Source organism: Halomonas qaidamensis, assembly GCF_025917315.1.
Classification (GTDB): Bacteria; Pseudomonadota; Gammaproteobacteria; order Pseudomonadales; family Halomonadaceae; genus Vreelandella; species Vreelandella qaidamensis.
In genome coordinates this window covers 3226695-3456724 of the sequence record NZ_CP080627.1, presented here as the reverse complement: position 1 = coordinate 3456724, position 230030 = coordinate 3226695, and the positions used below count along the sequence as shown (strand labels likewise).

Sequence of the window (230030 nt, the reverse complement as noted above, 5' to 3'; positions counted from 1 at the left end):
CAGGGCGGCTGTGCGGTGGTGCCTATTACGTATAAATTTTCTAACGTGAGCAAAAGAAAATCGTAATTTTATAAACGTGTTCGGTGGCGCATGCTGAGGCCATGTCTCATAGCGATGGAGCTGAACAACATGTTTGGCCTAAAAAACACCACCACTCCCCAAGCGTTTATTGATGAGGAGCGCGCTTCCCCTAGCGCGCTTAATCAACACTTTTGGATGCCGTTTAGCGCAAACCGGGATTTTCACGCCAATCCACGGGTTATCGCTGGCGCAGAAGGGCGCTACTACATTGACGACCAGGGCCGTAAGCTATTCGATTCACTCTCTGGCTTATGGACCTGCGGCGCGGGCCATAACCGTGAAGAGATTCAACAGGCCGTGTCGGCTCAGCTGGGCACGCTCGATTTTGCGCCAAGCTTCCAAATTGGCCATCCGCTGGGGTTTAAGTTAGCGGAAAAAATCGCCAGCCTTACTCCTGCAGGCTTGGATCATGTGTTCTTCACTAACTCTGGCTCAGAAGCTGCCGATACCTCGGTCAAAATGGCCAAGGCCTACTGGCGGTTAAAAGGTAAGCCTGAGAAAACCCGTATGATTGGCCGAGCCAAGGGCTATCACGGGGTGAATATTGGTGGTACCAGCCTGGGCGGTATTGGTGGCAACCGCAAGCATTACGGCCAATTGATGGACGTCACGCATCTTCCGCACACCCTGCAAGCGGGCCATGCGTTTACCCGGGGCCAAGCAGAAACCGGTGCCGAACTTGCCGATGCGCTGCTTGATCAAATTGCCCTGCACGATGCCTCGACTATTGCGGCGGTGATTGTTGAGCCGATGTCTGGTTCTGCAGGGGTAATTGTGCCGCCCAAAGGCTATCTGGATCGGCTGCGCGAGATCTGTACCGCCCACGATATTCTGCTGATATTTGATGAAGTTATTACCGCCTTTGGCCGTAGCGGTGCGACCACTGGTGCCGAAGCGTTTGGCGTTACGCCGGATATTATGAACGTTGCCAAGCAAATCACTAACGGTGCGGTTCCTATGGGGGCAGTGATTGCCTCCAGCGACATTTTCGACACTTTCATGCACGCGGGGGGTGCCCCACACGCCATTGAGTTTCCCCACGGCTACACCTACAGCGCCCACCCCGTCGCTTGCGCGGCTGGCTTAGCTGCGCTTGAAATAATGGAGCGCGAAAACTTCCCGGCCCAGGTCAGCGCGATAGCGCCTGCGTTTGAACAAAAGCTTCATGCTCTAAAAGGCCGTAACCATATTGTTGATATTCGCAACTATGGCTTAGCGGGGGCAATTCAATTGGAGCCCCGTCATAGCGACCCAACCATTCGCCCCCGAGATGCCCATTTAGCCTTGTGGGAAGCTGGGTTTTACGTGCGCTATGGCGGCGACACGCTGCAGTTCGGCCCTCCGTTTGGCACCACGGAAGCTGAGCTAGAGCGGCTGTTTGATGCAGTGGCCACCGCTCTAGATTCGCTGGCATAGCCCCGTTAGCGCGATATAAAAAGATCATGCTCAGCGATGTTCATACAGCCCCCTGTTAATTGGCGAGTGCCGCCAAAACGGTTTATGCCCCTCTTTGCACGCTTGGGCACGAGTGATTCCAATATCTTCCAGCAGTCGGTCATCGAGGGTTAGTAACTGGCGGCGGCTGCGACGGTGCTGATGATAGTGGCGTAACTGACAGCGAATCTGGGTGAGGCTGAAGCGTGACATAGCGGTTCTCCTGGATGGCAATGTGCTCCACCAGATTACGCAGCCGCGTTAGAGCAATACAGATATAGACTTTTCTATTTTTAAGATACAGATGACCTGTGCTATACCTCTGTATGCTTGCTAATGCAGGAATCTGTATTGCTTAGAAGCTTATATTTAACGCTGTATTGGAGGCTGTTTTTAAAAAACAGAAGGTAAGAGTATGACTCGCTACGAGGAGGTTGCTGGCATTTTGCGGGAGCGAATTGAGCACGGTATTTACCGCGTGGGTGATCGCTTGCCTTCTATTCGAGTGGTATGTCAGGAGTTTAATGTCAGTATCTCGACCGCTCAGGAAGCTTATCGGCAACTGTTGGATGTGTCGCTGATCGAATCACGGCCGAAATCGGGCTACTTTGTTCTTCCAAGCAGAGTGCCTGCGGTGCTGCCATCTGTCTCTCGTCCTGCGCAGTGCCCACTGGATGTCTCCCAATGGGATCAAGTACTAGAGCTGGTCGCTACACAGCGTGACGATAGTCGGCTGTTGCTTGGGCGCGGTGTGCCGAATCTGGCTTACGAAACGCTTAAGCCGTTGTCGAAAATACTGTCGGGGCTGCATCGTAAGCACGATCTGAATGGCTTTAACTACGACAAACTAAGTGGTAGCCCCGAGCTGCGTCAGCAGGTAGCGCGCTTGGCCATTGCGTCCGGTTGTTTGCTGCATCCAGATGACATTATGATCACCACCGGCTGTCAGGAGGCATTGTCGATAGCACTGCGCACCCTCACTCAGCCTGGCGATGTGGTGGCTGTGGACTCGCCCAGCTTTTACGGCACCATGCAGATCCTAAAAGCCAATGGCCTAAAAGCGTTAGAGATTCCTACTGATCCGCAAACCGGTATCAGTTTGGAAGCATTGGAAATGGCGCTGGAACAGTGGCCGATCCGTGCCATACAGGTCACTCCGACGTATAACAATCCGCTGGGCTACACCATGAGCGAGGCGCGCAAAAAGGCGCTGTTTCAACTTGCCCAACGCTTCGACGTGGCCATTATTGAAGACGATATCTACGGTGATCTCGCCTATACCCACCCAAGGCCGTTGACAGTGAAGTCTTTCGACGATGATGGGCGGGTGTTGTTATGCAGCGGTTTTTCCAAAACGGTGGGGCCTGGGCTGCGGGTGGGCTGGCTGGCGCCGGGGTGTTATCGGGACAAGGCATTGCATATGAAGTATGTCTCTACCGGTGCCTCCGCCACATTACCGCAGCTGGCGGTAGCCGAGTTTGTTGCCAAAGGCCACTACGAGCGTCACCTTCGCTATGCCATTCGCCAATATCAGCGCCAACGGGACATCATGATCAACTGGGTGCAGCGCTATTTCCCAAAAGGTGCGGGCATTAGCTATCCGCAAGGCAGTTTTTTGCTATGGGTGGAGTTACCCGCCTTGGTGGATTGTGTGCGCCTTAATGAGCGCTTGGCTCAGCGCGCTATCCATGTGGCACCTGGCTCGCTATTTTCAGCCTCTGGCAAGTTTCGCCAGTGTTTACGTCTTAACTATGCATTTACGTTAACACCGGCCATTGAAGATGCCGTGCGCACCGTGGGGGAGCTTGCCACCGAGATGGTGGATGAGGCACTGCAGCATGAGGTGGCGCTGAAGTAAGCATTGTTTGCTATCGCTAAGTTAAAACGCCTCTTGAGCGGTACGCCAGACGCACATACCGATGAAGTAAACGGATGCAATGCCCCATCCCCATAGTGCCCAAGCGGCATGGTCGGGGCTGGAGAGCACCAGTGACGTTGTACATGCGCACCATAACAGCGTGATGGCGATATTGAGCGGCATGAACTGACGAACACGAAACGGATGAAGAAACTTCATCTTAGTCACGGTAAGAATGGCTAGAAAAACGATAGACGCAAAGGTGATGAAGGGCGGTAAATCGAGAATATAAAAATAGGCCGCGGCGATGTTCCAGGCGGCAGGAAAGCCAACAAAATAATTATCTTGGCTTTTCATATCGACATTGCAGAAACAGAACATCGATGACAACAGAATGATGAACACTGACAGCAATTCGAAATTGGGCGGCAACTCAATAAAGAAATAAATAAACAGAGCGGGAATAAACGCCCAGGTTAGATAATCGATGACCATATCAAGCGTCGAACCATCGAAGTGGGGCAGAACGGTTTTTACTTCATACTTACGCGCCAGGGTGCCATCGAAACCATCGACCATCATTGCTGCACCTAGCCAGAGTAAGCAGGCGACTGGGTTATTGTCGATTAGTGAAAGTAGCGCCATTGTGCCGAGCAGTACGCCGCTGGCGGTTAAGATGTGCACGCTCCAAGCCTTCCATCTTGAAGCGCGGGATTCTGTGTGCGAAGAGAGCGATTGAACCACGTTGACCCCATTGGGAACGTGTTGTCCCCTTGCTGTTTGATGGATAGATAGATGAGTGTGTAAAAAACATACCCTACTACAAGAAAGCACTGCGCGAATACGCAGACCGCTCATCTAGATATAGCGCATTTGTTGAGAAGGGTGCGCTAATTCAAGCTTAACTGATAACTTTCTACTCAGTGCTTTTCAAATAGCCGTTGGTTGTCAGCCGATGGAAGCCGGATTCGTTGTACTGATTAGCTGTCTTTTTAAGACAGGTATGCTGCGGCACCGACTGTCTTTCATTGCCGATACGTTGTTTACTGGAGGTCAGTTTGACTTGATCAAGAGCAACTGCGTTGGGATGAAGGTAGCTTACGACTAAGATGCTAAGGAATACTTCTAGGAGGCGGCAGCATGATTACAATTCGCGCAGCGACTATTAACGACCTTGATACCTTAACCGAGTTACTGGAGGGCTATCGGCAGTTCTATCAGCAGCCGAGCGATAGCGGTGCGGCACGTGACTTTTTGCAGCAGCGTTTTCGGCAGGCGGACTCACGTATCTTGGTGAGCGAAACGAGTGACGGTGCCCTTACCGGCTTCGTGCAGCTTTATCCTGGGGTTTCTACAGTAGGCTTAAACGCCCGTTGGACGCTAAACGATCTTTTTGTAGTGCCGGAGAGTCGCGAGAAAGGCACGGGCAGAGCATTAATGGAAGCGGCCACCCAGCTGGCGCGTGAGCATGGCGTCGCGCGTTTGATTCTTATGACTCAGGTGGAAAACGAGCGTGCCCAGCAGCTTTATGAGTCGTTAGGGTGGCAGCGGAACACAGCATTTTATGGCTACTTATTAGATATCAGCTAACCAAGACCATGCCCGCTGCTCTATGCCCGCTGCTATGCGAGATAATGTGCTGAACCGGTACAAGAAGCGGGCTTAGACGTGATGTTTTGCATGGTCCACCATCATCCCTCGCATTAAGGTGTCGACCATGCTCTCGTATTCGTCTGCCAATTCAAACTGTTGTGGGTCTTGCAGCCAGTCAAAGCAAACGCCGATTAAAAAGCTGTGAAACTGAAGGCGGGCACTTGAAGGGCTAAGGCCCTGGCGTAATTGGCCGCTCAGCTTAGCCTGTTCGAAGAGCTGTTCTACCTGCGCTTTTGAATGCTCTGATAGTTGGGTAATCATACTGATACGCGGATGGTCATCTTCTAACTTTTCGCAGCGGTGCAGCACAATGGTCGCGGCGCGCTGCAGCGGAAGGTTATAGCAAATAGCGCGGAGTGCACTGTGGGCAATTCCCTGTAAACACTGAGTCGGAGCATTGCCTAAACGAAGCACTGTTTCATCGACGATCTCATCAAGCGGCACGCGAACACGCTCAAGCAGGGCATTAAATACGGCCGCTTTATCCTCAAAATGCCAATAAATCGCACCGCGGGTAACCCCTGCTGCCGCCGCAATATGGGCCAAGGTAGTGCGCGACACGCCTTGGGCGAGAAACTGAGTTTCTGCGGCATCAAGTATGGCCTCGCGGGTGCGTTCAGCCTCAGCTTTGCGGCGTGACATAGCAGCTCCTAACAAAAAAGTGCTCATATATTGGCATTACTGAATGGCAAAGTCGCCAGTAGGCTATTAGTATACACGTTAACTGACATTCATGAATGTCAGTGAAATTCCCCCTGACTGCGTATTAATAACACCGCCGAGGAGTCCGCTGTGCGTAACACTGTGATTCGATTACTTCCAGCGTTGCTGGTTCTGCTGCTGGTGGCGGGTGCCGCTGATGCCGAGGATCAGAATGAACATCCTCCCCGGCCGGTGAAATTGATCACACTGGAAGCGTCTGGCGCAGCGCTGCAGCGCCAGTTTCCTGCGCGGGTTGAAGCCACTACACGCAGCAATCTGTCGTTTCGCATGGCGGGCGAGCTCTTAGAGGTTAACGTGAGCCCAGGCCAGCAGGTAACGGAAGGCACTCTCATCGCCCGTATTGATGATCGTAACGTGCGCAGCGAGTTGGACAGCGCCCGTTCGCGGTTAGAGTTGGCGCAAGCAACCCGCGAGCGTATGCGTTACACCTTAGAGCGCGGTGCGATCAGCCAGGCTCGGTTTGATGAGTCAGAGGCGGAATGGCGTGCTGCTCGGGCGACTTTTGAGCAAGCTGAAGAACAGCTAGAAAACACCCAGCTACGCGCTCCTTATGATGGCGTGATTGCTCAGGTGCCCGTAGATAACCGGCAGATCGTTCAAGTGCAAGAAACGGTGGCGGTGATTCAGCAGCCAGGGCAGCTTGATGTGGTCTTTCATTTACCACAGCAAATTGTTCAGCAAATACCACGCAGTGACAGTGTTTCACCCTTTGAAACGGCGATGGCCTTTGAAGTGCGGTTTGGCAACAGCGAAAAACCTTATCTTGCGCAACTAGCGTCGTACACCACTCAAGCCAGTGCCCAAAGCCTTGCGTATGAGGTAACACTCCGGCTGCCGCAGCCAGACGATATCACGCTGCTCGATGGTATGAGCGCCACCGTACGGCTTGATTTAGGCCAGCTTTTACCAGCGTCCGACAGTGCCGTGTGGCATTTGCCGCCTGAGGCCATTAGCTATCTCGCTGATAGTCCAGAGCAGGCGGTGGTGTGGCGTTTTCAATCACCTGACCGTTTAGAGGCAGTGCCAGTTGAGGTGGGGCGTTTGACATCTAAGGGACTAGAGGTGAGTGGTGAGCTGGACGCGAATGATCGTGTGGTGGCGGCGGGAGCCCATCGCGTTAGTACGGAAATGCGGGTAACGCCATGGGTCAAGGAACAGGGGCTATAAGATGGTTGATTACTTCTTACGCCACCGGGCCGCTAGTTATTTAATGACCGTGGTGCTACTCGTAGGTGGGTCGCTGGCTTTCACGGGTATGGGGCAGCTTGAGTTTCCTGAATTTACCATTCGCAATGCGCTGGTCACTACCCAGTACCCTGGCGCTACACCAGAAGAAGTAGAGCAGGAAGTTACTTCAACGCTGGAAGAAGCCATTCAAGAAATGCCCTCGATCAAACGCATCAGTTCGGTGAGTTCTGATGGGTTTTCGCAGATCACCGTTGAACTGCAAAGCACGGTTCAAAACGATGAGCTGCAACAGCTTTGGGATTCCCTACGCCGCAAAGTGGGCGATGCTCAAGCTGCCTTGCCGCCAGGCGCGAGTCAGTCTCGTGTTAATGACGATTTTGGCGATGTTTTCGGTCTGATGATTAACCTGACCGGGGATGGCTACGCCATGCCTGACTTAAAAGGTCATGCCGAGTTTCTTAAGCGTGAACTCGCCTTGGTGGAGGGGGTTGAAAAGGTGTCGCTGGCGGGGGTCAGGGAAGAGCGCATTTTCATAGAAGTTGACCGAGAGCGGCTACGTGCGCTGAACATCCCTCTAAGTTCACTCCAACAACTGCTTGATACGCAAAATGCGGTAGTCGATTCGGGACACTTAAAGCAGGGAGGCCAGCGTTTCCGGGTAACGCCGTCGGGTAGTTCTGCCAATATTGATGATTTACGTGCGCTCATCGTCAGTGAAGGCAACGGTGAGTTAGTGAGGTTGAGCGATATCGCGGAGGTTTCCCGTGGCTTAGCCGAGCAACCACAACTGCTCTATCGCGATATGGGGCGGCCGGCCATTTCCCTAGGCATCTCGTTTGAAAGTGGCGTCAACGTGGTCGAAGTAGGTGCCCGCTTAGATCAACGGCTAGAGGAACTGGAGGCACGTTCGCCGTTGGGTATGGAGCTTAATGTGGTCTATGACCAGCCGAGCGTGGTAGATGACGCGGTATCCGGTTTTCTAATCAGCCTGCTTCAGGCGGTGTCCATCGTTATTGTAGTGCTAATGCTGTTTATGGGCTGGCGCAGCGGTCTACTGATGGGCTTTATTCTGCTGATCACCATTATTGGCACTTTTATGTTGATGCGTATCCACGGCTTGCAACTGGAGAAAATCTCCCTGGGTGCGCTGATTATCGCCTTGGGTATGCTGGTCGATAATGCCATTGTGGTTACCGAAGGCATGCTAGTAGGCCTTAAGCGCGGCCAAAGTATTCGTGAGTCGGCACATCAGGTGATTAAGCAAAACGCTTGGCCGCTGCTGGCAGCCACGCTGATTGCAGTGGCGGCGTTTGCACCAATTGGGTTGTCGCCGGATACCACCGGTGAATTTATCGGCTCGCTGTTCTATGTGTTGCTGTATTCATTGCTGTTAAGTTGGCTAACAGCGCTGACGCTCACGCCTTTCTATTTCAAGCTGCTGTTTCGCAATGTCGCCCCTAGCAGCACAGACGAAGACCCCTATACAGGCGTGGTGTACCGCGTATTTAGCCGTGTGATTGTGGCGGGTATCCGGCTGCGTTGGCTGACGATTGGGCTGGTATTGGTAATACTGGCAGGCGCGGTTGTCGGTTTTGGTTCCGTCAAGAATGCCTTCTTCCCTGCCTCGAATACGCCTCTCTTCTTTGTCGATTACCGCACACCAGAAGGCACCGATATTCTGGAAACTGAACGGCGGGTCGCTGAACTTGAAGACGTGGTCATGGACATGGACGGTGTACGCCACCTTACCACCGTTATTGGCGGCGGTGCCCAGCGCTTTACCCTAACCTATGCGCCGGAAGACCGTTATGCCAGCTATTCGCAGCTAATAATTGAAACTGATGACAAGGTCACGCAGCAAGCGCGCATGGCGGATGTTGAAGCGGTGCTTGAACGTGATCACAGTGATATCGACTATAAAATTGCCCCGTTGGAAGTTGGCCCTGCTCCGAAAGCGAAAATTGAAGCAAGGCTATACGGCAGCGATCCTGCTGTCTTACGCCAGCTCGGTGAACAAGTTGCAGCCCTGTTTAGTGATACGTCCAATATGGTCAGCGTACGCACTAGCTGGCGTAACCGTGTTCAGGCCGTGGTGCCAATTTTTGCCGAAGACACAGCGCGACGGCTGGGCGTTACCCGTGAGAATCTGGCGGCCACACTGGCGCTAAGTACCAGTGGTAGTCAGGTGGGCATTTATCGTGACGGCAGTGACCTTATCCCGATTGTTGCCAGGGCCATACCCGAGCAGCGCAATGATATCGATAACGTCGGATCACTTAACGTATGGAGCGCTGAACAGGGGCGCTACATCACTGCAGACCAAGTGATGCGCGATGTGACGACCCAGGTGGCTGACCCATTGATGATGCGCCGTGACCGCGAACGCATGCTAGCAGTATATGGTGAACCCGACCCGCTCAGTGGCGTGACAGCGGCTAGTGTATTGGCTCAAGTTCGACCGCAAGTAGAGGCGCTTGACCTGCCACCCGGTTACCGACTTGAGTGGGGCGGTGAATTTGAGACTGCTGGTGAAGCACAGAGCGGTCTGTTTTCCTCACTGCCACTTGGCTTGGTAATGATGTTTATCATCACGGTGGTGTTGTTTAACAACTTCCGTCAGCCGCTGGCGATCTGGTTTTTGGTACCGCTGACCATTGTCGGGGTAGTCGCTGCACTTCTGATAACTGGGATGCCTTTCTCGTTTATGGCGTTGCTGGGCACACTGAGTTTGATTGGGATGGTGATCAAGAATGCCATTGTGCTGGTAGAAGAGATCAATGTGCAGCTACCACTGCACAAAGATCGCTATCACGCTGTAGTACGCGCTGCCATTAGTCGTGTCCGGCCCGTTTCCATGGCTGCGCTGACTACCATGCTGGGGCTGATCCCGCTGATTAGTGATGCATTCTTCGCCAGCATGGCGGTCGCGCTGATTGGTGGTCTCGGTGTCGCCACGCTACTCACCCTTATTGTACTACCGGTGATCTACTGCGTGCTTTACCAGATCAAGATTCACTGAGCGCCCTTATCAATCGCTGGCGCCAAACGGTGAGGGCAGCGTGGTGCAGTTGCTTCACGATTGGATGCAACAATGTGCGGCTGCTTCGTTTGGCTGCCCTTTATTGGTGCTCAACATTGGCGTATAGACGCACCATCACCATCATTTCGACTGTGAGTGATGGTGATGGTGGCTAAATAGATAAAGAAGCCAGCAGCTGGTATCTCTCACCGCTGGCAAACGGATGTTGCTTACTTTGTAGTATCCGTTTTAGGCGGCTCGGTACTGTTAGCACTAGTACCTTGTGGTTGAACGGGTGCTGGTGGTGCTTCTGCTTCAACAGGGGTGTTGCTTGTAGACGTAGAGGCTTCCACCGCTGCCTCAAGGCTGGCTACCTGCCGCTCCAGCGCTTCAACGCGTGAGCGCGTGCGCTGTAGTACATCCATCAAAATATCAAAGTCTTCCCGTGACACCAGTTCCAGCCGGTCAAAGGCACCGCGTACCACCTGCTGTACGCCCTTTTGAATGTCTTCTGGGGCTTGGGATGCGTTTTGCAGACGATCCCCGATTTGCTGGGCTAAACGGCTAATGCGATCTTGAGGCGCCATCGCTCTCTCCTTAAATGTCCACGCATAAATGTGCACTGCTTATTAATAAGGATACGCAACCCGTCGCCAATACGCATGCGTCGTTTGCAATTTAGACTCAGTCCTTTCGCAATTGGTCTGCTGCATCGAAATGAAGCGTCTCGCTTTTGTTAATGTTCTTTTATGGTGCAAGCAGCTAATGGCAAATGCTGCTATGCCTGACCCCCCGTTAGATAATTTTAAATTATGTGAAACAACCTGCTGACTTTTAAGCAAAAAAAATTGAGTGGCACGGTATGCGCATTGACGAGGTAAGTACTTAACTCGGGCGGCGCTGCCGCTACCTAATCCAGCAGGGGAGATCCGGGATGAAACTCATCACCGCTATCATCAAGCCATTCAAGCTTGACGACGTTCGTGAAGCGCTCGCCGATAACGGCGTTCAGGGCATTACGGTTACTGAAGTCAAAGGCTTTGGCCGTCAAAAAGGGCATACCGAGCTGTACCGTGGCGCGGAGTATGTGGTCGATTTCCTACCTAAAGTAAAAGTAGAGGTTGCTGTCGATGATGCGCGCTTGGAGAGCGTTCTCGACGCCATTTGCAGCGCAGCTAACAGTGGCAAAATTGGCGACGGCAAGGTGTTTGTAACGCCATTAGAAGATGTGATCCGTATTCGTACCGGTGAGCGCGGCGCAGACGCTGTGTGATCAACACTTTCCGGACTGTTTTTACGTATAACTTCTCTTAGTACAACGGGGAACACCTCATGAATGAGTTAGCTGATTTGAGCTATGCGCTCGATACGTTTTACTTCTTAATTTGCGGCGTGCTCGTAATGTGGATGGCCGCTGGCTTCTCGATGCTTGAAGCGGGTTTGGTGCGTTCAAAAAATACCGCCGAGATTTTGACCAAAAATATCGCGCTGTTTGCGATTGCCTGCACCATGTACTTACTGGTGGGTTACTACATCATGTATTCCAGCAGCGCGGGTGGCTTCTTACCTAACCTTGGCTTTCTGATTGGCACTGAAAATAGCGTTGATGCGGTGACGGCTGGTGGTGACGATGCACCTTATTACTCCATGCGCTCTGACTTTTTCTTCCAGGTAGTGTTTGTCGCAACCGCCATGTCGATTGTGTCGGGTGCGGTTGCCGAGCGTATGAAACTGTGGGCATTCTTGGCCTTCGCCGTGGTGATGACAGCCTTTATCTACCCAGTATCTGGTTACTGGACATGGGGCGGCGGCTGGTTGTCTGAAGTGGGTTACTCTGACTATGCAGGTTCCGGCATTGTTCACTTAGCTGGTGCAGCCGCTGCCTTAGCTGGTGTCTTAGTGCTTGGCCCACGTAAAGGTAAGTACGGTAAAGATGGCTCGATCCATGCGATTCCAGGCGCAAATATGCCGCTGGCGACCCTGGGTACCTTCATTCTGTGGATGGGCTGGTTCGGTTTCAACGGTGGCTCTGAGCTGAAAATGTCTGATATCAGCTCTGCTAACAACGTTGCTCAAGTATTTGTGAACACCAACGCAGCCGCTGCGGGTGGCGTTCTAGCGGCACTGATTCTTGCCAAGCTGTGGTTCCGTAAAGCTGACCTTACTATGGCACTGAACGGCGCGTTAGCAGGTCTAGTGGCGATTACCGCTGATCCGCTGTCTCCTTCTGCACTGGGCGCTGCTGTGATTGGTGCTGTGGGTGGTGTGATCGTCGTCGCCTCTATTGTCACGTTGGACAAGCTGAAACTTGATGATCCAGTGGGTGCAATCTCGGTACACGGTGTTGTGGGTATCTGGGGTGTACTAGCAGTGCCGCTGACCAATGGTGATGCTTCTTTCGGTGCACAGCTGATTGGTATCGTCGGTATCTTTGGCTGGGTATTCGTGGCAAGTCTTGTGGTCTGGCTGGTACTGAAAGCCATCATGGGAATTCGCGTTAGCGAAGAAGAAGAGTATGAAGGTGTCGATATCGCCGAGTGTGGTCTTGAAGCCTACCCTGAGTTTAGCGTTAAGAAATAAGCCTGCGCTAATGAAGTGAGCTGGCGTGTTCTTTCGGCCTCCCTATCGGGAGGCCTTTTTGTTTTAGTGTATTCTTACAATCCATGGCGTTGATTTTTTATTCTCTGCCGGTAGCGGTGTATGCTTAACGCTAACGGGCTTGGCTAACAGCAGTGTCCCGCCACCCTTTGATAAAAGGCCACCAAGCTAGAGGATGTCGCAATGAAATTGATCTCAGCCATTATCAAGCCGTTTAAGCTTGATGACGTACGCGAATCGCTCTCTGATATCGGCGTGCAGGGCATTACGGTAACGGAAGTGAAGGGCTTTGGCCGTCAGAAAGGCCATACTGAGCTATACCGTGGTGCAGAGTACGTGGTGGATTTTCTGCCCAAGGTGAAATTAGAAGTAGCCGTTGATGACGATATGGCCGAGCAGGTGATTGATGCCATCACTCAAGTGGCAAACACCGGTAAGATCGGTGACGGTAAAATCTTTGTAATGCCACTGGAGCAGGTAATCCGTATTCGTACTGGTGAAACCGGTAAAGACGCGGTTTAACCGCGACAGGCCTAGCTGCCTAACGTTACCAAAACGCCCCGCTAAATGGTGTTGTTTAGCGGGGCGTTGTTATTAGTTGGCGGTCGCTTACCTAGCCGCCAATTTCTTGCTTGTTACTGCTTACTTTTCAACAAAGGCGCGCTCAATCACGTAGTCGCCCGGCTCGCCCATGCGCGGGGAAATATTCAAGCCCAGCTCGTCTAGCAGTGCGCTAGTGTCGTCGAGCATGGCGGGGCTACCGCAAATCATCGCGCGGTCTTGGCGTGGGTCAATCGGCGGAAGACCGGTATCTTCAAACAGCTTGCCGCTGCGAATGTGGTCGGTCAGGCGCCCCATGGTGTGAAACTCTTCACGGGTAACCGTGGGGTAGTACACCAGTTTCTCGGCAATGTCATCGCCCAGATATTCGTGCGCAGGTAACTCTTTGGTAATGAAGTGGGCGTAAGCCAGCTCAGACACTTCGCGCACGCCATGTATCAGCACCACTTTTTCAAAGCGCTCGTACACTTCAGGGTCTTGGATGAGACTCATAAATGGTGCGAGGCCTGTGCCGGTGGAAAGCATATAAAGGTTACGGCCCGGTAGCAGGTCATCGCATACCAGCGTGCCGGTAGGCTTACGGCTGACCATAATTTGGTCGCCAACTTTTAGATGCTGCAAGCGCGAGGTAAGCGGGCCATCGGGTACTTTGATGCTGAAAAATTCTAGATGGTCTTCGTAATTGGGGCTGGCAATGGAGTAAGCACGCATCAACGGTTTACCGTTGACTTCCAAGCCGATCATAACAAACTGGCCGTTTTTGAAGCGCAGACTGCGTTCACGGGTAGTGCGAAAGCTGAACAGAGTGTCGTTCCAGTGGTGAACGCTGAGAACTTCTTCCAAGGCAAACTTGCTCATGCTGACTCCTCCAATGGGCAGAGTGGCGTAAGCCTCGTCTGCCATATTCTAAAAAAGTATAAAAAATGGCTAAATATGTTGTCTATGATTATAAATAAAGAGAGGGTTATCTGTTAAGCAAATTATACTGATAACCCTTATCTAAAAAATAGATATAAATGCCGAATCAAGATAGGTCGCTGCTATGCATTACACCTTGCGCCAGTTAGAAGTCTTTGTAGCCGTCGCCCAACACGAAAGTGTTTCTCAGGCGGCGCGTGCCCTTGCTATGTCTCAATCTGCCACCAGCACAGCGCTGGCGGAGCTTGAGCGTCAATTTGACTGCCAACTGCTTGACCGCATTGGCAAGCGTCTAAAACTCAATGCGTTGGGCTTTCAGCTGTTGCCTAAAGCGGTTGCCTTGCTGGATAGGGCGGAAGAAGTGGAAGAGTTGTTGCGAGGCCAGCAAGGGGTGGGCGCGTTGGAGGTGGGGGCAACGCTGACTATAGGTAATTATTTAGCGACTTTATTGATTAGTGATTTTATGCAGCGCTATCCCGGTAGTCGGGTGCGCTTAGCGGTGCGTAATACGCGCCACATTATTGAGAGTGTGCGCCAGCACTCGCTTGATTTAGGGTTGATTGAAGGCCAGTGCGACGACGATATGATTATCAGCCAGCCCTGGGTAGAGGATGAGCTGTGTGTGTTTTGCTCACCGCGCCATCCGTTGGCAGGGCGTGAACACTTGGAGTTGGAACAACTGCTGCGAGAAGATTGGATAATGCGCGAGGAGGGGTCTGGCACTCGCATGACCCTTGAGCATGCCGCGCGGCATCGGCGTAGCCGGTTTAATACCCTGCTGGAGCTTGAACATACCGAGGGCATTAAGCGGGCGGTAGAGTCGGGCCTGGGCATTGGCTGCGTTTCCAGGCTCGCGCTGCGTGATGCTTTCCGGCGTGGCAGCTTAGTGCCGCTGCCAACACCGGAGTTAGACTTAAAACGTCAGTTCACCTTTATTTGGCACCGTCACAAGTATCTCACCACCGGCGTGCGCGAGTTCTTGCGGCTTTGCCGTGAGATGACGGCGGGTGCCAAGCGCAGTGATGACATCCCTTTACCGCCGATCCCCTAGGCCAGGTGTTATACCGCTTAATATCAACGTGGCCTAATGGATCTGTTTTACTATCCCTCGTTGGGGTTGATTAGTACTGTCGAGCAGGCGTTGGCGCAGGCAGGGTGGGTTGATCCTGGCGACTACTATTCGTTTCGAGTATGAAGCCGCCTACCAGTGCATCGAGCCGCTCAGCCTGATCTTTTAGCTGTTCGGCAGCAGTGGTGGACTCTTCCACCAGGGCCGCATTTTGCTGAGTCATCTGATCAAGGTCGGTGACGGCAATGCTTACCTGGCTGATGCCATCATTTTGTTCCCTCGCTGCCGTGCTGATATCGCCAAGCATTTGGGTCACTCGCGTTACGCTTTGGGCTAACTCATGCATCGCTGCTTCTGCATCGCGCACCATTTGAGTGCCGCTTTCTACCTTACCTGCCGAGGCATTGATGCGTTGACGGATGTCTTTGGCGGCATCGCTGCTGCGAGAGGCCAGTTGCCTGACTTCATCCGCCACGACGGCAAACCCACGGCCATGCTCCCCAGCACGAGCTGCTTCTACAGAGGCGTTTAGCGCTAGCAGATTGGTTTGGAAAGCGATGCCATCAATAACGCTGACAATACTCTGAATTTCATCAGAATTAGTGCGAATATCGGTCATCGTAGCGACCACCTGCTCAAATGCACTATCTGTTCGGGCTGCTAATTCAGAGGCGGTTTGTGAGAGCCCGCTGGCCTCCTGAGAAGCGTGGGTGGTGTGACCAACGGTACTGCTGATCTCTTCCATGGCAGAAGATGTCTGTTGCAGGCTGGCGGCGGCCTGTTCGGTACGCCGTGAAAGGTCGTGCCCCCCTTGGGTAATCTCATTGGCCGCGTGGTTGACTGCTTCGCTGCTGCGTCGGACATCCAGCAAAATGGCTTGGATTTTCTCTGCGAAGGCATTGAACTGTGTTGCTACAGCTGCACTTTCATCGCGGCCATGAACCGGCAAACGTTGGGTCAGGTCGCCATGTCCCGTAGCGATCTCTTCCATACGATTAGCCAAGCGCTTAAGGGGACGTGCGATGCGTCCACCAATCCACCACAGTGCGGCAACACCAATGGCTGCCAACAGCAGCCCCACCAGTGTCATGCCCAGGGTGTTTTGTTGACGCTGTTCACTGAGCACATCTTGCAAGGCGTTTAGCTCGGCCAATACCACTGATTCAGGCAGCTGTAGTACCAGCACCCAGGGCTGATCAGTGTCGCCAAGGGTAATTGGCTGATAGCGCTGAAGCATACCGTCCGCCATGCTGCTGTGGAGACTCCCCTGAGTAGCGGCTTGTTCAATACCTGCCAACAGAGTGGCATTTAGGGAGTCGCTAGCGTGTGCCCCCAGGGAGTCCTGGTTAGCGGTATCGGCAACTAAACCGCCACGCCCTGCCACTAGTGTCATCCGTCCTGCGCCATTGTAAAGCGCTTGATTAGCATCGCTTAACAGGGTTTGAATAAAGTTAAGCGCTAAATCAACCCCTGCGATTCCGCGAAATTCGCCATCCACCAAGATCGGTGCGTTGAACGAGGTGACTAGCTGGGTCTCGCCGCCAAAGTCGTACGCTGCCGGGTCAATAATACAGGCGGTCAAGGTTTCACGCGGACACAGGTAGTACTCTCCTTCACGCACGCCGCTGGCCAGACGCGTCTCGCTTTCCATGTCGTCACCTAACGGGAGTATGGCTAACTCACCCTCTTCCGTGCGGTACCACCAGGGCATAAAGCGGCCGCTGCCGTCATGACCGTAGCGCTCGTCACCCGCGTAGCGTGCGTCGTCTCCAAAGGCATTGGGTTCCCAGCCAATATAGGCATCCAAAAGTTCAGGGTTATCAGCAACTGTTTGCCGTACTAAGTTGGAGAGCTGTCGGCGGCTTAAGTACAGCGCACGCTGGCCTTCTGCGTCTTCTACGCCCATTAACGCGTTGGTCGTGGCGAGCTGCTTGGCTAGCGTCATCGCTTTATCCAGCTCGCGTTGAATGCGTCGTCCCTCGGCATCGGCAATCGCATTTAAGCGGGCATCCAGCGCGCTGTTCATGAGTTCACTGGTATGCTCATCCACGGTTTGCTGGGTATGAGTGGCGGCGATCAGGTTATACACCACCAGTGCAGCCACAATGGCTAGCAGGCAGGGGCCTGCCAGTGCCACGACAAAAGAGCGTAACGAGCGAAAATGCATAGCATATTCCTTAGGCAATATGGCGATGTTGGCTGGCAGACGCTTGATAGGGCACCTGGAGAGCCGGTGTAGTGGCATGCGACAGCTTAAAGCTGCTGATCGTCCCCGAGAGATGCTCAGCTTGCTCTTTTAGCTGTTCGGCAGCGGTCGTGGACTCTTCCACCATTGCAGCGTTTTCTTGGGTCATACGGTCAAGCTCAGCAACCGCAATGTTGACTTGGTTAATGCCATCGCTCTGCTCGCTGGTGGCCGCGTTAATTTCGGCAAGTACCTCCGTCACGCGGGTAATATGGGCCACGATATCCTGCATCGTTGCACCTGCGTTGCGCACCAGCGAGGTGCCTTTATTGACTTTGGTTTGCGAATCCTCAATCAGTTTTTGGATATCATTGGCTGCTTCGCTACTGCGCCCTGCTAGCTTACGTACTTCATCAGCAACGACTGCAAAACCTCGGCCATGTTCACCTGCTCGGGCAGCTTCTACCGAAGCGTTAAGTGCCAGCAGGTTGGTTTGAAACGAAATGCTGTTCATTAATGTGACGATGTCGCCAATTTTATCGGAAGCATGGGTAATGTCTTCCATCGTGGTAACGACATTTGCCACCACTTGACCACCTTCTTTCGCGACGTTTGACGCCTCATTGGAAAGTTGGTTGGCTTCCTGCGCAGAGGCAGCGGTGTGCTGAACCGTGCTGGTGATTTGCTCAACCGATGCAGACGTTTGCTGCAGGCTAGACGCAGCGTTATCGGTGCGGCGCGATAAATCCTGACCGCCCATGGCAATTTCATTAGCCGCATGGTGAACAGCTTCACTGCTTGTGCGTACATCAATCAATACGGCTTCCATTTTGCCAACAAAGCTGTTGAAAGCGCTGGCAATTTGGGTCACTTCATCGTTGCCTTCTTCCGGCAGGCGCTGGGTTAAATCACCTTCTCCGGAAGCAATGTTATCCATTGCATTACGCACGCCTAGCAAGCGGCGAAGCAGTAGGGAAAGTAGTAGGCTAAATACCACTGCGGTAATGGCGGCGACGACGAGCAGGGTAATGATCGAGGTTGTCGCGATGGCACGCAGACCAGCGGTCGCTTCGTATTCATCAAGCGCTACCACCAGCTGCCAGCCACTGCTGCCGCCAACGGTACTTCCCATTAGCAGCTTGGCACTGTCTTGTAGTTCAAGCGCTTGGGGCTCTTCGGCTTGGATAATCTGAGCCAGACTGTCGTTGGTAAGATCGCTGCTCAATACTGAAGAGGGCTCAAGCGTTAGTTGAGCGTCAGGATGCGCTACAAGCGTGCCATCCTCCGTCGTCAAAAAGCCAAAGCTTGAAGGTGTCGGGGCAATGCTGGCGACAATTTCAATAACGTCTTCTATTGTAATATCAGCACCAATGACAGCAGCGAGCTGACCATTACGATAAAAAGGGCGAGCAAAGGTAACGACTAATCCACCGGTTTGAGCGTCCACATAAGGGGCTGTGATAATGGTGTCTTGTGCTTTTGCAGCAGCCTCGTACCACGGCCGTTGGCGTGGGTCGTAATCACTAGGTGGTTGCCAGCCGTCAGAGAAAACCGCGTCAGATGTGGAAGGATAGGCCAGATAAGAGGTTAAAAAGTTGCCAGAGCTAGCCAGCTGGCGCAGAGCGACAAGAGGGTCGCTACTGCTTGCCGCATCTTCCATGCTAGCCAGCATTGTATAACGGGCGTTAAACCACTCATTAATTGCTTGGGTGTTACCATCGACAACAGCATTGAGGTTTCTGCTTACTTGCTGAGTGTTATGGAATTTTATAGTGGTGTAGCTAGCGATGCCGTTAATAATCAGAGCTAGCACAATAGCGGTCAGGGCGGCTAATAAAATGCGGGCGCGTAGGGAGGAAAACATGGTCGCTCTCAAAATCGATATAGGAATAAGCATATATCGGCAAGAGCGACCACTTCTTTAGCTGAAATTTAGTTGAAAAGCATCCTATTCAGAAAAAGAACGAGTGACGGTGAAAACGTTAGCGTAAGTCGCTTACGGCATGTTGAATATCGGCAAGAGAGGCTTTGCTCAAATCCTTTGAAAGCGTATGAATGACCAGCTTTTGGGTGGTGTTATCGAGTTTTTCACGCAGCAAACCAAGAAATTTAGGCGGCGCAACCATGATGAGTTTTTCCATGCTGTTGTCGACCCGTGCCCCATATAAGCGCTTGGCAACTTCCTTGGCAAACAGCTCATTTTCATGGTGTGAGGCAGTGCCTTCCTCTCCTGATGAGCGCGACGACGTTGACGTGGATTCATGGACATCGGCACCGCGGCGGTCAGTAATTAAGTCGCCTTCATGCAGCCTGCCTGCTGCGTGTACAAGGCTTTCATGTTCAGCAAGTTGTAATGCATCACGAGTAAAAATGCGTGCACGAGCGGCGTCAGCTACCACAATATAGGTGGTCATCGTCGTACGTCCTCCTTGTCGTTAGTTACTCTCTAACCATGGCAAGCGTTTGGCATTTGGTCAAACATCCATGATTCAGGGAAAAAATTAATAAGGGAAAAAATGTCGGCAGAATCTTCTAAGCCACTTTGCTTTTGGCGAAACCGTTATCTTTTGATGCGTCATGGTCACAGCCAAGCGAATGAACGGGGGCTCATTATTAGTTCACCTGAGCGTGGTCTATACGATTTTGGCTTGTCACCTTTGGGGGAAAAGCAACTATTGGCTGTTGCTCAGCAGTGGCGGTGGCCGACGCCTACCAAGGTGTTGCACTCGGACTTTCTGCGAACCACACAAACTGCTGAAAGAGTCGCCAGTGTGTTTGATTTAACGCTGGAAAAAGAGGAGCGTCTGCGTGAACGCTACTTCGGTGAGTTCGATGGCCAAGCGGATCGCTATTATCCTGATGTATGGGCGCTAGACGCCCAGGATGCTGAGCATCAACAGCACCAGGTGGAGCCAGTTAGCAAGGTGGCTGCAAGGATGTGCGTAGTGATTAATGAGCTAGAACGCCGTTGTGAAGGCGAAACAGTGCTAGTGGTTAGTCATGGCGACCCGTTACAAATACTACTCACGGCGCTCGCCGATAGGCCGCTGGCGCAACACCGTGAACAGTTAGCCCTGCAGCCTGCCAGTATTACCCTGCTGGGTGATTAGTCGGCTTTTGGCGCGGGAGGGATCCAAGCAATCATATCTACTTCGACATCGGCACCACCGGCAAGGCCTGTTACCCCAATACAGGTGCGGGTTGGCAGAGGTTGCTTGAAGTAGCTGGCGTACACGCGATTAACCTCGTCAAAATGGCCCATGTTGGTAATAAAGACCCGTGACTGCACGACATATTCAAAGTCGCTGCCCACTTCTTCTAACACGATCGCTAGGTTTTGCATCACGCGGTGGGTTTGTTCGGTAAATGTCCCCAGCAGCATTTCGTTGGTTTCAGGTACGGTGGGCATTTGGCCGGTAATAAATACTAAATCGCCCACTCGGCAAGCGTGCGAAAAGGGGGCAATCGGCTGTGGCGCACGATCAATAAATAGCTTTTCCATTTTGAACGGTCTCTCTTGTGCCGGTGAGTCGGCGTCGCTAGCGATAAACTAAAGATAAAAATGGGCCTACGCTGAGGCCCATCGTCTTATCAGTCGCTTTACTTAGTGCCCTAGAATCTGGCTTAAGAAGAGCTGGGTACGTTCTGACTGCGGGTTATTGAAGAACGGCTCGGGGGCGTTTTCTTCGATGATTTGCCCCTGATCCATAAAAATCACCCGGTCGGCAACGGTTTTGGCAAAGCCCATTTCATGGGTCACACACAGCATGGTCATGCCTTCATTGGCCAGTTCAACCATAACGTCGAGTACTTCCTTGATCATTTCTGGGTCAAGGGCCGAGGTGGGTTCATCGAACAGCATGACATCAGGGTGCATGCACAGCGAACGGGCTATGGCTACCCGCTGCTGCTGGCCGCCGGAAAGCTGACCTGGGTACTTAAGTGCCTGCTCGGCAATACGTACCCGCTCTAAGTACTGCATGGCCATTTCTTCTGCCTCGCGGCGCGGCTTTTTTTGCACCCACATGGGTGCGATACAGCAGTTTTCCAGCACCGTTAAGTGGGGGAACAGATTAAAGTGCTGGAATACCATGCCCACGCTACGGCGGATTTGCTCAATACGCTTAACGTCTTGGGTAAGCGGTACACCGCCTACCACGATATCGCCTTGCTGATGCTCTTCTAGGTGGTTGATACAGCGAATCAACGTAGATTTGCCCGAGCCTGAGGGCCCGCAAATAACAATACGCTCACCGCGCTTTACTTCCAGATCGATATCGCGCAGCACGTGAAAATCGCCGTACCATTTGTTAACGCCGCGCATTTCAACCATCAGGTCAGAAGTACGAGTATCAGAGATGTTGGTGGCTGCTTGAGTCATGTCTTTATCCTGCTAAAAATCGTTAATAAAAGCGGCGTTAGCGCTTATGGCCGGTGTGCAGCTTGCGTTCTAAATACTGGCTATAGCGCGACATGCTGAAACAGAAGATCCAGAACATGAAGGCGGCAAACACATAGCCTTCCAGCGAGAAGCCAAGCCAGCGTGAGTCGGCCAGCGCCGCTTGCACGATCCCCAATAGGTCAAATAGCCCGATGATCATGACCAGGGTGGTGTCTTTAAACAGCGAAATGAAGGTGTTCACGATGCCGGGAATCATCATTTTCAGCGCCTGAGGAAGCACAATCAGTCCCATCCGCTTCCAGTAGGTCATGCCTAGCGCAGCCGCCGCTTCTTCCTGGCCTTTTGGGATGGCCTGCAACCCCCCACGAATAACCTCGGCCATGTAAGCGCTTTGGAACAGTGTTAAGCCAATCAGCGCCCGTACCAGTCGGTCGACGCTCATATCAGAGGGTAGGAAAAGCGGCAACATTACCGAGGCCATGAACAGTACGGTAATCAGTGGCACACCGCGCCAGAACTCGATAAATACGACGCAGAAGCTTTTGACAATGGGCATGTTAGAGCGTCGTCCCAGCGCCAGTACAATACCGATTGGCAGCGCGCCCACCATGCCGACCGTCGCTAGCAGCAGGGTCAGCATTAAGCCGCCCCAGCGATGCGTAGGCACGCGCGGCATGTCAAAGTAGCCGCCGTGTAGCAGCACATAAGCAACAATGGGGAAACCGACAAGAGCGAATACCGCCACCCAGCGCTTGAAAGGCAGGCGAGGTATTGCAAGCCATGCTATTAGCGTAAAGAAACCCGCAAAGACAATGTTGGCGCGCCAAATTTCCTCACGGGGATACAAACCATAAATGAACTGGGTAAAGCGGGCGTTAATGAAGACCCAGCACGCTCCTTCTCTAGAGCAGTCATCCCGGGTAGTGCCTATCCAGTCAGCATTGATAAACGCCCATTGAACGGTGGGAACTACCAGCAAATACAGTATGTAAAGCCCGATTAGGGTAAAGATGGTATTGATCGGGCCATTGAACAGATTGGCACGTAGCCAGGCAACCGCCCCTACAGAGCTACTGGGGGCTGGCCGCTCTTTAATGATTGTTTGATTATGGATCATGTAAACATCCTCACCGTCGGCCTAGCGTTCAACCAGTGCCACTCGGGCGTTGAACCAGTTCATAAACATGGACACCAGCAGGCTGATGGTTAGGTAGACCGCCATGGTCATTGCAATGACTTCAATAGCTTGGCCGGTCTGGTTCAGCGTGGTGCCTGCAAACACCGAGACAAGGTCTGGATAACCGATGGCGGTGGCCAGCGACGAGTTCTTGATCAAGTTCAGGTACTGGCTGGTCAACGGCGGAATAATGACGCGCAGCGCCTGCGGGATCACCACCAAACGGAGTACTAGGTTACGTGGCAGGCTGAGCGCCTGGGCAGCTTCCGTTTGCCCGTGCGAGATTGCCTGAATACCTGAGCGAACAATTTCAGCAATAAATGAGGCGGTATAAATCGACAGTGCCAGCCAAAGCGCGAGGAACTCAGGAATAACGGTAATACCGCCCCGGAAATTAAAGCCGCGTAGTTCCGGCATTTCCCAGGTCACCGGCACACCGGTAGCGACGAGTACTAACAGCGGTAAACCAAAAATAAGTACAAACGAGATCCAGTAAGCCGGCAGACGTTTACCTGTGGCTTCATGGCGGCGTTTATTCCATACCACCAGCGCAATACTGGCAATGATGGCGACGAGGAAGGTCAGAGGAATTAAGCCAAAGCCAGATTCAAACAAGGGTTGGGGTAAATACAGCCCGCGCACGTTAAGAAAAATTGCTTCGCCGAATGCCATGCTATCTCTGGCGCTCGGCAACGTGCGTAGCACGGCAAAGTACCAGAAGAAGATTTGCAGTAGCAGCGGAATATTACGGAAGGTTTCGATATAGGCGGTGGCTAAACGCGCCAGCAGCCAGTTAGGTGACAGGCGAGCAATACCCACAATAAAGCCGATGATCGTAGCGGCTAGTACCCCTAGTCCACCGACTAACAGTGTATTCAGCAAGCCAACTAGGAAAGTGCGGCCATAAGTGCTCTGAGAGGAGTAGTCGATCAGACTCTGTACAATCCCAAAGCCTGCGGTGTTGCCTAAGAAACCAAACCCGGTGGTGATGCCACGTGCGGATAAGTTGTCTTGGACATTACCGACAATGTAAAGCAAAAAGGCTGCTACAGCAGCGACAAGAAGTAGCTGGAAGATAAGCGCACGTTTGGCACGGTCTCGCCAGAACGGCGGCTTGTGGCCAGCGGGGCGAGTGTTAGGACTTACGGACATGGAAGGCGTCTCCGCGATACGGACGGTCAATCAAATGGCCCGCCTAGCCCCTGGGGATAGGTACCTGAGAAATGCAGTAACTATCTGAAAAGGGCGGCGGGCCGGGGTCAAGCGAGACGCTTAGCGAATCGGCGGTGCGTACTGGAAGCCACCTTGGTTCCACAGTGCGTTAACACCACGTTCAATCTCAAGCGGAGAGCCCATACCTACATTGCGCTCAAAGCTTTCACCATAGTTACCGACTTGGCTCAGAATGTTGTAAGCCCAGTCAGCTTCTAAGCCCATACCTTCACCGTAGTTACCATCTTGTCCAAGCAAGCGAGCAACATCAGGATTTTCAGAGCTGAGCATTTCTTCAGCATTTTCGCTGGTGACGCCATACTCTTCGCCGTTAATCATGGCGAATAGCGACCACTTCACAATGTTGAACCATACATCGTCACCTTGGCGTACCACTGGGCCTAGCGGCTCTTTGGAGATGACGTCTGGCAGAATCACTGCGCCAGCCGGGTCGTCTAGCTGGATACGCAGGGCAGCCAGCTGGGAAGTGTCGGAGGTCAGAACGTCACAGCGGCCAGCCTGGAAGCCGCCAACGGTTTGTTCAGAGGTATCGAAGACGATAGGGTCAAACTCCATGCCGTTAGCACGGAAGTAGTCAGCTAGGTTCAGCTCAGTCGTGGTGCCGGACTGGATACAAATAGCGGCGCCGTCTAGTTCAGATGCGCTGGAAATACCCAAGTCGCTAGAGACCATAAAGCCTTGGCCATCATAGAAGTTAACGCCAGTGAAATTGAGGCCTAGCGTGGTGTCACGGGTGGTGGTCCAGGTGGTGTTGCGTGACAGTACATCGACTTCGCCAGACTGCAGAGCCGTAAAGCGCTCTACGGCGTTTAGGGAAATATAGTTAACTGCATCTGCGTCGCCAAGAACGGCTGCTGCAACGGCACGGCATACGTCAACGTCAAGCCCTTGCCAATTACCTTCATCGTCTGGGGCGGAGAAACCTGGCAGGCCGTCGCTGACGCCACACTGTACAGCGCCGCGCTCAAGTGTATCTTCCAGTGTATCAGCGTGGGCGGTTGCAACACCGGCTAACGTAATTGCGCCAGCGGAAGCCAGCAGTACCAAGTGCTTCTTATTCATCATGGTCGTTTCCCTTACTCGTTTTAATGTCGTTATGCATGCAGATGCATGACACTAAAAGCTAGCAAGGAAGGTGCCAGAAAGGATATGTCGTCAAATTCAGCGCTTTTCAACGCAAAATACGCGCTGTATACGAAAGTATTGGTGCAAAAAGAGACCCTAGCGACTAGCGATTGCTTCATTTTGGTGCGTAGTCGCTAAGGCTGCAGTTAACTTGAATTCGTGTGGCTTACTGTTAAGAACTCAATGCTAAGAATACAGTGCGGCAGATTCATAGGCTTGAAGGACACGCAGGCTTAACGAATCGGCGGTGCGTACTGAATCCCACCCTCTTTCCACAAAGCATTTAAGCCTCTGGCAATCTTGAAGTCTGAGTTGGCACCGACATTGCGGTCATAGATATCAGCGTAGTTACCCACCTGCTTGATGATTTGGTAGGCCCAATCGGTGTTGACGCCCATTGATTCACCAAAGTCACCATCTTGACCAAGCAGGCGCATGACATCAGGATTTTCCGAGGTGAGCTGCTCATCCACATTAGCTTGCGTGACGCCAAGCTCTTCCGCGTTTAGCATGGCAAACAGTGACCACTTCACAAGATTGAACCACTGGTCGTCATTTTGACGGACGGCTGGGCCGAGTGGTTCTTTCGAGATGATTTCAGGGAGTACTACCGCCATGTCGGGGTCAGCAAGCTGCATCCGCTGAGCATAAAGCTGGGAGGCATCAGAGCTTAAAACATCGCAACGGCCTGCTTCAAAGCCTGCAATCGACTGCTCTGGTGCATCAAATACGACGGTATCATAGGTCATGTCGTTGACGCGGAAGTAGTCAGAGAGATTGAGTTCGCTAGTGGTGCCGGACTGGGTGCAAACTGCCGCGCCATCGAGTTCTTTAGCGCTTTGCACGCCAAGATCGCTGGCGACCATAAAGGCCTGGCCGTCGTAGTAACTCACGCCGGTAAAGTTCATACCCATCGTCGTGTCACGGCTTGATGTCCAGGTAGTGGTGCGTGATAGGACATCGACTTCGCCAGACTGCAGTGCGGTGAAACGCTCTACTGAGTCGAGTGGCACGAAATCTACTTTTGACGCGTCGCCAAGCGCAGCAGCAGCAATGGCACGGCACACATCGGTATCCAGGCCTCGGTACTGGTCATTGTCATCTAATGACGAAAAGCCTGGCTGGGCAGCGTTAACGCCACAGCGCACGCTATCGCGCTCTTGGACAGTTTCCAGCGTGCTGGCCATAGCCAGCGCAGGTACTAAAGCACCAATTCCTACTCCCAACCAACGAACGGTTTTCATTTGTTATTCCTTAACGTGAAAGGGCAAGTAAACGTAAGCTCAAAAACGTAAGCCCATAAAAAAAGGCCGAGCAATGCTCGGCCTTTTGGCTATTCGCAGACGCAGCGTTATGCGAAGGCTTTACGCATAAAAGGCGGTAGCGATAGTGCACCACGGTGAGCATCACCTGTGTAGTACTGTAGCGGCATTTCGTGTTCAGCGGCAGCCTGTTCGCGGAAGCTTTCAACGCTGGTAGCTTTACCGGCCAGCGTGACGCTCCACCAGCCAGACGGATACACTGGCTGTGGGAAGGGCAGCGTTGCCACGCTATCAAAGCCCGCTTCACGCATATCGTTACGCAGTTCACGGATGATAGAGCCGCTATGGTAAAGCGGCGATTCGCTCTGCTGCACCATGACACCGCCATTTTTTAAAATACGGTGGCAGCGCTTTAGAAAGTCGGTTTTAAACAGCCCTTCGGCGGGGCCGACGGGGTCGGTAGAGTCGATAATCAGCACGTCGATGCTCTCATCGGCAGCGTCGTCTACCCACTTCACCCCATCAGCAAACAGCAGCTCGGCACGCGGGTCACCGTTAGCTTCTACCAGCGCTGGGAAAAAGCGCTCGGCAGCTTTAGTGACTTCTTCATCGATATCGATTTGGGTCACTTTTTCAACGCCAGGGTGACGTAACACTTCTTTTAACGTGCCGCAGTCGCCGCCGCCAATAATCACCACGCGCTTGGGGTCTTGATGGGTGAACAGTGCCGGGTGGGCGATCATCTCGTGATAGAGGAAGTTATCGCGATCGGTCAGCATCACGCAGCCATCAAGTACCATCAGGTTGCCGTAGGTCTCTGTGGTATACACTTCCAGATGCTGATAAGGGCTTTGAACATCTAACAACTTCTCAGTGACTTTCAGCGAGAAAGCGCTGCCGTGGCTATCAAAGACTTCGGTAAACCACTGATCGTCGCGTAAATCGCTCATTACTTTGCTCCTGGGCGCGTGTTATCTGTCTGGGTCGGAATGCTTTGATGATACTGCGGGCTTAAATCATGCAGCGCCTCCATAAAGGCGGTGACGTGATCAGGGTTAGTAAACTGGCTGATACCATGGCCTAGGTTAAACACGTGGCCGGGGCCGTGGCCGTAGCTTTCCAGCACGCGGGCGACTTCTGCGCGAATAGCAGAAGGCCGGGCGAACAGCACATTCGGATCAAGGTTGCCTTGTAATGCCACTTTATGACCCACCCGCGCACGAGCGTCGGAAAGCTCTGTAGACCAATCAATACCCAGCGCATCGGCACCGGCGCAGGCAATATGCTCCAGCCACTGGCCGCCGTTTTTGGTGAACAGAATGACCGGCACGCGGCGTCCCTCATGTTCACGGATCAGGCCAGAGACAATTTGCTCCATGTAGCGCAGCGAAAATTCTAGGTAGGCGGGAGTTGAGAGCGCGCCACCCCAGGTATCAAAAATCTGTACCGCTTGAGCGCCAGCGCGAATTTGCGCATTAAGGTAGTCAGTGACCGACTGAGCCAGAGTGTCCAACAGTTGATGCATGGTGTCTGGCGTGTCGTAAAGCATGGTTTTTAGATGGCGGAAATCTTTGCTGGAACCGCCTTCTACCATATAAGTGGCAAGCGTCCAGGGACTGCCCGAAAAACCAATCAGTGGCATGCGGCCGTTCAGCTCGCGGCGGATAGTTGATACTGCGCGCATCACGTAATCCAAGTCGCGCTCGGCGTTGGGAACGGTTAACGCCGCTACCTCTTCTGGGGTGCGTACGGTTTTTCTGAATTTAGGGCCTTCACCGGTTTCGAAATAGAGACCCAAGCCCATAGCGTCAGGGATCGTTAGAATATCCGAAAAGAGAATTGCGGCGTCGAGCGGGTAGCGCTCCAGCGGCTGCAGGGTAACTTCACAAGCCAGGTCATGATTACGGCATAGATCCATGAAACTGCCAGCATCGGCACGGCTAGCGCGATACTCTGGCAGGTAACGACCCGCTTGGCGCATCATCCATACCGGTGTGCGGTCAACGGGCTGACGGGCTAATGCGCGAAGAAAACGATCATTTTGCAATGGTGTGGTGGTCATAAATACTTGCTCTTGAGAAATTTGCCCGCATTGTAAGGGAGTCATTGTACTTGAAGATAGGACTAGTACTTAAAGACTAGTACTTAAAGAGAGGGCGCATAGCGGCTCTCCCGCTAAGAAAAATCGACGCACCCTGTTGATACCGTGAGGCCGTCGCTGCTTCCTGGTAAACTGTTTTCTTATTTTGCCAACACCGGTGTGGTTAGCTGGTTTGGTTAATCAACGAGGTAACCTGTGACCATTCGCTTCATTGCCGCTTCCCGGCTGCCCACGCCTTGGGCCACATTCACCATGCATGGTTTCGAAGACGAAGCCACGGGTAAAGACCATATCGCCTTAACACTAGGCGATGTGAGCGGCGGCGAGCCAGTGTTGGGGCGCGTACATTCCGAGTGCTTAACGGGCGATGCGCTGTTCTCGATGCGCTGCGACTGTGGTTATCAGTTGCAAGAAGCACTTAAGCGTATTGCCGAAGAGGGGCGTGGCGTGCTGTTTTACCTGCGTCAGGAAGGGCGAGGTATCGGGCTGCTAAATAAAATTCGCGCTTATCACCTGCAAGACCAAGGTGCCGATACGGTCGAGGCCAACGAGCAACTTGGTTTCGGGGCTGACATGCGACGCTATGACCTGTGTGTGCCGATGCTCAACCACTTGGGTATCACGGCATTAAAGCTAATGACCAATAACCCGCGTAAGGTAGATGCCTTAACCCGCGACGGCGTGAATGTGGTTGAGCGCCTGCCGATCACCACTGGCCTAAACCCTCATAATGAACATTACCTTTCGACAAAAGCTGGCAAGCTTGGCCATATGATGGCGTTGGACGATTTTACCCAGGCCAGCGATGTCGATATTGAACGTAAAGGGTGATAGTGAGGGGAAGAGGTTTTTAGGGGTTCCCCAAAATGAAAGCTGTCGATCAACAACAACCTGATGCACTGCCCGGCAAGCAGGGCGAATTCAGCAGTATCGAAGAGTGGTGGCACAGTGTTACCCATGGCGTGGGTGCTGTGCTCAGCCTAGTGGGCATGGTGGTGTTGCTGGTGGTGGCGAGTTTAGCGGCCCATGTCGACCCATGGAAAATTGCCAGTCTGAGCCTCTATGGCACCACGCTAGTGCTGCTTTATACCGCGTCGACCTTCTATCACGGTATTTCCCATCGGCGCTGGAAGCGACGCTTTCAGTTGCTTGACCACTGTGCGATTTATTTACTTATCGCGGGCACTTATACGCCTTTTCTGCTCGTTAATATACGCGGCACCACGGGCTGGGTCTTATTTATCGCCGTGTGGTCGCTAGCGCTAGTAGGGATTGGCTTCCTATTGCTATGGCCACAGCGTTTTTCGGTGCTACGCGTGGCGATCTATCTCCTCATGGGCTGGATGATTGTGTTGGCCTCAAGAGAGATGGCGGCCAGCTTATCGGTGACCGGCATCGCTCTACTTGCTACAGGGGGGATCATCTACACGCTGGGGGTTATCTTCTACGCTGTGCGTGCCATTCCCTACAACCACGCTATTTGGCATCTATTTGTAATGGCTGGAAGTGTCTGCCACTACATCGCCGTTTATAGCGCTGTGCTGCCCCACCAGGCGGTTACTTAACGCTCTTCAGCGGCTGCTTGCTCTTTAGCCATGGCACGGGCTAGCGCAGGACGGTCAGCGTGGCGTGCGCGGTAGGCAGCCAGAGGTTCAGGCAGGCGGTGTTTCATGCTGGCTGCCCACGTTAACGTATGGGTAAGGAAGATGTCTGCCAAGGTGAACGTCTCGCCGACTAACGTTTCCTGGCCCTGATAACGGCGCTCCAGCGCTAGCAGTGCCCGCTGAAATTCCCAAGCGGCGGTAGGCAATACTGAAGGTACGCGCTTATCTTGGGGTAAAGCGAATTTATGCTTGGCCTGTAGCCATAGCGGCTGCTCGACTTCAGTGACGATAAAGCTTAGCCACTGATCGACCTGCGCTCGCTCAGCGGCGCTTTCTGGCAGAAGGCTGCCATCACCGTATTGCTCGGCAAGATAACGACAGATAGGCACCGACTCAAACAGCGTTAGCGCGCCATCTTCCATCACTGGCACCTTGCCATCTGGATGGCGAGCTAGGTGCTCAGCGGTTTGCCCCTCGCCTTTATCTAGTGCTACGTGCTGGCAGTGGTAGTCCAGGCCAAGCTCTTCAAGTGTCCAGGCAACCCGCACCGAGCGGGAATTTGGAAAACTGTAGTGGATTATCATACGGCGGCTCCTAAGCAGCGCGGTGGGGTTTTACTGTAGCGAGTGCTTAGAAACCTGTCTATTGGCCACGGGCGCTACGGATACGTTCGTAAGCGTTGCCAATTTCGCTGGTGCGCGCCTGTGCCACTTCACGCATGCTTTCAGGCAGCCCTTTGCCAGCCAATTTGTCGGGGTGATTTTGGCTCATCAGACGACGGTACGCTTTTTTGATTTCTGCGTCGCTGGCGTCTTCATTCACCCCAAGTACACGGTAGGCGTCTTTCAATGCCTCTTCACTGGAACCTTGCGAATTCGCGGCGGCACCGTGAAGCATGGCTTCGATTTGCTGTACTTCAGCGTCGCTACAACCAACCCCGCGGGCTACACGTAGAATCATCTCGTGCTCTGCAGGGTGAAGCACGCCGTCAGCCGCGATGGCGGTTAACTGAACCTGCAAAAACACCTGCCGTAAAATCGGCTGGCGCTGGGTTAGGCGATTGACGCTGGCCAATTCTGCTTCAAGATTGAAATCATCGGCCCGCCCGCGCTCAAAGGCTGCCCGTGCCCTGGCACGCTGTTCGCCTTGAAGGTGCATTTGGTCGAATAGCTTTTCAGCCACGCCCAGCTCGCCATCAGTGACTTTGCCATCGGCTTGGCATAAGCAACCCATTACCGAGAAGATCGATTCTAAAAAACCCTCTTGAATCTGCATGCGCGCCGCATTCAGTCGGCGGCTAATCCGCCGTGCTAACCACCAGCCCAATCCACCGCCAATCAGCAGGCCAATGGGACCTCCGACAGCAAGGCCAATCAGGCCAAACACGATAATCAGAAATAGCATAGTGTTCTCAACTGTTAAAAAGTTAAAAGTACTGTCAAAGCGTTAAACGTTACGGAAGACGGGCACGAATGGCACGCTCGATACCGTCGGCATCTAGGCCGCAGTCGCGTAGCAACTCTGTGGGGGTGCCGTGTTCAACAAAGGTGTCAGGCAGGCCTAAATTTAGCACTTCGATTTGTACGCCTTCTGCGTGCAGCAGCTCGTTTACGGCGCTACCTGCCCCCCCGGCGATCACATTCTCTTCTAGAGTGACCAGCAGCTCATGTTCATCGGCGGCATGGAGCACGGTGTCTCGATCCAGTGGCTTGATAGAGCGCATATTGATATGTGTGGCGTCGAGCTTTTCAGCGACTTCTGCAGCAGCGCTGTTGACGCTACCAAATGCCAGCAAGGCAATGCGTACACCGTCATTGCCCGCATCGCGGCGCACCTGTGCTTGGCCAATGGGCAGCGACTCTAAGTGGTCAGGAATGGCTACGCCGGGGCCTGTGCCGCGTGGGTAGCGAACTGCCGCGGGACCAGGATGATGGTAGGCAGCGCTCAGCATGGCACGGCATTCTGCTTCATCCGCAGGGGCTAAAATCACCATGCCGGGGATGCAGCGTAAAAACGATAAATCCATACTGCCGTGGTGGGTTGGCCCGTCTTCACCCACAAGGCCAGCGCGGTCAATCGCAAATGTTACGTCAAGGTTCTGGACGGCTACATCGTGAATAAGTTGGTCGTAGCCGCGCTGTAAAAACGTTGAGTAAATCGCCACGACAGGCTTCATATTTTCACAAGCCATACCTGCAGCAAGCGTTACGGCATGTTGCTCAGCAATGGCGACATCAAAATAGCGCTCAGGATACTGCTGGGAGAAGCGAATTAAATCCGAGCCTTCTCCCATGGCGGGGGTAATTCCCATCAGCCGTGAATCGGTGGCTGCCATATCGCACAGCCAGTCGCCGAACACGTTGCAGTACTTTTTCTTAGCCGCCGCTTTCGGCGCAGCCGCTGGCTTCATCAGTGGCGCATTGGCTGTGGCGCTGGGCTTTTCCAGTTTGGTAATAGCGTGATAGCCAATCTGGTCGGCCTCGGCGGGCAGAAAGCCTTTGCCTTTGACCGTTTTGATATGCAGAAACTGTGGGCCATCTTGGTCGCGCAGATTGCACAGCGTTTCAGTCAACGCTTCTAGGTCGTGGCCATCAATGGGGCCGATATAGTTGAAGCCCATCTCTTCAAACAGCGTGGCAGGGCTCACCATACCCTTCATGTGCTCTTCGGTGCGCTTGGCAAGTTCGAGTGCGCCAGGCAGATGAGAAAGCACTTTTTTGCCTTCTTCGCGCATTTTAAGGAAAGGCTTGCTAGACAGCACACGGGCTAGATAGGTGGCGATGCCGCCAACGTTTTCCGAAATCGACATCTCGTTGTCGTTCAGCACCACTAGCATATTGGCGTTAACGTGGCCTGCGTGGGCCAGCGCTTCAAAGGCCATTCCCGCGGTGAGTGCACCGTCTCCGATAATCGCACACACGCGACGCGGGTCGTTTTGTGCCTGGGCGGCGAGCGCCATCCCCAGAGCCGCTGAAATCGACGTGCTAGAGTGGCCGACACCAAAGGTGTCGTACTCGGATTCTGCGCGGCGTGGAAAGGCTGCTAAACCACTATGTTGGCGAATGCTAAGCATTGCGTCACGCCGTCCGGTCAAAATCTTATGTGGGTAAGCCTGGTGGCCCACATCCCATACCAAGCGGTCTTTGGGCGTATGAAAGGCGTGATGAAGCGCTACGGTGAGCTCCACAACGCCCAGGCCTGCACCGAAATGACCGCCAGTCACTCCCACGCTATAGAGCAAATAGGCGCGTAGTTCATCAGCCAACTGGGCAAGCTGCTTAGCATTCATGGCCCGCAGCGCAGCAGGGTGATCAAAAGAGTCGAGCAGCGGTGTCGCGGGGCGCTCGTGGGGAATCTCGTCGAACAGCTTCATAGGCATGTTTTCATGGACGTTGCTTGTTTCATGGACATTGTTCAGTGGTCGCGCTCGATCATATAGTGGGCAAGGTCGGCCAGCGGTGCGGCTTGCTCGCCAAGCGGGGCGAGGGCGGCAATGGCCTCTTCAATCAGCGTAGTTGCTTTGTGCTGTGCGCCGGCAAGTCCCAGTAAGCTGGGGTAAGTCGGCTTGGCACGTGCAGCATCAGCACCAGAGATTTTGCCCAGCGTGACGGTATCTCCCGTCACGTCCAGGACATCATCATGAATCTGGAAGGCTAGACCAATGGCGCGGCCGTAGCGAATTAGCGCAGCAAGCCGCGGGTCATTTTCATCCACCGCCACCAACCCGCCTAAACGCACTGCGGCCACAATCAGCGCACCGGTCTTATGGGCATGCATATGGGCCAGTGCGTCCACATCCGGGTGGCCGCCTACGGCGGCTAAGTCTAGCGCTTGGCCTGCGACCATCCCTGCCCGGCCTGAGGCCACGGCCAGCGTGGTTACCATGCTGCCAAGCCGTGGATAGGGTTGGCTGGCGAGTACTTCAAAGGCCAGTGCCTGTAGCGCGTCTCCCGCTAAAATCGCGGTGGCCTCATCAAAGGCTTTATGCACCGTAGGCTGGCCGCGCCGCAGGTCATCATCGTCCATGGCGGGTAGGTCATCATGAATCAATGAGTACGCATGGATCAGCTCAATTGCAGCGGCGGGGGCGTCCAAGGCATCTTCACGCGCCCCTAGTGCGTTACCAGCTAGGTAAACCAGCAGTGGCCGCAAACGTTTGCCACCTACCAGTAGGCCGTGACGCATTGCGGCTTCAAGGCGCGGCGCAACGGCTGGGTGGGTGTCAAACAATGCTGAGAGTGTGGCGTCAACCCGTGCGTTACTCGCGTGGCGCAGCGCCGCCAGTTGAGAAGCATTAGCAGTCGTTACCATGGCGGCGTTTCCTCGCTGTCGTTGCCAAGATCAGTGGCGTCGTCCGTCTCTGGTCCTGCCGCAAAAGCGGTAACGTCAAGCTTACCCTCGCGGTCTTCACTTAATGCGCGTACTTTTAGTTCGGCGTTATCGAGACGCTGTTGAGCGTCACGAGTGAGACGCACGCCCCGTTCAAAGGCGGTCAGTGCGTCCTCCAATGAGAGTTCGCCGGACTCAAGGCGTTCCACAATGGTTTCAAGTTGTGAAACCGTTGCAGCGAAATCTTGCGCAGGTAGAGTGTTATCGCTCATTGGGTAAGGCCTACTATTTTGCTGGTGCCCTGATACTGATTAAGGGCGGCGAACGTGGCTATAGCCGGGTTATCAAAAAATAAACACCCAGTATACACCGAGCTAAGGGGGTGGCGTCTGCCCTCAACCTTGGTCAATTCTTCTACTTGCGGCTAGTTCATCTTGTAAACGCACACTTTTCATCATCTCAAGACGCCGAGAGCGGTCGTGGCTGTGCTACTATATGGGCCTTCCGTGAACCGATACACGGCGCATGCCGCCGACCATAGAGGTTGATTCAGCCATGGCCAAAACGTCCCTGGACAAGAGCAAGATCAAGATCCTGCTGCTCGAGGGCGTCCACCAAAGCGCGGTGGACAATTTTCACAACGCAGGTTACGAAAACATCGAGCACCTGCCGACCTCGCTAGATGAGGCGTCGCTGATCGAAAAGATTCGCGATGTTCACTTTATCGGCATTCGCTCACGTACGCAGCTCAATGAGCGCGTATTTGAAGCGGCAGAAAAGCTGGTGGGCGTTGGCTGTTTCTGTATCGGAACAAACCAGGTTGATTTGACGGCAGCCCTTAAGCGTGGCATCGCGGTATTTAACGCGCCGTACTCGAATACTCGTTCGGTTGCAGAGCTGGTGCTGGCAGAAGCCATTATGTTGCTGCGGGGTATTCCCGAAAAGAACGCTCGCGCCCATCAAGGCGGCTGGCTGAAATCGGCGAAAAACTCTCACGAGGCGCGGGGCAAAACCCTGGGGATCGTAGGCTACGGTAGCATTGGCGCGCAGCTCTCAGTATTGGCTGAATCGCTTGGCTTTAATGTCATTTTCTATGATGTGATCACTAAGCTTGGCATGGGTAATGCCAGTCAGGTAGCGAGTCTTGAACAGCTGCTACAGCGCTCAGACGTGGTCAGCTTGCATGTGCCTGACTTGCAGTCCACCCGCTGGATGATTGGCGAGAAAGAGATTGCGGCGATGAAGCAGGGCGCGATCTTGATTAATGCCGCCCGTGGTAGCGTTGTTGAGATTGAGCCACTGGCAGACGCGATTAAAGCAGGCAAGCTGAATGGCGCTGCGATTGATGTTTTCCCAGTAGAGCCGAAAGGCAATGATGAAGAGTTCCAGAGCCCGCTGCGCGGCCTGGAAAATGTGATTCTGACACCGCATATCGGTGGTTCTACCCTGGAAGCTCAGGAGAACATCGGTATTGAAGTGGCTGAAAAGCTCATCACCTATTCAGACAACGGCACCACGGTTACTTCTGTTAACTTCCCAGAAGTTGCGCTGCCTGCTCACCCGGATAAGCATCGCTTGCTGCATATTCATGACAACGTGCCCGGCGTGCTATCGCAGATTAACCGCGTATTGTCTGAAAATGGCATCAATATTTCAGGCCAGTACCTGCAAACCAACGATAAAGTGGGCTACGTGGTCATTGATGTTGATAAGGCCTATGGCCCTCAAGCCCTAGAAGCGTTGAAACAAGTAGATCACACGCTAAAAATTCGCGTGCTGTACTCGGCGCATAACAGCTAGATGCTGCTGTCAGCGTAACCGTCTAAAGCGGCCCCTTCTTGGGGCCGTTTTACTTAGGGCGTTTTGCGCTTCAGTGGCTGGCTTAAGCTAAGTCAAACAGCAGCACTTCGGCGGGCTGCTTGCCGGTCACGCTGAACGTTTCACCCGGTTGAAACGCAGCAGCGTCACCAGTGCTTAGCGTTTCACCGTTAATATCTACCGTGCCTTTCACCACATGCAACCACGCATAGCGCGTAGCGGGGGCATCCACTTGTTCGCCCGCGTCGAACAACCCCGCGTAAAGGTTAACGTCCTGGTTAACGCTTACCGACCCTTCGCGACCCTGTTGAGAAACCACTAGGCGCCACTGTCCTTGGCGTTCAGTGGCTGGAAAGGCTTTCTGCTCATAACTAGGGGCAATGCCGCGCTTGGCAGGCTCAATCCAGATTTGCAGGAAGTGCAGGCCGTTCTCTTTTGAGTGGTTAAACTCGCTATGCAGCACGCCAGTACCTGCGGACATGCGCTGTACATCGCCTGGCCGCATGACTTCGCCGTTACCCATATTGTCGCGATGCTCCATTTCCCCTTCCAGCACATAGGAGATAATTTCCATATCCCGGTGAGGATGGGCGCCAAAACCGTTACCCGGCGTTACCCGGTCTTCGTTGATCACCCGCAGCGCTCGGAACCCCATATAGTTAGGGTCCCTATAATTGGCGAACGAGAAAGTATGGTATGAACGCAGCCAGCCGTGGTCGGCATAACCGCGCTCGTTAGAACGGCGGATGTGCATGATGTACTCCGAAAATATTATAAAGGAATGGTCTCAATATACGCCCGCTTGCTTAGCGCGTGGGGTGAAGCTTTTTAGACGGTCAGATCGAATAAATCGATGAATGACCATCAAGCCCCTAGCTATCAGTAAGCAGAGCAGCACGTTGCCTAAATTGTTTGCTAAACTATGCGCGTTTATTTACCCGGTCCGCCCTTTGCGAGGGCGACTACCAGGAGTATTCCATGACGGAAACCACCCAAATGCCGCCCATTGTGGTCGCGGCGCTGTATAAATTTGTTACGCTGAACGACTTCGAAGCGCTGCGTGAGCCGCTGCGTCAAGTGATGGTCGATAACGATGTTAAGGGCACACTGCTGCTGGCTAAAGAAGGCATAAACGGTACCGTAGCCGGCACCCGCGATGGCATTGACGCCCTGCTGGCCTGGCTGACCGCCGATCCTCGCTTAAGCGATATCGACCACAAAGAGTCCTACTGCGACGAAACGCCGTTCTACCGCACGAAGGTGAAGTTGAAGAAAGAGATCGTCACCCTGGGCGTGCCAGATATTGACCCCAACGATACCGTGGGTACCTACGTTGAACCAGAAGATTGGAACGCCGTGATCTCTGACCCGGAGGTGCTGGTCATTGACACTCGTAACGATTACGAGGTGGCGATTGGTAGCTTTGAGCGGGCAATTGACCCGAAAACGACTACCTTCCGTGAGTTTCCTGAATACGTGCGCGAGCACTACAACCCGGAACAGCACAAGAAAGTCGCCATGTTCTGCACCGGCGGTATCCGCTGTGAAAAGGCTTCCAGCTTTATGCTGAAAGAGGGCTTTGAAGAGGTCTATCACCTAAAAGGTGGCGTGCTGAACTACCTCGAAAAAGTGCCGGAAGAGCAGTCGCTATGGCGCGGTGAATGTTTCGTGTTTGATAACCGGGTCACCGTGCGCCACGACCTCAGCGAAGGTGAGCATGAGCAGTGTCACGCTTGCCGTATGCCCATCTCGCTTGATGATATGCAGTCGTCGGCCTACGAGCCGGGCATCAGCTGCCCTCACTGCATCGACACCCTCCCCGAGAAAACCCGTGCTGCCGCCCGCGAGCGTCAACGCCAAATCGAACTGGCTAAGGCCCGTGGCGAACCTCATCCTCTAGGCTATAACCATCGCAAAGGCAGCCGCGCAAACACGTAACTCACGAGGTCTCCTGCTTTTCAGGAGGCCTCTTTGGTCGTATCTCGCCAACATTAGCTTTTGTACGCGCTAGACTGAGCAACACTCGACTGTCTAGGAGCTTTCTATGTCTGCCTCTTCAGATACGCCACTGGCGTCTTCAGATCTGCTGCAACGCACTGACTATCAAGGGGTAACGACCCTTACGTTAAACCAGCCTGAACGCTTTAATGCACTTTCTGAGGAGATGTTGGCGGCGCTGCAAGGTGCGTTAGATGACATTGCCCAGGATGATAAGGTGCGCTGCGTGGTGTTGGCCGCGAACGGCAAGGCATTTTGCGCAGGGCATGATTTAAAGCAGATGCGTGCGAACCCTGAAAAAGCTTACTACCAGGCGCTGTTTGCTCGCTGCGGCGCGGTGATGCAGGCCATTGTTAACTTGCCTGTTCCTGTGATTGCTAAAGTTCAGGGCATTGCGACAGCCGCTGGCTGCCAGCTCGTCGCTAGCTGCGATTTGGCTGTAGCGGCTAGCAGTGCTCGATTTGCCGTGTCAGGGATTAATGTGGGGCTTTTCTGTTCGACACCTGCAGTAGCGCTGTCGCGCAATGTATCGCGAAAGCGAGCTATGGAAATGCTCCTGACTGGGGAGTTTATCAGTGCCTCCCAGGCCGCGGACTGGGGACTTATAAATCGCGTTGCCGAAGAGGGCGAGCTTGATCGTACCGTGGAAGCGCTTACTGCGAGTATTTGTGCCAAAAGCGCAGTGGCGGTACGCACTGGGAAGGCGATGTTCGCCCGTCAGCTAGCCATGCCGTTAGAGGAAGCCTACGCTTTTGCTGGCGAAACCATGGCGTGCAATATGCTGGCAGACGATGTGGCCGAAGGAATCGATGCCTTTATCGAAAAGCGCCCACCCCAGTGGCGTCATCGCTAATAAGCTCTGCGCTATCATTGGTGGAATTTGTTTCCGTAAACGCGACAGCGGCCCCGCTGGCGCGTTATCCTCACTCACTTTATGCCTTCAGGAGAGGCGCCTTCAGGAGAAAGTAAGGTGAGTGATGTTAAGCGCAGGTCAGTCGGACGTCCGGCAGGGGCCACCAAGGCGAATGGTGGGCACAGCCAATCATTAGTACGAGGCCTCACGCTGTTAGAGTATTTGTCGGCCAGCCCATTAGGGTTAGCCCTGTCAGAGTTAGCGGAAATGGCTGATTTGGCACCCTCCACCACTCACCGCTTGTTGCAGGCGCTACAGAGCCAGGGGTTTGTAACTCAAGAGAGTGAGCAGGGGCTTTGGCGTATTGATGTTAAAACCTTCCGTATTGGTAACAGCTTTTTAGAAGCACGCGATGTCGTCACCCAAAGCAGGCCTTTTTTGCGCCGTTTAACCGCAGAAACGGGCGAAACGGCAAACTTGGGCATTCGGGATGGTGCGACGGCGGTATTTCTTGCCCAGCATGAGTCGCCGCAGATGATGCGTATGATTACTCGTTTAGGCTCTCGGGCGCCGCTGCATGCCTCCGGGGTGGGTAAGGCCTTACTGGCCTGGATGAGCGAAGACGAGCGTGCCCGTCTGCTTAAAGGTTATGACCTTGCCCGGGTGACTGAAAATACCCTGCATCAATCCGATGAACTATTGGCCGAAATGGCGGCTATTCGCACTCAGGGGTTTGCCTGTGACCGTGAGGAGCATGCGGTGGGCTTACACTGCGTTGCTGCCTGTATTCACGATGAACATGGTACGCCGCTAGCGGCCATTTCCGTGTCTGGCCCCATGGCACGCATTCCTGAAGAGCGCTTGCTAGCGCTGGGTGCATTAGTGCGCACAATCGCTAACGAAATCACCTTACAACTAGGTGGCCAACTGCCCCAATAAGCAGTGCTTTGCTCATCAGTGATGACTGATAAAGGCGGCTCTTATTATGTTTAGCCTGTTCTGGGTGGCGCTGGCTAGCGCCACCCTGCTACCGGGTGGCTCAGAAGTGTGGCTGGCTCGGTTGTGGTGCTTAGGTGAGCCAGCGCTCGGACTTTGGCTTGTCGCCACCGCTGGTAACACACTAGGCAGTATGATCAATGTGGCGCTGGGGCGTTATGCTCGCCAGTTTCAACATCGCCGCTGGTTCCCAGCGTCGCCGGCTGGCTTAGCGCGGGCAGAGCATTGGTACAAACGTTTCGGCGAAGTCAGCTTACTGCTTTCCTGGGCACCCGTTCTTGGTGACCCCCTCACTGTGCTCGCAGGCGTTTTTAGATTGCCCTGGTGGCGTGCGTTACTTTGGATTGTGGTCGCCAAGGGGGCACGCTATGGGCTGCTGTTGGCGTTAGCCCACCAATGGCTGGCGCCGCTTTGTGGTTAGGTCTAAATGAAAAGGCAAGCTTAAGTAACATTAATGTTACTGGTATTGACAAAGCGAGTGGCGAGCCACGCTCTTTTTCTCATGTTACCCTGTTTATCTTTATACAACTCTTGCACCCACGTGGAGTGCAATGTGAATAGGGTGCACTATGATGTGCATAAACGAATGATGTGCATAAAACGATGATGTGCATAAGACGAGTTAGTAATGATATTGAGTAAAAGACTCACCCAAAGGGAGGTTTAGGTGTGACGCCATTACGTTTATTCCCCTGGCTAGGCGTCTGGTTAGTGATGCTATTTGCCTTTCTGACAACGCCTGCGTTGGCTCAAACTACGCTAAGTGCAGGAAGCGAAGACACCGCTAACGCAGAAGAACAGCCCTCTTATTCGGCACTGGCCGATCTGCTAGAGGATGATCAGGCGCGCCAAGAGCTGATTGAGCTGTTGCGAAATCAAGCATCCGGGTTACCCAATGAGTTGACCAGCGAGCTGTCACCTCAAGCTGCTGCACAGGGGAGCGATATTGCCCCTGAAGATGTATCGCTGCCTCGCCAGCTTGCTGAGCTGACCAGCCGCGTGGTCGGTGATGTTGGCGGGCAGATAGAGCAGGCAGTGGCCGTTATCGGTGGCCTGTTTACTGGTCAAGGTACTAGCACGTTCGACATGGCCGCGTTCGTTAGTGCTGCGATTAACTTAGGTATTGTGATCGTTGCGACCTTCGCAATATTTATACTTTTCCGTCGTTTGGCGAAATCATTATTTACTAAGATAAGTGGTTGGTCTCAGCAAGGCAGTGGCTTAACACCTGTGCTGCGGTTAGTGCTGTGTGTTGCCATTGCCGCGGTAGTCGACGTTTTACTAGTAGCTTTTGCCTACGTTGGCGGTAACTTAGTAGCAGCGTTTGCGGTGGGTGAAACCGGTGAGCTTTCCACCCGCGCTTCGTTATTCCTCAATGCCTTCTTGTTTATTGAGCTGCTGAAGGCCGGTGTGCGTATGCTGTTCTCTTCACGCTATGAAGGGCTGCGGCTGCTACCAATTTCAGCGCAAGAAGCCTCCTACTGGAACCGCTGGCTGGCGCGCTTAATTGGCATGGTTGGTTATGGTTTAATGGTGGTTGTACCGCTAGTTAATTTCTATATCGCAGCCACCCTCGGCCAAGCAGTTGGCACCTTTATCATGCTGTTGGCGTTCATTTATGCCGTGGTGGTCGTGCTTAAAAATCGGTTGCGCCTGCGTGACAACCTGAACCTAATGGCTGGGCGCTCCACATTAACTGCTAGCCGGGTCTCACTACAGTTATTTGCTCGCACTTGGCATTTGTTTGCGCTGTTCTACTTCTTGATGGTGTTCGTACTGACACTGATACGCCCTGGCGATGCACTGCCGTTTGTCCTGTTTGCCACCTTGAAAACACTTGCTGCCGTGGTTATCGGTCTTTTAGTCTCGGCGTTTCTTACGCAAACGATTGGCCGTCGTATTCAGCTATCCGATGACCTGCGCCGCAAGTTGCCCCTGTTAGAAGTGCGCTTAAATAGTTATGTACCGAATGCGCTGCGTGTGCTGCGTACGGTCATTGTGGTGGCCGTTATTATGGTGGTGCTAGATGCCTGGGGAGCGTTCGACCTAGCCTCTTGGTACGCCTCAGAACGTGGCGCTAACCTCGTTGGTAAATTGATCAGCGTGGCGGTTATCTTAATTGTTTCGCTAGGTATCTGGTTAGGCTTGGCAAGTTTGATTGAGCACAAACTCAACCCCGAAACCGGCCACGGCGAACCCTCAGCGCGTGCTAAAACACTGCTAAGTTTGTTCCGTAATGCCTTGGCTATTGCCATGGTGACGATTACCGGCATGATCGTGCTATCGGAAATCGGTATTAATATCGGGCCATTGATTGCCGGTGCAGGTGTGCTAGGCCTTGCCATTGGTTTTGGTGCCCAAAAACTAGTGCAGGACGTTATTACCGGTGTTTTCATTCAGGTAGAAAACGCCATGAATACTGGCGATGTAGTGACCGTTGGCGGTGTCACAGGTACCGCTGAGCGACTCAGTATTCGCTCAGTGGGTATTCGCGATCTGTCGGGCACTTACCATATCGTGCCGTTCTCCAGTGTTGATACTGTGTCTAACTATATGCGTGAGTACGGTAATCACGTTGGTGAATACGGTATTGGCTATAACGAAAGCATTGACGAAGCAATTGAGCAGCTGCAGCTGGCGTTTGAAGATCTGCAAGCCAGCGAAGAGCATGGCCATAAGCTGTTGGCCGATCTGACCGTTGCAGGCGTTACCGCACTGGCTGATAGTTCTGTCAATATTCGTGTGGTGATCAAAACCACGCCGGGCGATCAGTGGGGAGTAGGCCGTGCCTACAATCGTTTAGTGAAACTGCGTTTTGATGCGGCCGGTATCGAGATACCGTTCCCGCATACCACGCTCTACTTTGGTGAAACCAAAGGGGGGAAAACACCACCCGCTAATGTGCGCGTGTTGGATTCCACCGCTGAACGGAAAAAGGTAGAAACATCGCCAATCCGTGAGGGAAGCGAACCGTCAACAGGTCAGTCAGGTCAGTCAGGTCAGTCAGGTCAGTCAGGTCAGTCAACTCAGGCTACCAGTGAGCCTGACCATCTGAAGCCTGATCATGATGACGTTGACGATGTTTAAGTCGTAACGGCGTGTCATCACTGAAGACGCGATGAGAGCGTTGATACTAGGGCTGCCTGCGGGCAGCCCTAATTTTTTGGGCGTGTGGCTATCAACCTGGATAATTTTCGGAATGACGCCCTTCAAGGTTGATTGATTCGCCGCCGTCAACAAACAGAATTTGTCCAGCAACAAAATCATTGTCTAATAAATAGTGCAAGGCTTGTACAAGGTGGGCTGGGTTGCCCTGGTGCTTAACCGGAATACCTTCAATACGCCATTGAATATAGTCGCTGGTGCGTTGAGAGGCGGGCAGCACCACGCCGGGGGCAATACCGTTAATACGCAGACGAGGTGCAAATTCTAATGCCGCCATGCGTGTCATCTCGGCAAGACTCTTTTTGGACAGTAAATACGCCGCATAGGGGTATTGGTGATAAGCCACTTTATTATCAATAATGTTGATGACTTGCCCCTTTTCTACGGCTTCTGAAAAGTACCGCGTCAGTAACAAAGGCGTAAACATGTTGACCCTAAATTGGGTTTCCAGCATGGCTATATCGGTCTCTGCTATGGGCGAAGGTTCATAGGCAGAGGCGCTATTAAGCAGCACACTAAGGTTCGGGAAGTGCTGTTTGGCAGTGGTAATAAGGGCTTCAGGCGAATCGCTCAAGAAATTGCATGGGACTATTTCACAGCGCTGACCCTTGGCGCGAATCGTCTTGGCAACGACTTCGGCTTCATCACGTGAGCTATTCACGTGTAAGGCAATGTCATAGCCTTTATCTGCAAGGGCTTCAGCGAAATAGCGGCCTAGGCGCGTTGCGCCGCCAGTAACGAGTGCTGCAGGTGTGCTCATTCAAAGTTCCCCAAGGTAGAGTCATGGTTCATCGTATCGCGCGTTAAGTAGAACTTTCTGCGTGAGCGTAGCGTTTGTCAATAACTTGTACAGGGCTTGAACAAATTAGCAGGCCAGCTAATCTTATCAGTCACCTTAAATGATTCAGAGTCAGTTATTGCCTTATGCGCTTTGCGCTATGCCCCCTAGATTAGGATGCAGCTATGCCACGAATGCCGTTACACACGCCCACCAATACGGCCCACCATGAATGCTTAATCTCTCTGGGCACTAACATTGAACCAGAGCGCCACTTTAATGAAGCGTTGTCCATCTTGAGCAGTGAATGCGAGCTTATCGCACGTTCAGAGGCGATCCGCACGGCGCCAGTGGGTTACCAGCATCAGCCGGACTTCCTGAACTCGGCGCTACTTGTGCGTACTTCTCTGGACCACGATGCCTTTCGCGCTTACTTAAAAGAGGTAGAAAACCGACTGGGACGGGTGCGTGGCCCCATCAAATCAGGGCCGAGAACGATGGATTTAGATATCGTGGCATGGGATGGGGAGGTCATCGATGACGGTTACTATCAACACAGCTATGTGCGTCGTCCGGTAGATGACGTTCTTGCTGCTAGTGGTCGCAGCCTAAAGCAACGAGCACATTCATGATTTTCGTCTAGCTGCCGATAATAGGTCTATAGCCGCCACTGTTGACATGGCGAGGCTAGCCTTCTTCGGAGACGCGTGTTGCTCAGCCTAAATACGAATTTGATGTCTCTTGCCGTGCAGAACAATCTGCGTGGCAGCCAGCAGGCCATGCTCACTGCCATGGAGCGTCTCTCTTCTGGGCTGCGTATCAATAGTGCCAAAGATGACCCTGCTGGCCTGGCGATTGCCAACCGCATGGGGGCGCAAATTCGTGGTATGAACCAAGCCATTCGCAATACCAATGATGGTATTTCCATGGTGCAAACAGCGGAAGGCTCGCTCAACCAAATCAACGATAATTTACAGCGTATCCGTGAACTGAGTGTACAAGCAGCTAATGGTACTAACGCTTCCGAGGATCTTGTTTCCATTCAAGACGAGATTGATCAGCGTTTAGAAGAGATTGATCGTATTGCCGAGCAGAGCAACTTCAACGGCATTGGTTTTTTTGATAGTACCAAGGCGGTCAATATTCAGGTGGGTGCTAACGATGGCGATAGCATTGCGGTGCGCTTTGCAGCCATGAATAGACAGGCACTGGGGCTGGAAGGGTTTAGCGTGTTAGACGGTGGCAGCGCAACCGACGGCCCGCTAAAGGCAATGGATGACGCGATCAAACAGGTGGATCGCCAGCGGAGTTATTTAGGCGCGGTGCAAAATCGCTTCGAGAGTGTGATTGATGGACTCAATACCAACATTATTAATACGTCTGCCGCTCAGTCACGCATTCAAGATGCTGACTATGCCAAAGAAGTCTCTAACCTAATTCGCGCGCAAATTCTGCAACAGGCCGGTATCGCTATTTTGGCACAGGCTAACCAGCAGCCGCAGATGCTTCTACGACTGCTGGAAGGGTTATGATAAAAGAGCTATCGACGGTTATTCGATAATGCCTTGTTCACGCGCCATGGCGTAGGCCGCTTGTGGGCCATTCCACAGTGATGGTAGCAAGATGAGTGAAACAGGAATCGCCGTAATTACAATAAACTGCTGCAACGCGCCAATTTGACCGGCCCCCATATACAGCAGCACCGCCGCCATTAGCGCCATGGCAATCCCCCAAAAGGCACGCACGTAAGGGTTAGGATCATCATGGCCGGCACCCACAACGGCAATGGCGTAGCTCATAGAATCGCCGGTAGTGGCGACAAAAATGGTGGTTAGTAATAGAATCGCCAGCGCCATCCATGTGCCGCCGGGCAGGGCTTGGGCCACGGTGAGCGTCGCTACATCAAACTGGAAGTTATTCAGCGCCTCGGTCAGATCAATTACGCCCGTGAGCTGATAATAAATGCCCGATCCGCCCAGCAGGGTAAACCATATGGTAGTCGCAATAGGGGCGAGTATCGCCACGGCAAGAATCATTTCGCGAATACTACGCCCGCGTGAAATACGCGCCACGAAAATCGCCATCAGCGGTGCATAGCCAATAAACCAAGCAAAGAAAAACACTGTCCACCACTGCATCCACCAATCGGGTGCGGTATCCGCAGTCATGGTGGCCATGGTGAAGAACTCGCTCACGTAAGCGCCCATGCTAGACACATAGGTGTTAACCAAAAACAGCGTAGGGCCAAATACAATAATCACCGCGCCGATAGCGAGGGCCAGTAGCACATTAAAACGGCTGAGCAACTGGATGCCTTTATGTACACCACTCATGGAGGAGAGCACGTAAATACAACCCAATACCGCAAGAATAATTAGCTGTCCTGGATAGCCTTCGGGTAAGCCGAACAGTTCGTGTAAGCCAAAGCTGACCTGGGTGGCCAGAAACCCGATGGGGCCGACCGTACCGGCTACCAACGCAATCACGCAGCAGGCATCTACCACGCCACCAAGCGGGCCGCGCATGAGGCGCTCGCCAAATACGGGGTAGAGCAGCGTGCGCGGCTGCAGAGGCTGGCCTTTTACATAGTGGGCATGAGCAAGCACCACCGCCGTTAGCGAGCCAAGTACAGCCCAGGCTAAAAAGCCCCAGTGCATGAACGATTGGGCAAGGGCGCTTGAAACAGCATCAGCAGTGCCCGCTTCAGTATCAAAGGCGGGAGGCGTTACCACAAAATGATAGACCGGCTCTCCGGCGGCAAAAAATACGCCACCACCTGCTAATAATGTACAAAGAATGATCGAAAGCCACTTAAATGTGCTCATTTCTGGTGCGTCGAGATTGCCGATTTTAGCCTTTGACGCGGGCGAAATGGCTACTCCAATAGCAATGAAAAAAGTTAATAAAAGTAGTAGTTGAAAGTAGCTGCCAAGGACTAGGGCCGTCCAGGCAAAGCCCGTACTAATTGAGTCTGCGACTAGGTCGACGTCGTATAAGGAGAGCGCGAGAAACGCAACGATGAAGCCGATGCTGAGCACCAGCACGATGGGGTCGCCAAGGGAAAACCGCGAAGGACCCTCGCTATTGTGGGCAGGTTGGTTCATTAAGAACACCTATTTTGATGGGTAGTAAGGAGGCGGAGCAAAGAGCTTAACAAAACCGTGCGTGAGCAGGCTAAACGCCTCACCACGCGCATTTTTGAAACAAAAAAAAGCGCCATTCAATGAATGGCGCGAGGACAGGAAACTGACCATAGTATAGCGTCAATTTAGACCAAGGTCTAATGATAAAAAGAAAAATGCATGGAAATGGTGCGAAAAGCGTTAGTGATGCACCATTGTGAACAGGTGAGTAATTGCCTTAATTAGTTAAAAAAATATGCTAACTATTTGATTTTTATTGATAATAAATTAGAGTTTTGCTGGGGAAGTAATGGCGTGTCACCAGTGGTAGAGCAATGAGGCGCTGGTGGTGTTGTCGGTGCGTTCGCTGGCATCTTCAGGCGGCTGCGAGTTATGTTTGATTTCATGGGAAAGGCGCAACGAAAGCCGTGAGTTAAGCCTAGCCGTTAGTGATGTCAATGAACGTGCAGTGGTATTCTTGCGGGTATATTCCAGCGACATTTCCTGAGCAATATCAGCATAATCTGAAAACCCAAATCGATAGTCAAAAGCCGTATATGCAACGGCCAGTCGTTCATTATCGGCATCGCGTAGCCGATCATTTCGGTACCCAGGCCCCGCTTCCAACGACAGCGAATGCCGTTCACCGGTTAGCAACTGGCGGCCATAACCACCAATGGCGGAAAGCTGCTGATCGTAGCCAGCAAAACGGTCTTTTTCCCAGCGGGCAAAGCCAAACAAGTAGTGAGGCCCACTAAAGTCAAAACGCTCTCGGCCTGCCACCAAATATTGTTCTGCACTGGTTTCTCCATTTTTGCTTACATTGCGAACTTCACCGCGCAACGAATGGGTGAAATCTCCCGTTAGCCACGTCAGCCGCGTTTTGCCAATTAGCGTTTGGCTATTGGTATTGCCTGAAAGATGGGTAAAGCCAAGCTCGGCATCACCACTGAATACAGGCGTATCATCTTGTGGCGGTGGCGGAGCGTAAAATGGATAAGCGGTGGCGGACGTTGCCCACAGCGACAAGCTAGCCAAGACAAGCCGTAGTAAACTCAACACGTAACTCCTCCGTGAGTATTGGTCATTGTGAGAGGCAGGATGTTGCAGGATGATAGTTCGTCATGCACGCTTTAAACGTTGAGAGTATATCGATAAAAATAAATTCAGTGACTGCTAAATAAGTAAGCAGGCGAAAAAGTACAGCGGCTAACGCCACTTGGCGCTGCATGCCATAATGACGCTGTCGCGCCTAGTGAGTTCCTTTATGACCGCCCCACGCCCCCGTACGTTGGCTGAATTACAGCGCTGGCGCCGTACTCGCGCTAAACGCCGCTGGTATAAGCGCAGTTTTCGCTTGCAAGTTATGCTGCTGGTCGGCCTGCTGTTGGCTGGCATGCTGCTTGCTCAGGGTACCTACCTGAATCACCGTAAAGCAGAGATTATTACCCAGCAAATGGGTGAACGGGCATTGGCAGTGGCCAAGACCGTTGCGGGGATGCCGCACATTATTAATGCTTTCTCGACACCCAACCCCTCGCTGATTATTCAGCCGCTTGCTGAGCGAGTTCGCCAGGAAACCGGTGCCCGCTATGTGGTGGTCGGTAATGCCCAATCGATTCGCTACTCGCACCCAGTGCCTGAGCGTATTGGTCAGCCCATGGTGGGAGGGGATAACGATCAGGCGCTAATTTACGGTCAGTCATACGTATCGGAAGCTACTGGAACGCTAGGGACTGCCATGCGTGGTAAAACCCCTATCTGGGATGAAGAAGGTAATATCATTGGGGTGGTTTCAGTGGGCTTCATGCTAGAGCGGGTTGATATGGATGTGGCCCGCTATACCAGCTTAGGGTGGGCGCTGGTGGCGCTGATGATTTTGCTTGGTTTTGCAGGGGCGTATTGGCTATCGCAGCATCTTAAAAAGGTCATACTTGGTTTAGAGCCCTACGAAATAGCGCGCTTAGCCATGGAAAAAGAGGCGATTTTACAATCCATCCATGAAGGTATTCTAGCCGTTAACCGCGATGGCCAGATCACTTTAGTCAATCAGCAGGCGCGACGATTTCTAGGGCTACCCGATGAACAGGTCTTACTGGGTCAGCCAATTCGAGAGGTAGTGCCCAACTCGCGCTTGATTGAGGTGCTAAAGCACGGCGAGCAGGAATTTGACCAAGAAATGTGGCTGGGTGACCATCCTGTGGTGGCTAACCGTGTGCCTATTTTGCACGAAGGCGAAATTGAAGGTGCCGTTGCTACGTTTCGCAGTCGCCGTGAAATTATTGATCTTTCCCATGCACTTACCCAGGCAAGCCGTGATGTCGATATCCTGCGTGCTCAGGCCCACGAGTTTTCCAACAAACTTTACACCATTTCTGGCCTGTTGCAGCTTAACCGCGTTGACGAGGCGCTAGCGCTGATTCATCACGAAACCGAACGTGCCCAAGCGCAAATGAGCTTTTTAATGCGCCACGTGGCTGACGCGGTATTAAGCGGTACGCTGCTGGGTAAATTGACGCGAGCCAGAGAGCTAGGGGTAGCGCTGGAAATTGATGAACAGAGCTCGCTCTCCTGCCCGCTGACGGTCACTGGGCAAGAGGTCATGATGAGCGTTGTGGGCAATTTACTGGATAATGCCTGCCATGCTGCACTTAATGGCCCAAACAGTGATACCCCTAAAGTCCGGCTGTTCTTCACGGATTTGGGTGAGCAGTTGTTGATTGAGGTAGAAGATAACGGCCCAGGCGTCCCGGGTGAGCATGCACAATCAATTTTTCAAGAAGGATTTTCGACCAAAACCGGCAAGCATCGTGGTATTGGTTTAGCCTTGGTCGCGCGGTTGTGCCGTCAATATGGTGGTGAGGTGACTCTGGAAGAGAGCGAATTAGGCGGTGCGTGTTTTATTGCCGTGTTGGATCGCTCGCTTTGTGACCAAGTCACCGCGATGTCCTAATCATAATAACGATGCCAGTAAGAGGAATAACTATGTCTACGGCGCAATACGGTATTTTGGTCGTCGAAGACGATTTTCGCATTGCCGATATTCATAAGGTTTTTATTGAGCAGAGCGACGGTTTTTATGTGGTGGGGATGGCACGCAACGGCAGCGAAGCAAAAGCGCTGATGGCCGAGCATGCCGATGCTATCCAACTGATTTTATTGGATGCGTATTTGCCTGATGTGGAAGGTTTGGAACTGTTATGGGCGATTCGCCGCGACTATGTGCATGTGGATATCGTCATGGTAACCGCTGCCCGCGAGGTGGAAACTATCAGCGAAGCGTTGCGTGGTGGTGTATTTGATTATTTGATTAAACCGATTGAAGCGACGCGTATGACGCAAATGCTGACGCGTTTTCGTCGCGAGCGAGAGGCATTGGCGAATAGGGCTGAAATGAGTCAAGACGAGCTGGACCAGGTGCTCGCACGCCTGCAGCCAGGCGAGCCTCAGCGGCTAGCAGCGCAGACGTTGCCTAAGGGCATAGATCGCTTAACGCTGCGTCGTGTGGTGGACTCTCTGGCAGCCGAACAGGATTCCCAAACGGCGATGCAGGTAGCGCAGGCAATGGGTGCAAGTCGCTCAACAGCGCGGCGTTACTTGGAGTTCTTAGTGGCTGAGCAGGCGGTTAACGCCGAAATTGGTTATGGGGATGTTGGCCGTCCCGAACGGCGTTATCGGCTGCTGGAGTCTTCCTCAACCTGGCTGGAATCACTGTAAACGTGCCGTGATAAGCAGGCGGTGAACAAAATGAACAAAACGCACAAAAAGCACATTTTGTTATTAATCATCATAAGCTTGTTGTAGTAGAGGACAGTCTTTTAACGTTCATTGCGTAACCACACAAATATACGTTCGTAACAAAACAAACACCTGTGGAGAACGCCCATGAACACGCTTCCTCTTAAGCGCTTTGCCGTGCTTGCTTTACCCATGGCTGTCCTCGCCATGACGACGTCTGCCAATGCCCAAGAGTGGACTCCTAGCCGTTCGATCGAATTTGTTGCCCCTGCCAACCCCGGTGGCGGTTGGGATACGCTTGTGCGCACCATGTCCCGCGTTATTCAACAAGAAGCGTTGGCCGACGAAAGCTTTGCAGCCATTAACGTGCCTGGCGGCGGCGGTGCAGTAGCTTGGGCTCAAGTAGCTCGTGACAGCGGCAATCCGCATAAACTTTTTGCTACCAGTCCGCCGATGATTTTAGTACCCCTGGCAGGCGCCTCGCGTTACGACCACACCGATTTCACCCCGATAGCGCGTATTAATACCGACTATTCAATCATTTTGGTGGCGGCAGATTCTGAGTACCAAACTCTGGATGACCTTTTCACGGCGCTGAAAGAGAACCCTAGTCTTAGCGTGGGGGGTGGTAGCGCACCGGGTTCCATGGACCACATTTCGGTGGCTGGCCTTGCTTCTGCAGCGGGTATGGAAGCCTCCGCGGTCAATTACATCCCCTTCTCGGGTGGTGGTGATGCTATGACCAACCTAATGGGCGGCCATATTGAGGCGGTGATTGGCGGTGCTGGTGAAGCAGTAGGTCAGCTAGGCGAAGGTAGCCAGCTGCGCGCCTTGGGCGTTTCTTCTGAAGAACGTTTGGGTGGCGGTCTAGCCGAAGTTCCTACCTACCAAGAACAGGGTTTTGACTACACCTTCGACATTTGGCGTGGCGTAATGGGTGCGCCGGAAATGCCTGACGAAGCGGTTGAATATTACGAGACGCTCTTCGCCGAGATGCTCGAAACTGAGGCATGGCGCGAAGCAAGCGACCAGCTTGGCTGGATTGATGCCTACCAGGATAGTGACGCCTTCGCTACTTTCCTGGATGAGCAACAAGAGCAGTTCAGCAGTGTGTTGACCGACCTGGGGCTAATGCGCCAGTAAGCGCTCGTCCCAAAGGCTCCCCCGGTGGCAGCGTGCCACCGGGATCATCCGTCTGAAACCGCAAGGGTCTTGCTATTTAGCAATGACATCTTCGGAGAGCTTTCCCATGACTCGATTCAATACCAACCAATGGCTAGCGCTTGTGTTGGCGTTAGTGGCGGCTGCCTATCTGGCAATGGCCTGGCAAATTCCAAACTTTCCGCTGCCCCGCCCAGTGGATTCTGATCTGTTTCCAAAAGTGTTAGGTGTTTCCCTGCTATTGCTGTCGGCGTGCTTATTTTTTGAGCGTCCTGGTCCTATTGCGGGTGTCGATCAGATTGATCAAACCGAAACCCAGGGGCCGTTGTTGCTTACGCCTTGGGCGCGGGTGATTGTCACCGCCATCGCTATCGCAGCGTATGCGTTATTACTCGTGCCGCTGGGCTTTGTGCTGGCTTCGACGCTGCTGTGCGTTGGCCTAACCGCTTACTACGGCTACCGCCGCCATGGGGTCAATCTGGCAACATCGCTTGGGGTGGTGCTGGCGCTGTATCTGACCATGACGCGGGTAATGGATGTTTACCTACCCACTGGCGTGCTGCCGTTTTAACCAAGCCGCGCTTGCCCACTGTTAGCGGGTTTAAAAGAGAGACACTCCCATGGATGCCTTTAACAATCTAATGTATGGCTTTGGCATCGCGCTTGAGCCTATCAATATCGCTTACGTCTTTGCCGGCGTTTTTGCTGGCACTATTATCGGCATGTTGCCCGGCCTTGGGCCGATTAGCGCGCTGGCGCTGATGATTCCAATTACCTTCGCTATGGAGCCTTCTTCAGGACTGATTTTGATGGCCGGGGTGTATTACGGTGCTATTTTTGGCGGCTCCACCTCGTCTATTTTGCTTAATGCCCCTGGTGTAGCAGGAACGGTAGCCACCTCGTTTGACGGCTATCCGATGGCCAAGCAAGGGTTGGCAGGTAAGGCGCTGGCGATTGCCGCTTACTCCTCCTTCGTTGGCGGCACCATCTCGGTTGTTTTCTTGATGTTGATTGCGCCACTGCTCTCCAAAGTGGCGGTGAGCTTTGGCCCTGCTGAATACTTCGCACTGATGGTACTGGGGCTAACGGCGGTTGTGTCGTTATCCGATAAGTCGCTGGTCAAAGGGTTAATTGCGGCTGTGATTGGGGTAATGATCTCGATCATCGGGATTGATATGCAAACCGGCACCGAGCGCTTTACCTTTGGCTCTATTCACCTGCTCGACGGAGTCGACTTTCTGGTCGTCGCGCTGGGTATCTTCGCGTTAGCCGAAGTGTTTTACATGCTACTGCGCGGTGGCGGTGGTAAAGAAGCGCCTCGTAATGCCATTGGTTCGTTGAAGTTGACCCGCAGTGAAGTGAAGCAGATTGCTGGTCCGGTTAGCCGCAGTTCAGTACTGGGCTTCTTTACTGGCGTACTGCCGGGTGCCGGGGCGACCATTGGCTCGTTTCTGGGTTACAGCATGGAAAAACGCATTGCCAAAGACGGGGATACGTTTGGTAAAGGCAACATCAAAGGCGTTGCTGCCCCGGAAGCGGCGAATAATGCGGCGTGTACCGGTTCGTTTGTACCGCTGTTAACCTTGGGTGTGCCGGGTTCAGGCACCACCGCTGTACTGCTTGGCGCACTGCTGGTGATGGGGGTTAATCCTGGTCCGATGATGCTCGAACAGCGCCCGGATGTGTTCTGGGGCGTGGTCGCCAGTATGTACATTGGCAATATCTTCTTGCTGGTGCTTAACCTACCGTTGATTCCGTTGATCGCCAAAATTCTCGATCTGCCCAAGCCGTTGCTGCTGTCACTGATTTTGATCTTCTGCATGATCGGTGTTTACGGCATGAGCTTCAGCGTATTCGACTTATTGCTGCTGCTTGGTTTTGGCTTGGTTGGCCTAGGGATGCGCTTGTTCGGTTTCCCCGCCGCGCCGCTGATTCTGGCATTAATTTTAGGCAACATCATGGAAGAGTCCATGCGTCGCGCGTTACAGATCTCCGGTGGTGATTGGATGACCTTTATCGACAAGCCGATTTCCCTATCGTTGCTGGTTATCGCTGTGCTGTCGCTTGGTTTGCCACTGCTGAAAAAGCGCCGCACTAAGCGTTTGAATACCGCTGAATAGAACACCGACATGCGTGTAAAGCGCCCTAGGGTTTCCTAGGGCGCTTTTTTTATGAAAAAAAATGGGTGAAATAAATAGGCGCGTGAGATGGAAGGCGCTCTATTGGTGCGAGGTGCCGTTGTGGTGCATAAACAGCGTGCATTTTTTGAATACTGGCGCGCCACGATAGTGCGATGCCTGTAGATTGGGCTGCTTTTTTTAAAGCTAACCGTTTGATTTTATTTTTTTTAATGTTTCTTTTTGTAGTGTGGCGCAAACCTTGCAAAAGCTAGGAGCTAGTGGATGCACCAAGCCCCGTAATGGCCGTACCCACGTTACATAACGGGAGTCCTTGGCCGCGAAGCTCAAATAACGAGCCCCGCCATAGGGGCGCAAGGAGGTTCAAGTGACCACATTGCAGCGCAAGACACACCCTCGTATCGTTGGCCGTTTCGCCACTGCCTTAATTGCCGCCGCTGTTATGGGTGCCAGTGCCCAGGCTATCGCTCAAGATGACGATCCGATCAAGGTCGGTATTCTCCACTCGCTTTCAGGCACCATGGCGATTAGTGAGTCAGCTCTGAAAGATACCGTTGAAATGCTCATTGAGCAGCAGAATGAAGCGGGTGGCCTCCTTGGACGCCAGCTTGAAGCGGTTGTTGTTGATCCAGCCTCTAACTGGCCGCTATTTGCTGAACGCGCTAGAGAGCTTCTAGCGCAAGAAGAGGTCGACGTCATCTTTGGTAACTGGACCTCCGTTTCCCGTAAGGCGGTACTGCCGGTAGTGGAAGAACTTAACGGCCTGCTGTTCTACCCGGTGCAGTATGAAGGTGAAGAGTCCTCTGAAAACGTCTTCTATACCGGTGCTGCGCCAAACCAACAGGCTATTCCTGCGGTGGAATACCTGATCAATCAAGTGGGCATTGAACGTTTTGCGCTGATAGGTACCGACTACGTTTATCCACGTACCACCAACCGTATTTTAGAAGCGTTCTTGAAAGATGAGCATGGTGTGTCTGAAGAAGACATCATGGTCAACTACACGCCGTTTGGCCACTCCGATTGGCAGAACATCGTGGCGGAACTGCGCCGCTTCGGTGAAGAGGGCAAACCAACAGCGGTGATCTCAACCATTAACGGTGATGCCAACGTTCCGTTCTATCGCGAACTTGCCAACCAAGGCATTGATGCCGCTGATATTCCGGTCATTGCCTTCTCGGTGGGTGAGCAGGAGCTTTCCGGTATCGATACGGCCCCGCTGGTCGGCCACTTAGCGGCGTGGAACTACTTTATGAGTGTGGATACCGACGCTAACTATGACTTTATCGACGCATGGATTGAATACACCGGCGACGAAGAAGCGGTCACCAATGACCCCATGGAAGCGCACTACATTGGTTTCAACATGTGGGCCGAAGCGGTGCGTAAAGCAGGAACTACCGACGTGGATGCGGTGAAAGATGCGATTATCGGCGTCACCGTACCTAACCTGTCCGGCGGCTATGCGGCGATGATGCCCAACCATCACATCACCAAGCCAGTACTGATTGGTGAAGTTCAAGACAACGGCCAGTTCGATATCGTCTGGCAAACGCCTTCTACGGTGGCGGGCGATGCGTGGTCTGACTACTTACCTGGCTCTCGTGATTTGATTGCCGATTGGCGCAAGCCCATGGAGTGCGGCAACTTCAACGTGGTGAACGGCTCGTGTGGTGGTAGCACCGCAGCAGAAGAAGCCGAAGCGGCCCTCGCTGAGTAAAAGAAGATCCCTTGCTGCTTGGCTAAACGTTGAGTGGCGGGGGAGCACGCTACCTCCCTTTTTTAGATCACTGTTTCTAATATAACCAAAGGAAGAACCCCATGAGGCGTTTCCTTTCCTTCAGGTTGCTGTGCCTGCTGTTGTTAAGCATCACAGTCACCGCCCAGGCACAAACAAGCGCTGCTGTTGATGCTGACGATGCCGCTGCGCTTGAGTTACTTGAAGCGCTGGATGTACGTTCCTTTCCTGCAAAGGGTGAGGCGATTACCGCAATTGTACAAAGCGACGACGAACGCGCTCGTGACTGGCTGCAGGCGTTGCTAGATGGCCGCTTACAGCGCACTGACGACGGTCGTTTTGTTGTGGTGCTCGATAACCGTGGCCGCGACTGGCCGGTGGCCGATGCGTTGACTAACGAGCCGCTTGGCGAGATGTCTCGTCGCGATCTGGATCGTATCGGAATTAATAACAATTTGCGCAACCAGCTACGCAGCGCTATTGCCGTTGTTGATCTGTATTCACCCGATGTAGAGCGCCGCCGCACTTCCGCTGACCGCTTACTTGGTGAAGTAGACGGCGAACTGGCCGAAGCGCTAGCGCCATTGATTGCTGAAGCCGATGATGAGTACGTGCGTACTCGCTTAACTCAAGCAGTGGCAATTTATCGTACCGAACAGGGAGAGATGGCCGGTATAGACGCGCTTACGGGTAGCCTTCACCCACGCGCCCGCGTGGCGCTAAGTCGCGCAGCGAATAGTGACGATCCGGTGATAGCCAACGCCGCCGCTGGGGCGTTGGCAGGTATCGAACAGCAGCTGAAAATTAATCGTGGTCTGGAAACGCTCTATTTCGGTCTTTCGCTTGGCTCGGTACTGGTGTTAGCAGCGATTGGCCTGGCCATTACCTTTGGTGTGATGGGGGTCATTAATATGGCCCACGGCGAGCTGATCATGCTGGGCGCTTATACCACTTGGATGATGCAGCAACTGTTGCCCGGCCAGCCTGGATTGGCGCTAATTCTATCGATTCCTGCAGGCTTTTTAGTGGCCGCGCTTGTGGGCATTGCCATTGAGCGGGGTGTCATTCAATTCCTGAAGGGGCGCCCGTTGGAAACGTTGCTGGCGACGTTCGGTATTAGCCTGATTTTACAGCAGCTGGTGCGAACGGTGATTTCACCGCTAAACCGTACGGTCATAACGCCAGAGTGGATGAGCGGCTCCTTAGTGATTAACGATGCACTGTCGCTGACCCTTAACCGTATGTTTGTACTCGGGTTTGCACTGGTGGTGTTTGCCGCGCTGATGTTGATTATGCGCCGCACGCGCCTAGGGCTTGAAGTGCGCGCGGTGACCCAAAATCGTGCCATGGCACGCTCTATGGGTATCCGTGCCACCCGGGTCGATATTATGACCTTCGCGTTAGGGTCTGGCGTCGCAGGCTTGGCTGGCGTTGCGTTATCACAGCTGACCAATGTTGGCCCCAACCTGGGCCAGAACTACATTATTGATTCCTTCATGGTCGTCGTTTTCGGTGGCGTGGGTAATCTTTGGGGCACCTTGGTGGCTGGGCTTTCCCTGGGCATTATTAACCAAGTGCTGGAGCCCTGGGCAGGTGCGGTGCTGGCCAAGATTATTGTCCTGGTGTTCATCATTCTGTTTATTCAAAAACGCCCGCGTGGACTCTTCCCGCAGAAGGGCCGGGCTGCGGAGGGCTAACCTATGATGACGCAATCATCTTCAAGCCAGTTTTGGCTAACTCGCCCGTTTAGTGAGCGAGCCACGCAGATCTTTCTTGGCGTGCTGTTTGCCGCCCTGTTGATCGTGACAGTACTGCATCTCGCAGTACCTCAAGGTCACTCGCTACATGTCAATGCTTACACCGTGAACCTGTTCGGCAAGTACTTAAGCTATGCGCTACTGGCAGTGGCGGTGGATTTGGTATGGGGCTATTTAGGCATTCTGAGCCTGGGTCACGGGGCGTTTTTTGCCATTGGCGGTTATGCCATGGGCATGTACCTGATGCGCCAGATCGGTGACCGCGGTACATATGGCGACCCGGTACTACCGGATTTTATGGTGTTTCTCAGCTGGGAAAGCCTGCCCTGGTACTGGCTCGGCTTTGATATGGCCTGGTTTGCGTTTGCTATGGTGCTGTTAGCCCCTGGGTTATTGGCCTTGGTATTCGGCTTTTTGGCCTTTCGATCGCGGGTCACTGGGGTGTATCTATCGATTATTACCCAGGCGCTGACCTTTGCCCTGATGCTGGCGTTCTTCCGCAATGAGATGGGCTTTGGTGGCAACAACGGTTTAACCGATTTTCGCGAGCTGCTGGGCTTCAACCTCCGCAGCAACGACACTCGCTTAGGTCTATTTATTGCCACCGGCGTTGCATTGGCACTGGGTTATATCCTGTGCCGAGCGATTGTTACCAGTAAATTAGGCCGGGTGTGTGTGGCAACCCGTGACGCCGAAGCCCGCACGCGGTTTATTGGCTATCGGGTCGAACGCTTCCAGCTATTTGTATTCGTAGTTTCCGCCATGCTGGCAGGCTTGGCTGGCGCGCTTTATGTTCCTCAGGTAGGGATTATCAACCCCAGTGAGTTCTCGCCGATTTTCTCGATTGAAATTGTGCTGTGGGTGGCACTGGGTGGCCGTGCCACGCTTTATGGGGCGGTTATCGGTGCGATCTTAGTCAACTATGCCAAAACGATTTTTACGGGTGTAATGCCTGATGCGTGGCTGTTTGCCCTAGGCGCGCTGTTTGTCTTGGTCACCGTGTTTCTACCTAAAGGCGTGGCGGGGTTGTTGCTGCACCTAAAACGCCGCAAAAAATCCGAGACCTTGCCGAAGGAGGCTACCGCATGAGCTTGCTGCAATCGCTAACCACGCGGGATCGGGTGTTTGATTTTATGGCCCCTCAGGCCTCACCGGTAGATGTGCGTCATGGCCCGATTCTGTATATGGAAGATGTCTCGGTGAGCTTCGATGGCTTCAAGGCAATCAACAACTTAAACCTGACCATTGATGATGGTGAACTGCGTTGCATTATCGGCCCTAACGGGGCCGGTAAAACGACCATGATGGATATCATTACTGGTAAAACACGCCCCAACGAAGGCAGCGTGTGGTTTGGTAGCCGTCATAATCTACTGCAAATGAGTGAACCGGATATCGCCAGCTTGGGGATTGGTCGTAAGTTCCAAAAGCCCACGGTATTTGAAGCGCTGAGCGTGTTTGAAAACCTGGAGTTGGCGATGGCCGCTGACAAGCGTATTTTCCCCACGCTAACTGCTCGCATGACTGGTGAAATTAAAGACCGTATCAATGAGGTACTTGAAACGATTGGCCTGACCGAGCTGCGCTACCAGCCAGCAGGGATTCTTTCCCACGGCCAAAAGCAGTGGCTGGAAATTGGCATGCTGTTAATGCAGCGCCCGCGTCTGCTGCTGGTAGATGAACCCGTAGCCGGGATGACGGAACAGGAGATGGAGCGTACCGCAGAGCTGTTGACGGGCCTTGCGGGTAAGCAGTCGGTGGTCGTGGTAGAGCATGATATGGGCTTTGTACGTTCTATTGCCCGTAAAGTGACCGTGTTGCACCAAGGCAGCGTACTGGCAGAGGGCAGTATGGATCAGGTTTCAAGCGACCCCAACGTGGTTGAGGTGTATTTGGGTGCGGACGACGAGGAGGTTGCCTGATGCTGGCAATTGAAAAGCTCAACCAGTTTTACGGGGAAAGCCACACCTTGTGGGATTTAGACCTCGATGTGCCTGCCGGCCAGTGTACCTGTGTGATGGGCCGCAACGGGGTGGGTAAGACCACCTTGATGAAAGCTATTATGGGTGAAGTAGCCGTAAAAAGCGGTCAACTACGCTATCAGGGAGAGGGCAGCGACATTGAGCTGACCAAAAAAGCCATTGAAGCTCGCTCCCGCCTGGGAATTGGTTTTGTGCCTCAGGGGCGGCAGATTTTTCCGCTGCTCACGGTGGAAGAGAATTTACGCACCGGCCTTGCAGCGCGCAGTGATGGGCTAAAAAAAATCCCTGAGCGTATCTATGAACTGTTTCCTGTTCTAAAAGAGATGAAGCATCGCCGTGGTGGTGACTTATCAGGCGGGCAACAGCAGCAGCTAGCCATTGGTCGTGCGCTGGTCATCGAGCCCAAGCTGCTGATTTTAGATGAGCCAGGGGAAGGTATTCAGCCTAATATTGTGGCGCAAATCGGTCAGGTCATTCGCCAACTGATCAAGGAAGATGGTTTAACGGTACTTTTGGTGGAGCAGAAGCTGCCTTTTGCCCGCAAATATGCCGACCGCTTTGTGATTATGGATCGCGGCCGACCAGTTGCTAAAGGCGATATCTCAGAGCTTTCCAACGAACTGATAAAGCAGCATTTGACCGTTTAAGTTATCCACAGCCTGTTGCTCGCCCTTTAATTAACTTAAAGTGGCGAGTTTATTATTAAAAACTCTGAGCTGTGTGCGTATTGGCTCTATTATTTTGCGTGTAATATGGCTTGTTTTCGTAATAATAATTGGGTGCGCAATGCGCTATAAAGATAAACATCAGCTCGCTGCCGAATGGCAAGTGCTTTTAGAGCGCACGCCACTAGTGTTGCGCCAAGCAGTGGAAACCTTGGTAGAGTACCACTGCGACCGCTTTGCGGACCATTTCTATGGGGTAATGTTAGAAGACCCTCACGCGTCGCTTTTTCTCTCCAATGACCAAGTAAGGGAGCGTTTAAATCCCTCCATGCGGCGTTGGCTGAAGGCCATGTTTGCCGTTGAGCATGTCGACTTTAATGCCTTGGTAGAACAACAGGAGAAAGTGGGGCAAGTGCATGCCCGCGTTGATATTCCCGTTAACCTAGTGCTGAACGGAGCAAGGCAGCTAAAGCAGGCGTTTTACCAACATATTAATGCCACGGTTACCGCGCCACTGTCGCCAGGGGTAGCCTGTGTCTACGTCTCGGATCATATCGATATGGCCATGGAAATCATGAGCCACGCCTACTCCGTCGCCAATGATCGCAATGCGCGCACCGAAGAAGCGTACAAGCTGTTTTCCCTTACCCAGAATATTGGAGACGAACGCGAGCGTCAGCGCTCGGCGTTATTAAACTGGGAAAATGCGCTGATGTTTGCTGTTGCCGCGCAACAGGAAACCGCAATGCTACCCAAGCTTTCCAAGTCAGAGTTTGGTCTGTGGTATTTTCACAAAGCCTGCCATGCCTTTGAAGGCTCGCCAGAAATCGCCACGATTTCGCGCCATATTCGCCAAGTAGATCATGAGTGGCTGGCTGCACTTGATCAGAATGACATGGGCCAACGGCTCACAGCCCTAAGTGATATTCGCGATGCAACACGCACTATTCTTATGCTGCTAGACGACGTGCTAGAGCGCGCTTCAGGGCTAGAAGCAGGACGCGACAGCCTGACGCGACTGTTGAATCGTAAGTTTCTTTCAGTGGTGCTGGGACGGGAAATTGAAATTGCCCGCCATTCGGAAAAACGCTTTGCCCTGCTGATGGTAGATATTGACCACTTTAAGTCGATTAACGATACCCATGGCCATGACGCCGGCGACAATGTATTGCAGCAGGTAGCGAGTATTCTCGATCGTTCTACTCGTGGCGGTGATTATGTTTTTCGTATGGGCGGCGAAGAGTTTTTGATTGTATTGGTGGATACCGACCAGGATGGCAGCCGACTATTTGCCGAGCGTCTACGACGGGCAGTCGCTAAAGAACCTATGCTAGCCACCGCCGATACGCTGCTTAATGTGACCGTCAGCGTTGGCGTAACACTCCACGATGGCCACCCTGATTATCAGCGAGCTATTCAGCGCGCTGACCAAGCGCTTTACCAAGCAAAGCGCGGTGGACGTGATCGGGTAGTGGTTAAAAACGCGTAGATGATCCATTTCGGTGCGACTGGCCTTTTTTTGATACTTTTTGGTGCGCAATAGGCATCGTTAGATTGCCTATTTTCACCTTATACGGGCGCTTTAGCAGCGTATTCACATTTTTCACCATTTTGGCGCATTCCTTGCATTTGAAAATGAAATGCTTATTAACAGGAAGTAAATGCGCCCATGATGCTGTGTGAACTCGCGACACCTGCTGCTGGCTCAGGTCACCGCTTTGACGAAGAGCGCCTCTGGGCGGCATCGCTGGCGCTGCGTTTTGCTAACCGCAATGGCATCACTCGGTTGGTGCAGGCGCGCCACCAAGGGCCACTGAGAGTGCAACGCCCGTTTTACCCCGAAGGCAGCACAGAGGCCTGCCATGTCTATGTGCTGCACCCGCCTGGTGGCTTGGTCAGTGGTGACGCACTGACGATCCGTGCCCATATCGAGCGTGACGCACATGCGCTGCTCACCACGCCTGCAGCCAACAAACTATATAAAGCTGATAGCCAAGGCGTCGCCTGGAACCAAGATACCGAACTGAACGTGGAAGATGGCGGCATCCTTGAGTGGCTTCCTCAAGAAACGATCGCCTTTGATGGCTCCAAAGGTACTCAGCGAACGCACATTGCGTTGCATGGCAGCGCCCGCTGCCTGGGCTGGGAGATCATGGCGTTGGGCCGCCCCGCCAGTGAACTTCCCTATGTAACCGGCCGTATTGAACAGCACTTTCGTTTAACCCTGGACGGCAAACCGCTGTGGCTTGAACGCCAGCCCTTAGACCCTGCTCATCCGCGTTTTAACGGGCGCTGGGGGCAGGGGGGCGCCACGGTGCAAGCCACGCTGTGGGCAGTTGGCTTAGAAGATGCCGGTGCCGCAATTGACGAACTACGCGACGCGCTGCCGGACAACCCGCGTTGGGCGGTCACCGTTCGCCAGGGCGTACTGTTATTACGTTACCTAGGAAACTCCCGGAATGAAGCTTGGGCGCTGTGTGAACAGGCTTGGCACTTATTACGCCCGCGCTGGATCTCACGTGCCGCCCACACGCCGCGCATTTGGTTAACCTAAACGTTGTGCAGCAGGTGCTAAATAAGTTATCTCCACTAATGCAAATGAAAACCTTTTGCATTAAAGTGGTGGTTTGTGACCTGCACCGAGATGCACCATGTTGCTCAACGTTTTACCCTCCTCGTATTGGCTGCTTATCTTACGCATCCTGGCCGCGACGCTTGGCGGCTATATAGTCGCTGCACTGTTCTCGGTGGCAGCGCTTGGCTTACCGCTAGATATCATGATGTCTCTGCGTATCGGCATGATGGGGAGCTTCATTATTTGGGCGGGCGTGGCGACCTGGTCATTCATCGCGCCGAGTTTGATTCGCCTTTGGGGGGCTATCGGTCTAGCCGCTTGCGGCCTTCTATTGGTGGCTAACTATGGCATCCACTAAGCGCAGCGTGAGGCGTAATATGGCTCAGCTGCACACATGGTGCGGCTTGTTAGCTGCTTGGCTGCTGTTTGCCGTTTTTCTGACGGGAACACTGAGTTACTTCAAAGAGAGTATCTCGTTATGGATGCAGCCCGAGCTACCGAGTGTCGCCGCGAACGCTGAGTGGGATAACCGACGTCTGGCTGATTACTGGCAGCACTATCTTGCTGAACACGCTTCAACAGCGAGAAGCTGGCAGATTACCTTTCCTAATGAGCGCATGTCGGTCTCGACAGCCGTTTGGTTTGGGGAGGATGGGAGAGAGCAGTTGGTGCTTGACCCAACCACTTTGTCGTTGGTAACCCCGCGTGAAACGCGTGGGGGTGATTTTTTCTACCGATTCCATTTTCAATTGCATCACCTCCCCGCCGTTTATGGCCGCTGGATCATTGGTATCGCCACCATGATGATGTTCGTGGCAATCATTAGCGGCGTGATAACCCATAAAAAAATTCTGCGGGATTTTTTTACTTTCCGACCCCAGAAGGGCGCCCGTAGCTGGCTAGATGCTCACAATGCATTTTCTGTGTTAACGCTGCCTTTTCAGCTAATGATTACCTATACCGGCTTGATAACGCTCATGTCGCTCTATATGCCTTGGGGAGTAGAACACGCGTTTCCCGATGCTGACGCGCGTCGCCAAGCGACCAGTGAACTGCATGCCTTTCCCCTCTCTGACTCAGCCACGGGGCAGCCTGCAGCGTTACATGCTCTAAGTGAACTGGTCGGTGATGCTGAATCGCATTGGCACAAGCCGGTGCAGTCCCTGAGGGTCAGCCACCCTGGCGATGCGGGCGCACGTGTCGTAGTTTGGCAGAGTGCTTACGAGGCGTTATCCGCACACCGCCCACAACGTATCTATGAAGCAAGTTCGGGCGCGTTGTTAGCAGCAACGCAGTCGCAACGTGTTGATGAACAAGCACACGGCGTCATGGTGGGGTTACATGCAGGACGTTTTGCCGACTGGGGTATGCGCTGGATCTATTTTGCGTTGGGCGCTGCTGGGTGTGGCATGGTGGCAACCGGGCTATTGCTATGGACGTCAAAGCGTAAGCACAAGAAGGGCAGTGTGGTGGGGATCTGGTGTGTCGAGCGGCTTAATATAGCCACGCTGGCCGGCATGCCGATTGCCGTGTTGGTCTTTTTAGCCAGCAACCGACTTTTACCGGTGGCGCTTAGTGGGCGTGCCCAATGGGAAATCCATTTTTTCTTTGCCGCCTGGCTGCTCGCGTTGCTACACGCTGTCTTCAGGCGCTCGGCCTCGCAGGCATGGTGGGAGCAGTTAACACTGACCGTTATCATGTTGCTTTGCTTGCCAATACTGAATCTCTTGGTTCCTTCCTATAGTGTTCTAGGTGATCTTGCCGAAGGTGATTGGCAGCGTGTTAGCGTTGACCTGATGTGTTTGGTCAGCGCGCTGATCATAGTATGGCAAATGAGACGAGCCGCTAAAAAAGCGAGCACCCGTGTACAGACTATTCAGGTGGCGTCATGATGCTCCTCACGATTCTGACACTCAGCGCACTTGGCTTTGTGTTGATTGCGCTATCGGATAGCCGCCATCGACGCCGTTGTGGCCTTAAGCCTGCTCAACAAAAACCTTGGTTCTGGGCGGGCAGCGCGATACTTGGTTGGCCGCTTTGGTTGGCAATGGAAACCTGGAGCACAGGGCTGGCAATAACGCTATGGCTTGGTTGCCTAAGCATCTCGGCGGGAATGGTGTTTCTTGGTCTGGCGATGTTTGAGCGTTTCCGCCAGCAGCCGTAATTACCCCCGCCGCTGGCGATTTAATAAATAAACCAAATAGACACCGCCCAGCCCGGCCGTTAAAACACCGACGGGTAACGCCCCAGAAGGCAATGAGTACTGAGCCGCTAAGTCTGCCGCTAATAGCAGTAGGGCGCCGACCACACCTGCCGCTAAGGGGAGAGGCCCGGGTTTTCGCCAAAGGCGTAACGCCAACTGGGGCGCGGCAAGGGACACAAACGCAATCGGCCCTACCGTCGCAACCGCTCCACCCGCCAGAAAAGCCCCCATTACGGCACTTAATAAGCGTGATGCTGCCAAGTTAACGCCGAGGTTTTTGGCGACTGGATCGCCAAGTGCCATAAGGCGCAGCCGGGGCGCTATCAGCACAATACCGGGTAGCAAGAGCAAGCACAGGCTAAGCATTGGCCAAAGATCGTGCCACTGGCGGCCTGCTAAGCTACCGCTAAGCCAAATCATCGCATCTCGCGCTTGCTCTTGTCCCAGCCACGTCAAATTTAGCTGCACGCCTGCTAGGGCTAAGGCATTGATAGCGATGCCAGCAATAATCATTGAAGAGGGGTGGCGAAAGCCGTGCCCAGAGCCGCTATAGACCGCTAGCGTGCCGATGATCGCACCCAGTGCGGCCCCCATCGTGGTAGAGACAATGCCCGTCAGCCAACTGCTTGCCAGCAGTGCTCCGAGGCTAGCGCTGGCGGTAAGGCCGATAATGTCGGGACTGCCTAATGGGTTCCGGGTGATGCCTTGAAACAGGGCACCCGATACGCCTAGCGCAAACCCAGCACACAGCGCGACGAATGCCCGGGGTAAGCGCAGCGTAAACGCCTGCCACTGTTCAAACGGTGTCGCATTACCTTGGATAAGGTGCCCAAGCGCTTCTTTACTAAGTCCTTGGCTTCCCAGCATCAGAGAACCAAGTAATAGCCCTAAAGCGATGATGCTGGCCAACATGTAGGGGGCTAAAGCTAGGGATGGCAAAAGACAGGATGGCAAACGACGGGGAAGCAAAAGACGGGAGGCTGGCAGTAACGTATTAAAGCGTTTCATCATGGCTCACACAGCGCGCTGGTTAATGCGCAAAGCGACTAATAGAAATGGCGCGCCTAGCAGCGCCGTCAGGATCCCAGTCATGATTTCAGAAGGGCTTAGCAAAAGGCGTGCGAGCAGGTCTGCGAGTATCATCATTAGGGGGCCCATCACCAGCGCGATGGCAAGTTGCCAATAAATGTAATGACCGGCAATTTTTTTGGCCAATAACGGTACGGCTAAGCCCACGAAGGCGATAGGGCCTACTGTGGCGGTTGAAATTGCCGCTAGCAACGCGCTACCGCTAAGCACCGCCAGCCTCAAACAACCCGCATTCAGTCCCAGCGCTTTCGTCACGCCGTCACCCATTTGTAGGACGTGCAAAAAGCGCGGGAGGATAAACGACAGGCCTAGCCCGACCGCTATCCAGCCAAATAGCCGCTGGGCCTCATCTAGCGAATGCCCATTGATGGACCCAACGATCCAGAAGCGATAGTTGGCAAATAAGGCAGGGTGGGTAAGGGTAATGGCTTGTACGTAGGCAAATAGAACGGCGTTAAGCGCCGCCCCTAACAGCAGCAGGTGTGATGGGTCATGCTGGCGATAAGCGCTCTGAACGCCTACCAAAACAGCCACTATAAGCGCACCAGGTAGCGCTAACCAAAAAGCGCCTGCAGGCAACGAGCCAAGCACCAAGCCAGCGGTGACCAGAGACGCGGCTGCGCCTGCATTGATGCCCAGAAGCCCCGGCTCGGCAAGTGGGTTGCGGGTCAAATTTTGTAGCAGCGTACCGGCGACGGCAAGCGCAGCGCCGGTAGCGATGGCGAGCAGTGTGCGTGAGAGACGAGCTTCCACTAAGTCGTTGGCGTAGCTGGGGCCTGCTGTTTGAAGCGCCCGCCATACTTGATAAGGGGTAAGGTGTTCTGCTCCCACCGAGAGGTTGGCCCAGCCAAACAGAAGTACCGCCCCTATTAGCCCTGCCAGCCAGCGTGTTCGCTGCCGTAAAGAAGGAGATAGAGAAGGAGATAGGCCGTTCACCATGCCAGCTTCAGCATTCATCGCCGTTCAGCTGCCTCGGCAAGGCGTGGCAATAGCCGCTCGATCATCCATTGAGTCGCTAGTGGCGAGCCGGCAGAACTAGCAACGATTAATGGTTGATCGGTCAGCGCCAGATAGCGGCCATGTGAAATGGCTGGCAAAGACGCAAAAAGCGGTAGCTCAGCCACTCTATCGCGCTGCTCTTCGCTGTGATACCAAGAGACCACTAAATCGACATCTTCCAGCATGGGAAGATGCTCAAACCCTAGATAGTGCGCAAAGTGATTGCCGCTTGGTGATAGGCCTTCAACCGTTGGTGACAACTGAAGCCCAAGGCCTGTCAGCGTGCCAACGCGAGGGTCATCTGCTAAATACACGGAGACATTTCCAGAGGCTGGGTCGGGTCGTACATAAGCAAAAGTGGTCTCCGCAAGGCCTGGGTAAGCCTCGCCTGCAGTCCTCAGCGATGTGTCGAGATGACGCATTAAGGCAGCACCTTCCGCCGGCACGCCAAGCGCTTCTGCAATACGTTCAATCTGCTCATCGACAGAGGTGAGATAAGGGCGCTCCGGGTAAGCGACAATGGGCACCAGTGGCGACAACAGATCATAAATGGTGTCTGGAACACCACTGGAAGGCGCCAAAATGACATCCGGCTCCAGCGCGAGCAGTGCTTCAACATCCAGCTCTGGGTATTGCGTAATCGTCGAGGGGAGCGGCGTTGCCTGTGCTTCCAGAGCGTCTCGTACCCATGGCCAATAGCCGTCCTCATCGCCTCCCCACTCCGCACGGCTGACGCCTACCGGCACAATACCAAGTGAAAGAGCAATATCGTCAGCACCAACGCCAAGGGTAACGACGCGCTGAGGTGGCTCGTCAATAGTGGCTGTTCCCAGTGGGCTTTGGATGACAACGGGAAAGAGAGAGGCATCAGCCACTGCCCCCGTCATGGGGGCAGCCGCAATGAGCAGCGTGATGAATGAGCGCAGCATCATTAGCTTCTCACCAATCCCAGTTGATTGACATGATGGCACTACGCGGTTCGCCAAGCCAATACTGGCTGTAGAAACCAATTTGCTCGTAGTAGTCCTTGTCAAACACGTTATTGATGTTCAACTGCGCGCTTAATTGATCGTTGAAGCGATAGCGTGCCATCAGATCAGCAACGGCGTAAGCGTCTTGCCCAACCTTAACCTGGCCATTGGGGCTAGATGTGTTCCGCCAAATATCGCTTTGCCAACGTGCCCCGCCGCCCAATGTTAAGCCACTCCATGCGCCCGGCAGTTGGTAGGTGGTAAACAGTTTCACCTGTTGGCGCGGATGGGTCGTGTTGGTACGCTCGCCGTCGGAATTTTCTGCATTGGCTAGCGTATAGCTGGCGCTCACATTCCAGCCAGAGGCCACTTCGCCAATCAATTCGACCTCTACGCCATTGACCTGGTTACCATCAACACTGCGGTGGGCGGACGTTCCAGGCTGGCCGATCACATCAACGCCAGGAATAGCTTCGGCCACACCATTTTGCTCTGTTCTAAACAGTGCAATGCTGCTATCCAATTGGCCATTCAGAAGGGTTGCCTTAGCGCCTAGCTCGTAGCTGCTACCCTGAATAGGGTCAAGCAGAGAGCCATCCTCATACCGAGCATTTTGAGACTGGAAAATCTCGGTATAACTCGCATAAACAGAGGCGTAGTCATTAATATCGTAAATAATGCCCGCATAAGGCGTTATTTCGTTGCTGTATCGGTATTTCCGCTCAGACCCATAGTAGGTTTGATCCAATTCCCAATCGCTCAGGCGTGCGCCAAGAATGAGATTAAGCGGATCACTCAACGAAAAGCGCGACACCATATAGCCACCGCTTTGCGTTACCTGCATATTATCTGAACTGCTGAATTCCCCCCACTGAGGCTTGGCCACCACACTGTCTCGCCAATTAAAGTAACTGCCCGCGGAAGGCGGTGTGCCAACTGGCGTGGCCAGTTTTATCTCAAAGTCATCTTCGTTATGCATCCAGCCAAAGCCCAGCTCATGTTGGCGGCCAAATAAGCTGAAATCACCTTCGGCTGTAACGTTCACGGTTTGTTGAGTGCGGTTGCCGCGGTAATTCAAGAAGGAGCTGGACATTCCAAGGCCTGTCTCCCTGTCTGGGAAACCTCCGCGATAAAGGTACTCTAGGCCATAGTTACCATCGTTATGGCTAACGGCGGCGCGTAACGTCCAGCCGTTATCCAATTGGTGACTAAGGTCAGCGAACACGCGCGTGGTCTCGTTGTAAAACGTTGACCAGTCGGTGTTGTTAGATGCGCTGCGGTCAAAGTCCGTTCGGCTGCCGTCAGCATAAAAAGCCGGGACACTGGCCCCTGCGCCAACCGTCTCGTTGTGCTGATATTCAACCCCTACGGTTAATTGAGTAGCGGGGGTAAGCTCGCTACTGATAACACCGTAAAGTGTCTCATGGTCATCTTCGAGATGAGAGATAAAGCTATCGTTCTGACCTTTAGCCACGACAAAGCGGGCCCCTGTTGTGCCGTCGCTGCTTAACGGTACAGACACATCCGCAGTGGCGCGGCGACGATCCCAACAGCCGATGCCTGCGGAAACAGACGCAGCGGCTTCGGATAACGGACGTTTGCGAATAAAGTTAACGCTTGCCGAAGGTTCACCAGCGCCGGTCAATAAACCGGTTGCCCCGCGCACCACTTCAACACGGTCATAAATCGCAGCATCCCAGTCGGTATCGCCAAAATTCCAAAAACCACTGAGCGGAATGCTGAGTCCGTCAAACTGAACGCTACGTATCGAGAAGCCACGCGCGGCATAGCTAATTCGGTTACTGTCAGCTCGGCTTGGCGAAACACCGGGTACTTGGGCTAAAACATCACCGCCTGTCTGTACCGCACGGTCGTCGATCTGCTGGCGAGTAATAACACTTGTCGATTGGGGGGTCTCGCGTGGCGTTAATGACAGCCCAACCGCACTGCGACTAGCGGGAACTGTATAGCGTTGAGTGCCCTCACTGCTGGTGCTGAGGCGCTCACCGGTGACGAGCAAATTGTCCAATGTTTCGTCAGGAGCTTCAGCGAAAGCAAACAACGGGTAGGAAAGAATAAGCGCAGTGCATGTTGATCGATATGAAAATGGCATGGAGCGGTTTTCCAAAGTGGATGTTGCCAATAGTTAGTATTTCATAATGAGAATTATTCCACTTATGGTGGGCGGGTGGTTATGCCCGCCGCGCAATTGATTATGCGCAAACGTCAGCCGTCTCGTTTTAGGGGCGTTTAAGGGAACTTTCTGTCAAAGCACCCGGCGAGATACCGTAGTTTTTCTTGAATGCAGTAATAAAGTTGCTGGCATGACGGTAGCCGCTTAAATGTGCCGCTTGTTGAACGCTGTGGCCGCTCAGCAGCAGCTCGCGGGCTAGCGAAAGCCGACGCTTCCGCAAATAGTCGATGGGCGCTAGGCCATAAGCCATCTTGAAATGCCGCATTAGCGTACTTGGGCTCATGGCCGCGCGATCCGCTAAGCGTTGCAGCGTGTGGTCAAACGACGGCTCTTCATCCAGCCAGCGGCGTATTAGCGCCAAGCGCTGTCGATACAGTGCGCCATTGTTAGCTGTGTATGGCGAACGGCAGTCCAGCCCCTGGGCGATGATTTGCAGTGCTAATCCCTGAAAGCGCATGCGCTGTGACTCAGCGCTACTGGAAGCACGGCACGCTTCATCGATGGTTAGCTGTAACCCAGGACTGAGTTGCCAGACATGGGGGGATGCCGATGAGATGTGAGCACCATACCAAGCGTGCATCGCTGATGCGTCGAGCGACAGGCATAGCGTGCGAAGCCGTTGATTAGCAGGATGAAAAGCGCTTAGCGTTAAACCTGTATCCAGCCTTAGCCAGCAAGCTTCCCCTGCTGTTATCCAACGCTTTTTGCCATCAATATCGAAATGTGCGCAGCCTTCTAACATCACCACAATCAGCAGGTCGGTATTGCCCTTAGAGAACGATTGATAAGGTCGCAGCACCTCCAAATCAGAAATAAAAAGTTCCACACCCGCCGCTAAGCTAACGTCTTCTACACGTCCTTGAGCGATCGATGTTTTCGGCGTACAGGCAGCGTTGGAGGTGATGGGAAAGCAGTAATCGATACTGTATCGGCGTCCGTAGCCCAAAAAATGATCAACGGTATAGCGGGTGCTGATGGTCACGTGGTGTGTCTCAACCTGATGTAGAAATAGAGGCTCAACAAAAGCCTTATTTAAAAGACGCGTTCAAATAGTAATGTGTTTTATTTCTATTTGATAGTAAGTGCTAAACGGGGAGTTTTGTTGCACTTTTTTGGTGCGATTAAAGGGTTGGTTAATTAACGTGGTGCACTTTTGGTGCGAATAAGAGAAAGTCGATATTTTTCAAACTATTGAATAATAATAACTATTTTTTTTATTCACCATTTTGGTACGGCGGTTGCGCTGTATTGCTTCAAATAGGCGTGCTCGGTTTCGATAGTCTGGGAGCGTTGTTCCGAATCCTGCACCGTCGTTTCTGTTGAGCGCTCCCACTGATCAAGCCAATGGAGCCCCCATGGAACTGACCCCACGAGACAAAGACAAGCTGCTGCTGTTTTCTGCTGCCCAGCTTGCCGAACGCCGCAAAGCGCGCGGCCTAAAGCTTAACTACCCCGAAGCCGTCGCGCTGATCAGCTTTGAAATCATTGAAGGTGCCCGTGACGGCAGAAGTGTCGCCGATTTAATGAGCTACGGCCGTGAAATCCTTAGCCGTGACGACGTGATGGATGGCGTGGCGGAAATGGTGGATGAGGTGCAGGTAGAAGCCACCTTTCCGGATGGCACCAAGCTTGTGACCGTTCACACGCCAATCAACTAGTCGTCAGCAACCAGGAGGCTGCCATGATTTCCGGCCCAATGATTCCAGGACAGTACCAGTTAAAAGACGGTGATATTGAGCTATGCGTGGGTCGCGAGCGGATTAGCGTCGAAGTGGCCAATACCGGTGACCGCCCCATTCAGATCGGCTCTCACTACCACTTCGCTGAAGCCAACCCCGCACTGGTGTTTGATCGTAGCAAAGCCCGTGGCTTTCGCTTAGACGTGGCAGCGGGCACCGCGATTCGCTTTGAGCCTGGCCAGACCCGCGAGGTCACGCTAATTCCCTTCGTCGGTAAGCGCGAAATTTACGGCTTCCGTGGCGATGTGATGGGTGCGCTCGATGGAGGTAAGCAATGAAACCGGTTAACAAAATCAGTCGGCAAGCTTACGCCGATATGTACGGCCCCACGGTGGGCGACCGAGTGCGCCTGGGCGATACCGAGCTGTGGATCGAGGTAGAGAAAGACGCTACCCACTACGGCGACGAGGTGAAGTTCGGCGGCGGTAAGGTTATCCGCGATGGCATGGGGCAAAGCCAGCGTGTTGATCACACGGTGATGGATACGGTGATTACCAATGCGCTGATTTTAGACTGGTGGGGCATTGTGAAAGCCGATGTTGGCCTGCAAAGCGGACGCATCGCGGCGATTGGCAAGGCAGGTAATCCCGACACTCAGCCGGATGTGGATATAGTGATTGGCCCCGGCACTGAAATTATCTCAGGCGAAGGCAAGATTCTCACCGCTGGCGGTATTGACGCGCATATTCACTTTATTTGCCCCCAACAGGTAGAAGAAGCGCTGATGAGCGGCGTAACCACTATGTTGGGCGGCGGCACTGGCCCCGCAACGGGCTCTAATGCGACAACCTGCACGCCTGGCGCGTGGCATATTGGCAAAATGCTGCAAGCGGTGGACGACCTGCCGATGAATATTGGTCTGTTAGGCAAAGGCAATGCCAGCCTGCCAGAGGCATTAGAAGCGCAGCTGGAAGCGGGTGCCATGGGGCTAAAGCTCCACGAAGACTGGGGCACCACGCCTGCTTCCATTGATAACTGCCTCAGCGTGGCAGAAAAGTACGATGTGCAGATCGCGATCCACACCGACACGCTCAATGAATCCGGCTTTGTGGAAGACACCCTGGCGGCGTTTAAAGAGCGCGGTATTCACACCTACCACACGGAAGGGGCAGGCGGCGGTCACGCGCCGGATATCCTGACCGCCTGCTCAAAAGAGTACGTGCTGCCGTCTTCCACTAATCCGACGCGGCCTTATACGGTTAACACCATCGACGAACACCTGGATATGTTGATGGTCTGCCACCACTTAGACCCCAACATTCCTGAAGATGTGGCCTTTGCCGACTCACGTATTCGCCGTGAAACGATCGCCGCCGAAGATATTCTTCACGACTTGGGCGTGATCTCGATGATTGCCTCGGACTCCCAAGCCATGGGGCGAGTGGGCGAAGTGGTCTGCCGTACCTGGCAAACAGCCCATAAAATGAAGGTGCAGCGCGGTTTATTGCCCGAAGATGAAGCGTTGGGCGCGGATAACCTGCGCGCCAAGCGTTATATCGCCAAATACACCATTAATCCTGCCATTACCCACGGCATTGCCCATGAGGTAGGTTCTATCGAAGTTGGCAAGCTGGCGGATTTAGTGCTCTGGAAGCCTGCATTCTTCGGTGTAAAGCCCTCGCTGATCATTAAAGGCGGCATGATTGCGGCAGCGCCCATGGGCGACCCCAATGCGTCTATTCCCACGCCCCAGCCAGTGCATTATCGCTTTATGTTTGGGGCGTTTGGAAAGGCCGCTAGCCAAACCCGGCTACATTTTGTTAGCCAAGCTGCCATTGATGCGGGGGTTAAAGAGCGCCTGGGCCTGCATAGCACGTTGGCGGCATGCAAGAACGTGCGCGGCGTGCGTAAAAAAGATATGAAACTCAACGACGCCTGTCCAGAGCTCACCGTTGACCCACAAACCTATGAAGTGCGCTGCGATGGCGAGTTACTCACCTGCGAGCCCGCCACCGAACTGCCGCTAGCCCAGCGTTATCATTTGTTTTAATTGGGGCTATTTCATTTAGGTAGAGGTGACGGGGGAGGTCGAAGAGAGGGTCTTTTGCCATGGCCGGAAAATGTTCCCTACATTTCCGGCATTTCCTCCATCCATGGAGGTCAGATGGCAAAAGTAGCGTACAGGGATGTATTCACAGCGCCCTCTCGTAGGCCTACCCCCGGCACAGCCTCATAGATAGCGAAAGGACGGTAGAGATGCTGAAACTGATAGAACGTTTAGGGCCGGTGGAAGAGCGCGCCGCCAGCGACACGCTGACGCTGCCCTTTGAGCTGCGCATTCGCGGGCGCTTAAAAGCGGTCAGCGACAGCGGCCAAGTGTTGGGCCTGTTTCTAGACCGTGGCCCGGTGCTGCGCGATGGCGAAGGCTTAAAAGCTGAAAGTGGCGAGGTGGTGCGCATACGCGCTGCCATCGAGCCGGTGGTGACCGCGCGAGTTAGCACCGGCTTACCCCTTGCACGGCTGGCATATCATCTTGGCAATCGCCATGTACAGTTAGCGCTGGGCGAAGACGAGAAGGGCGGCTGGGTGCGTTTCCCCCCCGACCATGTGCTAGAAGAGCTGGCGGAATTACTGGGGGCTGAGCTTGAGCATCACAACGCCACCTTCGACCCAGAACCTGGCGCCTATAACCAAGTAGGTGGCGGCGGGCATTCTCACGGGCATTCTCATGGTCATGGGCACTCCCACGACCATGAGCATCCGCATGATCATTCACACACGCATGGGCATCATCATGCCCACTGAACGTGCCTTACCAGAAAACCATGACTTAGCCCTGCTAGGGCTAATGCAACTGGTCAGCCCCGCGCTGCCCATCGGTGCCTTTGCGTTTTCCCAAGGGTTAGAAAGTGCCTTTGAGCTAGGCTGGGTAAGTGATGAAAAAAGCCTTTCTGAGTGGCTTTCTGGCGTATTGGAAGATGGCCTAACCCGCTGTGAACTGCCGCTGATCGCGCGCTTGTACACCGCCTTTGAGCAGCAGGACAGCGATGCAATAGCCCAGTGGGACGAGTGGTTGGCAGCCACCCGCGAAACCGCTGAACTAGCGGCTGAGGATAGCCGCCTGGGTGCTTCACTTAAGCGCCTGTTAGGCAGCCTGGACTTACTGCCCCGCCAGGATGAGCAAAGTGAAGACTTTCTGCCGCCTTTATTACCTACCCAGGCAGGCTACGTGACGCTATTTAGCTATGCTGCCCATATGCGTGGCGTGCCCCCGCGTCAGGCGCTGTTAGGGTTTGGCTGGGCGTGGCTGGAAAACCAACTGGCAGTAGCCTGCAAAGCACTGCCCCTAGGCCATACCGCCGCTCAGCGCGTTATTGAACAGCTGCGCGGTGAACTGGTGGCCGCTGTCGACCAAGCACTATTGCTCGACGATGACGATCTTGGCCCGATACTGCCCGGCGTGGCGCTGGCAAGCGCTCTGCACGAAACGCAATATTCACGCTTGTTTAGAAGTTAAACGTTTATCTATTAGGAGAAAATAATGACGCACTGTTTACGTGTAGGCGTGGGTGGGCCAGTGGGGTCCGGTAAAACCGCACTGCTCAAGCAGCTCTGTTCGGCACTCCGCGATTATTACGATATCGCCGTCGTGACCAACGACATCTACACTCGTGAAGACGCTGACTTTCTGCTCAAACACAACGCACTGGCCGCTGACCGCATCCTGGGTGTGGAAACCGGCGGCTGCCCGCATACCGCCATCCGCGAAGACGCTTCGATGAACTTGGCGGCCATCGATGAGCTACACGCCCGCCACCCAAAACTAGAACTGGTGCTGGTAGAGTCTGGTGGCGATAACCTATCGGCCACCTTCAGTCCTGAGCTTTCCGATCTCACGCTGTACGTGATTGACGTTTCCGCAGGCGATAAAATTCCCCGTAAAGGCGGGCCAGGCATTACCAAGTCAGATCTGTTGATTATCAACAAAATCGATATTGCCGAGCAGGTGCATGCTTCGTTGGAGGTAATGGAGCGGGATTCGAAGAAAATGCGCGGCGAACGCCCCTTTGTGTTTACCAATCTCTACGATGGTGTTGGGCTTGAGGAGATCATCCGTTTTATTCTTGATAAAGGCATGTTGGATGAACGTCGGCCCCAGGTGGCGACGGCATAAGCATTGAAAAGGTGGTTACTGCACTGCCCCACTAGTTAATAGGGGCAGTGCAGGCAAAACTGAGGTGGCTAGCTGCTTGCTAAAAACGGGCCGTCCCTGGCCACCACCCACCTACAGTGAACGGATAGCCGAAAGATAACCTTAACGTAGGTTATGAAATAACGAGTTTGAGCGTTTCTTAACTGTTAAGAAACAAAAAGTGGGTGTATCCGATGTAGCCGGGACACATTCAACTCCGCTTCTCGATGTGTTGTTGGGGTAGGTACTGCTATGCGGCACTTGCATGGATGTCCGTGGCTTAACCGATAATGAGGCAGTGAAGGGCGCTGGCTGTCTTCTGGTTTAGCTTGAAAACTAAATCACAGCTAGTCAGATAAGCATATGTTTCAATTGGGTAAGTTTGGGCGAGGTGCCGTTACGCAACATGAAAAAGGCACAGATGCTGAGCTTCTACCTTTTGAAGAGGTTTCTATCTGGATAAGCAGGCCATAAACGTCAGTCTGTCAATCTGAGCACCCTAAAAAAAGAACAATAATTGGCTAAAGTTAATCCTTGTTAGGTCGATAGTAACTGCACAATATTACTAAAATTTTTCCTACGACCTACAGAGAAACCTGAATGGCCACTGCTCCTTCGACTACGAAAAAACGAAGCCTTAGCTTACAAGCTAAAGTGCTCACTCTTGTGCTACTGCCTCTTTTTATGGTGACCGTGGGATTAGTTGCGTTTAACGCCTATGAGCGTACTCAAAACACCCGCGATACGTTGGCAAACCAGCGCGAGCTGCTGATTGAAGAGCGCCGCCACGCGGTGCGTGACATTGTGCAAGTAGCGACAACCGCTATCTCGCCTATTTATGAACGGGCAGGTGCCAACGATGAGGAAGCCAAACAGCAGGTAGCAGAGCTGGTGCGCGCGATGCGCTTTGAAGGTAATAACTACGTTTTTATCTATGATTTCGAGGGCAACAACATTGTGACAGCCCCTGCGCCAGAGCGCGAAGGGACCAACATGATGGACGTAAGAACGCCGGATGGTAGCTACCTTATTCGCGATATCCTTCAAGTAGCTAAAAATGGCGGCGGTTTCCATAGCTACGTATGGGAGTACCCAAGTACTCGTGAGATTGAGCCTAAGCATTCGTATGTAGAGAGTTTAGAAAAGTGGGGCTGGATGATTGGTGCTGGTGTTTATGTCACTGATGTTGATGTGACGGTTGCCGAGCTGGAAGCTACCGCTACTGCCAATTTACGCCAATCTATTCTGTTTGCGATTTTGTTGGGTGCTGTCTTATTTGTGATAGTAGCACTGCTCGCATTTGGTTTTGTGCGCCGCACCGTAGGACCGATTAAGCGCACCGCTAGCGCCATGCACGATATTGCTCAGGGCCGTGGTGACCTTACCCGCCGCCTAGCGGTAGAAAGCAATGATGAAGTGGGTAACCTTGCGGTGCAGTTCAACGCCTTTGTTGAACGAATGCAGGACACCCTGCGTGACGTGCGTCGTAGCACTGTCAGTGTTTACCACTCGGCAGGCGAGATGTCCCATAGCTCAGAAGAGCTGGCTACCCGCACCGAACAGGCTGCCGCTAACCTGCAAGAAACGTCGGCCTCTATGGAAGAGATCACCTCGACCGTAAACCACAGTGCGGATAACGCCCAGCAAGCTAATCAGCTGGTTCAGTCCACCGCTGAAGTGGCCCACCAGGGTGAAGAAGCCATGGGTCAGGTTGAGCGAACGATGCACGACATCAATGATTCAGCGTCGCGCATTAGCGATATCATCACGATGATTGATGCGATTGCCTTCCAAACCAATATTTTGGCGCTGAATGCGTCGGTGGAAGCTGCGCGGGCAGGTGAACATGGCCGTGGCTTCGCGGTGGTTGCGCAAGAAGTACGCACACTTGCCAGTCGTTCTAGCGATGCATCAAAAGAGATTCGCACGCTGATTGATAGCTCTGTTAAGCACACCCACGCTGGTGCCGAGCTTGTGCGTAACGCTGGCGCTACCATGCGTAACATTGTTGAAAGCGTTTCCAAAGTGACCGATGTGATCGGCGAGATTAGTGCGGGCGCCAAGGAGCAGAGTAGCGGTATTGGCCAGATCAACACTGCCGTTGCGGAAATGGACACCATGACTCAGCAAAACGCTGCCATGGTACAAGAGTCTACCGCCGCTGCTGCTGATATGCGTCGCCATGCCGAACACCTTAACGAGTTGATCAACTCCTTCGTGCTTGGCGGCGATGATCCACAAACCTCATCGACACAGCCAGCGTTAAATCAACCGCGTCAGTCTCTGCATTCTGGTGCGCCAAGTGCACGCCAGGAACTCAAGCGCCCCGCGCTCTCTTCTAAGCAAGCCCCTGTTAAAGCAGGCGACGACGATTGGGAAGAGTTCTAAGCCTTACGTTATGCTCACTGCTGGCTGAAAACACACGTTGTTAAAAAGCCAGCAGTAGCCAACAGGTGAAGTAGAACAAGGGGCTGCCACATGGCAAGCCCCTTTTTTCATATCAGCGCATTTCGTCTCAGCGTTAATGTCTTGCTAACTACCCGACCAGCCGAGCAGGATCGGTACATAAACCACCAATAGCAACACGCCAATTAGCCCTAAAAGATACGGGATAATTGCCTGGGTGATGCGCTCCAGCGGTAGCTGAGTGACTGACGAAGCCACATAGAGGTTGATTGCCACTGGCGGGGTAATCATGCCAATTGACAGTCCCACCACAATAATCAAACCAAAGTGGATCGGGTCGATTCCCAGCTGGAGCACCAGCGGTAGCAGCACTGGGGTAAGAATAATCAAGGCGCTGGCGGTCTCGATAAATACCCCCGTGAGCAGAATCACGGCCACGACCAGCAGCATAATCACGTAGGGGTTAGTGGAAAGCGACAACACTGCTTGGGCTATCGCGCCGGGTACCTGCCAGCTTGAAAGCGTCCAGCTGAGTACTGCCGACATGGCAATTACCAGCATAATGACTGCGGTGGTCATCGCCGAGCGAATCAGCAGCTTATACACCTGGGGCAGGGTTAAATCCCGGTACACAAACAGTGATACCAGCAGCGCGTAGTTAACCGCCACCACCGCTGCTTCCGAAGGCGTGAAGATTCCCGAGAAGATACCGCCCAAAATAATCACCGGCGTCATCAGCCCCCAGCTAGCCGCTTTTAGCGTGCGCCAAATGGTAGGCAGTGACAGCGGTGTGCCTTTGGGGTACTGACGCTTATAGGCCTGAGTGATGGCAATCGCCATTAGCCCCAGCCCCATAGCCAGCCCCGGCAAAAAGCCGTTCAAAAACAGCTTTGAAACCGACTGCTGAGCAATCACCGCGTAGATAATCATCGGCACCGAGGGAGGAATCACCACGCCAATCGTGCCGCTGGCAGCAATTAAGCTGGCCGCCGAAGCGGGGTCGTAACCTTTACGCTTAAGTTCTGGCACCAGGCTTGAACCCACCGCAGCGGTGGTTGCTGCGCCAGAGCCAGAGATAGCCGCGAAAAACATGCCCGCCATCACCGATACAATCGAAAGCCCGCCACGCATAAAGCCGACTAGCGAATCGGCAAAGCTTACCAACCGCTCGCTGACCTTACCCTGGGCCATTAAGTCACCGGCCAGAATAAACATCGGGATAGCGACCAGGGCAAACGAGTTAATGCCCTGGAACATCTGCTGGGTGACCACCATCAGTGGCACGCCCGACTGGTACAGCGCATAAAGCGTGCTTGCGCCAATTGCAAAGGCAATCGGCACGCCCAGCAGCATAAACAGGAAGAACAGCCCGAACAGCACTAGGGTCATAGCGACGCCTCCGGAGCAGAGGCCGTTGGCTCACCGTTCACCAGCACGTCAATCATATCCACCAGGGCGTACCACGCCATAATGGCCGCAGAAAGCGGGATCACCGCGTAAACGTAGGTCATCGAAAGCCGCAGCGAGGCGGACTTCTGAAAACTTTGCACCTGCATATAGCGGTAGCCAATCACGATTAGCGCAATCATAAACGCCAGCACCACTGCCAGCGCCGCCAAACGTGCCAGCTTGCGTAAGGACAGAGGAAGCGCATCCACGGCAAAAGTCACTGCGATATGCCGCCCGCGCTGGAACGCCAGCGTGCTGGCTAAAAACGTAATCCACACCAGCAGAAAGCGCGCGACCTCTTCCGTCCAGCCGACGGCGCTGAACAGCACTCGCGACACAATCTGCAGAGTAATCACGCCAATCAATGCTGCCATGCCCGCAAACACCACGGGCCGGATGATGGCATCCAGCCCGCGTTCAATGCGTTGCAGCAGCGTCAAAAGAGGCTGTGCAAAGGCCATCACTGATTCAGCGCCTCCCGAATGCGTGGCAGGTAGTCACCAAACTGCTCGCCGTACTTCTCATATACAGGCGCTACGGCTGTTTGGAAGGCTTCCATATCCGGTGTCTCGTTGATTTCCATACCCGCTTCGCGCAGCGCCGCCAGTTGGTCGGCTTCCATATCGGCGTTCACTTGGCGCTCATGCTCGGCGGCTTCTTGGGCAGCTTCTTTCAGTACGGTTTGTGTCTGTTCTGGCAGTTGGTTCCAAACGGGCATGCCCATTACAAAAATGGCCGGGGCGTATGTATGTCGGGAAAGGGTCATGTAGTTCTGGGTTTCATCCAGCTTGAATGAATGGATCACGTTCACCGGATTTTCCTGACCGTCGATGGTGCCCTGCTGCATGGCGGTCAGTGCTTCTGTCCACGCCATGGGAATAGCGTTAGCGCCCAGCTCACGGAAGGTATCGGTGTACACCGGGTTTTCCATCACGCGAATACGCAGGCCATCCAGGTCTTCCGGTGAATTCACCGCCCGCTCGCTGTTGGTCAGGTTGCGGAAGCCGCGCTCAGCGTAGGCTAAGCCTTTCAGGTTCACGTCAGACAGCTTATCCAGCAGCTCCTGGCCAATGGGGCCATCCAGCACGCCATAAGCGGCTTCTGGTGAAGGGAACAGGAACGGCAGTTCAAAGACCGCCATCTCTTCCACAAAATTAGCCACCGGCCCGTTGGTAATCACCCCCATATCCACCGTGCCGATCTGCATACCTTCCAGCAGCGTGCGTTCGTCACCTAATGAGGCGTTAGGGTAGATCTCGATGTTGACCTTGCCTTCGGTGCGTTCTTCCACCAGTTCTTCAAACTTGGTAGCAGCGATATGGAAGCCATCTTGCTCGTTGACCACGTGGGCCAAGCGCAGGGTGACGGGGTCCATATCAGCAAAATCAGCGGCGTTCGCAGCGCTTACCAGCGCCAGTGAAATGCCCAATGCCAGCGTGTTACGTGCAAAAGTTTTCATTATAGTGTGTTCCCAGTTTTACTAAGGATTGGCAGTGCTTCGAAAGCATGCACCAGAGAGACGAAAACGGTCAATCAAAGCGGCTGTAAAACCGCAAGGCAACTGGACACAGCGCGCCCACACGGGTACGATACGCACCCAAAGCGCCCGTAGCTCAGTTGGATAGAGTGTCGGCCTCCGAAGCCGAAGGTCGTAGGTTCAATTCCTACCGGGCGCGCCAAACATATCAAGGGCTTACGTTAACGCGTAAGCCCTTTTGTTTTCCCATCGCTGAGGCTGACACTTTCTGAATGACGTTCGGCTATTTCAAGGCACAACGTTGGGTATACCCATCATTAGGTAATGCCCACCCATTCTGCTAACTGCTGATTTGCCTTCAATCGTTGGCGTTGCAATAACGCGCTATTGAAAATCTCATCCAGAGGTGACGTTGGTGTAGCAAGCGGTAGCGCAACGGTTGCTTCATTACGAAACTGCTGGCAGATCGTTGCGCTGTCATCGAGACATTGTCACCAGTGTAAAATATCCAGCTTAGCTCTCTGCATTACGTCAGCAGCAGGCAATCAATCCGATTTCGCTTGTTTGGCTTTTTCCGTTGTTGGCAGTAGATTCCATAAATCGTTGTTGTTCCAACGTGCCCAAGGAAAGCAGTGGTCTATGGCGTACTTTTGTCGGTGCAGATCACTATGTGACCATACACAAGGTAATGGGGCAGGGTTTTGTAAACGTTGGGAAACGAGCTGGCGCATCTGCCGTGTGTCTCGACAGCTTTCTTGCTACTGTAAAGCGAGGTGCAAAGTATCCGTATCGTAGGAAGTATCATATCGCTGCATTAACTAAACCCGCTCATGACGGAGCGCTCGCAAAATAACTGAACGAGGCAAACGTAACGCGGATCGCCTATAGTGAATATGATATTTTATGTGCTTGGTTACTCTAGAAGTTATTATGAAAACCATTCTTGGCTAGGGTATCGTTGATGTAGTTGATCATTTGGAAATTTGTGCAGCTATACCCAGCCATTAGTAGTGTTTCAAGCGTATCAGTTATGTGTGGAAGAGAGCCTGCTTAAAATCGCTGTCTAGCCATGAAGCAGTCAGGCTATATGCGTTAGCCTGACTGCCGTCATAGGCGTATAGGAAAAATCAACAAATTAATCGTACCGATGTTCAAACTCGACCACACTGCCATCGGCGCGTGTCAATTGACGTGCATATACCTCTCGTGGGCCAAAGCCATCATCTACAAATCCCATCACCTGAATGGCTTCGCCTATTTGGGCAGGCACCCAGTTAGGACCTACATAAATATTAATACTGCCCGTATCGTCTGACAGGCGAAATTCATCAGTGTCAGAAATACGTTCTATTGTGCCTGACAATGTCACTATGCTGCCTTTTTCTGCTTCGCTTATCGGTGTTATCTGATTTGCCATCAGTGGTGATAGAGGTAGCAATGCCAATATGGCGATAGTGAATGCCTTCATTTTTTAGTTCCTCGCTTAATTCAGGGCAAGCAAAACAAGAATGACAAAAACGGCGGCGGCAATGACAAGCCATTTTTTAGGTACTCGGATGTCAATATCGCCGGAGAGCCACTCGTTGGTATTTCGTAAATTGATTTGCTTTAAGTCTTTCATGGTGCCCCCTAAATCGGATTGTGGGCTAATCGTGACTGACCCTTGCAGCTTACTGCGTCAAGCTGACGGGAACCTGACGACTCCCTATTTTCTAGCGTCATTCTCAGTGCTGTAGAAAAGTGTGAATTCAGCACCGCCCTTAGGAGACGTGGAAAGCGTCACGCTGCCTTTCTGTGCGAGCTGTAAGCGTTGCACAATAGCCAGACCAAGACCGCTGCCTCCTTCAGCAGCCTCTTCGCCTCTCCAAAAGGCATCAAAGACATGGTGAAAAGATTCAGTTGGAATACCACGGCCTTCATCACGTACGCTGAGCGTGGCACCGGGGCCCACCGTTATCTCGATGATTTGAGTACCGGAATGCAAAACTGCATTCTCAACTAGATTGACCAGCGCCAGTTCAACACCTTCCTGAGTGGCACGTACAATAACCGGATTGGTATGCGGGCGTAATGAAAGCGTCACTCCTCTTTCATAGGCGAAAGGAGCTAAGTTCGCGGTTATTCGGGTAGCAATCTGGTTGAGTTCGCAACGAGACTCTGACGATATATCAAGCGCGTCCGCTTTTGAGCAAGCCAATACTTGATGAACGGTTCTGGCAAGTGACGCTAGGTCAGTGCGTAACTTTTCGGTGTTATCCCCGGCAGGCAGCAGTGCGAGTCGTGCGGTCAAGACGGCAATAGGAGTACGTAATGCATGAGCAATTTCTGCCCCCCGGCGCTGCTCGGCCAGAAGGGCAATATTCAAACGCTCCAGGGTGCGTTGCGTAGAGTGAACTAGGTCGTCAATTTCAGCAGGCAAATTTTCCTCTTCAATGGAAGGAGCGGGTATGCCAGGTTGAATGGTACGTGCCCAGTTGGCAGCATGTCTGACCGGCCTGAGACCGCGACGAATCATGAAGTGATTGGCACCAATCATCATTACGGCAACCGGCAAAATGGGTATCCAGATATGGGTTAGAAATTCGCTGGCGAGGGCGCGTAGGATGAGATGGCCAGGATCGTTGTGCATGGCAAATATAAGTCTTGCCGTACCTGACGGTAGCTCGACAGGCTGCGACATCAGGAGGGTAACCCCATCTGGGGTCGTCAGGCGTGTTTGCCAGTGTTGAGCAAAGAGATCTGTGTGCAATGCCTGTTGGGGAATCAATGCTTCGTTTTCAGCGTCAAGCAGATTGCCTTGATAATCTAGTAATGCAAAGGCATACCCCTGCGGATGTGAACGGAAGAGTGTTTTTGCATGGGAGCGGATGTTTAGGTCAGTGTCATCAAAGGCTTTAGTCAACAAAGACAGCTGTTTCTCAATAGCCTCTCTTTCTAGCGACTCTCGATCAGAGCTGTAGTAGATACCGACCACGATGACATTGATCACGATGGCAAACAGCAATATCCAGGTAAGCCGATACGTTAGGTTTTTGGCCAGTGTGGGCTGGCGGGAGCTCATTGGTTTTGCTCTTTTATCAGCATCCAGCCGACACCACGAATGGTTACAATCGTTAGTTCACAGTCTGTTGGCTTGAGGGCTCGCCGAAGGCGCGATATGGCCGCTTCTAATGCGTTGGGGCCAACCTCATCATCAAAGCTGTACACCGAAGCCTCCAGCGCTTCGCGTGATAGTACCTGCCCCTGCGCTCGCATAAGCTGCTCCAGGACGCCTATTTCACGCTGGCCCAAAGGCAAAGGAATATCGCCAACGGTTGCTGTTCGCGTTGAGGTGTCAAAGGCCAGGAGGCCATACGTTAAGACTTTATTGATGCGCTTGCCTGGCCGTCGCAAGATGGCACGGCAGCGTGCAATAAGTTCTGGCATTTCAACAGGTTTGACAATGTAGTCGTCAGCTCCGCTATCTAGCCCGGCCAGCCTCTCAGAGAGCTGGTCACGTGCAGTCAGTACAACTATGGGTGTCTGTCCATTAGCACTAAGGGAAGGCAACAGGTCCAAGCCATTTCCATCTGGCAGACCCAGATCCAGCAATACTAGATCGTAGGAAGCCGCTTGATGCATCGCCAGCGCGCTTTTTGCAGAATACGCATTGTCCACAGCAAATCCAGCTTTCACCAGAGCGCTGGCAACGGCTTCAGCGAGAGCAGGGTGGTCTTCAATTAGCAGCATCCGCATTGCAATCTCTCGCCTATAAATAACTAGCCATTCAAAGACGTAGTGGTCTTAATCCCATACCACAAAGTGATTGTAGTCACTTCAATGAGACCTCGTATTGCTTGATTTTGTTTTCTACTCGTACGGTGATGCTCTTTTGGTTTACCCGTCGTCATGTATTACCTCTTTGAAGCATCCATTGCTATTGGCCAGAGCCATTCATACAAAACCTAAGCCACTGGGAGTGATTCATCGCGTCCCCAGTCGGCCCAAGAACCGTCGTACAGCGATAGCTGATGGTATCCCGCCAGTTCGGCAGCCAGCAAAATGATGCAGGCGGTGATGCCCGAGCCACAGGAAAATACCAATTGGGGTTCACTGCTAGATTGGAGGGGCGGAGCAAGCGTTATAAAGATGGCCTTCAGCTCGCTAGCAGGTTTAAAACAATTTCCCTCTAGCACCTCTGTAAACGGCAGGTTGTGAGAGTTGGGGATATGACCACTGCGCACCCCAGGGCGGGGTTCAGGCACCTGTGCCAAGAAGCGTGAACGTGATCGGGCATCAATAACGGTTACCCGGCTATCGTCCAGATGGTGCAAAACGTACGCTGAGTCTCGCACCCGGCTGCGATCAAGGTTGGCGACGAAGTTGCTAGGTGTGGCGGTATTCTCAGCGATAGTAGAAACAACGTCCCGCTTTTCGGCTAGCCACTGTGGCAGTCCTCCATCCAGAACAAAAACGTGTTTAACGCCCATTGACCGGAAAATCCACCAGGCCCGAGGCGCCGAATAGATGCCTTGGTTATCGTACAGTACGACGAGGCTGTCGGTCGTAATACCCAACCGTTGAGCTTCATCAGTAACTTGCTCCTCTGTTGGAAAGGCGTGGGTCTGAGAAGATCCGGTGTCACAGAGCACGCCTTCGAGATCGATCTGGCGGCTACCCGGTATCCACATCGGGCGGTCATAAACGATCGGGTCTTTACCAATGACAGTCGCCATGCTCGCATCTATAAGCACTAACCGTTCGTTGTCTAGGTTGTCTTGCAGCCATTGGGTCGGCACTAGGGGGGATGGCATGGTGTTCTCCGGTCAGGGGCTGGCAGTTTGTGTGATTCTAGCGATAAGCAGCTGTGCACTACAGCGTCTCCACCTCAAACGTCACAATTTGTCGCTGTACACTGGAGAACTCTATCATCCACATCGAAGCGGCCTAACAGCTGCGCTTGTGTCTGAAGAGTGTTGAGTTGAGGGGTGAACACTCCGCGCTTTTTCAATAGGTCAATCAAACGAGCAAATAGTTTGCGTTGTCAAGAGGTCAAATCTGGCCAAAAGCAGGACGCAAAATAGTCACGTTGTGGGGAGGCTAATGAGACTGTGCTGTCCATTTACAGCAAGGTGGTGTCTTGGGAGCATTCACTTATCAGTGTTCTCACTATTTATTCTTTTAAGGCCGTTTAACCAGCGTCAGCCAATAATCTTCCACTTTCTGAATGGCCCTCAGAAATTGTGAAAGATCCATAGGCTTTGTTACGAAGCCAGAGCAACCAAGATCGTAAGACTCCACAATGTCTGACTCCGCCTCTGAGGTGGTAAGGACTATCACAGGAATGCGCTTTAGCTTTTCGTCCTGCTTTAAGTGAGTAAGAAAAGTTTTGCCGTCCATCCGTGGCATATTGAGATCAAGCAGAATAATATCTGGCCATGGGGCGCTATGGTAATTTCCTTCACGCCGAAGAAAAGCTAGCGCTTCAACGCCGTCACCAACATCGCATACGTTGACCAGTAGGCGACTCTGCTTGAAGGCCATTTTCGTTAAATGAACATCGGCTGCCTCGTCCTCAACAAGAAGAACGGTAAAATCACTTTTAATTTCCAAAACGCATCACCTTGCTAGTGGTAGATCAAAAATAATTGCTGTGCCGCCTGAGATACCTTCTTCGATAGCGATATGCCCTTCGATATTGCGTAGGGCTCTTACTACCAGGGCGAGCCCCATCCCAGTACCAGGATACTGTTTGCTGCTCGGTACCAAGCGCGTGAAGATCTCCATTACTTGTTCACGATACTCAGGCAAAATCCCGCTACCATTGTCCTCAACACGAAACTGAACGCGACCGGCCATCGTGCGTGCCGTAATACGAACTTTTAAATTGCGCTCTGGAGCACGATATAGCCAGGCGTTCTGTAAAAGCGCGTGAAAAATCATTTTGAGCTGACGCGCATCTGCACTTACTGACGGCAGTCGCTGAGGAATTTCTATTGCGCCCTTACGCCTTAGCTCTGCAAGCTCAGGGGTAGAGTGGCAGACCGCATCAATGAGGCAATCTGGTTCCACTGTTTCCAGCTTCGGCTGGAGGTCAAGACTAAGGTAGCGCTGAATATCATTCACCAGCTCTTTCAGCTTTTTGGCCTGACTCTCTATAAAGTCAACAGCCATTTGCATCTCTTTGTTATCTTCCTCTGTCACCGAGTGAGCACTCTTTTGGGACAGATGATGACGTTGTTTTTGGGCGAGCTGTTGAGATAACTGCTGGGCGAAGCTGACGAGTCGCCGACTAGGTTCCTGGAAGTGATGTGCCATAACGTGACTTAATCGCTCAAGCTCCCGATTACGAAAGGAGAGTTCGTTGATTAAGCGACGGTTGTCTTGTTGAGAACGACGTAAGCGATGCAAAATAATCACCAGAATGGCAATGACACAAAATTGCAGGAGGGTCGCCCCCATCGCTAGCCAAAGCGTACGTTGCTTTGAAGCTTGAATCTGCTGTGTCTGCAGATCAACTTGCTCTTCTACACGTTCGATATAGTGCCTTTCGGCAGAGCTTTCAAAGTCGCTGGTATCATAAAGCGAAGAGATGAGAACCTCGCGTCCATCCACTATGAAGCGACTGGTGTAGACACCCATTACCTTGATGTCGTTATTGGCTAGCCTATGTCGAAAGTACAAGTGGTTACGCTCGGTTTTGGCAGCGCGTTGGAGCTCGTCTTCTATTTGCTTTGGCGTGAGCATATTGATTTGGTTGATGTTCATGCCTTTTAGCGGCTCGAAGCCATAAAACTCCTCTGCGGCTCGGTTAGCGGCCAAAATTTCTCCCCGATCGACTGACAGCATCCACATAGGCGTCGAGTGATGCTCAAAAAACGCGTTAAAGTCTGGCATGGCCCACCCCGTTACTGGCAACCAAGAGAGGTAGAGGGCGCACAGAATACAGTGAAGGCGCACATTACACCGCATCATGTTTTCCTTCTGAGGTGTGGTGCGCTGGGAGTGTTAGCGTGAAACGACTTCCTTTGCCTTCCCCTTCGGATTCCACCCAAATTTGCCCGCCGTGGCGTTCAACAATTTTGCGGCATATGGCTAAACCCACGCCAGTGCCCTCGTACTGCTCTCGGGTATGTAGGCGTTGAAAAACCTTGAATAAGCGGTCTATTTGATCCGGGGCGATGCCAATGCCATTATCCGTTACGCTGATTTGCCATTGCTGGCTATCGATTAATGCTGTGCTATCGATAGTGATTTTAACGGCTTCATTCTCTTTTAAGCGGTATTTCAGAGCGTTGCTGATTAGATTTTGGAATAGCCGTGTCATCTCGTCAGGACTTGCATAAACAGTGGGCCAGTCGCCTGTCACCTCGATTGCGGCATTGGCTTGCTTGATATCAGGAGTCAAAAAGTGCAGCGCTTCATCAAGGGCATTTCTCAACGACATCTCTTGCATTGGTTGTCCCTTGCGCCCAACGCGAGAGTAATCAAGCAGTGATAGCAGCATGTTGTCCATTCGCTTTGCGCCATCGCGCATATAGTGCAGCATCATCTCTCCATCTTCATCGAGCCCGCCAAGATGGTGTTCAAGCAGTTGCGCGTAGCTTGTCACCATGCGTAATGGCTGACGGAGGTCATGCGATGCGGCGTACGCAAAATGCTCAAGCTCCTTATTGGAGCGCTCAAGCGATTCGCGATACTGTTCAAGTTGCAACTGCGTTGTGTGCTCGTCGGTGACATCACGCAAGTACCCATGCCACATGGTGCTGCTATCTTCCAGCCGTTCAGGTGTAGCGATGCCTTCGACCCAGATTTGATGGCCGCCAGGATGGTTGATGCGATATGTTTGGCGCCACATCGTTAACTTGGCGGCCGAGGTAGAAATGCTATGAGCAACTGCTGGTAAGTCTTCGGGGGCGATAAAATTGAACACCTCACTAGCATCTTCTTGAACCTCTTCAGGCGAGACGCCGTAGATATCTTCAATGCCTGTGCTGGCGTAAGGGAAGGCGCTGCGACCATCTGGGTGGAGCCAAAACTGATATAACATGCCAGGCAGCAGCGCCGCATGCTTACGCGTTTGATCCATAGCCGATTTGGCCCTTGCTTCGGCCTCTTTGCGTGCAGTGATATCGCTATGGGTACCAGCGACCCATACCGGCTCGCCGAGTTCATTGCGTGTGATAACGCGACCGCGATCCTGAACCCAGATCCAATGACCGTTACGGTGGCGCATGCGGGCTTCAAAATCGTAAGCGTCACGCTTGCCTTCAAAATGTTCAGTTAATAGTGTCTCTGAACGCTTGAGATCGTCTGGGTGACAGAAGGCCATCCACGTATCAATAGTGGTGGGTGTTAGCTCATCTAGGCGATACCCTACCATTTCAGCCCAGCGTTCGTTGAAACGTGTTTCACCCGTTTGGATATTCCACTCCCAAGTGCCAGCGGCAGTGCCCCAAAGGATGTTCTGCAGTGCGTTACGCTCTTCTTCTAGTGTTCTACGGGCGCTCTCCTGTTTGGTAATATCGTGCAGAGCAACTAAAAATATCGGTTTTTGATGCAACGCAGCTAGTAATTTGCTGTTTGTAAACTTAATTAACGTTGCTTGAACAATAACGGAGGCGCCTTGCAAATCCGTATGTTCCCAGATGAACTGCTGACGTTCATCGCACGCAAGCGTCAGTAATTCCCTCGCACGAGTGGTGGAGAGTTGCCCGTCCGGCTGCGTCTTGGGCGAAAGGTCCACAATGTCCTTACCAATTAAATCGTCACTGCTGTGTGCTTTAAACAATGTGTGTGCGGCATAATTACTTTCTGCAATAACAAAATGTCCCCTCTCGTCGGTATGCAAAAGTAGCTTGGCACTGGGTGAGTAATAGAAAAGAGCGGTAAAGCGTTCAAAGAGGCGGGACTTGCGTATATAAAGCACAATAAAAAGTGCAAGCAACAGCACGAATGCTGCTGTCAGAGCGACCGGTAGCCAGATAGCATCGCCAAAGCGAGCGTTCAGCTGCTGCCAGAGAGATAGTTGCGTTGTTGCGAAAGGGGCAACACCTAACGTACGCGCTGCCAGCTCAACTGGTAAATAGTCCTGGGGTGGGTTAAACCCAATGGATTCGCTCTCCTTCGGCTCAGCATCTTCCAGGCTAAGCAGGGCCTGACTGACGTGCCGGATATCGTCTATGGAGACATGTGGCATAGCAGCAAACGCCCACTCTGGATAGAGTCGGGTGGAGTGAGCAAGTGGAAAGCCTGGATTCAAGTCGTGAGCTTGCACGACAGTGAGCGTATCTTGCGCTAAAAGTCCGCTTGCTATCCAGTCCTCCAAAATACCGCTGCGCACAAAGCCGGCGTCAACTTCGCCGTTCAGAAGTGCCTGCATAACAGCGTCGTGAGACCCTAATTCTTGATAGTTAGCAAATTGCTCAGGATCATATCCCTGCTGATGGATCTCATAAGCTTGAGCGAGAAATCCCCCAAGAAAGCGTTTGCCGGGTACGCCGATGACACGCCCCTCCAGTGCAGACAACGTTTCTATATTGTCCTCCGCTAGAGATAGAATAACTCCCGCGAGAGAGCTTAGGTGGTGCCCCCCCTGGTATGTCTGAAGTGTCGCCAACGCGCCGCTGACATTATAATGCTGGCGGACGGCCAAGAAATGGCGTGGATTAGTGAGGATGAAGTCTATGTCGCCCGCTTTAAGCGCGTCATCCAGCGCTTCAAGTGATAACACTTGCATGCGCACTTGATGGTGGGGAAGTGCGTCCTGTATTGCCTCTATAATGGGAGAGAACTGTTCGCGAACTGTCCCAACATCACGGTAGGCAAACACACCTAGCGTTGTTGAAGGGGCTGCGACAACAGCCTGTGAAAATATTAACGCTGCAGCCAACAACCACCTTATCAGCGAACAATGGCGAGCAGGTAAAGGCATGAGGTGTCCTTCGATGTGTCAAGGTGCAATATCAATGTGTTATGCCGGCGCTGTTGGCGCGTCAGTTGTACCTTCATCATGTTCAACGCGATTGCGGCCGCTCTGTTTGGCGCGATAAAGCGCCGCATCTGCACGGGCGATGGCGCCATCAGGCCGCTTGTCGTCAGTAGATAGCAGGGCGACACCAATGCTGGTAGTGACACCAATGACTTCTTCCCCTGACTGCACGCGCATGGCTTCAACGACGGCGCGTACTTTTTCTGCTACATGAGTGCCGCCGTCATAACCCGTATCGGGAAGTAAAATAGCAAATTCTTCACCACCTAAACGACCGAATACATCGTTTTCACGCAGCTTATCGGCGATTGTATGGGCAAAGGCTTTGAGAATGTCATCGCCTGCTGAATGGCCATAGGTGTCGTTAACGGACTTAAAGTAGTCAATATCCAGCATTAAAATAGTGGTGTGATAATTGGCACTCCGTTTGACACGGCCGTATTCGCTGTCCATGGCTTCCATGAAACTACGTCGGTTGAAAAGCCCTGTTAGTGGGTCATGCATAGCCAGGTTGCGCAGCTGTTCCTCCATGTCTTTACGTGAGGTGATATCTTGCTGGATACCGACCACACGCTCCGGATTCCCTCCTGCATCCCAGCTAATCAAATGACCAGATTCGAATACCCAGACCCAGTGTCCTAGCTTGTGTTTCACACGGAATTCGCTTTGGTAACGCTTCTCCTCTCCATTAACATGGCGTTCGAGTGCTAGGTTGATAGAGGCTGCATCATCAGGGTGCGCGCGTACCACCCACTGCGCTAACGTTTGCGGTACGGTTTCGTCGTCAGCATCGAACCCAAGATTATTCAGCAGTCGCTCGCTGGTATAGCAGGCATCTGTTTTTAAGTTCCACTCCCAAATGCCAAGGTTGCCGCCTTCAATAGCGGCCATCGTCAGCTGTTCAGATTCTTGTAAGCGCCGTTCTAGCTGGTGTCGCTCCATTGCGTAGCGTATAGCACGTACAAGGGCGGCTGCCGCTATGTCGTTTTTGATCAGATAGTCTTGGGCGCCGGCCTCTAAGGCTTGAAGAGAGAAATCCATATCATCGTGGCCAGTTAACACCACAATAGGGGTCTCGCGAGCCATTGCCTTGCAGCGTGAGACAGTAGCAAGCCCGCTTGAATCAGGTAAATTCAAGTCGAGGAGAATAACGTCAGGAGCAGCTGTCATTGCTCTAAGATGCGTGTCGAGTTCTTCGAGACTAGTGACCCAGTGGAAATCGTGCTCCCCACCGCTGAACTTTAGGTTATAGCGAATTAAGCCAGCGTCGCCTGGCTCATCCTCAACCAAGATGATGGAGAGCTTTTGCATAAAATGTAACCTAAGAAAAATTGCTATGATTGAGCCACTTTACCAAATTTAACAAGCATCCATGCAGCTGTTGCATGTAACGAGTAGCGTCAGCGATGTTGATCAACTTAACCGTATAGTCCGCCCAGCCCTCCTAAGTGGCTTATTACTATCAACATTTCCTTGTAAAGCTGATGCGGCTAATAACACTGCAGGAATCGATCGTAACATTTTGTGATTATTAGCTTGCTCAAAAAAGGCAAATTTATCCATTCTTGGTATATTGAGGTTAAGCAATATAAATTGGGTAGATGCGCATTTTCGGCACATTGCTAGCCACCCTAAAACGTTTTACCGGGGCGGATGCAAACTCTGATTGCAACACACATTATTAAATAGCGGGTGGATTGGACTTTCACGGTGCTTAGCCATTAGCTCGCTCTTCACTTCCATTGGATATTTCGGGTTCAAAGTATTTGTGGGTGCGTATATTCAGCTCGAAAGCAATCTCATCTAGCTCGCCCTAGGTTACACACAGAGATCAGTTCCTTTCGGTAAATATTGGCGAATAGAGCCATCAATACTCTCTTATGGGCTCCGTTGCCACGGTTTATGTGGATCGTAAAAACAAATGGCGAAGCCGGTTTTTTTGGGTGATTTCTACATGATGAGTCATTTCGCGTCTCATGATCATAGACCATGCTTTTGCAGGTGGGCGGGCGTCAGTATGTCAGTATTCGGCTCAAGACGGCGCTGAAGCCCGCTATCGCTAATATGGCTGTGATGTCGTTTATTTTAATCTTCAACACAGATTGACCGTATACGTACAGCTTGGAAAGTCTTTATTGTAAGCATGCTAATCAAAAGTGTTAATAACCCCAAAAGACTGAGACTTAGCACTTTAAAAAATGGTAGTTGTAGCTGTTCAAACATCAAAAAACTAGCAATGGTAATAGCTGCCATTGGGAATGAATAAGCCCACCAGGATAAGAAAAAATCAAGCTTTATAAATCGCGTTGTTTGAGTTAGTAGCATTAAGGTAAGAAATAGAGCGATATAATAGAGGATACGGCCAAATGCGTTGATTTCCCCTACCAGTTGAAACCACGACATGGATCCCACCGCTGGTGGTGCAATTAGGATGAATAACGTAGGCAGCAGCTTGGCGGGCAAGGGCTGGTGAAAGAACATTCGATAGAAAATGATGGTCAGAAGTACACCCCAGAAAATAAGCCCGATGCTGAAGAAAAACCATGAAAGTTCAAGTGATGCATGCTCTATGCCAGCAATAGGTACAAGAATGTTTCCCACGATAGGAATAAACCAAGCTGGGTTTATATGGGTAACTTCAAAATGGGTCTGATGCAACCAAGCTGATAGAACATACAGCGTGAAACCAAGATGAAGTACTACACCAACACACCATAAAATGAAGGAAGCTCGGTTGCTGTATGGCAAAAAAGCAATGCTTAATAATATTATTCCAATAGATATAGTTGGAAAAAAGTTAAGCTTTATGGGGTGAGAAAGTTCAGATTTAACCTGGCTTGGATACTTTGCTATTTTAGTAATATAAAGTGCTAGCAAGACAACAAAAATGACTAAAGTGGTGGTAAGAAGAATTGGGCTAATTTTTATTGTAATATTGAACAAGGATTCTGCTCGGTGCCAAGCAATAGTAAATCCTGTCATTCCCATAATAAGAGAAAACCATGAGATTGGAAAGTTTTGTAGTCGAGAAGCGTGAACGCTAGAATTCATTTTATTTCCCCATTGAAAAATTCACTCTAGTTTCCATTAATAGGTTAACAGCTATTTTTTATAAATTAATAAAGGTTTCTAGCATGAGGTGATAATCCTCATTGCTTTTAATCTTACAGTCTTACCTTTCTTCGACCACAACCACGAAAAATATTGAGTCGGGCGTGGTTGTGATCAATTTTTACTTTTACTACGAGAGGTGAGAAGTAAGCATCCACACGGTCTTTTCCTGCTCGCGGATATAGTCACCGGCTTGGGCAGCTGTTCCTTCATCCTCAGCATTTGAAGCCAATGATAGAAGCTCACGCTGTAGCTCAATTAAGACCTGATAGCCCTGGAGTACCCCACGTACGCATGTCTCGCCGTCTTGGACATTTTTATCCTCTTGGATCTTGGCAATTTTGACGTAATCACTGTAGGCATGTACTGGTTGGTGGCCAAGAGTGAGAATGCGCTCAGCAACTTCATCGACCTTAGTTAGCAGGTCTGTGTAAAGCTCCTCAAATTTCTCATGAAGCTGAAAAAACTGACGACCTTTTACATTCCAATGATATCCACGCACGTTCATATAGAAAATTTGATAGTTAGCAAGTAGCTCGTTGAGCTTCTTGGCCACCTGACTAGCACTAGCTTTTTTCAGGCCAATAGTATTGTTACTGCTCATGCGATCATCTCCTTATCATAAAATAAGTACTAATGCTGAATTACGTTCTATTGATAGGGATAGAATAAGCAAGGCGTCTGCTTAGTCTCCCTAAAAAATAATAGCGACTCACTCTCTACAGCGCCGTACATATTATTCCTATCGAAAGCCAATCTGTGGGTTACTTGGTTACTTTGTAGGTATCTACGCCTACTATTAGCTCATGCTACTAAGAGCTAGCACGGCACTGAAAAAAAGATTTACTATCTCGACCATAGTGCTTTTCGTAAGACGTTCGATATTAAGGCCAAAATGACCTAAGGAAATAATATTATTTTCTCTTTAGGAAGCTTAGGGCATACATAAGTTTTTTGCATGAGGCATTTAGACACACCTTAGTATCGATTAATACCCACGCTAAAAGTCCCGCATCAGCATGCGCTAAATTTTTGTCTGTGGTAGGTATCGTTATGAGATGCTTCTCCAACCATCTTCACAGCAGCGTTATTTCTACTAAAAAAGCTATGTTAGCTCCATTTGACTAGGCTTTAGCAAGGCTGGATCTGTGCTGGCTGCATTTGATAGGTAAAAAGACGTTAGCCGTAGTGCATGCTGGAGACGAGCATCTCTATTGCAGCAATAGGGCGTGTCTATTCGCTATATATAACAAAATGAGCTATCGTTATTCCTGCAAATAGATTTGATCCTACAGGAATTGATGATGTCGAACGATACTATTCAGCCCGTTATGCCCCAGATTAACCGTCCGGCTCCGGATTTCACGGCTAAAACAACACACGGTGAAAAGTCGTTAAGTGACTATCGTGGGAAGTGGCTAGTTCTTTTTGCCCATCCGTCTGATTTTACGCCGGTATGCACCACAGAGTTTTCGGCCTTTGCAAACTACGCTGATCAGTTCAACGCGGTGAATACAGAGTTACTGGGGTTGTCTATCGACAGTATCCATTCGCATATCGCATGGACCCGCAGCATCAAGGAGAACTTTGGTGTTGAGATTACCTTCCCGATCATTGCTGATTTGAGCATGAAAGTGGCCAACGCCTACGGCATGATTCAGCCAGGCGCTAGTGATACAGCGGCGGTACGTGCCACCTTTGTAATTGATCCAGAAGGCGTTTTGCGGGCGATGCTGTACTACCCAATGAGTAATGGCCGCTCCGTAGAGGAAGTGCTTCGCTTGGTTAAGTCATTACAAACCAGTGACGAGCATGGCGTTGCAACGCCTGAAGCTTGGTTGCCGGGTCAACCCGTTATCGTGCCGCCTCCCCACACGACTCACGATGCTGAGGCTCGTCAATCAGAAGGCTACGAATACACCGACTGGTACTTCTGCAAGAAATCCGTTTAACCGCTGTTGATGATGAGCAAATGGCTGACTACGGTCAGTCATTACGCCGCTTTTCAGCCAATCTTAGGGAGAATAACGCATGAATATCTTTGCGCATTCTGATCATACCGCCATGGGGACGCCTGATGTTGCCGGTTTTTTTGATCCGCGCACCTTTAGCGTCCAGTACGTGGTCAGTGACCCCGTAACGAAGCAGTGTGCCATTATCGACCCTGTCTTAGATTTTGATGAGAAATCAGGGGCAACGGCGACCCACCATGCTGACGAATTGCTGGCCTATATCAATAAAAAAGGTTTATCAGTGGTGTGGATACTGGATACCCATCCTCATGCTGATCACTTCTCTGCAGCACAATATTTGAAAGAAAAAACCGGCGCTCCAACGGCGATTGGCCAGCACGTCACCAAGGTGCAGGCGCTGTGGAAAGAGATTTACCACTGGCCTGATATGCCCACCGATGGACGCCAGTGGGATACGTTGTTTGCCGAAGGCGATACATTCACAATTGGCGAGCTAAAGGCTCGAGTTATGTACTCCCCAGGCCATACGCTTGCGTCTATTACGTATGTGATCGGCGATGCGGCATTTGTTCACGATACGCTCTTTCAACCTGATTTCGGCACTGCACGAGCGGACTTTCCCGGCGGAGATGCCAGCGTGCTATGGGCGTCTATTCAGCAAATTCTGGCGCTTCCAGCCGCTACTCGCTTGTTTACCGGCCATGATTATATGCCCGATGGTCGAGAGCCTCAGTGGGAAAGTACGGTGGCGGAGCAACGCGATTGCAACCCGCATCTAGCAGGTGTCAGTGAAACGGACTATGTCGCTTTACGTCATAAACGTGATAGCGAACTACCGATGCCTAAGCTAATCCTGCACTCTTTGCAGGTGAACGCCCGAGGTGGCCGATTGCCAGAGCCAGAGGCCAACGGTAAGCGTTATTTAAAAATTCCACTGGATGCGCTGGAGGGAGCTGCTTGGGATTAACGTTTCGAGATTCGTTCCCTTAAGTCGGCGAGTGGGGCGACTTGCTAGTTTACTGTGCGCGCCTAACACAGTGACTAATGATGTTTCTGTGAGTGTTTTTAATACCCCGTGTCGGCCGCCCTTTACCCGCCGCTTAAACATACTGTGCTGAAGGAAGAGGAACACGCGTTATGCAACAACAGCAAACGAAGGTCGCCATTATTGGTGCGGGCAGCGCTGGGCTTAGTGCTTGGCATGCTGCGCGTAAGCACACCGATGATGTTGTCTTAATAGAGTCCGGTGCGTATGGCACCACGTGTGCTCGGGTGGGGTGCATGCCCTCTAAGCTACTGATCGCAGCTGCAAACACGGCCCACAGCGCTCGAAATGCAGGAATGTTCGGTGTCACCATTAACGAGGTGGCGGTTGACGGGCATGCGGTGATGGCTCGGGTTAGAGGCGAGCGCGACCGCTTCGTTGGCAATGTGTTGTCCTCCATGAAGTCGATTCCCGAGTCACACCGCCTGCAGGGGCACGCGCGGTTTATCGACCCACACACGCTCGCCATTGGTGACCATACCCAACTGACAGCCAACGCCATTATCATTGCCACCGGCTCTCGACCAACGTGGCCACGTTTGCTGGAAGGGGCTGGAGACCGCTTAATCATCAATGATGATGTGTTTGATTGGGATGCGCTGCCAGCCTCCGTAGCGGTGGTGGGGCCGGGCGTTATTGGAATGGAGCTAGGGCAGGCGCTTAGTCGATTAGGTGTGCGCACACGTACCTTTGGTGTTGGCGGTGCTGTGGGGCCGTTTCAGTCTGACAAGCTTAGGCAACTGGCCGATGAAACATTCAATCGAGAGCTCTACCTAGACCCTGATGCCACCATTGAGCAGGTTGAGCACCAAGGCGATGGCGTCGCCATTACCTTCTATGAGCGGGACAGCGGACAAAAAATCACGGAAATATTTGACTACGTGCTAGCCGCAACAGGACGTAAGCCTAACGTCGATCAGCTGGATATCGAGAAAGCAGGCATAGCGCTAGATGAGCGTGGTGTTCCTCGGTTTAATCGTTTCACCACGCAGTGTTTAGCTCAGGACAACACACATAGCCCTATCTTCATCGCGGGCGATGCCAACCAGTCCGTTCCGCTACTCCATGAAGCGATCACCGAAGGCAAAATTGCCGGACGCAATGCCGCCCGCCTAGATGATGTGCAAGTGGGGCAGCGTAATGTGCCGCTCGCGGTGGTGTTTACCGAGCCGCAAATGGCCATTGTGGGGGAGAGCCGTGCAGCGCTAGAGGCGCGCTACGGCGGGTGTGACTGTATTGCCGAAGGCGGCGTGTCGTTTGACGACCAAGGCAGGGCGCTCGTAATGGGTGAAAACCATGGCTATTTAGCGCTTTACGCAGAGCACGGCAGCGGGCTCTTTTTAGGGGCTGAAATGTTAGGGCCTCGCGCGGAGCATATTGCCCACTTGCTTGCCTGGGCCTTAGAGCAAAAGCTGACCGTTAGCCAAATGTTGGCAATGCCCTTTTATCATCCTGTTATTGAAGAAGGCGTAAGGTCGGGGCTGCGTGATTTGCAGGCTAATCTAAAGCAAGGGCCAAGCATTACTGAGCGTTGCATGGAATGTGGCCCAGGCGACTGATAATGGGTGTAGATAGTACGTTAGCAAGAAAGTGATGAACTGAAGGCTAACTTGCGAGGCACATCGCTTCCTTCGAAGCGACAGATGCCTGTAAAAATGCCACCAGTTCATCACTGTGCTGCGTCATGCTTGGTGTTAAGTCGTGCCCTCCACGCACTAAACGCAGAACAGCGTTACCCCCTTGGTTCGCCAATTTATAAGCGTCTGTTTGAGGTATTACGCAATCACTGTCGCCATGCACTAACAGTACAGGGCAAGAGATGTGCGCTAATGTATGCAGTGGAGCAATAGCATCGAACCGATATCCAATCACTCGCTCCACATAGTGAAGTACGTACCAGCCTAGGGGAAAAAAGGGGATGCCTTTTTCTGCTAACCATCGCTTCATCATGTCTGCTGGATGAGCAAAGCTCGAAATACTAACAACAGCGGTTATATCGCTTCGGCGTGACGCAGCTAGCAGCGTGGCAGCAGCCCCTACTGAATGACCAATCAGTGCCGTAGCACGACGATCATAGTTGCTATGTAACCAGGCGAGTGCAGCGTCAATATCCTCTGCAAAACGAGGCATTGAGGAGAAGGTATCCTCATCACTATTGCCATGATTGCGCACGTCAAATGCCAATACATTCCATCCGGCCGCCAGCAATACGGGAACTAACGGTAGAAGGGCAGTACGATTAGAACCCCAGCCATGGGTTAATATCGCATGTCCCTTTTGCTCATGCGTCGTGGTAAACCACCATCCTTCTAATGTGAGCCCATTCATCGTCGTAAAACGTATGGTTTGTCGATTGGGAGAGTATGTATTCTCTCCATCAATCACGGCTTCATGGGCGGGGGTAAGCTGTTGGCGCAAGCGCTGATGAAAACAGTGAAAGAGTATAGCGACCAGTATGCTGGCGATGAAAATACTAGACGCCCATAGCCATAGATTCACGCTGTATCCTTATTTACTTAGGTCGTTAAAGCGTACTGCTGAGAAATAGGACCATATCGTCGTGCCCTTCCATTGCCGCCCAGTGCAGTGCACTTTGGCCTTTGTGGTCGGCCTGTAACGGGTTTGCGCCATGGTCTAAAAGTAGCTGCGCTGTGGGGTGGTCATTCTGCTTTGCAGCCCAAATCAGCGCTGTCCAACCCAGCGTATCTTGCTGATCTACTTGAGCCCCCTGCGCTAACAAATATGCCGCTGCCGCTGTTTGGCGACTTACAACGGCTACCATTAACGCGGTGTAGTGACTGTCGTCGTGATGCTCTATGTGGGCACCTGCCTGATAGAGCTGATCCAGGGCGGCAACGTTACCGAGCGAGGCGGCCTTCATCAGCGGCGACCAACCGCAGTTGTCTGACCTGTCCAGTGCTGCGCCTTGTCGTATGAGGCGCGCTATGCTGTCGTTATCGCTAATCTCAACCGCACGGAAAAGCTCAGTGCGGCCTAAGTGGTCGCGTTGGTCCATATCTTGTGTGAGCGACTGATACAAAGTGACAATCAGCAGGCCGACGACTAAGGGCAGCATGAAACCACTGAGCATGGGAAAGCGCATAAACCATGCAGCAACGCGCGGACCTATTGTCATGTGTTTACGCCCTGCTGATTGAAGTAGCAAGCATCAATGATAGCCTTCTCCCACTTTGACCTTGCCGCGAAACACCCAGTAGGTCCAGGCGGTGTAGGCCAACACAATAGGGATCACAAACAAGAAGCCGATCAGTAAGAACAGCTGCGACTCTGGGGCAGAGGAAGCATCCCAAATGGTATAGTTAGGCGGCACAATCACTGGCCATTTGCTGGCAATCAGACCCAGGTAGGTAAACAGGAAGATACCTAACGCCATGACAAAAGGTAGCCCTTCATCTTGGCGCTTGACCGAACGGTACACCAAACCTGAACAGAGCAAGGCCAGTACAGGGAAGATCCAAATCAGCTGGAACGTATCCATCCAGCGGCTATACACCTCAGGGCTGACGAGCGGTGTCCAGATGCTCACAATGGCAAACACAGCCAAGACCGTCAGCAACAGCTTAGGCGTGATGGCATAGGCCCACTGCTGCACATGGCCCTCTGATTTCATAATCAGCCAAGTAGCGCCCAATAGCGCATAGCCGGCCATTAATCCTAATCCGGTTAACACGGTGAAGGGGGTTAACCAGTCGAGTGCGCCGCCGACGTAGCGAAAATCTTCAACGGCAAACCCTTGAATATAGGCCCCCACCACGGCGCCCTGAGCAAAGGCGGCGATAGCCGAGCCTAAGAAAAAAGCGCGGTTCCACCAGCGGCGGTTTTTGTGCGACTTGAAGCGAAACTCAAAGGAAATGCCGCGGAAAATCAGCCCGGCAAGCATCAAAAACACGCCAATATAGAGCGCTGGTAAGAAGACCGAATAGACCAGCGGAAACGCGCCTAAAAGCCCAGCGCCACCGAGTACCAGCCAGGTTTCATTACCGTCCCAAACGGGGGCGACAGAGTTCATCATCACATCGCGTGAATCTTCATCAGGGGCAAAGGGGTATAGGATCCCCAGGCCCAAATCGAAGCCGTCCATAATGACGTACATAATCACGCCAAAGCCGATGATTACCGCCCAGATTAAGGCTAAGTCGATACTCATGATACGTTTGCTCCTGCGGTGCGATCGCCTAAGTCATCATCTAACGGGGTGTGCGCGGCAGAAAACGGACGCTTAGGACGCTCAACTTCTCCTTTAACTTCAATGGGGTCGTCGTGCATGCCGTTACGTACTACGCGGGTGAGGTAGTACACGCCGACGACAAACACCACGCTATACACGGCGACATACCCAATTAGCGTAAACAGCGCCATCGCGCCGGTGAGTGACGGCGTTAAGCCTTGTGCGTGGGTCATCACCCCATACACCAGCCATGGCGCGCGGCCTGCTTCCGTCACGATCCACCCTGCAAGCACGGCCACAAACGGCGTGATAATCATCGCCACCAGTGTTTTCAGGAACAGGGGACTCTCAAAAATGCGCCCTTTGCGCCGCAGTATTAGCCCCAGAAGGGCCACGCCAATCATTAAAAAGCCAATGCCAACCATCACGCGGAAAGACCAGAACACTAGCGCTACCGGTGGCTGTTCTTCAGGAGCTACCTCGGAAAGTCCTGGAATCACACCATCAGCGCTGTGCTTGAGGATGATGCTCGCCATATTGGGAATGCCAAGCTCAAACCGGTTGGTTTGATTTTCCTGATCAGGCAGTGCAAAAAGCAGCAGTGGTACGTTAGAGCGGGTTTCCCAGTTGCCTTCCATGGCCGCCACTTTGGTTGGCTGATGCTCCAGGGTATTTAGCCCGTGGAAATCACCGATTAATGCCTGCGCGGGTGTTAAAAAGAGCAGTAACCATAGGCACATGGAGAGCGCTTTCTTGTTAGCCTCTACATCGCGGTTGCGCAACAGGTACCACGCGCTAACGCCAGCCACCACAAAACCACCGGTGAGAAACGATGCCATGCCCATGTGCGCGAAGCGGTACCAGAACGACGGGTTAAAAATGGCCTCAAGCCACGAGGTAATATGGAAGCGACCATCAATCAGCTCATAGCCTGCCGGCGTTTGCATCCAGCTGTTAGCGGAAAGAATCCAAAAAGACGAGATGAACGTACCGATAGCCACCATGATGGCGGCAAATAGGTGAACTCCCTGCGGCACCTTGTTGCGGCCAAAGAGAAGAACGCCTAAAAAGGCTGCCTCAAGGAAGAAGGCGGTGACCACCTCGTAGCTGAGGATAGGACCAAGGAAGTTCGATGTAGCGTACGAGAAGTTGCTCCAGTTAGTGCCAAACTGGAAGGACATCACAATACCCGACACGACGCCCATACCGAACACTACGGCAAACACCTTGGTCCAGAACTGAGCTAAACGATCCCATGCTTGGTTGGCTGTTTTATAAAATAAGCCATGTAAAACAGCAATATAAGATGCTAGGCCAATCGTAAACACAGGAAATATAGCGTGAAAGGAAACGACAAACGCGAATTGCAAGCGGGATAAAATTAGCGGATCGAGCTCCATGACGACCTCCGAGAGCATGACGCGATATCCGTACTTTGCGAGCGTTCACTCGGCAAAGCGCACGTGATAAAACACAAGCCTATATCGCTTTAAGTAATATTCTTATAACTTAATTATTGTACAGGCAATGAGGCTGAAGCCACAAACGGAAGTGGCGATATCAAGGATGACGGTTTGTCGCATCTAGTGCTTGATCAGAAGTTGTCTAGGGCAGCTGCGGTGGCGAGGAACTTAATCATCGCGTAGGGAAAAAGAGGTACACGCCAGTAAGGGCTAACGGTTCCTTATGCGAGGCCTGTCAAAACAGCACACTAAGCAGGTTGGAGGTATGACTCATTCGATGAACATATGAAAAATAGCGTGTAGAAGGATGCCAGTGCGCTACTGGCTAAAACTTAGGTAGGGTAGCGCACGCATTGGAGTATAAGTTGTTCACGCTATTTTTTTTCAGCTAGATGCTTCAGCGTTTCCTTTAATTCGCCAAGCAAACTACGCGTTATTTCAACGCTACTGCTGACCTTACGGGCAGCATTAGATGAGCTCTCTGCCAACCGGCGCACTTCTTGTGCAACAACTGCAAACCCTCGGCCGGCTTCTCCTGCCCTAGCGGCCTCGATAGCGGCATTGAGTGACAGTAAGTTTGTCTGGCTAGCAATGCCATCAATTGACGCGACCAAAGCGCTGATTTTTTGGCTCGCTTCATCTACTTTGCTCATTTTGTCATCCATCTCGCGGCGCAGATTGACATCGGCAGTCACATCGCGAAAGAAAGCTGTATAGTGAGTTTCTGTGCCAAGCTTTACTTTAGATAACGTAACGCTTCCCCAACGAATTTCGCCGTCTTTACGGGGAACTGGAACTTCTCGGGTGAAGCCCACGATCTTATTATCTCCACCCCCACGATTAGCATTTACATAAGCGTCATGATTCGGCTGAATTGACTGTGGTACTAACATTTTAACGTTTTTCCCCAGTACTTCCTGGCGGCTATATCCCCACAGTTTTTCAGCTGCGCCATTGAAAAAGGTGACGTTATTTTGGTTATCGATACTAACAACAGCGTCTAAAGCCTGCTCCAATGTTTGGTTGAGGCGCTCTTTAAGAAGGCGCTGGTCAGTAATATCTTTAGCAAAAGCGGTATAACAAGTTTCACCCTCTACGATGACTTCAGAAAGAGAAATATTGACCCAGATAGTTTCGCCGTTGCGGCGACGCATCACCACATCACGACTGCTACCAACAATGCGGTTTTGCCTAGTACGACGATGACGTCCGATATATTCGTCATGCTGGTTGCGGTGCTCTTCCGGTACCAGTATCTTGACGTTGTGGCCTAGTACTTCCTCACGTTGGTAACCCCATAGCTGTTGCGCGGCATCGTTAAAAAAAACAATGTGGTTCTTTGCATCAATGGTAACGACTGCATCTAGCGCTTTTTCTAACGCCTGTTGAGCGTGATTGGTAGGTAACGACGGCAGGCATTGGGTGGTTGCTAGGAGCCCTTCCTTATAAGGCACTACGGTGACACTAACAGTGAAGCTTTGTCCTGTGACATCTACGCTTTCTAAAATTTGTTCAGCACTGGTGTCAGTTTTTAGGCCAGGAATTATGGGCCGACAATCACCTCTTACTAACGCTTCCTTACCCCACAGTTGCTGTGCAGAAGGGTTGCTTTTCAGAACATTGCCGTAACGATCTAGTTGTAAGATGGCCACTGGCAATGCATCGAAGAGAGACGTAAAAGTATCTGTGTGCGAGAGTTCTGAAGAATCAGTAGGCTCGGAAGAAAATGCAACAGTAAGCCGCTGGAGCAAAGAAAACATAAACAGTCTCTCGCTAAAATAAACCAGCCACAGGCTATCGATACAAGGTTTGTACGTCAATTTAATTTTTGGATAATTATTGACGGCTTTTTGCATCCAATACAGTGAATGCGTCGACAGGGAGAATCGCCCCGATCTCGACCAGCCCACCTAGGACAAAGCATTATAAATAGCCAGTCTCGCTTCAGTGCACTGCCCATCAAATGGCAGTCGGCTAACTTGCAGGTGCGACAATCTCTCGCATTACGGAAAAGGCTACAGAGTCGTAAAGTGTTCTTTTATTCTCTATAGGAATAACATTATGCTTTTTATTAAATTTCTACTCGCAGCTACCTTCATTGTCCCCTTGGGAGTAAGTGTTGCTACTGCACAAACTGTCAGTGATTCTCGTGATGTTTCAGAGCTTTCTAGCCCTATTGTAATGTTGACCCCTGTAATCGCACGAAATGCTGACCACTTGCAGCTAGATAGTGAGCAGCGGTCTGCTTTGAAAGATTGGATGGCTAAGAGCCCTGCAGAACGAGAGGCATTGGAAGATCTTGTGGTTGCTCAGCGCAACGAGCTGCGCCAAATGATTCTCAGTGGTGCTAACACTGGAGTGCGTACTGAAAAGGCAGCGTTTATTGGTCAGCTGGAATCCGATTTGCTGATGATGCGCTCTAGCTGTGTGGAATATTGGCGTGAAACGTTGAATGAAGAGCAGTTCGCTCAAGCCCTCCAATTAGCTGATACCTAAGGCGCTAACGCATAAATACTGATCCCAGGCGTTTTTTTATATGGTTTCCACTGAGATGAAATAATAGCTCAATAGGGGGTATGAAATATGTTAAGCGTTCGTTCTACTGTACTAGCGTTAAGCGCAATAGTGTTTACTTCGTTTGTACAAGCTGATTCGCTGATCGTTGAAGATCCTTTTGTACGAGAGGTACCGCCCGGTTCACCTGCGACAGCTGCTTTTATGACGCTGTATAACCAAAGTGATGCGCCAGTACGCTTGATAGAGGCCCAAAATAGCATCACAGAATATACAGAGTTACATGATCATGTCGTGATAGATGAAGTCATGCAGATGCGTCAGGTGGAGGCGATTGAAATACCTGCTCAAGGGAAAGTAACGCTTGCCCCCGGAGGATTGCATTTGATGTTAATTGGCTTAAGTCAACCTGTTAATACAGGCGGTTCAGTCAGCTTAAATCTATTTTTTGATAACGGAGATGGTATAGAGGTGGTGGCACCTATCCGTTCAGTTATGCCAATGCATCAATAATCTTGCCGGGCTTTTTGAAGTTATTTAAAAATTTAAAGCCTCTTTTTATCGGGTATTGCTACTAACTCGTTGTCAGCTTAGTCGTGTTGTAACGTAAATCACGCCTAAGTGCGTTACATCACTAACCATAGTGATTGGGGAAGCCAGTATCTCTCGATCTTTTACGCAGAGCGTACGGCTGATGAGGGTATCGATGCCTCAGTCGGCAACACTGGCGGCTCCTACGACAGTGCGCTGGCTGAGACCATAATCGGCTTATTCAAAACGGAGGTATTTCACCTTCGGGTGAAGCTGTCTGACTCAAACAAACCAGTCCCTGGAATAACCGGGGCGATTCACTGCTCAACTCCCGAGGTTTGGTGGTCACCGACGGAATTATCTGCAGCGGGTAGGCTACTACCGCCTCAGTGCTACTCGTTTCAAGCTGTTCCTGCTGTTAGCTACAACACGCATGCTGGTGACGTCGATTTGTCCGAACACCCAGTGGCATAATCGGTTGGCTGAACATCTGGAACAGTTTCCATAGCAGCGCTCATCGAGGAAGCTGAATTTGAGCGGGATGAGGATTACGGAAGACTGGAAGGATTGGTGGTAGCCAGAAAATAAAAAAACCAGCGTAGGTTGCGAGCAACCAAGAGGCCAACGTCGTGTTACCAAAAATGATAGGCCGACCAAGGTGAGCTTGTGTCCACCCGAATTCCTGCAGCCACAAATAGAACCTCAGCGGTGTTGATGGCTGAGGCGCTGCCTCGGCACAAAGCTTTGGCTACAGGATCAATAAAAAGCCCCTAAGCAATGTGACTGCGTAGCAGTCTCACCGATAGGGGCCTTATTGGGGGCAACCATAGTCCCCTTGTGAGCTACTAGCAATGAGTTTTGTATAGCCATATAGAAAACCGTGGCCATCGAAAAAGGCATCAGGAAACTGACTAGGGTTTCAATCTAGCACCACCCTCTTCGTTGAATAAATTTTGTACACGACGTTCCTGTTTGCGTAGAGGTTTGTGAAGCATCCATTGCTATTGGCCAGAGCCATTCATACAAAACCTAAGCCACTGGGAGTGATTCATCACGTCCCCAGTCTGCCCAAGAACCGTCGTACAGCGATAGCAGCAACAACGTCCCGCTTTTCGGCTAGCCACTGTGGCAGTCCCCCATCCAGAACAAAAATTGGGTCGTCACGAGGGGGGATGGCATGGAGTTCTCCGGTCATAGACTGGCAGTCTAAGTTATTCAGATGCTCAGTTGGTTTTGAATAATGATAGACAGCTTGATGAGGCCTTGGGAACTTAGGCTATTTACAACCGCCTGAATCGTAACACTACTTGATGGTGTCAAAAGGCACTGCATTACCTAGTCATCTGGCCGTAACTCCTTTGGGCTGGGTGGGGCACCGACACGAACTTCGCTAAGATCCTCATGGCCGAGACTACGGAATAAAGAGAACATCATGGCGAACACTAGAATAAACATCGGTAGGCCAACCACGGTAATCACTTCTTGCAAGGCAGTCAGTCCAGCATCGCCCGCTAGTACAATAAGCATGGCCGCTAGCATGCCTTCAGAGACGCCCCAAAATACCCGCTGGTGCCAAGGGCCAGGATCGGAACTGCCGGTACACAGCATATCGACGACCAGAGATGCGGAGTCTGATGAGGTGGCAAAGAAGATGGCGACGATCACCACTGCCAAGCCCTGGATTAAGGTGGCGGCTGGGAAGTTCTCGAAAAATGCGAACATGGCGAGGGGAATGCTTTCGCCGACGGCAGCTGACAATGTGCCGGCTTGAGCACCCAGGGCTGCGCGGGCTTCAGCGCCAATCCCATCGATTTCCATTGCTGACCAGCCAAAGATCGCAAACCAGATCAGTGTAAAGATGGAAGGTGCGAACAGCACCCCAAGGACAAACTCGCGGATGGTTCGCCCACGGGAGATGCGTGCGACGAAGATCCCGATAAAAGGCGACCACGTTACTGTCCAGGCCCAATAAAACACTGTCCAACTGCCTTGCCATCCCCAGCCGCTGCCGTCATTGCTGGTATATCTGGCCAGCGTGTCGTTCCAGAACGCCATGGGAAGCAGATTCGTTATATAGAGGCCAAAGGTCTCGACAACAGCACGCAACAGGAAAACGGTCGAGCCAGTAAACAGCACAAACATTAGCAGACCGACGGCCATGCCGATATTGATATTGGAAAGCCGTTTCACGCCGGCATCTAGCCCCGCGACGATCGATCCCACGGCGACAGTCGTCAGAACGGCGATGATGATGACTTTCGTCGTCACTGCATCTGGCACGCCAAACAGTTCTGTCAGCCCTGCATTGATTTGCTGGGTACCAAGACCGATAGAAACCGCCACACCAAACAGGGTGCCTAGAATGGCAAAAATATCGAGGACTTTGCCAACAGGGCCGTAAATGCGCTCGCCTATCAGCGGGTAGAACACTGAGCTGAAGCGCATCGGCAGGTTGTAGCGGTAAATGAAGTACGCAAACGCCAGCCCCGGCATGGCGAAAATCGACCAGGTATGCAGCCCTAAATGGTAGATAGAAAAGCTCATGGCATCGTCGGCGGCGTCCACCGAGAAGGGCTCAACATCCGGCCGAGGGGGCGTTGCAAAGTGGGAGATAGGCTCTGCTACCCCCCAGAACATCAATACTGTGCCAATACCGCCAGCAAATAGCATGGTAAACCAGGAAATATTGGTATAGGCCGGCTTCGCATCATTGCCACCCAGGCGGATTACCCCATAACGGCTGAGCGCTACCCACAGCAAGAATGCTACCCAACTCGTTACCCCTAAAATAAAGAACCAGCCAAGGTTAGTAACTATCCACTGCCGCCCTGCGCCGAAAGCTTCACCTATCGCGTCTGGCGCAATCAAAAGCGCCGTCAGGAAAATGATCATGATCCCTGCAGAGGTGAAAAAAATGACGGGATCTGTCTTGAGGCCCAGCTTCCTCGCAAATGCATCCATCGCTACATCTCCCTGTGCCTTTATGGTCAGCTTTATTCGTCTATTTTTACAACCGTCCTTAAAACAACGTAGGAGTTAAGTGCCGATCACGCCAAGAGCGTTTGCTAAATAGAAGCAGCCTAGTGAGCAGATGTTTGGATCGTCATCTGTAACTTTTTCTAGCCTCCTAGTGATCAACGTCTCACCTTGGTTACCCTGTTTTAGTGGTACTATTCTGGGTATTTACGTCTTGTCATGTGCGTTCCACGAATATAGGTAGCCGAAGCAATGTTGGGATTCCTGCAGGGATTTTCTTATGGTCTTTTTATGACCTGCCTGCCCTGGTTGCTGGTAGGGCTCTTCAACCCTGGCCTAGCAGTTCCGGTGGCGGCACCAGGTCGGCTGCATGTCATTTTGCGCTATTGCCTGACAGTGCCTTTCATCAGCATGTTGCTGTGGCTGACCTCACTGTGGGGCGGTTTCAGTCCAAGCTTGCTGGGGTGGTTGGCGGGGATTGTCGCCATCCCGGTAGCACTGCCCATTGAGCGAACCTTGAGAGGCTGGCTAGCTCGCCGTCGCGCGCGCCGTCAGCAGGCCGAGATTAACGCCAAAGCGCAACAGCGCCGTGCTCAACAAGCGCGCAATGCTCATGAAGCTGGCGTGTTGGTGCTCGACCCGGCAGCGCCGCCCGAGGGAGCCGATGATTTGGTAATGGCAATGTGCCAAGCCAAACAGCGCTTGCTTGATGTTCATCGTTCTGATCTGGCGATCCTGGCTGACCGCCTCTATAGCCGTTACTACCATGTCATGGAGGTGCTCAGTGGCCGATTCCAACGTGGTGAGCTGGCCTTTGAGCGCTCGCAAAGCTTAGTCGCGCAAGTGTGCCTCGGTTCGGTGGATACGCTTACTACCATGGCTTCCCAAGCGCGCAGCGTGGCAAGTGTGGACGGTAATTATGTGCGTGACCGCCTGACCCGGGAAAGCCATCGATTGAGTACAGAAGAGCGGGCCGCCCTGATGCGGCGTCTGGATCTGCTTAGCGAGACTGAAAAGCGGCTTCAGGAGCTCTCTGCTCAGGTGGAGTCGGCATTGACCGTACTCGACGACACGGCCGTCTCTATGGCGCGTATCGAAACTGCACGCCCCCAGGCAGCTGTCACTACCGAGAAAGCATTAGAGGACTTGCGCCATTTCGTCGAAGGTGCGGGTCGCTATGCGCGCAAGGAGTAATTCGTTCGCGGAGTTGTCATATGGTTCCAAGACGGGTGTTTAAGACCGTCTTCAAGAACGATTTTTAAGAATGATTTTTAAGAACAGTGGAGATGCCAATGACTCAGCCATCCGATGACACAGGTCGTCTTTCTTTACCGCCAGTTGAGGAGATTGCTGACGCGGTCACCTCCAATGATTCTGGTGTCGATCCTGAACTTGAGGCCATGGCTGAGCGCTTTGTCACGGAAATTCTTGCCGAGGGTGACGAAGCGTCGGTTGTTAGCCAGCGCCGTGCCGTCGATGAGATGGGGCTTGAGCTGCAGCAGCAAGCGGCTCATCGCAGCGCCATGCTACAGACACCATTACGACAGCTGGCGCATCAAGGCGACGAAGGCGGGCCAGTCGCCAAGGCACTGACCGATCTTCGTGGGCGTATGGAAGGGCTTGACCCTGCCCGCCACCGCTTGGCACCCAGTGCCCTTGATCGCGTGATGGCGATTATTCCTGGCCTCGACAGCCGCCTGCAACGCTACTTCCGCAAATTTGAGAACGCTCAGCAGGCGCTTGATGCGATCATTGACGAGTTAGAGAGTGGTCGCGACATGCTGCATCGCGACAACCTCACCTTAAATGATGACCAGCAAGCCCTTAGGGATATTCTGAACCAATTGAACCGCCAAGTGACGCTGGGTCGTCTGATTGACCGTCGCTTGAAGGATGACATCGACACACGTGCTGTTGATGATCCACGGCGTCATTTCCTTGAAGAAGAACTGCTCTTTCCTCTCCGTCAGCGCATCGTCGACCTTCAGCAGCAGCTGGCCGTTAGCCAGCAAGGCGTGCTGGCGCTAGAAGTCATCATTCGCAACAACCGAGAGCTGATGCGTGGTGTGGATAGAGCCATTAACGTCACCGTCTCGGCGCTCACCGTTGCGGTCACTGTGGCTATGGGCATGGCCAACCAGCGCCTAGTGTTGGACCGCATTGAAGCCCTTAATACCACGACCTCACAGATGATTGGCGGTACCGCCAAGGCACTGCGTCAGCAGGGCGTGGATATTCAGAAACGGGCTTCTTCAGCGATGCTCGATATGCAAATGCTGGAAGACGCTTTCGGTGAGGTGATGGGTGCCATTGATGATCTCTCAACCTATCGCCAGGAAGCGCTGCCTCGGTTGGATGAGCAAATTGACCGCCTGGCGGCTTTATCTAAGCAGGGCAGTGCCTCTATCGAGCGCCTTCGTGAAGGCAGCGAGTCGCACCTAATGGATGACCACCAGCGTGGCTAGGGAGCTATTTTCTTCTAGTAAGTGGATTGGCCCCATAAGGCATTACTTACTCATGTAGGCAAAGGCCCGATACATACATTCCCTTGTTGGTCTTCAAAGACGGGTATTGCGTCAAGGTTATCGAATGCGCCTGTTAAGCAGTTGCCTGTTTTACTATCAAATGCTGCGCCATGGGCGCTGCATAGCAAACGGCTTTTATCTGATGAAATGATGCTGTTTGAGCGATAATTTAACGGTAAATACTGGTGGGGACAGGCATTAACGTAGCAATAAATCTCACCCTCTATGCGCGTTACAATGACAGGGAAAGGTTCATCTTTACTTATTATTTCTAAGCAGCGTGAAGTGCCCTCTTCTATAAGGTGAGAAGAGCAAACAGTAGCCCCCGCTTGGGGGGCATTCGCATAGTTACGCCAAGCGTCGTGCACAGTGGTTCCTTTTTGGCATCGCTAATGTTGTTATTGTGGCGGTTTATTATTCAGCATTACTGCTATTCAGTAGCGCCTTGCAACACGCCTCGGTTGATTTGATCCTCTTCGATGGATTCGAAAAGTGCTTTAAAATTGCCTTCTCCAAAACCATCGTCGCCCTTACGTTGGATAAACTCGAAGAAGATCGGGCCAATCACCGTTTTTGAGAAAATCTGTAGCAAAATTCTGGTTTCGCCACCGCCCACGACACCTTCGCCATCAATCAAAATGCCGCGGTTACGCAGTTTATCGAGAGGCTCTTGGTGGTCTTTGACGCGCTCAAGCGATTTTTCGTAATAAATGCTCGGCGGGCCAGGCATAAATTCAAGCCCCGCGTCAGCGATTAAGTCAGTGCCGGTATAGATATCATCGGTTGCAATGGCAATATGCTGAATGCCTTCGCCGTTGTACTCGCGTAAGTACTCTTCAATTTGGCTGTGATCGTCGGCACTTTCATTAATCGGAATACGAATTTTGCCATCGGGGGAGGTTAATGCGCGGCTGGTAAGGCCGGTGACTTTACCAGTGATATCGAAGTAGCGAATTTCACGGAAGTTAAAGGTGTCGTGATAAAACTTATACCACGTATCCATATTGCCGCGAATAACGTTATGAGTGAGGTGATCAAGATAGTAAAAACCAAAGCCTTTAGGCTTAGGATCTTCCTCATCTAACCACTCAAACTCGTTTGAGTAACAGCTGCCTTTTTCACCATACGTATCAATAAAGTAAAGCAGCGATCCGCCAATACCAACAACTGCCGGTGCATCAATGGATTTATTACCGGTGAACTCTTCAGCCCCTAAATCAACAGCACGTTTTAGGGCATGCTGAGCATCAACAACACGCCAAGCCATTGCTGGTGCACAGGGGCCGTGCGCTTCAATAAACGCTGACGCATGAGAGTTAGGCTCGCTGTTAAGCAGGTAGTTGATATCACCCTGACGATAAACGGTAATTGACTTGCTACGGTGTTTTGCAACGGGGATGAAGCCCATTTGCCGAAATAGGCTGTCTAATTTTTCCGGCTCGGGATGGGCAAACTCAACAAATTCGAAGCCATCCGTACCTGCTGGGTTTGCATCGCTAATGGTTACTTTAGGGGCGTCATGAGGAAAAGGACCCATCGCTGTTTCTCCTATTATTGTCTTGTAGATTAACAAGCTAAGTATAGGGAAGAGGCGGTGCAATTAGGTTGCAAACTAACCCAAGATGCCGCCAAATAGCGCACAGCTTGTGCGCAATAGGAGCATTTTATGCATGGGATTTCTTTAGATCGTTATGATCTTGCAATTTTATCAGCGTTGCAAAAGAACTCAGCCCTCACCAATTCAGAATTGGGCGAGCATGTCAGCCTGTCACCTTCTCAATGTTCCCGACGCAAAGCGCGCTTAGAAGCTGAAGGGGTAATTAAAGGATATTCGGCGAGGCTTGATGCCAGCAGCCTGGGGTTTGGCTTGCGTGCGATCACCAGAGTTAACCTTAAAGCGCACGGTGAAAGCATGGATGATGATTTTGTAGCGTTACTGACAAAGCATGCCATGGTGCGTGAGGCCTATTCTGTCTCAGGAGATGCAGATTATGTACTGCACGTTATCGCCAAGGACCTCACCGAGTTTTCGGACTTTATTCATCATCATTTATTACCTCATCCTAATGTCACTCAGGTCCGCTCTGAAATCATACTGCGTAGTATGAAAGAGGAGCAGGGGCTGCCAGTGAGTGGTGGCTAGGCTGTGTCCGAAATCGCCGATTTTCCAGGTAACGCCTAGTCAGAGAGACTTCCTAAGTAAGTGGTTTTTTATGCCGTGAGGGTTCTATGCGTCTTAAATTTTACTGTCAGAATCGCATTGGTATTCTTCGCGATATAGTGGCCCAGTTTGCCGACTACCGAATTAATGTCGCACGGGGAGAAGTCGGTGGCGAGCAGGGCAATACCATCTATTTGCATGTCCCAAAGTTGCTTAATGCGCAGCTGAGTACGCTTAAGCCGGTATTGGAAGCAATACCAGGCGTATTTGGCGTCAAACGCGCGAGTTTAATGCCTAGCGAGCGTCGTCATTTGGAGTTGGATGCATTGCTGTCTTCGCTTTCTGACCCCGTGATGTCGATAGATATGCAGGGTCGCATTGTGGCGGCCAACCGTATCGCTGTTCAGGTGTTGGGGGTGCGCGTTCAAGAAGTGCCAGGGCTCTCACTGGATCGTTACCTTGACGAAGTCGACCTTCCCGAGGTGATTCGCCGCAACAACTCACGTATCAATGGGCTGCGGATCAAACTAAAAGGCGACACCTATCTTGCCGATATTGCGCCACTGCACACCGAAGACACCAAGGTGGACTCATTAGCCGGGGCGGTGGTGACGTTGCACCGTGCCGACCGTATCGGTGCACGGATTTACCAAGTGCAGCGCCAGGAACTGCGTGGCTTTGAGGCTATCTTTCAGTCGAGTGCGCGATTGGAGGCGGTGATTAACGAAGCGCGACGCATGGCACCGCTGGATGCACCGCTGCTGATTGTAGGGGAAACGGGGACTGGCAAAGAGCTGGTGGCTCGTGCCTGTCATTTGGCAAGCCCTCGCGGGCAAGCGCCGTTTGTGGTGCTTAACTGTGCCGGGTTGCCTGAATCAATGGCCGAGACAGAGCTTTTCGGTTACGCACCCGGTGCCTTTGAAGGCGCTCGGCCAGAAGGAAAGCTTGGCCTTCTGGAGCTTAATGAAGGAGGCACCGTCTTTCTCGATGAAGTAGGGGAAATGAGCCCACGGCTGCAAACGAAACTGCTGCGTTTTCTTCAAGATGGTGGCTTCCGGCGAGTGGGTAGCGAGGAGGAAACCTTTCTGGATGTCCGAGTGATCTGTGCCACTCAACAAAACCTGCCACAGCTGTGTAGTGAAGGGTTGTTTAGGTTGGATCTTTATCACCGGCTCAATGTGCTTTCGCTACAGGTGCCACCTTTACGTGAATGCCTGGACGGCATCGAAGAGTTGGCGGCCTATGTGCTTGATCGTGCGGCGCGTCAGATAGGCTGTCCTCTGCCCGAACTTTCGCCTGCAGCGCTGGGAAAAATCACCCGTTACGATTGGCCGGGTAATGTGCGTCAACTGGAAAATGTGTTGTTCCAGGCGGTGTCGCTATGTGAAGAAAAAGTCATTCAGCCGGTGCATCTGCGTCTTCCCCATAGTGACGTATCGCCTGAGCTGGCGGGCATACCCTTAGAGGGAAGCTTGAGCGACATGTTAGGAGAGGTGGAAAGAAATATTTTAAGTACGCTGTATCAGCAGTATCCGTCCAGCCGCCAATTAGGAAAGCGATTGGGTGTTTCTCACACCACTATTGCTAACAAACTCAAACGCTACGGCATTGGTGCTCAAGACGGCGCTTGAGACAGTACTTGAAACAGTACTTGAGACGGTACTTGAAACAGCACGTTAGAAAATTTTTTAACAATTTCTGATGGCAGGAAAATTAACTGTCACGATTTGTTTACGTCTTGTCAGTAAAATACAGCGGAAGACCCCCATCCTTCGGCATTTTTGTCTAAGTGTAACGTTTAGTTTACAGTTGCATGCTACTTCTACGGGTAACGCCTCGTTCAATGTGAGGTAAACCCATTCCTGCCCTGTCGCTATCCCCATAGACTCGTTATAGATGGCTATTTATCACTAGTTAACCGCAGTTAGTTGGCTTTTATAGGCAGCTAATCGCGCTTAAGCATCTGTTTTAACAGAACAAAATAAATAGCCTAAAAACAATATAAATTTATAAGGTTTCCCAATGACAACGACAAATACGCCCCCCAAAACGCTGTGGCTGGGCCGCTGGGGGTTTGTGCTGGCAGCCACTGGTTCTGCAGTGGGCCTGGGTAATATCTGGAAGTTTCCTTACATCACCGGCGAGTTTGGCGGTGGCGCTTTTGTGCTGGTCTATCTGGCCTGCATATTGGCGGTAGGTGTGCCTATCATGATGGCTGAAATCAGCTTTGGCCGCCGTGGCAGGGGCAGCCCGATTGATGCTATCCGCCGAGTGGTACACGAGTCGGGACGTGGCAGTTTCTGGTCGATCTTCGGTTGGATGGCCATGCTGTGTGGTTTCATGATTCTGTCGTTCTACGTTGTTGTTGCTGGCTGGTCATTTTCCTATCTGTGGAAAATGCTAAGCGGCGGACTGGCGGGCAACAGCGTCGATGACATGGCGGCGATTTTCGCCGCTAATAATGCCAACCCTTTCACGCTAGGCGCTTGGAGTACGCTGGTAACGGTGTTGACCATGCTCATCGTGGGCAAGGGCGTACAAGCAGGCATTGAAAAGAGTGTCAGCTGGATGATGCCGGGCATGGTTATCATGCTGGGCATACTGATTGGCTACGGTGCTTTCTCTGGTGGCTTTGCTGATGCTTGGTCGTTTCTGTTTTCTTTCAATACTGAAGGGCTAAGCAGTGAAGGACTCTTAGCGGCACTGGGGCATGCCTTCTTTACCTTGTCGCTCGCGTCTGGTGCCATTCTTACTTATGGTTCTTATCTGCCAGAAGGTCACTCTATTGCGCGCACAACGTTCAGTGTGGCTATTGCTGATACCGTTGTCGCGCTGATGGCTGGCTTGGCTATCTTCCCGATTATTTTCGCTAACGGAATGAATCCCGGCCAAGGGCCAGGGTTGATCTTTATGAGCTTGCCCTTGGCCTTCCAGGCAATGCCTTTTGGTACGCTGTTTGGTGTCCTGTTTTTTGTGATGCTGTCGATGGCCGCGCTTACATCGTCAATTTCGATGATCGAAGCGACCGTGGCTTGGCTCGTTGCAAGCAAAGGGATGACGCGTAAACGGGCATCCTGGGGTGTGGGCATCGTGCTGTGGCTGGTGAGCACCTTGGCAATGCTGTCGTTCAATATGGGCGCGGATTGGACGTTGGCAGGCCGCACTTTCTTCGATTGGCTGGATTATCTGACCTCCCGCTGGATGATGCCGTTGGGCGGTCTGGGCATGGCACTGATGGCGGGCTTCCTACTGCGTACTGAAATATTCAGAGAAGAACTAGGCCTCTCCCGTACCCAGCACACGCTGTGGCTGTTTATGGTGCGTTATGTCAGCCCGTTAGGCATCGTGTTGATTTTCATCGATGCGCTGGGCCTTGCTACTCTCCAGGTCGGTACTCAGTGGCCGTGGTTGCTGGCCCTGCTGGTGATTATTACCGTGGTGGGAGAACTGGCTAGCCCACGGCTGCGCCACCAAGCTTCCTGAAGCCATTGCTGAAACAAGGCTAAGGTAAAAAGCGCTCCCATCCACTGTTGATGGGAGCGCTTTGCGTTAGCGTGCTGCTAAAGCATCAAAGGCGTTTGCATTGGGGCATAGGTGACGGCACTCATCTAGCTCGGCATTGGCTCGCATCGCTTTCCAGCACTCGCCAACGACTGCACAGGCGTTGCAGTTGTCACGTAGTGCAACATAGTCGGCATGATTGATCAGACCGCTCTCTTCCAGACTTTTCTCCTGAAGACCAAAGCGCTGCATCATCACGGGCATCAAGGTGCTGGCTGGGCTGAAATGAGCCGGTTGGTCGGTTGCTAGCTGCTTTGCCAGTTCTCGCTCGAAGTGAGGTTCTAGCGGTCTTTCTAGATCACTAATAAGCGCATCATAGCTAGCGCCTGCTTCCTGTTTTACGTTGCGAGCGAGCGTTGCGGTCGACGTTGCGTAGCAGCGCTCAGTTAGGCGTTCCCACCAAGAGGTGGTCTCTGTTTTTTTAGCAGTAGCCATGATGATTCTCCCTCAGGTGTTATTGACGATGACGCCAGTATCAACCGCTAAGCGCAGAATTATCTTGATGCGGATCAAATTGGTTTCAAATGAAACAAATATAGAGACGGCATTGCTTGTCGTTAAGCAGCAATGAGCGGGTTAATAACGCTACCTTGAAGCTTTACAAAGCGCGACCAAGCCAGCTTTTGACGCGATACCTAACTTGGCATAGGCACGCTTGCGGTAGGTTTCTATCGTTGAAAAAGCGACATCGAGTTTGGCCGCCGCGGTTTTGAGCGTGTGGCCACGCAGTAAATAGAGACACAGCTGACGCTCGCGCTCAGATAACGGGGCCAGCGCGGCGGCTTCGCGGGCGCTAAGTTGTTCAGGCCTAGCAGGGGCGTTGCTGTAGTGGCGGCGAAGTAAACTGGTTAACAGCGGCGCTATGCTATTTAAGCAATCCAGGTTAGCGGCGGTGAAGGGGCCCCTCTGAGGGCCGCGGTAGAGATTAAGGTAATAAGCCCCCTCTTTTGCAGCAACGTTGAGTGATACTTTGTCGATAAGATCTGGAAAAGCAAACAGATGACTACGATATGCTGGTGACATTGCCTCAACCTGCATGGTGGTCAATGCGTCGGTAGTTATAGGTTCTTGCTTGCCTGCCAGTTGGCTTAGCTGCCGGTAATTAGGGTCTTGTCGGAACAGGCCGCTCACATAGAGATGGGCTAAGCGATCAGCCACCCGCGGAAGCTGATGATTAGCGGCCAGCAAACAGTCGATGTCGCCGCTCGTTGAGCAGCCAAAAATCATACATTGCTCGATACCCACGGCTTGATGCAATAACGCAAGCAGTTGGCTTTCGAAGTTGTCTCTTTCCACTGCCTCGATGCAGGCTGCCACGCTTGGCAGTAAAGCTCCCCATTCGATTAGCTGGGTGTTAGCCGCTTTGTTCACTTGTGCCCCGCCATCATGAAATGAGTTAACGCTGATGGGCTATAAATGTCCCGCTTTTTACGGGACAACCCCCTTGAAACCTTCAGTGTAGGCTATCGCTATACGGCCTATACACCTTTCCGTACCGCTTCCATTTTAAAAATAACAGTCACAGGAGAGTGCTATGCGACCAGCAGGCAAGGGTGAGCTTGACTCGCTGTATTTCGATTATCCGCATTTCCCCTTTGTATGTCCCGGTGAATTAAAAGGTGAGAAAAAACAGCACCGGGTCGCCATTGTGGGGGCAGGGCCCGTCGGCGTCGCCGCCGCGCTGGAACTCGCGCGTCAAGGTGTTCAGTCAGTCTTGCTTGATGATAAGGCGACGCTCAATGATGGTTCCAGGGCGATCTGTCTTTCCCGCCACAGCTTGGAAATTCTTCAACAATTAGGCGTCGAGCAGCAATTTATCGACAAAGCGCTTGGCTGGACGCGAGGGCGCTCCTATTTCCATGATCAGGAAGTCTATCGTTTTGAGATGCCGCATTCAGAGCACGAGCGCTTTCTGCCAATGTATAACCTGCAACAGCAGTATATTGAGCAGTTTCTGGTCGATAAGGCGATGGAAAGCCCGTTAATTGAAATGCGCTGGCAGCAGGCCGTTAGCGACGTCACGCAAAGTGATACCGGCGTAACTCTGCGTGTGACTACCCCAGAGGGCGAATATCAGTTAGAAGCCGCCTATTTGTTGGCGGCGGATGGTGGGCGTAGTGTTGTGCGCAAGTCGTTTGACCTGCCGTTGCACGGTGAGTCCTATGAAGGGCGCTATGTGATTGCTGATGTACGCATGACGTCTGACTTTCCGACCGAGCGCAGGGCGTTTTTCAGCCCTTCAGTAATGCCTGAATCTACCCTGCTAGTGCATAAACAGCCTGATGATATTTGGCGCATCGACTATCAACTGTTGCCGAATGAAAGCCCCGAGCAGGCTGTAACCGAGAGCGCTATTCGTGAACGCGTTGGCATGATTATTGAGATGCTAGGTGAAGAGGGGGAGTGGCAGCTTGAGTGGTGGAGCCTTTACAAAGCCTACACGCTAGCCCTCGACGATTACCGCCATGGCCGTGTGTTGTTTATTGGCGACAGTGCCCATTTAGTACCCATTTTTGGGGTGCGTGGGCTGAATAACGGGCTGGCCGATGCGGTTAACGCCGCCTGGAAGCTAGCTTGGGTGCTGAACAACAAGGCTTCTGAGAAGCTATTGGATAGCTATAGCCCAGAACGGCGCGGTGCCACACTAGAAGTCTTCGCAAATGCTGGTAAGAGCACTCGATTTATGACCCCACCCAGTCAAGGGTATCGGTTGATGCGAGATGCAGCGTTATCGTTGGCTCTACGTAACGACTACGCAAGCCGTTTTGCCGACCCACGGCAAGTCACGCCCTACACCTATGCTGAAAGCCCTGTGACGGCAGAGGATGACATCGGTTTTAGCGCTGGCCCGATACCTGGCGCACCATTAATCAATCGCCGATTAGGCGAAAACAGCTTCTTGCTCGACCACCTGGGAACGGGGTTTAACCTGCTGGTGTTTAGTGAGGATGGTAGCGTCACGCCTGAACTACAGGCCGCCTTAGTTGACCTTCAGAAACACTACAGTGGTTTTGATGTGTTGATAATTGCTCGTTATGCCTGCCCGGCGTTTTTTACCACCTTGATTGATCAACAGGGTGCTTGCTTTGAGGGGTATAACGCCAGTTCTGGAAGTGCTTACTTAGTACGACCTGATCGTCATATCACCGCCCGCTGGAAAGCACTGGAAGCGGCTTCTCTTAACCGCGCCTTCAAGACAGCACTGGGAGAATAATGCGCATGACCGCGATATCGACACCCACAGTCTCTTCACAAGCCGCTTTACCGTTTGCCGACCTTGAACAGGTTTATGAACAGCTGGCTGTCACGCTGGATTCGGTACCTGAGACGCAGCACACGCTCTTGCTTGCCCAGCTGGCCCTGGCACTTGCCCACCGACTACCCGATATCGATCAAGTAATAGCGGCGATTAATGAGGCGCGCGAGGGCATTCAAATTGACGAAGAGGGCAGTTAAAGGCAAGTGAAGACGAGCTAAGAGAGGGAAAGCGCAGAGGGGAAAGCGCTTCCCCTCTGTCATCTAGAACGGCTCATTTAGTGACTAACAACACTCGCTTCAATACTTTCTTCAGCTGCCGCATGGACTAACTGTTCATGAAAGAAGGCAAGCGCGGCTGATGCATCCACATCACGGCTCTTTACTGACTCACTCCAGGCATCCTGCAAGTTGCTAGCGACGCCCCGCAGGTAATCAATGTCTTGTTCCGATGCTTGGGTAAACGTTGCGCCATTGTCTTCACCAAACTCAACGCCGCGCTGGTCAGAAACATCCATCATGTAGCCAAATAAGCGTGAAAGACGCTCGCCTGACACGCTTTCAATCGCCGCACGGTCTTCGTCCGACACTTGGTCCCAGAACATCGGGTTCATCACAATCGCAAAGCTGCCGCGGTAGAAACCGCCGTCTACGGTCAGGGTATGCGGGGCTACTTCAACCACGCGGAAGCTGCGCAAGCTTTCAAGCGTTAACATTGCACCGTCAACAACGCCTTGAGAGGCCGCTTCGTAGGTACCTGTGGGCGGAATGGAGACACCGGTGACCGACATTGCCTCGGCTAAGCCACTCATCACACCGCCGCCTACGCGCAGTCGTTTGCCAGCAAGCTCATCGATTGAGCTTATTTGTTCACGGGTAAATATTTGGCCTGGGCCATGTACACCCATCGCCACCACATCAACGCCACGATGCTCATTGGCTTGCTGCAAATATGCTTGATGGGTATGCCAATAAGCGGCGGAGGCATCTTCTGAGGAGAACTCCTCAAACGTAGGGAATTCAGGCAACTGTGTGGCTAGAAAGCGGCCCGCCATATGGGCGTGAAAAATCCAGCTGGCGTCCGCAATACCATCAGCCACGATTTCCATCTGTGCGGGAGGCGGCCCCATATCGTGCACTACTTCTACCGTGACACGGTCATCCGTGGCTTCTTCAATCCATGCCTTCCAGGTTGGCCAAACAATGGTATTAACACCGTGATTAGGCCCGCCCCAGGTGCTGACGGTGATGGTTGCCTGGGCAAAGGAAGACATGCTGAATGCCATGCTTGAAAAAGCGATAGCACCCACGAGTAAGCGAGCTGGTTTATTCATATTAATGCTCCATAACCGGCGCTATTAGCGCCTATGTTGTTATTGGTAACGCCTAACACCGAGCAAGTGGCGTCTTCTCGGGTGGCGTAAATCACATCGCTTACCTTGCCTTCAGATAGTTTCACTGGCAACTAGTTTTAGACAGTATGGTTTTATACTTACGTCTTGTTTTTAGGCTCTGGGCACTACCTGTAAAACGCTCTGTGCTTGGTAGTTATGACTTCGCTCGTCTGGTTTCAACGAATCGGGATAGCGGTCTCTTCTTTGATATTACGCAGTACGAAATTGGAGCTGACCTGGGAGATACCGTCCAAGGTGAAGAGTTTTTCATTCAGAAACCGGTCATAGGCCGCCATGTCTTCGATCACCACCCGTAGTACGAAATCGGCGTTGCCGGTGGTGGCATAGCACTGCAGCACTTCTGGATATTGCAGAATGCGTTTTTCGAACTCGACGGTATTGTCGATGTGGTGGCGAACTAGCGTCACCATGACCAGCGCTGATAGTGGCTGGCCCACTAGGCTGGGCTCCACCAACGCTGCAAAGCGACGAATGACGCCACTCTCTTCCAATGCTTTTACCCGTCGCCAGCAGGCGGCGGGGGAAAGGCCTATCTGTTCGGCAAGCTCATTATTGGTAATGCGTCCTTGCTGCTGAAGCAGGGTAAGGATGCGCTGATCATGCCTGTCTAAGGTGATTTCTTTGGTCGTTTCTTTCATAGGGGTATTTCATTTATTTGTGGTTTGTTGAATATCATTGCGTCAAAACTAAAAAAATGAAAGTAATGATTAATAACCAGGCTTTTGAAGAGTGAATTAGCAAGCACCTTTAGTGCGCTCTTGGCTAGACTCAAGCGTATTACAACCATAACTCTTCAACCGTACTGGTGATCTCTCATGACAACCCCCTCAATTGCTGAGCAGGCGGGTTCTATTACCCCACCTCTCGATAACGCACTCGATGACAATCCTCTCAATGACAATCGTCTTGATGACTATCAGCTGGCCGACCGCTATAGCCGTGGTGAAGGCCGTATCTTTCTAACCGGCACCCAGGCGTTGGTGCGTATCGCCTTACGCCAAGCGGAGCTTGATCGCCGCGATGGTCGCCATACAGCTGGGCTTATCAGCGGCTATCGTGGCTCGCCCTTGGGCGGTGTAGACCAAGAGATTTGGCGGGCGAAAGCCGCTATGGAAGCGCATCACATCGATTTTGTCCCGGCGATCAACGAAGACCTGGCAGCCACCATGATGCTTGGCTGCCAGCAGGTGGAAACGGACCCTGAGCGGCAGGTCGATGGTGTCTTCGGCATGTGGTACGGCAAAGGGCCAGGCGTTGATCGCGCGGGCGATGCGTTAAAGCACGGTAATGCCTACGGCAGCTCACCGACTGGCGGTGTGCTGGTGGTCGCGGGTGATGACCATGGGTGTGTGTCGTCCTCAATGCCACACCAGTCGGATGTCGCCTTTATGGCGTGGTTTATGCCGGTAGTGAGCCCCGCGTCATTGGCGGAATATGAACGCTTCGGGCTGTGGGGCTATGCACTGTCACGCTTCTCAGGTTGCTGGGTGGGGTTCAAAGCTGTTTCTGAAACCGTAGAGAGCGGCGCGTCGGTGGAGGTGCCACCTTTGCCTGAGTATGTAACGCCAGCTTTCGATATGCCGGAAGGCGGGCTGCACTATCGCTGGCCTGACTTGCCGGGGCCGCAGCTTGAGACCCGTCTTGAGCACAAGCTGGCCGCCGTTCAGGCGTTTGCCACGGCCAACCCGATTGATCAGTACTTATTTCGCCAAGAACAGGCGACGTTTGGGCTGGTGACCACAGGCAAGGGGCACCTGGATTTACTTGAGGCGCTGCGTTTATTGGGGCTGGATGAAGCGAAGCTGCGTGAGTTGGGGGTGGAAATATACAAAGTCGGGATGGTGTGGCCGCTCCATCGACCCGGCATTCTTGAGTTTATTCATGGCAAGCGCGAAGTGCTGGTCATTGAAGAGAAGCGCGGCATTATTGAAAGCCAGTTGAAGGAGTACATGTCGGAACCCGACCATCCAGGCGAGGTTATCGTTACCGGCAAGCAGGATGAAACTGGTAAGCCTTTGATTCCTTTCGTGGGAGAGCTAGGCCCGCGCCTCTTGGCAGGCTTTGTCGCCGAGCGTTTAGCGCGCTTTTTCAACATTGATTTTAGCGACAAGTTGGCAACCGTTGATGCCTGCCAAGCAGGCGTGAAAGAGCTCGGTGGTGTACGCCGCATGCCGTATTTCTGCTCCGGTTGCCCACACAATAGCTCGACCAAGGTGCCTGAAGGCAGTAAAGCCCTGGCGGGGATCGGTTGCCACTTTATGGCCTCGTGGATGGACCGTAGCACCGAATCGTTAATTCAGATGGGTGGCGAAGGCGTTAACTGGGTGGGCAAGAGCCGCTTTACCGGTAATGGTCATATCTTCCAGAACTTAGGCGAAGGCACCTGGTTTCACTCGGGCTCCATGGCGGTGCGCCAAGCCGTGGCTGCCAACGTTAATATTACCTACAAAATTTTGTTCAACGACGCGGTTGCCATGACGGGCGGCCAACCCGTGGATGGACAAATCAACGTGCCGATGATTGCTCGGCAGTCGCTGGATGAAGGCGTTCGTCGGGTAGTGGTGGTCAGTGACGAACCTGAAAAATACCGGGGGCATGAAAAAGAATTTCCTAAGCAGGTAACCTTCCACGGACGCGAAGAGATGGACACGCTACAGCGTGAACTGCGCGAAATTCCTGGCTGCACCGTGTTGATTTATGACCAGGCATGCGCGGCTGAAAAACGCCGTCGGCGCAAGCGTGGTTTGATGGAAGACCCAGCCCGCCGAGTGTTCATTAACCATCATGTTTGCGAAGGCTGTGGTGATTGTTCCGTACAGTCCAACTGCTTATCGGTAGTGCCTCGCGAGACCGAGCTAGGCCGTAAGCGCAAGATCGATCAATCATCCTGTAACAAGGATATGTCCTGCGTCAGTGGTTTTTGCCCCAGTTTTGTCACTGTTGAAGGTGGCGGGCTGCGTAAGGGGCAAGGCGTCACGGCAGATAACGCCTTTTGGAAGCGTATATCACATTTGCCTACCCCCTCCATTGCCACTTTGGCTGCCCCTTATGACCTGTTGGTGGGTGGCGTTGGCGGCACGGGCGTGGTGACTGTCGGCCAGCTGATCACCATGGCAGCACACCTGGAAGGCAAGGGCAGCAGCGTGCTCGACTTTATGGGGTTTGCGCAAAAAGGTGGGGCAGTACTTAGCTATGTGCGTCTGGCATCACAGCCCAGCGAGCTGAATCAGGTACGTATCGAAGCGGGTCAGGCCGATGCAATGATCGCTTGCGATATGGTCGTGGCCAGTTCGCAGAAAGCGCTGAATGTGCTGCAGCCGACCACCCGTATCGTGGCGAATCTTGCTGAGCTAGCCACGGCAGATTATGTCCTTTATCGCGATGCGGATATGCAGCCCAGCAAGCGCCTTAACATGTTGCGTGAAGCGGTAGGAGATGAACGCTTTGCTTCTCTGGATGCCAATCGCCTAGCCGAACAGCTGCTAGGGGATACGGTCTTTTCCAATATGATGATGCTGGGATTTGCCTGGCAGCAGGGGCTAGTGCCACTTTCTGAACCTGCGCTGCAGCGTGCGCTAGAGCTTAATGGTGTCGCCGTTGAGAAGAACCGTCAGGCATTTGCCTGGGGACGCCTGGCAGCGGTAGAGCCCGACTACCTTCAGCAGCATCTGGACACGATGCCACTGTCCGCCAATGCCACACTAGACGACGTGGTAGCGCGTAATAGTCGCCACCTGGAGCGCTATCAGAACCGTGCCTGGGCTGAGCGTTACGTTACCCAGGTAGCGAAAGTGCGCGAAGCAGAAGCCGCGCTAGGCGGTGGTCAATCATTGAGTGAGGCTGTCGCCCATCAGCTGTATCGCTTGATGGCGTATAAAGATGAGTATGAAGTGGCGCGCCTTTACACCCAGAGCGATTTTCTGGATGAGGTTAAAGCCACGTTCTCGGGTGATTACCAGCTAACTTTCCATTTGGCACCGCCGCTATTGGGTGGTCGTAAAGATGCGCAAGGGCGTCCGGTGAAGCGTCGCTTCGGCCCCTGGGTGCTGAAGGCAATGGGTGTGCTGGCCAAGATGCGCGGTTTGCGCAATACGGCGCTTGATCCTTTCCGCTTCAGCGCTGATCGTAAGCTCGACCGCACCTTGTTGGCTGACTACGAGCAGTTGATGGATGAGTTAGTGGCTCGCCTTGATGGCACGAATCACGCCACGGCCTTAGCGCTTGCTAAGCTGCCGGAAGAAATTCGTGGTTTCGGGCCCGTTCGCGAAGCTGCCGCTGAGAAAGCCAACGAGCGCCGCGAGACGTTGTTGAAGGAGCTACGTGAAGGTCGCTCGAAGACCATCGCTGTTGAAGCTGCTTAAGGCAACTCAATATAGGTAAAAAAGGCCACGCAATGCGTGGCCTTTTGCTAGGTAGCGATACAGTTGATTCAGCTACGCCTCTTTTTGGCGGCGTACCAGCAGCCAGTGGCTTGTCAGTGCGAGCAGCCCCATCAGCCCGATCGTAAAGGCCATGGTGCGCGAGCTGCCGTCGTGGAATTGCCCGACTAAGCCACCTACCACAGCGGCAATCGTCATTTGCAGGAAACCAAATAAAGAAGACGCCGCGCCTGCACACTGAGGGTTGGGCGCCAGTGCACCGGCCATTGTTTGCGGCATCAGAATACCTACCCCCAGCATAAATACCATATGCGGTCCCACCACCGCCCACGGGTGATGGATACCAACGGCAGCCAAGCCGGCCATGATCACGCCCCCTGCCGCACAGACTACCGTTCCCCGGGTGATAAGACGATCACGACCCAAGCGGTGGCTATAGCGGCCGCTGACCAGCGTGCCGACGAAGAAACCTGCGACAATCAGCGTGAACAGCACGCCATACAACGTAGGGGCGACGCCCATGTACTCGATGAGCACAAAGGATGAGCCAGAAAGGTACGCGAACAGCCCTGAAAAAGCGGCCGCATTCACCAAGGTGTAGCCAAGAAAGGCGCGTTGGCTTAGCAGTAGGCGAAAGTTTGCCAATATTGTTCTTGGGTGGATCGACTGCCGCTGCTCTATCGCCAAGGGTTCGGGCAGCATGAAAATGAGCACCGCCAGCATCACTGCCGCGTAGAGCGCTAGCACCACGAACACCGATTCCCAGCCAAAAAACAGCAGTAACCCCGCGCCCACCACTGGCGCTAAGGCCGGGGCGAGTGCCATGGTGCTGGCCATATACGAGAGAATGCGCCCAGCTTCGATGGGGCCATGGATATCGCGCACCGCAGCGCGTGCTAGCACGGGGCCGGCTGCCCCGCCAAAGGCCTGCAAAAAGCGGCCTACTAGTAACCATTCGACGTTAGGTGCCCAGGCGCAGAGTAGACTTGCCGCAAGAAACAGTGATAACCCTGCGATCATCACCGGCCGGCGTCCAAAGCGATCAGAGATCGGGCCACACAGCAGTTGGGCCAGGGCGAATCCAGCCATGTAGAGGCTAAGGGTGAGCTGTATTCGGTCTGGGCCAGTATTCAGCGCGTCTGCCATGGCGGGCATGGCTGGCAAGTACATATCCGTTGCCAGCGGGCCAAGTGCAGTCACCGCGGCTAGTGCCAAGACGGTGGCGGAAGAGGGCAGCTTTAGCACCGCTTAACTCCTTATGGTTGGACGTGATGCCCCTTCGGACACGAGACGGGCGCCTTTCCGAATGGAAAGACGCCCGCTTATGTTAGCCTGCTTAGTATAACTTGTTTTTGCTTGGTTTAGTTGGCGTCAGGCTGCGTCTCGGGTGCGGCTTTTTCGAACGCTGGCAGCGACCGACAGTGGGCAGCGATACGCTGGATCGTCGGGTAGGCTGACAAATCGCACTCGAAGCGCTCTGCGTTATACACCTGGGGAATCAGGCAGATATCCGCAAGCGTCGGGGTGTCGCCATGGCAAAAATCACCGGTATTCGAGTCAGCGGAAAGCATTGCTTCCAATGCTGTGAAGCCCTCGGTAATCCAGTGGCGATACCAGGCTAGCTTTGCCGCCTCATCCACCCCCAGCTCCCTGACGAGATACTTGAGCACCCGCAGGTTGTTGAGCGGATGAATCTCGCAAGCGACTGACTGAGCAAGCGCACGAACTCTTGCGCGCGCTAACGCGTCAACCGGCAGCAGCGCGGGCTCGGGGTGTGCCTCATCGAGGTACTCACAGATTGCCAGCGACTGGTTAATCACTGAGCTATCATCTAGCACTAGACTAGGCACCATCCCCTGGGGGTTGCGCGCCAGCTGTTCGCCGCCACGCTGCTCGCCTTTCACCAGGTTAACTGGGACCTGGTCATAGTCCAGGCCTTTGAGGTTTAAGGCGATCCGCACCCGGTAAGCAGCCGACGAGCGAAAATAGCCGTAAAGCGTCGTCATGTTGCCTTCCTTATGTTGTCTTTCTGGTCTTGCTTATTTGGGCTGGTACTTTACGACTTGCTGATCGATGGTACCAAACAGGTTATTGCCATCGCGGTCAAACATCTCGATGCGCACTCGGTCGCCAAAGCGCATAAAGGGAGTTTTTACCTGGCCGTACAGTATCTGCTCGACCATGCGTACTTCGGCCAAACAGCTATAGCCCACGCCGCCGTCAGCCACTGGTTTTCCAGGGCCGCCATCCGGGTCTGGGTTGGAAACAGTGCCCGAACCAATGACCGCGCCCGCGCCGAGATAGCGGGTCTTGGCCGCATGGGCAACCAGCTGCGGGAAGCTGAAAATCATATCGGGACCCGCTTCTGGCTCGCCAAACTTCTCGCCATTCAGGTGCACGGTCAGCGGTAGGTGTACCTTGCCATCCTGCCAGGCATCGCCCAGCTCATCGGGGGTCACCGCGATGGGCGAAAAAGAAGAGGCAGGCTTGGCTTGGAAAAAGCCGAAGCCTTTAGCGAGTTCGCCTGGAATGAGGCCGCGCAGGCTGACATCGTTAACCAGCATCACTAGCTTAATATGCTTGGCGGCTTCCTCGGGCGTTACAGCCATCGGCACGTCATCGGTAATGACGGCGATTTCGCCCTCAAAATCGATGCCATGCTCTTCGCTCACCGCTTCGATATCTTCGGTAGGTGCCAGGAAGCAGTCGCTACCGCCCTGGTACATGAGCGGATCAGTCCAAAAGGTTTCGGGCATCTCGGCATTACGTGCCTGGCGTACCAGTTGGACATGGTTTAGATAGGCGGAGCCATCAGCCCACTGGTAGGCGCGCGGTAACGGGGAGTGCAGGGCACTCTGGTCAAGCGCAAAAGCACCTTCAGCGTCGCCACTGTTTAGTTGCGCATAGCGTGCTTCAAGCTGCGGGCTAACGGCTTCCCAGCTTTCAAGAGCCGACTGAAGTGTGGGCGCAATATCAGCAGCGCTTACCGCGCGGGAAAGGTCGCGAGAAACAATGATGAGTTCTCCGTCGCGGCCCTTGTTAAGTGTTGCAAGTTTCATGGTGATTCAATCCTTGTCGTCAGGGCGGGGCAGGCAAACCCCACCCGTCATAATAGTATTAGGGCTTGATAGTATTAGGGCTTGATAGTATTAGGGCTTGATAGTGTTAGGGCTTGCTTGGGTCGAAGTGCGAGCGCAGCGTCGACCAAACATCCACATAGTCACGTTGGCGGAAGTCAGCCTCTAGTGCCGCAGGGGTCGGATGGAATAAGTAGCGGCTTTCGAACATGAAGGCCAACGTATCCCCTAGGAACTGAGGCTTAAGCTCGGCGTTGGAGGCTTTTTCAAAGGTTTCAGCATCCGGGCCATGGGGCGACATTGAGTTGTGCAGGCTGGCACCGCCGGGGGTGAAGCCTTCCGCTTTTGCATCGTACTCACCGTGGATAAGCCCCATAAACTCGCTCATCAGGTTGCGATGGAACCAGGGTGGCCTAAAGGTATTCTCGGCAACCATCCAGCGCGGTGGGAAGATTACAAAATCCAGATTTGCCATTCCCGCTGTATCGGAAGGTGACGTCAATACGGTAAAGATTGAAGGATCTGGATGGTCGAAGCTCACCGTGTTAATGGTGTTAAAATTAGCGAGGTTATATTTATACGGCGCGCAGTTACCGTGCCACGCCACTACGTCTAACGGCGAATGGTTTAGTTTAGTTTCCCAGAAACGACCAGAGAACTTAGCCACTAAGCGGTAATCACCCTCTAGATCTTCATAAGCCGCTACTGGGCTTTGGAAGTCGCGCGGGTTTGCCAAGCCGTTAGCCCCAATAGGCCCAAGGCCGGGTAGCTCTAACGGGCTGCCGTAGTTCTCGCAAATATATCCTCGCGCAGCATCGACACCTTGCGCTCTGCGCACTTGGAATTTCACACCGCGCGGAATAACGGCAATTTCACCGTTATCAATCTCAAGTTCACCAAATTCGGTGCGCAGGCGTATAGCACCCAACTGCGGAACGAAGAGCAGTTCGCCATCTGCGTTATAGAAAAAACGCTCGGTCATGTCTTCATTGAACGTATAAACATGTACGCCCACGCCAGCCTGGGTGCCTGCATCCCCGTTGACTGCAATGGTGAATAAACCATCAATAAAGTCAGTCGGGGCATCTGGTATCGCAACGGGGTCCCAACGCATTTGGTTAGGGTCGGCTGCTGGGCGTTCTAATGGGGCGGTGTGTACGTCGTTGTTATTTTCTAGTGGTTGGTAAGCACTTTGAACCACTGAAGGGCGAATGCGGTAAAGCCAGCTACGAAAGTTTTGATGACGTGGTGCTGTAAATGCGGAGCCAGTGAGCTGTTCTGCATATAAGCCGTAAGCGCACTTTTGCGGTGAGTTTTGCCCAATCGGCAGTGCACCTGGCAGCGCTTCGGTTGAAAAGTGGTTATGAAAGCCGTTTTGATACTTTAATTGTTCAGTCATTGTTTAGTCCTGCTTTATTTGAACGTTATTTTGCTAAACCTATCTTTTATAAACCTGCCTTTTTATAAACTTAAGGCGCGGCTATTGATCGCCATCAGCCACCGCATGGGACATCGCTTCTTCAAGCACCGCTTGGTCGCCGATGTGGTTAGCCAGTAGCAAAATCAAGCGTGCATTGATGCGTTCGCTGTCGGCTTCGCTGCGGTCGCGGTGTAGTGCGGTGAGTGCCGCGTAAAACGCATCCGGGTCAGTGAAGTTGGGATTCAATTCAAGCCTTGGCATGGCAACGCTCCTGAAAGGTAGTGTCAGCGGTACCCGCAAGATGCACGCCCAGCGCGCGGTCTAAGGCATCTTCAACCTGGTGGGCAGTGATGGCGTGCCAGCGAGCAGCAACGTGTTGGTCGGGACGGATAAGGTACCCGGCACCTGCTTTCAGGCCGTATCGCTGGGTGACTAGTCCTTCAGCATCATCCACCACGGTGGTGCGCGGTAGCGTGCTGAGCGCCTGCGGCGTGGGGCCAACGATCACTAGGCTGACATCGGGGCGTCGCTCTAGCAGAGTATCTAGGTCTTTCAACACAGTAGCGTCGTGTTGATCATCAGCACGGCCGTCGAGCAGCAACACAAAGCCATCGCCAAACTGATTGAGTAGCCAGGCGTTCTCTTCGCCTACTCGAATAGGGGCATCTTTAATGGGGCTGCCGGGGCGCAACTCACTTGGGCCGCCGTCCACATCGGGAGTATTGAGCGGCGAGTGGTCATAGCGACACGGCATAGAGAGTCGGCCGCTGTTGACCAGACTACGTGCGAAGGGGTGCTTCTCAGCCAGCTCCAACGTCACATCGCGGAACACGTGGCTAATATGGCTCTTCGGGGTAATAAAGTCGGTGGCGCGGGTAGAGTTAAGGAGGTTTTCTGCCGCGCCGTGCTGGCGCTCAGTGTTGTATGTGGACAGTAGCGTTTTAGGTGCCTGCTGTTTGAGCACTCGAGCAAGCTTCCAGACTAAGTTGTCTACGCCCTGCAGGGCACCGTTGGCTCCCCTGGCCCCGAAGGGGGAAACCTGATGAGCCGCGTCGCCCATGAATATCACGCTGTTATGAATAAAGTTATCCATTTTACGGCAGCGGAAAGTGTAGACACTGGCCCACTCAAGCTCGAACTCCACGTCTGGTCCAAGCATGGCTTGTACCCGTGGGCGAATGTTCTCTTCTTTCTTCTCTTCTTCCGGGTCAGCGTCCCAGCCTAGCTGGAAGTCGATACGCCACACATTGTCGGGTTCTTTGTGTAGCAGTACTGATTGATTGGGGTGGAAGGGCGGATCAAACCAGAACCAGCGTTCTGTCGGGAAGTCGGCCTTCATCACCACATCAGCAATCAGGAAGCGGTCTTGGAATACCTGGCCTTTGCACTCAAGGCCCAGCATGTCGCGAATTCGGCTGTTAGCGCCATCCGCGACAAGAAGATAGTCACAGGTCAGTTGATAATCACCATCCTGAGTAGAGACGTTGAGGGTGGTGCTGTCAGGCTGAGCATCGACATTAATGACCTTGTGTTTCCAACGCAGATCAATCTGTTCAGCAAAGTCGTGAGCGCGGTTGACCAGAAACTCTTCAAAGTAATACTGCTGCAAGTTAATAAAGGCCGGGATGCGATGGCCGTCTTCGGGCAGCAGGTTAAAGTCGTACACTTCGCGGTCTTGGAAAAAGACGCGACCGTGCTGCCAAGTGACGCCTTTTTCAAGCATCGGCTCGACACAGCCCAAACGGTCGACAATTTCCAGTGAACGCTTGGCAAAGCACAGCGCCCGGGAACCCACGCTAACGGTGTTGTTATCGTCGAGGACAATGGAGTGAATGCCCTGCTTAGCTAAATCAATAGCGGCGGCGAGGCCGCTGGGTCCGGCACCGACAATCACCACCGGGCAATGGCGAACGTTTTGACTATCGAGTTCGGGCGGGCGTCGGTAAGGATAGACAGGATTTTTATAGGTAGTTGGCATCTATTGCTCCCCTGCAGCGTCGGGGCATAGCTCCCGACGCTGGGCGTGATCAGTGGGTGTCTCTAGTAAGCACTTACTGATTTTCGACAGCGTCCTGCAGCGAGTGCCACATAGCGGTATCGCGCTCTGCTGTCCAAATGCGGGGATCTGGGTATTCGCCGCCTGCTTCGTCATAGCAGCGCGTGATGTCGAAAGGCACACAGTGGTCGAAGATGACCCAATGGCCATACTTTGGTTTCAGCAATGCGTAGGTGTCGGCGTAGCACTCGGAGAGCGATTTGCCCGCCGCCTTGCCTGCTTTGACACTTCCATACATATCATTCAAAAAGTCGCGGGTGCCTTGGATAGCTTCCTGGCACTGCTCGGCAGTCTGCAGCGCATCGCCACGGCCGGGCACCAGCTTTTGAGGCTGCATGGCCTGGAGGCGATCAAGCGTGGCCGGCCAGTCCTCGTGGTAAGCGTCACCGGTATAAGGAGTGGCACCATACTCAACGAGGTCACCGGCAAACATGATTTTTTCTTTCGGTAACCAGACGATGGTGTCGCCCTTGGTGTGTCCGCGGCCCAAGTGGATGATCTGTACCTCGCGCTCACCCATGAAGACGGTCAGTTTTTCCTGGAAGACAATGGTTGGCCAAGTTAAACCAGGGACAGAATCGACGCCTTTGAACAGGCGCGGGAAACGGCCAACTTCTGATTCATAGTCTTGCTGTCCACGCTCGACAATTAGGTCATAAGTGTTCTGGCTTGCGTAGATGTTCTCAGCGTTATACGCGGAAGCCCCCAGTACACGGACGGCGTGATAGTGAGACATGACCACATGCTTAATTGGTAGATCAGTCACTTCGCGGATACGGCGGATAACGTCCTGGGCCATGATGGGCGTGGCCTGGGTGTCGATGACCATCACGCTGTCATCGCCAATCACTATACCGGTATTGGGGTCACCTTCAGCCGTGTAAGCGTAAAGCCCTTCTGCCAGCTTGATGAAACTGATCTGTTTTTCTTCGGTGTCGGCATGGGATGCAAACTTCTTGCTCATGGTATCTCCGGTGCTATCAGGGTGATTCAGATCGTTGTATGCCAGGAGGATAGTTTCTTATGAAACTAAATGTCCAGTATGCTACGTGCTTACTAGCCATGTTTTTGCAAGATAAAGGCAATAATGCCTAAAAAATCAGCTGTTTGTTGCATTTTAATACCTAAGTCTAATAATCATAATACGCAAATTAGTTGCATAAGAGATCATCTAGCGGCAGTGTTCCTCCTAGGGTTAGTTTCATTAAAGGTCTGCTAATTTAACAATTAGTGATGCCAGTAACGCTGGTAATGCGTCTGCTGCTATGACGCTACTATATCGCCACGTGGGAAACGGCTGGAGAGCAGTAGAGGATAAGTGAGGGGTGAGTAGGTGCATTGCTGGTGCCGATATTCCCAGCTATCGTGCTGTTTTTTTTCACTCCCCACCGATAAATGGCGGCGCTAGGAGAAACACCATGACGATGGATAAAGCAGACAACGAAACACCTTTGGAATCTTCAGTCAGGGCAGAGTTAGACCTAAATCAGTTTTTACCCTATCAGCTGAACCGCCTCGCTGACCGTATCAGCCAAGCGCTTGAAGCACTTTATGCTGAGTCTTATCAGCTCAATATCGCGCAATGGCGCGTGCTGGCGTGGCTTAGCCACTGCGATGATTTAACCGCCAAGAAGGTCTGTGCCTATACCAATATGGACAAGGCGCGCGTGTCTCGGGCTATTCAGTCGTTGGAAGAGCGCGGTCTGATCAGCCGCACTCCTTCGCAGCAGGATCAGCGGCTACATGATTTGCAGCTAACAGAAGCCGGGCAAGCGCTACTTAATAAGTTAGTGCCTGAAGCTCAGGCGTGGGAAGCCGATCTGGTGTCGACTCTGAGCGTTGGTGAATATCGTGACTTGCTTAACACCATGCGCAAGCTTGAACGGCAGTTGGAGAGGATTGGATAAAGCACTCATGAAATACCTCTCTCGGCTTTCTGTGCCAGTTATCACGCTGTTTTTTTGGTTATGGCGTGTCGCTTATGGGCTTTCAGAAACAAATTGTGTAACAAAAAAGGTGAGCTAGAAAAGTAATTGAAAACAGCAACTTTGAAACGCTCAAAGGCAAATCAATGTGATTTAAGTGGTTGTAATTTAAAATAATAATTTAGCACTATACTTAAGTATTATCATCTATTAGTCGATGGATCGTTGCGCGATCCATGTATCTGCAGGCATTGTGATAATAAACGTGATTCGAATATTTTTTTTATTACAAAAATAAGGTATCACGTTTTGGCTCCCAGTTCGTGACGACCAGAGGAAAGAAAAATGAACAAAACAACAAACCTGATGATTGGCGCTATCGCTGCCGCAACATTGAGCACGCCCGCCTTAGCACAAACAACCATCACCGTGAGTACCTGGGCTGGCCCTAACCACGGTATCAACACCATCGTATGGCCAACGTGGAAAGCGTGGATTGAAGAAGCCACGGAAGGACGCGTCACGGTAGACGTGATACATGATATGGGGCCCCCTGTTTCCCAAATGGAAATGGTTGCCGATGGTATCGCTGATGCAACCTGGGTTTTCCACGGCTATAACACGGGCCGCTTTCAACTAACCAAACTTCCGGAATTCCCCACCTTTCAGGAGTTCTCATCAGAAAACGCGTCTAGCGCTTACTGGCGCACTCATCAAGAATACTTAGCATCTGCTGGCGAACACCGTGGTGTTGATGTAGTCGCTGCCGGTGTTCATGGCCCGGGTTGGATCTTCAGCAGCGAGCAGTACGACACCTTAGAAGACCTTAAAGGCAAACGTATTCGCGTTGGCGGCGGCGTAATGGGGGATCTCTCCAATGCCCTAGAACTGACCGGTGTTGCACTGCCGCCTACTGGCGTTTATGAAGCAGGCTCACAAGGCGTTATCGACGGTGCCATGCTAGTGCCTGAAGGGCTGCGCAGCTTCCGTGTCGCAGAAATTTTCCCCTACACCCTTAAAGTTGATGGCGGCTTCTACCGCGGCAGTTTCACCATTGTTGTTAACCCAATGATCTGGGATGAAATGTCGCCTGAAGATCGTGAAGCTGTCGAATCTGTTTCTGGTGAGCGTTTATCTCGCCTGTTCGGTTACATGATGGACGTATCCGATGTGCGGGGCGTCGACTTTGCAGAAGAGCTTGGCCACACCTTTACTGAGCTAGGTGATGACGACCTCAATACGCTGAAAAGTATGAGTGACAACATGATTGCTGAGTGGGCTGAGTCTGTCTCAGAAAACCGTAACGTGGATGCGATGGCCGCTATCGAGTTCTATCGCGAACAGCTGGTCGCTGCAGCGGAAGAAGAGAGCGTTAGCAGTTTAGTGCCAGATGAACTAGTACCAGACAACGCAGAGTAAGTTTCCACTGGCGCTGGACGGAGAGCAATCATGCAAACCCAAATGGCACGTGCTACGCGCGTTAGTCGGGTTCTGCAGCTGATGTTGGAGGGGGTGGCAGGCGCTACCCTCTTTGGCATGATGCTGTTGACCACTGCTGACGTAGGCGGCCGCTACTTTTTTAATTCCCCTATTCTTGGTGCTGTGGAGCTAACTCAATTGATGCTGGCGGCGTTGGTGTTTCTATCGCTGCCGGTCGTCTGTTGGCGCCAAGAGCATGTCAGCGTCGATCTGCTTGATGCGGTTTTCCCAGTAAAGCTTATCTGGATACGTGAAGTGATCGTCAACCTGATCGTGACTGCTGCCCTCTGGGTGATGGCACAACGGGTATGGGCGCTCGCAGAGCGCGCGTTTTCCTGGGGAGATGTGACCGAGTTTTTACGTATACCCCATGGCTATCTGATCGGATTGATCGCCATCATGCTAGCGCTTTCAGCACTGCTTACCCTCATACGAGCTGTTTTCTATTTGCTTGAGGGATTCAAGGTAATTGAACACGGTGGCCCATTAAGCAAAGGAGAGCCCCATGACTGAAGCGCTGTACGGTTTCGCAGTACTGTTGATATTAGTGTTTCTGCGTGTGCCCCTGGCGTTTGCAATGGGCATTGTCGGTTTTGCGGGGTTCTACTTACTGACCGGTAATTGGAATGCGGCTGAGGCAATGGCGGCGCGCCGGGTGGTAGACACGGCCATGGATTACGGCTTGTCCGTCATACCCTTGTTCATACTAATGGGCAACTTTGTTTCTCATGCGGGATTATCCGATGCCTTATTTCGAGCATCGAATGGTTTTCTAGGTCATCGCAAGGGCGGCCAGGCGATGGCGACGATCGTTGCCTGCGGCGGTTTTAGCGCGATATGTGGATCAAGTCTAGCGACGTGCGCCACCATGGGCCGAGTTGCCATGCCGCAAATGCGTAAATATGGCTATAAGGATTCGCTGGCTGCTGCTTCCATTGCGGCGGGTGGCACGCTGGGTATCTTGATTCCACCAAGCGTTATGCTAGTAATTTACGGAATCCTGACTGAAACCAGCATTCGTGAGTTGTTCGCGGCTGGCTTTATCCCCGGTATTCTTGGCATCTTTCTCTACATTGGTGCCATTAAGTGGGTGCTCTGGCGCGACCCCAGTGCAGGTCCAGCGGCAGAGAAAGTGCCATGGCCAGAGCGCATTCAAGCACTGAAAAGCGTAGGCAGTACGCTGGCGCTATTTGTACTGGTGATTGGCGGTATTTATCTTGGTGTGTTTACGCCGACCGAAGCGGCCGGTATCGGTGCGATGGGCGCATTTCTGATTGCGCTGATGCATCGAGCGTTAACGCCCACGGTGTTAATGAATGTGCTAATGGATACGGTGCGTACCACGGCGATGTTGTTTGCCGTGGTATTAACGGCGCTGATCTTTGCTAACTTCATTAATCGAGCTGGGTTGCCTGGTGACCTGCTGGCGCTAGTTAATGGCTTGAATGTGGCACCTTTTGTGGTCATTTTAGTGATTATAGCGATCTATGTGGTGCTGGGCTGCGTGTTTGAAAGCATGTCGATGTTGCTGCTCACCGTGCCGGTATTTTTCCCGGTAGTGGCGGGGCTGGGTTACGACTTGGTGTGGTTTGGCATACTGGTGGTCATCGTTATTGAGATTAGCTTGATAACACCCCCTGTCGGTATGAACGTGTTTGTATTGCGAGCCGTCCTGCCGGACGTATCCACAGGCACGATCTTCCGTGGTGTCACCCCCTTCTGGGTTGCGGGTACCATACGTGCGTTGTTGGTACTTATTTTCCCCGCCATTGTGCTGTTCCTGCCACGACTGCTGTATTAAAACGGTTTTATTAACTTTCGTACGATACAAAAAGATGACAGGGCGTTTGCCCTGTCATTTTTTTGCCTTGCTTTTATGTCTGGCTATTAGGCTGAGCCGTTACTGGCGCTTTGCGACCAGCGTTAGAATGTCGTAGCTGGCAACTAACTCGTCATGTTGATTGGTCACCGCCACGTCCCACATCACCACACCTTGCGGGTGCCCGTCAGGAGAAGCCCGGCCTTGATCAATTTTACGCTTACAGGTGAGGCGGGCGCGGATAGTATCGCCAACCAGCACCGGCGTAATAAAGCGCAGTGTATCCAAGCCGTAGTTAGCCAGTACGGGACCTTCGCCTGGGTAAACGAACAAGCCAGCGGCGGCCGACAGTACAAAATAGCCGTGGGCAATGCGTTGGCCAAACTGGGTTTCTTTGGCGGCAATATCGTCGAAGTGCATGTAGAAGTGGTCGCCGGAAAGACAGCCAAAATTGACGATATCAGCTTCGGTGACGGTGCGGCGATGGGTTAGTAGTGACTCGCCCACCTGCAGGTCATCGAAATGGCGACGGAACGGGTGAACGTCAGTTTCGAGCACCTTCGCACCACGCACATACTCCCCGGTAACTGCCGCCACCATGGTCGGAGATCCCTGGATAGCAGTGCGCTGTAGATAGTGGTGAACCGCACGAATGCCACCAAGCTCTTCGCCACCACCTGCGCGGCCTGGGCCACCATGCTTGAGCATCGGTAGCGGAGAGCCGTGGCCAGTCGATTCTTTGGCTGCCTGGGCATCAAGGATCTGTAGACGGCCATGCTGGGCGGCCAGCACAGGAATCATTTCGGCAGCAATGGCGGGAGTTTTGGTGGTTAGTGTGGTGACCAAGCTGCCCTTGCCCTTGGCGGCAATAGCCAGTGCTTCGTCGATACCGTTGTAGGGCATTAGCGTCGCGACCGGGCCAAAGGCTTCAATATCGTGAGCGCCGCCGTCGTTTAACGGGTTACGGTTGATCAGCAGGTGGGGAGAGATAAACGCGCCGTTTTCCACGCCCTGGCCGACTGCTTTGAAGCTGCCGTCTCTGCCGAAAACGCACTCACTGGTTTCCAGTAGTTGATCGATAGCCTCGTTTACGTCACGCAGCTGGTCGCTGGAAGAGAGCGCGCCCATGCGTACGCCTTCTTCATGAGGGTCGCCCACCACGATATTTGAGAGGCGTTCTTTAATCATGCCTGCCAATGTATCCAGATGCTCAGCGGGAACCAGTACTCGACGGATCGCCGTACATTTTTGGCCTGCTTTAGCGGTCATTTCCTTGACCACTTCTTTGGCAAAGATCGCGAACTCTTCATCTTCCGGGCTGATATCGGGTGCCATGATCGCGCTGTTGAGCGAGTCCGCCTCGGCGTTGAACGGAATGCTCTTGGCCATAATGTTGGGGTGGCTTTTTAGCATTAAGGCGGTGTTTGCCGAGCCGGTAAAGGTAACAAAGTCCTGCTCTTCTAGGTGATCCAATAAGTCACCGGCCCCACCGACCACCAGCTGCAGTGCGCCTTCCGGCAGCAGGCCTGAATCGTTGATCACGCGCACCGCGGCCTCGGTCAAATAACTCGTCGCGGTGGCTGGCTTGAAGATACACGGCATGCCGGCCAAAAAGGCGGGTGCGAACTTCTCTAGCATGCCCCAGATAGGAAAGTTGAAGGCATTAATATGCACTGAGACACCGCGACGAGGCACCAGGATGTGGGTGCCATTGAAATGGTTCTCTTTACCTAATTGCGTCACTGGGCCTTCATGGGCCACGTTACCAGAAGGCAGTTCTTTGCGGCCCGTAGAGGCGTAGGTGAACAGCGTGCCAAAACCGCCGTCAATGTCGATCCAAGAGTCGGCTTTGGTACAGCCGGTGTGGTGAGAGATAGCATACAGCTCACGCTTACGCTCTTGGATATAGGCGGCCAGCGCCTTAAGAATGGCAGCGCGCTGTTGGAAATCGAGCGCTAAGATATTTTTTACGCCGGTGTGGCGGGCGTATGCCACCGCTTCGCGGAAATCGATCTCTTCTTGGTGAGTATGCGCAACGGTGGTGCCGTTGATGGCACTGATCAGCGCTTTAGACTCGGTGCTGCCAAACCACTGGCCGGCAATGTAACTCTGTAAAACTGGCATTGAGCGTTCTCCCGCAAATATTGTTGGAATCAGGCGTTGGTATCAAGATCAACAAAGCCGACACGATCGTCGGCTTTGGAAGTCGATGGTGACGGGGCTACACCTCGTCAAAGTCGAGCACCACCTTGTCGCTGATCGGATAGCACTGGCAGGACAGCACGTAACCGGCATCTATTTCGTAATCTTCCAAGGCGTAATTGGCGTCCATTTCCACCTCACCTTCGATGACTTTAGACTTACAGGTAGAGCACACGCCCGCCTTGCATGAGAACGGCAGATCGGCACCGTGCTCGTTGCCCGCGTCAAGAATGTTCTGGGTATTGCGGGGCAGCTTATATTCGATGGTGCGGCCGTCGATGATCACTTGAATAAGCGATGAGTCGGCTTCCGTCTGGTTCGCTTGTGCTGCTTGGCGACGTTTGGCACCTGCCGTTGGCAGGCTTGCAGTGAACAATTCAAAATGAACGTTGTTCTTGGGCAGCCCATGGTTAATCAGAACGTCGCGGACGGTCTCGGTCATTTCTTGTGGGCCACACAGGAAAGCCGCATCGAGTTTGGATACCTCTACCCAGCGGTCAAACAACGCATTGCACTTGTCGGCAGTGATGCGACCGTTGTAAAGATCAATTTCCTGCTGCTCGCGACTGAATACGTAAATAATGTTGAGACGCTCTAGGTAGCGATCCTTAAGGTCTTGCAGGCGATCACGAAACAGCGTTCCCGTGGTAGAGCGGTTGCCATAAATCACCGTAAAGCGGCTTTTCGGCTCGCTTTCCAGCGTGGTAGAGACAATCGACATAATGGGCGTGACGCCGCTGCCAGCGGTTACCGCCAGATAGTGTCCTTCACGGCTAGGGTCAAGCGGCACAAAGAACTTGCCTTGAGGCGGCATGACATCCAGGCGGTCGCCGGGCTGCAGCTGCTGGTTGGCAAAGGTCGAAAAACTGCCACCGGGCACCAATTTAACCGCAACTCTCAACTCATGCTCGTGAACGCCGGTGCAGATCGAGTAAGAGCGGCGGACATCTTCGCCATCGATATCGTGGCGCAGCGTTAGGTACTGCCCTTGGGTGAAGCGAAAGGCGTCCTGTAGATCGTCGGGAATGTCAAAGGCAATGGAAACGGCATCATGGGTTTCCTTGCGTACATCCTTGACGGTCAAGGCGTGAAATCGGCTCATGGGAAATGGTCTCGTCAATCGTAGTGCGCTGCATTTATCGTTGAAGTTACAGGCACTTGAAATAATCGAAAGGCTCCAGGCAATCGCGACAGCGGTAGAGCGCCTTGCAAGCCGTAGAACCGAATTCGCTGACGCGTTCGGTCGCTTCGCTGCCACACAGCGGGCAGGGCACTACCGGGTCAGACTGGCCGGTCAAACTCCGCTTGCTGGCACTTCCCACTGGCGGAGCGATGCCGTAAGCGCGTAGTTTTTCGCGACCGGCGTCGGTCAGCCAGTCGGTGGTCCAGGCGGGTGACAGGCGGCGCTGGATTAGCGGATTTGAATAACCCGAGGCCTCCAGCGCTTCAACAATATGCTGCTCAATCGCTTCGGTGGCCGGGCAGCCAGAGTAGGTTGGCGTTACGCTGACCACCAGCCGTCCATCCTGCCAATCGATATCGCGCACAATGCCTAGCTCAACCACGCTGACGACCGGGACTTCCGGGTCTGGCACTTCCTGTAAAACGGCCAGCACAGCGTCAACATCACCTGTTTCACCGGCTGGCGGCAGCCCGCTACGGTCGCTGCCGATCAAGTCTTTGGAAGGCCAGTCATCGGTAGACAAGCTATCGGTCGACAAGTGATCGGTAGGCGTCGACGGAGGGTTACCAGACGGTAGCATCAGGATACGTCCTCGGCAGGTATTGCATTTCCGCCAATAAAAAGCCCAAGTGCTCAGTGTGATGACCGACTTTACCGCCGGTATACATCCACGCATCGTAGGAGGGGCGCACTAGCGTGGCTTCTTTTAGCACTTCGTCCACGGTGGCTTTCCAACGGCTAACCAGGGTCTCCGGGTCGGGCGCGATGCCAGCTTCAAACATGGCCTGATCAATCTCGTCGAACTGCACTAACTCACCGGTAAATTGCCAGAGATTGTCTAGCGCGCGCTGCATACGGGCGTGGCTCTCTTCAGTGCCGTCGCCAAGGCGAATCACCCATTCAGAGGAGCGGCGTAGGTGATAGGTGGCTTCTTTAAGTGACTTAGCCGCCACTTCAGCAATGCGTGGGTCGCTGGATTCGGCCAAGCCGTCAAGAAGATGAACGTGCCATGCATCGAACAGGAACTGCCGTCCCATGGTATCGGCGAAGTCGCCGTTGGGTTGTTCAACCATCAGCAGGTTGCGAAAGTCCTGGGCATCGCGGCGAAAAGCTAGCTGGTCGGCATCAATGTTGGCCTGACTGTCATCGCCTTCGGCAACCATTAGTTCAGCTGCATAGCTCAGCCAGTTGCGTGCCTGACCGAACAGATCAAGCCCCACATTCATTAGCGCCATTTCTTCTTCTAGCGCTGGGGCTTTGCCACATAGCTGTGCGTGACGTTGGCCGAGTACCAAGGCTGTGTCGCCAAGGCGCAGCAGGTAATCGATCAACGGAGCTTGTGTTTTTTGTGCGCTATTTTTCTTAGCCGTGTTTCTTTGAGCAACGTTCTGCATGACAGCCTCCCTCCTCACATGTGGCCGACTTCTTTCGGCAGTTTGTAGAAGGATGCGTGGCGATAGACCTTGTCGTTAGACGGGTCAAACAGCGGCTCTTTCTCATCGGGAGAAGACGCGGTGATTTCGCTGGCGGGAACCACCCAAATGCTTACCCCTTCGTTACGGCGGGTGTAAAGCTCGCGGGCATTTTCGATTGCCATGCTGCGGTCGGCGGCATGTACGCTGCCAACGTGCTTGTGGTTAAGGCCGTGTTTGCTGCGTATAAAAACTTCGAAGAGGGGCCAGTCAGCCATGAGAGAAACCTCAAGTGGTCAGAGGAGCCCCGTAACGTGGGGCTCTCTATTGTTTTAAATTTTAAAAGCCAGATTTTAAAAACCAGATTTTAAAAGCCAGGTTTAAAATCAGCGGTGGGTGTTAGGCAGCTTTGCGTTGACGCTTGGCGGCATGAGCCACGGCGGCTTCACGTACCCAGGCACCGTTATCAATAGCGCTACGGCGTGCTTCGATACGCTCGCGGTTGCAAGGTCCGTTGCCTTTAACCACATCAAAGAATTCCTGCCAGTCGATTTCGCCAAACTCGTAGTGGCCGGTCTCTTCGTTATATTTGAGATCCGGGTCGGGTGCGGTGCAGCCGAGCAGCTCTAGCTGCGGTACGGTTTGGTCGAGAAAGCGCTGGCGCAGTTCATCGTTGCTGTGGCGCTTAATCTTCCAGGCCATCGACTGGGCGCTGTTGGGGGAGTTCTCGTCGGACGGGCCAAACATCATTAGTGCAGGCCACCAGAAGCGATTAATCGAGTCCTGCACCATCGCTTTTTGGTCATCAGTGCCTTCTTGCATCATGGTCAACAGAATCTGATAACCCTGGCGCTGGTGAAAGCTCTCTTCTTTGCACACACGAATCATCGCGCGCGCGTAAGGGCCATATGAGGTGCGCTGTAGCGGTACCTGATTAACGATGGCTGCGCCATCAACTAACCAGCCGACCGTACCCATGTCTGCCCAGTTGAGCGTTGGGTAGTTGAAGATGCTGGAGTACTTGGCGCGCCCGTCATGAAGCTTGTCGATCTCTTCGTCGCGGTCGGCGCCCAGGGTTTCCATGGCGCTATAAAGGTATAGGCCGTGACCCGCTTCATCCTGAATCTTGGCCATCAATTGCAGCTTGCGCTTAAGGGTCGGCGCACGTGTCAGCCAGTTACCTTCCGGCAGCATACCGACGATCTCGGAGTGTGCGTGTTGCGAGATCTGACGGATCAGTGTCTTGCGGTAGGCATCCGGCATCCAATTCTTAGGTTCAATTTTGATTTCATCATTGATGCGCTCCTGGAACTGGCGTTCCTCAGGACCCATCTCATCAAGCGTTTTAAGTTTTTTAGAACCGGTTTCAACGAGCTGCGCGTACATAGAGACCTCCGCGGCGTCGGACTATCAGGGGATTTGACTTATCTTGTTTAAAGTATAGTGACACAAAATATTTTATCAACAAGTATTTTTGTGTGTCACTTTAAGACTTTGTGATTACGGATAAAGCCAATGTGGTTGGTTTATAAAGGAAAAGTGGCTCAACATAAGTGATTCTTAATGTGGCGTTTTTTATTATCAAAGTTGGCTGTGTGGGTATAAAAAGGCCCTTGCAGGGTTGCCTGCAAGGGCGTCGTTCTAACGTCTCAGTGTATGGCTAAACCAGCCGGCTAAGGCGCTAAGGAGTGAATTAGCGAAGGTCCTTGACGCGCCTGGCCTTACCCAGCGAACGCATCACGCTCTCTACCTGACACACTTCAACCTGGGTGCTAATGCCAATGTACGTCTTAATGGCATGCTGCAGCTGTTTTGCTGCTTGCTCACAGGCTACTGGATCACGGGCGATGTCATGATGGCTCGCCTCGACACGCACACGTACCATGTCCATATTGCCTTGGCGGCTAACTTCGATCTCGTAGTGGGGCGAAAGCGTCGCAATTTTGAGCAGTTGCTCTTCGATCTGGGTGGGGAACACATTCACGCCGCGAATGATCAGCATGTCGTCGCTGCGGCCAGTGATCTTGTCGATGCGGCGCATAGGGCGCGCGGTGCCCGGCAGCAGGCGGGTCAGGTCGCGGGTGCGGTAGCGAATCACCGGCAGGCCTTCTTTGGTTAGGGTAGTGAACACCAGCTCGCCATATTCGCCGTCGGGTAGCACCTCCCCACTGACTGGGTCGATGATCTCGGGGTAGAAATGGTCTTCCCAGATGGTCGGGCCATCTTTGGTTTCCAGACACTCCATGCCTACGCCGGGCCCCATTACTTCAGAGAGGCCATAAATATCGAGGGCGTCGATGCCCAAGCGTTGTTCTAGGGCCGTGCGCATGCTGTCGGTCCAGGGTTCTGCACCGAAAATGCCGGTCCGCAGGGGCAGCGTGCGCGGGTCGATACCTTGGCGCTCCATCTCGTCGGCGATATTGAGCATATAAGACGGCGTGACCATGATGATGTCTGGCTGGAAATCACGGATCAGCTGAACCTGTTTCTCAGTCTGGCCGCCCGACATGGGGATGACCGCGCAGCCCAGACGCTCGGCACCGTAGTGCGCGCCCAGTCCGCCAGTGAACAGGCCGTAGCCATATGCCACATGCACCTTGTCGTTGCGGCTACCGCCAGCGGCGCGGATCGATCGCGCCACCACATCGGACCACACATCAATATCCTTCTGGGTGTAGCCCACCACCGTGGGTTGGCCGGTAGTGCCGCTGGAGGCATGGATGCGAACAATCTCACTCATCGGCGTGGCCAACATGCCAAACGGGTAGTTGTCGCGCAAATCAGCCTTGGTGGTAAACGGCAGCTTGGCGAGATCTGCCAGCGTGTGGATATCGTCGGGATGCACCCCAGCCTTGTCGAAAGACTGGCGATAGAACGGCACGTTGTCGTAAGCGTGCTTTAGGCTCCACTTCAGGCGCTTGACCTGAGTGGCGCGCAGCTCGTCGACGCTGGCGGTTTCCAAGGGGTCGAGAGTCGCAGTGTCGATACGCGTAGCGGGCTGATTCATCAGGAGTCTCCGGTCAAGCAAATTGTTATTGGGCTAACGTTTTATGAGCAAGCCATGGTCAGGGTAACGATTTGGCTAATGGTTTGAATAATGGGCTTATAAGCGCTCGATGATCAGAGCAATGCCCTGTCCGACACCGATACACATGGTGCATAGCGCAAAGCGTCCTTGCCGACGTTCGAGCTCATGCAGTGCCGTGGTGACCAACCGAGCGCCGCTCATACCCAGCGGGTGGCCGAGTGCAATGGCGCCCCCATTGGGATTAACGTGTTCGGCATCATCGCTAAGTCCCAGGTCGCGCATGACTGCCAAGGCCTGAGCCGCGAAGGCTTCGTTAAGTTCGATAACGTCCATTTGGTCAAGGGTAAGCCCAGTTTGGGCGAGTACTTTACGGGTAGCGGGAGAGGGGCCAAACCCCATAATGCGCGGCTCCACCCCGGCGGTGGCCATGCCTACCACACGAGCGCGAGCCTTGAGGCCGAAACGTTCAGCCTGCTCGGCAGAAGCCATCAGTAGCGCACAGGCACCATCGTTAACCCCAGAAGCATTTCCCGCTGTCACGCTGCCGCCGTCGCGGAAGGGCGTGGGAAGCTTGGCGAGCTGCTCGGCGGTCGTATTGGCACGCGGGTGCTCATCGGTATCCACCACCAGTGGGTCTTGTTTACGGCGGGGTATTTCGACAGGAATGATCTCTTCAGCAAGGCGGCCAGCCTCGATAGCGGCGGCGGTGCGCTGCTGGCTGCGTAGGGCGAAGGCGTCCTGGTCTTCCCGGGAAATGCCAAATTGTTCAGCCACGTTTTCAGCGGTTTCGGGCATGGAGTCCACGCCAAACTGAGCTTTCATGGCGCGGTTGATAAAGCGCCAGCCGATGGTGGTGTCGAAAATATCGGCTTGGCGTGAGAAGGCTTGTTCGGCCTTACCCATCACAAAAGGCGCGCGAGACATTGATTCCACCCCGCCGGCGATCATTAGTCCTGCTTCGCCGGTCTTGATGGTGCGGGCGGCGTTGCCGATCGCATCCATGCCTGAACCACAAAGGCGGTTAATGGTAGTGCCGGGCACCTCGACCGGAAGCCCGGCAAGCAGTGCAGACATACGCGCTACGTTGCGGTTGTCTTCGCCCGCCTGGTTGGCGCAGCCGTAAAAGATGTCGTCGATCAGCGACCAGTCGACGCCTGGATTGCGTTCCATCAGGGTGCGCATGGGAATGGCCCCCAGGTCATCGGCACGCATACTCGAAAGCGCGCCGCCGTAGCGACCTATTGGGGTGCGAATGGCATCAATAATCAGCGCGTCTTTCATTGGGTATCTCCAGCAGCAGTATTTTCTGCGTCAGTATCTTCCAAGCGGCGTACGCTGCCGCGAATTTTGTAGGAACGCCCGCGGAACAAGGCAACGGTATCGCCGTGCTGATTGCGCAGCGTGATGTCATAAATACCGGTGCGCCCACGGCGGCTGCGCTCTTCGGCGGTGGCGGTCAGTTCGTCGCCTAGCTGGCCAGGGCCGAGGTAGTCGATGCTGCAGCCTGAGGCTACCGTGGCCTCATCGTAGCTGTTGCAGGCAAACGCAAAGGCGGAATCGGCCAGGGCAAACAGAAACCCACCATGGCAGTTGCCGTGACCCTGCACCATATCCTGGCGCACGGTCATGGTCAGTTCTGCAAAGCCGGGGGCGACACGGGTTATGCGCATGCCTAACCCTTGGCTGGCATGGTCACGGGCAAACATTGCCTCGGCACAGGCTTCCGCCAGCTGCTGTGGGGTCAGTTGGGAATCACTCATGAAAGCTTTCCTCGCTCAGGGCGTTGCGACGCAGCAGGAACGAGCTGCGATAACGCTCTTCGCCGTAACTCTGCTGTAGATGCGTAAGGGTGCGGTGAACGAAGGGTAGACCCAGTGAATCTGCCCAGGCCAAGGGGCCGCGTGGGTAGTTGACGCCAGCTTGCATGGCCAGGTCGCCATCCTGGGCGCTGCAAACACCTTGCAGTACGGCATCGGCAGCTTCATTGGCGAGCATGGCTACGGTGCGCAGTACCACCAGCCCCGGGGTATCGGTTAGCCAGGCCACGTCCATTCCCATATGCTGGAAGAACGCCGTTGCAAGTTGGCGGGCCTCGGGCGATACCGTGTGACTGGCAGCAAGCGCGATGGCGCTAGCGTTGCGGTAGTCCAGGCATAGATCGAACAGTACCAGAGCATCGAGCCCTTCATTGACCGCACGTTCGGCGGCGCAACGCCCGTCGCTGATGGCCAGTACCAGGTCGCCTAGGTATAGGCGAGGGGAGCCGTCTTGCTGTAGCGATTCGCGGTACACCACATTGAGACCAGCTTCTTGAGCGCGTTCAAGCAGTGGCGCGAGAGTGCTGTTGGCACCCTGTACGACAAGTGCTGGTAGCTCCATATTTGCTGGTTCGGCAAACGTAGGCTGTGGCTTAGCAGCGCTTTCAGCGTAGTCAAAGAAGCCCTTGCCAGACTTACGTCCCAGGCGCCCGGCTTCAACCAACGCTTGCTGTACTAAGGAGGGCTCGAAACGGGTATCGCCGTAGTAGGCGTCAAACACCGAGCGGGTCACCGCGTAGTTAACGTCATGACCGATCAGATCCATCAGCTCGAAAGGCCCCATGCGGAACCCACCGGCTTGACGCAGCAATGCATCGATAGTGGCGGCATCGCTAGCACCTTCCTGCAACAGGCGTAGGCCTTCGGCATAGAATGGCCGTGCCACGCGATTAACAATGAACCCAGGGGTGGAGCTGGCGTGCACCGCGACCTTGCCCCAGGCAACGGCGGTGTCATAAAGGGTTTCGGCAACGTCGGTGGTGGTGGCTAGGCCAGATACCACTTCCACCAGCTTCATGACCGGTGCGGGGTTAAAGAAGTGCAGCCCCGCCATGCGCTCAGGACGCTCAAGATTCGCAGCAATAGAAGTGATCGACAGTGACGAAGTGTTGCTGGCGAGCAAGGTGTCCGGCGAACACAAGGCTTCTAGCTGGGCGAACACCTGACGTTTGATCTCAAGGTTTTCGACAATAGCTTCAATAACCAAATGACTGTCGGCCAAGGCATCGATAGCATCGGCAGGTTGTAGGCGAGCAATAATGTTATCCACATCCCCTTGGATCATCTTGCCCTTGGCAACACGCTTTTCCAGCTGACGGCGAATGTTATCAATGCCCGCTTTGGCAGCGCCGGGTTGATTGTCATGAAGAATGACCGAGTGGCCAGCCTGGGCGGCAACCTGAGCAATACCGGCGCCCATGGCACCTGCGCCAATCACACCAATAACGGCAGACGTTGGAAGGGCTGACATATCACTCTCCCTTGAAGGTGGGGCGACGTTTCTCGATAAAAGCGCTGACGCCTTCGCGGTAATCTTCCGTGCGTCCGGCAAGGCGCTGTAGGTCGCGTTCCAGGTCGAGCTGCTCGTTGAAGCTGTTATCGCTGCTGGCGTGCAGGGCACGTTTGATAAGCGCCAAGCCGCGCGTTGGTTGAGTTGCCAAGTGGCGAGCCATATTCATGGCTTCTTCCTGAAGCACCCCATCATCGACGCAGCGCCAGATCATGCCCCACTGTTCGGCGGTCTCGGCGGTAAGCTTGTCGCCAAGCATTGCCAGGCCCTTGGCCCGCGCCATGCCGACTAAGTTAGGCAGTGTCCAGGTGCCGCCGGAGTCTGGGATCAAGCCGATCTTACAGAAGGCCTGAATAAAGCTTGCCGAACGAGCGGCCAATACGATGTCGCAGGCCAGGGCGATGTTGGCTCCGGCACCTGCGGCCACGCCGTTCACCGCACAAATAGTCGGGAACGGCATATCTTTAAGGGCGCGCAGCATAGGGTTGTAGCGTTTCTCAAGCGACTCGCCGAGGTCGGGGGCTTGCTCGCCGGGCGCGACGCTTCGGTCGGAAAGATCCTGACCGGCGCAGAAGCCTCGGCCGTTGCCGGTCAGTAACAAGGCGCGAACGCTTGAGTCCTGACGCACGGCTTTTAGCGCCTTACGCATCTCGGCATGCATTTCAGTGTTGAAGCTGTTCAGGCTATCGGGGCGGTTCAGCGTGATACAGGCGACGCCATCTTCCACGGTGTAAAGCAGGGGCGCTTGGCTCATGGGTAATATCCTTGTGTCAGTGCCCTTGAAAAGTGGCAGGTCGTTTTTCTTGGAAAGCGCGAATGCCCTCTTTGCGGTCGGCAGTGCCCGCCAATAAGGTGAACGCATGGCGTTCAAAGCGCAGGCCAGTGGCTAGGTCGGTATCCATCGCCTTGTGTAGCGATTCCCGCGCCAAGCGCACGGCCAGCGGTGCCTTGGCGGCAATGCGCGTTGCAATGGCCATGGCGCGCTCAAGGGTTAATTCGGGCTGGGTAATCTCGCTAATCAGGCCTGCTTCAAGGGCGCGGCGAGCAGAAATGGGCTCGCCAGTTAGCACCATTTGGGTAGCCAGTGATTTACCCACCGCTCTAAGCAGACGCTGGGTACCACCAGCACCGGGCATGATGCCCAGGTTGATTTCCGGCTGGCCGAACAGGGCACTTTCACCGGCAATAATGATGTCGGCATGCATGGCTAGCTCGCAGCCACCGCCCAAGGCGTAGCCGTTAACGGCAGCAATGATTGGTTTGCGAAAACGCGTAATGGTGGCCCAGTGGTGCTGGCGAGGATCTTCCAACATGCCGACTAGGTCGCGCTCAGCCATTTCATTAATATCCGCACCAGCGGCGAATGCTTTCGCACTGCCGGTGATCACCACGGCGCGAACGTTGTCATCACAATCGGCGCTGTTCAGGGTGTCGGCGAGTTCGCCAAGCAGCTGGGTATTCAGCGCATTCAGTGCTTCAGGGCGATTCAGCGTAATGCATAAAACGCCTTCCAGGGGCGGAGTTATTTTTAGAGTAGTGGGCATTGTTACCTCAGTTCGGCCTGTGGCGCACAGGATGAATATCTGCCGAGTATAGATTTATTTTGATACACATCAATATTGTTTGATTGTTATTAGTGTGTCGCTTATCAGCATTTTTGATGATTTATGTCTTGTTAACAACGGTTTGTATGTATTTATAGCGGGGGAATGTTAGTTATTAGACCATGGTATGAAAGGTGGAAAATTGGCTCGAAAAGTGATCTTTAGCCCGTGTATATCGAGTTTATTGATCGTGGTGGGCTAATTGTTAAACAAGCGGTGCCAGGGAAAGCGTTTGATGTTTTGTTACGGGAAAGATAGTCTTCTTGCCTATAACGTATCAAAAAAATAAGTGAGTGCAGGAGCGCCCCATGACGCAATCAGCGCAGCAGATGTTCAATTCTCATCGCCAGACCCTAGAGCAGGCCGTCGAAGCAATTGCCAGCCGTACTTTCTGGACGCCTTATCCAGAAAGCATGCGCAAATACTCCGAAGATGCTGTTAAAGCGGCCCCTGCTAACTTCGAGGCACTGCTTAATCAGCCATTTACACTTAATAGTGTGGGCAGTACACAGCAAGTGGGTGGTGAAATATCACCTTATGGCTTCGAGCTTGGCATTAATTATGAGCAGCCAAACCCCGACGAACTGATAGCGGCCATGCAAGTGGCAATGCGTGATTGGCGGGAGGCTGGGGTGCAAGCACGTGTGGGTGTCTGTCTGGAAATTCTGTCGCGCCTTAATGCCATGAGTCCGGAGATCGCCCAGGCGGTGATGCATACTAGTGGTCAGGGGCCGTTGATGGCGTTTCAGGCAGGTGGGCCGCATGCTCAGGATCGCGGCCTTGAAGCCGTGGCCTATGCCTGGCAAGCGATGGCGCAGATTCCTGCTACCGCACAGTGGGTTAAGCCCCAAGGCAAGCATGATCCCATTGTCATGGATAAGCGTTTCCACATTGTGCCGCGGGGTATCTCGTTGGTGGTGGCCTGTTCAACTTTCCCCACTTGGAATACTTATCCTGGGCTGTTCGCCAGTTTGGCAACCGGCAACCCGGTGATGCTTAAACCGCACCCCGGCGCTATTCTGCCAGTAGCGATGACCACCCGCGTTGCACAGGAAGTGTTGGAAGAAGCAGGCTTTGACCCCTGCCTGGTGAGTTTGGTACCCGATACGTCAGATGCCCCGCTGACCAAAACGCTGGCGCTTGATCCTGCGGTCAAACTGATCGACTTCACTGGTTCTAATGCCTTCGGTGACTGGCTGATACAGAACGCCACTCAGGCTCAGGTATTTGCCGAGAAAGCCGGTATCAATACGGTGATTATTGACAGCCTAGATAACCTTAAAGCGGTCACGGCGAACCTGGCTTTCTCGCTGAGCCTTTATTCTGGTCAGATGTGTACGACCCCTCAAGCGATTTATGTGCCCAAGAGCGGTATTGCCACAGCGGATGGCCATGTCAGTTTTGACGACGTGGCGGCAGCGCTTGCGAAAGCTGTTCAGGCGTTTCTGAGTGACAATGACCGCGCCTGCACGGTGTTAGGTGCCCTGCAGTCAGTAGACACGCAAGCACGGATTGATGAGTGCCGTGGTTTGGGCGAAATAGTCCTGGATAGCGAGTCACGAAAACACGCCCAATACTCTGACGCCCGCATTCACACGCCGCTTATCCTCAAGGTGGATGCAGCGCAAAAGGCTGCCTATAGTGAGGAGCGCTTTGGCCCGATAAGCTTTATCGTCGCAACCGACAGCACCGCGCATAGCATCGAACTGGCGCGTGAGGTGATTCGCGAAAAGGGCGCAATCACCCTCGGAGCCTACACCACCGATGAGGCCGTGGCCGACCAGCTTGAAGAGCTGGCGATGGATGTGGCCGCTCCGCTTTCTCTGAACCTGGACGGGGGCATATTCGTCAACCAGTCGGCTGCTTTCAGTGACTTTCACGCCACTGGCGGTAATCCAGCGGCGAATGCCTCTTTATGTAACCAAGCCTTTGTTGCTAGCCGCTTTGTGGTGGTGCAAAGCCGTCGCCACGGCCAATCAAACTAACGGAGAAGGTTATGCCTTACTATCGACTTGAAGGGGTGACACCGGTGGTGCATCCGACGGCTTATGTTCACCCAACCGCAGTATTGATTGGGGATGTGATTGTTGGCCCCAATTGTTACGTTGGCCCCGGCGCGGTGATGCGCGGTGACTTCGGACGCCTAGTGCTGGAAGAGGGTGCAAACCTTCAAGATACCTGTGTCATGCACGGCTTTCCTGGCTGCGTCACTAAAGTGGAAAAAGATGGCCATATCGGCCACGGTGCGGTTTTGCATGGCTGTGTAATTGGGCGTGATGCCATGGTGGGTATGAACGCCGTGGTGATGGACGGTGCTCATATTGCTGAGCGCTCTATTGTTGCGGCAGCAGCGTTCGTTAAGGCGGGGTTTGAGTGTGAGCCACAGTCGTTAGTGATGGGAGCGCCAGCAAAAGTGAAGCGCCCCCTGAGCGACGAAGAGTTTGCTTGGAAGCAGCAGGGCACCCAAGAGTACCAGCGCTTAGTGACCCGTTGCCGAGACAGCTTGGAACCTTGTGAACCGCTGGCAGAAATAGATGCAGACCGCCCAACGTTGTTAGCCGGTGACACCCAGCCCAAGCAGCAGACCTTGGATAAGAAGTAGAGCCTATATTAGAAATAGAGCTTATATCAGAAATAGGGCTTATATAAGCAGTAAGTCTTTGATCAGTCGTCACCATCATGCACTTTATACGATATGACGACTGATGATGTGACGACTGATAAAGCGCTCTCGCTAGCGCTTACTCCAACCCGCCAAAGCGCTGGTAGAAGCTAGGGCCGGGGGCTGGTAATGGGCCTTCGGCAGTTTCTAGGTGCCTGTCTAACCAGCGCTCAGCGCGTTCGTAGAGCAACCGATAGAGGTTACGGCAGAGCTGATGGGCGTAGCGACCTTCCCATGCGGTAGGGAGTAGTTCGTCAGGTAGCAGGGGATCACGCAACTGAACCTTGCGATACTCATGAATCAGCAGAGTGCGGGCAATAAAGCACTCCTCCTGACCCAAATGATTTTCTGCGTTGAGCGCATTCCACAATGGGCGAAACTTAACCAGAAACCGCTGATACAGCTCGGCGAGTTCGTCGAGGTTCCAGCTTTCTCTTACCTGCAGGCGCAGTGGTTTACTGGTCATGGGCTCCATGGCCTGTGTTTGCATCACAATTGTATCATCTGCCGCATCAAGCTCTTGCAAGGCCGCCGTCGTTTCCGCGCATGACAGCGTGGGGTGTGCCAGCACGCCTTGGGCAAAACTACCAAAGCCTAGCCATTCCAGTTCATCACGAATCTGCTGGCGTCGGTCTGAAGGCAATTGTGTTAGCAATGCCAGCGTCCACTGGCCAGACCAAGGGGGTTGAACACCGTGATAGACACGCTTAAAGGCCTGTTCAAAACGCCGCCGCCCAGGGCCACTTAACCGATAGTAGCTGCGACGCCCTACCTTTTCACCGCGTAGCCAAGTTTCATGGGTTAGCCGGTAAACAGAGGTGCGTACCAATCGTTCATTGATACCGATGGGCTCCACCAGTTTTGACAGACTGCCCAACCACACAGTGCCGCCCCGGGGAACGATAGAGTCGCCATAGACGGTAATGATCAGTGAACCGGCGCGAATTGGCCGACGCTTCTGGAAGTCATCAATAAGCGTAGCGACGCAGTCTGTAGCTGACGACATGGTGAACGTTGTTTCCCTTTATGATGAAGTTGTCGTAAAAACGACAGAAAATATAGCTTTTATAGAAGATTATCGTATCACGTTTTTTTATGCTTTGGCCTGCGTCATTGTTAGTGAATTATTCAGTATTGCCAAGGTAGTGAGAGTTGCATTTCGTTGCGAATTCTTATGAGGTTATAACCCTAATTTCAATGGCTAGGTGTGATCCCCCTGCTATACTCCTTCGGCTTTAAAATAGGGTTTTTGGGTGCCACTGCGGTTCTTCTTAGCCAGCATGGTGCGCTGTTGGGTTATGTCTACTGTGTTAAGAAAACGCGGCGTGCTTTGTAAGAATAAAAATAAAAGTAGATGGGCTTTGATGTCGACAAAAGTGTTCGCTGTGACTGTGCTTTTGGAAGCTAAACGAGCTGATCTAGACGAAGAGGAGGGCTATTGATTTTTATTAAACGCACAATGGAGTAGTGAAGTAGAAAAAAGAAATATCGAAAGCGCCAGAACACTCAAAAAAATAAAGACAGGAATGGTTGAAATGATTTTAGGGCTTACACTGCTATATGTCGGTGCTGTGCTGTTTGTGAACGGCATATGGCTGCTAGGAAAAGTAGGTGATAAAGAAGTGTCAGTTATCAATATATTGGTTGGTGTGTTGAGCTTTTTCATTGCTATCTATCTGATTTTTAGAGAGCCTAATAATTCTGCCGCTATCAGCGCTGGGGCATTTACGCTGCTCTTTGCGTTTACTTACCTTTGGGTGGGTGCCAACCAGTTTTTAAAAGCAGATGGAATAGGGCTTGGGTGGTTCTGCTTTTTTGTAAGTATTACAGCTGCATTTGTGGGGATCAACTCTATTGAAGACATCGGCCTTAACTTTGAGCTGTGGAATACACTTAGCTGGTTTGCATGGTCTGCTTTGTGGTTCGGCTTTTTTTGCTTATTAGCATTAGCGAAGAAAATACAGCGATCAGTCGCTATTTACACGCTGTTTTGCGCTGTTTTTACAGGCTGGATTCCTGGCGTCATGATACTGTTGGGTATAATAACTACTTAGTAATTCGTTATTAAATGTAAATAATGCTAAAAATATGTTCAGATTGCCTACACTGGCAAATAACGCAGTATATAATGGTCAAATAGGCTAAGCCTATTTATAAGCATGTTTGCCATGCTGACGTAGCGCTCTTGACATGTGGAAGCCACCCTTTGGCATGTTCTATCGGGCCATCAGATTATGGCAGTAAAATCAAAAGATTATGGAGATTGAAACATGGCATCCGTATTGAGCGATTACATCAAAAAAGAGCAGATGTTAAAGCAGCTACAGGAAGAGCTGCAAGCACTTGAAAATAATAGTGAGTTGAAGAAAGAGCTGGAATTCAAGGAAAAATTACAAGCACTCATGACAGAGCATGGCAAGTTAGCCCGCGATGTATGTGAAATGCTTGACCCTTCATATCGCTCCTCATCAGTTAAAGGTTCCAAAATAAGCAGTACCGACGGTCGCAAACAGCGCCCTTTAAAAGTATATAAAAATCCACACACAGGGGAAGTCGTTGAAACGCGTGGTGGTAACCATAAAGTGATTAAAGAGTGGAAGGCTGAATTTGGTAACGACGCCGTGGTAGGTTGGGTGATAGAAGAGCGCGCCTGATTTTTCATTCATCGCTCACTTGATTAGTGAGCGGTGAATAATTTTGCGTTATTGGTTTGGCTGGTCAACCTAAAAATTTGATAATAAATGAGTTTATTGGTCTTTCGATAGCTTGCCTGTGTTTAATATCCTTGCCTATAACCTCTGCCTTTTCTATACCGAAAGCACCTACAGCGCATTAGGAGTGAGTCATGAAAAAATTATGGTTAAGGAGTTTAAGTTTAGCGGTCACGGGTGGTCTTTTATTGCTGCCGGTAGCGTATATATCAGAAAGAGCGCACGCAGCAGATCGGTTGTGCGAGGATAAAATGCGGGGCTTACGTCAACAGCTTGAACACGCCCAAGCACACGATAATCACCACCGTGTTCGAGGTTTACAGCGTGCCTTGCACGCTATTGAAGAGAATTGTACGAATGAGCAAGTCCTTGCGGAGCTTGAAGAAGACATCCAGGAAAGTCAGCAAGAAGTGCGTGAGCGCGAGTTAGCTCTTGAGCAGGCGCTTAAAGAGGGTGATGAAGATGACATTCAGAAACGGCGTGAAAAATTAGCAGAAGAGCGCCGTGAGCTTGAAGAGCACACCCAGGAACTGAATGCGCTGCGCCGCCGTATTAATGAATAACTAATAACCTATCTACCACCCTCTTCACATCCTCTTTTTTAGTCTGTTTTTGAGAAACTATCGAAGGCCTCAAGCGCCTGAGCGGCATAGGTAAATGCAGGGCCGCCGCCCATATACATACACACACCAAGCATTTCCATTACTTCTTCTCGAGTTGCGCCTAATTCAGCGGCAGCCTTGGAATGAAAAGCAATGCACCCGTCGCAGCGTACGCTAATGCCTATCGCTAACGCCATTAACTCTTTGTGCTTATGAGAAAGCGCGCCGTCTTTGTTAGCTCCCTTTGCCATTTGGGTGAAGCCTTTGGCAACGTCAGGAATATTTTTGCCAATATCCTGCATAAGCGCTGAGAGGTCTTGGGTCGTTTTTTGCCAATCTTTATGCACGGATCTCTCCTAAAGAAATAGGTTCATAGCAATGTGTTCATAGCCACGTCTCCATAACGACGTGGCTGTCAGCAAAGTATAGATCTTTATATTCTTTTTAAGTATTAGTATATTCTGTTTTTATGATTTTGGTCAGATTTCAGTCGATAAACCACGCTAACTTTTAACGCGACGTTGGCGGCCGTGCTCCACCCACGAAAGCAGCGCAGGGATAATAAACAGCACCAGCAGCGTAGAGCCACCCAGACCGAACGCGATAGAAGTGGCCATAGGGATCAAGAATTGGGCCTGCAGCGATGTTTCAAACAGTAGCGGCAACAGGCCGCCAATCGTTGTCAGTGATGTGAGCAGCACGGCCCTGATTCGTTGTACAACGGCTTCATTGAGCGCGTCGTTAATGCCTAAGCCTTTATCGCGCTGTTGGCGATAGAAGCTGACCAGAATAATGGCGTTATTAACCACGATGCCGGATAGCCCAAACAGGCCGAAGAGCGACAAAATCGTCAGGTTGATCCCCAACGCCCAGTGCCCCAGCAGGGCACCTACCAGGGAAAAGGGGATAATTGCCATCACGATCAGTGGCAGGGTCCAGGACGCAAATACCCAGGTTAAAACGCCGTACATCAAGCCCAAGCCAATCATCAAGCCCGTGCGCATATCCGCCATGGTTTCACGCTGGTCAGCAGCACGCCCCTCAAAACTGGTGGTCAGAAAGTATTCACGCTCTAAACGAGGCAGTAGTTCGGCGGAGAGGCTTTCTAGCACCTGTTCTGCTGACGTGGTTTGACTGTCAATCTCAGCGGTCACTTCAACGGCCAGCTGACCTTCAGCATGGCGTAAGGTTTCGAACCCTTGGCGGTGGGATAAATCCATCACTTGAGAGAGCGGTACCTGACGCCCATCCGCTAGCGTCACCGCTAGGCTGGAAAGGGTAGATAAGCGCTCGCGTTGGTGCCTGGGCAGTTGAACGCGCACTTCGATTTCATCGGCTCCGGATTGATGTATCTGCACAATCTGGCCATCAAAAGCAGTACGTAGCTGGCTACCCAGGTCGTCAGTGGTCAGGCCGAGCGCTTGGCCATAGGCGTTAACGCGGTAGATCAGCTGCTCGCGCCCCCAGGGCATATCATTTTCCGTGCTGAGTACGCCGGGCAATCCAGCCATGGCCTCGCCGAGAATATCGGCGGCATGGCGCAGGCCCTCGGCGTCTTCACCGGTCAGACGTATATTGACATCCTTGCCCGGTGGGCCAGCGGCACGTTCGGTGATATTCAGATTATCCAACCCGGCCGGAGTTTGTATCCGTTCGCGCCAGGCGCGAATAAACTCCACATTGCGGACGTCGCGGGCATCAGGCGAGGTCAGCTCGACCATCACTGAACCAACGCCATCGCCGGTGCGTGCCGGTGCCCCGCCAGCCTGGGTGCTGCCGTAATGGGCAACCGCTGTGCGCACTAAGCCGCCGCCCATGGCGTCATCGGTTTCTTGCAAGGTGGCCTGCAGGTGATCGACAAAATCCGCCACTTGGCCGCGATGGGTGCCCGCCACAAAACTGGCGTTGGCATACACAATGCTGGATTCCGGCGAAGGAAAGAAGTTGAAGCCTATGCGGCCACCAGCCAGCAGCCCGGCAGTGACCAGCGTGATGGCCAGCGCGGTGGTTAGCGTAACGCCACGGTAGCGTAGCGAGCGTTGGGAAAAGCGCCGGAAGCGGCCTTCGCGGAACTGATCAAAACGCGCTTCAAACCCTTGGCGCAGCCGCTCAATACCACGGGCAGGACGCTTGGCCTTGTTAGCGGGTATAAACGCATTGCGCAGGTGTGCAGGCAGCACCACAAAACATTCCAATAGCGAGGCGATGAGCACGCAGATCATAATAATGGGAATATCGCCGAGGATATTACCAATCACCCCACCGACCATTAATAGCGGCATGAAAGCCGCCACCGTGGTGAGTGACGAGGCGACCACTGGCCATAGCATGCGGCGGGCTGCGCCGGCAGAGGCCAGTTTGGGGTCTTCGCCCATGCGATGGTGGGCGTCTGCGTCTTCGCCCACCACAATCGCATCATCGACAATCACCCCCAGTGCCATAATGAGAGCAAACAGCGACATCATGTTAATCGAGCCGCCAATGCCCCAGAAAACCCCTAAAGAAGCGAGAAACGCGGTAGGAATGCCGATGGCGACCCACAGTGCTACCCGGGCAGGAAGAAAGAAATAGAGCAGAATCACCACCAGCAGCAGACCGGTTAGGCCGTTGCCCAGCAGCAATGAAATACGCTCGTCGATCAGTTGCCAGGACTCATCGTAAACCGCTAACTCGACGCTGGGCGGCAGGGTGGGGCGCGTTGCTGCCAGCCAGCGCTCCAAGTGCTGCGCTGCTTGAAGCGAGTCGCCGCTTTCCGCGCGCTGCAAAATCATCTCAACGGCGGGTTGGCCACGGTAAGTCAGTTCGACTTCCCCATCTCTTGCTTCCTGATGAATGAACGCGATGTCACCCAGGCGCAGCTGCAAGCGGTCATTACTGAGAACCGGCATGTCCTCGAAGGCAAGCGCATCACGGTGTTGTTCAAGCGAGCGCAGTTCCCGGATGCTGTCTTGTTGCCCCAATAAGCCCGCCGGTAAGTCCCGAGACATGCCCTGCACCTGGGCGGCCACTTCCCCAAGCGATAATCCGAGCGCTTGCAGGCGTTCGGTAGGCACTTCGATACTAATTTGCTGAGCAGGAAGCCCGTTGAGCTGAATACGATCAATCCCTGCCATCAGCAGCGAGTCTTCAAAACGATGGGTTAGCTGGCGCAGTTCATGGGGGGCAAGATCGCCATACACCAACAGGCGCGCGACGGGTTCGTAACGCGCTTGGCGAGAGATCTCCGGCGGGTCAGCGCTGGCAGGAAGGTTCGTAAAACTATCGACTTGCTGGCGAATATCATCTAGCGCTAGTACCGGGTCGCTGCCTTCTTCCAGTTCCAGGGTGATATTGGCAATGCCCTGGGCCGAGGTGGATGTCATGCGCTTCAAGCCATCTAGGCTGCGTAGCCGCTGTTCAAGCGGGTTGGTAATGCCCTGTTCAATGTCCTCGGCAGACGCACCGCTCCACATCACGCGCACGTTAACTACATCGAGCGCGAAGGTGGGGAAAAACTGGATATTCATGCGCGCAATACCTAGCGCACCGCCCAGTAGCATCACCAGCATGACTAGGTTGGCCGCCACCTTGTGGCGAACAAAAAAGCCGATAAAGTCGCCGCGCTGGGTCATGGGGTGGCCTCAGCGCCAGCCAAGGGTTGGATGACCTCTACCGGCAGCCCGTGAACAGCGTTGGGCAGGTGGGTCGACATGACGCGGTCGCCTGCTTCCAACGTTTCAGCGCGCACTAGTAGCCAACGCTCTCCGTCTTGCTGGGCTACTTCCCCCAACCGCTCGACGCGCTGACGCTCCAGGCGGTTATCGTGATTAATGCGATAAAGTAGATCAGCCCCGTGCAAGGCCGAGTAGGGCACGGCAAAGGCATTTTTCACCCCAGGACGGCGAAGCTGAACGGCCACCATGGCCCCTGGGCGCAACCCATGGTGTTGGCCCTGCACTGAGAGAATGGCTTCGGTGCCAGTTGGGTCGCTTTCCCCCGCTAAGCGCTCTAGTACGAAGCGCTGGCTGCCATTCGTGGCGGTGGCTTCAAGTGGTACACCGCTTGGCAGGTGCGCTTCAAGTTCCGCGTGATACGGTTGGGGAATTCGGGCGCGTAGTTCCAGGCCATCTAACGGATAAAGCGATAGCAAGGCGGCGCGCGGGGCCACATCGTCGCCTTCAGCGACTTGCACCCGCGTCACGCTGCCAGCGAAGGGCGCGTGAACACGGCCACGCTCCAGATTGCGCCGCGCATCGGCCGCTTGCACCTGAGCCCTGGCCAGGCGGGCTTCCAAACTGGCTAGCCGAGAAGGATATTCGGCAATAGCGCTTTCCCGCGCTGACACATTCAGCTGGGCACGAGCGACGGCGTCGCGGGCCGTATCGACGTCTGTTTGAGACGTCAGGTTACGTCCTTCCAGCGAACGATTGCGTTCCAATTGGCGGTTAGCGCTGGCAAGAAGAGTGCGCTCTTGGGCTAATACCTGGCGGTTATTCTCATGGCGGATGCGCTCGTTTTCCAGCTGAGCCTGAAGGTCAGCAAGTTCAGCCTCGGCTTGGCGCAGCGGCGATGATAGGTCGTCTTCATCCAGTGCTACGAGCAGCTCACCCTGGGCTACCCGCTGGCCGTCGCTTACCGGCCGCTGAGCCACCCGCGCTTGAACCGGCGCTACTAGGGTGACCATGTCCGGCGCGACCACTTCCCCGAACAGCGAAAGCAGTGGTACATGTTCACCAAGAGAAACGGTCAACGCCTCAACGGGCCAGCGGCGCTCCTGAGCCTCCACGGGGGCTGGCTCAGGGCGTGTGTAACGCAACGCCATAAAGCTGGCAATGCCAAGAATGAGAATCACCAGAGGGAGCAAGCGCTTTAGCATAAGGATATCTGCATAGAGAATAAGGCGTGCTCATCATAACTTGCTAAGGCGCTTAAACGTACCGATAGAGAAGAATATTGCGACAATACAGCGCAGGCGAGTGGCGTATAAGTCGCATGTGTTATCGCGCTATTTGTCAGCCCTTCCACCAAAGAGCTGCAGCGAACGTTGCAGCTGCACAGCCGCCATGGTCGCATCAATGATGGGGAGCGGCAGCGCGGGAGCAATACGCAGCGCCAGCCCTGCTAACGGCCCCCCTGCAAGAATAATGCTGCGGCAGTTACCTTGCTGAGCCACCTGCTGGCAAAGAGCCTGCAGCGCATCGGCTGTGGTGGCCTGGATCTCGCCGGGGTCATCAGGTAGCGGTGTGTCGATAACGTGAATACCGCTGAGTAAATGCTGCATTTGGTAATGTTCCACCATCGCTTGCATTGAAGGTACTACCGCCGGGGCGAAGGAGACGATCGCAAAGGGCCCGCCCAATGCTGCGGCAGTTAATAGTGATGCGTGCCCAATGCCCACCACTGGGCAGGGCAGAAAGGCCCGCAGGGCATCTGCCCCGGTGTCACCGAACGACGCAACAATAACGCCATCCAGAGGCGACTCTATGCTGCGCACTGTGTTGACTACTGCCTGCTCAGCGAGCCGGGAATCCGCCTCACTGACGATGAGAGGCGGCGCACCGCTAGCCTCGATGGCGAGTATTTCATCATTCGCGTTGGCAGCCATACGAGCTGCCGCAGCGATATGTTGCGTCACGCTGGTCGACGAGTTCGGGTTGATGACCAGAAGTCGCATAGAGCTATCCTTATCCGTTTAAAGAATGACTGATGGCAGCCACAGTGAGAGCGCTGGAAACACGTTGATCAGCGCAAGCACCACGAGCATGGCAGCGAGGAACCACATCAAGGCCGGAATGATCGCGCCGATACTGATACGCGCAATCGAGCAGGTCACCAGTACCACTGAGGCCACCGGCGGTGTCTGTTGGCCGATACCCAGGTTAATCGTGACGATTAGGCCAAAGTGAACGCGGTCGATACCTAGTTGGTCGGCCAGCGGTAGGAAGATGGGCACCAGCATAAGGATGGCCGGTGTACCGTGAACGATAGTGCCTGCCAGCAAGAAGAAGACATTAATCGCCAGTAACACAACCCAGTAGTTATCAGAGATGCCGAGAATTCCTTCGGCAATTTCTTGGGGGATTCCCTGGTTAGTCATGTACCAGCCAAGTAGCGTCGACGTGGCGACAATGAACATCAGCATGGCGCTGCGCTTGCCCGCTACCCGCAGGGTATCGAGCAGCGAGCGGAAAGTTAACGAGCGGTAATAGAGCGTGGCCAGAATGATCGCCCATAGTGCCGCCACGGCACCCGCCTCGGTGGGCGTAAAAATGCCGCCTAATATGCCACCAAGAATAAGGATCGGCAGGGTGATGGGAATAATGGCTTCACGGCCGGTGCTGAGCACGTTCTTAATATCGAATTTGCCTTCGATAGGGTAGCCTTTGCGCACCGAGATAAAGTAAGCCGTTAACATCAGTGCAAAGCAAACCACAAACCCTGGAATAATCCCCGCCGCGAAGAGCTGAGCAATAGAGGTATCAGAGACGTAAGCATAGAGGATCAGATTAAGGCTCGGCGGAACGATGATCGCCATGGTCGCCGAGGTAGCGGTAACCGCTGCGGCAAACGCAACGTCGTAGCCACGCTTCTTCATCTGCGGAATCATTACCGAGCCGATTGCCGCCGCATCTGAGGTGGCGGTGCCGGAAATCTCGGAGAAGAACAGCGACGTCAGTATATTGACGTGGGCCAGGCCACCGCGAATATGGCCCACCAACGAACCTGCAAAATTGATGAGGCGTTCCGCGATACGCCCTTGGTTCATCACTTCCCCTGCAATCATAAACAGCAGCGCTGCCACCAACAGATAGTTGTTGGCCCCGCCGAACGGAACCATCCCCATAATCTGTGGCATTACGTTGGGGTCGAGCATGATCATGATCATCGCGGCCACACCCAACACAAAAGCGATCGGCATGCCGGTGAAGAGAAAGATGACCAGCATCGTCAAAATGAGATAGGCGGGATCCATAGGCATCAGTCGGTCTCCGGGTACAGGTCAGTAGGATGGACTCTGCCGTTGATGAGGCCGATTAACCGCCAGGCCGAGATGATGGCGATCAGCGCAAAGCCCACTGGCATCGCCCAGCGGAAAAGCGCCAAAGGCAGGTCGATGGAGATCAACGAACGCCCATGAAAGCCCTGGCTTGCCAATGAGCCGTAGTAGAAAACAACCACCGCGAAGGCCAGCATGAAAGCGTGATTAATACTCAGCACAATGCGCTGCCAGAGCATCGGCATCAGCCGCAGCACGCTGTCAAAACCGAGGTGTTCATTGATTTTTGTTAGATAAGCAGCGCCAATGAACGTAAGCACTGCCAGTACATTGGCTGGCAGTTCTTCACCCCATGACACCGACGAGTTGAGCACGAAGCGTGCGAACACGGCGTAGTTGAGCAGTACCAGCAACACACCTGCCAGCAGGATCACTAGCGCATCCAGCAGCCGTAGCACCCACTGTTCGATAAGCGTAAAAATGGACGGTGTCATGATGGCGTCCTCAGCGGTTGCGCATGGTAGTCAACGTGGCATCGATCATGTCCTGGCCGATGGCATCAACGAATACCGGGTCCTCATAAAGCGGCAGGGCGGCTTCTTGGAAGGCAGCAAAATCGACGTCGTTGATCTCAAGGTACTGTTCCAGTTCAGCTAATACGGACGCATCGGCTTCATCGCCCCAGGCGAAAGTCCAGGATGTCATCTCAGTGGCCACTCGTTCGAGCACCTCAAGATCTTCGTCGGCAAGACGGTTAAGGAAGGGTTCGCCGAAGACAAGGAAGGTCGGTAAATAGATATGATTGGAAACCGATAGGTACTCTTGCACTTCATAGAGCCGAGATGACATGGCCACGTGAGCGGGGTTCTCTTGCCCATCAATAACCCCCTGATCAAGTGCGGAGTACACTTCGCCAAAGGCGAGCGGCGTGGCATTAGCACCAAGCGCATTGAACATTGCCACACGCTGACGGCTGTTGGGGGTGCGAATGCGCAGACCGTCGAGATCCTCGGGGGTAATAATTGGTCGCTGTTTGTTGGTGATGACGCGGAAGCCGTTGTCCCACATTGCCAGTAAGCGCATGCCGGTGCCATCGAAGCCCTCACGCAGCATGTCGCCGGCTTCGCTATCAATAAAGAGAGCCACATCTTCGCGGTTCTCGAAAAGATAGGGCAGGTCGAAGATCGAGGTGCGGGCATTGAACTGTGTAACGGCTGACGCTGCTAAGGAAGCATGGTGAGTTCCCATACCAAGCCCTTGCAGAACATCTTCCTCAGTGCCCAGAGTGCCGCCCATAAACAAACGAACATTGAAGCGCCCTGGAGCCTCGTCTTCCAAGCGCTCACTGAACTCTTCCAGGAAGGTATGAGCGAACGAGCCGGTGGGTAATGTGTTATTAATTTGGATCTCGATAGGATTGGCAGCGGCCAAAGGGGCATTTGCAAGTGCTGCCAGCGCAGTGGCTGCCACCAACTGCTTTAAGGTAAAACGAGAAGAGTAGCGAAGTGTCGGCATGGGAATATCCTTTATAGGTGTCGGAGATAACGGCGTAACACCAAAAGAAATCCATATTTCATGCCATGTTAATATGAAAAATATTTTTCATATCATATTACAATTGGTTACCGGCGGCTGGGTATGTTAGCCCGCCACGTAAAGCCATCTCGTAAGACAATTAGTTGCACAAAAAGTGGGCGGTTTTTAGCTTACTTGCACCACGTAAGATCACTGGAGCTCATCAAGCGCCTCATGAATCGCCTCAATACTGGTCATGCGATGACGCCCCTCAGCACCCGATAGCTCAATAACCCGTGTGGCTAGAAAATGACACATCGACAGTACCGCCACATGGTTGAACAGCGGCCCTGGCGCCGCCGTGCGACACACGGCGTGCCAGCTAACTTGGTTGTTCTCGGGGGCGCTTTCATCGGTGATGTACAGCACGTTAGCGTGGCTGCTGGCGATTTGGGTCAGTAACGTATCCAGGTCTGCTGTGCGGCGTTTGAGGCCAAACAGGATCACACAGTCGTCTGACGTCATACTGACCAGGCTTTCCGCCAGGGTTTCCCCGGCTCGTGGCAACAAAGCTGTATTCTCAATCACTTGCATGATCTGCCAATTGAGATATTCAGCGAAGGGATGGCTACTACGAAACCCTACCACCCATACCTTGCGAGCGGACAGCATCGCGTTGGCCACCTCATCCAACATTGACTGAGAGAAATGCTGGCTAGCATGCTCCAGGTTCTTGATACCTTGATGGATATGGCGATAAAGCAGGCTATCACTACGGTCGTCTTCGTGACCTTCTACCCTTAGCAATGCCGCACCCTCTTCGCGATTGTCGCGGACGTGCTGGCGCGCCTCTTCAAACGAGCGATAACCAAGTTTTTTAACAAAGCGCGTAATAGTGGCATTGGAAACGCCAGCCAGATTAGCAAGCTCCGTTGCGGTATAGCTGGCCAACTCACCAGGAAAATTAAGGATGAATTCAGCCAGACGCCGCTCAGTAGGATGCAGCGTCGGCAGCGCCGCCTTTACCAGGGTCACAAACGATGTTTTTTTTGCATTCATGCGCTATTTCCAGCACCAAAACCACGTTAGGTATGATCGTCTAACCCTTATAGCGTCCGTTTGCCAGTAACACTAGACGCTAGTTCTCAACAAGTCGCGTATAGATGAACTATTGAAAGCGTGTTTCCACCTAAACGCCACTATCTGCCGTTCAACACTGGAAAACTCTATGCCAATTAGGTGAATGGGTTGGCCACTGGAGTCGACGCTCATGATAATGCCAGTCTACCATGCCGGTAAGGTGAGGTGACGGCCCCCAGCCTTGGCGCTTAAGGTTTGTAACAAGCTCAACTTTCATGGGCTCACCCTTAACCAGACTAATAGTGACGCTATAGTGTCACTTTTCGAGCGGGGCCATCACGCTCGCCATCACTGGTGGCAAGGATTAATCAACGTGGGTGATAGGCTGGCGGTCGGGGTCTATATACCAGGGCAGGCCAAGGCGTGTGTTGCGCTCTAACTCGGCAATCACCTGGGCACCCAACAATAAAATGATGGCACCGACTTCCAGGCTGAGCAGCACGATCACCAGCGTGGCGAGCGAGCCGTAAACGGCGTTGACGAAGGAGAGGTGGGTGAAGTAGTAGACCAGTAGCAGCCGTACGCCTTCCCATAGCAGTGCCGCTACGAAGCCACCAATGACCGCGCGGCGTAATGCGATACGCACTACCGGCAGCACCTTATAGATAGCACTGAAGAGTAAGAAAACCCCAGCAAAACTGAATATGTTAAGTACCGGTTCGGAAAGTCCTGCAAACGGTAGCTCGCGTTCAAAAAGTGCCATCACCAGAGTATTAAGCGAGCTGGCTAAGGTAACCACCAGTGTTAAGGCTAGTAACCCCGCGCCAAGCACCAGCATAAAAGCGTAAGGTAGCATCACCGATACCCAAGCGCTGCGCTTGATATGGGGGCTGTCTGGGGAGTGGAAAATAATCGCTAACGCATCTTCGAGCATGCGAAAGGCAAAGGAGCTGAAAAGCAGCAGAATGGGAAAGCTAAGAATGCCGATAACGTCGCGGGACTCCAGTAGGCCACGAACGGCGTCCATCAAAACCTCGGCATGGGCCGGTGCTAAGTGGCGGGCTTGTACGGCAAGAACGTTAAGTAAATGCTGTTGGTCTACCACTTGCGTTAACAGCACGACCAGTACTGCAAACAGCGGCACGATGGAGAGCAAAATATTGTAGCCCACCCCGCCAGCCAGCAAGATGCCGCGATTTCTTAGGAAATGGCACACTACTCGCCAACTAAATTGGGTCAGCCGAGGCAGCAGGAGGAGTATGGCATTGAGTACTGTTTGGTGACGACCCATTGCTTGCTGTTCTCCTTGTTTGCCAGTGCTATTTTGCCAATGCAATTTTGCCAGTGCTACGTTTCATCCATGATGCCTAATTATTAACCACCTGGGGTGGCATAGCTTGGTAGTTTGACGGCTAAACGATAGCAAGATTTAGGCGATAGACTGACGCACACGCCGCCAAAATGATAGGAAAGGATGGGACTTTCCCGGTGGGTAGGCCTGTTGACTGCTCGATAACGAAGGAATGCTACTTTTTTCGCTACCTTATTCGGAGTAGGGCGTTTTGCCTGTAACACTGGCAAATACCTGTTAGCCGCTCATCGGCAAGACGATGAGCGGCTAATGGGGGATAAGATTCTTGGCTATTAAAGCGCTTAAGACAGATCAGAACGCATAATGAAATGAAGCGGTGACGCCGCGTTCGGCACCGAAGTAGCAGAAGTTCAGGTCGTAGCAGGAAGCCACGTACTCTTTGTCCAGCAGGTTGGTGACGTTGAGTCGTGCCGACATGTCCGTGAGGCCCAGGCGACCCAAGTCATAGCCTAGGGTAGCATCGACCAGGGTGTAGTCTGGCACCGTTTCGGTATTGGCGTCATCGGCTTGGATATCAGCGTGATAGCGAATGCCAAGCCCCGTATCTAAGCCAGCAAGTGCGCCGGATTGAAAGGCATAGCTGCCCCACACGGCGAGCTGGTGGCGTGGTATCTGGTTGTTGCGGTTGCCTTCATTGGCATCGCCGGTTTTCTCCAGGGTCACGTCGGTGTAGCTGTAGGCGGTTTGCAGGGAGATAGCATCGGTCAACTGATGATGCGCTTCCACTTCGACCCCTCGGGACTCTATCTTGCCGGTGGCGCGGTGGAAGGTTTCGTTGGGCAGCTTGGTGGAAACATTCTCCTGGGTGATATCGAACAGGGCTACGTTGTAACGATCTTGTGTGCCGGGTGGCTGATACTTCAAACCAAGCTCTACCTGTTCGCCTTCAGATGGCGCCAGTAGGTCGCCGTTTTGGTCGGTGGTGCTATTGGGGCTGAAGGAGGTGGTATAGCTGAGATAAGGCGCTAGGCCGTTGTCAAAGTGATAGAGCAAACCGGCGCGTCCGCTAAGCTGTGTGTCATCCAGTGTGCTGGCGGAACCGCTATCCGGGTCGGTATTGGTGATATCTACCCAGTCGTGGCGCAGGCCTAGGTTGGCGTGCCAATTGCCAAAGGCCATTTGGTCTTGCAGATAGAGACCGGTCTGTTCAAGCTCTCGGTGCTGGCGTGTTGCCGGGTACATCGCACTGGGGTCATCGCCATAGTGGGGGTTGAAGGCATCAATGGTCGGGAAAGCGCCCGAGGTCCAGGTGACGTCATTGTCGCGCTGCTGATAATCAAGGCCTAACAACAGGGTATGGTCCACACCGCCGGTGGAAACACGAGCCTCTAGCTGGTTGTCGACGGTTAGTGCATCAAGCGACTCGTCGCCGCCAGAGTAGTAGCGGTTGAGCTCGGTGGCCGAGGCCCAGCCAAAAGCATAAACCTGATCTAGTTCGACACTGGTTTCGGTGTAGCGCAGCCGTTGGCGAGCACTCACCGCATCATTGAAGTGATGTTCTACTTCATAGCCCACCATGACCTGATCACGTTGGAATTTTTCAAAGGCTTCTTCACCTTCAAAGAAGCTATTTGAGATGCGTCGGCCGTTGCGATCAATCACAGTGCCTTCATAAGGAAGACCTGCGTGATAACCCCCTTCGGGTTCATGCTGCAAATAGGCATGCAGGTTTAGGCTAGTGGCATCGGTTATGTCCCAGGTTAGCTGGGGAGCAATGGCGTAACGCTGCTCTTCTGCTGGGCCGAACTGAGTGTCGGCGGCTCGCGCTAGACCCGTGAGGCGGAAAGCGAGGCGGCGCTCGGCATCCAGCGGGCCGGTAACATCGAACGCGGCGCTGCGATTGGCGTGGTTGCCGAGGCGTAGGCGCAGCTCGCCGCCAGGTTCAAATTCTGGGCGGCGACTGGTCTGTGCGACCAAACCACCGGGAGAGGCGCGCCCATAAAGCACGGAAGCGGGGCCCTTGACGACCTCGATGGATTCTAGGAACCAGGGGTCGACCGAAAGTGAACTGAAGGAGCCTCCATCGCTCATGACTTTGAGACCATCGAGGAAGGTGTTGTTGATGCTGCCGTCGGCGAAGCCGCGCAGCACTAGGTAGTCATAGCGGTTGGAAGCGCCCAGCTGGTTGGTGAACACCCCCGGCGTATAGTCGGCGGCGCGCTGAACACTTTCGGCTCCACGGGATTCCCACTGTTTCCGCTCGACCACTGAGACGGCCTGAGGCGTCTCTATGAAGGGCGTCGTGGATTTGGTGGCAGCGCTGGCGGTCACCGTTAGGGTTTCGAGTGGCTCGTCGGCGAGTAGTGGCATTGAAAGTGGCATGGAAAGTGGCGCAGAGGCCAGCGCGATGGCCAGGGTTAGGCGGTTTAGCTGTGGCATGGATGCTTCTCAGTGTGAATACTTTTGGTAATGAGAATTGTTCCATTTTGTTGGCGTGCTGAGTTATGCGCGCTGGGCGATTTGCTATGCGCGGGACGCAGGTTGGGTTTGTTAATGGCGTTTCGTCAGGCTGCTGGGCTTCGTCAGACTGCTGGGAGAAACACCAAAGGCCCGACGGAAAGCGGTCGTAAAATTGCTGGCATGACGATAACCGCTCAGGTGGGCGGCTTGTTGAATGCTATGCCCATCAAGCAGTAACTCTCGGGCTAGCGTTAGGCGGATGCGACGCAGGTAGTCGATAGGCGAACAGCCGTAGGCAGTTTTGAAGCGACGCACCAGGGTGCTCGGGCTCATCGCGGCGCGCGCCGCTAGCACCTCTAAGCAATGCTCCCGTTCGGGGGCTTCCTCAAGCAGGCGGCGAACCAACTCCAGGCGGCTGGGTGACGCCGTTGCCTGAATGCTTTCGCGGGGCGGTGCCAGCCCCTGAGCCAGTAACTGCAGCGCTAACCCCTGGAAGAGCAGCCGTCGGGGTAGGTCCGTCAAAGGCGAGCGAAAACTCTGCTCTATAGACAGGGTCAATGGTGGGGTAAGTGGCCATGTACGAGATGGCGCCGTCGGAAACGTTTCGCCGCACCACTGGCGCATCGCCGCTTCGTCTAGTGATAGGCAAAGGGTGCGCAGTCGCTGGCCCTCGGGCTGGTAGGCGTCAAGAACTTGCCGTTCATCCAGGCGCACCGTATAGGCCTGTCCTGCCGTCAGCCAGTGCTGTTTTGTGCCCGAACCTAGCCGTACGCGTCCCTCTATGACGACCACGTTCAGCCGCGCTGCCGTGCCCAGTGAGTGCGAAGCATAAGGGTGAACCACTTCGATATCGGAAAGCACCAATTCGACACCAGGAAAGAGCACCATCTCTTCCACCCGGCCTTGGGCAACGGGTAGCTGGGCCACCCGCTCTGGTGGGCATGACGCGGCTGGAAAGCAATACTCAATGCAGTAGCGGTGGCCGTAATTGAGAAAATCCGCAACGGTCATCCGATAAATGCCAGCCCTTGCCATCCCCTCATCCTCTAGACGTTAGCGATAGACAGTAGCGATAGACAGTAGCGATACATGCCATGGTGTCAGTGGCCTACTGCTGTCTTTCAGAACCGGCAGGGTATAAAGACCGAGGAGGCGTTGCATCACTGCAAAGGTCATAGCGCACCACGAAGAATAATAACAAGATAGTAATATTAATAAGAACCATTATCAATAATGCTATTCTTAGCACGATGATGCGCTGACGCTGTTTGCAGTTGATGGTTGGCGTCTACCTGTTCTGCTATTAAGCAGAGCAGCTCGTACATTAGCGTGGCTCCCAGCAGTGCGGTATTGCCGCTGGCGTCAAACGGCGGGGATACCTCTACGACGTCAGCACCGATCAGCGGCAGGCCACGAAAACCACGCACTAGCTGAAGGGCTTGCAGGCTAGTGAGGCCACCTACTTCAGGCGTACCGGTGCCAGGGGCGAAGGCGGGGTCAATGCTATCAATATCGAAAGATAGGTATACGGGGCCACTGCCTACAATACGCCGCGCTTCGGCGACTACTGCCTCGATACCTAGGGTATCGACCTCCTCCATAAACATAACCCGCATGCCGGTAGAGGCCGAGTAGTCCCAGCCCTGGGGAGTATTTTGGGCTCCACGAATACCGATTTGCACCGTGCGTTTTGGGTCAATAAGACCATGCTCACAGGCAAGCCGAAAGGGGCCTCCGTGGTGAAATTTCGAGCCTTGAAACTCGTCCCAAGTATCGGTGTGGGCGTCAATATGGATTAACCCCACCGGACCATTGGTGGCTAAGCCACGCAGAATAGGGTAGGTGATGGAGTGGTCGCCACCGGCGCTAAGGGGGATAACCCCTGCCTTGGCAATCGCCACGTAATAAGCGGCAATATCATCAGAGACGTGTTCAAGATCGTAGATCGATGAAAACCGTACGTCGCCAATATCGGCAATGCGTGCCTGGGCAAACGGGTCAGTTTGGGTAACGTGATGCAGGCTACGCATCATGCTCGACTGGTTGCGAATTTCACGAGGGCCGTGGCGGGTGCCAGGGCGATTGCTCACCCCGCCATCAAACGGAATGCCGATCAGTGCAATATCAAGTGCTTCTAACGAATCGGCTAGCGGTGCCCGTAAGAAACTGGCGATTTCTCGATAGCGTGGTTCCTGGTGCGCGGGGTAACGTTCGCCGGTGGCTGCATTGCGGCGAGTCCCGTCTGTGCCCTTGGTCATTACGTGCCCTCCTTATCGGGTGAGGTTTGCCAGGCTGGCGGCTAATAGTTGGGTGCCCGCCACGGCATCACTGAGCGTGATGTGCTCGTCCGGGTGGTGGCTAAGGCCATGACGGCAGGGCACAAAAAGCATGGCCGTTGGGCAGTGTTTAGCAAGATGAATCGCATCGTGAAAAGCACCTGATACTAAGCGTGTTGTGGTGATCTCGAGCGTATGTGCAGTGTCGTCAAGCAGGCGGGTAAGTGAGTTAGGAAAATCCACCGGCTCAACGTGGGCCAGTGGTGTCAGCGTTGCTTGGCAGTCCGCCCAGCGTTGCTGGGCAAGTTGAGTAAAGGTGGCTTCCAGCGCTTTTAAGGTGGCAGCGTCGGGATGGCGTACATCAATACTGAAAGTGACATGGTCAGGGATGGTATTCACCGAGCCAGGGCTAACGACAAATTTACCAATGGTGAAACGCACTCGGTCTTCACTATCGCAGGCGGCTTCCCGTAGGGCGGTTGCCAACGCGCACGCGCCTTCGAAGGCATCACGGCGCAACGCCCGTGGGGTAGTGCCCGCATGGTTAGCACTGCCTGTTACCGTGACTTCAAACCAGCTAACACCTTGAATACCCTCGACGACGCCCACCGGTACCTGATCGCGCTCTAAGATAGGCCCTTGCTCAATATGCAGTTCAATAAAGGCGTGCATGGGGGTGGCCAGTGGGCGGCGAGGCACGCCTGCAGCATCCAGTTCAGCTAAACAAACATCCAATGCGCTGCCTAGGCTGATGTCGTCGCTGTCTGTCAGCTGTCGGGTGTCTTCCAGGCTTCGTACGCCGCAAAAAACGGCTGAGCCAGACGTGCCTGGCGAAAAGCGCGCGCCCTCTTCATTGGTCCAGCTGACCAGCGATAGGGGGCGACGCGGTGTAAAGCCTGCCTGCTTAAGCGCACGTAGCGCCTCAAGGCCAGCCAGCACGCCCAACGCACCGTCGTACTTACCACCTGCTGGTTGGCTATCCAAATGGCTACCCGTGACAACCGGTGCTAGCGAGGGCTGGCTACCGGGGACGTCAAGAAATACGTTTCCGATAGCATCAACGCTCGCCTTGGCACCCAGGAAGCTGGCCTGTTCGACCAGCCACCGCCGCGCCTGGGTATCGTTATCGTCCAGTGCCAAACGCGCCACGCCGCCATCTGAACGGCCGCCAAACGTGGCAAGCGTTGCCAGGTCATGAGCAAGACGGTCTGGGTTTACCGCCGCCGCGATGGCCTTCAGGTCCATCATGGTGCTGTCGGCTGTGTCATTTATGTGGCTTTCCATCAGGCATGTCCTAGTGGGTGCTCATACAAGCGGTGCTTTACACAGGCGGTTATTCATACACTTCAAAATGTACCTCGACAGGCACACAGTCAGCGCCGTTGATTGGGATGATGTCTTGTGGGCAGGCAGACATGGCCACAATACAGTCCATCTCGGCGCGTAGTTCGACATAGTCACCAGGGGCGGAAACTGGCGGGCACCAATCCACCTTCATTTGCGCATTAACGGGAATGTTCATCCATAGATTCAGTGGTTGGGGTACTTCAGGGGTATCAACACCAATGGCTTTCAGGGCCAAGCGCAGATTGTCGGCACAGCTATCATGGTAGCCTTCGACGCCTAGCGTCATGTAGCGGAACAAGTCGCAGGCCGCCATGAGCGTGTCGTGAATGCCGGGCGAAGTATCGGCTGTCAGGGTCATGATTGGACGCCGCCGGTTACTTATTAACGGATCGCCGACATTAGGAATCAGCGCGCTCAGCCAGGCGCGCCCATGTTCCCAGGACATAAATTCGTTGATGTTATCGGCGCTAAACGCCCAGGTATCACATACTTGAGTGCCATGGGTATTGATGATGCGGAGGGTTTGCCCCGCTTTTAAACGTACCGCCCGACCACCACGAGCGGCAACTTCATAGCGCTCACCCAGGATCGGCGTGCCATCGGGGGAGATGGGGTTTTCCAAACTGTGATTATGGCCGCAAGGTTCGCTGTTGCTGCGCGGTAGTTGCTCGATACGAGCATGGTCAAAACGTGGGTCAGAGCTCATTATATTCTCCAAGTGTCGTCATAATGCGAGCTAGTCGATGTGGCGCTCGCGCCAGGTATTAAGAAACTGCTGCAGCCGCTGGCTTTTAGGTTGACGAAACAGCGTGGCAGGCGGTCCGCTCTCTACGACGCGGCCTTGATCCATAAAAATCACGCGGTCGGCAACCTTGGCGGCAAAGCCCATTTCGTGGGTCACAATCACCATGGTCATGCCATCGGCGGCCAGGGCTTTCATGACATCTAGCACTTCACCTACCAGCTCGGGGTCAAGGGCTGAGGTAGGTTCATCGAAGAACATCACCCTGGGTTTCATAGCCAGCGCCCGAGCAATCGCCACGCGCTGCTTTTGGCCACCAGAAAGGCTTTCGGGGAAATGGCCTGCCCGATCGGCAAGGCCAACTTGTGCTAATAGGGTCATGCCTTCGGCTTCGGCATCACGGCGTGACAGGCCGTTGACCAGACGCAGGGCTTCGGTGACGTTCTCCAGCGCCGTGCGATGGGGCCATAAATGAAAGTGTTGGAAGACCATGCCCACGGGGGTTCGCACGTCATCCACGCGCTTTTCGCTAGTGCGCACCCGTTTACCGTTGCGATCCTCAAAGCCCAACAGCTGACCGTCGATATAGACGCTGCCGTGGTCATAGGGCTCTAAAAAGGCCAGACAGCGCAGCAGAGTTGACTTACCTGAGCCGGAGGGGCCAATCACACAGACCACTTCAGATGGAGTGAGGCTAAAGTCGATGTTGGTCAGCACTTCCAAATCACCAAACTGCTTACTGATGCCGTGTGCCTCGACAATCGCTTTTTGTCGAGCCGGTGAAGACGGCGAGCGCATTTCAGCCATTGGCATGGGAGTTGGCTCCTTGTTGCGCCACAGGGCGCGGTTGTCGATTGGCTAAACGCTTTTCCAGCGCATAGCCACCCCGGGCAACCAGTTCAATCATCAGCCAGTAGAGCAGGGCAACCGCTAAATAGGGCTCAATGACCTGGAACGTCTGGTTAACAAGTGTGGTGGCGTTTTTGGTCAGGTCATCCACCGAAATAATCGAGATCAGCGCCGACTCCTTGACCAAAATAATCAGCTGATTAGTGCCGGGCGGTACGATAAGGCGTGCCATTTGAGGGATTTGAATGCGAATCAGCGTTTGCCAGGGTGAAATGCCGAGCATGCGCGCCGCTTCCAGCTGGCCTTTAGGAATTGATTTGAAACCGCCGCGATAAATTTCTGCAAAGTACCCTGCGCCATACAGGCCAATGCCGGTGACACCGGCGATCTCGGCGTCCAGCCGCAGGCCAATACTGGGGCCACCGTAATAGAGTAAAAACAGCAGGATGAGCAGTGGCGTGCCGCGGCATAGTTCCACATAGCAGGCCACCGGGTACCCAAAGAGGCGTGGGTTAGCAAGCCGCAGAGCTGCCAGCACTAAGCCTAATGAAAGCGCCAGTAAGCAGCCTAAAAAGCAGATCCATAGCGTGTTCCACAACCCTTGCAGAATTAGCGCGCGGGCTTCCCATAGCAGGGTAATATCGAACATAACGGACACTTCCCTAGTCGGTGGCGAGGCCGCCGCTCATACGGCGTTCTAAGTAAGCGCTGATTCGTGCCAGCACCAAGTTAACCGCGAGGTAGAGCAGCGCAGCGGCAAGGTAGGTTTCCAGCGGCTGAAAGGTGCGCGAGGCAATTTGTTCGCTCACCCGCATCAGCTCTGTAACGGCAATTACCGAAATCAGCGATGAGTTTTTAACAATGGTGATGATTTCATTCGTCAGCGGCGGCAGAGTGAGGCGAAATACCTGAGGCATAATGATGCGCCTGCGGGTTTGCCACGCGGAGATACCCGCCATGCGCGCTGCTTCTATTTGTCCGGCAGGAATATGGCTAATGCCGCTGCGAAATATTTCCGCCTGAAACGCCCCGGTATTCAGCGTTAAGGTCAGAATGGCAGCCGAAATGGGAGCTATCTCAATGCCCATTTCGGGCAACAGATAGTAGACCAACAGTAGTTGCAGCAAGATGGGAGTGCCGCGCCAGAAGCTGCGGTAAAGCCCGCAGGGCCAGCGCACCAGGCGATAACGGCTGGTTAAACCAAACGCCAGCAAAACGCCCAGTACTAACCCCAATGCGATGGCGGAAAGCGAGACCACCAAGGTGGTGGTCAAGCCTTTGAGCAGCACAGGGTAGTGGTTGAGCAGAATCTCAAACATGTAGCACTCCTGTCATGTAGCACCCCCATGTAGCGCCCCTGTCGGTTAGCACCACGTCACAGTTAAACGGCAAGCAAGGAAATGGAACACTCACTGTGTGCCGTTTTACTCAGCCGATGGCAGTTCTAACGGGAGATCCATCGGGCCACCGAACCACTTCTCTTGCAGTTCATTCAGGGTGCCGTCTTGGTTGAGACGCTGAATCTGCTCGTCCATAAAGGCATTCAGCGAGGCGCTCTCTTCGTCATCACGTCCTGCCCAGGAGAAGTACACCGGGTCACCGAAAGTGCCAACCACTTCAAAGACATCTGGGCGGGTGCGTTCTGCTTCGAGCAAATTAGGCAGGCTATTAATCACCACATCTACGCGGCCGGTACCCAGCTCGGCGTAGGCTTCGTCAACGCCGGTATAAGTGCGGATATCGGCAACAGGCGTGCCTGCCTCTTCTAGCTGTGCGGCCAATGCTTCGAGTGCTTCCAGCTGGGCAGAGCCCGCCTGGGCAGCGGCTACTTTGCCGGCGATATCTTCAGGGGTGCTGATGTCATCTTCGCCAGCGCGTTTGAGAATCGCCATTGTGGCATCGGCAATCGGTGCGCTTAGGTGGTAGCGCTGCATGCGCTCGGGTGTGGCGGTAACAGAGGTAATGACGTAGTCAAAACGCTCGCGCTCAAGCCCCGGCAAAATGCCTTGCCAGGGTAGGTCCATACGAATTAACTCGACCCCCTCAAGCTCGGTCATGATGTGCTCCATGATATCGGCGGAGTAGCCGACAATTTCGCCATCTTCAATGTATTCAAAGGGGGCGAAACGCGCTTCCGTACCTACCGTGAAGGTGCCTTCAGAACGGATATCGTCTAATAGGTCGCCGTGGGCGGTAGTGGCGAAGCCAATGCCAAGTAGGAGGCCAGCGGTAATAGTCTGAATGCGTTGCATGGGGATGCTCCTCGGATGGTGAGACTCGAATCAGCGGCGAAGGCCAGCTGAGCAAGAACACCTTGAGTTAAGCAGGAGTTATGCAACAATAAAATTGTTATCTCTTGATGTTTATACCCGATTTATTGATGTTAATTGCACCAACGTAGAGCACGCCAATGAAGCTGTCCGCTGCTGACCTTAAAAGCCTCTCTGTTTTCCTTGCTGTGGCTGAGCACCGTGGTTTTGCCGGTGCGCAAACGGCGCTCCATATGAGCCAGTCCGCTGTCAGTTTTCATATCCGCGCGCTTGAAGAACGGGTGGGGTTTATCGTTTGTCGCCGTGGAAGGCAGGGGTTTGAGCTAACCGAGCGCGGCGCCATTGTGTATGAGCGGGCCAAGCTGCTGCTCTCTTCGGTAGATGATTTCGATAGCGAAATGAGCGAGCTGCGCAGCTCTGTGTATGGCACGCTGCGCTTAGGCGTAGTGGATAACACCATTATGGATGTGGATCTTGACTTGCAGGGGGTGATTGGTGAGTTTCTGCGTAAGAACCCGAAAGCGCGGCTGAATATTACGGTGGGAAGTCCTGATCGACTGATTGGAGAGATCGCCAACGGTGAACTACAGCTTGGTATTTTGCCGGAAACCGCGCAAATGGAAGGGTTGCAGCACCGCCAGATCTATACTGAAGTCCACGGCATTTATTGCGCGAAACGGCATCCGCTGTTCGCTCGTGATAGCGCCAAATTAACGGTTGAAGAAGTCATTAATCATCCATTTGTGGTGCGCCCTTACGCGAACCTACAAGAACTTAAAAGTTTTCCTAATGCCCAGGTAGGTGCCCATGCTTCGAATATGGAAGCCCAGGCGCTGCTGATACTCAGCGGTCACTTTATCGGCAATTTGCCGCGTTATTATGCTAACCACTGGGTTGAGCGGGGCGAGCTTAAAGTGCTGCTGCCTGATCAGGTAGAAATTGCCTCGCCTTTCTGTGTGGTGACGCGGGTGGGGCGACGCCCCTCGCTGATTGTGCGTACTTTTATCCAAGAACTCGTGGCTCGACTGTGGCAGCAGTCACATCGGCTCGATACCGATAAGAGCACCGATAACGGTGATCTACCCAGCGATGAGCAGCGATAATGATGGCTGAATGCTGTTATTTGAAATCGCTGGCGGTAAAGGTCACCCGAAGCGCAGACGCGTCGGCTGGCCAGCGGCCCGCTTGTGAGGTGTCAGCGCTTTGTCCGCGTACGACATAGCTTTGCTGTCCGTGGTGGCGCAGCGAGGCGGCGAGTTGGGTGATAGCAGCGGCATTATCGCCGCTCAGCAAACCGATGCGCGTGCCTGGTGCCATCCAAAAGCGTGCTTCCCCTGCATTCGCTATTGGCTGTGGCGGTGCGGGTAGCGGGTTGCCGTGACGCCACTCATTCAGTGCCTCGGTGGTGCCGATCACTAACAGCGGTGGCTGTGTCTCATCCTGCACGTTAACTGGCGTAGCAAGCGCTTCGGCATCTCGCCCTAACACTTGTCGTGCCAAGGGGAGGAGGGTTTCGTCCAGGGCGAGCACCTGCGTGGTTGGGTCAAGCATTAGCTGGCGTAGAATGGCCGGGGTTGGGCCAGGGTGGCGTAGCAGGTCAGCCGCTGGATCTACCTCAAGGGACAGGGGGCGAGCTGTCAAATGCAGCTCGAAGGATTGGTGCGTGTCATGCATGGCTTGGCGTACATTCACTGGGCCCTCTTCGGTGTTGACCACTACCGGAATTTCCATTGGCCAAGGTGCATGTTGGCCGCGCTGGATCAGCGTACCGCTGATGCGGTAGCCCTCGTCATGGGCTTCTGTTTGTATGGATTCTACATGTAGCGTGGGGCGTCCCGGACGGGTAAGCCAGGCAGTTAAGAAGGCTTGTTGTGACTCGCCAGAGGCCAGGCTGAAGGCGTCAATTAGTGCCGGCCAATCCGCCGTGCGGTGCATCCATTCACCTGCAAGGTGGCGTAGGCCGTTGTCAAACGCCTCATCGCCAATGCGCTGGCGCAGCATATGAAAAAGCATCGCGCCGTGCTGGTAGCCAATAAGGCGGCCCGCTGGGTCGGGGGCTCCACGAAAATCTTGCAAGGCGATTTCTTGGCTGTTGGGCAACGCCGCTAGGTCGGCCAGCCAGCGGTGTCGCATAGCATCGGCGTTGTCGCGCTGCTCCGCTAAGGCGTAATCGGCTAGATAGGTGGTGAGCGCTTCGGCCCAATTGCCGCTGGAGTAGTCAACATTGACCCCTGCCCCCCACCAAGCGTGCATCAGTTCATGAGGCAGCGAAGTGCTAGGAATAAAGGGTAGCGGGATGACCCGCTCGCCAAGCAGCGTAAAACCAGGAAAGGCAAGACCGATAGGCGCGGGCGATGCTGCGATAGAGAAGCTTTTATAAGGTAGCGGCCCCAGGCGTGCTTGAAAGAGTGCCAATTGTTTGGTGGCGTGTTGCAAATACGTCTCTCCGAAGGCGGTATCCAGCGCTTCGGGAAAGAGCGTGCGCAGAGTTACCCCGTCAACCTCACGTTCGCGAAGCTGCCAGGGGCCAGTAGCAATTTCTACATCACGAGTGTGCGGATGATAAAAGTGCGCCACATAGTGATCGCGTGTGCGTTGCTCTTCTATCAATGAGCCGGTGGCGACGGCGAGCTGCCCATTGAGCACGCTAACGGTTAACCCTAGAGGCATGGCGGAATCGCTTAGGTCGGGGTACCAGCCGGCACGGCTAGGTAGCAAGCTACCATCCGTTGCTACTTGGAGACGGCTGTTGGAACTGGCGTCTGGCAGCGTGCCTTCCCAGCGAAGTGTAATGGGTGTCGTGTTGTCTGCTGCATTGGTAACTGTGGGTAGCTGCCAGTGCCCATCAGTATCTTGAATAATCGTCAGTTCTTCATCGCCACGCTGCGCCGAGGTCAGCGTTAAGCCCTCAAGTAAGCGAAAGCGGCTTGAAGTAGAGAGAGGTTGACGCAGTTCGCCTTGAAGCGTCCGAGTGGTGGGGTCGAACTGAATGAACAGAGTGCGCTGCTCAGCTGATGCCGTGGTGGGTTCTCCCCAGACGTGTCCTGCTGTCAACAGCCATAAAAGAACACTTAGGGAACTAAGCCATAATAACGGGCTACGATAGCGTCGGCATGGGAACATTCGATACCCCTAGGCAAAAATAGAAGATTTATACTCTTGCGTGGCGTTAAGATGAGCAAAGTCACACAACGCCTTGTACAACTATCCGTAAACAACCATCTGTAAACAACCATCCGTAAACAATCATCAGTCATAAGCAATTATCAGTGGGGGGACGCAATGAGGCCACTTCGAAAACGTATCGGTCTAATGGCTGTTACTCTGCTGCTTGTAACCCTTATCACTGGATGTCGTGGCCAATTAACCGTAACGGTGCCGTTGACTATCTTAGCGAATAATCCCACTGCCTTTGACGACAACCAAATAGTGACCCATGGCGTGGTACGGCATTTTAATGATCCACTTCACTATTGGATTGAAGACGAACACCTCAATCGCGTTGAGGTTTTTCCTCATCAGCAAATAGCCCCATTTCTAGGTGACGTCGTAGAGGTAGAAGGTCGGTTTCAGTTTTCACCGCATGAGGGGCGACGGCTAACCTTGGCCCGGGTAGAGCGGGACGTTTCAAGCACTGAATGAAGGTAGTCTTCCTGGTAATCGCTTCACTTTGTAGAGTGTCACGTCATGTTATAGAGTGGGCTTTGTTGTTCGCTCTGTGTTTGCTTGTACAGCTAATGTATAAAAAATTATGGCCGTTGGCCAGAAGAACCGCAACCTAGCGCTATTTTCTGGCTTGCCCCCTATCGTTGATTAGAGACTTCTTGGTCATTTTTTCTCATTTGAAATATTTTCTTATAAATTATTTATTATTAGTGACTGAAAAGAATAAGCGGCTCCCGATCACAGGTAATTACTAATATTAACCATTAATGTGAAGAAGCTTGTATGCATGTAAGCTTATGCATAAGCACTTATTGAAATATTTATGGAAGCCGTTTTTTCTTATTTAAATCTTTTTTATGACTATGGTTGACGGGAGTGCTATAGAAGCGCAGACTGATTGCAGTTGGTTAGCAAGTCGAACGTTGTCAGCAGTATCGAAGCATTTTAGCGTTGAGCCTGGTGAAAGTTTCTTGTTCTGCCCTCTGTAACTCGGGTATTTCCCCGGCATTAATTTCGCTAAATCGAGGATTTCGATCATGGCAACTGGTACCGTAAAGTGGTTTAACGACACTAAAGGCTTCGGCTTTATTTCTCCTGAAGTTAGCGGCGACGACTTGTTCGCGCACTTCTCCGAAATTCAAGCAGAAGGCTTTAAGTCCCTGCAAGACGGTCAGAAGGTTTCTTTTGACGTCACACAGGGCCAAAAAGGCCTTCAAGCTTCTAATATTAAGGTTATGGAATAAACCCCATACTGCGATATTAGCTACCGACTAGTTCGGTAAGCTTTAAAACCCCGCCAAGTGCGGGGTTTTTGCGTTCTTAACTATTTATTTTTTACGTTGTTTTTAGCCTGTCTCTATAAAAAAGTCCTTTTATTTATATAGCCGGCCCAGGTTATAAAGAGTTGATCTGCCTGTTCTTTATTTTCGTTGGAAATGATTGGCTGCTATTACGTCGTTTAGCAATTATGTCTCTGCATTGCTCATCTTGGATGTTGCTACGACAATAACCTAATTGGACTTGCATTCACGCAGCATGTGACAGCGGAGACCCAGGATGAAGACCTTATCGAACATGGGGTTTGCTCTATTTGGGGCAGCCCTGGTCGCGATTAGCTATGGGCTTGCACGCTTTGCGTTTGGCTTATTCGTGCCTTCCATTAGCGCAGAACTGGAACTAACAGCGTACTTAGTCGGTATTATTGGGGCTCTGCCGTTTATTAGTTTCGTGTTGGCGACCCTATTTGCTCCGCTCGCCGCGGATCGGCTAGGGGCGCGGAACCTGGCGGTGCTCTCTGGTGGGTTCGGTGTGGCAGGTCTGGTCGTTATCAGTCAGTCGTCAAATGCCTTATCGCTTGGTGTTGGGGTGTTTATTTGTGGCATCTGCACGGGGTTGATGATGCCTGCGTTGACCGCTGCGATGCAGGCGTTGGTTAGCCGAACGATGCATGGCCGTGTTAGCTCTATTATGAATGCGGGCACGAGTGTCGGGATTATTGTGGCGGTGCCGACCGTTATATTTCTAGCTGATGCCTGGCGCTTTACTTACTCAACGTTTGCCGTGTTAGCAGGCCTGGGGGTGGTGGCCGCGTGGTACTTTATCCCCTCGGTTTCACGTGTAATACCCGCCAATGCAGCTCCGCCACCGCCAATTACGCGGTTGCAATGGTCACGTCTTATCCGGCTTTCACTCTTTGCGTTCGCAATGGGCGTTGTGTCTGCACCGTTCTGGCTGTTCGCCCCTGATTTGGTCGTCACCCTTGGCGCGTTGCCTGCTAATCAAACCGGTTGGCTTTGGTTTGCCGTGGGGCTTGCTGGGCTTGGGGGAGCCATGGTGAGTGATTTAGCTGACCGCAATAACCCGCCTATCACACAAGCATTAATGCTGATGATGCTCTCTTCAAGCCTAGTATTGCTGGCTGCTAGTCCAGATCAATTAGGGCTGGCGATGTTTGCAGCGCTAGTATTTGGCCTTGCCTATATGAGTTTAACGGGTCTGTATTTAATGACGGGCATACGGCTATTGCCAGGACGGCTTTCTATGGGGCCTGTGCTGCCATTTATGGCGTGCGCATTGGGGCAGGCAGCGGGGTCCCCGGTGGTGGGTATGCTGGTAGATAGTTCTGGCTATGCCTACGCGTTTTCGGTGTTTTCTGCTATTGGCATTGTGGTGGCGATCTTATCGCCTATTTATCCAGGCCATATTGATTACTGGGCAGACTGGACGGAGGAAACAGCAGAAGAAGCGCAAGAAGAGCAGCCATCTGTTGAAGATACTGGCCTTCAGGCAGCCTACGACCACCAGCTGCTTGACGAGAACGGCGAACCCATTGAGCCTGTCGCAATAAACGAAGCACAGTAACGGCGGCCCTCGTGGTCTTAAGAGGGGCGAGTGACTTTTCGCCAAGGCTTGCCTTCGCAGGTCGCATAATTTATGCAGTCGGCTAGGCAGCCACGGCAAGGTAATCGCGTTGGCGTTGTTGCTGGCGTCGGTTTTGTTGGCGCTGTCATTGTCATCGTTTTGGGCCTTTTTAGAGGATGGTACGGTTAATCTGGGCGCCATGGACTAATAGGGTGTGGGCGCTATTAGTTACTTTAACACCCCCTTACCCGGTAACCCAGCAGTGGCGAAAGCGCACACTACGCAATTGTTGGCTGCAGGCCGCCTTAGAGCCTGCTATGGTCGAAAACCGCTTTTCTTAGCGAGTATCTATCTATATGAGCCAGCGCCCCAATCGTCGTGTCCTGCTTCGGTTATTAGCACTTTTGCGTCCTTATCGTTTACGTCTTGCCTTAGCGGGCTTCGCCCTGCTGCTAGCGTCTGGCAGCGTGCTGTTGCTGGGCAACGGCTTACGTTTAGTCATCGATAATGGCTTTTTGGCGGCGGATTCCCAGGCGTTGGCCAAAACGCTGGGGTTAATGCTTGGCGTGGTAGCGCTATTAGCGATGGCATCAGCACTGCGTTACTACCAAGTCACCTGGATTGGAGAGCGTTTGGCGGCGGATCTACGCCAACGTGTTTTTGACCATTTGCTCACTCTGGAGCCGAGCTTTTTCGAGAGTGCTAGCGACGGCCGTGCAGCGGGGGAAGTCGCGTCGCGGCTGACTGCCGACACCAGTGTGTTGCAAAGCCTATTTGGGTCATCGATTTCACTGGCATTGCGTAATCTGGTCATGTTGGTGGGGGCGGTAGTGTTGATGCTGGTGACCCAGCCGTGGCTTTCAGCGATGGTGCTTTTGGGTATTCCTGCCACGCTGCTGCCGATTGTGTGGTACGGCCGGCGTGTGCGGCGGCTTTCGCGCACCAGCCAAGATCGTATTGCGGAGCTTGGTCGTTATGCCGAAGAGGCACTTAGCGGGCTCCAAACCCTCCAGGCGTTTAATCACGAAGCCGTTGATAAACGTCGCTACGGCCAGCGGGTAGAGCAGGCATTTAGTAGCGCGGTGGCGCGAACCCAGCAGCGTGCCTGGTTAACCGGTGTCGCGTTGCTGGTGGTTTTTAGCGGCGTTGGGTTAATGCTTTGGCAAGGTGGGCAGGCGGTGCTGGCGGGCACCATGAGTGCTGGTGAGTTGTCGGCATTTATTTTCTACGCGCTACTTGCGGCAGGTGCGGTGGCTACCTTAGCGGAAGTAGCTGGAGATGTGCAGCGCGCCGCGGGTGCGGCTGAACGGCTGCTGGAGCTATTGGATACCCACCCCACCATACAGTCGCCGGCCAACGCCGTGGCATTGCCGCCCGCCCGTGGTGAAATAACCCTAGAAGATATTCGCTTCACCTATCCGGGGAGAGAAACACCCGCCCTTAGTGGTTTTAATGTGAGCATTCAGGCCGGAGAGCGGGTGGCCGTTGTTGGGCCCTCTGGGGCTGGCAAAAGCACCTTGCTTGGGTTGCTGCTACGCTTTTACGACCCAGACCAAGGGCGCGTTACGCTGGATGGTCTTGATATTCGCACGATAGATATTGCTGAGTTGCGTGGGGCCATGGGATTAGTTGCTCAAGAGCCGGTACTGTTTAGTGGCTCGGTGGCTGACAACCTTCGCTATGGCTGCCCTGAAGCAAGCGATGAAAGGCTGCGTGCAGCTGCTGTTGATGCCAGCGCCAGCGACTTTATCGACGCGCTTCCCCAAGGGTATGACACGCCTCTTGGCCCAGGTGGTGTACAGCTTTCCGGTGGCCAGCGCCAGCGGTTGGCGATTGCCCGTGCGCTGCTTAAAAATCCGGCGGTACTACTGCTGGATGAAGCGACCAGTGCGCTAGATGCGGAAAGCGAGCGCCTTGTACAACAGGCGCTGGATAGGCTAATGCGCGGACGCACCAGCATTGTGATTGCTCACCGCTTAGCGACGGTGATTAATGCCGATCGCCTGTTGGTGCTGAAAGATGGCCGGCTTGTGGCCTCGGGCAGCCATGCTGAATTAATGACCACTAGTCCGCTTTATCGTCACTTAGCGGCGTTGCAGTTTGGCGCAGAGGCGTCGTTCGCCATATAGCAGTAAGCGCGATGAAATGATAAGGGGGATTTAACATATGTCATCACGACTGGGTGATCGTAACGTATGGTTTGGACTGCTGCTTGGCATGCTGGGGCTTATCTATATTCGGAGCATGGCTGCGAGTGGTTTGGCTGAGGTGCCACACATAATGGCGTCGCTGACCATTTTAATCCCAATGACCCTGTTTGGAGTGGTACTACGCAGCCCTTGGCCTGCAATCGTGGCGCTCGTTGCTTTAATGGTTATTAACATGACACTCAGCTAATGCTACCTATTAGCGGCACTTTTTTACTTTATACATAGCATTATCGGCATGCTTGAGCAGCGTATCGGCATCCTCCCCATCGGCAGGGTAGCAGGCCACACCGATACTACAGGATGGCATGCTGATCTCTCCAAATTCTGCGCCTAGTGGTTTCGCCATGACGGTGAGAATCTGATCTATCTTTTGTGAAACGCTCTTAATTGACTGGATGTCCGTCAGTAGTACCGTAAATTCATCACCGCCCATCCGCGCGACGGTATCCGTTTCGCGTAGGCAGCTTTCTAACCGTCGAGCCACCGTACAGAGCACCCCATCGCCCACGGCATGTCCATAGGTATCGTTAATTAACTTGAAGTCATTAATATCCAGGAAGAGCAGGGCGAGGCGATTCTGATGGCGCCGAGCTGCGCTGATACTGGTGGTCAAGCGATCATAGAAGAGCGACCGATTTGTTAGCTTAGTGAGTGGGTCGTGATGAGCAAGAAAGCGCAACTCCTCTTCGGCTTGCACTAGGGCGGTTACGTCCCGTGCTACACCTATCCGAACCTCCTCTTCTTTATACCAGCGGGCAGACCATAAAATGTGTACGGTGCTACCATCCTTGCGGAGATAGCGGTTGCGGAAATCGACATGGTGCTGGCCATTCATAACCCGGACAATAGATGCTCGCGTAGCCGATAGGTCATCAGGATGCATATAGTTAGTGATTAGAGAGCCAACCAGCTCATCGGCACGGTAACCAAGCAATGACTCACAAGCATCACTCACAAAGAGGATGTGATTGTCTCCATCGACCACGAAGACCGTGTCCAGCATCAAATGAACCAGCTTTGGATAGAGCGCTTGTAGGTCGACAGGCATAGGTTAATGTCTATTATATCGCTCGAGTAGCAGTGAGGTTTAATTTTTATTAACGTCACTATCATTAATAGGACACAATGACTCAAAAACCAAATAATTATTTACCAGCCTATGTATTTCGCAGGTGGGCGTGAATTATTTTTAAGAGTAGTTTGTAAAAGTCGCTTTTAAGAGCCGCTTTTAAGAGTAGTTGTTAAGAGCACTTTTTAAGAGCACTTTTTAAGAGTACTTGAACAGAACTTCTTTTAAGAATTGTTGTGAAGAATTGCTTTAGCGCTGCTTTGTCGTTGCTAGGTGGTGCTGTTCCATAACGTAGCTTGGGCGATTAAAACAGATTTAGCAGCTGCCCAAGGGTTTCCATGCCCCGTTCGCTCCGCGCTGTCCATGGATGGCCGTAGCTTAAGCGTACGCAGTGCCGGAACTGTTGGGTGGCCGAAAAGATGGGGCCTGGGGCTAAGCTAACGCCATGGTCGCGCGCCATGTTAAATAAGCGCAGCGAATCCACTTGCTCAGGAAACTCTACCCACAAAAAATAGCCGCCAGCAGGGCGGGTAATACGCGTTTGGGTGGGGAAGTGGCGATCTGCAGACGCTAGCATGCTGCCTTGTTGGGCTTCTAGCGCATGGCGGAGCTTACGTAAGTGGCGGTCATAGCCACCGTGCTGTAAATAATCGGCAATGGCTGCTTGGGCGGGAATGGAAGGCGAGATGGTCGTCATTAACTTCAGTCGTGAAATGGCTTCTGCGTAGCGTCCGCCTGCTACCCAGCCAACACGATAGCCAGGCGCCAAGCATTTCGAGAAAGAGCTACAGTGGATAACTAGCCCCTCCTCATCAAACGCTTTTACCGGAGCAGGAGGGGAGCTACCAAAGGTCAGCTCGGCATACACATCATCTTCTAACATGGGAACTTGATGCTGCTTTAATAGCTGATACAGCGCCTGTTTTCGTTCCTTGCTTAGACTGGCACCGAGTGGGTTTTGCAGATGGCTCATAAACCAGCAGGCTTTAATAGGCAATGCTTCCAGGCGTTCTGCCAATATCTCTAGATCAATGCCCTCCCGTGGGTGAACCGGAATTTCCACCGCTCGCAGCTTCAGCCGTTCCAACACTTGTAAGCTGGCATAAAACGCCGGCGACTCAATCGCTACAAGGTCTCCCGGCTGGGTTACGCACTGTAGGGCTAAGTTAAGGGCCTCCATTGCGCCATTGGTAATCACCAGCTCTTCCATCGGTAGTTGAATACCGCCTAGCATGTAGCGCAAGGCAATCTGTCGACACAGATCGATATGTCCAGTGGTCATATCAGCCACCACTTGCTGAGGCGAAAGTGCTCGTAGCCCCCGTGTCATGCTGGTGCTAAGACGCGACAGCGGGAAAAGTTCGGGGCTTGGAAAGGCGGACCCAAAGGGCACCGTTCGGTCATCCTGCAGTGAGTCGAGTACCGAAAATACGAGCTCACTGACCTCTACTTCCGCTGGGTCGGTGGGTTGCAACGTCATCCGTGGTTCACCCAGCAGGCGCCGAGCATGTTCACGAACAAAATAGCCTGAGCGCGCCCGCGCTGTGATGAGCCCGCGATTTTCCAGGAGGTAGTAAGCCTGAAACACCGTCGACGGGCTGATCCCGTGGCGGTGGCTGGCCTGGCGAACAGACGGGATCCGCTCGCCAGGGCCAAGCACGCCCTGGCGGATCAGCGTGGCTATCTCATCAGCAAATTGTTCATAACGTTTCATGGTGTAAACCATCGTCGATGCGTTGAGTAGAGCAGAGCGTCAATATACGCCATTACAGTGAGGCTCTCTGCCGTTGGGGGAGGCCACTGTGGCGCATGTAAGAAACTTAAAACAGGCTCACGTCTATTAAAAAAAAGCATATCAGCAGCGGGGTTGCTAGTGGGCAATCCTTAAACTGATACGCACTATTTCTCTAAAACTGCGCCTGTTTGTAGTGCCGCTTAGTGGGGATAGTAGTGGTGAATCATCGGCGACGCCCCTCGATCGTATAGACCTCTATTCTCTCCTTTTTGGATATCGGTATGACGCAACGCATTCCACTGCAAAACCTGACCACAGACCCTTCGGTTAGTCACCATACGCCATCCTCTCAGCCATCTCATGCTCAGCCATCTAGCTATCAGCCACCTCATCATAGTAAGCCCCCTAAGCTTGGGCATGTGTACGTGCGAGAGATAGGTGGTTTTTTTCAGCGCATTCGGCGGCGCTCGAATTGGTTGCTAATGGCGCTGTATTTTGGCTTGCCATGGGTCAACTGGGGGGATCGGCCGCTGGTATGGTTCGATCTTTCTGCACAAGAGTTTCATCTGTTTGCGGCGACGTTTTATCCACAAGATTTTATCTTACTTACCTGGATCTTAGTGCTGTGCGCGTTTGGCCTGTTTTTGATCACGGTAGCGGCTGGCCGAGTGTGGTGTGGCTATAGCTGCCCGCAAAGTGTTTGGACCTTTTTGTTTATATGGTTTGAGCATCGCTTGGAAGGGCCACGGCACCGGCGCATACGCCGTGATAAGGCACCACGTACGCTGGATACGCTGTGGCGTAAGACAGCTAAACATACCGCTTGGCTGCTAATTGCTTTGGCAACAGGGGTCACCTTCGTCGGTTATTTCACGCCGATTCGAGCGTTAGTGGTGGATTTTATCAGCCTAAATGCGCACCCCTGGGCGCTATTTTGGATCGGCTTCTTCACGGTTTTTACGTACTTAAATGCTGGCTGGCTGCGCCATCAAGTATGTCTTCATATGTGTCCTTACTCGCGCTTTCAGTCAGCGATGTTCGACGCTAATACGCTAATCGTGTCTTATGATGCTGCCCGCGGTGAGCCGCGTCGCAATCATCTCAAGAACAATCATCTCCATAAGGGTATTGAAACAACCCGGGTTGGCGACTGCATCGACTGTGAGCTGTGTGTTCAGGTATGCCCAACAGGCATCGATATTCGTGATGGGTTGCAGTATGAATGCATTGGCTGTGCCGCGTGTATTGATGCCTGTGACAGCGTAATGGCACGTATTAATAAACCGCTTGGCCTTGTGCGATATACCACAGAGCGGGCGTTGTCAGGTAAAACCACCCGTTTTTGGCGTCCGCAGCTAATTGCTTACGCGGTAGCACTGCTATCCATGGTGGTACTGCTCGTTAGTTTCTTGAATACGCGAGTACCTATTGACGTGGACATTGTGCGGGACCGGCAAACGCTGTTTGAAGGCACGGCAGATGGGCGGGTCATTAATTATTACAACGTAACGCTACGTAATCACGATAGCCAGCCGCATCGTTATGCGCTATCAGCCGCGGGTCTGCCAGGCCTGCGTTTACAAGGAGTGGAAACCATTGAGGTAGAAGCTAACAAAACCCGCCACTTACGCATTGCACTGACCGTAGAAGAGGACACCCTTAGGCTGCCTAGCCACTCTATTGAGCTACATTTTGTCGCTTTAGACGACCCGTCGATAACAAGCTCCAACGAAACACGCTTCCTAGGGCCTCAAAGAGAATAACTGTTTCCTGAGAACGCTCCCTCTGGGGGGCTTTTCATGTGGATATTGAAAATTCTTATCTTTGTATCAAATAGTTACGCTTTAAAAATGGCAACTTATTTCATTATCAGAGACTATACGCATATGTAAAATACTTTTACTCATAAATCATCGTGACTTTACTCAAGGCAGATCATGGTTATAGCTAACTTATATGCGCTTAATGATTTCCCTGTAGGGTGCATGGTGACCGACTATAAACGTCGGATTCTCTATAGTAATCGCTATCTTGAGCAATATCACGGTTATTCAACGGATGAAGTAGTGGATATTGATCTGTTTACGCTATTAAGCAGAGCGTCACAGATTATGTATGACACTTATATAGTGCCTATTTTGGTACGTGAAAAACGGTGCGAAGAAATCCGTCTTTCTATGGTGACCCGCTCTAATAGCGTACTACCCATTGTGGTTAGTGTACGTTGTGGCGATAGCGACAATGAACGACTTTTTTGGAGTATTAGTAGTGCTAGCCGCTCTGAACAACTGTTTGAAGAGCTGACAGAAACCAAACAACTGCTAGAGCAAAAAGTTTCTTTGCTGCGTACCATATCAGACACTGACCAGTTGACAGGTCTACCTAATCGCACTGCCTTGACCAAACACCTTGACCAGAAAATCGTTGATTCCAAGAAAGATGGCTTGGCATTTGCGCTTGCGTTTGTTGATCTTGATGGATTCAAAGAGGTTAATGATCGCTACGGTCACCATATGGGCGATAAAATACTCCAACTAGTCGCTAAGCGATTGGCCAGTAACCTCAGAAGTGATGACTTAATTGCCCGCTTTGGTGGTGATGAGTTTGTGATTTTTTTAAATAGCAGCTTTAGTGCCAGTTTAGTAGAAGAAGCACTTTCTCGGCTGATCAGTAAGTTAGCAGAACCTTTTGATATCGATTCTGTGCTTTTACAGCTCTCGGCCAGTATTGGCGTTACGCTATATCCACAGTCGAAAGACGTTGAGCCAGACCAGCTAATCCGTCAGGCTGACCAAGCGATGTATCAAGCAAAGCTTGCTGGTAAGAATCAGATATGTCTATTCAATGTCGACAATGAGCAAGTGCAAAAAGGCAAGCAATCAGAGCTATCTGCCATTAGGGAGGCGATGGAAGATGGCCAGTTTGAGCTTTACTATCAACCAAAAATCAATATGTTGACGGGTAAGGTGCTGGGAGCAGAAGCTCTCATACGTTGGAACCATCCTGATGAGGGGTTAAAAGCACCGGCTACTTTTTTACCTGTGCTTACTAATACGGCTACCGGGATAGAGCTGGGACGCTGGGTAATTAATAGCGCGCTTTGCCAGCTTCAGGCGTGGCTTCAGCAGGGTTTGAATTTCCATGTGAGTGTTAATATTGATGGGTATCACTTACAGCATTCCCAGTTTCTTCACGATTTAAGCAGCCTACTAGCAGGCTTCCCCAACTTACCTAAACAGCGGCTTGAGCTTGAAGTGCTGGAAACAAGCACTATCGAGGACGTCAGTCATGTTTACTCGGTGTTGACTGCCTGTCGTATGATGGGAATTCGTATCTCATTAGATGACTTTGGGACCGGTTACTCCTCATTAAGCCACCTAAGAGACCTATCGGTCGATACACTTAAAATCGATCGTAGTTTTGTACAAAACATGCTGACTAGCGTTGGCGACCTTGCCATTCTAAAGGGCGTTATTGGTTTTGCAGGCGCGTTCGAATGTGACTTGGTCGCAGAAGGTGTTGAAACTCTTCAACATAGTCAGCAGCTTATTGAACTAGGCTGTGAATGTGGACAAGGATATTTTATTGCCCGCCCGATGACAGCGACCGCTTTTAAAAAATGGATCGAAGAGTGGGAAAAAGGGGGATTTCAACGAAAATTTAAACATTCAGGTGTTTGAGTTCGACAGCATAAGATTAATTTTTTGAGATAATTTAGTGAAGTGTTTTAATCTAAAATTAGCGATAATTTTATTAAGCGATGTTGCTAAAAGAAGTTAAAGATTGTTGGAAGGTTTTAAAAAAATAGCAGATTTGTTAGAAGAAAGTAGAGGCGTTTACGTGTTGACGAAAGAAAGAGTAATTGAAAGAAATAATGTAAAAATTATTGGGTCTGGCAGCAAAACACTAATGTTAGCCCATGGTTTTGGCTGTGATCAAAATGTGTGGCAGTACCTCATTCCACAATTACAAGAGCACTATACGCTGGTGCTTTTTGATTATGTGGGATCAGGCCAATCGCAAATTTCGGCCTTCAGCGAATCGCGCTACTGTGCCCTGGAAGGCTATGCACACGATGTGACCGACATCTGTGAAGCTCTAGATCTGACTGAGGTGCATTTTGTTGGTCATTCAGTTAGTTGCAACATTGGCCTATTAGCGGCCATTGCTCAGCCAGAACGATTCTCCAGTCAGATTATGATCTGCCCTTCACCGTGTTTTCTAAATATGCCGCCAGATTACTATGGCGGCTTTGAGCGAGCAGATCTTGAAGAGCTTATTGAACTGATGGATCGAAATTATATGGGCTGGGCCAATTATCTGGCGCCTCTCATTATGGGGGCCGAGAGCTCTCAGCAATTAATTGGAGAGCTTTCCAGTAGTTTCTGCTCTACCGACCCGGTGGTGGCTAAATCGTTTGCGCGCGCCACTTTTTTCTCAGACTATCGCCATTTACTGTCTCAAACGGCACATCCCTCTTTAGTGCTGCAAAGTGAGATAGACTCCTTGGCAAATCCAGAGGTTGGTCATTACCTACATGCCCATTTACCTGATAGCACGCTGCGGATAATGGCAAGCGAAGGGCATTGCATTCACATGACCCATCCAGACCGCGTCGTTCGAGAAATTAACGCTTGGCTAGGTGGATGATGTTACTTAATCGTCGTTACTCCTATGATTCGTCGTTACTCTTATGCTTCGTCGTTACTCTTATGCTTCGTCGTTACTCTTGAGCGTTAACGTAAAGGTAGTGCCTTCTTGGTTATTACTTTCAACCTGGACGTCGCCTTGATGCCACTGTGCAATAGAGCGAACAATGGCTAGCCCTAAGCCGCCTGAACCTGCCACGCCGCTTCGCGCTGGGTCGCAGCGATAGAACCGCTCAAACACTCTTGGCAAGTCTTCTGGTGGTATCGCGGGGCCATGATTATGAATGCGTAACTCGATTTGGCCTTCAACGCTGGTGGTAGAGATGCTGATAGGGGTTCCTGAGCGCCCATAGCGCAGGGCATTAGCGATTAGATTGGCTAAGGCTGTGCGCAGTAGGTCACGGTTGGCAACCACGCTACCGTGGCTGTGGTTCACTAGCGAGCGATCATCGTCCTCTGCCATGCCCTCGAAGTAATCACATAGCTGAGTGACTAACTCACCGAGGTCGACCTGCTCACAGGGTAGGGTATGTGAAGGGCTTTCGGTACGTGCTAGGAACAGCAGGCTATCGATCATTCTTGATAAGCGCTCATACTCTTCGATATTCGATTCCAGCACCTGACGATACTCCGCATCACTTCTGTCCCGGCGCAGGGTATGTTGTGTCTGTCCTAGCAAGTTGGTTAAGGGGGTTCGCAGTTCGTGTGCCATATCTGCAGAGTGGCGTGAGAGCTGCGAAAACCCTTCTTCTAATCGATCGAGCATTCGATTCAGGCCTTGGCTGAGACGGCTGATTTCCTCGGTTTCGCCAGCCACACTTAGGCGATGATTCAGTTGGCGAATGTCAATGCGTGCCGCCTGTTCAGCTAAGCGTCGCAGCGGTTGAAGCCCCTGTCGGCTGACGCCCCAGCCAAGTAAAAATGCCAGTAAGGCGCCGACGATTAATGCAATCCATAGCTTGAACTGGTAGGCAGCGAGCATCTGATTACGCTCATTAAGTAACTTACCTGCGACCAGTGTTAATGGCTGGCCATTTTGTTCAAGGGTGTGCCATGCCAGTCTTGCTGGTATTGACCCGGACGTATCATTAAAGCGGACGGTCGTCGTCATCGGTAGATCCGGCACAGGCAGATTGCTTGGGTTAACCTCAATCAATACCTGTCCCTCGTTATCAATTACCCACAGTAAGCTGTCGTGATTGCCCAGCATGTTGGCATAGAGTTGAGGGCGTTGGTGAAGCATCGTAATACTTTCACCATCGTAGAGCAGCGCTTCCATGCGCTCTAGGCGGCCATGCAGCATTTGGTCATCACGCCAAGCAATTTCACGTGTCAGCGAGTGGTAGAGATAAGTGCCGATACTGCCCAGCAGTAGCACGCTGACCAGGGCAAAAAGTAGCGATAAGCGCGTTGCTAACGAGTTCAGCGTTGGCATTAAGAACGCTCCTCAAGCACATAACCCATGCCGCGCTCGGTGTGGATGAGTTTAGTGGGAAAGGGGTCGTCGAGTTTAGCGCGAAGTCGCCGGATAGCCACTTCGACGACGTTGGTATCGCTGTCAAAATTCATTTGCCACACCCGAGAAGCAATATAGGTGCGTGATAGCACTTCACCTTCTCGGTCGAGAAATAGCTCTAAAAGCGCAAATTCTTTGTTGGTGAGTGCAAGTCGTTCGCCTTGACGGGTAACGCGGCGGCGCAAAACATCCATCTCTAAATCGGCGACGCGAAAGTGCTCTCTTTCGCGAGGCGGGCTGCGGCGTAACAGTGTGCGCACGCGGGCTAGCAGTTCGACAAATGAGAAGGGCTTGACCAAGTAGTCGTCTGCACCTAATTCCAGCCCTTTAACGCGATACTCCACGGCATCGCGGGCGGTCAAAAATAGCACTGGTACTTGGCTGCGGCGGCGGATCAGTGGTAGCAACTGCCAGCCATCAAGGCCGGGCAGCATGACATCAAGAATGATCAGGTCGAATTCGTCCTCTTCAATGTAATGCTGCGCATCGTATCCATCGCGTGCTATCTCAACGGCATAACCTGATTCACCTAGCCCTCTGCTCAGGTAATCAGCGGTTTTTTGTTCGTCTTCTACTACCAGGATACGCATGCCGTGTCCCCGCGAAATCGACACAGAGTAGCCGGATCGGACGCTTTTTCACATTACAAATCTGTAATGCTGCCGTCAGGTGTTTGACGAGGTCGAGCTGTCAGGATGATGCCATCACTTGATAAGGAGACTTTCATGACATCACGACGTGCTCGCCTGCCCCTGCTTGGTGCTGTCTTGTTGGCCGGTAGCGTGCTTGCCGATACCGGGCCGCTACAGCAGCAGACGCTGTCGCTAGATCTGGCTAATCGCTTAGTGAATGCCACCTTGGAAGCGTGCCATGCCGATGGCCGTACAGCCGTGGTCGCTGCGGTAGACCGTGGTGGCAACCTGGTGGCTTTGCAACGCGATGACAACATCGGCCCCCACAACACGGTGGCCGCCCAACGCAAAGCATTTACGTCTTTGTCGACCGGCAGTACCAGCCGCGCGTTATCTGAGCATGCTCGCCAAGACCCTGAGTCGGCCAACCTAAACACGTTGGATGAATTGCTGCTATTGGGTGGCGGTGTGCCGCTCAGAGTCGAGGGTGAGCTGATTGGTGCCCTTGGCGTTGCCGGAGCAGGTGGTTCTGCCATTGACGAAGGCTGTGCCCTGACGGCTATCGACAGCGTAATACCCCAGTAAATCCCATAAAGATCGCTCTTTACCTATCACCCTAAAAGGATGTTTTTTTATGAAACTATTGTCTGCCCTGTTTGCCGGTATGGTTTTTAGCAGCGTTGCTGCCACTGCACTGGCGGCTGATAACCCGCTAAGCGTTCATGTCCTCAATATCCAGAACGGCCAGCCATCCCCCGGCGTTGATGTTGAGCTTGAACGACATACCGATGGGGGCTGGGAGTCACTGGCAACAGCAACTACCGACGATGCAGGTCGTGTGTCAGCCCTTTATCCCACTGATGAGGCATTCTTACCAGGTACTTACCGTGTGACGTTTGAAACCGGTGAATGGTTTGAAGCACACGGCACCGCTACTTTCTTCCCCAATGTACCAGTGCCTTTCGAGGTAGAAGATGCTGACCAGCATTACCACATTCCACTGCTGCTTAGCCCTTACGGCTACTCAACGTACCGCGGTAACTAATTAAGCATCGATGAACCCCCTGGTTTATTCGTGAGCACATCTTTTTAGATGTTCCATTTATTTGTTGCTTAAGTAAAACGAGAGAGAATGAATCATGAAAGTACTTAACATCGTCGCTGCCATCGCTCTTGCACTGGTCTCTGGTGTTGCGTTAGCAGAGCGGGGTTCTGGTGAAGATAATCAGATCGCCTATCCTGAATCGACGTCTCAACAGCAAAGCGGTGCTGATGGGCATAACGCATTTGTTGATCTGTCAGCCAGAAATCGTTAAGCGTTAGCGTAGCTTGAATAACTGTCTGTGTTAGTTCATTAGCATAGCGGCCTCTTTTATAGTGGCCGCTATGCGGCCATTCAGTCACCGCCTTTTCTTTAGCTGTCTCCTCATTCCTTGCTCTCCTCGTCCCTCATCCCTCGCTATTCTCGGTTTTTTTGTCTTTCTGCGCGGCTTTGTTTTTTAGTTTATGTTTCTCTCTTTGCGTGTAAGCAACAAAAAATAACCATTTTGGCCATTTCTATATGGCGGTCGCGTTGTGCCGAAACAAAGCCCGGCAGTAAGCTCCAAACCCAGGCTTGTATGGCCTGCAGGCTAAAAACAATTACTAAAAAACGTCAGGAGAAACGCAATGTTCAAGAAAACCGCTATTGCCGCATCTGTCATTATGATGTCGATCACGACGGCGCAAGCTGAAAGCACCTATCGCATTGGTATTACCCAAAACAACGTCGGTGTTGATAGTTACCAAACTACCTATGAGAGTGCCTTTGAAGCTGCTGCAGAGAGCGCTGGCAATGTAGATATTGTTGTGCTGGATGCTGGCGGCGATGTCGCGCGTCAGATTGGCCAGATGCAGGATCTTATTCAGCAGCGTGTCGACGCCATTATTATTTGGCCAACCAATGGACAGGCTGTTATCCCTGCCATTCGCCAAGCGCATAACGCAGGTATTCCGGTGGTCGTCACCAACTCTAAAATTGCTGAAGCGGGACTTGAGTTCATCGCTGCCTTCTCTGGCCCAGACAATGTCCAGCAAGGTATTTCCTCTGCTGAGATGATGTGTGATGCCTTGGGTGGAGAAGGACAAATCGTACAGATTGCCGGCCAACCCGGTTATACCACGGCCATGGAGCGTGCGGCCGGTTTTGAAGAGCGCCTCGCTGAAGCGTGTCCAGGTGTTGAGTTAATGGAGACCCAGCCAGGCAACTGGAACCGCGAGCGCGCACAGCGGGTGATGGAAGATTTCTTGACCAAGTATGATCGTATTGATGGTGTTTATTCCGGCGATGACAATATGGGCGTTGGCGCTTTAAATGCTGCTAAAGGCGCCGATCGTGCAGATGACATTATCTTCATTGGCGCCACCAACTTTGCAGTTGGCTACGACGCTATTGAGCGTGGCGAGTATTACGGTTCTATTTATCAGTCTCCTGTTGATGATGCGGAAGCAGCTTTGCAAACAGCCCTAGATGTACTGGCTGGAGAAGAAGTGCCGAAAATGAACTTCTTCGAAACACCAAAAATCACCGCTGAAAACCTCGAAGCGTTTGACCGTCCGGTTTTCTAAAGGCAGAGCGTACTGCTGCCTGGTGTTATGGGTGTGTATCGCCTACTAACACCGGCACGGCGTGACCCTAAAGGCAGGTTTCCTGCGTAGGGGGGTACGGTTAGCGTGGCGGGATAGCCCCCGTGCTAACCGGTGCTTTCCGAGGTGATTTTATACAGGTGAATAGCATGGCTTCCGCAGAGCAATCAAAACCTAGGCTGCTGCCGGGAAAACTTAGCAAGGCTGGTGTGCTGAGTTTTCTATCGGCTCAGGGAATACTTATTTTTTTCCTGCTCAGTATGTTCGTTTTTTCGTTCTTCTCTGAGCAGTTTCTCTCCCAGTCCAACATCATGACCGTGGTGCGTCAGGCATCCATCATTGGCATCATCGCAGTCGGTGTCAGCGTGGTGATTATCGGTGGCAACCTTGACCTCTCAGTAGGCTCGATGCTGTCGTTTTCTACCGTTCTAGTAGTCGATTTACACGACAAAATAGGCCCCACTAATGCCATTTTGTTGATGTTCGCGCTGACCCTGATGATTGGTGCTGTGAACGGGTTTTTGATTGGCTTTCTGCGTCTCAATTCACTGATTGTGACCTTGGCGATGCTATCGGCCATTCAAGGCTTTGTGCTGATCTACAGCGGCGGACAAAACGTCGATATCGCCGATCAGGAAGGCACCTGGTTTGCGTTCTTTGGACGTGGCTATGTCGGTGGTATTGCGGTCCCTATTCTTATGTTTGGTCTGCTAGCTATCGTGATGCAGGTGGTGATGTCCTATACCGGATACGGCCGACGCATTTTTGCGGTGGGCGGTAACCCGATGGCCGCCGTTTACTCTGGTATTCGCAAGAACTGGTGCGTGTTTAGCACCTATCTGATTTCAGCTTTCTGTGTGGCCTGTGCCGCTCTAGTACTTGGCTCACGGGTAATGGGCTCGCAAAACAACGTAGGCCAGGGCTACGAGCTGCTGGTATTGGCGGGGATCATTCTGGGCGGCACCAGCCTGCTGGGCGGTGCGGGCAGTATTTGGAAAACCGTGATTGGCGTGTTGATCCTGGGCTTTATCCAGAATGGCCTGCTGTTGATGGGCTACCCCTATTACATCCAGTGGATTGTGACCTGGGTCATTATCATTCTGGCCGTATGGCTGGATCTCGCTAACAAGCGTAAGAGCTTGTTCACGACCCACTCATAACGCGGAGGAATGCAACATGACATCAATTAAAGGATTCTTCCGTGGCAGGACGAGTATCCAGCCTATCTGGGTGTTTGTTATCGCGCTCTTTATTTTCTTCAGCTTTATGTCGGAGTACTTCCTATCGTTTGGCAACATCACCAATATTCTGGTGCAGACCTCAACGATTGGCCTGATCGCCCTAGGCATGACCTTCGTTATGATCAACGGCAACATCGATTTGTCAGTGGGAGCGATACTAGGGCTAGCCGCTTCCCTAGCGGTGGGTTTGCAGGAAGTTAGCATGACGCTGGCAATTCTAGCGGCCTTGGGTTCAGGAATCTTGCTGGGTGCCCTGAATGGGTTTGTGGTGTGGAAAACCGGTGTTAACGCTTTCATCGTTACGCTCGGCGCCATGCTAGGCGTACGCGGCCTGATTTTCCTGTACACCGGTGAGCAGTCCTTCTTTGCTATGAACTTTGCGTTTGCAGACTTTGGTACCAGCACGATTGGGCCGGTACCGGTGTTGGCCATCATCTTTCTAGTTTGCGCATTGATCATGCATCTGGTGCTAACCCGTACCGGCCATGGCCGTAATACCTTTGCCGTTGGCGGCAACCCTGAAGCCTCCATCGATGCGGGCATCCGCCTGGGCCGCCATATGATGATCAACTTTATTATTGTGGGCTTCTTTGCTGCCCTGGCAGGTGTATTGCTAGCCAGTCAGATGGGAGCGGCGACGCCGAATTTGGGGCGTGACTATGAGCTTTGGGTGATTACCGCGGTTGTGCTGGGTGGCACCAAACTGACCGGTGGCTACGGCAGCATTGTAGGCACCCTGGGCGGCGTGTTGGCAATCGGCATTCTGCGTAATGGCATGAACCTGATGCAGGTGCCAGCCTTCTACGTGCTGGTGATCCTCGGTGCGATCCTCATTTCAGTACTTATTATTGATAAGAAACTCAATGCGCCCTCGACCAAGGAGGTGCGGATATGAATCCCTCCCCAACCCAATCACGCCAGCCGGTTGACGCCGCGCCGATACTTGAACTCAAAGGTATTACCAAGCGATTCCCTGGTGTTGTGGCACTCAACAATGTCGATTTCGATGTCCGTCCCGGCGAGGTACACGCCTTGCTTGGGGAGAATGGCGCGGGTAAATCAACCCTGATGAAGGTGCTGGCCGGTAAGCATCAAGCCAATGAAGGCAAGATTATTCTGGGCGGCCAAGAGATGGCCTTTGAAAACCCCAAACATGCCAAGCGTGCAGGCGTAGTGCTGATCCACCAGGAGCAGTCGCTGGTACCGGAGATGACGGTCGCCGAAAACATTTTTCTGGGTAGCCTGCCAAGAAAACCGTTCAACCGCGTTGACTGGCGCAAGCTGCGCGAGGATACCAACAAGATACTGGAAACCCTCAAGTGTGGCTTTCAGCACGATGACCTGGTGGGTTCGCTGTCGATTGCTAAGAAACAGATGGTGGAAATTGGTCGGGCACTGGCCTTCACCCCCCAAGTCGTGGTGTTTGATGAACCGACAGCGTCGCTCACCGACCACGAAAAGCCGGTGCTTTACGATGTGATCAATTCGCTGTGTGAGCAGGGCGTGGGGATTGTGTATATCTCCCACCGTATGGACGAGATCTTTCACCTTTCTCACCGCATTTCGGTGCTGCGAGACGGCGAATACACCGGCACCGTCAATACCGTAGATACCAACGAAGACGAGATCACCCGGATGATGATCGGCCGCAGTCTGGAGCTTGATCATGCCAGCAAGCCAACGGAGTTCGGCGACAACCTGCTGGAAGTGCGCAACCTCTCGGTGAAGCGGGTGTTCGAGAACGTCAGCTTTAACGTGCGCAAGGGCGAGATTGTTGGCATGTATGGCCTAGTAGGGGCAGGGCGCTCTGAAGTAGCAGAAACCATCTTTGGATTGCGCACGCCTTCCGCTGGGGAAGTGGTATTGGATGGTGACGTTGTCAACTTTCGCAGCGCCCACGATGCGGTTGCCAGTGGCGTTGCGTTAGTCCCTGAAGACCGCAAAGACCAAGGGCTGATTCTGGGCATGAACTGCCGAGACAACATGACCCTGGCAAGTCTTTCTAGCGTGTCGTCACTGGGCTTTATGACGAGTTCGAAAGAGCGTGAAGTCTATGACAAATATCATCAGGCAATGAAGATCAAGACGCCTAGCTGGCGACAGAAGGTGGGCAACCTCAGCGGTGGTAACCAGCAGAAGATTGTTATCGGCAAATGGCTGCATACCCATCCGAAGCTATTGATTCTTGATGAGCCCACCCGAGGCATTGATGTAGGTTCCAAGTCGGAAATTCACACCCTGGTGAAAGACTTAGCTAAATCCGGCTATGCGGTGCTGGTGATCTCTTCCGAGATGCCGGAAGTGCTGGGGTTGAGTAACCGCATTATCGCTATGTACGACGGCCGTGTGACCGCTGAATTTGATGGCGATAACGTCAGTGAGGACGAACTGGTTCAGGCGATTACCGGCATGGGCAAGCAGGCACAGGCGAGCTAGCTCGCTGTGTTGCGACTGATGTGCACTGCAAAGAGCACATACAGACCACTTCAAACGTATAAGGAATGTTCCATGCAACCCTTTGTTTATAATGGCTTACCATCCCGCGTGGTGTTTGGCCGAGGAACCCTGTCACGTCTAAGTGAAGAGCTTGCTCATCTCGGCTGTTCACGTGCCTTGGTACTGGCCACGCCCCAGCAGCAGCAACAGGCCCAGGATGTCTTGCAGCAGTTGGGTGATAAAGGCGTCGGTGTCTATGCCAACGCCGCCATGCACACACCTGTGGAGATCACGGATGATGCTATGCAGGTCGTCAAGGAACTGGACGTGGATTGCACCATCGCCATTGGCGGTGGCTCTACCATTGGCTTGGGCAAGGCGATAGCGCTGCGCACAGGGTTAGCCCAGATTGCTATTCCCACCACCTATGCCGGGTCGGAAATGACGCCGATCCTGGGTGAAACCCGTGACGGTGAGAAAACCACCCAGCGTACCCTAGACGTGCTGCCGGAAACGGTGATTTACGACGTTGACCTGACCTTGACGCTGCCAGCTGGCATGTCGGGCACCAGTGGTATTAACGCCATCGCCCATGCGGTGGAAGCGCTTTATGCCCGCGATGGCAACCCAGTGATTGCACTGATGGCCGAAGAAGGCATTGCTGCTCTGGCGCGAAGCCTGCCGGTTATCGCCAATGATCTGTCCAACGTCGACGCACGTGCCGATGCACTTTACGGCGCTTGGCTGTGTGGCGCCTGTTTGGGCTCGGTAGGCATGTCGCTGCACCACAAGCTGTGCCATACCCTGGGCGGCTCTTTCAATCTTCCCCATGCAGAAACGCACACCATCGTGTTGCCGTATGCGGTGGCCTACAACGCCCCGGCCGCGCCGCAGGCGATGATGCGTATCCAACGCGCCTTGGGGTGCGACGATGCGGCCACTGGTCTGTATGACCTGGGGCGTGCGGTTGGCGCTCCCAGCGCACTATCGGAACTAGGCTTCGGCATCAATGATGTGGACAAAGCCACGGCGATGGCCACCCGCAACCCTTACTGGAACCCGAGAGACATCACCGTTGACGGGATTGCGCGCCTGCTGAGCAATGCCCAGGCAGGCTTGCGGCCACAATCTGAACGCGGGGAGGCGCTATGAAAACTCTGTTTATTAACGCTACCGTGATCACCATGGACCCAGCGCTGGGTGAGTTAAGCAACGGCCAGGTGCTGGTTGAGGATGAGCGGATTGCGGCCGTGGGCCATGATCTGGCGGCAGGTGCGGATGCCGAGGTGATTGACTGTGGCGGCGGTATCCTCATTCCTGGGCTGGTGAATGCGCATATGCATACCTGGCAGACCGGCCTGCGCGGCGTGGCGGCCAACTGGACGCTGCTGGAGTATTTCCGCCATGTACACCGTGGCCTAGCAGCATTGTTCACGCCGGATGATATTTATATTGCCACCCGCATGGGCGCGATCAATCAGCTTAACTGTGGCACCACCACGCTGGGTGACTGGTGCCACAATAACCCGACGCCAGAACACACTGACGCCGCCGTGCGAGGGCTGAAGGAAGCCGGCATTCGGGCACTGTTTATGCACGGCTCGCCCAAGCCTGACCCCAAACCCGGTCAGCCGCACTTTAGTGAAATTCCCCATCCGCGCCATGAAATTGAGCGCTTGCTGGCAGGGGAGCTGTCTGACCCTGCTGGCCTGGTCACTCTAGGGATGGCGATTCTGGGGCCGCATTACTCCACCCTGGAGGTCACCCTGCAGGACTTTGCCCTGGCCAAAGAATTCGGTCTGGTCGCGTCCATGCACCAGGGCGGTGGCGAAGCCGTGGCCCCCGGCGCCTGGGACGAAGTAGAAGCCCGTGGCCTGCTAGGCCCGGATATCAATATTGTCCATGGCCAGAGCCTGGATGATGGTCAGATGTCCCGGTTCTGTGCCAGCGGCGTGACCTTTTCAGTGGCCCCGGAAAACGAGATGACCCAGGGCCACGGCTTTCCGGTCACTGGCCTGGTACGCCAGCACGGCGGCGTAGTTTCACTGGGAGTGGATCTTGAATCGGTGCTTTCTGGCGATATGTTCAGCGTGGCCCGTGCGGCCCTGGGCATGCAGCGTTCCCTGGATAACGATGCCTCTCGCCGGGAGCAGGGCAAGATCCCCGATACCTCGACCATTACCACCCGGGAAGCGCTGGGCTGGATCACGCTGGATGGCGCGAAAGCCCTGGGGCTTGATGACCGCATTGGCAGCCTGACCCCAGGCAAGCAGGCGGATCTGGTACTGCTGGACAGCAATCAACTCAATATGCAGCCGGTCAACGACCCGATTTCCAGCGTTGTCATGCAGACAAGCTTAGCCAACGTCGACAGCGTCATGGTGGCCGGGCAGTTCAAGAAACGTGGCGGTCGCCTGTTGATGAACACTCAACAGGGCATTGCCGAGCTTGCCGCGTCAGGCCATCGCATTCACGCCGAACTGCTGGCGCGTGAAGCGCAATCCACACAGGAGGCACACTAATGTCCCATTCATCCTCCAAGGTCGCCTGGGTTGGCCTGGGCAAGTTGGGCTTGCCGATGGCCAACCGGATTATTCAGGCCGGGACTGCCGTTCAAGGCTTTGATCTTTCAGCACAGCGTCTGGCGCTCGCCGAAGACATAGGCATTACCCCGCATCAGTCGCTTGCCAGCGCCGTGGCGGAGTGTGGCCTGGTATTTGTCTCGATTCCCGATGACCGGGCACTGCTCAGCCTGTGTCTTGAACCGGGTGAGCTTATTCGTCACATGACGCCTGGCAGCATCCTGATCGAAACCAGCACGGTGAGTGTGGAAGCCTCAGCACGGGTAGCTGAAGCAGCCAAAGCCCAAGGCATTGCCTATCTGCGCAGCCCGGTGTCAGGCAACCCGGTGGCAGCAGAGGCTGGCACGCTGTCGGCGATGGTGTCTGGCCCACGCGATGCATTGGAAGCGGCGAAACCCGTGTTTGACGCCTTTACCAAGGCGCAGTATTGGCTAGGCGATGAAGAGCAGGCTCGGGTCGCCAAGCTGGCCATCAACCTGATGATTGCGGTGAGTGCCGGCATGCTGAGCGAAGCCCTGACCCTGGCGCGTAAAGGCAACATTGAATGGGACGCCATGTTGGAGCTGATTTCTGACAGCGCGGTGGGCTCACCCATGGTGAAGTACAAGGTGCCGCCGCTTTCACAGCGCGATTTCACCTCGACGTTTTCCGCCGCCCAGATGGCCAAGGATCTTGACCTGATCCTGAACTGTGCCCATGGCTCAGGGGTGTCGACGCCGCTGGCAGCGCAAATGCGTGAAGCCTATACCGCGCTGATCGCCACCGGACATGGCGATGATGACTATATCGCTACCGTACATCACACCGAACGCCTTTCCGGGCTGGGTGAGCCAACGCCTGCACAGCAGGGAGGGCAATAAGATGCGTAACCTGACCACCGACAATATTACCCAGGCAGTGATTGATGAATTTTCAAGCTGTGAGGACGAACGGCTTAAAACCTTGCTCAATGGCTTGGTAAAACATCTGCATGCGTATTTGCGCGAGGTGCAGCCCACTGAACAAGAGTGGACCCAGGCGATTGAGTTTCTCACCCGTACCGGGCAGATATGCGATGACGAGCGCCAGGAGTTCATCTTGCTGTCCGACACCCTGGGCGTGACCATGCTGGTGGATGCCATCAACCACCCAAGCAGTGACCCCAAGATCACCGAAAGCACTGTGCTAGGGCCTTTTTACGTCGCTGACCCTCCCCAAGCGAACCAGGGCGACGCCATCAACTGGGGCGTTGAAGGTGAGCCGTTATTTGTTGAGGGCCATGTCCACGATGATCAGGGCAAGCCATTGGCGAATGTCACCATTGATGTCTGGCAGTCGGACAGTGAAGGCTTTTATGACGTCCAGAAGCCTGAGCTTGAAAGCGCCTCGTTACGCGCGCGCTTTCACACCGACGACCAGGGGCGTTATGCCTTCTGGACGGTGACGCCATCGCCTTACCCGATTCCGACCGATGGGCCGGTAGGCAAGATGCTCGAAATCACCGGACGCCATCCGTATCGCCCTGCCCACGTGCATTTCATGCTGATGGCGCCAGGGTACGAAACTCTGGTGACTCAGATTTTTGCTGAAGACGATCCTTATCTCGATTCGGATGCGGTCTTTGGTGTGAAAGATTCACTGGTCAAAGAGTTTGCGCAGCAGCCAGCGGGACAGGCACCCGATGGCCGGCAGATGGAAACCCCTTACCGCTACTTCCATTACGACTTCGGCTTAAAGACGGCCTGAGCGTCTCACCCTGAACGCCCGGCTCGTACTGAGCTGGTTAAACCGAAAGAGGAAATGACATGACAACGATTGATCAAAAAGCTATCGCCACGCTATTTACTGAAGCACGTACCCATAACGTTTGGCAGGACCGTGAGGTAAGTGAAGACACCCTGCGCGAACTGTATAACTTGATGCACTTTGGCCCTACGTCGATGAACTGTCAGCCATCGCGGATTATTTTCCTGACTACTGACGAAGCTAAAGAACGCTTGAAGCCAGCGCTGCTGCCAGGTAACCAGGAGAAGACCATGAAAGCCCCAGTGGTGGCTGTGATTGGTTTTGATACCGAGTTTTATGAGCATTTGCCGCGCATGTTTGCCCACAACAAAGATGCTAAATCACTGTTCGAAGGCAAACCGGACTTCATTCACTCCACCGCCTTCCGCAACAGCTCGATTCAGGGTGGCTATCTGATCATGGCTGCTCGCGCACTCGGTCTGGATGCTGGCCCGATGTCCGGTTTCAACAACGCTGCCGTCGATGAAGAGTTCTTCCCTGATGGCAAGGTGAAAAGCAACTTCCTGTGCAACCTGGGCTATGGCGATCCAGAAGCGCTGTTCCCGCGTGGCGACCGCTTCGCCTTTGAGGAAGTTTGCCAGATTCTGTGAGCCTATCGGGATTCATTCCGATTAACGTGTGACAGAATCAAGTATCCGAAAAGGGGCCGTGACGATCATGGCCTCTTTTTTTATCCGCAGACTTTTTATCTACAGGCTTTTTTCTACAGACTGCGGCGCATAAAAGAGGCGTGTCATGACAATTGATTGGTTATTTGTTCTGCTGATGGTCGTCGCTGTGCTGCTGACCGGTATTTCCAAATCAGGTTTTGCCGGTGGCGTGGGCGTTGTGGCCGTGCCGTTGATCTCGCTCAAGGCAAGCCCAACATTTGCCGTGGCGGTGATGCTGCCGCTGCTAATTGTGATGGATATCTTTAGCCTAAAAGCGTGGTGGCGGCAGCGGGTTGATCGTTTATTGTGGCTGATGTTTCCACCTGCGATATTAGGTGTTGGAGTAGGTTATTTCACCTATGGCTGGTTTGATGAAGCACTGCTGAAACTACTGTTGGGTATTTTCTCGGTACTGTTTGGCTTGTGGGGGCTGTTTAAACCGTTACGTGGCAAGTTGATGCCTCGCTGGGTGGGGCGGCTGTGCGGCGGGATAGCAGGCTTTACCAGCTTTATTGCCCATGCGGGCGGCCCGCCGCTGAATTTTTACCTGTTGCAGTGCCAGCTGACCAAGCAGCAGTTTCTGGGCACTGCCGTGGTGTTTCTAGCGATTACCAACCTGGTCAAGCTGGTGCCTTACACACTGCTGGGCCTAGTGAATATTGATAATCTGACCATCGCTTTGTTGTTGATGCCGGTGGCGTGGTTAGGCGTGCGGTTGGGGCTGGTGATTCAGAAGCGCATTGATGGCGAGCTGTTTTTCCGGGTCATTCTTTGCCTGCTGATTCTGTTAGGGATTCGACTTATCATGGATGGCATACATTAAATAATGCAAAACAGGCCTTTGTCGGCACAATAATTAAGTGAGGCCGTGATGAGAAATACGCCGATGGCTGGTCAAGCCGGGTTAGATGACGTCAATCCTGAAGGGCCTTACGACAAACTATCGCAAATGCCGGTATCGAAAATATCCAATACTGAGCTGGCCCGCTTTATTGATTTTATTGAAAAGCTGGAAGATGAAACCGAAAGCACCTTGACCATGTCGCCGGGCTATCGCGAAATGCGCATGCTGCTACATCTGATGCGTAATCACCTGGCAGGCAGGCTGACGACGCCCACCTCGCTGGCGGATGCTTCTGGGCTTTCGTATGGAACGGCCAAACGAGGCATCGAAAGTATTCGTCAGCGTGGGCTGATTATCTCACGGCCCAGAACCAAAACCGGCAAAACCGTTTCTCTGCACCCATCGCCTGAAATGATTGAAGAGTGGGAGCGCTATGCCGAGCGTATCAAGGGAATCCTCGGGCCGCTGTTCGGGATAGACCCTGCCTCTGAGTCAGCCAGCAAGATATTTTTAGGGGCGTCAGCGTCACAGCCGGTGATATCCACGCCAGCGGTACTTTCTGCGCGGCTTGAATTGAAGGGCGGTCTGCGGGTGCTGGCCCATGCCGATCCCACCTTCATGGCGATGCACAACCTGAAGCGCCAGCTGGAATCGATCTTTGGCCTAGAAATTCGCAACAAGGCGCGTTCGATCGATAACCTGCTGGAAGATATCCACGATAATGCGCGCCTGACAAAATCACGCTATGACATTGTCGCCTGCGATTTACCCTGGTTTGGTGATCTGGCGGCCAGCGGTATCCTGATGCCACTGGATTCCTTGATTCAGCGCGATGGCCATGACTTGTCTGACTTCCACCCTATGGCGATCCAGAGCTCAGGCTATGCGGGCAGCCAGTATGGGATACCGGTGCAGACTACGCCTGAACTGCTCTGCTACCGCCAGGATATTTTCGCTGCCGCCCAGTTAGCGCCACCCACCACCACGGAAGCGCTGGTCAAGGTGGCCAGGCAACTGCACGACCCTGCCAAGGGGCGCTATGGCATTGCCTGGAATGCGGCCAGAGGTACACCGCTGGGGCATACCTTCAGCTTTCTGATGGCCAAGTTCGGCCAGCCGATTATTGATCTGCCGAGATGCCTGGGTGGCTATGATTTTCAGCACGCCAAAGGCCAGCAGCTGCGGCCCATGTTTCAGTCGGATGCCGCTTACCGCGCCTGTGAATACATGCTGGATCTGTTGAAATACTCCCCGCCGAATATCCTGACTATGTCCTGGTATGAGCGTGCGCAGTCCTACGCCTCGGGGGGAGCCAGCATGGCCTACTGCTACACCTTATTGGCACCGCTGATTGAGTTTGATAAAACGTCACCGGCTCATGGTAATACCGGCTATCTGTCGCATCCGGTGGGCAATCATGGGCGTGCCATCACGCCGATTGGTGGCTATGCGCTGGCGATTCCTGCCAACCTGGCGCCGGAGCGTGTTGAAGCGGTCTGGACGGCGCTAAAGCATCTGACATCGCCTAATATGTCCAAGCTTTACATCATGAACGGTAGCCTGGTGACGCCGCGTTTCAGCGTCAGCCAGGACCCGGAAGTCGCGGCGCTCTCGCCGCTGATTGAGATTGTCGATGACATGGCAAAGAAGGATATTTTACAGGCCTGGCCGCGCCCACCCGTGCCGGGTATTACCGAGCTGATCAGCATTGCGGGTAATGAGATCTTCGAGGTGCTGGATGGACGCCGCTCAATCAAGAAGGCGCTTTCCATTGCTCAGGAACGCGCCGATAAGGTGATGCGCGAAAAGGGGCATTACTAAGGCTGGCCACGGACACTCACGGATGGCACGGACAAAAACCAACATGGATTCCCGCTAAGGGCATGCGGGAATGACAGTTTGGCGGGGCCGTCCCCGTCACTCCCCCGTGAGCCACCACCGCGTCATTCCCGAATGAACCACTCCTCGTCATTCCCGAATCAACCACTCCTCGTCATTCCCGAATCAACCACCACTCCTCGTCATTCCCGAATCAACCACCGCCCCTCGTCATTCCCGAGCGGGGTTATCGGGAATCCACCTTGATCTTTCCCGCTGAAGTCTGAGTACTAGGTCAACATGGATTCCCGCTAAGGGCATGCGGGAATGACGGTTCTGCGGAGCCATTCCCGTCATTCCCGAATGATAGTTACTGCATGATCATGCCGCCATCAATCATCAGTAGCTGGCCGGTCATGTAATCAGATTCAGCGCTGGCTAGGAAAGAGGCGGTGCCGACCACGTCTTCCGGGTAGGAGTAGCGCTTCATTAGAATCATCTTCTCAGCAAGCTCGTCCATCGACTGACCCTGTTTTTCAAACTTACCGATGCTGACCAAGTCTTTATCAAGCTGTTCCCACAGTTCGGTGCGCACCACACCAGGGCCATAGCCGTTAACGGTAATATTGTGGTCGACCAGCGCCTTGGCGCCGCCGTTGATCATGGCCAGTACCGCATGTTTGCTGCAGGAGTAGGGCACCACGTCGTCAAAGGCCTGACGAGATAGAATCGAGCCTACGTTAATGATTTTATAAGGGCCGTTTTCCTTACCCTGATCAATCATCTGCTTGGCCGCTTCCTGCATACCGAGCAGACAGCCCAGCGCATTAACATCCATGATTTGGTGCCAGTTTTCTTCGGTAATATCCAGGAACATTAATGGCTTGTTGATACCCGCATTATTGACCATCACGTTCAGGCTACCAAAGGCGTCAACGGTGGCTTTAACTGCGGCTTGAACATCGGCCCGATCAGTAACGTTAAGTTTGACCGCAATGGCTTCACCGCCGTTAGCCTTGATACGTGCAGCCACTTCCTCGCACCCTTCAAGATTGATATCCGCCACACATACCTTTGCACCTTGGGCAGCATAGTGTTCGGCAACGGCAGCGCCCATGCCGCGAGCTGCGCCAGTAATCAGGCAGTGTTTACCTTTGAGTCGAGTGTTGTCCATGAGGTCACCTTAGAAATCTTGTTGTGTTGTGGGTATCTCCACGCCACCACGCTAAATAGTCGGTGTTGTTGGGCGTAGTGAGTCTGCGTTAACAAGGGCACCCGTCGTTTACTCGGCAGTGCAAATGACAGATTTTGTTTCCTTGTGTGGGCATATTCTCGGCAGGTCTCACGGGCAATGACAGGTTGCCCCAGCGCTAATATGACCAGATTGGATTTTTTTCATTGCTGGCTTGGACAGGCAACCACTGGGTGATAGGTAAGAACTACCCACTAAGCCAGGGCTCGGTTAGGCTTACGTTGCAGAAGGAGATTGAAAGCGAGATTGCAAAACTGAATGAGCAGGTGGGTGGCTACATAAAGGAGCTTGGTTATGGTGCCTGAAAAAGACAAGGAATCGCAGGCGGATCTCAGCCCCCGGCTGGTGTCTGAGATCCGCGAGCTGGTTGCCACTGCCCGCCAGCAGGTGGTGCAGGCGGTCAACAGCACCATGGTGCAGACCTACTGGCAGATAGGCCGCCTGATTGTGGAAGACGAGCAGCAAGGCGACTCCCGCGCAGCCTATGGTAAACAGCAGCTTCAGCGGCTCTCCAGCGAACTGACCCGTGAGTTTGGCAAGGGCTTTGATGTTACTAACTTGCGCAATATGCGGCGGTTCTATGAGGCGTTCCCAATTCGAGACGCACTGCGTCTCGAATTGAGCTGGACGCATTATCGTATTCTGCTGCGGATTGATAACCTTCAGGCCAGAGAGTGGTACATGGCAGAAGCGGCAAGCCAGCATTGGAGCAGTCGAGCATTGGAACGCCAGATCAGTACGCTGTATTACGAGCGGCTGCTGAGCAGTCAGGATCGTACAGCGGTAGAGCAGGAGGCCGAAGCTCGTACGCGCCCGTTAGCCCAACAGGCCGCCCGACACTACCTGCGTGACCCTTATATTCTGGATTTTCTCGACCTGCCTGCCGAGCGCTATCTGGAAGCAGATCTTGAACGCGGTCTGATTGATAACCTGCAAGCTTTTCTGCTCGAACTAGGCAAAGGCTTTGCCTTTGTCGCCCGCCAGCAGCGCCTCACCACCGAAGACCAGGACTTCTATATCGACCTGGTGTTCTATAACTTCAAACTCAAATGCTTTCTTCTGGTGGATCTCAAGCTAGGCAAGCTTACTCATCAGGATGTGGGGCAGATGGATAGCTATATCCGCATCTACGATCAGCATTACAAAGAGCAAGACGACAATCCCACCATTGGTCTTATCTTGTGCAGCCAGAAAAGCGAAGCGGTGGTGAAATACTCGGTACTCACCGACAGCGCACAGATGTTTGCCGCTAAATACCATCCTTATCTACCGACGGAAGAAGAACTGCGCCGTGAACTGGAGCGTGAGCGGGATCTGGTACAGCAGCAGATTGCACAGGCGAAGGCCTCTGGAATGGAGCTCACACACTCACCGACTGGCGGATGAGCTGTGCTTTTTCCATCAATAGCGGTCGATACGTTTCCAGCAGTGTCGACAACTCCACACGGGCTGCATTGGTACTGATGTTAATCGCGCCAATCAGCTTTTCGTGGGTATCAAATACCGGTACTGCTATTGAGCGCAGGCCGGAATCCAATTCCTGATCGGTGATCGCGTAGCCCTGTTCTCGTGCTTGTTGTATCGCTGCTTTCAGTGCTGCGGGATCGGTAATGGTTTTGTCGGTATGGCGCGTTAAGGTGAGCTGGCTCAGGTAGTTATCCAACTCGCTATCCGGCAACTGGGCAAGTAGCACTCTGCCCATGGAGGTATAAGCCGCCGGTAGGCGAGTGCCTACTGAAAGGGTGATTGCCATTAAACGGTGTGGGGCGGCTGAGCGGGCCAAGTAGATAACGTCGTCACCGTCGAGTACCCCCAGCGATGAGGATTCGCCGCACTGGCGGGTAATCTCCTCCAGATACTGCTGTATGACCCCCCGGTAATTATTAGACGCTAAATACGAGTACCCCAGCTGCAGCACCTTAGGGGTTAGCTCGAAGTAGCGCTGCTGCTTACGCACATAGCCAAGGGCGTGGAGCGTCAGTAAAAACCGCCGAGCTTTCGCTCGATTCATCCCTGTGCGCTCGGCGACTTCGCTGAGCGTCATTCGCGTGTGCGTCTCATCAAACGCCATCACGACCTCCAGCCCGCTGGCCAGCGCCGCAACAAAATCACGATCCGTTGGTTTTAAAACATCTTCTGGTAAGGCATTGCTCATCGGGGTCTCTGCTGCGTCGATGGGGAAACGAGGCGTGAAAATAACACTTTGTTCGAATGGCGAACAATAAGTGACAACGCTCGTTAATAAAACCCAGCGACAAATCGGAGTTGACTTGTGGGCGCTTGAGGATTAATTTGTTCGCAAAGAGAATATATGTTCGTTATGCGAATAAAAGCCTTCAAAAAGGCAATTATCAACGAAGAGGCACCTATCATGGCCGAGTTTCTCAGCTTGCATGACGCGGTAGCACGCTACGTCGACGACGGCGCTACCGTTGCCATGGAAGGCTTTACCCACCTGATTCCGTTTGCCGCGGGTCACGAAGTTATTCGCCAGAAAAAGCGCGACCTAACGCTGATCCGCATGACCCCCGATATCATTTATGACCAGTTGATCGGCGCGGGCTGCGCTAAGAAAGTGATTTTTTCCTGGGGTGGTAACCCAGGGGTTGGCTCACTTCACCGCCTGCGTGATGCGGTTGAGAAAGGCTGGCCGCAAAAAATTGAAATTTTAGAGCACAGCCATGCGGCGATGGCCTGCGCGTTTGAAGCCGGGGCCGCTGGCCTGCCCCTGGCTGTGTTGCGTGGCTATGTGGGTAGCGAGCTGCCGAGCGTGAATGATCAAATCAAATTTATTGAGTGCCCGTTTACCGGCGAACGCCTAGCGGCAGTGCCCTCGGTGCGGCCAGATGTGTCGATCATTCACGCCCAGCGGGCAGATCGTCAGGGTAATGTGCTGGTGGAAGGTATTGTGGGCGTACAGAAAGAGGCGGTGCTGGCTGCTAAGCACAGCATTGTCACCGTGGAAGAAATTGTCGATGACCTGAACGCCCACCCCAATGCCTGCGTGATTCCTGGCTGGGCGATTAGTGCCGTTGCCGTGGCAGAAAAGGGCGCGCTGCCTTCGTATACCCATGGCTACTACGGTCGCAGTAACCGCTTCTATAAAGAGTGGGATGCCATTGCGCGTGATCGCGATACGTTCACCCAGTGGCTCGACGACAACGTATACCGTGCTGACAACAACCCTGCGGGAGGCCAAGCCTGATGAGTTACACCTCTTCTGAAATGATGACCGTGACGGCAGCCCGTGCGTTGGAAAATGGCATGACCTGCTTTGTGGGTATTGGTCTTCCTTCTGAAGCCGCTAACCTGGCGCGCTTAACGCATGCGCCTGAGGTAGTGTTGATTTATGAGTCTGGCACCCTGCAAACCAAGCCTGACATTCTGCCGCTCTCGATTGGTGACGGCGAGCTGTGCGAATCAGCGCTAACCACGGTGGCCGTACCGGAAATGTTCCGCTATTGGCTGCAGGGTGGGAAAGTCAATGTGGGCTTTTTAGGCACCGCGCAAATTGACCGTTTTGCCAACCTCAACACTACGCTGATTGGCGATTACAAAGCGCCCAAGGTTCGCCTGCCAGGCGGCGGCGGTGCGCCTGAAATTGCCACTAATGCCGGTGAAGTCTTTATTACTCTCAAGCACTCCAAGCGTGCTTTTGTGAAAGATGTCGACTTCGTCACCACACTCGGGTTTGGCCGTGACGGCAAGGGGCGCGACAACGTTCCTAATATTGGTAAAGGCCCCACACGGGTCATTACCGACCTGTGCGTGATGAAGCCCGACCCAGATACCAAAGAGCTGGTGGTGGTGTCGCTGCATCCTGGCGTCACTCGTGAACAAGTGATCGATGCGACCGGCTGGGATATTCGCTTTGCTGAACAGCTGGAAAGCACGCCGGAACCGAACGCCAACGAGCTTGACATATTGCGCGAACTGAAAGCACGCACCGAGCGGGCCCACGCGGGCGAATAAGGAGCTTTGTATGAGTGATGTCTATTTATGCCACCCGCGCCGCACCGCCATTGGCCGCTTCGGTGGCACCTTGGCCAGCATGCGGCCCGATGATGTGGCCGCGACGATCTTTAAAGCGGTGTTGGCACAAGCGCCGGATCTCGATCCTGCCGCCATTGATGAAGTATTTATGGGCTGTGCCAATCAGGCGGGGGAGGATAATCGCAACGTGGCACGCATGTCGTCGCTGCTGGCGGGCATCCCGACCTCCGTACCTGGCACGACCATAAACCGCCTGTGTGGCTCAGGCATGGATGCCGTTGGTACGGCGTTTCGCGCCATTAAAGCGGGCGAAATGGAGCTGGCCTTGGCCGGTGGTGTCGAGTCTATGTCTCGGGCTCCTTACGTGATGGGCAAGGCCGACAGCGCTTTCGCGCGCGGCCAAAAAATTGAAGACACCACCATTGGCTGGCGCTTTATAAACCCGCTAATGAAAAAAGCTTACGGCGTTGATTCAATGCCAGAAACGGCGGAAAACGTCGCCGAGCAATTCAGTATCTCGCGGAAAGACCAGGATATTTTCGCACTGCGTTCCCAGCAGAAAGCGGCGAGTGCCCAGCAAGCGGGCCGTTTCGCGCAAGAGATCACCGCCATTGACATTCCCCGCCGCAAGCAGGCACCGCTGATCTTCGATCAGGATGAGCACCTGCGGGAAACTACCTTGGCAAAATTGGCGGCTTTACCGACACCCTTTCGTGATGGCGGCAGCGTGACCGCAGGCAATGCCTCCGGCGTTAACGACGGCGCAGCGGCGATGCTGGTGGCAAGCCAAGCGGCAGTAAAACAGCACGGCCTGACGCCGATGGCCAAAATTATCGGTATGGCCACGGCAGGGGTTGAACCGCGGATTATGGGTTACGGCCCAGTGCCCGCCGTACAGAAGTTGCTCAAGCGTACGGGAATCACGATAGACGAGATCGATGTGTTCGAGTTTAACGAGGCGTTTGCCGCTCAGGCGCTTGCTTGCATGCGCGATCTTGGGCTTAACGACGATGACCCGCGGGTGAATCCAAACGGCGGTGCCATTGCATTGGGCCACCCTTTGGGAATGTCGGGCGCTCGGCTACTAATGACCGCCGCCCACGAGCTTCAAAATACAGGTAAATGCTATGCGCTGTGCACCATGTGTGTGGGTGTTGGGCAAGGTATTGCCACGTTGATTGAGCGCGTTTAACGGAGGCCGTATGGCATTTCAAATGATGAATGATCGCAGCGTCGCCTATCGGCTGCTTGGCGATGAAATGAAGCCACTGGTGGTATTGGCACATCCGTTAGGGATGAGCCAAGCCGTGTGGGACGACATTATCCCCGCACTGCTGCCGCGCTACCGTGTTTTAACCTGGGATTTACCCGGCCATGGGGCCAGTCAGGCGGTTAGCGGTAAGCAACTTTCGCCCGCTGATCTCGCCGCTGAGGCGTTGGCGTTGGTGGCATTGGCAGGCGCTGAGCAGTTCCACTTTGTTGGCACGTCTATTGGTGGCGTGGTGGGTCAACAGCTAATCGCTGAACACAGCGATCGTTTGTTGACCATCACGCTGACCAATACTGGCGCAGTGATTGGCAACGCAGATTTGTGGAACACCCGCGCGGATAGGGTTCGTCATGAGGGCCTGGCGGCGATGGCTCAAGAAATTGTGCCGCGTTGGTTTGCCCCCGCGGCGTTTGAGGCAAGCCCGGCGCTGAAAGCAGGATGGTGCGTACAAATGGGCCGTGGCGACGATGAGTCCTACGCACAGCTGTGTGAAATGCTGGGCCGCGATACATTTTGCGGAAAGCTGACCGGCAAAAAAACCGGCAAGAGCGTGAAGGTGCAGTTACTTGGCGGCAGCGAAGATATGGCGACGCCACCAACAACGCTGGAAGCACTATCGGCCGAACTCGATGGTGCAGCGCTAACCATTCTTGAGGGCGTCGGTCACGTGCCCTCAGTCGAGGCACCGGCGCTGCTGGCGGAAAAGCTGCTGGCACTGCTTACGGCGCACGCTCACGCTGTTTCTCACTAACCTTTCCGGTTAACGAGCGGCGTCAGCGCTCAGCTACCGATTCAGCAAGGAGGGGCTCATGTCTAACCCCTGTATTATCTGCGTCGCCATCACCGGCAGCTTACCTCGTAAAGAGGATAACCCGGCAGTGCCGATCACCGTTGCAGAGCAGATTGAAAGCACTCAGGCAGCCTTCGAGGCTGGCGCAAGCATTGCCCACTGCCATGTGCGTAACGATGATCAAACACCCTCCTCAGACCCTGAGAAATTTGGCCGCCTGATGGAAGGGCTTAAACAGCATTGCCCTGGCATGATTATTCAGCTTTCCACTGGTGGGCGCTCTGGCGCAGGAGAAGCCCGTGGTGGCATGCTGCCATTGGCACCGGATATGGCCAGTCTCTCAGTGGGGTCGAATAACTTCCCTACACGTGTCTATGAAAACCCACCACAGCTGGTGCAGTGGCTCGCTGACGAGATGCGCACCTACGCAGTTAAGCCGGAAATCGAGGCGTTCGATTTATCCCATATTCATCAGGCGGTGGCACTTGCAGAGCAAGGCAGCATTACGTCTCCGCTCTATGTTCAGTTTGTAATGGGGGTTAAAAACTCCATGCCAGCGGACAAGCCTACGTTTGATTTTTATATTGAAACGCTCAAACGCTTAGCACCGGATGCCCAGTGGTGTGGGGCAGGTATCGGCGCTAATCAATACGTCGTTAATGAGTGGGCGATTGCTGCCGGTGGGCACACTCGCACAGGCCTTGAAGACAATGTGCGTCTTGATCGCGATACGCTAGCCCTCTCTAATGCAGCGTTGGTCGAACGGACTGTCGCGTTGTGTGAAAAGTATCAGCGCCCAGTGGCCACTTGGCAGCAGGCGCGCGATATTCTTGGATTGAAACAATCGTATTAAAAAATCGTCTTAGCTGCTTGTCTCAAGCGTCCATCGCGGTAGTGGCATTGCCACTACCGCGACGACGTTTAGGAAAATAGCGCTAGGACAACTAGCTCTAGGACAAATAAGCCAGCGCGCCGGTTGTCATCGCTTCAATGCCGGTGCGTAGCGTTACGTCATTGCCAGGAAAGTAGTAGGGGGAGTGTGGCATCTCAAGATGGCGCATTTTCTGTGAGACATTTTCGCCTGGCGTGTTGGCCCAGCGCTCTGCAGGCGTGGCACCGATAAACCAATACACATAGGGAATGTCATCGCCGCTAAAACCGCCTGCTTGTGCGTTGCCGAACAGCGGGAAATCTTCACTGCCATTAAGGCGTGGCATAGCGTAAAGATTAGCAACACCAAAATGCTCAGCGTGGGCGTGGCGCACATGCTCAACGGCCATCGGGTCGTTGTGCAGAGCGATGGTCTCGTTGAGCACTTGGAAGGTTGGCGGTTTAGGCGTGCGGCCTGCCTCACACTCAGCGCGGATAATACGCTCAATAGATGCCACTACCTGACGGTGCAGTGCGTTATCAAAGCTTCTAATATTGATCTCAAGCTCAGCAATGTGCGGGATGATATTAGCCTGAGTGCCTGCATGGAGCTTACCAACGGTGACCACCACGGTTTCTTCCGGTGGCACTTCTCGGGAGACAATACTCTGTAGGCGAGTAACGACATGGGCTGCAATCACCACAGGGTCTACCGTTTGGGCGGGCATGGAACCATGTCCGCCTGCGCCGTGAATAGTAACCGCTAAGTTGGTACACGCCGCCATGGCGCTACCAGAGATATGGCCAACGGTGCCCGCAAGGGCAGGCATATTGTGCTGGCCTAGAATGATATCTGGCCGGGGGAAGCGCGTATAAAGCCCATCTTCAAGCATCGCTTTAGCGCCGCCAAAAATTTCCTCGGCGGGCTGGCAAATCAGCATCAACGTACCTGACCAGTGCTCCTTCAGACCTGCCATTACAGCGGCTGTGCCGACAATGCAGCTGCTGTGTAGATCGTGTCCGCAGGCATGCATTAGCGGCACTTCTGCGCCATTTTCCGTAACGGCGGTGACCTGGCTGGCAAACGCCAGCCCGGTTTCTTCTTTGATTGGAAGCGCGTCCATATCACCGCGCAGCATGACCGTTGGGCCTTCGCCATTCCTGAGCAGTGCCACCACGCCAGTACCGCCCACGTTGCGAGTCACGTGATAGCCAAGGCTTTCCAGAGCTTTCGCGAGTTGCGCACTGGTGTTGTGCTCCTGGAAAGGCAGTTCTGGGTGTTGGTGCAGCTGTCGATAAAGCGCTTTAACATCCTCTATGGTTGCTGCTAGCTGGGTATGGATAGCGCTTTTGAACGTAAAACAGTCAAGCTGAGTGGTCATGCTGTTCTCCAGGCACTTAATGGGCATTAGTTGAGGTTGTTGAAGCACTAGGCTGGGCGGCAATTACCGGTGGTACGGCTGGTTTAATGAGCCACTGACATACCCCAACGACGGCGATATTAAGCAACATTGCCCAAACGCCCGCGTGCCAATTGAGGGGAGAGCTCCAAACAAAATCCATCAGCAGGTAAGCAATGCTGCCCACTAGCGCGCCTGCCATGACACTGTTGCGACGTAGCTGTGGTAAAAACAGCGCGCCAAGCACCATAGGGAAAAGCTGCACGATAAGGCCATAGGCACCCAACAAGAGCAGTACTAACGATGAAGGGTTGGCAAGTGCGCATAGGTAAGCAATGAGTGATAGACCAAGAACGCTCCAACGAGTAGCGCTGACCATCGCTTTTTCGCTAGCCCCTTTCATGACGGTCGGGCCGACTACATCACGCACTAACACTACTGCGGCGGTATGCGCTAAGTTGGAACCGGTCGACATGGCTGCAGCCAGCGCGCCAGAAAGCATTAGGCCGATCACCCAAGGTGAGAAGTTGGCTACATCCATCACCATACGCAGCAGTACCGTATCGGAACGCTCTAAAGGTGAGTCGGCGAAGGCCAGAATGCCTGCAAAGCCTATAAATAGCAGAGGTACCAGCAGATAGGCGTAAAGCGGGTAGAAAACACTGACCTTGCGCAGCGTTCTGCCACTATCAGCAGAGTAGAACTTCATAAACAGGTGTGGCCACATGGCACCGCCAAACGCGCTGACCAATACAGCGGTGCTGAAATAGCCCCAGTTCATGCCGGTAGCGCCTGGCATCGTCAGATATTCAGGCATGGTCAGCTGGATTTGGCTGAACATTTCGCCTACGCCGCCGTAAATGCGTTCAGAGATGCTAAGCCCCAAGAACCAGGCAATCGCGATCATCATGATGCCCTGGATCAGGTTGGTCCAACCAATACCGTTTAGCCCGCTGCAAAAAACATAGGTAGCGACGACCACAAAGGCGAGGAGTGCGCCTAGCCAGAATGGGATCAGCCCGTCGGTTGCTGCCTGAAACAGCAGTCCGGCACCGGCAATCTGAATCGTCAGGTAGGGCACCAAGGCCAATACACCAATCACCCCGGCCAGCAAGCCAAGCGATTTGCTTTGGTAGTGATCGGCAATCATATCGCCCTGGGTGAGATAGCCGCGCTCGCGGCCTAGTTTGGCCACACGTGGCCCCATGGCCCAAATGGTGATGGGCACTAGCGACAGGTAGGCAAGAATATAGAAGCCGGGAGCACCATGCTTGTAAGCCCAGCCCGGTGCGCCAAGAAACGCAAAGGCAGAAAAAATTTCCGCTCCCAAAATAAAGAACAGTATGACCACGCCTACATGACGGCCACCGGCCACATAACCTTCCAAACTAGAGTTTTGTTGGCCTCGGGCACGTAGCCCAACCCAAAGTACCAGGGCAAGATAGGTGAGGGTAATGCCAACCACAATTAGTGAATCATTCATGGCGGCTACCTCCGTGGCGAATCACGAAGGCAATCCACATGCCGATAAACAGCACCAGCATCCATAAAATGTACCAGAAGAACAGAAAGGGCAGGCCGAGCACGGTAGGTTCGATACGGTTGGCGATTAATGCGCCAGGCCAAATCATTGCTAGGGTGCACAGAGTAAAGTGCAGTCCAATAAGAAGGTGGTAGGTTTTGTTCATGGGATATCCTGCTCGTCATACGAGTCTTGTTATGGATTGTCCGTTCACTATGAAATAAGAATACCAATACCAGAAATATAGATTTTAGATACTGGCTATATCATATTGATATGGCTTTTTAAGAAGCTATTGGGAAAAGGTTAAGACACGCGGGTCTTGCCTAATTATTCAAAGGGTTAACTGAGGTCTTAGTGCGCCGATGGAGTTTCGTCAGCTGGAGTACTTTATCGCGGTAGTAGAAACGGGTTCGATATCGGCGGCTAGTCGACGCGTGCATATCGCCCAACCGGCGTTAACTCGGCAGATGCGCCTGCTAGAAGAGAGTGTTGGCACACAACTGTTAGATCGCCATGCCCGTGGTATTCACTTAACCGTAGCGGGGAAGGCGCTGTATAGCGAAGCCACGCGGTTACTTGATGAGCGCTCAGATATTAAAGCGCGGCTCTTGGCCCTGGGGAGTGGGCAAACCGGCAAGCTGAGTCTTGGGGTGACCGTTACGCACCTATGGCTGCCGGAAGTTGCCAAGTTAATGGGCGGCTATCGGGAACGTTACCCAAAGGTAGCGCTAGATGTCTTTCCGCTGCTTTCTGGGCCGCAGCTAGATAGGCTGCAGCAGGGCAGCCTCGACGTCGGTATTCTCTATCTTGATGATGACATGCCGTCGGGTATTGATGCGCAGCTGTTGCAGCACGATCATTTGGTTCTGGCGGTGCCCGCCTCATCATCATGGGCAGAGTCGCCGCCTGCAAGCTTAGCCGCGCTTTGTGACGCTGAGTTTGTATGGGGATACCGCAGCATTTCACCGGTTTATTTCGACCGGGTGGTCGCACACTTTGCACGCTTAAACTTTGAACCGCTCGTAGTGCAGTATGGGGCTGATAACCTGACTATTCTTAGTATGGTAGCCGCTGGGCTAGGGTTAGCGATTGTGCCCGCTGCCAGTCGTTGCCACCCGATGTCGGGTATCGTTTTTATTGAGTTAGAGGAACTATCATCCTGTGACATGCCGCTATGGCTTGCATGGCGTTCGGGAGAAGAGCCTCCCGTGCTCAAGAATTTTATCGATCTAGCAACAACGCTGTTTATATAAACATTTCTTATATAAAAATTGCCTATATAAACGTTGCCTATATAAACAGTTGGCGGGCCTTTTGGCCCGCCAACTGTTTGCGTTCAGTGAATAATGAACCCCTCCACTTACTTCGAATTCCTAATCGGTAATTCAGAGGCAGTGAACGTCGTGGCATCTGTTTGATGCTGTGCTGACGAGTCAGGGTAAGCGATTTGATTGTCTTCACCAGAGCCGCGTTCGGCAAGTGCTGCACCAGAGAATAGAATTAGGGCGGCGGCTGCTACTGTATTGATTAACTTCATAACTTTTAACCTCACGTTAAATAAAACGTCTCTAAATTTGCGATGACTATGCATCGCTGTTGGACGACGAGAGAGATTGTAAGCAGGCTAACATAATAATAAAATTGATTAAAAGTACATAGACCATTCTACTATTTAGAACGGTTTGAGAGGAGAGAGTAGCAAGGGAAAGAAGGTGAACTAGAGAAATGGAGAAGCGGAGAAGTAGAAAATGGGTTACTCCCAACGTTCTCGAAGACTGCCTACCATTATGCTTTTGTCGCAAAACAACCGGCTGACAGCAGACAACAGAAGAGACAGGTTCCAGCGTACTGATGACAGCAGCCGGCGTGGCTGGCGTTAGTAATAGGATTGTCAAAGGCCAAACACCGACAACGGTACAGTGCAACGCTGCGCCGTTTTTTATTTTGGCAGGGTTAGCTCAGCGGCACGGTGATAACTCATTGAAAAACGTCTATCTCTGTGGCGCTTTATCACACGCATAGAGCGAGACAGACAGCGTTGAGCAGCACAAAAAGGCGCATTTAGCCGTCTGGTAGCAATACCTTCTCGGTATGGCAAGGCACTCAAACAATATTGGTTTTAACAACTGGCGGCCACCAAACTGCCCCTAGTTAAACAACGCCAGACGCTGGAGCTGCCATGTCAACTGTCATCGAACATATTGAGACGCTGCTAGTCGATTTGCCGACGATTCGTCCGCATAAGCTCTCAATGACCACTATGGCCTGCCAAACCATGGTGATTGTGCGCATGCGCCACTCCGATGGTATCGAAGGAATTGGTGAAGGCACCACCATTGGTGGCCTGGCCTACGGCCCGGAAAGCCCTGAAAGCATTAAGCGCAATATCGATATCTATTTGGCGCCGCTTCTTGTCGGCCAGTCATCTAGCAATATCCACCAGCTGCGCTCCCGCCTGAACCGACATGCCCGCGGCAACATGATTGCTAAATCAGCGTTGGAAACGGCACTCCTGGATGCACAAGGCAAACGTTTGGGCTTAAGCGTTGCTGAATTGCTTGGCGGCGCTCGGCAGGAACATTTGCCTGTGCTGTGGACATTAGCCAGCGGCGATACCGCCAAGGATATCGATGAAGCGCAGCTGCGTTTAGAGCAGCGACGTCACTGCGATTTTAAATTAAAAATTGGTGCTAATTCACTCGACCAAGACGTAGGTCACGTCGCAGCTATTAAACAAGCATTAGGTGATCGCGCCAGTGTACGCGTTGACGTAAACCAAGCGTGGGACGAATCCACCGCCGTGCGTGGCATTCAAGCGCTACAGGATGCCGGTATCGAGTTAATTGAGCAGCCCATACCTGCCCGTGAACATGCAGGGCTTATTCGCCTAGCGAACCGTTTTAACGTGCCGATGCTGGCAGATGAAGCCGTGCAGGATGCCCGCGACGGCCTCGATCTTGTGAGCGGCGGGTTCAGCGGTGCCTTCGCGTTAAAAATTGCCAAGTCTGGTGGAATCCATGGTGTGTTGGAACTGGCGCATGTGGCGCAAGCCGCGGGCGTTGGCTTATACGGCGGCACCTTGCTGGAGGGCACCATTGGAACGGCCGCTTCACTACATGCCTGGGCAACGCTACCAGAAATGACCTGGGGCACTGAAATGTTCGGACCGCTGCTGCTGAAAGACGACATTGTCATTAAGTCACTTAACTACACCGAGTTTGGGGTGACGTTGCCCCAAGGGCCAGGGTTGGGCATCACCTTGGATGAAGAGAAATTGGCTTACTACTCACGTCAGTAACCCGATTAAAGCCACGCAACTATCCGTCGCAACTACACGCCGCATAAGTAAAAATTTGCCAGTCGATGTTGGCATCTGCGCGCGGCTGAAGAGGAGAAATTTATGCTGTTTCAGGTAGAGATGACAGTCAAGCTGCCGACCGATATGCCAGCAGAGCAGGCAGCGGATATTAAGGCCACTGAAAAGGCGTATGCCCAAAACCTACAGCGCCAAGGCAAATGGCGCCACCTGTGGCGGGTAGCGGGTAGCTACTCAAATATCAGTATTTTTGATGTTGAAGACAACGCCGAGCTGCAAGAACTGATCAGCAATTTGCCGCTGTTTCCTTATATGGAAATTAGCGTCAAGCCGCTGTGTCGTCACCCCTCTTCAGTACGTGAAGACGACCGCTGATTACCCAAGTAATACGCCAGTTCTTATTAATAAAACAATAGCCTATAACAAACTGAGGATGTCACCATGACCGTGAAAATTTTTGACACACCAGACGTACAGAACTTTTTAAAGACCATTGCTGGTTTCGACCAAACGGGTGGCAATGATCGCGCCAAACAGATTGTTCATCGCTTGGTGTCCGATCTGTTCAAGCTGATTGACGATTTTAACGTCACTGAAGAAGAGTACTGGGCTGCTGTTAATCTGCTTAACGCTTTGGGCAACCAAACACAGTTCGGTTTGCTATCGCCTGGGTTAGGATTTGACCACTTCCTTGATATGCGCCAAGACGCCATCGACGCTGAAGCCAAGCGTACTGGAGGTACACCGCGCACTATCGAAGGGCCGCTTTACGTGGCTGGCGCCCCAGAAGAAGAAGGCTTTGCGCGCATGGACGACGGCCAGGATAACGACGGCGAGACCATGTGGTTAACCGGCCAGGTACGTGATGTGGACGGGCAGCCAGTCAAGGGGGCTAAGGTCGAAATCTGGCACGCCAATTCCAAAGGCGGCTACTCCTTCTTTGATGAGACGCAGAGCGAGTACAACCTGCGCCGTACCATCTATACCGATGCGCAAGGCCGCTACACTGCGCGCAGCATTATCCCTTCTGGTTATGGCGTTCCTGAAGGTGCCCCAACGGATGTCGTGTTGAAGTCACTCGGTCGTCATGGCGAGCGCCCTGCCCATATCCATTACTTTGTCTCTGCACCGGGCCATCAGCACCTGACTACCCAGATTAATCTCGCTGGTGACCCCTACACCTTTGATGATTTCGCTTTTGCCACGCGTGAAGAGCTAGTCGTTCCAGCGAACAAGATCGACGATAAAAACACCATCGCCCAGCGCGAGCTAGACGGCCCGTTCTCAGAAGTTGTGTTCGATATTGAGCTCAACAAGACTGACGCCGCTGAGCTGCAAACACGCCACGCCCGCCCACGCGCTAAAGAAAACGAGGCTGATCAAGCCAGCCAGTTGGCCGGTACTGCCAAGGTATAACCCCCCCATCCTGATGAACGCGGGCCAGCCCCTAGGCCCGCTGCGATAAGACCGATAACTACCAGGAGAGAGATCATGACCACGAAGCTTGATCAGCTCGAAGCCCGCGTGCGCGGTGCCGTACAAGACGAACCAGAGAACGGTGTTTTTCGCTGCCATCGCAGTATGTTTACTGACCCTGAGTTCTTTGAACTCGAGCTAAAGCATATCTTTGAAGGCAACTGGCTGTTTTTGGCCCACGAAAGCCAAATCGCTGAGCCGGGCGACTACATGACCGTCACTATGGGCCGCCAGCCGGTGATTATCACCCGTGACAAACAGGGCGAGCTACATGGACTGATTAATGCCTGTGCTCACCGTGGCGCGACGCTGTGTCGCCGCAAGCGCGGCAACAAAGGCACCTTTACCTGCCCGTTCCACGGCTGGACGTTTAAGAACGACGGCAAGTTACTGAAAGCCAAAAACGAGAAGGTCGGTGCCTACCCCGACTCTTTTAAAGAAGATGGCTCCCATGACCTGAAACGCCTGCCTCGCTTTGAAAACTACAAAGGCTTCCTGTTCGGCAGTTTGAGTGCGGATGTTCAGCCTCTTGAGCAACATCTGGGCGAAACCACCAAGATTATCGATAACATCGTTGATCAAGCACCGGAAGGCTTGGAAATTCTGCGTGGCACATCCTCTTACACCTATTCAGGAAACTGGAAACTCCAGGCTGAAAACGGTGCCGATGGCTACCACGTAAGCTCAGTGCACTGGAACTATGCCTCCACCATGGAGCGTCGTAACTACGATGCAGGCGGCACCAAAGCGGTGGACGCTGATGGCTGGTCGAAGAGTAAAGGCGGTTTCTACTCTTACAAAAATGGCCACATGATGCTGTGGACACGTCTGCTTAATCCTGAAGTGCGCCCGGTCTATCAGCAAAAAGAGTGGATTCAGGAGCAGCTGGGCGACGCCCGTGCAGATTCCATCGTTAACCAAACGCGTAACCTGTGTCTCTACCCTAACGTCTACCTGATGGATCAGTTCTCCACGCAAATTCGCGTGTTGCGACCCATCGACGTTAACAAAACCGAAGTCACCATCTACTGCTTCGCTCCTAAAGGCGAGTCGGCTGAAAACCGCGCCGTGCGTATCCGCCAGTATGAAGACTTCTTTAACGTCTCTGGTATGGGCACCCCGGATGATCTTGAAGAGTTCCGCGCTTGCCAAGAAGGCTACAACGGTGCGTTAGCGGAATGGAATGACCTCTCTCGCGGCGCGAAACAGTGGGTTGAAGGGGCTGACGAAAATGCCCAGGCAATCGATATGAAACCACTGCTGAGTGGCGCTTCCCCCGAAGATGAAGGCCTCTACGTGTTGCACCACAAACACTGGGTCGACGAAATGTTGCGCGCAATTGATAAAGAGCGCAGTCAGTTCATTGCCACCGCATCCGCCTAAGTGTTTAGACACCTAGGCGCCGAGTGACCAGGGGAGAAACCACTATGAGCATTACCTATCACGACCTTCAAGCCTTCCTGTACCGCGAAGCCCGTTTACTGGACGACCGCGAGTGGGACGAATGGTTGGCCTGCTACCACAAAGACGCTGAGTTTTGGATGCCCGCTTGGGATGACGACGACCAGTTGACCCGTGACCCACACAGTGAAATTTCACTGATCTACTACGCCAATCGTGAAGGGCTGGAAGACCGGGTTTATCGGATTAAGACCGAGCGTAGCGGTGCAAGCACACCTGAGCCACGCACCACCCACCAAATTAGCAACCTCGAAATACTTTCCCAAGAGGGCGATAAGGTGGAGCTGCGCTTTAACTGGCACACGCTTAGCCACCGCTACAAAGTCACCGACAGCTTTTTCGGGGCAGCGTTTTACACCCTGGATGTGTCGGGTGAAACACCGCTCATCACAAGAAAAGTCGTACAGCTGAACAACGACTATATCCAGCAGGTCATCGACGTTTACCACATTTGACCTGATGTGGGAGGAGATTCAACCATGAGCTATACCATTGCCCTCAACTTTGAAGACGGCGTGACCCGTTTTATCGGTTGTAAAGAAGGGGAAACCGTTCTTGATGCTGCGTATCGGCAAAAAGTTAACCTGCCGATGGACTGCTCTGACGGGGTATGTGGCACCTGCAAGGGATATTGCGAACAGGGCCAATTTGACATGGGTGACGAGTACCTAGAAGAGGCACTTTCGGACGAGGAGGTGGCTGAAGGACAGGTGCTAACATGCCAAATGGTGCCCTCATCAGACTGCGTTATCCAAGTGCCGGTGGCCTCGACACTGTGTAAAACCCAGGTAGGCAGCGTTGAGGGCACGGTCGCAGCAGTCGAGTCGCTCTCTGAAGATAGCATTGAGCTTGTCGTTGATCTGGATAACGCCGACGGTCTGACCTTCCTACCCGGACAATATATCCATATTGATGTGCCAGGCACTGAGGTGCATCGCTCTTACTCATTTAGCTCACTGCCTGGCGATAAACGAGCCACTTTCCTTATCCGTAATATCCCTAACGGGGTGATGAGCGGTTACTTAACCGAACGGGCAAAGGTGGGTGATCGGCTTAAGCTGACTGGCCCGCTGGGTAGTTTCTACCTGCGCGAGGTGACCCGGCCGGTGCTGATGTTGGCAGGCGGTACTGGGTTAGCACCGTTCTTATCGATGCTGGCGCAGTTGGTACAAAAAGAGTGCGACGCACCGATCCATATGGTCTACGGCGTCAATAAAGATGATCACCTAGTGAAAACCGATGCGTTAGATGCCTTTAAGGAAGCGTTGCCGAATTTTAGCTACTCAACGGTCGTGGTTGACGACGCCAGCGAGCATCCGCGGAAGGGATATGTCACCCACCACATGGATGCGGGCGTTCTGCACGATGGTGATATTGATGTCTACCTTTGCGGCCCGCCCCCCATGGTGGATGCGGTACTTAACCATTTTGATACCGAAGGTATTACGCCGCAGAGCTTCCACTACGAGAAGTTCACTCCGAATCAAGTGGGAGAGCGCGCATGAGTAGCCAGTGTCTTAACCGTTTACGCTTTCAAGATCGCGTCATGGTGATCACTGGCGCAGCCCAAGGGATCGGGCGGCGTCTTGCTGAGCGCGCTGCGGCGGAAGGCGCGCGTTTGGTTCTGGTAGACCGCGCTGACCTCATTCACGAAGTTGTCGACCAGCTAAGCGGGCAGGGGCGTCAGGTCGTTGGTGTGCAAACGGACCTAGAGACATGGGCTGGTGCTGAGCAAACAATGCAGGTGGCATATAAGCAGTTTGGGCGTATCGATATTTTAATCAATAACGTGGGCGGTGCGATTAATTTTAAACCGTTCACTGAATTTACGGACGAGCAAATAGCCGCCGAGATCAATCGCTCTTTAATGCCTACGCTATGGTGCTGTCGGGCGGCGCTTCCCATGATGGTGGCACAGGGTAGCGGCGTGATTGTTAACGTCTCCTCCGCTGCCACCCGTGGTATTCACCGCATTCCTTATTCGGCGGCGAAAGGTGGGGTTAACGCAATGACCGCTTCGCTGGCATTTGAGTACGCCGAGCATGGCATTCGCGTCGTTGCGACAGCCCCTGGCGGCACTGAAGCGCCACCACGGCGTATTTCACGGGGCACACCAGAGCCGACCAGCGAGACAGAAAAAGCTTGGTTTCAAGCGCACATTGATCAAACCAAGCAGAGTTGCCTAATGGGTCGTTATGGCACGTTGGATGAAATGGTCGCCCCCATTTTATTCCTTGCGTCTGACGACGCCAGCTACATCACCGGCAGCGTATTACCCGTTGCAGGTGGTGATCTCGGATAACCCATCTATCGCTATAGTCACTTCAACGCTAATCATAACAATACCCTGGAGTACACCGTGAAACATATAGAGAAAGGCGTTAGCCTCAGGCACGCGCCCCGTGATTTCCTGCGCGACCTGAATGTTGATAATGCCAGTACCGGTTTGGTCGCCGGTATTTTAGGCCTTAGCGTTGGCGTCGTTCATATCAGTGCGGGCACTGCTGCTGGACTAGACTCTTCGTTTATTATGATCTGGGTGATCAGTTACCTGATGATCAACGGGCTATTTGGTTTGGTGATGCCCGCTTATTATCGGCTGCCCATTCCAATGGCTAACTCTATTCCAGGGGCGCTAATGTTCGCCGCCGTTATTCCCGTGGTGGGATTAGAAGCGGCGTTAGGAGCCAGCCTAATTGCGGGGGCGATTGCGCTGGTGGCGGGCCTAACGGGGGTGATGGGGATTGTGATGCGCTTAATCCCCATGCCAATCGTGATGGGTATGGTGGCAGG

General features: G+C 53.2%; 208 protein-coding genes, 1 tRNA gene and 1 pseudogene (1 of these 210 only partly in view). 104 read left to right on the top strand and 106 right to left on the bottom strand.

Features of this window, described 5'->3' with window-relative positions:
• The first annotated feature begins 129 nt into the window (after positions 1 to 129).
• Positions 130 to 1497 (top strand): aspartate aminotransferase family protein, encoded by a 1368-nt coding sequence (locus tag K1Y77_RS15550; protein ID WP_320055271.1) that lies wholly within the window; start codon positions 130 to 132, stop codon positions 1495 to 1497.
• A gap of 30 nt (positions 1498 to 1527) precedes the next feature.
• Here the strand turns inward: K1Y77_RS15550 and K1Y77_RS15545 are convergent, their stop codons facing one another.
• The gene (locus K1Y77_RS15545) at positions 1528 to 1728 is read right to left on the bottom strand and encodes a DUF1127 domain-containing protein (RefSeq protein WP_264429403.1); all 201 of its coding nucleotides are present in this window, start codon (positions 1726 to 1728) and stop codon (positions 1528 to 1530) included.
• 202 nt (positions 1729 to 1930) lie between these two features.
• Here K1Y77_RS15545 and K1Y77_RS15540 point away from each other — a divergent pair, with 202 nt between their 5' ends.
• Positions 1931 to 3373 (top strand): aminotransferase-like domain-containing protein, encoded by a 1443-nt coding sequence (locus tag K1Y77_RS15540; RefSeq protein ID WP_264429401.1) that lies wholly within the window; start codon positions 1931 to 1933, stop codon positions 3371 to 3373.
• A 21-nt stretch (positions 3374 to 3394) separates the two neighbouring features.
• Here K1Y77_RS15540 and pcsA read toward each other — a convergent pair whose 3' ends face one another.
• Positions 3395 to 4117, bottom strand: a complete 723-nt coding sequence (gene pcsA / locus K1Y77_RS15535) for a phosphatidylcholine synthase (RefSeq protein WP_406567233.1) — start codon at positions 4115 to 4117, stop codon at positions 3395 to 3397.
• Between the two features lie 396 nt (positions 4118 to 4513).
• Here pcsA and K1Y77_RS15530 point away from each other — a divergent pair, with 396 nt between their 5' ends.
• Positions 4514 to 4963 (top strand): GNAT family N-acetyltransferase, encoded by a 450-nt coding sequence (locus tag K1Y77_RS15530; protein ID WP_264429397.1) that lies wholly within the window; start codon positions 4514 to 4516, stop codon positions 4961 to 4963.
• A 72-nt stretch (positions 4964 to 5035) separates the two neighbouring features.
• Here the strand turns inward: K1Y77_RS15530 and K1Y77_RS15525 are convergent, their stop codons facing one another.
• On the bottom strand, positions 5036 to 5668 hold the full coding sequence (locus K1Y77_RS15525; protein ID WP_030071146.1) for a TetR family transcriptional regulator: 633 nt from the start codon (positions 5666 to 5668) through the stop codon (positions 5036 to 5038).
• 150 nt (positions 5669 to 5818) lie between these two features.
• Between K1Y77_RS15525 and K1Y77_RS15520 the strand changes: the two genes are divergently transcribed.
• Positions 5819 to 6916 carry an efflux RND transporter periplasmic adaptor subunit gene (locus tag K1Y77_RS15520; RefSeq protein ID WP_264429395.1) on the top strand — a complete coding sequence of 366 codons (1098 nt, stop codon included), beginning with the start codon at positions 5819 to 5821 and terminating at the stop codon, positions 6914 to 6916.
• A 1-nt stretch (position 6917) separates the two neighbouring features.
• On the top strand, positions 6918 to 9956 hold the full coding sequence (locus tag K1Y77_RS15515; RefSeq protein WP_264429394.1) for an efflux RND transporter permease subunit: 3039 nt from the start codon (positions 6918 to 6920) through the stop codon (positions 9954 to 9956).
• Positions 9957 to 10186: 230 nt separating this feature from the next.
• Here K1Y77_RS15515 and K1Y77_RS15510 read toward each other — a convergent pair whose 3' ends face one another.
• Positions 10187 to 10543, bottom strand: coding sequence for an accessory factor UbiK family protein (locus tag K1Y77_RS15510; protein WP_264429392.1), 357 nt, complete (start codon positions 10541 to 10543; stop codon positions 10187 to 10189).
• 347 nt (positions 10544 to 10890) lie between these two features.
• Here K1Y77_RS15510 and K1Y77_RS15505 point away from each other — a divergent pair, with 347 nt between their 5' ends.
• The 3 genes from K1Y77_RS15505 (at position 10891) to glnK (ending at position 13076) form a co-directional block, all read left to right on the top strand.
• Positions 10891 to 11229, top strand: a complete 339-nt coding sequence (locus tag K1Y77_RS15505; RefSeq protein ID WP_007112359.1) for a P-II family nitrogen regulator — start codon at positions 10891 to 10893, stop codon at positions 11227 to 11229.
• A 59-nt stretch (positions 11230 to 11288) separates the two neighbouring features.
• Complete coding sequence (locus K1Y77_RS15500) at positions 11289 to 12536, top strand: ammonium transporter (RefSeq protein ID WP_030071135.1); 1248 nt, start codon at positions 11289 to 11291, stop codon at positions 12534 to 12536.
• 201 nt (positions 12537 to 12737) lie between these two features.
• The gene (gene glnK / locus K1Y77_RS15495; RefSeq protein WP_009098335.1) at positions 12738 to 13076 is read left to right on the top strand and encodes a P-II family nitrogen regulator; all 339 of its coding nucleotides are present in this window, start codon (positions 12738 to 12740) and stop codon (positions 13074 to 13076) included.
• Positions 13077 to 13196: 120 nt separating this feature from the next.
• On the opposite strand, the gene K1Y77_RS15490 is transcribed toward glnK, so the two are convergent.
• Positions 13197 to 13973 (bottom strand): ferredoxin--NADP reductase, encoded by a 777-nt coding sequence (locus K1Y77_RS15490; protein WP_264429372.1) that lies wholly within the window; start codon positions 13971 to 13973, stop codon positions 13197 to 13199.
• A 184-nt stretch (positions 13974 to 14157) separates the two neighbouring features.
• Between K1Y77_RS15490 and K1Y77_RS15485 the strand changes: the two genes are divergently transcribed.
• Positions 14158 to 15084: a LysR family transcriptional regulator gene (locus K1Y77_RS15485; protein WP_030071129.1), complete on the top strand. Its 927-nt coding sequence runs from the start codon at positions 14158 to 14160 to the stop codon at positions 15082 to 15084.
• 70 nt (positions 15085 to 15154) lie between these two features.
• On the opposite strand, the gene K1Y77_RS15480 is transcribed toward K1Y77_RS15485, so the two are convergent.
• From K1Y77_RS15480 to K1Y77_RS15470, 3 genes are all read right to left on the bottom strand, one after another.
• Complete coding sequence (locus K1Y77_RS15480; protein ID WP_264017420.1) at positions 15155 to 17269, bottom strand: methyl-accepting chemotaxis protein; 2115 nt, start codon at positions 17267 to 17269, stop codon at positions 15155 to 15157.
• Positions 17270 to 17279: 10 nt separating this feature from the next.
• Positions 17280 to 19151 (bottom strand): methyl-accepting chemotaxis protein, encoded by a 1872-nt coding sequence (locus K1Y77_RS15475; RefSeq protein ID WP_264429370.1) that lies wholly within the window; start codon positions 19149 to 19151, stop codon positions 17280 to 17282.
• Positions 19152 to 19269: 118 nt separating this feature from the next.
• On the bottom strand, positions 19270 to 19701 hold the full coding sequence (locus K1Y77_RS15470) for a host attachment protein (protein ID WP_264429369.1): 432 nt from the start codon (positions 19699 to 19701) through the stop codon (positions 19270 to 19272).
• A 102-nt stretch (positions 19702 to 19803) separates the two neighbouring features.
• Between K1Y77_RS15470 and K1Y77_RS15465 the strand changes: the two genes are divergently transcribed.
• Entirely contained in the window at positions 19804 to 20397 is a 594-nt protein-coding gene (locus K1Y77_RS15465; protein ID WP_264429367.1) for a histidine phosphatase family protein, read from the top strand.
• Here K1Y77_RS15465 and K1Y77_RS15460 read toward each other — a convergent pair.
• From K1Y77_RS15460 to hemE, 8 genes are all read right to left on the bottom strand, one after another.
• Positions 20394 to 20789 (bottom strand): RidA family protein, encoded by a 396-nt coding sequence (locus K1Y77_RS15460; RefSeq protein ID WP_264429365.1) that lies wholly within the window; start codon positions 20787 to 20789, stop codon positions 20394 to 20396. The two genes, K1Y77_RS15465 and K1Y77_RS15460, sit on opposite strands and share 4 nt — an antisense overlap.
• Positions 20790 to 20891: 102 nt before the next feature.
• Positions 20892 to 21620: an amino acid ABC transporter ATP-binding protein gene (locus tag K1Y77_RS15455; protein WP_009723183.1), complete on the bottom strand. Its 729-nt coding sequence runs from the start codon at positions 21618 to 21620 to the stop codon at positions 20892 to 20894.
• 85 nt (positions 21621 to 21705) lie between these two features.
• Complete coding sequence (locus K1Y77_RS15450) at positions 21706 to 22806, bottom strand: amino acid ABC transporter permease (protein ID WP_264017424.1); 1101 nt, start codon at positions 22804 to 22806, stop codon at positions 21706 to 21708.
• A gap of 21 nt (positions 22807 to 22827) precedes the next feature.
• The gene (locus K1Y77_RS15445) at positions 22828 to 24018 is read right to left on the bottom strand and encodes an amino acid ABC transporter permease (protein WP_030071114.1); all 1191 of its coding nucleotides are present in this window, start codon (positions 24016 to 24018) and stop codon (positions 22828 to 22830) included.
• Positions 24019 to 24138: 120 nt separating this feature from the next.
• Positions 24139 to 25164 (bottom strand): amino acid ABC transporter substrate-binding protein, encoded by a 1026-nt coding sequence (locus K1Y77_RS15440; RefSeq protein WP_030071113.1) that lies wholly within the window; start codon positions 25162 to 25164, stop codon positions 24139 to 24141.
• A 293-nt stretch (positions 25165 to 25457) separates the two neighbouring features.
• Positions 25458 to 26468 (bottom strand): amino acid ABC transporter substrate-binding protein, encoded by a 1011-nt coding sequence (locus K1Y77_RS15435; protein ID WP_030071112.1) that lies wholly within the window; start codon positions 26466 to 26468, stop codon positions 25458 to 25460.
• A gap of 107 nt (positions 26469 to 26575) precedes the next feature.
• Positions 26576 to 27436 carry a polyamine aminopropyltransferase gene (gene speE, locus K1Y77_RS15430; protein ID WP_009723178.1) on the bottom strand — a complete coding sequence of 287 codons (861 nt, stop codon included), beginning with the start codon at positions 27434 to 27436 and terminating at the stop codon, positions 26576 to 26578.
• The gene (hemE, locus tag K1Y77_RS15425) at positions 27436 to 28548 is read right to left on the bottom strand and encodes a uroporphyrinogen decarboxylase (protein WP_264017427.1); all 1113 of its coding nucleotides are present in this window, start codon (positions 28546 to 28548) and stop codon (positions 27436 to 27438) included. Before hemE ends, speE begins: the two co-directional genes overlap by 1 nt.
• 234 nt (positions 28549 to 28782) lie before the next feature.
• Between hemE and ribA the strand changes: the two genes are divergently transcribed.
• Both ribA and trhA read left to right on the top strand, forming a co-directional pair.
• Positions 28783 to 29418 (top strand): GTP cyclohydrolase II, encoded by a 636-nt coding sequence (ribA, locus tag K1Y77_RS15420; RefSeq protein WP_030071109.1) that lies wholly within the window; start codon positions 28783 to 28785, stop codon positions 29416 to 29418.
• 35 nt (positions 29419 to 29453) lie between these two features.
• A complete protein-coding gene (trhA, locus tag K1Y77_RS15415; protein ID WP_264429359.1) occupies positions 29454 to 30152 on the top strand; it encodes a PAQR family membrane homeostasis protein TrhA in 699 nt (232 codons plus the stop codon).
• Here the strand turns inward: trhA and K1Y77_RS15410 are convergent.
• The 5 genes from K1Y77_RS15410 to K1Y77_RS15390 are packed head-to-tail and all read right to left on the bottom strand — an operon-like array spanning position 30149 to position 34792.
• Positions 30149 to 30775: a glutathione S-transferase family protein gene (locus tag K1Y77_RS15410; RefSeq protein ID WP_264017430.1), complete on the bottom strand. Its 627-nt coding sequence runs from the start codon at positions 30773 to 30775 to the stop codon at positions 30149 to 30151. The two genes, trhA and K1Y77_RS15410, sit on opposite strands and share 4 nt — an antisense overlap.
• A gap of 58 nt (positions 30776 to 30833) precedes the next feature.
• Positions 30834 to 31595, bottom strand: coding sequence for a co-chaperone DjlA (djlA, locus tag K1Y77_RS15405; protein ID WP_030071103.1), 762 nt, complete (start codon positions 31593 to 31595; stop codon positions 30834 to 30836).
• A 49-nt stretch (positions 31596 to 31644) separates the two neighbouring features.
• A complete protein-coding gene (gene dxs, locus K1Y77_RS15400) occupies positions 31645 to 33570 on the bottom strand; it encodes a 1-deoxy-D-xylulose-5-phosphate synthase (protein WP_264429357.1) in 1926 nt (641 codons plus the stop codon).
• Positions 33571 to 33605: 35 nt separating this feature from the next.
• Positions 33606 to 34502, bottom strand: coding sequence for a (2E,6E)-farnesyl diphosphate synthase (ispA, locus tag K1Y77_RS15395; protein WP_030071098.1), 897 nt, complete (start codon positions 34500 to 34502; stop codon positions 33606 to 33608).
• On the bottom strand, positions 34496 to 34792 hold the full coding sequence (locus K1Y77_RS15390) for an exodeoxyribonuclease VII small subunit (protein WP_264017433.1): 297 nt from the start codon (positions 34790 to 34792) through the stop codon (positions 34496 to 34498). Before K1Y77_RS15390 ends, ispA begins: the two co-directional genes overlap by 7 nt.
• 283 nt (positions 34793 to 35075) lie before the next feature.
• Between K1Y77_RS15390 and serA the strand changes: the two genes are divergently transcribed.
• Complete coding sequence (gene serA / locus K1Y77_RS15385) at positions 35076 to 36320, top strand: phosphoglycerate dehydrogenase (protein ID WP_264017434.1); 1245 nt, start codon at positions 35076 to 35078, stop codon at positions 36318 to 36320.
• Between the two features lie 82 nt (positions 36321 to 36402).
• Here serA and K1Y77_RS15380 read toward each other — a convergent pair whose 3' ends face one another.
• On the bottom strand, positions 36403 to 37092 hold the full coding sequence (locus K1Y77_RS15380; RefSeq protein ID WP_264017435.1) for a pirin family protein: 690 nt from the start codon (positions 37090 to 37092) through the stop codon (positions 36403 to 36405).
• A gap of 224 nt (positions 37093 to 37316) precedes the next feature.
• On the opposite strand from K1Y77_RS15380, the gene trhO reads away from it, so the two are divergent.
• From trhO to ybiO, 5 genes are all read left to right on the top strand, one after another.
• Complete coding sequence (gene trhO, locus K1Y77_RS15375) at positions 37317 to 38276, top strand: oxygen-dependent tRNA uridine(34) hydroxylase TrhO (protein WP_030071091.1); 960 nt, start codon at positions 37317 to 37319, stop codon at positions 38274 to 38276.
• 106 nt (positions 38277 to 38382) lie between these two features.
• Entirely contained in the window at positions 38383 to 39189 is an 807-nt protein-coding gene (locus K1Y77_RS15370; RefSeq protein WP_264429353.1) for an enoyl-CoA hydratase, read from the top strand.
• Between the two features lie 117 nt (positions 39190 to 39306).
• A complete protein-coding gene (locus K1Y77_RS15365; RefSeq protein ID WP_264429351.1) occupies positions 39307 to 40128 on the top strand; it encodes an IclR family transcriptional regulator in 822 nt (273 codons plus the stop codon).
• Positions 40129 to 40174: 46 nt separating this feature from the next.
• Complete coding sequence (locus K1Y77_RS15360; RefSeq protein WP_264429349.1) at positions 40175 to 40606, top strand: YqaA family protein; 432 nt, start codon at positions 40175 to 40177, stop codon at positions 40604 to 40606.
• Between the two features lie 248 nt (positions 40607 to 40854).
• Positions 40855 to 43272 (top strand): mechanosensitive channel protein, encoded by a 2418-nt coding sequence (gene ybiO / locus K1Y77_RS15355; protein WP_264429347.1) that lies wholly within the window; start codon positions 40855 to 40857, stop codon positions 43270 to 43272.
• Positions 43273 to 43363: 91 nt separating this feature from the next.
• On the opposite strand, the gene K1Y77_RS15350 is transcribed toward ybiO, so the two are convergent.
• Positions 43364 to 44110 (bottom strand): SDR family oxidoreductase, encoded by a 747-nt coding sequence (locus tag K1Y77_RS15350; protein WP_264429345.1) that lies wholly within the window; start codon positions 44108 to 44110, stop codon positions 43364 to 43366.
• A gap of 203 nt (positions 44111 to 44313) precedes the next feature.
• On the opposite strand from K1Y77_RS15350, the gene folK reads away from it, so the two are divergent.
• Both folK and K1Y77_RS15340 read left to right on the top strand, forming a co-directional pair.
• Positions 44314 to 44760 carry a 2-amino-4-hydroxy-6-hydroxymethyldihydropteridine diphosphokinase gene (gene folK, locus K1Y77_RS15345; RefSeq protein ID WP_264017441.1) on the top strand — a complete coding sequence of 149 codons (447 nt, stop codon included), beginning with the start codon at positions 44314 to 44316 and terminating at the stop codon, positions 44758 to 44760.
• A gap of 78 nt (positions 44761 to 44838) precedes the next feature.
• Positions 44839 to 45660, top strand: coding sequence for a flagellin N-terminal helical domain-containing protein (locus K1Y77_RS15340; RefSeq protein WP_320055289.1), 822 nt, complete (start codon positions 44839 to 44841; stop codon positions 45658 to 45660).
• Positions 45661 to 45678: 18 nt separating this feature from the next.
• Here K1Y77_RS15340 and K1Y77_RS15335 read toward each other — a convergent pair whose 3' ends face one another.
• Positions 45679 to 47232 carry a BCCT family transporter gene (locus tag K1Y77_RS15335; RefSeq protein ID WP_264429341.1) on the bottom strand — a complete coding sequence of 518 codons (1554 nt, stop codon included), beginning with the start codon at positions 47230 to 47232 and terminating at the stop codon, positions 45679 to 45681.
• A 336-nt stretch (positions 47233 to 47568) separates the two neighbouring features.
• Entirely contained in the window at positions 47569 to 48309 is a 741-nt protein-coding gene (locus K1Y77_RS15330) for a DUF481 domain-containing protein (RefSeq protein ID WP_084180392.1), read from the bottom strand.
• Between the two features lie 208 nt (positions 48310 to 48517).
• On the opposite strand from K1Y77_RS15330, the gene K1Y77_RS15325 reads away from it, so the two are divergent.
• From K1Y77_RS15325 to K1Y77_RS15255, 15 genes are all read left to right on the top strand, one after another.
• Entirely contained in the window at positions 48518 to 50203 is a 1686-nt protein-coding gene (locus K1Y77_RS15325; protein WP_030071071.1) for an ATP-binding protein, read from the top strand.
• A 32-nt stretch (positions 50204 to 50235) separates the two neighbouring features.
• On the top strand, positions 50236 to 50967 hold the full coding sequence (locus K1Y77_RS15320; protein ID WP_030071069.1) for a response regulator: 732 nt from the start codon (positions 50236 to 50238) through the stop codon (positions 50965 to 50967).
• A 168-nt stretch (positions 50968 to 51135) separates the two neighbouring features.
• Positions 51136 to 52131 carry a Bug family tripartite tricarboxylate transporter substrate binding protein gene (locus tag K1Y77_RS15315; RefSeq protein ID WP_264017444.1) on the top strand — a complete coding sequence of 332 codons (996 nt, stop codon included), beginning with the start codon at positions 51136 to 51138 and terminating at the stop codon, positions 52129 to 52131.
• A 106-nt stretch (positions 52132 to 52237) separates the two neighbouring features.
• On the top strand, positions 52238 to 52720 hold the full coding sequence (locus K1Y77_RS15310) for a tripartite tricarboxylate transporter TctB family protein (protein ID WP_030071066.1): 483 nt from the start codon (positions 52238 to 52240) through the stop codon (positions 52718 to 52720).
• Positions 52721 to 52769: 49 nt separating this feature from the next.
• Positions 52770 to 54269, top strand: coding sequence for a tripartite tricarboxylate transporter permease (locus K1Y77_RS15305; protein WP_030071064.1), 1500 nt, complete (start codon positions 52770 to 52772; stop codon positions 54267 to 54269).
• Between the two features lie 385 nt (positions 54270 to 54654).
• The gene (gene urtA / locus K1Y77_RS15300) at positions 54655 to 56007 is read left to right on the top strand and encodes an urea ABC transporter substrate-binding protein (protein WP_030071062.1); all 1353 of its coding nucleotides are present in this window, start codon (positions 54655 to 54657) and stop codon (positions 56005 to 56007) included.
• Positions 56008 to 56108: 101 nt separating this feature from the next.
• Positions 56109 to 57722, top strand: coding sequence for an urea ABC transporter permease subunit UrtB (gene urtB / locus K1Y77_RS15295; protein WP_264429337.1), 1614 nt, complete (start codon positions 56109 to 56111; stop codon positions 57720 to 57722).
• A 3-nt stretch (positions 57723 to 57725) separates the two neighbouring features.
• Positions 57726 to 58871: an urea ABC transporter permease subunit UrtC gene (urtC, locus tag K1Y77_RS15290; RefSeq protein ID WP_264429335.1), complete on the top strand. Its 1146-nt coding sequence runs from the start codon at positions 57726 to 57728 to the stop codon at positions 58869 to 58871.
• On the top strand, positions 58868 to 59704 hold the full coding sequence (gene urtD / locus K1Y77_RS15285; protein WP_030071056.1) for an urea ABC transporter ATP-binding protein UrtD: 837 nt from the start codon (positions 58868 to 58870) through the stop codon (positions 59702 to 59704). The genes urtC and urtD overlap by 4 nt, the downstream gene beginning before the upstream one ends.
• Positions 59704 to 60411, top strand: a complete 708-nt coding sequence (urtE, locus tag K1Y77_RS15280) for an urea ABC transporter ATP-binding subunit UrtE (RefSeq protein ID WP_030071054.1) — start codon at positions 59704 to 59706, stop codon at positions 60409 to 60411. Before urtD ends, urtE begins: the two co-directional genes overlap by 1 nt.
• Positions 60412 to 60550: 139 nt before the next feature.
• Entirely contained in the window at positions 60551 to 61918 is a 1368-nt protein-coding gene (locus tag K1Y77_RS15275) for a diguanylate cyclase (RefSeq protein ID WP_264429331.1), read from the top strand.
• A 180-nt stretch (positions 61919 to 62098) separates the two neighbouring features.
• Entirely contained in the window at positions 62099 to 62983 is an 885-nt protein-coding gene (locus tag K1Y77_RS15270; protein WP_264429329.1) for an urease accessory protein UreD, read from the top strand.
• 97 nt (positions 62984 to 63080) lie between these two features.
• Positions 63081 to 63362, top strand: coding sequence for a hypothetical protein (locus K1Y77_RS15265; protein WP_083007596.1), 282 nt, complete (start codon positions 63081 to 63083; stop codon positions 63360 to 63362).
• Between the two features lie 19 nt (positions 63363 to 63381).
• Positions 63382 to 64896, top strand: coding sequence for a PepSY-associated TM helix domain-containing protein (locus tag K1Y77_RS15260; RefSeq protein ID WP_264429326.1), 1515 nt, complete (start codon positions 63382 to 63384; stop codon positions 64894 to 64896).
• Complete coding sequence (locus K1Y77_RS15255; RefSeq protein WP_264429324.1) at positions 64893 to 65168, top strand: DUF3325 domain-containing protein; 276 nt, start codon at positions 64893 to 64895, stop codon at positions 65166 to 65168. Before K1Y77_RS15260 ends, K1Y77_RS15255 begins: the two co-directional genes overlap by 4 nt.
• Here the strand turns inward: K1Y77_RS15255 and K1Y77_RS15250 are convergent, their stop codons facing one another.
• The 5 genes from K1Y77_RS15250 to K1Y77_RS15230 form a co-directional block, all read right to left on the bottom strand.
• Positions 65169 to 66218, bottom strand: a complete 1050-nt coding sequence (locus tag K1Y77_RS15250; protein WP_264429321.1) for a FecCD family ABC transporter permease — start codon at positions 66216 to 66218, stop codon at positions 65169 to 65171.
• Positions 66219 to 66221: 3 nt separating this feature from the next.
• Complete coding sequence (locus tag K1Y77_RS15245; protein ID WP_264429319.1) at positions 66222 to 67253, bottom strand: FecCD family ABC transporter permease; 1032 nt, start codon at positions 67251 to 67253, stop codon at positions 66222 to 66224.
• The gene (locus K1Y77_RS15240; protein WP_264429317.1) at positions 67250 to 68227 is read right to left on the bottom strand and encodes an iron-siderophore ABC transporter substrate-binding protein; all 978 of its coding nucleotides are present in this window, start codon (positions 68225 to 68227) and stop codon (positions 67250 to 67252) included. Before K1Y77_RS15240 ends, K1Y77_RS15245 begins: the two co-directional genes overlap by 4 nt.
• A gap of 7 nt (positions 68228 to 68234) precedes the next feature.
• Positions 68235 to 70379, bottom strand: coding sequence for a TonB-dependent alcaligin siderophore receptor FauA (gene fauA, locus K1Y77_RS15235; RefSeq protein ID WP_264429315.1), 2145 nt, complete (start codon positions 70377 to 70379; stop codon positions 68235 to 68237).
• A gap of 127 nt (positions 70380 to 70506) precedes the next feature.
• Entirely contained in the window at positions 70507 to 71442 is a 936-nt protein-coding gene (locus tag K1Y77_RS15230) for an AraC family transcriptional regulator (protein ID WP_083007589.1), read from the bottom strand.
• Between the two features lie 373 nt (positions 71443 to 71815).
• On the opposite strand from K1Y77_RS15230, the gene K1Y77_RS15225 reads away from it, so the two are divergent.
• The 7 genes from K1Y77_RS15225 to K1Y77_RS15195 all read left to right on the top strand — a co-directional run bounded on the left by K1Y77_RS15225 (position 71816) and on the right by K1Y77_RS15195 (position 78719).
• The gene (locus tag K1Y77_RS15225; protein ID WP_009723133.1) at positions 71816 to 72118 is read left to right on the top strand and encodes an urease subunit gamma; all 303 of its coding nucleotides are present in this window, start codon (positions 71816 to 71818) and stop codon (positions 72116 to 72118) included.
• 38 nt (positions 72119 to 72156) lie between these two features.
• Positions 72157 to 72477 carry an urease subunit beta gene (locus K1Y77_RS15220; RefSeq protein WP_030071048.1) on the top strand — a complete coding sequence of 107 codons (321 nt, stop codon included), beginning with the start codon at positions 72157 to 72159 and terminating at the stop codon, positions 72475 to 72477.
• A complete protein-coding gene (gene ureC / locus K1Y77_RS15215) occupies positions 72474 to 74189 on the top strand; it encodes an urease subunit alpha (RefSeq protein WP_030071046.1) in 1716 nt (571 codons plus the stop codon). Before K1Y77_RS15220 ends, ureC begins: the two co-directional genes overlap by 4 nt.
• A gap of 206 nt (positions 74190 to 74395) precedes the next feature.
• Entirely contained in the window at positions 74396 to 74944 is a 549-nt protein-coding gene (gene ureE / locus K1Y77_RS15210) for an urease accessory protein UreE (protein ID WP_264429311.1), read from the top strand.
• Positions 74934 to 75656 carry an urease accessory protein UreF gene (locus K1Y77_RS15205; RefSeq protein ID WP_030071042.1) on the top strand — a complete coding sequence of 241 codons (723 nt, stop codon included), beginning with the start codon at positions 74934 to 74936 and terminating at the stop codon, positions 75654 to 75656. Before ureE ends, K1Y77_RS15205 begins: the two co-directional genes overlap by 11 nt.
• 24 nt (positions 75657 to 75680) lie before the next feature.
• The gene (gene ureG / locus K1Y77_RS15200) at positions 75681 to 76313 is read left to right on the top strand and encodes an urease accessory protein UreG (protein ID WP_030071039.1); all 633 of its coding nucleotides are present in this window, start codon (positions 75681 to 75683) and stop codon (positions 76311 to 76313) included.
• 618 nt (positions 76314 to 76931) lie between these two features.
• Positions 76932 to 78719 (top strand): methyl-accepting chemotaxis protein, encoded by a 1788-nt coding sequence (locus K1Y77_RS15195; RefSeq protein ID WP_264429310.1) that lies wholly within the window; start codon positions 76932 to 76934, stop codon positions 78717 to 78719.
• Positions 78720 to 78863: 144 nt separating this feature from the next.
• Here K1Y77_RS15195 and K1Y77_RS15190 read toward each other — a convergent pair whose 3' ends face one another.
• From K1Y77_RS15190 to K1Y77_RS15180, 3 genes are read right to left on the bottom strand one after another with little or no spacing between them, the layout of a single operon-like run.
• The gene (locus K1Y77_RS15190; protein WP_030071035.1) at positions 78864 to 80126 is read right to left on the bottom strand and encodes a TRAP transporter large permease; all 1263 of its coding nucleotides are present in this window, start codon (positions 80124 to 80126) and stop codon (positions 78864 to 78866) included.
• Complete coding sequence (locus K1Y77_RS15185; protein ID WP_264429309.1) at positions 80123 to 80647, bottom strand: TRAP transporter small permease; 525 nt, start codon at positions 80645 to 80647, stop codon at positions 80123 to 80125. Before K1Y77_RS15185 ends, K1Y77_RS15190 begins: the two co-directional genes overlap by 4 nt.
• Positions 80647 to 81645, bottom strand: coding sequence for a TRAP transporter substrate-binding protein (locus K1Y77_RS15180; RefSeq protein ID WP_264429308.1), 999 nt, complete (start codon positions 81643 to 81645; stop codon positions 80647 to 80649). The genes K1Y77_RS15185 and K1Y77_RS15180 overlap by 1 nt, the downstream gene beginning before the upstream one ends.
• Before the next feature lie 143 nt (positions 81646 to 81788).
• Here K1Y77_RS15180 and K1Y77_RS15175 point away from each other — a divergent pair.
• Positions 81789 to 81865 (top strand) — tRNA-Arg (locus tag K1Y77_RS15175).
• A 343-nt stretch (positions 81866 to 82208) separates the two neighbouring features.
• Here the strand turns inward: K1Y77_RS15175 and K1Y77_RS15170 are convergent.
• The 12 genes from K1Y77_RS15170 to K1Y77_RS15115 all read right to left on the bottom strand — a co-directional run bounded on the left by K1Y77_RS15170 (position 82209) and on the right by K1Y77_RS15115 (position 95348).
• On the bottom strand, positions 82209 to 82394 hold the full coding sequence (locus K1Y77_RS15170) for an HNH endonuclease domain-containing protein (RefSeq protein WP_084180390.1): 186 nt from the start codon (positions 82392 to 82394) through the stop codon (positions 82209 to 82211).
• 404 nt (positions 82395 to 82798) lie between these two features.
• Positions 82799 to 83131, bottom strand: a complete 333-nt coding sequence (locus K1Y77_RS15165; RefSeq protein ID WP_030071007.1) for a hypothetical protein — start codon at positions 83129 to 83131, stop codon at positions 82799 to 82801.
• Between the two features lie 15 nt (positions 83132 to 83146).
• On the bottom strand, positions 83147 to 83284 hold the full coding sequence (locus tag K1Y77_RS15160) for a hypothetical protein (protein WP_198023700.1): 138 nt from the start codon (positions 83282 to 83284) through the stop codon (positions 83147 to 83149).
• Between the two features lie 84 nt (positions 83285 to 83368).
• Entirely contained in the window at positions 83369 to 84724 is a 1356-nt protein-coding gene (locus tag K1Y77_RS15155; protein WP_264429307.1) for a sensor histidine kinase, read from the bottom strand.
• Positions 84721 to 85398 (bottom strand): response regulator transcription factor, encoded by a 678-nt coding sequence (locus tag K1Y77_RS15150; RefSeq protein ID WP_264429306.1) that lies wholly within the window; start codon positions 85396 to 85398, stop codon positions 84721 to 84723. The genes K1Y77_RS15155 and K1Y77_RS15150 overlap by 4 nt, the downstream gene beginning before the upstream one ends.
• Before the next feature lie 209 nt (positions 85399 to 85607).
• Positions 85608 to 86456 (bottom strand): sulfurtransferase, encoded by an 849-nt coding sequence (locus K1Y77_RS15145; RefSeq protein ID WP_264429304.1) that lies wholly within the window; start codon positions 86454 to 86456, stop codon positions 85608 to 85610.
• Positions 86457 to 86823: 367 nt separating this feature from the next.
• Complete coding sequence (locus K1Y77_RS15140; RefSeq protein WP_264429303.1) at positions 86824 to 87255, bottom strand: response regulator; 432 nt, start codon at positions 87253 to 87255, stop codon at positions 86824 to 86826.
• Between the two features lie 6 nt (positions 87256 to 87261).
• A complete protein-coding gene (locus K1Y77_RS15135; protein ID WP_264429301.1) occupies positions 87262 to 88539 on the bottom strand; it encodes a sensor histidine kinase in 1278 nt (425 codons plus the stop codon).
• Between the two features lie 64 nt (positions 88540 to 88603).
• On the bottom strand, positions 88604 to 91576 hold the full coding sequence (locus K1Y77_RS15130; protein ID WP_264429299.1) for a PAS domain-containing protein: 2973 nt from the start codon (positions 91574 to 91576) through the stop codon (positions 88604 to 88606).
• Positions 91577 to 91615: 39 nt separating this feature from the next.
• Positions 91616 to 92944: a GGDEF domain-containing response regulator gene (locus K1Y77_RS15125; RefSeq protein ID WP_051690130.1), complete on the bottom strand. Its 1329-nt coding sequence runs from the start codon at positions 92942 to 92944 to the stop codon at positions 91616 to 91618.
• 774 nt (positions 92945 to 93718) lie between these two features.
• Positions 93719 to 94684 (bottom strand): SLAC1 anion channel family protein, encoded by a 966-nt coding sequence (locus K1Y77_RS15120; RefSeq protein WP_030070979.1) that lies wholly within the window; start codon positions 94682 to 94684, stop codon positions 93719 to 93721.
• A 190-nt stretch (positions 94685 to 94874) separates the two neighbouring features.
• Entirely contained in the window at positions 94875 to 95348 is a 474-nt protein-coding gene (locus K1Y77_RS15115; RefSeq protein ID WP_030070977.1) for a Dps family protein, read from the bottom strand.
• Positions 95349 to 96048: 700 nt separating this feature from the next.
• Between K1Y77_RS15115 and K1Y77_RS15110 the strand changes: the two genes are divergently transcribed.
• The 3 genes from K1Y77_RS15110 (at position 96049) to K1Y77_RS15100 (ending at position 99321) form a co-directional block, all read left to right on the top strand.
• Complete coding sequence (locus K1Y77_RS15110) at positions 96049 to 96696, top strand: peroxiredoxin (protein WP_030070975.1); 648 nt, start codon at positions 96049 to 96051, stop codon at positions 96694 to 96696.
• A gap of 79 nt (positions 96697 to 96775) precedes the next feature.
• Complete coding sequence (locus tag K1Y77_RS15105) at positions 96776 to 97684, top strand: MBL fold metallo-hydrolase (RefSeq protein WP_030070973.1); 909 nt, start codon at positions 96776 to 96778, stop codon at positions 97682 to 97684.
• 170 nt (positions 97685 to 97854) lie between these two features.
• The gene (locus K1Y77_RS15100) at positions 97855 to 99321 is read left to right on the top strand and encodes a dihydrolipoyl dehydrogenase (protein WP_030070972.1); all 1467 of its coding nucleotides are present in this window, start codon (positions 97855 to 97857) and stop codon (positions 99319 to 99321) included.
• A 46-nt stretch (positions 99322 to 99367) separates the two neighbouring features.
• Here K1Y77_RS15100 and K1Y77_RS15095 read toward each other — a convergent pair whose 3' ends face one another.
• From K1Y77_RS15095 to K1Y77_RS15070, 5 genes are all read right to left on the bottom strand, one after another.
• Positions 99368 to 100261, bottom strand: a complete 894-nt coding sequence (locus tag K1Y77_RS15095) for an alpha/beta hydrolase (protein ID WP_264017473.1) — start codon at positions 100259 to 100261, stop codon at positions 99368 to 99370.
• 25 nt (positions 100262 to 100286) lie between these two features.
• The gene (locus K1Y77_RS15090; RefSeq protein WP_264429295.1) at positions 100287 to 100898 is read right to left on the bottom strand and encodes an ankyrin repeat domain-containing protein; all 612 of its coding nucleotides are present in this window, start codon (positions 100896 to 100898) and stop codon (positions 100287 to 100289) included.
• 33 nt (positions 100899 to 100931) lie between these two features.
• Positions 100932 to 101930 (bottom strand): cytochrome d ubiquinol oxidase subunit II, encoded by a 999-nt coding sequence (gene cydB / locus K1Y77_RS15085; protein WP_264429293.1) that lies wholly within the window; start codon positions 101928 to 101930, stop codon positions 100932 to 100934.
• Positions 101927 to 103351, bottom strand: a complete 1425-nt coding sequence (locus tag K1Y77_RS15080) for a cytochrome ubiquinol oxidase subunit I (protein WP_030070963.1) — start codon at positions 103349 to 103351, stop codon at positions 101927 to 101929. Before K1Y77_RS15080 ends, cydB begins: the two co-directional genes overlap by 4 nt.
• Positions 103352 to 103788: 437 nt before the next feature.
• Entirely contained in the window at positions 103789 to 105270 is a 1482-nt protein-coding gene (locus K1Y77_RS15070; protein ID WP_320055270.1) for a PAS domain S-box protein, read from the bottom strand.
• Positions 105271 to 105475: 205 nt separating this feature from the next.
• Between K1Y77_RS15070 and K1Y77_RS15065 the strand changes: the two genes are divergently transcribed.
• From K1Y77_RS15065 to K1Y77_RS15055, 3 genes and pseudogenes are all read left to right on the top strand, one after another.
• Entirely contained in the window at positions 105476 to 105910 is a 435-nt protein-coding gene (locus K1Y77_RS15065; RefSeq protein ID WP_051690126.1) for a hypothetical protein, read from the top strand.
• Between the two features lie 87 nt (positions 105911 to 105997).
• Positions 105998 to 106441 carry a copper chaperone PCu(A)C gene (locus K1Y77_RS15060; RefSeq protein WP_030070958.1) on the top strand — a complete coding sequence of 148 codons (444 nt, stop codon included), beginning with the start codon at positions 105998 to 106000 and terminating at the stop codon, positions 106439 to 106441.
• A 117-nt stretch (positions 106442 to 106558) separates the two neighbouring features.
• Positions 106559 to 106726: pseudogene (locus K1Y77_RS15055) on the top strand (IS3 family transposase); the annotation flags it as partial.
• A gap of 1068 nt (positions 106727 to 107794) precedes the next feature.
• On the opposite strand, the gene K1Y77_RS15050 reads toward K1Y77_RS15055, so the two are convergent.
• A complete protein-coding gene (locus K1Y77_RS15050) occupies positions 107795 to 109420 on the bottom strand; it encodes a BCCT family transporter (RefSeq protein WP_030070956.1) in 1626 nt (541 codons plus the stop codon).
• A 306-nt stretch (positions 109421 to 109726) separates the two neighbouring features.
• Between K1Y77_RS15050 and K1Y77_RS15045 the strand changes: the two genes are divergently transcribed.
• Positions 109727 to 110629, top strand: coding sequence for a cobyrinic acid a,c-diamide synthase (locus K1Y77_RS15045; protein WP_232222349.1), 903 nt, complete (start codon positions 109727 to 109729; stop codon positions 110627 to 110629).
• Between the two features lie 98 nt (positions 110630 to 110727).
• Complete coding sequence (locus tag K1Y77_RS15040; RefSeq protein ID WP_030070952.1) at positions 110728 to 111900, top strand: toxic anion resistance protein; 1173 nt, start codon at positions 110728 to 110730, stop codon at positions 111898 to 111900.
• A 50-nt stretch (positions 111901 to 111950) separates the two neighbouring features.
• Here the strand turns inward: K1Y77_RS15040 and K1Y77_RS15035 are convergent, their stop codons facing one another.
• Positions 111951 to 112328: a Rieske (2Fe-2S) protein gene (locus tag K1Y77_RS15035; RefSeq protein WP_030070950.1), complete on the bottom strand. Its 378-nt coding sequence runs from the start codon at positions 112326 to 112328 to the stop codon at positions 111951 to 111953.
• Positions 112329 to 112390: 62 nt separating this feature from the next.
• Positions 112391 to 113497 carry a 4-hydroxyphenylpyruvate dioxygenase gene (gene hppD, locus K1Y77_RS15030; RefSeq protein ID WP_030070948.1) on the bottom strand — a complete coding sequence of 369 codons (1107 nt, stop codon included), beginning with the start codon at positions 113495 to 113497 and terminating at the stop codon, positions 112391 to 112393.
• Positions 113498 to 113626: 129 nt separating this feature from the next.
• On the opposite strand from hppD, the gene K1Y77_RS15025 reads away from it, so the two are divergent.
• The 3 genes from K1Y77_RS15025 (at position 113627) to K1Y77_RS15015 (ending at position 117604) form a co-directional block, all read left to right on the top strand.
• Entirely contained in the window at positions 113627 to 114103 is a 477-nt protein-coding gene (locus K1Y77_RS15025) for an Lrp/AsnC family transcriptional regulator (RefSeq protein WP_030070947.1), read from the top strand.
• 86 nt (positions 114104 to 114189) lie between these two features.
• Positions 114190 to 115752, top strand: coding sequence for a sigma-54-dependent transcriptional regulator (locus K1Y77_RS15020; RefSeq protein WP_264429288.1), 1563 nt, complete (start codon positions 114190 to 114192; stop codon positions 115750 to 115752).
• Positions 115753 to 116143: 391 nt separating this feature from the next.
• Positions 116144 to 117604 carry a sodium-dependent transporter gene (locus K1Y77_RS15015; RefSeq protein ID WP_030070944.1) on the top strand — a complete coding sequence of 487 codons (1461 nt, stop codon included), beginning with the start codon at positions 116144 to 116146 and terminating at the stop codon, positions 117602 to 117604.
• 66 nt (positions 117605 to 117670) lie between these two features.
• Here K1Y77_RS15015 and K1Y77_RS15010 read toward each other — a convergent pair whose 3' ends face one another.
• Positions 117671 to 118117, bottom strand: a complete 447-nt coding sequence (locus K1Y77_RS15010; protein WP_264429286.1) for a DUF6455 family protein — start codon at positions 118115 to 118117, stop codon at positions 117671 to 117673.
• A 150-nt stretch (positions 118118 to 118267) separates the two neighbouring features.
• Entirely contained in the window at positions 118268 to 119053 is a 786-nt protein-coding gene (locus tag K1Y77_RS15005) for a helix-turn-helix transcriptional regulator (protein WP_030070941.1), read from the bottom strand.
• Between the two features lie 163 nt (positions 119054 to 119216).
• On the opposite strand from K1Y77_RS15005, the gene K1Y77_RS15000 reads away from it, so the two are divergent.
• Positions 119217 to 120896: an FAD-dependent monooxygenase gene (locus tag K1Y77_RS15000; protein ID WP_264429284.1), complete on the top strand. Its 1680-nt coding sequence runs from the start codon at positions 119217 to 119219 to the stop codon at positions 120894 to 120896.
• A gap of 5 nt (positions 120897 to 120901) precedes the next feature.
• Positions 120902 to 121138 carry a hypothetical protein gene (locus tag K1Y77_RS14995; protein WP_264429282.1) on the top strand — a complete coding sequence of 79 codons (237 nt, stop codon included), beginning with the start codon at positions 120902 to 120904 and terminating at the stop codon, positions 121136 to 121138.
• A gap of 77 nt (positions 121139 to 121215) precedes the next feature.
• Here the strand turns inward: K1Y77_RS14995 and K1Y77_RS14990 are convergent, their stop codons facing one another.
• Both K1Y77_RS14990 and K1Y77_RS14985 read right to left on the bottom strand, forming a co-directional pair.
• On the bottom strand, positions 121216 to 122271 hold the full coding sequence (locus K1Y77_RS14990) for a TRAP transporter substrate-binding protein (protein ID WP_264429280.1): 1056 nt from the start codon (positions 122269 to 122271) through the stop codon (positions 121216 to 121218).
• A gap of 236 nt (positions 122272 to 122507) precedes the next feature.
• Positions 122508 to 122990 carry an Lrp/AsnC family transcriptional regulator gene (locus K1Y77_RS14985; RefSeq protein ID WP_030070938.1) on the bottom strand — a complete coding sequence of 161 codons (483 nt, stop codon included), beginning with the start codon at positions 122988 to 122990 and terminating at the stop codon, positions 122508 to 122510.
• A 177-nt stretch (positions 122991 to 123167) separates the two neighbouring features.
• Between K1Y77_RS14985 and K1Y77_RS14980 the strand changes: the two genes are divergently transcribed.
• On the top strand, positions 123168 to 126713 hold the full coding sequence (locus K1Y77_RS14980) for an indolepyruvate ferredoxin oxidoreductase family protein (RefSeq protein ID WP_264429277.1): 3546 nt from the start codon (positions 123168 to 123170) through the stop codon (positions 126711 to 126713).
• A 72-nt stretch (positions 126714 to 126785) separates the two neighbouring features.
• Here K1Y77_RS14980 and K1Y77_RS14975 read toward each other — a convergent pair whose 3' ends face one another.
• From K1Y77_RS14975 to K1Y77_RS14945, 7 genes are all read right to left on the bottom strand, one after another.
• Positions 126786 to 127976, bottom strand: a complete 1191-nt coding sequence (locus K1Y77_RS14975) for a multidrug effflux MFS transporter (protein ID WP_264429275.1) — start codon at positions 127974 to 127976, stop codon at positions 126786 to 126788.
• 116 nt (positions 127977 to 128092) lie between these two features.
• Entirely contained in the window at positions 128093 to 128737 is a 645-nt protein-coding gene (maiA, locus tag K1Y77_RS14970; protein ID WP_264017485.1) for a maleylacetoacetate isomerase, read from the bottom strand.
• Positions 128738 to 128770: 33 nt separating this feature from the next.
• On the bottom strand, positions 128771 to 129790 hold the full coding sequence (locus K1Y77_RS14965) for a fumarylacetoacetate hydrolase family protein (RefSeq protein ID WP_264017486.1): 1020 nt from the start codon (positions 129788 to 129790) through the stop codon (positions 128771 to 128773).
• A gap of 106 nt (positions 129791 to 129896) precedes the next feature.
• The gene (hmgA, locus tag K1Y77_RS14960) at positions 129897 to 131207 is read right to left on the bottom strand and encodes a homogentisate 1,2-dioxygenase (protein WP_264017487.1); all 1311 of its coding nucleotides are present in this window, start codon (positions 131205 to 131207) and stop codon (positions 129897 to 129899) included.
• 81 nt (positions 131208 to 131288) lie between these two features.
• Positions 131289 to 131489: a DUF2783 domain-containing protein gene (locus tag K1Y77_RS14955; RefSeq protein ID WP_030070929.1), complete on the bottom strand. Its 201-nt coding sequence runs from the start codon at positions 131487 to 131489 to the stop codon at positions 131289 to 131291.
• A complete protein-coding gene (locus K1Y77_RS14950) occupies positions 131476 to 133206 on the bottom strand; it encodes an FAD-dependent oxidoreductase (protein ID WP_030070927.1) in 1731 nt (576 codons plus the stop codon). The genes K1Y77_RS14955 and K1Y77_RS14950 overlap by 14 nt, the downstream gene beginning before the upstream one ends.
• A gap of 73 nt (positions 133207 to 133279) precedes the next feature.
• Complete coding sequence (locus tag K1Y77_RS14945) at positions 133280 to 134248, bottom strand: MBL fold metallo-hydrolase (protein ID WP_030070925.1); 969 nt, start codon at positions 134246 to 134248, stop codon at positions 133280 to 133282.
• Between the two features lie 454 nt (positions 134249 to 134702).
• On the opposite strand from K1Y77_RS14945, the gene K1Y77_RS14940 reads away from it, so the two are divergent.
• The 4 genes from K1Y77_RS14940 (at position 134703) to K1Y77_RS14925 (ending at position 138489) form a co-directional block, all read left to right on the top strand.
• On the top strand, positions 134703 to 135191 hold the full coding sequence (locus K1Y77_RS14940) for a MarR family winged helix-turn-helix transcriptional regulator (RefSeq protein ID WP_264429271.1): 489 nt from the start codon (positions 134703 to 134705) through the stop codon (positions 135189 to 135191).
• 363 nt (positions 135192 to 135554) lie between these two features.
• Positions 135555 to 136628: a TRAP transporter substrate-binding protein gene (locus K1Y77_RS14935; RefSeq protein WP_030070921.1), complete on the top strand. Its 1074-nt coding sequence runs from the start codon at positions 135555 to 135557 to the stop codon at positions 136626 to 136628.
• Positions 136629 to 136658: 30 nt separating this feature from the next.
• Positions 136659 to 137201 carry a TRAP transporter small permease gene (locus K1Y77_RS14930; RefSeq protein WP_264017490.1) on the top strand — a complete coding sequence of 181 codons (543 nt, stop codon included), beginning with the start codon at positions 136659 to 136661 and terminating at the stop codon, positions 137199 to 137201.
• A complete protein-coding gene (locus K1Y77_RS14925; protein WP_030070918.1) occupies positions 137194 to 138489 on the top strand; it encodes a TRAP transporter large permease in 1296 nt (431 codons plus the stop codon). The genes K1Y77_RS14930 and K1Y77_RS14925 overlap by 8 nt, the downstream gene beginning before the upstream one ends.
• A gap of 99 nt (positions 138490 to 138588) precedes the next feature.
• Here K1Y77_RS14925 and paaZ read toward each other — a convergent pair whose 3' ends face one another.
• The 12 genes from paaZ to paaF all read right to left on the bottom strand — a co-directional run bounded on the left by paaZ (position 138589) and on the right by paaF (position 151203).
• Entirely contained in the window at positions 138589 to 140631 is a 2043-nt protein-coding gene (paaZ, locus tag K1Y77_RS14920; protein ID WP_264429268.1) for a phenylacetic acid degradation bifunctional protein PaaZ, read from the bottom strand.
• A gap of 97 nt (positions 140632 to 140728) precedes the next feature.
• Entirely contained in the window at positions 140729 to 141811 is a 1083-nt protein-coding gene (gene paaE, locus K1Y77_RS14915) for a 1,2-phenylacetyl-CoA epoxidase subunit PaaE (protein WP_030070914.1), read from the bottom strand.
• Between the two features lie 46 nt (positions 141812 to 141857).
• Positions 141858 to 142472: a 1,2-phenylacetyl-CoA epoxidase subunit PaaD gene (gene paaD / locus K1Y77_RS14910; protein WP_264429266.1), complete on the bottom strand. Its 615-nt coding sequence runs from the start codon at positions 142470 to 142472 to the stop codon at positions 141858 to 141860.
• Positions 142456 to 143286 (bottom strand): 1,2-phenylacetyl-CoA epoxidase subunit PaaC, encoded by an 831-nt coding sequence (gene paaC / locus K1Y77_RS14905; RefSeq protein WP_264429264.1) that lies wholly within the window; start codon positions 143284 to 143286, stop codon positions 142456 to 142458. The genes paaD and paaC overlap by 17 nt, the downstream gene beginning before the upstream one ends.
• Before the next feature lie 14 nt (positions 143287 to 143300).
• The gene (paaB, locus tag K1Y77_RS14900) at positions 143301 to 143582 is read right to left on the bottom strand and encodes a 1,2-phenylacetyl-CoA epoxidase subunit PaaB (protein ID WP_009723077.1); all 282 of its coding nucleotides are present in this window, start codon (positions 143580 to 143582) and stop codon (positions 143301 to 143303) included.
• Between the two features lie 121 nt (positions 143583 to 143703).
• Entirely contained in the window at positions 143704 to 144690 is a 987-nt protein-coding gene (gene paaA / locus K1Y77_RS14895) for a 1,2-phenylacetyl-CoA epoxidase subunit PaaA (RefSeq protein WP_030070903.1), read from the bottom strand.
• A gap of 307 nt (positions 144691 to 144997) precedes the next feature.
• The gene (gene paaK / locus K1Y77_RS14890) at positions 144998 to 146311 is read right to left on the bottom strand and encodes a phenylacetate--CoA ligase PaaK (protein WP_030070902.1); all 1314 of its coding nucleotides are present in this window, start codon (positions 146309 to 146311) and stop codon (positions 144998 to 145000) included.
• 96 nt (positions 146312 to 146407) lie between these two features.
• A complete protein-coding gene (pcaF, locus tag K1Y77_RS14885) occupies positions 146408 to 147613 on the bottom strand; it encodes a 3-oxoadipyl-CoA thiolase (RefSeq protein WP_264429259.1) in 1206 nt (401 codons plus the stop codon).
• Complete coding sequence (paaI, locus tag K1Y77_RS14880; RefSeq protein WP_231657871.1) at positions 147610 to 148092, bottom strand: hydroxyphenylacetyl-CoA thioesterase PaaI; 483 nt, start codon at positions 148090 to 148092, stop codon at positions 147610 to 147612. Before paaI ends, pcaF (K1Y77_RS14885) begins: the two co-directional genes overlap by 4 nt.
• Entirely contained in the window at positions 148085 to 149620 is a 1536-nt protein-coding gene (paaH, locus tag K1Y77_RS14875; protein WP_264429255.1) for a 3-hydroxyacyl-CoA dehydrogenase PaaH, read from the bottom strand. Before paaH ends, paaI begins: the two co-directional genes overlap by 8 nt.
• 1 nt (position 149621) lies before the next feature.
• Positions 149622 to 150413, bottom strand: coding sequence for a 2-(1,2-epoxy-1,2-dihydrophenyl)acetyl-CoA isomerase PaaG (gene paaG, locus K1Y77_RS14870; protein WP_264429253.1), 792 nt, complete (start codon positions 150411 to 150413; stop codon positions 149622 to 149624).
• 16 nt (positions 150414 to 150429) lie between these two features.
• A complete protein-coding gene (gene paaF, locus K1Y77_RS14865; protein ID WP_264429250.1) occupies positions 150430 to 151203 on the bottom strand; it encodes a 2,3-dehydroadipyl-CoA hydratase PaaF in 774 nt (257 codons plus the stop codon).
• 368 nt (positions 151204 to 151571) lie between these two features.
• Between paaF and paaN the strand changes: the two genes are divergently transcribed.
• Positions 151572 to 153248: a phenylacetic acid degradation protein PaaN gene (gene paaN, locus K1Y77_RS14860; RefSeq protein ID WP_264429249.1), complete on the top strand. Its 1677-nt coding sequence runs from the start codon at positions 151572 to 151574 to the stop codon at positions 153246 to 153248.
• A gap of 11 nt (positions 153249 to 153259) precedes the next feature.
• Positions 153260 to 153865, top strand: a complete 606-nt coding sequence (paaY, locus tag K1Y77_RS14855; protein WP_030070893.1) for a phenylacetic acid degradation protein PaaY — start codon at positions 153260 to 153262, stop codon at positions 153863 to 153865.
• 139 nt (positions 153866 to 154004) lie between these two features.
• Here the strand turns inward: paaY and paaX are convergent, their stop codons facing one another.
• Entirely contained in the window at positions 154005 to 154931 is a 927-nt protein-coding gene (paaX, locus tag K1Y77_RS14850) for a phenylacetic acid degradation operon negative regulatory protein PaaX (protein ID WP_264429247.1), read from the bottom strand.
• 520 nt (positions 154932 to 155451) lie between these two features.
• On the opposite strand from paaX, the gene K1Y77_RS14845 reads away from it, so the two are divergent.
• From K1Y77_RS14845 to K1Y77_RS14835, 3 genes are all read left to right on the top strand, one after another.
• Positions 155452 to 155979, top strand: coding sequence for an AmiS/UreI family transporter (locus K1Y77_RS14845; protein WP_264429245.1), 528 nt, complete (start codon positions 155452 to 155454; stop codon positions 155977 to 155979).
• A 216-nt stretch (positions 155980 to 156195) separates the two neighbouring features.
• The gene (locus K1Y77_RS14840) at positions 156196 to 156579 is read left to right on the top strand and encodes a histone-like nucleoid-structuring protein, MvaT/MvaU family (RefSeq protein WP_264017499.1); all 384 of its coding nucleotides are present in this window, start codon (positions 156196 to 156198) and stop codon (positions 156577 to 156579) included.
• 191 nt (positions 156580 to 156770) lie between these two features.
• Positions 156771 to 157199: a DUF1090 domain-containing protein gene (locus K1Y77_RS14835; RefSeq protein ID WP_030070885.1), complete on the top strand. Its 429-nt coding sequence runs from the start codon at positions 156771 to 156773 to the stop codon at positions 157197 to 157199.
• 38 nt (positions 157200 to 157237) lie between these two features.
• On the opposite strand, the gene K1Y77_RS14830 is transcribed toward K1Y77_RS14835, so the two are convergent.
• The 18 genes from K1Y77_RS14830 to K1Y77_RS14745 all read right to left on the bottom strand — a co-directional run bounded on the left by K1Y77_RS14830 (position 157238) and on the right by K1Y77_RS14745 (position 178047).
• Positions 157238 to 157585 (bottom strand): carboxymuconolactone decarboxylase family protein, encoded by a 348-nt coding sequence (locus tag K1Y77_RS14830; protein ID WP_030070883.1) that lies wholly within the window; start codon positions 157583 to 157585, stop codon positions 157238 to 157240.
• A 156-nt stretch (positions 157586 to 157741) separates the two neighbouring features.
• Positions 157742 to 160849 (bottom strand): efflux RND transporter permease subunit, encoded by a 3108-nt coding sequence (locus tag K1Y77_RS14825; RefSeq protein ID WP_264429242.1) that lies wholly within the window; start codon positions 160847 to 160849, stop codon positions 157742 to 157744.
• Complete coding sequence (locus tag K1Y77_RS14820) at positions 160846 to 162093, bottom strand: efflux RND transporter periplasmic adaptor subunit (protein ID WP_264429241.1); 1248 nt, start codon at positions 162091 to 162093, stop codon at positions 160846 to 160848. Before K1Y77_RS14820 ends, K1Y77_RS14825 begins: the two co-directional genes overlap by 4 nt.
• Before the next feature lie 129 nt (positions 162094 to 162222).
• The gene (locus tag K1Y77_RS14815) at positions 162223 to 162891 is read right to left on the bottom strand and encodes an aspartate/glutamate racemase family protein (RefSeq protein ID WP_264429239.1); all 669 of its coding nucleotides are present in this window, start codon (positions 162889 to 162891) and stop codon (positions 162223 to 162225) included.
• Positions 162892 to 162909: 18 nt separating this feature from the next.
• Positions 162910 to 164196, bottom strand: coding sequence for a TRAP transporter large permease (locus K1Y77_RS14810; protein ID WP_264017503.1), 1287 nt, complete (start codon positions 164194 to 164196; stop codon positions 162910 to 162912).
• Complete coding sequence (locus K1Y77_RS14805; protein ID WP_030070873.1) at positions 164196 to 164708, bottom strand: TRAP transporter small permease; 513 nt, start codon at positions 164706 to 164708, stop codon at positions 164196 to 164198. Before K1Y77_RS14805 ends, K1Y77_RS14810 begins: the two co-directional genes overlap by 1 nt.
• Positions 164709 to 164718: 10 nt before the next feature.
• Positions 164719 to 165729 carry a TRAP transporter substrate-binding protein gene (locus K1Y77_RS14800; RefSeq protein WP_030070871.1) on the bottom strand — a complete coding sequence of 337 codons (1011 nt, stop codon included), beginning with the start codon at positions 165727 to 165729 and terminating at the stop codon, positions 164719 to 164721.
• 210 nt (positions 165730 to 165939) lie between these two features.
• Positions 165940 to 166788: a MurR/RpiR family transcriptional regulator gene (locus K1Y77_RS14795; RefSeq protein ID WP_030070869.1), complete on the bottom strand. Its 849-nt coding sequence runs from the start codon at positions 166786 to 166788 to the stop codon at positions 165940 to 165942.
• Between the two features lie 385 nt (positions 166789 to 167173).
• A complete protein-coding gene (locus tag K1Y77_RS14790) occupies positions 167174 to 168100 on the bottom strand; it encodes a YihY/virulence factor BrkB family protein (RefSeq protein WP_264429235.1) in 927 nt (308 codons plus the stop codon).
• A gap of 372 nt (positions 168101 to 168472) precedes the next feature.
• Positions 168473 to 170560 (bottom strand): TonB-dependent siderophore receptor, encoded by a 2088-nt coding sequence (locus tag K1Y77_RS14785; RefSeq protein WP_406567229.1) that lies wholly within the window; start codon positions 170558 to 170560, stop codon positions 168473 to 168475.
• Positions 170561 to 170671: 111 nt separating this feature from the next.
• Positions 170672 to 171616: a helix-turn-helix transcriptional regulator gene (locus K1Y77_RS14780; RefSeq protein ID WP_264429233.1), complete on the bottom strand. Its 945-nt coding sequence runs from the start codon at positions 171614 to 171616 to the stop codon at positions 170672 to 170674.
• Between the two features lie 176 nt (positions 171617 to 171792).
• Positions 171793 to 172839 (bottom strand): agmatinase, encoded by a 1047-nt coding sequence (speB, locus tag K1Y77_RS14775; RefSeq protein WP_264429231.1) that lies wholly within the window; start codon positions 172837 to 172839, stop codon positions 171793 to 171795.
• A 12-nt stretch (positions 172840 to 172851) separates the two neighbouring features.
• Positions 172852 to 174141 (bottom strand): M20 family metallo-hydrolase, encoded by a 1290-nt coding sequence (locus tag K1Y77_RS14770; protein ID WP_264429229.1) that lies wholly within the window; start codon positions 174139 to 174141, stop codon positions 172852 to 172854.
• 49 nt (positions 174142 to 174190) lie between these two features.
• A complete protein-coding gene (locus K1Y77_RS14765) occupies positions 174191 to 174910 on the bottom strand; it encodes an urea carboxylase-associated family protein (RefSeq protein WP_264429227.1) in 720 nt (239 codons plus the stop codon).
• A 30-nt stretch (positions 174911 to 174940) separates the two neighbouring features.
• On the bottom strand, positions 174941 to 175759 hold the full coding sequence (locus K1Y77_RS14760) for an amino acid ABC transporter ATP-binding protein (RefSeq protein ID WP_320055269.1): 819 nt from the start codon (positions 175757 to 175759) through the stop codon (positions 174941 to 174943).
• Positions 175746 to 176444 carry an amino acid ABC transporter permease gene (locus K1Y77_RS14755; protein ID WP_264429225.1) on the bottom strand — a complete coding sequence of 233 codons (699 nt, stop codon included), beginning with the start codon at positions 176442 to 176444 and terminating at the stop codon, positions 175746 to 175748. The genes K1Y77_RS14760 and K1Y77_RS14755 overlap by 14 nt, the downstream gene beginning before the upstream one ends.
• Positions 176445 to 176457: 13 nt before the next feature.
• Positions 176458 to 177114, bottom strand: a complete 657-nt coding sequence (locus tag K1Y77_RS14750; RefSeq protein ID WP_264429223.1) for an amino acid ABC transporter permease — start codon at positions 177112 to 177114, stop codon at positions 176458 to 176460.
• 105 nt (positions 177115 to 177219) lie between these two features.
• The gene (locus K1Y77_RS14745; RefSeq protein WP_264429221.1) at positions 177220 to 178047 is read right to left on the bottom strand and encodes a transporter substrate-binding domain-containing protein; all 828 of its coding nucleotides are present in this window, start codon (positions 178045 to 178047) and stop codon (positions 177220 to 177222) included.
• 158 nt (positions 178048 to 178205) lie between these two features.
• On the opposite strand from K1Y77_RS14745, the gene K1Y77_RS14740 reads away from it, so the two are divergent.
• Positions 178206 to 179168, top strand: coding sequence for a LysR family transcriptional regulator (locus K1Y77_RS14740; protein ID WP_264429219.1), 963 nt, complete (start codon positions 178206 to 178208; stop codon positions 179166 to 179168).
• 16 nt (positions 179169 to 179184) lie between these two features.
• Here K1Y77_RS14740 and K1Y77_RS14735 read toward each other — a convergent pair whose 3' ends face one another.
• Positions 179185 to 181188, bottom strand: a complete 2004-nt coding sequence (locus tag K1Y77_RS14735; RefSeq protein WP_264429217.1) for a M1 family metallopeptidase — start codon at positions 181186 to 181188, stop codon at positions 179185 to 179187.
• A 159-nt stretch (positions 181189 to 181347) separates the two neighbouring features.
• On the opposite strand from K1Y77_RS14735, the gene K1Y77_RS14730 reads away from it, so the two are divergent.
• From K1Y77_RS14730 to K1Y77_RS14710, 5 genes are all read left to right on the top strand, one after another.
• Entirely contained in the window at positions 181348 to 181707 is a 360-nt protein-coding gene (locus tag K1Y77_RS14730) for a hypothetical protein (protein ID WP_030070831.1), read from the top strand.
• 560 nt (positions 181708 to 182267) lie between these two features.
• Positions 182268 to 182474 carry a cold-shock protein gene (locus tag K1Y77_RS14725; protein WP_030070829.1) on the top strand — a complete coding sequence of 69 codons (207 nt, stop codon included), beginning with the start codon at positions 182268 to 182270 and terminating at the stop codon, positions 182472 to 182474.
• 313 nt (positions 182475 to 182787) lie between these two features.
• Positions 182788 to 184092 carry an MFS transporter gene (locus tag K1Y77_RS14720; RefSeq protein WP_264429215.1) on the top strand — a complete coding sequence of 435 codons (1305 nt, stop codon included), beginning with the start codon at positions 182788 to 182790 and terminating at the stop codon, positions 184090 to 184092.
• Between the two features lie 356 nt (positions 184093 to 184448).
• Positions 184449 to 186221: an ABC transporter transmembrane domain-containing protein gene (locus tag K1Y77_RS14715; RefSeq protein ID WP_264429213.1), complete on the top strand. Its 1773-nt coding sequence runs from the start codon at positions 184449 to 184451 to the stop codon at positions 186219 to 186221.
• Positions 186222 to 186258: 37 nt separating this feature from the next.
• Entirely contained in the window at positions 186259 to 186489 is a 231-nt protein-coding gene (locus K1Y77_RS14710; RefSeq protein ID WP_030070821.1) for a hypothetical protein, read from the top strand.
• A gap of 9 nt (positions 186490 to 186498) precedes the next feature.
• Here K1Y77_RS14710 and K1Y77_RS14705 read toward each other — a convergent pair whose 3' ends face one another.
• Both K1Y77_RS14705 and mapR read right to left on the bottom strand, forming a co-directional pair.
• A complete protein-coding gene (locus K1Y77_RS14705) occupies positions 186499 to 187350 on the bottom strand; it encodes a diguanylate cyclase domain-containing protein (protein ID WP_264429211.1) in 852 nt (283 codons plus the stop codon).
• Positions 187351 to 187675: 325 nt separating this feature from the next.
• On the bottom strand, positions 187676 to 189085 hold the full coding sequence (gene mapR / locus K1Y77_RS14700; protein WP_030070817.1) for a GntR family transcriptional regulator MpaR: 1410 nt from the start codon (positions 189083 to 189085) through the stop codon (positions 187676 to 187678).
• Positions 189086 to 189387: 302 nt separating this feature from the next.
• Here mapR and ccoG point away from each other — a divergent pair, with 302 nt between their 5' ends.
• The 3 genes from ccoG to K1Y77_RS14685 all read left to right on the top strand — a co-directional run bounded on the left by ccoG (position 189388) and on the right by K1Y77_RS14685 (position 193756).
• Complete coding sequence (gene ccoG, locus K1Y77_RS14695; protein WP_264429209.1) at positions 189388 to 190869, top strand: cytochrome c oxidase accessory protein CcoG; 1482 nt, start codon at positions 189388 to 189390, stop codon at positions 190867 to 190869.
• Positions 190870 to 191043: 174 nt separating this feature from the next.
• Positions 191044 to 192786, top strand: coding sequence for a GGDEF and EAL domain-containing protein (locus K1Y77_RS14690; protein ID WP_264429207.1), 1743 nt, complete (start codon positions 191044 to 191046; stop codon positions 192784 to 192786).
• Between the two features lie 103 nt (positions 192787 to 192889).
• Positions 192890 to 193756: an alpha/beta fold hydrolase gene (locus tag K1Y77_RS14685; RefSeq protein WP_320055268.1), complete on the top strand. Its 867-nt coding sequence runs from the start codon at positions 192890 to 192892 to the stop codon at positions 193754 to 193756.
• A gap of 60 nt (positions 193757 to 193816) precedes the next feature.
• On the opposite strand, the gene K1Y77_RS14680 is transcribed toward K1Y77_RS14685, so the two are convergent.
• A complete protein-coding gene (locus K1Y77_RS14680; RefSeq protein ID WP_264429205.1) occupies positions 193817 to 195190 on the bottom strand; it encodes a heavy metal sensor histidine kinase in 1374 nt (457 codons plus the stop codon).
• The gene (locus tag K1Y77_RS14675; protein ID WP_030070809.1) at positions 195190 to 195861 is read right to left on the bottom strand and encodes a heavy metal response regulator transcription factor; all 672 of its coding nucleotides are present in this window, start codon (positions 195859 to 195861) and stop codon (positions 195190 to 195192) included. Before K1Y77_RS14675 ends, K1Y77_RS14680 begins: the two co-directional genes overlap by 1 nt.
• A gap of 135 nt (positions 195862 to 195996) precedes the next feature.
• Here K1Y77_RS14675 and K1Y77_RS14670 point away from each other — a divergent pair, with 135 nt between their 5' ends.
• The 14 genes from K1Y77_RS14670 to K1Y77_RS14605 all read left to right on the top strand — a co-directional run bounded on the left by K1Y77_RS14670 (position 195997) and on the right by K1Y77_RS14605 (position 209887).
• Complete coding sequence (locus tag K1Y77_RS14670; protein ID WP_264017523.1) at positions 195997 to 196488, top strand: GlcG/HbpS family heme-binding protein; 492 nt, start codon at positions 195997 to 195999, stop codon at positions 196486 to 196488.
• Between the two features lie 49 nt (positions 196489 to 196537).
• Positions 196538 to 196948, top strand: a complete 411-nt coding sequence (gene uraH, locus K1Y77_RS14665; protein ID WP_264429203.1) for a hydroxyisourate hydrolase — start codon at positions 196538 to 196540, stop codon at positions 196946 to 196948.
• Between the two features lie 94 nt (positions 196949 to 197042).
• The gene (locus K1Y77_RS14660; RefSeq protein WP_198023698.1) at positions 197043 to 197219 is read left to right on the top strand and encodes a hypothetical protein; all 177 of its coding nucleotides are present in this window, start codon (positions 197043 to 197045) and stop codon (positions 197217 to 197219) included.
• 352 nt (positions 197220 to 197571) lie between these two features.
• Positions 197572 to 198510 (top strand): sugar ABC transporter substrate-binding protein, encoded by a 939-nt coding sequence (locus K1Y77_RS14655; protein WP_030070803.1) that lies wholly within the window; start codon positions 197572 to 197574, stop codon positions 198508 to 198510.
• 167 nt (positions 198511 to 198677) lie between these two features.
• Complete coding sequence (locus K1Y77_RS14650; RefSeq protein ID WP_264017526.1) at positions 198678 to 199688, top strand: ABC transporter permease; 1011 nt, start codon at positions 198678 to 198680, stop codon at positions 199686 to 199688.
• Between the two features lie 16 nt (positions 199689 to 199704).
• Complete coding sequence (locus K1Y77_RS14645; protein WP_030070799.1) at positions 199705 to 200664, top strand: ABC transporter permease; 960 nt, start codon at positions 199705 to 199707, stop codon at positions 200662 to 200664.
• Entirely contained in the window at positions 200661 to 202205 is a 1545-nt protein-coding gene (locus K1Y77_RS14640; protein ID WP_264429199.1) for a sugar ABC transporter ATP-binding protein, read from the top strand. Before K1Y77_RS14645 ends, K1Y77_RS14640 begins: the two co-directional genes overlap by 4 nt.
• A 72-nt stretch (positions 202206 to 202277) precedes the next feature.
• Positions 202278 to 203357: a maleylacetate reductase gene (locus K1Y77_RS14635; protein ID WP_264017528.1), complete on the top strand. Its 1080-nt coding sequence runs from the start codon at positions 202278 to 202280 to the stop codon at positions 203355 to 203357.
• Positions 203354 to 204727 carry an amidohydrolase family protein gene (locus K1Y77_RS14630; RefSeq protein ID WP_264429197.1) on the top strand — a complete coding sequence of 458 codons (1374 nt, stop codon included), beginning with the start codon at positions 203354 to 203356 and terminating at the stop codon, positions 204725 to 204727. The genes K1Y77_RS14635 and K1Y77_RS14630 overlap by 4 nt, the downstream gene beginning before the upstream one ends.
• Positions 204727 to 205647: an NAD(P)-dependent oxidoreductase gene (locus K1Y77_RS14625; protein WP_264017530.1), complete on the top strand. Its 921-nt coding sequence runs from the start codon at positions 204727 to 204729 to the stop codon at positions 205645 to 205647. Before K1Y77_RS14630 ends, K1Y77_RS14625 begins: the two co-directional genes overlap by 1 nt.
• A 1-nt stretch (position 205648) precedes the next feature.
• A complete protein-coding gene (locus K1Y77_RS14620; RefSeq protein WP_030070789.1) occupies positions 205649 to 206512 on the top strand; it encodes an intradiol ring-cleavage dioxygenase in 864 nt (287 codons plus the stop codon).
• Positions 206513 to 206571: 59 nt separating this feature from the next.
• Entirely contained in the window at positions 206572 to 207162 is a 591-nt protein-coding gene (locus tag K1Y77_RS14615; protein ID WP_030070787.1) for a malonic semialdehyde reductase, read from the top strand.
• A gap of 145 nt (positions 207163 to 207307) precedes the next feature.
• Positions 207308 to 208045 carry a sulfite exporter TauE/SafE family protein gene (locus tag K1Y77_RS14610; protein ID WP_030070786.1) on the top strand — a complete coding sequence of 246 codons (738 nt, stop codon included), beginning with the start codon at positions 207308 to 207310 and terminating at the stop codon, positions 208043 to 208045.
• A gap of 48 nt (positions 208046 to 208093) precedes the next feature.
• A complete protein-coding gene (locus K1Y77_RS14605; RefSeq protein ID WP_264429193.1) occupies positions 208094 to 209887 on the top strand; it encodes an ABC transporter substrate-binding protein in 1794 nt (597 codons plus the stop codon).
• 367 nt (positions 209888 to 210254) lie between these two features.
• Here the strand turns inward: K1Y77_RS14605 and K1Y77_RS14600 are convergent, their stop codons facing one another.
• Positions 210255 to 211058: an SDR family NAD(P)-dependent oxidoreductase gene (locus K1Y77_RS14600; protein WP_030070782.1), complete on the bottom strand. Its 804-nt coding sequence runs from the start codon at positions 211056 to 211058 to the stop codon at positions 210255 to 210257.
• Positions 211059 to 211430: 372 nt separating this feature from the next.
• Between K1Y77_RS14600 and K1Y77_RS14595 the strand changes: the two genes are divergently transcribed.
• Positions 211431 to 212522, top strand: coding sequence for a PDDEXK nuclease domain-containing protein (locus K1Y77_RS14595; protein ID WP_264429191.1), 1092 nt, complete (start codon positions 211431 to 211433; stop codon positions 212520 to 212522).
• Here K1Y77_RS14595 and K1Y77_RS14590 read toward each other — a convergent pair.
• Entirely contained in the window at positions 212497 to 213291 is a 795-nt protein-coding gene (locus K1Y77_RS14590; protein WP_264017534.1) for an IclR family transcriptional regulator domain-containing protein, read from the bottom strand. The two genes, K1Y77_RS14595 and K1Y77_RS14590, sit on opposite strands and share 26 nt — an antisense overlap.
• A 216-nt stretch (positions 213292 to 213507) precedes the next feature.
• Between K1Y77_RS14590 and K1Y77_RS14585 the strand changes: the two genes are divergently transcribed.
• Genes K1Y77_RS14585 through K1Y77_RS14565 form a run of 5 tightly spaced genes read left to right on the top strand, consistent with a single transcriptional unit; the run spans position 213508 to position 218042 of the window.
• On the top strand, positions 213508 to 214341 hold the full coding sequence (locus K1Y77_RS14585; RefSeq protein WP_264431510.1) for a CoA transferase subunit A: 834 nt from the start codon (positions 213508 to 213510) through the stop codon (positions 214339 to 214341).
• Positions 214341 to 215108, top strand: coding sequence for a CoA-transferase subunit beta (locus K1Y77_RS14580; protein WP_030070775.1), 768 nt, complete (start codon positions 214341 to 214343; stop codon positions 215106 to 215108). The genes K1Y77_RS14585 and K1Y77_RS14580 overlap by 1 nt, the downstream gene beginning before the upstream one ends.
• Positions 215109 to 215118: 10 nt before the next feature.
• Positions 215119 to 216321: a 3-oxoadipyl-CoA thiolase gene (gene pcaF / locus K1Y77_RS14575; protein ID WP_264429189.1), complete on the top strand. Its 1203-nt coding sequence runs from the start codon at positions 215119 to 215121 to the stop codon at positions 216319 to 216321.
• A 10-nt stretch (positions 216322 to 216331) separates the two neighbouring features.
• Complete coding sequence (locus K1Y77_RS14570; RefSeq protein WP_264429187.1) at positions 216332 to 217150, top strand: alpha/beta fold hydrolase; 819 nt, start codon at positions 216332 to 216334, stop codon at positions 217148 to 217150.
• A 58-nt stretch (positions 217151 to 217208) separates the two neighbouring features.
• Entirely contained in the window at positions 217209 to 218042 is an 834-nt protein-coding gene (locus tag K1Y77_RS14565) for a BKACE family enzyme (RefSeq protein WP_264429185.1), read from the top strand.
• 97 nt (positions 218043 to 218139) lie between these two features.
• Here the strand turns inward: K1Y77_RS14565 and K1Y77_RS14560 are convergent, their stop codons facing one another.
• From K1Y77_RS14560 to K1Y77_RS14550, 3 genes are read right to left on the bottom strand one after another with little or no spacing between them, the layout of a single operon-like run.
• Positions 218140 to 219441 (bottom strand): amidohydrolase, encoded by a 1302-nt coding sequence (locus tag K1Y77_RS14560; RefSeq protein ID WP_264429183.1) that lies wholly within the window; start codon positions 219439 to 219441, stop codon positions 218140 to 218142.
• A 16-nt stretch (positions 219442 to 219457) separates the two neighbouring features.
• Positions 219458 to 220942, bottom strand: coding sequence for a sodium:solute symporter family protein (locus tag K1Y77_RS14555; RefSeq protein WP_264017538.1), 1485 nt, complete (start codon positions 220940 to 220942; stop codon positions 219458 to 219460).
• Positions 220935 to 221147, bottom strand: a complete 213-nt coding sequence (locus K1Y77_RS14550) for a hypothetical protein (protein ID WP_030070761.1) — start codon at positions 221145 to 221147, stop codon at positions 220935 to 220937. Before K1Y77_RS14550 ends, K1Y77_RS14555 begins: the two co-directional genes overlap by 8 nt.
• A gap of 199 nt (positions 221148 to 221346) precedes the next feature.
• On the opposite strand from K1Y77_RS14550, the gene K1Y77_RS14545 reads away from it, so the two are divergent.
• A complete protein-coding gene (locus K1Y77_RS14545; RefSeq protein ID WP_264017539.1) occupies positions 221347 to 222237 on the top strand; it encodes a LysR family transcriptional regulator in 891 nt (296 codons plus the stop codon).
• A 107-nt stretch (positions 222238 to 222344) separates the two neighbouring features.
• Here K1Y77_RS14545 and K1Y77_RS14540 read toward each other — a convergent pair whose 3' ends face one another.
• Positions 222345 to 222521, bottom strand: a complete 177-nt coding sequence (locus K1Y77_RS14540) for a hypothetical protein (protein ID WP_198023697.1) — start codon at positions 222519 to 222521, stop codon at positions 222345 to 222347.
• Between the two features lie 642 nt (positions 222522 to 223163).
• Here K1Y77_RS14540 and K1Y77_RS14535 point away from each other — a divergent pair.
• The 8 genes from K1Y77_RS14535 to K1Y77_RS14500 all read left to right on the top strand — a co-directional run.
• Complete coding sequence (locus K1Y77_RS14535; protein WP_264017540.1) at positions 223164 to 224282, top strand: muconate/chloromuconate family cycloisomerase; 1119 nt, start codon at positions 223164 to 223166, stop codon at positions 224280 to 224282.
• 102 nt (positions 224283 to 224384) lie between these two features.
• Complete coding sequence (catC, locus tag K1Y77_RS14530; protein ID WP_030070755.1) at positions 224385 to 224675, top strand: muconolactone Delta-isomerase; 291 nt, start codon at positions 224385 to 224387, stop codon at positions 224673 to 224675.
• 66 nt (positions 224676 to 224741) lie between these two features.
• Entirely contained in the window at positions 224742 to 225716 is a 975-nt protein-coding gene (gene catA, locus K1Y77_RS14525) for a catechol 1,2-dioxygenase (RefSeq protein ID WP_264429179.1), read from the top strand.
• A 75-nt stretch (positions 225717 to 225791) separates the two neighbouring features.
• Positions 225792 to 227159: a Rieske 2Fe-2S domain-containing protein gene (locus K1Y77_RS14520; RefSeq protein ID WP_264429177.1), complete on the top strand. Its 1368-nt coding sequence runs from the start codon at positions 225792 to 225794 to the stop codon at positions 227157 to 227159.
• 44 nt (positions 227160 to 227203) lie between these two features.
• The gene (gene benB, locus K1Y77_RS14515) at positions 227204 to 227692 is read left to right on the top strand and encodes a benzoate 1,2-dioxygenase small subunit (RefSeq protein ID WP_030070748.1); all 489 of its coding nucleotides are present in this window, start codon (positions 227204 to 227206) and stop codon (positions 227690 to 227692) included.
• 24 nt (positions 227693 to 227716) lie between these two features.
• Complete coding sequence (gene benC, locus K1Y77_RS14510; RefSeq protein WP_264429175.1) at positions 227717 to 228742, top strand: benzoate 1,2-dioxygenase electron transfer component BenC; 1026 nt, start codon at positions 227717 to 227719, stop codon at positions 228740 to 228742.
• Positions 228739 to 229539 (top strand): benzoate diol dehydrogenase BenD, encoded by an 801-nt coding sequence (gene benD / locus K1Y77_RS14505; protein ID WP_264429173.1) that lies wholly within the window; start codon positions 228739 to 228741, stop codon positions 229537 to 229539. Before benC ends, benD begins: the two co-directional genes overlap by 4 nt.
• A 57-nt stretch (positions 229540 to 229596) precedes the next feature.
• Positions 229597 to 230030, top strand: the 5' portion of a protein-coding gene (locus K1Y77_RS14500; protein WP_264017546.1) for a benzoate/H(+) symporter BenE family transporter. The gene runs 811 nt beyond the window's last position; the window shows 434 of its 1245 coding nt (coding positions 1-434); its start codon is at positions 229597 to 229599; its stop codon lies beyond the right edge, outside the window.

Coding starts and splice junctions, on each gene's coding strand:
- fauA (WP_264429315.1), bottom strand. CDS start 70,379: ATGCCATTTTCATATCGATCAACATGCACTGCGCTTATTCTTTCCTAC.
- K1Y77_RS14925 (WP_030070918.1), top strand. CDS start 137,194: ATGACTGAAGCGCTGTACGGTTTCGCAGTACTGTTGATATTAGTGTTT.
- K1Y77_RS15045 (WP_232222349.1), top strand. CDS start 109,727: ATGACCTGCCTGCCCTGGTTGCTGGTAGGGCTCTTCAACCCTGGCCTA.
- K1Y77_RS15240 (WP_264429317.1), bottom strand. CDS start 68,227: ATGATGCTGCGCTCATTCATCACGCTGCTCATTGCGGCTGCCCCCATG.
- catA (WP_264429179.1), top strand. CDS start 224,742: ATGACCGTGAAAATTTTTGACACACCAGACGTACAGAACTTTTTAAAG.
- K1Y77_RS15220 (WP_030071048.1), top strand. CDS start 72,157: ATGATTCCAGGACAGTACCAGTTAAAAGACGGTGATATTGAGCTATGC.
- K1Y77_RS15525 (WP_030071146.1), bottom strand. CDS start 5,668: ATGTCACGCCGCAAAGCTGAGGCTGAACGCACCCGCGAGGCCATACTT.
- paaG (WP_264429253.1), bottom strand. CDS start 150,413: ATGAGCCAAGCGCCCCTGCTTTACACCGTGGAAGATGGCGTCGCCTGT.
- K1Y77_RS14635 (WP_264017528.1), top strand. CDS start 202,278: ATGCAACCCTTTGTTTATAATGGCTTACCATCCCGCGTGGTGTTTGGC.
- K1Y77_RS15370 (WP_264429353.1), top strand. CDS start 38,383: ATGTCTGCCTCTTCAGATACGCCACTGGCGTCTTCAGATCTGCTGCAA.
- K1Y77_RS15455 (WP_009723183.1), bottom strand. CDS start 21,620: ATGGTTGAAATGCGCGGCGTTAACAAATGGTACGGCGATTTTCACGTG.
- K1Y77_RS14785 (WP_406567229.1), bottom strand. CDS start 170,560: ATGCCACAGCTAAACCGCCTAACCCTGGCCATCGCGCTGGCCTCTGCG.
- K1Y77_RS14780 (WP_264429233.1), bottom strand. CDS start 171,616: ATGGCAAGGGCTGGCATTTATCGGATGACCGTTGCGGATTTTCTCAAT.
- K1Y77_RS15500 (WP_030071135.1), top strand. CDS start 11,289: ATGAATGAGTTAGCTGATTTGAGCTATGCGCTCGATACGTTTTACTTC.
- K1Y77_RS15195 (WP_264429310.1), top strand. CDS start 76,932: ATGGCCACTGCTCCTTCGACTACGAAAAAACGAAGCCTTAGCTTACAA.
- urtC (WP_264429335.1), top strand. CDS start 57,726: ATGATGACGCAATCATCTTCAAGCCAGTTTTGGCTAACTCGCCCGTTT.
- K1Y77_RS14620 (WP_030070789.1), top strand. CDS start 205,649: ATGCGTAACCTGACCACCGACAATATTACCCAGGCAGTGATTGATGAA.
- dxs (WP_264429357.1), bottom strand. CDS start 33,570: ATGCCTATGAAGCTGTTCGACGAGATTCCCCACGAGCGCCCCGCGACA.
- K1Y77_RS15310 (WP_030071066.1), top strand. CDS start 52,238: ATGACTCGATTCAATACCAACCAATGGCTAGCGCTTGTGTTGGCGTTA.
- K1Y77_RS15020 (WP_264429288.1), top strand. CDS start 114,190: ATGCGTCTTAAATTTTACTGTCAGAATCGCATTGGTATTCTTCGCGAT.
- K1Y77_RS15205 (WP_030071042.1), top strand. CDS start 74,934: ATGCCCACTGAACGTGCCTTACCAGAAAACCATGACTTAGCCCTGCTA.
- serA (WP_264017434.1), top strand. CDS start 35,076: ATGGCCAAAACGTCCCTGGACAAGAGCAAGATCAAGATCCTGCTGCTC.
- paaN (WP_264429249.1), top strand. CDS start 151,572: ATGACGCAATCAGCGCAGCAGATGTTCAATTCTCATCGCCAGACCCTA.
- K1Y77_RS15380 (WP_264017435.1), bottom strand. CDS start 37,092: ATGCACATCCGCCGTTCTAACGAGCGCGGTTATGCCGACCACGGCTGG.
- K1Y77_RS14840 (WP_264017499.1), top strand. CDS start 156,196: ATGGCATCCGTATTGAGCGATTACATCAAAAAAGAGCAGATGTTAAAG.
- K1Y77_RS15135 (WP_264429301.1), bottom strand. CDS start 88,539: ATGCCAGACTTTAACGCGTTTTTTGAGCATCACTCGACGCCTATGTGG.
- K1Y77_RS14605 (WP_264429193.1), top strand. CDS start 208,094: ATGAGAAATACGCCGATGGCTGGTCAAGCCGGGTTAGATGACGTCAAT.
- K1Y77_RS14535 (WP_264017540.1), top strand. CDS start 223,164: ATGTCAACTGTCATCGAACATATTGAGACGCTGCTAGTCGATTTGCCG.
- K1Y77_RS15470 (WP_264429369.1), bottom strand. CDS start 19,701: ATGACCACCTATATTGTGGTAGCTGACGCCGCTCGTGCACGCATTTTT.
- hemE (WP_264017427.1), bottom strand. CDS start 28,548: ATGACCACCACACCATTGCAAAATGATCGTTTTCTTCGCGCATTAGCC.
- K1Y77_RS15105 (WP_030070973.1), top strand. CDS start 96,776: ATGAATATCTTTGCGCATTCTGATCATACCGCCATGGGGACGCCTGAT.
- K1Y77_RS15080 (WP_030070963.1), bottom strand. CDS start 103,351: ATGGAGCTCGATCCGCTAATTTTATCCCGCTTGCAATTCGCGTTTGTC.
- K1Y77_RS15180 (WP_264429308.1), bottom strand. CDS start 81,645: ATGAAAACTTTTGCACGTAACACGCTGGCATTGGGCATTTCACTGGCG.
- K1Y77_RS14810 (WP_264017503.1), bottom strand. CDS start 164,196: ATGCCTATGGATCCCGCCTATCTCATTTTGACGATGCTGGTCATCTTT.
- K1Y77_RS15315 (WP_264017444.1), top strand. CDS start 51,136: ATGAACACGCTTCCTCTTAAGCGCTTTGCCGTGCTTGCTTTACCCATG.
- K1Y77_RS14595 (WP_264429191.1), top strand. CDS start 211,431: ATGGTGCCTGAAAAAGACAAGGAATCGCAGGCGGATCTCAGCCCCCGG.
- K1Y77_RS15145 (WP_264429304.1), bottom strand. CDS start 86,456: ATGCCATCCCCCCTAGTGCCGACCCAATGGCTGCAAGACAACCTAGAC.
- K1Y77_RS15325 (WP_030071071.1), top strand. CDS start 48,518: ATGACCGCCCCACGCCCCCGTACGTTGGCTGAATTACAGCGCTGGCGC.
- paaX (WP_264429247.1), bottom strand. CDS start 154,931: ATGTCGTCAGCTACAGACTGCGTCGCTACGCTTATTGATGACTTCCAG.
- K1Y77_RS14615 (WP_030070787.1), top strand. CDS start 206,572: ATGACAACGATTGATCAAAAAGCTATCGCCACGCTATTTACTGAAGCA.
- speE (WP_009723178.1), bottom strand. CDS start 27,436: ATGAGCGATTTACGCGACGATCAGTGGTTTACCGAAGTCTTTGATAGC.
- K1Y77_RS15120 (WP_030070979.1), bottom strand. CDS start 94,684: ATGAATTCTAGCGTTCACGCTTCTCGACTACAAAACTTTCCAATCTCA.
- K1Y77_RS15115 (WP_030070977.1), bottom strand. CDS start 95,348: ATGAGCAGTAACAATACTATTGGCCTGAAAAAAGCTAGTGCTAGTCAG.
- mapR (WP_030070817.1), bottom strand. CDS start 189,085: ATGAAACGTTATGAACAATTTGCTGATGAGATAGCCACGCTGATCCGC.
- K1Y77_RS14630 (WP_264429197.1), top strand. CDS start 203,354: ATGAAAACTCTGTTTATTAACGCTACCGTGATCACCATGGACCCAGCG.
- K1Y77_RS14570 (WP_264429187.1), top strand. CDS start 216,332: ATGGCATTTCAAATGATGAATGATCGCAGCGTCGCCTATCGGCTGCTT.
- djlA (WP_030071103.1), bottom strand. CDS start 31,595: ATGCTATTTCTGATTATCGTGTTTGGCCTGATTGGCCTTGCTGTCGGA.
- K1Y77_RS14995 (WP_264429282.1), top strand. CDS start 120,902: ATGACCGCGATATCGACACCCACAGTCTCTTCACAAGCCGCTTTACCG.
- K1Y77_RS14645 (WP_030070799.1), top strand. CDS start 199,705: ATGACATCAATTAAAGGATTCTTCCGTGGCAGGACGAGTATCCAGCCT.
- K1Y77_RS14745 (WP_264429221.1), bottom strand. CDS start 178,047: ATGCAACGCATTCAGACTATTACCGCTGGCCTCCTACTTGGCATTGGC.
- urtD (WP_030071056.1), top strand. CDS start 58,868: ATGAGCTTGCTGCAATCGCTAACCACGCGGGATCGGGTGTTTGATTTT.
- K1Y77_RS14585 (WP_264431510.1), top strand. CDS start 213,508: ATGGCCGAGTTTCTCAGCTTGCATGACGCGGTAGCACGCTACGTCGAC.
- K1Y77_RS14800 (WP_030070871.1), bottom strand. CDS start 165,729: ATGCCGACACTTCGCTACTCTTCTCGTTTTACCTTAAAGCAGTTGGTG.
- K1Y77_RS14675 (WP_030070809.1), bottom strand. CDS start 195,861: ATGCGTATCCTGGTAGTAGAAGACGAACAAAAAACCGCTGATTACCTG.
- K1Y77_RS15255 (WP_264429324.1), top strand. CDS start 64,893: ATGATGCTCCTCACGATTCTGACACTCAGCGCACTTGGCTTTGTGTTG.
- K1Y77_RS15445 (WP_030071114.1), bottom strand. CDS start 24,018: ATGTCCGTAAGTCCTAACACTCGCCCCGCTGGCCACAAGCCGCCGTTC.
- K1Y77_RS14955 (WP_030070929.1), bottom strand. CDS start 131,489: ATGCCAAGGCTTGAATTGAATCCCAACTTCACTGACCCGGATGCGTTT.
- K1Y77_RS14680 (WP_264429205.1), bottom strand. CDS start 195,190: ATGCCAACGCTGAACTCGTTAGCAACGCGCTTATCGCTACTTTTTGCC.
- K1Y77_RS14815 (WP_264429239.1), bottom strand. CDS start 162,891: ATGCGACTTCTGGTCATCAACCCGAACTCGTCGACCAGCGTGACGCAA.
- folK (WP_264017441.1), top strand. CDS start 44,314: ATGCCACGAATGCCGTTACACACGCCCACCAATACGGCCCACCATGAA.
- K1Y77_RS14770 (WP_264429229.1), bottom strand. CDS start 174,141: ATGGAAAGCCACATAAATGACACAGCCGACAGCACCATGATGGACCTG.
- K1Y77_RS14720 (WP_264429215.1), top strand. CDS start 182,788: ATGAAGACCTTATCGAACATGGGGTTTGCTCTATTTGGGGCAGCCCTG.
- K1Y77_RS15025 (WP_030070947.1), top strand. CDS start 113,627: ATGCATGGGATTTCTTTAGATCGTTATGATCTTGCAATTTTATCAGCG.
- K1Y77_RS14690 (WP_264429207.1), top strand. CDS start 191,044: ATGGTTATAGCTAACTTATATGCGCTTAATGATTTCCCTGTAGGGTGC.
- K1Y77_RS15225 (WP_009723133.1), top strand. CDS start 71,816: ATGGAACTGACCCCACGAGACAAAGACAAGCTGCTGCTGTTTTCTGCT.
- paaB (WP_009723077.1), bottom strand. CDS start 143,582: ATGGCTGACTGGCCCCTCTTCGAAGTTTTTATACGCAGCAAACACGGC.
- K1Y77_RS14750 (WP_264429223.1), bottom strand. CDS start 177,114: ATGTTTGAGATTCTGCTCAACCACTACCCTGTGCTGCTCAAAGGCTTG.
- K1Y77_RS15275 (WP_264429331.1), top strand. CDS start 60,551: ATGCGCTATAAAGATAAACATCAGCTCGCTGCCGAATGGCAAGTGCTT.
- K1Y77_RS14990 (WP_264429280.1), bottom strand. CDS start 122,271: ATGAATAAACCAGCTCGCTTACTCGTGGGTGCTATCGCTTTTTCAAGC.
- paaH (WP_264429255.1), bottom strand. CDS start 149,620: ATGTCAGCCCTTCCAACGTCTGCCGTTATTGGTGTGATTGGCGCAGGT.
- K1Y77_RS14805 (WP_030070873.1), bottom strand. CDS start 164,708: ATGACACCGTCCATTTTTACGCTTATCGAACAGTGGGTGCTACGGCTG.
- K1Y77_RS15390 (WP_264017433.1), bottom strand. CDS start 34,792: ATGAGCGATAACACTCTACCTGCGCAAGATTTCGCTGCAACGGTTTCA.
- paaZ (WP_264429268.1), bottom strand. CDS start 140,631: ATGCCAGTTTTACAGAGTTACATTGCCGGCCAGTGGTTTGGCAGCACC.
- paaE (WP_030070914.1), bottom strand. CDS start 141,811: ATGAGCCGATTTCACGCCTTGACCGTCAAGGATGTACGCAAGGAAACC.
- K1Y77_RS14715 (WP_264429213.1), top strand. CDS start 184,449: ATGAGCCAGCGCCCCAATCGTCGTGTCCTGCTTCGGTTATTAGCACTT.
- K1Y77_RS15475 (WP_264429370.1), bottom strand. CDS start 19,151: ATGTTTTCCTCCCTACGCGCCCGCATTTTATTAGCCGCCCTGACCGCT.
- K1Y77_RS15070 (WP_320055270.1), bottom strand. CDS start 105,270: ATGCAAAAAGCCGTCAATAATTATCCAAAAATTAAATTGACGTACAAA.
- K1Y77_RS14765 (WP_264429227.1), bottom strand. CDS start 174,910: ATGAGCTCTGACCCACGTTTTGACCATGCTCGTATCGAGCAACTACCG.
- K1Y77_RS15185 (WP_264429309.1), bottom strand. CDS start 80,647: ATGGCCTTTGCACAGCCTCTTTTGACGCTGCTGCAACGCATTGAACGC.
- K1Y77_RS15435 (WP_030071112.1), bottom strand. CDS start 26,468: ATGAAAACCGTTCGTTGGTTGGGAGTAGGAATTGGTGCTTTAGTACCT.
- paaK (WP_030070902.1), bottom strand. CDS start 146,311: ATGAATCAGCCCGCTACGCGTATCGACACTGCGACTCTCGACCCCTTG.
- urtB (WP_264429337.1), top strand. CDS start 56,109: ATGAGGCGTTTCCTTTCCTTCAGGTTGCTGTGCCTGCTGTTGTTAAGC.
- K1Y77_RS15440 (WP_030071113.1), bottom strand. CDS start 25,164: ATGATGAATAAGAAGCACTTGGTACTGCTGGCTTCCGCTGGCGCAATT.
- benC (WP_264429175.1), top strand. CDS start 227,717: ATGAGCTATACCATTGCCCTCAACTTTGAAGACGGCGTGACCCGTTTT.
- K1Y77_RS14650 (WP_264017526.1), top strand. CDS start 198,678: ATGGCTTCCGCAGAGCAATCAAAACCTAGGCTGCTGCCGGGAAAACTT.
- trhA (WP_264429359.1), top strand. CDS start 29,454: ATGAAAGCTGTCGATCAACAACAACCTGATGCACTGCCCGGCAAGCAG.
- K1Y77_RS15245 (WP_264429319.1), bottom strand. CDS start 67,253: ATGAATGCTGAAGCTGGCATGGTGAACGGCCTATCTCCTTCTCTATCT.
- hppD (WP_030070948.1), bottom strand. CDS start 113,497: ATGGGTCCTTTTCCTCATGACGCCCCTAAAGTAACCATTAGCGATGCA.
- ispA (WP_030071098.1), bottom strand. CDS start 34,502: ATGGTAACGACTGCTAATGCTTCTCAACTGGCGGCGCTGCGCCACGCG.
- K1Y77_RS15465 (WP_264429367.1), top strand. CDS start 19,804: ATGTCGGCAGAATCTTCTAAGCCACTTTGCTTTTGGCGAAACCGTTAT.
- K1Y77_RS15130 (WP_264429299.1), bottom strand. CDS start 91,576: ATGCCTTTACCTGCTCGCCATTGTTCGCTGATAAGGTGGTTGTTGGCT.
- K1Y77_RS15480 (WP_264017420.1), bottom strand. CDS start 17,269: ATGCATTTTCGCTCGTTACGCTCTTTTGTCGTGGCACTGGCAGGCCCC.
- K1Y77_RS14545 (WP_264017539.1), top strand. CDS start 221,347: ATGGAGTTTCGTCAGCTGGAGTACTTTATCGCGGTAGTAGAAACGGGT.
- K1Y77_RS15190 (WP_030071035.1), bottom strand. CDS start 80,126: ATGACCCTAGTGCTGTTCGGGCTGTTCTTCCTGTTTATGCTGCTGGGC.
- K1Y77_RS14740 (WP_264429219.1), top strand. CDS start 178,206: ATGAAGCTGTCCGCTGCTGACCTTAAAAGCCTCTCTGTTTTCCTTGCT.
- K1Y77_RS14730 (WP_030070831.1), top strand. CDS start 181,348: ATGAGGCCACTTCGAAAACGTATCGGTCTAATGGCTGTTACTCTGCTG.
- cydB (WP_264429293.1), bottom strand. CDS start 101,930: ATGAGTATCGACTTAGCCTTAATCTGGGCGGTAATCATCGGCTTTGGC.
- K1Y77_RS15505 (WP_007112359.1), top strand. CDS start 10,891: ATGAAACTCATCACCGCTATCATCAAGCCATTCAAGCTTGACGACGTT.
- paaY (WP_030070893.1), top strand. CDS start 153,260: ATGCCTTACTATCGACTTGAAGGGGTGACACCGGTGGTGCATCCGACG.
- ureE (WP_264429311.1), top strand. CDS start 74,396: ATGCTGAAACTGATAGAACGTTTAGGGCCGGTGGAAGAGCGCGCCGCC.
- K1Y77_RS14520 (WP_264429177.1), top strand. CDS start 225,792: ATGACCACGAAGCTTGATCAGCTCGAAGCCCGCGTGCGCGGTGCCGTA.
- glnK (WP_009098335.1), top strand. CDS start 12,738: ATGAAATTGATCTCAGCCATTATCAAGCCGTTTAAGCTTGATGACGTA.
- K1Y77_RS14735 (WP_264429217.1), bottom strand. CDS start 181,188: ATGTTCCCATGCCGACGCTATCGTAGCCCGTTATTATGGCTTAGTTCC.
- paaA (WP_030070903.1), bottom strand. CDS start 144,690: ATGTACGCGCAGCTCGTTGAAACCGGTTCTAAAAAACTTAAAACGCTT.
- K1Y77_RS14835 (WP_030070885.1), top strand. CDS start 156,771: ATGAAAAAATTATGGTTAAGGAGTTTAAGTTTAGCGGTCACGGGTGGT.
- K1Y77_RS15305 (WP_030071064.1), top strand. CDS start 52,770: ATGGATGCCTTTAACAATCTAATGTATGGCTTTGGCATCGCGCTTGAG.
- paaC (WP_264429264.1), bottom strand. CDS start 143,286: ATGCAGAACGTTGCTCAAAGAAACACGGCTAAGAAAAATAGCGCACAA.
- K1Y77_RS15540 (WP_264429401.1), top strand. CDS start 1,931: ATGACTCGCTACGAGGAGGTTGCTGGCATTTTGCGGGAGCGAATTGAG.
- K1Y77_RS15250 (WP_264429321.1), bottom strand. CDS start 66,218: ATGATGAAACGCTTTAATACGTTACTGCCAGCCTCCCGTCTTTTGCTT.
- K1Y77_RS14965 (WP_264017486.1), bottom strand. CDS start 129,790: ATGAAACTTGCAACACTTAACAAGGGCCGCGACGGAGAACTCATCATT.
- K1Y77_RS15015 (WP_030070944.1), top strand. CDS start 116,144: ATGACAACGACAAATACGCCCCCCAAAACGCTGTGGCTGGGCCGCTGG.
- K1Y77_RS15530 (WP_264429397.1), top strand. CDS start 4,514: ATGATTACAATTCGCGCAGCGACTATTAACGACCTTGATACCTTAACC.
- K1Y77_RS15550 (WP_320055271.1), top strand. CDS start 130: ATGTTTGGCCTAAAAAACACCACCACTCCCCAAGCGTTTATTGATGAG.
- K1Y77_RS14755 (WP_264429225.1), bottom strand. CDS start 176,444: ATGTTCGATATTACCCTGCTATGGGAAGCCCGCGCGCTAATTCTGCAA.
- K1Y77_RS14935 (WP_030070921.1), top strand. CDS start 135,555: ATGAACAAAACAACAAACCTGATGATTGGCGCTATCGCTGCCGCAACA.
- maiA (WP_264017485.1), bottom strand. CDS start 128,737: ATGACGACGCTTTACGGCTATTTTCGCTCGTCGGCTGCTTACCGGGTG.
- K1Y77_RS15155 (WP_264429307.1), bottom strand. CDS start 84,724: ATGAGCTCCCGCCAGCCCACACTGGCCAAAAACCTAACGTATCGGCTT.
- K1Y77_RS14590 (WP_264017534.1), bottom strand. CDS start 213,291: ATGAGCAATGCCTTACCAGAAGATGTTTTAAAACCAACGGATCGTGAT.
- ccoG (WP_264429209.1), top strand. CDS start 189,388: ATGACGCAACGCATTCCACTGCAAAACCTGACCACAGACCCTTCGGTT.
- K1Y77_RS15490 (WP_264429372.1), bottom strand. CDS start 13,973: ATGAGCAAGTTTGCCTTGGAAGAAGTTCTCAGCGTTCACCACTGGAAC.
- pcaF (WP_264429189.1), top strand. CDS start 215,119: ATGAGTGATGTCTATTTATGCCACCCGCGCCGCACCGCCATTGGCCGC.
- hmgA (WP_264017487.1), bottom strand. CDS start 131,207: ATGACTGAACAATTAAAGTATCAAAACGGCTTTCATAACCACTTTTCA.
- K1Y77_RS14600 (WP_030070782.1), bottom strand. CDS start 211,058: ATGGACAACACTCGACTCAAAGGTAAACACTGCCTGATTACTGGCGCA.
- urtE (WP_030071054.1), top strand. CDS start 59,704: ATGCTGGCAATTGAAAAGCTCAACCAGTTTTACGGGGAAAGCCACACC.
- K1Y77_RS15335 (WP_264429341.1), bottom strand. CDS start 47,232: ATGAACCAACCTGCCCACAATAGCGAGGGTCCTTCGCGGTTTTCCCTT.
- K1Y77_RS15350 (WP_264429345.1), bottom strand. CDS start 44,110: ATGAGCACACCTGCAGCACTCGTTACTGGCGGCGCAACGCGCCTAGGC.
- K1Y77_RS15065 (WP_051690126.1), top strand. CDS start 105,476: ATGCTTTTTATTAAATTTCTACTCGCAGCTACCTTCATTGTCCCCTTG.
- pcaF (WP_264429259.1), bottom strand. CDS start 147,613: ATGAAAGACGCGCTGATTATTGATGCCATTCGCACCCCAATAGGTCGC.
- K1Y77_RS14540 (WP_198023697.1), bottom strand. CDS start 222,521: ATGAAGTTAATCAATACAGTAGCAGCCGCCGCCCTAATTCTATTCTCT.
- K1Y77_RS15360 (WP_264429349.1), top strand. CDS start 40,175: ATGTTTAGCCTGTTCTGGGTGGCGCTGGCTAGCGCCACCCTGCTACCG.
- K1Y77_RS14980 (WP_264429277.1), top strand. CDS start 123,168: ATGACAACCCCCTCAATTGCTGAGCAGGCGGGTTCTATTACCCCACCT.
- K1Y77_RS14950 (WP_030070927.1), bottom strand. CDS start 133,206: ATGCCAACTACCTATAAAAATCCTGTCTATCCTTACCGACGCCCGCCC.
- K1Y77_RS15060 (WP_030070958.1), top strand. CDS start 105,998: ATGTTAAGCGTTCGTTCTACTGTACTAGCGTTAAGCGCAATAGTGTTT.
- K1Y77_RS15270 (WP_264429329.1), top strand. CDS start 62,099: ATGATGCTGTGTGAACTCGCGACACCTGCTGCTGGCTCAGGTCACCGC.
- K1Y77_RS15410 (WP_264017430.1), bottom strand. CDS start 30,775: ATGATAATCCACTACAGTTTTCCAAATTCCCGCTCGGTGCGGGTTGCC.
- K1Y77_RS14790 (WP_264429235.1), bottom strand. CDS start 168,100: ATGGGTCGTCACCAAACAGTACTCAATGCCATACTCCTCCTGCTGCCT.
- K1Y77_RS15450 (WP_264017424.1), bottom strand. CDS start 22,806: ATGATCCATAATCAAACAATCATTAAAGAGCGGCCAGCCCCCAGTAGC.
- K1Y77_RS14625 (WP_264017530.1), top strand. CDS start 204,727: ATGTCCCATTCATCCTCCAAGGTCGCCTGGGTTGGCCTGGGCAAGTTG.
- K1Y77_RS14945 (WP_030070925.1), bottom strand. CDS start 134,248: ATGAGCAAGAAGTTTGCATCCCATGCCGACACCGAAGAAAAACAGATC.
- K1Y77_RS14550 (WP_030070761.1), bottom strand. CDS start 221,147: ATGAACAAAACCTACCACCTTCTTATTGGACTGCACTTTACTCTGTGC.
- K1Y77_RS14670 (WP_264017523.1), top strand. CDS start 195,997: ATGACATCACGACGTGCTCGCCTGCCCCTGCTTGGTGCTGTCTTGTTG.
- K1Y77_RS15090 (WP_264429295.1), bottom strand. CDS start 100,898: ATGACAATAGGTCCGCGCGTTGCTGCATGGTTTATGCGCTTTCCCATG.
- K1Y77_RS15515 (WP_264429394.1), top strand. CDS start 6,918: ATGGTTGATTACTTCTTACGCCACCGGGCCGCTAGTTATTTAATGACC.
- K1Y77_RS15460 (WP_264429365.1), bottom strand. CDS start 20,789: ATGGAAAAGCTATTTATTGATCGTGCGCCACAGCCGATTGCCCCCTTT.
- K1Y77_RS14760 (WP_320055269.1), bottom strand. CDS start 175,759: ATGCCAATGGCTGAAATGCGCTCGCCGTCTTCACCGGCTCGACAAAAA.
- K1Y77_RS14580 (WP_030070775.1), top strand. CDS start 214,341: ATGAGTTACACCTCTTCTGAAATGATGACCGTGACGGCAGCCCGTGCG.
- K1Y77_RS14930 (WP_264017490.1), top strand. CDS start 136,659: ATGCAAACCCAAATGGCACGTGCTACGCGCGTTAGTCGGGTTCTGCAG.
- K1Y77_RS14565 (WP_264429185.1), top strand. CDS start 217,209: ATGTCTAACCCCTGTATTATCTGCGTCGCCATCACCGGCAGCTTACCT.
- paaD (WP_264429266.1), bottom strand. CDS start 142,472: ATGCTACCGTCTGGTAACCCTCCGTCGACGCCTACCGATCACTTGTCG.
- K1Y77_RS14555 (WP_264017538.1), bottom strand. CDS start 220,942: ATGAATGATTCACTAATTGTGGTTGGCATTACCCTCACCTATCTTGCC.
- K1Y77_RS15160 (WP_198023700.1), bottom strand. CDS start 83,284: ATGAAAGACTTAAAGCAAATCAATTTACGAAATACCAACGAGTGGCTC.
- K1Y77_RS15125 (WP_051690130.1), bottom strand. CDS start 92,944: ATGCAAAAGCTCTCCATCATCTTGGTTGAGGATGAGCCAGGCGACGCT.
- K1Y77_RS14655 (WP_030070803.1), top strand. CDS start 197,572: ATGTTCAAGAAAACCGCTATTGCCGCATCTGTCATTATGATGTCGATC.
- K1Y77_RS15320 (WP_030071069.1), top strand. CDS start 50,236: ATGTCTACGGCGCAATACGGTATTTTGGTCGTCGAAGACGATTTTCGC.
- K1Y77_RS14940 (WP_264429271.1), top strand. CDS start 134,703: ATGACGATGGATAAAGCAGACAACGAAACACCTTTGGAATCTTCAGTC.
- ureG (WP_030071039.1), top strand. CDS start 75,681: ATGACGCACTGTTTACGTGTAGGCGTGGGTGGGCCAGTGGGGTCCGGT.
- K1Y77_RS14610 (WP_030070786.1), top strand. CDS start 207,308: ATGACAATTGATTGGTTATTTGTTCTGCTGATGGTCGTCGCTGTGCTG.
- speB (WP_264429231.1), bottom strand. CDS start 172,839: ATGACCAAGGGCACAGACGGGACTCGCCGCAATGCAGCCACCGGCGAA.
- K1Y77_RS15265 (WP_083007596.1), top strand. CDS start 63,081: ATGTTGCTCAACGTTTTACCCTCCTCGTATTGGCTGCTTATCTTACGC.
- benB (WP_030070748.1), top strand. CDS start 227,204: ATGAGCATTACCTATCACGACCTTCAAGCCTTCCTGTACCGCGAAGCC.
- K1Y77_RS15170 (WP_084180390.1), bottom strand. CDS start 82,394: ATGCGCCAGCTCGTTTCCCAACGTTTACAAAACCCTGCCCCATTACCT.
- K1Y77_RS14640 (WP_264429199.1), top strand. CDS start 200,661: ATGAATCCCTCCCCAACCCAATCACGCCAGCCGGTTGACGCCGCGCCG.
- K1Y77_RS14825 (WP_264429242.1), bottom strand. CDS start 160,849: ATGACCCAGCGCGGCGACTTTATCGGCTTTTTTGTTCGCCACAAGGTG.
- K1Y77_RS15040 (WP_030070952.1), top strand. CDS start 110,728: ATGACTCAGCCATCCGATGACACAGGTCGTCTTTCTTTACCGCCAGTT.
- K1Y77_RS15110 (WP_030070975.1), top strand. CDS start 96,049: ATGTCGAACGATACTATTCAGCCCGTTATGCCCCAGATTAACCGTCCG.
- K1Y77_RS14845 (WP_264429245.1), top strand. CDS start 155,452: ATGGTTGAAATGATTTTAGGGCTTACACTGCTATATGTCGGTGCTGTG.
- K1Y77_RS15010 (WP_264429286.1), bottom strand. CDS start 118,117: ATGGCTACTGCTAAAAAAACAGAGACCACCTCTTGGTGGGAACGCCTA.
- K1Y77_RS14820 (WP_264429241.1), bottom strand. CDS start 162,093: ATGCTAAAGCGCTTGCTCCCTCTGGTGATTCTCATTCTTGGCATTGCC.
- K1Y77_RS14725 (WP_030070829.1), top strand. CDS start 182,268: ATGGCAACTGGTACCGTAAAGTGGTTTAACGACACTAAAGGCTTCGGC.
- trhO (WP_030071091.1), top strand. CDS start 37,317: ATGACGGAAACCACCCAAATGCCGCCCATTGTGGTCGCGGCGCTGTAT.
- benD (WP_264429173.1), top strand. CDS start 228,739: ATGAGTAGCCAGTGTCTTAACCGTTTACGCTTTCAAGATCGCGTCATG.
- K1Y77_RS15165 (WP_030071007.1), bottom strand. CDS start 83,131: ATGAAGGCATTCACTATCGCCATATTGGCATTGCTACCTCTATCACCA.
- K1Y77_RS15485 (WP_030071129.1), top strand. CDS start 14,158: ATGCATTACACCTTGCGCCAGTTAGAAGTCTTTGTAGCCGTCGCCCAA.
- K1Y77_RS14560 (WP_264429183.1), bottom strand. CDS start 219,441: ATGACCACTCAGCTTGACTGTTTTACGTTCAAAAGCGCTATCCATACC.
- K1Y77_RS15260 (WP_264429326.1), top strand. CDS start 63,382: ATGGCTCAGCTGCACACATGGTGCGGCTTGTTAGCTGCTTGGCTGCTG.
- K1Y77_RS15150 (WP_264429306.1), bottom strand. CDS start 85,398: ATGCGGATGCTGCTAATTGAAGACCACCCTGCTCTCGCTGAAGCCGTT.
- K1Y77_RS14985 (WP_030070938.1), bottom strand. CDS start 122,990: ATGAAAGAAACGACCAAAGAAATCACCTTAGACAGGCATGATCAGCGC.
- K1Y77_RS14705 (WP_264429211.1), bottom strand. CDS start 187,350: ATGCCTGTCGACCTACAAGCGCTCTATCCAAAGCTGGTTCATTTGATG.
- K1Y77_RS15000 (WP_264429284.1), top strand. CDS start 119,217: ATGCGACCAGCAGGCAAGGGTGAGCTTGACTCGCTGTATTTCGATTAT.
- ureC (WP_030071046.1), top strand. CDS start 72,474: ATGAAACCGGTTAACAAAATCAGTCGGCAAGCTTACGCCGATATGTAC.
- catC (WP_030070755.1), top strand. CDS start 224,385: ATGCTGTTTCAGGTAGAGATGACAGTCAAGCTGCCGACCGATATGCCA.
- paaI (WP_231657871.1), bottom strand. CDS start 148,092: ATGAGTGATTCCCAACTGACCCCACAGCAGCTGGCGGAAGCCTGTGCC.
- K1Y77_RS15100 (WP_030070972.1), top strand. CDS start 97,855: ATGCAACAACAGCAAACGAAGGTCGCCATTATTGGTGCGGGCAGCGCT.
- K1Y77_RS14710 (WP_030070821.1), top strand. CDS start 186,259: ATGTCATCACGACTGGGTGATCGTAACGTATGGTTTGGACTGCTGCTT.
- K1Y77_RS15050 (WP_030070956.1), bottom strand. CDS start 109,420: ATGGATGCATTTGCGAGGAAGCTGGGCCTCAAGACAGATCCCGTCATT.
- uraH (WP_264429203.1), top strand. CDS start 196,538: ATGAAACTATTGTCTGCCCTGTTTGCCGGTATGGTTTTTAGCAGCGTT.
- K1Y77_RS14660 (WP_198023698.1), top strand. CDS start 197,043: ATGAAAGTACTTAACATCGTCGCTGCCATCGCTCTTGCACTGGTCTCT.
- K1Y77_RS15510 (WP_264429392.1), bottom strand. CDS start 10,543: ATGGCGCCTCAAGATCGCATTAGCCGTTTAGCCCAGCAAATCGGGGAT.
- K1Y77_RS14795 (WP_030070869.1), bottom strand. CDS start 166,788: ATGAATGCAAAAAAAACATCGTTTGTGACCCTGGTAAAGGCGGCGCTG.
- paaF (WP_264429250.1), bottom strand. CDS start 151,203: ATGCCCACTACTCTAAAAATAACTCCGCCCCTGGAAGGCGTTTTATGC.
- K1Y77_RS15545 (WP_264429403.1), bottom strand. CDS start 1,728: ATGTCACGCTTCAGCCTCACCCAGATTCGCTGTCAGTTACGCCACTAT.